The 230,686-nt window shown below is 45.2% G+C and carries 179 protein-coding genes, 3 rRNA genes and 2 riboswitches (1 of these 184 running past the window's edge); of the genes, 43 read left to right on the plus strand and 139 right to left on the minus strand.

Annotated features, from left to right (window positions below):
• From ACX9NY_RS19155 to ACX9NY_RS19170, 4 genes are all read right to left on the minus strand, one after another.
• A protein-coding gene (locus tag ACX9NY_RS19155) for an outer membrane protein assembly factor BamB family protein (RefSeq protein WP_472474458.1) crosses the window boundary here: on the minus strand, window positions 1-1,050 show its beginning. The gene continues 1,254 nt to the left of window position 1, outside the view; 1,050 of the gene's 2,304 nt are visible here — the first part of the coding sequence; the start codon lies at window positions 1,048-1,050; its stop codon lies beyond the left edge, outside the window.
• A 100-nt stretch (window positions 1,051-1,150) separates the two neighbouring features.
• Entirely contained in the window at window positions 1,151-1,945 is a 795-nt protein-coding gene (locus ACX9NY_RS19160) for an energy-coupling factor transporter transmembrane component T family protein (protein ID WP_339258954.1), read from the minus strand.
• On the minus strand, window positions 1,920-3,494 hold the full coding sequence (locus tag ACX9NY_RS19165) for an ABC transporter ATP-binding protein (protein WP_472474460.1): 1,575 nt from the start codon (window positions 3,492-3,494) through the stop codon (window positions 1,920-1,922). The genes ACX9NY_RS19160 and ACX9NY_RS19165 overlap by 26 nt, the downstream gene beginning before the upstream one ends.
• Window positions 3,495-4,085: an ECF transporter S component gene (locus ACX9NY_RS19170; RefSeq protein ID WP_472474462.1), complete on the minus strand. Its 591-nt coding sequence runs from the start codon at window positions 4,083-4,085 to the stop codon at window positions 3,495-3,497. It abuts the gene before it with no gap.
• Between the two features lie 544 nt (window positions 4,086-4,629).
• On the opposite strand from ACX9NY_RS19170, the gene ACX9NY_RS19175 reads away from it, so the two are divergent.
• Window positions 4,630-5,583, plus strand: a complete 954-nt coding sequence (locus tag ACX9NY_RS19175; protein WP_472474464.1) for a copper amine oxidase N-terminal domain-containing protein — start codon at window positions 4,630-4,632, stop codon at window positions 5,581-5,583.
• Between the two features lie 188 nt (window positions 5,584-5,771).
• Here ACX9NY_RS19175 and ACX9NY_RS19180 read toward each other — a convergent pair whose 3' ends face one another.
• The 3 genes from ACX9NY_RS19180 to ACX9NY_RS19190 form a co-directional block, all read right to left on the minus strand.
• Window positions 5,772-6,440, minus strand: a complete 669-nt coding sequence (locus tag ACX9NY_RS19180; RefSeq protein WP_339239716.1) for a pectate lyase — start codon at window positions 6,438-6,440, stop codon at window positions 5,772-5,774.
• Between the two features lie 349 nt (window positions 6,441-6,789).
• Window positions 6,790-7,665, minus strand: a complete 876-nt coding sequence (locus ACX9NY_RS19185) for a radical SAM/SPASM domain-containing protein (protein ID WP_339239714.1) — start codon at window positions 7,663-7,665, stop codon at window positions 6,790-6,792.
• Between the two features lie 118 nt (window positions 7,666-7,783).
• Entirely contained in the window at window positions 7,784-8,494 is a 711-nt protein-coding gene (locus tag ACX9NY_RS19190) for an aspartate/glutamate racemase family protein (RefSeq protein WP_339258949.1), read from the minus strand.
• A 286-nt stretch (window positions 8,495-8,780) separates the two neighbouring features.
• Window positions 8,781-8,883, plus strand: a riboswitch (TPP riboswitch).
• 176 nt (window positions 8,884-9,059) lie between these two features.
• Here ACX9NY_RS19190 and ACX9NY_RS19195 point away from each other — a divergent pair.
• From ACX9NY_RS19195 to ACX9NY_RS19225, 7 genes are all read left to right on the plus strand, one after another.
• Window positions 9,060-9,827, plus strand: a complete 768-nt coding sequence (locus ACX9NY_RS19195; RefSeq protein ID WP_472474467.1) for an ABC transporter ATP-binding protein — start codon at window positions 9,060-9,062, stop codon at window positions 9,825-9,827.
• Entirely contained in the window at window positions 9,814-10,617 is an 804-nt protein-coding gene (locus ACX9NY_RS19200) for an ABC transporter permease (RefSeq protein ID WP_472474469.1), read from the plus strand. The genes ACX9NY_RS19195 and ACX9NY_RS19200 overlap by 14 nt, the downstream gene beginning before the upstream one ends.
• Before the next feature lie 179 nt (window positions 10,618-10,796).
• A complete protein-coding gene (locus tag ACX9NY_RS19205; protein WP_472474471.1) occupies window positions 10,797-11,870 on the plus strand; it encodes an ABC transporter substrate-binding protein in 1,074 nt (357 codons plus the stop codon).
• Between the two features lie 1,107 nt (window positions 11,871-12,977).
• Window positions 12,978-13,790, plus strand: coding sequence for a hydroxyethylthiazole kinase (gene thiM, locus ACX9NY_RS19210; protein WP_339258943.1), 813 nt, complete (start codon window positions 12,978-12,980; stop codon window positions 13,788-13,790).
• Window positions 13,787-14,599, plus strand: a complete 813-nt coding sequence (gene thiD, locus ACX9NY_RS19215) for a bifunctional hydroxymethylpyrimidine kinase/phosphomethylpyrimidine kinase (protein WP_472474473.1) — start codon at window positions 13,787-13,789, stop codon at window positions 14,597-14,599. The genes thiM and thiD overlap by 4 nt, the downstream gene beginning before the upstream one ends.
• The gene (thiE, locus tag ACX9NY_RS19220; RefSeq protein WP_472474475.1) at window positions 14,599-15,264 is read left to right on the plus strand and encodes a thiamine phosphate synthase; all 666 of its coding nucleotides are present in this window, start codon (window positions 14,599-14,601) and stop codon (window positions 15,262-15,264) included. Before thiD ends, thiE begins: the two co-directional genes overlap by 1 nt.
• A 365-nt stretch (window positions 15,265-15,629) precedes the next feature.
• A complete protein-coding gene (locus ACX9NY_RS19225; RefSeq protein WP_472474477.1) occupies window positions 15,630-16,373 on the plus strand; it encodes a MerR family transcriptional regulator in 744 nt (247 codons plus the stop codon).
• 553 nt (window positions 16,374-16,926) lie between these two features.
• On the opposite strand, the gene ACX9NY_RS19230 is transcribed toward ACX9NY_RS19225, so the two are convergent.
• From ACX9NY_RS19230 to ACX9NY_RS19365, 28 genes are all read right to left on the minus strand, one after another.
• On the minus strand, window positions 16,927-17,409 hold the full coding sequence (locus ACX9NY_RS19230; protein WP_339239695.1) for a hypothetical protein: 483 nt from the start codon (window positions 17,407-17,409) through the stop codon (window positions 16,927-16,929).
• A gap of 219 nt (window positions 17,410-17,628) precedes the next feature.
• A complete protein-coding gene (locus ACX9NY_RS19235; RefSeq protein WP_339239693.1) occupies window positions 17,629-18,285 on the minus strand; it encodes a deoxynucleoside kinase in 657 nt (218 codons plus the stop codon).
• On the minus strand, window positions 18,282-18,905 hold the full coding sequence (locus ACX9NY_RS19240) for a deoxynucleoside kinase (RefSeq protein ID WP_017690540.1): 624 nt from the start codon (window positions 18,903-18,905) through the stop codon (window positions 18,282-18,284). The genes ACX9NY_RS19235 and ACX9NY_RS19240 overlap by 4 nt, the downstream gene beginning before the upstream one ends.
• A gap of 186 nt (window positions 18,906-19,091) precedes the next feature.
• Window positions 19,092-19,208: ribosomal RNA gene (gene rrf, locus ACX9NY_RS19245) — 5S ribosomal RNA — on the minus strand.
• Between the two features lie 143 nt (window positions 19,209-19,351).
• Window positions 19,352-22,279: ribosomal RNA gene (locus ACX9NY_RS19250) — 23S ribosomal RNA — on the minus strand.
• 306 nt (window positions 22,280-22,585) lie between these two features.
• Window positions 22,586-24,137, minus strand: a 16S ribosomal RNA gene (locus ACX9NY_RS19255).
• Together the 16S, 23S and 5S rRNA genes form the textbook arrangement of a ribosomal RNA operon.
• 517 nt (window positions 24,138-24,654) lie before the next feature.
• Window positions 24,655-25,389, minus strand: coding sequence for a LytR/AlgR family response regulator transcription factor (locus ACX9NY_RS19260; RefSeq protein WP_339239689.1), 735 nt, complete (start codon window positions 25,387-25,389; stop codon window positions 24,655-24,657).
• 24 nt (window positions 25,390-25,413) lie between these two features.
• Window positions 25,414-26,763, minus strand: coding sequence for a sensor histidine kinase (locus ACX9NY_RS19265; RefSeq protein WP_472474480.1), 1,350 nt, complete (start codon window positions 26,761-26,763; stop codon window positions 25,414-25,416).
• A gap of 212 nt (window positions 26,764-26,975) precedes the next feature.
• Window positions 26,976-27,143, minus strand: coding sequence for a cyclic lactone autoinducer peptide (locus ACX9NY_RS19270; protein ID WP_339239685.1), 168 nt, complete (start codon window positions 27,141-27,143; stop codon window positions 26,976-26,978).
• Window positions 27,106-27,708: an accessory gene regulator B family protein gene (locus tag ACX9NY_RS19275; protein WP_472474483.1), complete on the minus strand. Its 603-nt coding sequence runs from the start codon at window positions 27,706-27,708 to the stop codon at window positions 27,106-27,108. The genes ACX9NY_RS19270 and ACX9NY_RS19275 overlap by 38 nt, the downstream gene beginning before the upstream one ends.
• Window positions 27,709-27,965: 257 nt before the next feature.
• Window positions 27,966-28,637 carry a 4'-phosphopantetheinyl transferase family protein gene (locus ACX9NY_RS19280; protein ID WP_339239681.1) on the minus strand — a complete coding sequence of 224 codons (672 nt, stop codon included), beginning with the start codon at window positions 28,635-28,637 and terminating at the stop codon, window positions 27,966-27,968.
• Between the two features lie 11 nt (window positions 28,638-28,648).
• Window positions 28,649-29,305 carry a hypothetical protein gene (locus ACX9NY_RS19285; RefSeq protein ID WP_339303950.1) on the minus strand — a complete coding sequence of 219 codons (657 nt, stop codon included), beginning with the start codon at window positions 29,303-29,305 and terminating at the stop codon, window positions 28,649-28,651.
• Window positions 29,283-30,878: a non-ribosomal peptide synthetase gene (locus ACX9NY_RS19290; RefSeq protein WP_339303951.1), complete on the minus strand. Its 1,596-nt coding sequence runs from the start codon at window positions 30,876-30,878 to the stop codon at window positions 29,283-29,285. Before ACX9NY_RS19290 ends, ACX9NY_RS19285 begins: the two co-directional genes overlap by 23 nt.
• Window positions 30,879-30,892: 14 nt before the next feature.
• Window positions 30,893-31,618 (minus strand): thioesterase II family protein, encoded by a 726-nt coding sequence (locus ACX9NY_RS19295; RefSeq protein ID WP_339239675.1) that lies wholly within the window; start codon window positions 31,616-31,618, stop codon window positions 30,893-30,895.
• 14 nt (window positions 31,619-31,632) lie between these two features.
• Window positions 31,633-32,850: a beta-ketoacyl synthase N-terminal-like domain-containing protein gene (locus tag ACX9NY_RS19300; RefSeq protein WP_472474486.1), complete on the minus strand. Its 1,218-nt coding sequence runs from the start codon at window positions 32,848-32,850 to the stop codon at window positions 31,633-31,635.
• Window positions 32,847-37,340, minus strand: a complete 4,494-nt coding sequence (locus tag ACX9NY_RS19305; RefSeq protein ID WP_472474488.1) for an SDR family NAD(P)-dependent oxidoreductase — start codon at window positions 37,338-37,340, stop codon at window positions 32,847-32,849. Before ACX9NY_RS19305 ends, ACX9NY_RS19300 begins: the two co-directional genes overlap by 4 nt.
• Window positions 37,341-37,364: 24 nt before the next feature.
• Window positions 37,365-41,138 (minus strand): SDR family NAD(P)-dependent oxidoreductase, encoded by a 3,774-nt coding sequence (locus tag ACX9NY_RS19310; protein ID WP_472474490.1) that lies wholly within the window; start codon window positions 41,136-41,138, stop codon window positions 37,365-37,367.
• 36 nt (window positions 41,139-41,174) lie between these two features.
• On the minus strand, window positions 41,175-42,335 hold the full coding sequence (locus ACX9NY_RS19315; RefSeq protein ID WP_472474492.1) for an ACP S-malonyltransferase: 1,161 nt from the start codon (window positions 42,333-42,335) through the stop codon (window positions 41,175-41,177).
• A gap of 15 nt (window positions 42,336-42,350) precedes the next feature.
• On the minus strand, window positions 42,351-43,826 hold the full coding sequence (locus ACX9NY_RS19320; protein WP_472474494.1) for a condensation domain-containing protein: 1,476 nt from the start codon (window positions 43,824-43,826) through the stop codon (window positions 42,351-42,353).
• The gene (locus ACX9NY_RS19325; RefSeq protein ID WP_472474496.1) at window positions 43,807-45,414 is read right to left on the minus strand and encodes a non-ribosomal peptide synthetase; all 1,608 of its coding nucleotides are present in this window, start codon (window positions 45,412-45,414) and stop codon (window positions 43,807-43,809) included. Before ACX9NY_RS19325 ends, ACX9NY_RS19320 begins: the two co-directional genes overlap by 20 nt.
• Before the next feature lie 14 nt (window positions 45,415-45,428).
• Window positions 45,429-46,568 (minus strand): condensation domain-containing protein, encoded by a 1,140-nt coding sequence (locus tag ACX9NY_RS19330; protein WP_472474498.1) that lies wholly within the window; start codon window positions 46,566-46,568, stop codon window positions 45,429-45,431.
• Window positions 46,549-49,206 carry a condensation domain-containing protein gene (locus ACX9NY_RS19335; RefSeq protein WP_472474500.1) on the minus strand — a complete coding sequence of 886 codons (2,658 nt, stop codon included), beginning with the start codon at window positions 49,204-49,206 and terminating at the stop codon, window positions 46,549-46,551. The genes ACX9NY_RS19330 and ACX9NY_RS19335 overlap by 20 nt, the downstream gene beginning before the upstream one ends.
• A 105-nt stretch (window positions 49,207-49,311) precedes the next feature.
• A complete protein-coding gene (locus ACX9NY_RS19340; RefSeq protein WP_339239653.1) occupies window positions 49,312-50,418 on the minus strand; it encodes an ABC transporter permease in 1,107 nt (368 codons plus the stop codon).
• A 1-nt stretch (window position 50,419) separates the two neighbouring features.
• Window positions 50,420-51,574 carry an ABC transporter permease gene (locus tag ACX9NY_RS19345; protein WP_339239650.1) on the minus strand — a complete coding sequence of 385 codons (1,155 nt, stop codon included), beginning with the start codon at window positions 51,572-51,574 and terminating at the stop codon, window positions 50,420-50,422.
• A gap of 4 nt (window positions 51,575-51,578) precedes the next feature.
• Window positions 51,579-52,496, minus strand: coding sequence for an ABC transporter ATP-binding protein (locus ACX9NY_RS19350; protein WP_339239647.1), 918 nt, complete (start codon window positions 52,494-52,496; stop codon window positions 51,579-51,581).
• Window positions 52,497-52,750: 254 nt separating this feature from the next.
• Window positions 52,751-53,911 carry a YhgE/Pip domain-containing protein gene (locus tag ACX9NY_RS19355; RefSeq protein ID WP_342571890.1) on the minus strand — a complete coding sequence of 387 codons (1,161 nt, stop codon included), beginning with the start codon at window positions 53,909-53,911 and terminating at the stop codon, window positions 52,751-52,753.
• 80 nt (window positions 53,912-53,991) lie between these two features.
• Window positions 53,992-54,423, minus strand: a complete 432-nt coding sequence (locus ACX9NY_RS19360; protein WP_342571889.1) for a MarR family winged helix-turn-helix transcriptional regulator — start codon at window positions 54,421-54,423, stop codon at window positions 53,992-53,994.
• Window positions 54,424-54,588: 165 nt separating this feature from the next.
• Window positions 54,589-54,756 (minus strand): DUF3934 family protein, encoded by a 168-nt coding sequence (locus ACX9NY_RS19365; RefSeq protein ID WP_076333364.1) that lies wholly within the window; start codon window positions 54,754-54,756, stop codon window positions 54,589-54,591.
• A 311-nt stretch (window positions 54,757-55,067) separates the two neighbouring features.
• Here ACX9NY_RS19365 and licT point away from each other — a divergent pair, with 311 nt between their 5' ends.
• The 3 genes from licT (at window position 55,068) to ACX9NY_RS19380 (ending at window position 59,462) form a co-directional block, all read left to right on the plus strand.
• Window positions 55,068-55,928: a BglG family transcription antiterminator LicT gene (gene licT / locus ACX9NY_RS19370; RefSeq protein ID WP_342571888.1), complete on the plus strand. Its 861-nt coding sequence runs from the start codon at window positions 55,068-55,070 to the stop codon at window positions 55,926-55,928.
• Between the two features lie 184 nt (window positions 55,929-56,112).
• Entirely contained in the window at window positions 56,113-58,011 is a 1,899-nt protein-coding gene (locus tag ACX9NY_RS19375; protein WP_472474504.1) for a beta-glucoside-specific PTS transporter subunit IIABC, read from the plus strand.
• A gap of 41 nt (window positions 58,012-58,052) precedes the next feature.
• Complete coding sequence (locus tag ACX9NY_RS19380; protein ID WP_472474506.1) at window positions 58,053-59,462, plus strand: glycoside hydrolase family 1 protein; 1,410 nt, start codon at window positions 58,053-58,055, stop codon at window positions 59,460-59,462.
• A 100-nt stretch (window positions 59,463-59,562) separates the two neighbouring features.
• On the opposite strand, the gene ACX9NY_RS19385 is transcribed toward ACX9NY_RS19380, so the two are convergent.
• Window positions 59,563-60,783 carry an MFS transporter gene (locus tag ACX9NY_RS19385; protein WP_339258918.1) on the minus strand — a complete coding sequence of 407 codons (1,221 nt, stop codon included), beginning with the start codon at window positions 60,781-60,783 and terminating at the stop codon, window positions 59,563-59,565.
• 32 nt (window positions 60,784-60,815) lie between these two features.
• Window positions 60,816-61,415 carry a TetR/AcrR family transcriptional regulator gene (locus tag ACX9NY_RS19390; RefSeq protein WP_339242912.1) on the minus strand — a complete coding sequence of 200 codons (600 nt, stop codon included), beginning with the start codon at window positions 61,413-61,415 and terminating at the stop codon, window positions 60,816-60,818.
• An 814-nt stretch (window positions 61,416-62,229) separates the two neighbouring features.
• Between ACX9NY_RS19390 and ACX9NY_RS19395 the strand changes: the two genes are divergently transcribed.
• Window positions 62,230-63,000 carry a class I SAM-dependent methyltransferase gene (locus ACX9NY_RS19395; protein ID WP_472474508.1) on the plus strand — a complete coding sequence of 257 codons (771 nt, stop codon included), beginning with the start codon at window positions 62,230-62,232 and terminating at the stop codon, window positions 62,998-63,000.
• Window positions 63,001-63,390: 390 nt separating this feature from the next.
• On the opposite strand, the gene pbp4 is transcribed toward ACX9NY_RS19395, so the two are convergent.
• Entirely contained in the window at window positions 63,391-65,481 is a 2,091-nt protein-coding gene (gene pbp4 / locus ACX9NY_RS19400) for a penicillin-binding protein PBP4(5) (RefSeq protein WP_472474510.1), read from the minus strand.
• Window positions 65,482-65,658: 177 nt separating this feature from the next.
• On the opposite strand from pbp4, the gene ACX9NY_RS19405 reads away from it, so the two are divergent.
• Window positions 65,659-66,063, plus strand: a complete 405-nt coding sequence (locus ACX9NY_RS19405; RefSeq protein WP_074093601.1) for a CBS domain-containing protein — start codon at window positions 65,659-65,661, stop codon at window positions 66,061-66,063.
• Window positions 66,064-66,166: 103 nt separating this feature from the next.
• Here the strand turns inward: ACX9NY_RS19405 and ACX9NY_RS19410 are convergent, their stop codons facing one another.
• The 3 genes from ACX9NY_RS19410 to ACX9NY_RS19420 are packed head-to-tail and all read right to left on the minus strand — an operon-like array spanning window position 66,167 to window position 68,215.
• Complete coding sequence (locus tag ACX9NY_RS19410; RefSeq protein ID WP_339258912.1) at window positions 66,167-66,607, minus strand: hypothetical protein; 441 nt, start codon at window positions 66,605-66,607, stop codon at window positions 66,167-66,169.
• Entirely contained in the window at window positions 66,604-67,053 is a 450-nt protein-coding gene (locus tag ACX9NY_RS19415) for a hypothetical protein (RefSeq protein ID WP_472474512.1), read from the minus strand. The genes ACX9NY_RS19410 and ACX9NY_RS19415 overlap by 4 nt, the downstream gene beginning before the upstream one ends.
• Window positions 67,054-67,078: 25 nt before the next feature.
• The gene (locus tag ACX9NY_RS19420; protein WP_339258909.1) at window positions 67,079-68,215 is read right to left on the minus strand and encodes an effector binding domain-containing protein; all 1,137 of its coding nucleotides are present in this window, start codon (window positions 68,213-68,215) and stop codon (window positions 67,079-67,081) included.
• A gap of 188 nt (window positions 68,216-68,403) precedes the next feature.
• On the opposite strand from ACX9NY_RS19420, the gene ACX9NY_RS19425 reads away from it, so the two are divergent.
• Window positions 68,404-69,006: a hypothetical protein gene (locus tag ACX9NY_RS19425; protein WP_472474514.1), complete on the plus strand. Its 603-nt coding sequence runs from the start codon at window positions 68,404-68,406 to the stop codon at window positions 69,004-69,006.
• 191 nt (window positions 69,007-69,197) lie between these two features.
• Here the strand turns inward: ACX9NY_RS19425 and ACX9NY_RS19430 are convergent, their stop codons facing one another.
• The 3 genes from ACX9NY_RS19430 to ACX9NY_RS19440 form a co-directional block, all read right to left on the minus strand.
• Complete coding sequence (locus tag ACX9NY_RS19430; RefSeq protein ID WP_472474516.1) at window positions 69,198-70,187, minus strand: phosphotransferase enzyme family protein; 990 nt, start codon at window positions 70,185-70,187, stop codon at window positions 69,198-69,200.
• 406 nt (window positions 70,188-70,593) lie between these two features.
• Window positions 70,594-71,142 (minus strand): hypothetical protein, encoded by a 549-nt coding sequence (locus tag ACX9NY_RS19435; protein WP_472474518.1) that lies wholly within the window; start codon window positions 71,140-71,142, stop codon window positions 70,594-70,596.
• Between the two features lie 4 nt (window positions 71,143-71,146).
• Complete coding sequence (locus ACX9NY_RS19440) at window positions 71,147-72,727, minus strand: glycosyltransferase family 39 protein (protein ID WP_472474520.1); 1,581 nt, start codon at window positions 72,725-72,727, stop codon at window positions 71,147-71,149.
• Between the two features lie 174 nt (window positions 72,728-72,901).
• Between ACX9NY_RS19440 and ACX9NY_RS19445 the strand changes: the two genes are divergently transcribed.
• Window positions 72,902-74,344, plus strand: coding sequence for a CAP domain-containing protein (locus ACX9NY_RS19445; RefSeq protein ID WP_472474522.1), 1,443 nt, complete (start codon window positions 72,902-72,904; stop codon window positions 74,342-74,344).
• Between the two features lie 168 nt (window positions 74,345-74,512).
• Here ACX9NY_RS19445 and ACX9NY_RS19450 read toward each other — a convergent pair whose 3' ends face one another.
• The gene (locus ACX9NY_RS19450; protein ID WP_472474524.1) at window positions 74,513-75,043 is read right to left on the minus strand and encodes a cysteine hydrolase family protein; all 531 of its coding nucleotides are present in this window, start codon (window positions 75,041-75,043) and stop codon (window positions 74,513-74,515) included.
• A 42-nt stretch (window positions 75,044-75,085) separates the two neighbouring features.
• A complete protein-coding gene (locus ACX9NY_RS19455) occupies window positions 75,086-75,472 on the minus strand; it encodes an iron chaperone (protein ID WP_472474526.1) in 387 nt (128 codons plus the stop codon).
• Window positions 75,473-75,664: 192 nt separating this feature from the next.
• Here ACX9NY_RS19455 and ACX9NY_RS19460 point away from each other — a divergent pair, with 192 nt between their 5' ends.
• Both ACX9NY_RS19460 and ACX9NY_RS19465 read left to right on the plus strand, forming a co-directional pair.
• Window positions 75,665-75,985, plus strand: a complete 321-nt coding sequence (locus ACX9NY_RS19460) for a winged helix-turn-helix domain-containing protein (protein WP_210110163.1) — start codon at window positions 75,665-75,667, stop codon at window positions 75,983-75,985.
• 99 nt (window positions 75,986-76,084) lie between these two features.
• Window positions 76,085-77,167: a saccharopine dehydrogenase gene (locus ACX9NY_RS19465; RefSeq protein ID WP_472474528.1), complete on the plus strand. Its 1,083-nt coding sequence runs from the start codon at window positions 76,085-76,087 to the stop codon at window positions 77,165-77,167.
• 146 nt (window positions 77,168-77,313) lie between these two features.
• On the opposite strand, the gene ACX9NY_RS19470 is transcribed toward ACX9NY_RS19465, so the two are convergent.
• Complete coding sequence (locus ACX9NY_RS19470; protein ID WP_472474530.1) at window positions 77,314-79,242, minus strand: flagellin; 1,929 nt, start codon at window positions 79,240-79,242, stop codon at window positions 77,314-77,316.
• A gap of 111 nt (window positions 79,243-79,353) precedes the next feature.
• On the minus strand, window positions 79,354-80,016 hold the full coding sequence (locus ACX9NY_RS19475; RefSeq protein ID WP_472474532.1) for a M48 family metallopeptidase: 663 nt from the start codon (window positions 80,014-80,016) through the stop codon (window positions 79,354-79,356).
• Window positions 80,017-80,169: 153 nt separating this feature from the next.
• Between ACX9NY_RS19475 and ACX9NY_RS19480 the strand changes: the two genes are divergently transcribed.
• Window positions 80,170-80,937, plus strand: a complete 768-nt coding sequence (locus tag ACX9NY_RS19480; RefSeq protein ID WP_339239602.1) for a GNAT family N-acetyltransferase — start codon at window positions 80,170-80,172, stop codon at window positions 80,935-80,937.
• 64 nt (window positions 80,938-81,001) lie between these two features.
• Here the strand turns inward: ACX9NY_RS19480 and ACX9NY_RS19485 are convergent, their stop codons facing one another.
• Entirely contained in the window at window positions 81,002-83,380 is a 2,379-nt protein-coding gene (locus ACX9NY_RS19485) for a GH36-type glycosyl hydrolase domain-containing protein (RefSeq protein WP_472474534.1), read from the minus strand.
• Window positions 83,381-83,510: 130 nt separating this feature from the next.
• A complete protein-coding gene (locus ACX9NY_RS19490; RefSeq protein ID WP_472474536.1) occupies window positions 83,511-83,930 on the minus strand; it encodes an ester cyclase in 420 nt (139 codons plus the stop codon).
• Window positions 83,931-84,233: 303 nt separating this feature from the next.
• Between ACX9NY_RS19490 and ACX9NY_RS19495 the strand changes: the two genes are divergently transcribed.
• Window positions 84,234-86,756: a transglutaminase domain-containing protein gene (locus ACX9NY_RS19495; RefSeq protein ID WP_472474538.1), complete on the plus strand. Its 2,523-nt coding sequence runs from the start codon at window positions 84,234-84,236 to the stop codon at window positions 86,754-86,756.
• 71 nt (window positions 86,757-86,827) lie between these two features.
• Here the strand turns inward: ACX9NY_RS19495 and ACX9NY_RS19500 are convergent, their stop codons facing one another.
• The 3 genes from ACX9NY_RS19500 to ACX9NY_RS19510 all read right to left on the minus strand — a co-directional run bounded on the left by ACX9NY_RS19500 (window position 86,828) and on the right by ACX9NY_RS19510 (window position 90,655).
• The gene (locus tag ACX9NY_RS19500) at window positions 86,828-87,823 is read right to left on the minus strand and encodes a cysteine peptidase family C39 domain-containing protein (RefSeq protein ID WP_472474540.1); all 996 of its coding nucleotides are present in this window, start codon (window positions 87,821-87,823) and stop codon (window positions 86,828-86,830) included.
• A 253-nt stretch (window positions 87,824-88,076) separates the two neighbouring features.
• The gene (locus ACX9NY_RS19505; RefSeq protein WP_091038895.1) at window positions 88,077-88,979 is read right to left on the minus strand and encodes an SDR family oxidoreductase; all 903 of its coding nucleotides are present in this window, start codon (window positions 88,977-88,979) and stop codon (window positions 88,077-88,079) included.
• A gap of 296 nt (window positions 88,980-89,275) precedes the next feature.
• Window positions 89,276-90,655 (minus strand): amino acid permease, encoded by a 1,380-nt coding sequence (locus ACX9NY_RS19510; protein WP_472474542.1) that lies wholly within the window; start codon window positions 90,653-90,655, stop codon window positions 89,276-89,278.
• Window positions 90,656-91,082: 427 nt separating this feature from the next.
• Here ACX9NY_RS19510 and ACX9NY_RS19515 point away from each other — a divergent pair, with 427 nt between their 5' ends.
• A complete protein-coding gene (locus ACX9NY_RS19515; protein WP_472479353.1) occupies window positions 91,083-91,388 on the plus strand; it encodes a DUF6713 family protein in 306 nt (101 codons plus the stop codon).
• 63 nt (window positions 91,389-91,451) lie between these two features.
• Window positions 91,452-92,444: a DUF4003 family protein gene (locus ACX9NY_RS19520; protein ID WP_472474544.1), complete on the plus strand. Its 993-nt coding sequence runs from the start codon at window positions 91,452-91,454 to the stop codon at window positions 92,442-92,444.
• Between the two features lie 111 nt (window positions 92,445-92,555).
• Here ACX9NY_RS19520 and ACX9NY_RS19525 read toward each other — a convergent pair whose 3' ends face one another.
• From ACX9NY_RS19525 to ACX9NY_RS19540, 4 genes are all read right to left on the minus strand, one after another.
• Window positions 92,556-93,551, minus strand: a complete 996-nt coding sequence (locus ACX9NY_RS19525; RefSeq protein WP_472474546.1) for a phosphotransferase — start codon at window positions 93,549-93,551, stop codon at window positions 92,556-92,558.
• 29 nt (window positions 93,552-93,580) lie between these two features.
• Window positions 93,581-95,170: an RCC1 domain-containing protein gene (locus tag ACX9NY_RS19530; RefSeq protein ID WP_472474548.1), complete on the minus strand. Its 1,590-nt coding sequence runs from the start codon at window positions 95,168-95,170 to the stop codon at window positions 93,581-93,583.
• Between the two features lie 232 nt (window positions 95,171-95,402).
• A complete protein-coding gene (locus ACX9NY_RS19535) occupies window positions 95,403-97,178 on the minus strand; it encodes a SulP family inorganic anion transporter (protein WP_472474550.1) in 1,776 nt (591 codons plus the stop codon).
• Between the two features lie 166 nt (window positions 97,179-97,344).
• The gene (locus ACX9NY_RS19540) at window positions 97,345-97,674 is read right to left on the minus strand and encodes an ArsR/SmtB family transcription factor (protein WP_091038881.1); all 330 of its coding nucleotides are present in this window, start codon (window positions 97,672-97,674) and stop codon (window positions 97,345-97,347) included.
• A 197-nt stretch (window positions 97,675-97,871) separates the two neighbouring features.
• Here ACX9NY_RS19540 and ACX9NY_RS19545 point away from each other — a divergent pair, with 197 nt between their 5' ends.
• Window positions 97,872-98,816, plus strand: a complete 945-nt coding sequence (locus ACX9NY_RS19545; protein ID WP_472474552.1) for an alpha/beta hydrolase fold domain-containing protein — start codon at window positions 97,872-97,874, stop codon at window positions 98,814-98,816.
• A 113-nt stretch (window positions 98,817-98,929) separates the two neighbouring features.
• On the opposite strand, the gene ACX9NY_RS19550 is transcribed toward ACX9NY_RS19545, so the two are convergent.
• The 9 genes from ACX9NY_RS19550 to ACX9NY_RS19590 all read right to left on the minus strand — a co-directional run bounded on the left by ACX9NY_RS19550 (window position 98,930) and on the right by ACX9NY_RS19590 (window position 112,240).
• Window positions 98,930-100,510 (minus strand): glycoside hydrolase family 43 protein, encoded by a 1,581-nt coding sequence (locus tag ACX9NY_RS19550; protein ID WP_342571859.1) that lies wholly within the window; start codon window positions 100,508-100,510, stop codon window positions 98,930-98,932.
• Window positions 100,507-101,406 (minus strand): carbohydrate ABC transporter permease, encoded by a 900-nt coding sequence (locus ACX9NY_RS19555; RefSeq protein WP_339239579.1) that lies wholly within the window; start codon window positions 101,404-101,406, stop codon window positions 100,507-100,509. Before ACX9NY_RS19555 ends, ACX9NY_RS19550 begins: the two co-directional genes overlap by 4 nt.
• 15 nt (window positions 101,407-101,421) lie before the next feature.
• The gene (locus tag ACX9NY_RS19560) at window positions 101,422-102,396 is read right to left on the minus strand and encodes an ABC transporter permease (RefSeq protein ID WP_249913521.1); all 975 of its coding nucleotides are present in this window, start codon (window positions 102,394-102,396) and stop codon (window positions 101,422-101,424) included.
• A 136-nt stretch (window positions 102,397-102,532) separates the two neighbouring features.
• On the minus strand, window positions 102,533-104,206 hold the full coding sequence (locus tag ACX9NY_RS19565; RefSeq protein ID WP_339258876.1) for an extracellular solute-binding protein: 1,674 nt from the start codon (window positions 104,204-104,206) through the stop codon (window positions 102,533-102,535).
• A gap of 175 nt (window positions 104,207-104,381) precedes the next feature.
• Window positions 104,382-105,956, minus strand: a complete 1,575-nt coding sequence (locus ACX9NY_RS19570; protein WP_472474556.1) for a response regulator — start codon at window positions 105,954-105,956, stop codon at window positions 104,382-104,384.
• Window positions 105,957-105,967: 11 nt separating this feature from the next.
• Window positions 105,968-107,770: a cache domain-containing sensor histidine kinase gene (locus tag ACX9NY_RS19575; protein WP_472474558.1), complete on the minus strand. Its 1,803-nt coding sequence runs from the start codon at window positions 107,768-107,770 to the stop codon at window positions 105,968-105,970.
• 194 nt (window positions 107,771-107,964) lie between these two features.
• On the minus strand, window positions 107,965-108,813 hold the full coding sequence (locus tag ACX9NY_RS19580; protein ID WP_472474559.1) for a GNAT family N-acetyltransferase: 849 nt from the start codon (window positions 108,811-108,813) through the stop codon (window positions 107,965-107,967).
• A gap of 213 nt (window positions 108,814-109,026) precedes the next feature.
• The gene (gene gnpA / locus ACX9NY_RS19585; protein WP_342571854.1) at window positions 109,027-111,207 is read right to left on the minus strand and encodes a 1,3-beta-galactosyl-N-acetylhexosamine phosphorylase; all 2,181 of its coding nucleotides are present in this window, start codon (window positions 111,205-111,207) and stop codon (window positions 109,027-109,029) included.
• Window positions 111,208-111,220: 13 nt separating this feature from the next.
• Complete coding sequence (locus tag ACX9NY_RS19590; protein ID WP_339304091.1) at window positions 111,221-112,240, minus strand: glycoside hydrolase family 88/105 protein; 1,020 nt, start codon at window positions 112,238-112,240, stop codon at window positions 111,221-111,223.
• 169 nt (window positions 112,241-112,409) lie between these two features.
• On the opposite strand from ACX9NY_RS19590, the gene ACX9NY_RS19595 reads away from it, so the two are divergent.
• From ACX9NY_RS19595 to ACX9NY_RS19605, 3 genes are all read left to right on the plus strand, one after another.
• Complete coding sequence (locus ACX9NY_RS19595) at window positions 112,410-113,357, plus strand: AraC family transcriptional regulator (RefSeq protein WP_339258869.1); 948 nt, start codon at window positions 112,410-112,412, stop codon at window positions 113,355-113,357.
• A gap of 120 nt (window positions 113,358-113,477) precedes the next feature.
• Entirely contained in the window at window positions 113,478-116,609 is a 3,132-nt protein-coding gene (locus ACX9NY_RS19600) for an ATP-binding protein (protein WP_472474562.1), read from the plus strand.
• Window positions 116,606-117,724, plus strand: coding sequence for a response regulator (locus tag ACX9NY_RS19605; RefSeq protein WP_472474564.1), 1,119 nt, complete (start codon window positions 116,606-116,608; stop codon window positions 117,722-117,724). The genes ACX9NY_RS19600 and ACX9NY_RS19605 overlap by 4 nt, the downstream gene beginning before the upstream one ends.
• A gap of 171 nt (window positions 117,725-117,895) precedes the next feature.
• Here the strand turns inward: ACX9NY_RS19605 and ACX9NY_RS19610 are convergent, their stop codons facing one another.
• The 4 genes from ACX9NY_RS19610 to ACX9NY_RS19625 form a co-directional block, all read right to left on the minus strand.
• The gene (locus ACX9NY_RS19610; protein ID WP_339239556.1) at window positions 117,896-119,077 is read right to left on the minus strand and encodes a DUF4317 domain-containing protein; all 1,182 of its coding nucleotides are present in this window, start codon (window positions 119,075-119,077) and stop codon (window positions 117,896-117,898) included.
• Window positions 119,078-119,255: 178 nt separating this feature from the next.
• A complete protein-coding gene (locus ACX9NY_RS19615) occupies window positions 119,256-120,341 on the minus strand; it encodes an endonuclease NucS domain-containing protein (RefSeq protein WP_339304096.1) in 1,086 nt (361 codons plus the stop codon).
• Window positions 120,342-120,359: 18 nt separating this feature from the next.
• Window positions 120,360-121,589 (minus strand): PDDEXK-like family protein, encoded by a 1,230-nt coding sequence (locus tag ACX9NY_RS19620; protein WP_472474567.1) that lies wholly within the window; start codon window positions 121,587-121,589, stop codon window positions 120,360-120,362.
• 243 nt (window positions 121,590-121,832) lie between these two features.
• On the minus strand, window positions 121,833-122,540 hold the full coding sequence (locus ACX9NY_RS19625; RefSeq protein WP_472474569.1) for a DNA alkylation repair protein: 708 nt from the start codon (window positions 122,538-122,540) through the stop codon (window positions 121,833-121,835).
• A gap of 385 nt (window positions 122,541-122,925) precedes the next feature.
• Here ACX9NY_RS19625 and ACX9NY_RS19630 point away from each other — a divergent pair, with 385 nt between their 5' ends.
• A complete protein-coding gene (locus ACX9NY_RS19630) occupies window positions 122,926-124,089 on the plus strand; it encodes a glycoside hydrolase family 27 protein (RefSeq protein WP_472474571.1) in 1,164 nt (387 codons plus the stop codon).
• Window positions 124,090-124,294: 205 nt separating this feature from the next.
• Here the strand turns inward: ACX9NY_RS19630 and ACX9NY_RS19635 are convergent, their stop codons facing one another.
• Window positions 124,295-125,104 carry an AraC family transcriptional regulator gene (locus ACX9NY_RS19635; protein WP_472474573.1) on the minus strand — a complete coding sequence of 270 codons (810 nt, stop codon included), beginning with the start codon at window positions 125,102-125,104 and terminating at the stop codon, window positions 124,295-124,297.
• 114 nt (window positions 125,105-125,218) lie between these two features.
• Between ACX9NY_RS19635 and ACX9NY_RS19640 the strand changes: the two genes are divergently transcribed.
• Window positions 125,219-126,754 carry a carboxylesterase/lipase family protein gene (locus tag ACX9NY_RS19640; protein ID WP_342571850.1) on the plus strand — a complete coding sequence of 512 codons (1,536 nt, stop codon included), beginning with the start codon at window positions 125,219-125,221 and terminating at the stop codon, window positions 126,752-126,754.
• 84 nt (window positions 126,755-126,838) lie between these two features.
• On the opposite strand, the gene ACX9NY_RS19645 is transcribed toward ACX9NY_RS19640, so the two are convergent.
• Both ACX9NY_RS19645 and ACX9NY_RS19650 read right to left on the minus strand, forming a co-directional pair.
• Window positions 126,839-128,182, minus strand: coding sequence for a HAMP domain-containing sensor histidine kinase (locus tag ACX9NY_RS19645; protein WP_472474575.1), 1,344 nt, complete (start codon window positions 128,180-128,182; stop codon window positions 126,839-126,841).
• Window positions 128,175-128,867 (minus strand): response regulator transcription factor, encoded by a 693-nt coding sequence (locus tag ACX9NY_RS19650; RefSeq protein WP_339239549.1) that lies wholly within the window; start codon window positions 128,865-128,867, stop codon window positions 128,175-128,177. Before ACX9NY_RS19650 ends, ACX9NY_RS19645 begins: the two co-directional genes overlap by 8 nt.
• 159 nt (window positions 128,868-129,026) lie before the next feature.
• Here ACX9NY_RS19650 and ACX9NY_RS19655 point away from each other — a divergent pair, with 159 nt between their 5' ends.
• Both ACX9NY_RS19655 and ACX9NY_RS19660 read left to right on the plus strand, forming a co-directional pair.
• Window positions 129,027-129,761, plus strand: a complete 735-nt coding sequence (locus ACX9NY_RS19655) for a TVP38/TMEM64 family protein (RefSeq protein WP_472474577.1) — start codon at window positions 129,027-129,029, stop codon at window positions 129,759-129,761.
• Between the two features lie 75 nt (window positions 129,762-129,836).
• Entirely contained in the window at window positions 129,837-130,415 is a 579-nt protein-coding gene (locus tag ACX9NY_RS19660; RefSeq protein WP_472474579.1) for a GNAT family N-acetyltransferase, read from the plus strand.
• A gap of 189 nt (window positions 130,416-130,604) precedes the next feature.
• On the opposite strand, the gene ACX9NY_RS19665 is transcribed toward ACX9NY_RS19660, so the two are convergent.
• Both ACX9NY_RS19665 and ACX9NY_RS19670 read right to left on the minus strand, forming a co-directional pair.
• A complete protein-coding gene (locus tag ACX9NY_RS19665; protein ID WP_472474581.1) occupies window positions 130,605-131,771 on the minus strand; it encodes a cobalamin-independent methionine synthase II family protein in 1,167 nt (388 codons plus the stop codon).
• Between the two features lie 164 nt (window positions 131,772-131,935).
• Window positions 131,936-132,505: an SF0329 family protein gene (locus tag ACX9NY_RS19670; RefSeq protein ID WP_472474583.1), complete on the minus strand. Its 570-nt coding sequence runs from the start codon at window positions 132,503-132,505 to the stop codon at window positions 131,936-131,938.
• 299 nt (window positions 132,506-132,804) lie between these two features.
• Here ACX9NY_RS19670 and ACX9NY_RS19675 point away from each other — a divergent pair, with 299 nt between their 5' ends.
• Window positions 132,805-133,860, plus strand: coding sequence for an ankyrin repeat domain-containing protein (locus ACX9NY_RS19675; protein ID WP_472474585.1), 1,056 nt, complete (start codon window positions 132,805-132,807; stop codon window positions 133,858-133,860).
• A 322-nt stretch (window positions 133,861-134,182) separates the two neighbouring features.
• Here ACX9NY_RS19675 and ACX9NY_RS19680 read toward each other — a convergent pair whose 3' ends face one another.
• On the minus strand, window positions 134,183-135,175 hold the full coding sequence (locus tag ACX9NY_RS19680; RefSeq protein ID WP_342571843.1) for a tRNA dihydrouridine synthase: 993 nt from the start codon (window positions 135,173-135,175) through the stop codon (window positions 134,183-134,185).
• A 419-nt stretch (window positions 135,176-135,594) separates the two neighbouring features.
• Between ACX9NY_RS19680 and ACX9NY_RS19685 the strand changes: the two genes are divergently transcribed.
• Window positions 135,595-136,062: a DinB family protein gene (locus ACX9NY_RS19685; protein ID WP_472474587.1), complete on the plus strand. Its 468-nt coding sequence runs from the start codon at window positions 135,595-135,597 to the stop codon at window positions 136,060-136,062.
• Between the two features lie 319 nt (window positions 136,063-136,381).
• Here the strand turns inward: ACX9NY_RS19685 and ACX9NY_RS19690 are convergent, their stop codons facing one another.
• From ACX9NY_RS19690 to ACX9NY_RS19700, 3 genes are all read right to left on the minus strand, one after another.
• On the minus strand, window positions 136,382-141,520 hold the full coding sequence (locus ACX9NY_RS19690) for an Ig-like domain-containing protein (RefSeq protein ID WP_472474589.1): 5,139 nt from the start codon (window positions 141,518-141,520) through the stop codon (window positions 136,382-136,384).
• A 220-nt stretch (window positions 141,521-141,740) separates the two neighbouring features.
• Window positions 141,741-144,794, minus strand: coding sequence for a hybrid sensor histidine kinase/response regulator (locus ACX9NY_RS19695; protein ID WP_472474591.1), 3,054 nt, complete (start codon window positions 144,792-144,794; stop codon window positions 141,741-141,743).
• On the minus strand, window positions 144,791-145,939 hold the full coding sequence (locus ACX9NY_RS19700) for a response regulator (protein ID WP_339239536.1): 1,149 nt from the start codon (window positions 145,937-145,939) through the stop codon (window positions 144,791-144,793). Before ACX9NY_RS19700 ends, ACX9NY_RS19695 begins: the two co-directional genes overlap by 4 nt.
• A gap of 221 nt (window positions 145,940-146,160) precedes the next feature.
• Here ACX9NY_RS19700 and ACX9NY_RS19705 point away from each other — a divergent pair, with 221 nt between their 5' ends.
• The 3 genes from ACX9NY_RS19705 (at window position 146,161) to ACX9NY_RS19715 (ending at window position 149,398) form a co-directional block, all read left to right on the plus strand.
• Window positions 146,161-146,367, plus strand: a complete 207-nt coding sequence (locus tag ACX9NY_RS19705; protein WP_339239535.1) for a DUF2536 family protein — start codon at window positions 146,161-146,163, stop codon at window positions 146,365-146,367.
• Between the two features lie 102 nt (window positions 146,368-146,469).
• Complete coding sequence (locus ACX9NY_RS19710) at window positions 146,470-147,351, plus strand: GNAT family N-acetyltransferase (protein ID WP_472474594.1); 882 nt, start codon at window positions 146,470-146,472, stop codon at window positions 147,349-147,351.
• A gap of 181 nt (window positions 147,352-147,532) precedes the next feature.
• Entirely contained in the window at window positions 147,533-149,398 is a 1,866-nt protein-coding gene (locus ACX9NY_RS19715) for a leucine-rich repeat domain-containing protein (protein WP_472474596.1), read from the plus strand.
• A 278-nt stretch (window positions 149,399-149,676) separates the two neighbouring features.
• On the opposite strand, the gene ACX9NY_RS19720 is transcribed toward ACX9NY_RS19715, so the two are convergent.
• The 3 genes from ACX9NY_RS19720 to ACX9NY_RS19730 all read right to left on the minus strand — a co-directional run bounded on the left by ACX9NY_RS19720 (window position 149,677) and on the right by ACX9NY_RS19730 (window position 153,313).
• Window positions 149,677-151,350, minus strand: a complete 1,674-nt coding sequence (locus tag ACX9NY_RS19720; RefSeq protein ID WP_472474598.1) for a GTP-binding protein — start codon at window positions 151,348-151,350, stop codon at window positions 149,677-149,679.
• A gap of 1 nt (window position 151,351) precedes the next feature.
• Window positions 151,352-152,251, minus strand: a complete 900-nt coding sequence (gene cysD, locus ACX9NY_RS19725; RefSeq protein WP_253430176.1) for a sulfate adenylyltransferase subunit CysD — start codon at window positions 152,249-152,251, stop codon at window positions 151,352-151,354.
• A 480-nt stretch (window positions 152,252-152,731) separates the two neighbouring features.
• The gene (locus tag ACX9NY_RS19730; RefSeq protein WP_339258834.1) at window positions 152,732-153,313 is read right to left on the minus strand and encodes a TetR/AcrR family transcriptional regulator; all 582 of its coding nucleotides are present in this window, start codon (window positions 153,311-153,313) and stop codon (window positions 152,732-152,734) included.
• Between the two features lie 148 nt (window positions 153,314-153,461).
• On the opposite strand from ACX9NY_RS19730, the gene ACX9NY_RS19735 reads away from it, so the two are divergent.
• Window positions 153,462-154,400, plus strand: coding sequence for a ketopantoate reductase family protein (locus tag ACX9NY_RS19735; RefSeq protein WP_472474601.1), 939 nt, complete (start codon window positions 153,462-153,464; stop codon window positions 154,398-154,400).
• A 140-nt stretch (window positions 154,401-154,540) separates the two neighbouring features.
• On the opposite strand, the gene ACX9NY_RS19740 is transcribed toward ACX9NY_RS19735, so the two are convergent.
• From ACX9NY_RS19740 to ACX9NY_RS19820, 17 genes are all read right to left on the minus strand, one after another.
• A complete protein-coding gene (locus ACX9NY_RS19740) occupies window positions 154,541-155,587 on the minus strand; it encodes a hypothetical protein (protein WP_472474603.1) in 1,047 nt (348 codons plus the stop codon).
• A gap of 208 nt (window positions 155,588-155,795) precedes the next feature.
• A complete protein-coding gene (locus ACX9NY_RS19745; RefSeq protein ID WP_342571832.1) occupies window positions 155,796-156,749 on the minus strand; it encodes a class I SAM-dependent methyltransferase in 954 nt (317 codons plus the stop codon).
• A gap of 2 nt (window positions 156,750-156,751) precedes the next feature.
• Window positions 156,752-157,639, minus strand: a complete 888-nt coding sequence (locus ACX9NY_RS19750; protein WP_472474605.1) for an FkbM family methyltransferase — start codon at window positions 157,637-157,639, stop codon at window positions 156,752-156,754.
• 4 nt (window positions 157,640-157,643) lie between these two features.
• The gene (locus ACX9NY_RS19755; RefSeq protein ID WP_253430156.1) at window positions 157,644-158,456 is read right to left on the minus strand and encodes an ABC transporter permease; all 813 of its coding nucleotides are present in this window, start codon (window positions 158,454-158,456) and stop codon (window positions 157,644-157,646) included.
• A gap of 4 nt (window positions 158,457-158,460) precedes the next feature.
• Window positions 158,461-159,270: an ABC transporter permease gene (locus ACX9NY_RS19760; protein ID WP_253430152.1), complete on the minus strand. Its 810-nt coding sequence runs from the start codon at window positions 159,268-159,270 to the stop codon at window positions 158,461-158,463.
• Window positions 159,248-160,252, minus strand: a complete 1,005-nt coding sequence (locus ACX9NY_RS19765) for an ABC transporter ATP-binding protein (RefSeq protein ID WP_339239522.1) — start codon at window positions 160,250-160,252, stop codon at window positions 159,248-159,250. The genes ACX9NY_RS19760 and ACX9NY_RS19765 overlap by 23 nt, the downstream gene beginning before the upstream one ends.
• A 32-nt stretch (window positions 160,253-160,284) precedes the next feature.
• Window positions 160,285-161,463, minus strand: a complete 1,179-nt coding sequence (locus ACX9NY_RS19770) for a radical SAM/SPASM domain-containing protein (protein WP_339239521.1) — start codon at window positions 161,461-161,463, stop codon at window positions 160,285-160,287.
• Window positions 161,464-161,506: 43 nt separating this feature from the next.
• Window positions 161,507-162,601 carry a radical SAM/SPASM domain-containing protein gene (locus tag ACX9NY_RS19775; RefSeq protein WP_339239520.1) on the minus strand — a complete coding sequence of 365 codons (1,095 nt, stop codon included), beginning with the start codon at window positions 162,599-162,601 and terminating at the stop codon, window positions 161,507-161,509.
• 27 nt (window positions 162,602-162,628) lie between these two features.
• Complete coding sequence (locus ACX9NY_RS19780; RefSeq protein ID WP_472474609.1) at window positions 162,629-163,744, minus strand: UDP-glucuronosyltransferase; 1,116 nt, start codon at window positions 163,742-163,744, stop codon at window positions 162,629-162,631.
• A 44-nt stretch (window positions 163,745-163,788) separates the two neighbouring features.
• Entirely contained in the window at window positions 163,789-165,024 is a 1,236-nt protein-coding gene (locus ACX9NY_RS19785; RefSeq protein WP_472474611.1) for an ATP-grasp domain-containing protein, read from the minus strand.
• 116 nt (window positions 165,025-165,140) lie between these two features.
• Window positions 165,141-165,392, minus strand: a complete 252-nt coding sequence (locus ACX9NY_RS19790; RefSeq protein WP_339239517.1) for an acyl carrier protein — start codon at window positions 165,390-165,392, stop codon at window positions 165,141-165,143.
• Between the two features lie 13 nt (window positions 165,393-165,405).
• Entirely contained in the window at window positions 165,406-166,353 is a 948-nt protein-coding gene (locus ACX9NY_RS19795; RefSeq protein WP_339258817.1) for an NAD-dependent epimerase/dehydratase family protein, read from the minus strand.
• A 372-nt stretch (window positions 166,354-166,725) separates the two neighbouring features.
• A complete protein-coding gene (locus ACX9NY_RS19800) occupies window positions 166,726-167,781 on the minus strand; it encodes a hypothetical protein (protein ID WP_342571826.1) in 1,056 nt (351 codons plus the stop codon).
• A 48-nt stretch (window positions 167,782-167,829) separates the two neighbouring features.
• Window positions 167,830-169,323 (minus strand): class I adenylate-forming enzyme family protein, encoded by a 1,494-nt coding sequence (locus tag ACX9NY_RS19805; RefSeq protein WP_472474614.1) that lies wholly within the window; start codon window positions 169,321-169,323, stop codon window positions 167,830-167,832.
• Entirely contained in the window at window positions 169,320-169,562 is a 243-nt protein-coding gene (locus tag ACX9NY_RS19810) for an acyl carrier protein (protein WP_472474616.1), read from the minus strand. Before ACX9NY_RS19810 ends, ACX9NY_RS19805 begins: the two co-directional genes overlap by 4 nt.
• Window positions 169,563-170,283: 721 nt before the next feature.
• Window positions 170,284-172,029 carry a 23S rRNA (uracil(1939)-C(5))-methyltransferase RlmD gene (rlmD, locus tag ACX9NY_RS19815; protein WP_472474618.1) on the minus strand — a complete coding sequence of 582 codons (1,746 nt, stop codon included), beginning with the start codon at window positions 172,027-172,029 and terminating at the stop codon, window positions 170,284-170,286.
• 493 nt (window positions 172,030-172,522) lie between these two features.
• The gene (locus tag ACX9NY_RS19820; RefSeq protein WP_074093499.1) at window positions 172,523-173,404 is read right to left on the minus strand and encodes a diacylglycerol kinase; all 882 of its coding nucleotides are present in this window, start codon (window positions 173,402-173,404) and stop codon (window positions 172,523-172,525) included.
• A gap of 523 nt (window positions 173,405-173,927) precedes the next feature.
• Here ACX9NY_RS19820 and ACX9NY_RS19825 point away from each other — a divergent pair.
• On the plus strand, window positions 173,928-174,644 hold the full coding sequence (locus ACX9NY_RS19825) for an NPP1 family protein (protein ID WP_472474620.1): 717 nt from the start codon (window positions 173,928-173,930) through the stop codon (window positions 174,642-174,644).
• Window positions 174,645-174,821: 177 nt separating this feature from the next.
• Here the strand turns inward: ACX9NY_RS19825 and ACX9NY_RS19830 are convergent, their stop codons facing one another.
• Window positions 174,822-175,238, minus strand: coding sequence for a DUF4395 domain-containing protein (locus ACX9NY_RS19830; protein WP_472474622.1), 417 nt, complete (start codon window positions 175,236-175,238; stop codon window positions 174,822-174,824).
• 76 nt (window positions 175,239-175,314) lie between these two features.
• Window positions 175,315-176,241: a ketopantoate reductase family protein gene (locus ACX9NY_RS19835; RefSeq protein WP_472474624.1), complete on the minus strand. Its 927-nt coding sequence runs from the start codon at window positions 176,239-176,241 to the stop codon at window positions 175,315-175,317.
• A gap of 170 nt (window positions 176,242-176,411) precedes the next feature.
• Between ACX9NY_RS19835 and ACX9NY_RS19840 the strand changes: the two genes are divergently transcribed.
• Complete coding sequence (locus tag ACX9NY_RS19840; protein WP_339258804.1) at window positions 176,412-176,981, plus strand: TetR/AcrR family transcriptional regulator; 570 nt, start codon at window positions 176,412-176,414, stop codon at window positions 176,979-176,981.
• Between the two features lie 78 nt (window positions 176,982-177,059).
• Here the strand turns inward: ACX9NY_RS19840 and ACX9NY_RS19845 are convergent, their stop codons facing one another.
• Both ACX9NY_RS19845 and ACX9NY_RS19850 read right to left on the minus strand, forming a co-directional pair.
• Window positions 177,060-177,845: a sirohydrochlorin chelatase gene (locus tag ACX9NY_RS19845; protein WP_472474626.1), complete on the minus strand. Its 786-nt coding sequence runs from the start codon at window positions 177,843-177,845 to the stop codon at window positions 177,060-177,062.
• A 1-nt stretch (window position 177,846) separates the two neighbouring features.
• The gene (locus ACX9NY_RS19850) at window positions 177,847-178,137 is read right to left on the minus strand and encodes a YerC/YecD family TrpR-related protein (protein WP_017690665.1); all 291 of its coding nucleotides are present in this window, start codon (window positions 178,135-178,137) and stop codon (window positions 177,847-177,849) included.
• Between the two features lie 452 nt (window positions 178,138-178,589).
• On the opposite strand from ACX9NY_RS19850, the gene ACX9NY_RS19855 reads away from it, so the two are divergent.
• Window positions 178,590-179,225 carry a tyrosine protein kinase gene (locus ACX9NY_RS19855; protein WP_339239506.1) on the plus strand — a complete coding sequence of 212 codons (636 nt, stop codon included), beginning with the start codon at window positions 178,590-178,592 and terminating at the stop codon, window positions 179,223-179,225.
• Window positions 179,226-179,360: 135 nt separating this feature from the next.
• Window positions 179,361-180,449: a DNA alkylation repair protein gene (locus ACX9NY_RS19860; RefSeq protein WP_339239505.1), complete on the plus strand. Its 1,089-nt coding sequence runs from the start codon at window positions 179,361-179,363 to the stop codon at window positions 180,447-180,449.
• A 227-nt stretch (window positions 180,450-180,676) separates the two neighbouring features.
• Here ACX9NY_RS19860 and corA read toward each other — a convergent pair whose 3' ends face one another.
• The 4 genes from corA to ACX9NY_RS19880 form a co-directional block, all read right to left on the minus strand.
• Window positions 180,677-181,636, minus strand: coding sequence for a magnesium/cobalt transporter CorA (corA, locus tag ACX9NY_RS19865; protein ID WP_076333421.1), 960 nt, complete (start codon window positions 181,634-181,636; stop codon window positions 180,677-180,679).
• 349 nt (window positions 181,637-181,985) lie between these two features.
• Window positions 181,986-182,975: an inorganic phosphate transporter gene (locus tag ACX9NY_RS19870; RefSeq protein ID WP_062836232.1), complete on the minus strand. Its 990-nt coding sequence runs from the start codon at window positions 182,973-182,975 to the stop codon at window positions 181,986-181,988.
• Between the two features lie 14 nt (window positions 182,976-182,989).
• Window positions 182,990-183,607, minus strand: coding sequence for a DUF47 domain-containing protein (locus ACX9NY_RS19875; RefSeq protein WP_472474630.1), 618 nt, complete (start codon window positions 183,605-183,607; stop codon window positions 182,990-182,992).
• 316 nt (window positions 183,608-183,923) lie between these two features.
• The gene (locus ACX9NY_RS19880; protein ID WP_472474632.1) at window positions 183,924-185,000 is read right to left on the minus strand and encodes a DUF3048 domain-containing protein; all 1,077 of its coding nucleotides are present in this window, start codon (window positions 184,998-185,000) and stop codon (window positions 183,924-183,926) included.
• A gap of 338 nt (window positions 185,001-185,338) precedes the next feature.
• On the opposite strand from ACX9NY_RS19880, the gene ACX9NY_RS19885 reads away from it, so the two are divergent.
• On the plus strand, window positions 185,339-185,878 hold the full coding sequence (locus ACX9NY_RS19885; RefSeq protein ID WP_339239503.1) for a DoxX family protein: 540 nt from the start codon (window positions 185,339-185,341) through the stop codon (window positions 185,876-185,878).
• Between the two features lie 143 nt (window positions 185,879-186,021).
• Here ACX9NY_RS19885 and ACX9NY_RS19890 read toward each other — a convergent pair whose 3' ends face one another.
• Window positions 186,022-190,773: an InlB B-repeat-containing protein gene (locus ACX9NY_RS19890; RefSeq protein ID WP_472474635.1), complete on the minus strand. Its 4,752-nt coding sequence runs from the start codon at window positions 190,771-190,773 to the stop codon at window positions 186,022-186,024.
• A gap of 436 nt (window positions 190,774-191,209) precedes the next feature.
• Between ACX9NY_RS19890 and ACX9NY_RS19895 the strand changes: the two genes are divergently transcribed.
• Window positions 191,210-191,422, plus strand: coding sequence for a hypothetical protein (locus ACX9NY_RS19895; protein WP_472474637.1), 213 nt, complete (start codon window positions 191,210-191,212; stop codon window positions 191,420-191,422).
• A 120-nt stretch (window positions 191,423-191,542) separates the two neighbouring features.
• Here the strand turns inward: ACX9NY_RS19895 and ACX9NY_RS19900 are convergent, their stop codons facing one another.
• From ACX9NY_RS19900 to ACX9NY_RS19910, 3 genes are all read right to left on the minus strand, one after another.
• A complete protein-coding gene (locus ACX9NY_RS19900; RefSeq protein ID WP_472474639.1) occupies window positions 191,543-192,328 on the minus strand; it encodes a DODA-type extradiol aromatic ring-opening family dioxygenase in 786 nt (261 codons plus the stop codon).
• Between the two features lie 103 nt (window positions 192,329-192,431).
• The gene (locus ACX9NY_RS19905; protein WP_339239500.1) at window positions 192,432-193,262 is read right to left on the minus strand and encodes an alpha/beta hydrolase; all 831 of its coding nucleotides are present in this window, start codon (window positions 193,260-193,262) and stop codon (window positions 192,432-192,434) included.
• A 262-nt stretch (window positions 193,263-193,524) separates the two neighbouring features.
• A complete protein-coding gene (locus tag ACX9NY_RS19910; protein WP_472474641.1) occupies window positions 193,525-193,758 on the minus strand; it encodes a hypothetical protein in 234 nt (77 codons plus the stop codon).
• Between the two features lie 411 nt (window positions 193,759-194,169).
• Here ACX9NY_RS19910 and ACX9NY_RS19915 point away from each other — a divergent pair, with 411 nt between their 5' ends.
• On the plus strand, window positions 194,170-194,982 hold the full coding sequence (locus ACX9NY_RS19915; RefSeq protein ID WP_472474643.1) for a hypothetical protein: 813 nt from the start codon (window positions 194,170-194,172) through the stop codon (window positions 194,980-194,982).
• A 103-nt stretch (window positions 194,983-195,085) separates the two neighbouring features.
• Here ACX9NY_RS19915 and ACX9NY_RS19920 read toward each other — a convergent pair whose 3' ends face one another.
• A complete protein-coding gene (locus ACX9NY_RS19920; RefSeq protein WP_472474645.1) occupies window positions 195,086-195,991 on the minus strand; it encodes an AraC family transcriptional regulator in 906 nt (301 codons plus the stop codon).
• A gap of 401 nt (window positions 195,992-196,392) precedes the next feature.
• Window positions 196,393-199,530: a stalk domain-containing protein gene (locus tag ACX9NY_RS19925; protein ID WP_472474647.1), complete on the minus strand. Its 3,138-nt coding sequence runs from the start codon at window positions 199,528-199,530 to the stop codon at window positions 196,393-196,395.
• A 316-nt stretch (window positions 199,531-199,846) separates the two neighbouring features.
• Between ACX9NY_RS19925 and ACX9NY_RS19930 the strand changes: the two genes are divergently transcribed.
• Window positions 199,847-200,815, plus strand: coding sequence for a hypothetical protein (locus ACX9NY_RS19930; protein ID WP_472474649.1), 969 nt, complete (start codon window positions 199,847-199,849; stop codon window positions 200,813-200,815).
• Between the two features lie 124 nt (window positions 200,816-200,939).
• Here the strand turns inward: ACX9NY_RS19930 and ACX9NY_RS19935 are convergent, their stop codons facing one another.
• The 26 genes from ACX9NY_RS19935 to ACX9NY_RS20060 all read right to left on the minus strand — a co-directional run bounded on the left by ACX9NY_RS19935 (window position 200,940) and on the right by ACX9NY_RS20060 (window position 230,540).
• Window positions 200,940-201,527 (minus strand): GNAT family N-acetyltransferase, encoded by a 588-nt coding sequence (locus tag ACX9NY_RS19935; protein ID WP_472474651.1) that lies wholly within the window; start codon window positions 201,525-201,527, stop codon window positions 200,940-200,942.
• Between the two features lie 50 nt (window positions 201,528-201,577).
• On the minus strand, window positions 201,578-202,870 hold the full coding sequence (gene ilvA / locus ACX9NY_RS19940; RefSeq protein ID WP_339239493.1) for a threonine ammonia-lyase IlvA: 1,293 nt from the start codon (window positions 202,868-202,870) through the stop codon (window positions 201,578-201,580).
• Window positions 202,871-202,933: 63 nt separating this feature from the next.
• A complete protein-coding gene (locus ACX9NY_RS19945) occupies window positions 202,934-203,824 on the minus strand; it encodes an alpha/beta hydrolase (RefSeq protein ID WP_472474653.1) in 891 nt (296 codons plus the stop codon).
• Between the two features lie 370 nt (window positions 203,825-204,194).
• Window positions 204,195-206,486, minus strand: coding sequence for a beta-glucosidase (locus tag ACX9NY_RS19950; RefSeq protein WP_472474655.1), 2,292 nt, complete (start codon window positions 206,484-206,486; stop codon window positions 204,195-204,197).
• A 147-nt stretch (window positions 206,487-206,633) separates the two neighbouring features.
• Window positions 206,634-206,801 carry a hypothetical protein gene (locus tag ACX9NY_RS19955; protein ID WP_472474657.1) on the minus strand — a complete coding sequence of 56 codons (168 nt, stop codon included), beginning with the start codon at window positions 206,799-206,801 and terminating at the stop codon, window positions 206,634-206,636.
• Between the two features lie 20 nt (window positions 206,802-206,821).
• Window positions 206,822-207,427 (minus strand): alpha/beta hydrolase, encoded by a 606-nt coding sequence (locus ACX9NY_RS19960; RefSeq protein WP_339261305.1) that lies wholly within the window; start codon window positions 207,425-207,427, stop codon window positions 206,822-206,824.
• Window positions 207,428-207,441: 14 nt separating this feature from the next.
• On the minus strand, window positions 207,442-208,395 hold the full coding sequence (locus tag ACX9NY_RS19965) for a ring-cleaving dioxygenase (RefSeq protein WP_472479355.1): 954 nt from the start codon (window positions 208,393-208,395) through the stop codon (window positions 207,442-207,444).
• Between the two features lie 267 nt (window positions 208,396-208,662).
• Window positions 208,663-209,745, minus strand: a complete 1,083-nt coding sequence (locus ACX9NY_RS19970) for a hemolysin family protein (RefSeq protein ID WP_472474659.1) — start codon at window positions 209,743-209,745, stop codon at window positions 208,663-208,665.
• Between the two features lie 229 nt (window positions 209,746-209,974).
• Entirely contained in the window at window positions 209,975-211,312 is a 1,338-nt protein-coding gene (locus ACX9NY_RS19975) for a hemolysin family protein (RefSeq protein WP_339239489.1), read from the minus strand.
• Between the two features lie 715 nt (window positions 211,313-212,027).
• Window positions 212,028-213,293 carry a phosphoribosylamine--glycine ligase gene (purD, locus tag ACX9NY_RS19980; RefSeq protein WP_472474661.1) on the minus strand — a complete coding sequence of 422 codons (1,266 nt, stop codon included), beginning with the start codon at window positions 213,291-213,293 and terminating at the stop codon, window positions 212,028-212,030.
• Window positions 213,294-213,423: 130 nt separating this feature from the next.
• A complete protein-coding gene (gene purH, locus ACX9NY_RS19985) occupies window positions 213,424-214,971 on the minus strand; it encodes a bifunctional phosphoribosylaminoimidazolecarboxamide formyltransferase/IMP cyclohydrolase (protein ID WP_472474663.1) in 1,548 nt (515 codons plus the stop codon).
• A 295-nt stretch (window positions 214,972-215,266) separates the two neighbouring features.
• Entirely contained in the window at window positions 215,267-215,884 is a 618-nt protein-coding gene (gene purN / locus ACX9NY_RS19990) for a phosphoribosylglycinamide formyltransferase (RefSeq protein WP_339258778.1), read from the minus strand.
• Window positions 215,884-216,924: a phosphoribosylformylglycinamidine cyclo-ligase gene (gene purM / locus ACX9NY_RS19995; RefSeq protein WP_105602187.1), complete on the minus strand. Its 1,041-nt coding sequence runs from the start codon at window positions 216,922-216,924 to the stop codon at window positions 215,884-215,886. The genes purN and purM overlap by 1 nt, the downstream gene beginning before the upstream one ends.
• Window positions 216,925-217,052: 128 nt before the next feature.
• A complete protein-coding gene (locus ACX9NY_RS20000; protein WP_472474666.1) occupies window positions 217,053-217,496 on the minus strand; it encodes an immunity 26/phosphotriesterase HocA family protein in 444 nt (147 codons plus the stop codon).
• A 3-nt stretch (window positions 217,497-217,499) separates the two neighbouring features.
• The gene (purF, locus tag ACX9NY_RS20005; protein WP_472474668.1) at window positions 217,500-218,978 is read right to left on the minus strand and encodes an amidophosphoribosyltransferase; all 1,479 of its coding nucleotides are present in this window, start codon (window positions 218,976-218,978) and stop codon (window positions 217,500-217,502) included.
• Window positions 218,963-221,206, minus strand: coding sequence for a phosphoribosylformylglycinamidine synthase subunit PurL (purL, locus tag ACX9NY_RS20010; protein ID WP_472474670.1), 2,244 nt, complete (start codon window positions 221,204-221,206; stop codon window positions 218,963-218,965). Before purL ends, purF begins: the two co-directional genes overlap by 16 nt.
• Entirely contained in the window at window positions 221,184-221,873 is a 690-nt protein-coding gene (gene purQ, locus ACX9NY_RS20015; protein WP_472474672.1) for a phosphoribosylformylglycinamidine synthase subunit PurQ, read from the minus strand. Before purQ ends, purL begins: the two co-directional genes overlap by 23 nt.
• A 4-nt stretch (window positions 221,874-221,877) precedes the next feature.
• On the minus strand, window positions 221,878-222,123 hold the full coding sequence (purS, locus tag ACX9NY_RS20020) for a phosphoribosylformylglycinamidine synthase subunit PurS (RefSeq protein WP_017690695.1): 246 nt from the start codon (window positions 222,121-222,123) through the stop codon (window positions 221,878-221,880).
• A 296-nt stretch (window positions 222,124-222,419) separates the two neighbouring features.
• Window positions 222,420-223,295: a phosphoribosylaminoimidazolesuccinocarboxamide synthase gene (locus tag ACX9NY_RS20025; RefSeq protein WP_472474674.1), complete on the minus strand. Its 876-nt coding sequence runs from the start codon at window positions 223,293-223,295 to the stop codon at window positions 222,420-222,422.
• Window positions 223,296-223,547: 252 nt separating this feature from the next.
• Window positions 223,548-224,846 carry an adenylosuccinate lyase gene (purB, locus tag ACX9NY_RS20030; protein WP_339239480.1) on the minus strand — a complete coding sequence of 433 codons (1,299 nt, stop codon included), beginning with the start codon at window positions 224,844-224,846 and terminating at the stop codon, window positions 223,548-223,550.
• Complete coding sequence (gene purK / locus ACX9NY_RS20035; RefSeq protein ID WP_472474677.1) at window positions 224,843-226,045, minus strand: 5-(carboxyamino)imidazole ribonucleotide synthase; 1,203 nt, start codon at window positions 226,043-226,045, stop codon at window positions 224,843-224,845. Before purK ends, purB begins: the two co-directional genes overlap by 4 nt.
• Window positions 226,042-226,527, minus strand: a complete 486-nt coding sequence (gene purE / locus ACX9NY_RS20040; RefSeq protein WP_472474679.1) for a 5-(carboxyamino)imidazole ribonucleotide mutase — start codon at window positions 226,525-226,527, stop codon at window positions 226,042-226,044. Before purE ends, purK begins: the two co-directional genes overlap by 4 nt.
• Before the next feature lie 194 nt (window positions 226,528-226,721).
• Window positions 226,722-226,823, minus strand: a riboswitch (purine riboswitch).
• A 270-nt stretch (window positions 226,824-227,093) separates the two neighbouring features.
• Window positions 227,094-227,528, minus strand: a complete 435-nt coding sequence (locus tag ACX9NY_RS20045; RefSeq protein ID WP_339239478.1) for a universal stress protein — start codon at window positions 227,526-227,528, stop codon at window positions 227,094-227,096.
• A 184-nt stretch (window positions 227,529-227,712) separates the two neighbouring features.
• A complete protein-coding gene (locus ACX9NY_RS20050; protein ID WP_017690702.1) occupies window positions 227,713-227,976 on the minus strand; it encodes a DUF1294 domain-containing protein in 264 nt (87 codons plus the stop codon).
• Between the two features lie 137 nt (window positions 227,977-228,113).
• Window positions 228,114-228,251, minus strand: coding sequence for a hypothetical protein (locus tag ACX9NY_RS20055; protein ID WP_278296959.1), 138 nt, complete (start codon window positions 228,249-228,251; stop codon window positions 228,114-228,116).
• 159 nt (window positions 228,252-228,410) lie between these two features.
• On the minus strand, window positions 228,411-230,540 hold the full coding sequence (locus ACX9NY_RS20060; RefSeq protein WP_472474682.1) for a DNA topoisomerase III: 2,130 nt from the start codon (window positions 230,538-230,540) through the stop codon (window positions 228,411-228,413).
• Between the last annotated feature and the right edge of the window lie 146 nt (window positions 230,541-230,686).

Below are 230,686 nucleotides of genomic sequence, written 5' to 3' on the forward strand. Positions count from 1 at the left end.
CCCCTGGTTAGTCCAGACCGGTTTCCAAGGGATTGTCTTCGGCAGCGTTGTGCCGTACATTTTTGTCGTAAACCCATATTCATCCGCCCGACTGATATTCCAATCAGAAAAGACAGTATTTCGATCATGCTGTGGTAGATTCCAGCGAGTTCTGACCAGCTTGCCATTCTTGTTGAATGTGACCAAAAATTGTCCATCTTGCCGCTCATATCTCCAGGTCTGTCCAATACTCATTGCATACCCCGTATCATTTAGATTGCTTGAACCCTCTCTCCAATCGGGCTCGCCTAACCACTCGGCCACTTGTTTGGAGGTGGTTGCCATGTTCAGCTTAATATCCGTCAAATGACGAATAACCGAAGTCGGTAGCGATATATTCTGTTGGAACCAACCATCAGCCACATTATTCCTCTGCTCTAGAGCCTCTGCCTTGATCCAGAAGAGTCCTGGCCGATACGTGGAGGATTCTTTACTCCAGGTTCGTGGAGCAATGGAGACGCCATACCATCCTTTCCACTTTGCAACAATAACAGCTTTACTTGTTAGCGCTTTCTCAAAAGTCCAGGTTGTAGCACTGTCTGGAGCCAGATACAGCTTGCTGCCCGATTGGATCTTGAGACTTTGCGGAGCTGTTTCCGTCATGCTTCTGCTCTCCTTCAATGCATACCAACTTGGCAACCAGAAGTCTCCATGATCGGATGACTTAAGCTGCAACCACTCGCCTCGAACCGATGCCAACCTATACTTCTCGTTTTTTGTAGTATAGTATTCAATCTTCATTTGGTCAGGAGCCACACTGCTGTCCCTCCTGTTTTGAAACAGGGGAATATCATTCATGAGCGTAACGGAGTCTCCTTGTTTGTAGGCCAACTTTGTTGATAAGGCTTGGGGACTTGCTCCCAAAGCTTGGGGCGTTGTAACCGAAGCTTGTCCTCCAAGCACTACCTTTTGTGAATCAAGCATCATCCATCCCGTCAACAGTACAGCTGATAATCCAGTCATGGTAATCCACTTGTACCCCATTCCCTGCCAGTCAGGACCCGTCTTCACTCTCGTTCATCCCCATCCATTAGAAGTTATTTCCATATAGACGTTGTGCGCAGGAAAAAGTTACCGTTTACCTCAATATATTTCTCTCTATCTCCCAGTATTACCTTACATCTACCATCGTAGCATGATAAGGAAAGGTAATCCCGATGTAATAAGCAGCTGTTAAGGTGAGGATATAATAAAATACAAACCACAGATCAGCTCGGGAATAGCCCATCTGAATGTAATACGTTCGGCTCGCCCCATCCGTGAATCCCTTCGCTTCCATCGCTACCGCCATTCGCTGTGCACGACGAATGCTCTGTGCCAGCAGAGGAATAGCATAACGCTTGAGTGTACCATACACGTTCCAGTGCGAACCGCGCTGCCTTGTTCCACGAATACGAATAGCGTAACGGAGCGTCTGGAATTCATCCAGCAAAATGGGGATCATGCGCATCGCGGCCAGAAAGCTATAGGCATATTTTGCAGGAAGCTTCCACTGCTGCATCAGGGAATAAAATAGCCGTACTGGCTTGGTCGTAAGACCAAAGAGTAACCCAGCCGCGGCCATAGTCAGCGAGCGAAAACCCAAGTGTAGACCGCGATAGAAGCTCTCTTCGGTGATGTGAATCAGCCCCCACTTATACCAAGTGGTCTCTCCCTTGCCAAACATCATCATGCCCGCAGACGTAGAGATAAACACCAGAATGAATGGTGATGCGTACAGAATCAATCTGTACCACGGATGGCCTGTCCAGCACAGTAATAACATCATTACCACCGCAACATTGGCCATTACATTCAGATTGTGAATAAGGATAACGATGACAAACATCAGTGTCAGAATAATCATCTTCAACCCCGGATTAACGGAATGAAGCCAGGTTTCACGATGAGGAAACGACAGTTGCATCACTTAACCTCCCCTCATCCACCGACCAGATTCGGGTGCAATATCTTTTTACAATTTCACGATCATGGGTAACCATAACGATAGCTGTTCCTTCACGCCGCAATTGCTCCAGTTGTGCCAACATGGCGAAGGTATTACGGGCATCCTGTCCAAAAGTAGGTTCATCCAGCAACAGAATTCGCTGCTCTCTGACCAATGCGGACGCCACACTCAAACGTCGTTTCTGCCCCATCGATAATTGATAGGGGTGGCGCTCGGACAAGTCGATTAGTCCAAATTGATTCAGCATATGATGAGTCCTGGCATGTCTTTCTTCCGTTGTAAGCCTGCCCCCCAGCAGTGAGAATTCCACTTCTTCCGCGACGGTGTTGGTTACAAATTGAAACTCCGGGTTCTGAAAGACAAACGCAATCTGATCTGCAAGCTGTTCCGTTTTGCCAGAAGGCTGACCGTGCACCTCATAATGACCTGTTGTTTTCAGAATATTCATCAGAGATAACAACAATGAACTCTTGCCAGCTCCATTGGCCCCGACAATACCAATCCAATCTCCGTGCCATACCTTGGCCTGTTCCACCTGAATGAAAGGTGTTTTTCCACGCCATCCAGTGAACTGCTGCAAGTCCAGTGCAGGCTGATCGGCTGACGATACAGGCGATAAGGATGATACATGAGATACGGAGAAAATCTCCGTTGCATCAGATAAGCCAGACGACTGCTGTGCTTCCAAGGTTGAGATCCCCTGATTCTCACACGCTTGAAGCTCTCCATAAGTTCCCTCTTCTTCTTTTGTTACCCTCTCCTGCTCATGCTCTTCCCACACGCCTGGATACCAGATTCCATAATCCCTCAACTTGCTCCGTTCATCCGTGAATACCTGCTGTGCTGGCCCATCCGCCACAATCTTTCCTTCAGGTGATAAGACAATGATGCGGTCGACCATATCTACAATCTCGTTTATTTTGTGTTCAACGATGATGATCGTTTTATCACTGGCGATCCGTTTGACGGTATCCCACACCTGGGAAGTCCCCTCATCATCTAACAGTGCCGTGGGTTCATCCAAAAACAATACCTCCGGGTCCATGGCAAGCATCGAGGCAATCGCAAGACGTTGCTTCATCCCCTGAGACATGGACTGGATCAATACACGGTTCTGTTCCAAGGATAACCCCACTTGTTTCAGATAATATTTAATCAGAGCAGGCATCTCTTCACGCGGAATACTTCGGTTTTCCAGAACAAATGCGATCTCTTCATCCGTAAAGGACATGCAGAACTGGGTATCCGGATCTTGAAAGACCACTCCTGCTTTGACGGGAACCTGAATATCATCACATTTCATCGGAATTTCAACCGAACGAGGTATCAGACCGCTCAAGATTTGTAATAACGTCGATTTACCGGAGCCACTTGGTCCAAGCAGCAGCACTTTCTCCCCTTGACGCACAGAAAGAGACAAGCCTTGAAATACCAAGGCTTTCTCTCCCGGGAACTTGCATCTTAGATTCGTCACACTTACCGCCTGCGAATTCCCCTCTCCGCTCATCTAATCCAACGCCTCATAATCCTGTTTGGATACCGGTCTGAGTGAACGTGTTACACCAGTCAGTTCCAAAGCTTTGGCGAGATAATAAGCAAACACTCCTGCAATCAGGATGCTTCCGATGAAGCGGAAACCGATGAATAACGTATAATTCCAGGCCGAGAGTGAATCGATATAGCCATACTGATAATCCAGCAAAAGCGAGGCCGCTGCGGCTCCAATGGCTGCAAGACAAGTGACAAACAGATTGGTTTTACGATACAGGAATGCTGCGAAGAAGATCTCGGCTCCCAATCCTTGCAACAGACCATACACCAGTGTGGACATGCCCCATTCACTGCCCAGAAAAGCACTTACCGTTGAAGCCGCAACCTCGGCCAAGATAGCCACGCCTGGTTTACGAATGATGACAAATGCAAACGTGCCCGCCATAAACCACATGCCGTAGATCATCTGCTCCGCATGAACGCCGAATGGTTTCATCAAGTCATACGTAGGTCCCCATATCTTGTAAATCACCCCAAACACCACTGCGATTACGATGGTTACCAGAATATCCGTTAATTTCAATCGTTTGTTGCCTGTTGTTGCCATGTTCTCTACGTCCTTCCTTTGTCCCCTGTGGGGTTGTAAAAGTGTGTGTTCAAAAAGACTGGTTGAACAACCTCTAAAAATAAACAAAAAAAGCCTCCCCGGTTCCGGGCAGGCCTAACACGCAGTATACAATCCTCACAATGATGTATTGGGTGGATGTCGAAAATACGGAATATCAACCATCCCTCTCCGCCATGGCAGATACACCACCACAGTTCAAAAAGGTCTGTTGTTCATCCACGTTCATTCCTACACTTCACCCTTACATATTGCAAATCCATGTTCTCTACGCTGGCATTACCCAGATCAGATGTACGGTCAGCGGCACAAGGCCACTCTCTCAGCCCAACTTCATTGAGCTCCCGGTTCACTTATTTCATTGCTTCTAATGTACATCAGATGGGTATTTGTGGCAATCCCCAGAAGTATCACGATGCTTCATTTGGGGTATATGAACAGGGGATATTTTATTGTACACTTTCCATAATATGAAACATTTAGGTTATGTAGTCCGTCTGAAATACTAGAAGGGAGATTGATAGTAATGAAAATGTATAACTCTGCTTGGCAGCTCAAAACATGGAAAATGATCCTTGCCGCTTCGATACTTACCGCAGGTACGGCACCTGCCTTACTCTCATCCACTGTGGCGGAAGCCGCGGCAACTGAACCTAAACCGACAGCTTATATTAACAATGTTCAAGCTCAATATGAAGTTGTCATCCGGCAGGGGACCATGTACGTGGCATTGACTGAGCTTCAATTCCTCGGCAACTATACGTTTGGCTACAATAACAAAACAAAAGAGATCAGCATTAGCACAGGCAGCGATAATTATGTCCTTAAACCTAATAGCAAGACAATGAAGAAAAATGACCAAAATGCAACATTGTCTTCCGCCCCGATTCTGGTGAATGGTAAAGCGATGCTTCCGCTCCGTGCCATTGGTGAGGCTTTTGGTACGAAGGTGCAGTGGAATCAGAAGGCCAAGGAAGCCTACATTTACACTACCGATGCTACGATTGTAAAAGAATATAACAGTTCTGATCTGACTGTGGCGCGCGAAGCCGCACTTCATCTGCCACGCTTCTCTGAACTCGGACAAACACGTCTGGATATTCGCAACCCTCTGGGTCCGGTGGATTCCTCCATTAAATACATTTTTGAACAAGGCAAAAAAGATCGTTTCTTCGTTGTGGAGGATAACGATCTGGTCAGTTATTATGTCCTTAAAAATGGAAGTGCACTGCTGCGATGGCAGGCCAACATCAGCAATAATGCAGGAACTATCGGTGACCTGTTCTTTATTAAAACCAAAGCCGTTGCTGAAGCAGGAACTCGTCCTTCCGTAGCAGGTCAAACACTCGTATCATTCAAGTACTCTCGCATGCTTGAAGAAACCTCATATGAGGTCATAAACAAATTGGGCTCCACGGATACCGGTTCCGTTGCCCCCGAGCATGGCAAAGTCATCGTTGAGGTTCCGGGAGAGAAATAATATGTGCCTCCACAATGAAACATTACTCAGCAGAACTATACTATGGTGACATCTGCATTACAAAGAGCGTTCCTCAAAGTCAGTGTGACAATGACCTTGGGACGCTCTTTTTTTGGCGTTATATTCCGGCTTACTTCCAATTAAGTGGAGCTTATATTTTTAACAACTCCAGCGATTGAGTCTCTCGTTTAATATTGGACATTGCCGGATTGACTGGTTTTACCTGAAGCAAATCCCTTGAACAGGGTTGGCACTTTGGAATAGCGGGTATTCGTAATTTTCCCTTGAGATACACTGCTATCTGTACGCATAATAGCATCTTTCACATTGGAAATATTGGAGTTATCCAGCGTCATGTTAACTGCGAAGGTCGTTCCACCATTTTGACGTACCAGCTTCCCGATATCATCTGCACGGAAATTTTTGATGTTAATCGTTCCGGCTGCATTGATCTGGAATACTTTATCATAGGCCTTATACGCCGCACCGCCGGTAATATTGACCGTTCCGGCCGACTTCAATGTGAGTGCATCCTCACCCACATCCTCCCAGACTACATTTGATATATTACAGTTGCCATAACAGTGAACACCATCGGCAGCAGGGTATCCGATATTTACATTTTTGAGCGTAGCCCCTGCCTCCAGACGAAATACCGGTTTCTGATTCTCTGCTTGAGACCCGTCACCCAATGTGGAAGGATTGGCTACAAATGTTTTGCCTTGACCGTCATAAGTCGTGCCCGCTGGAACAATAATCGTTGAATTAACAACTGTAGGCGCAGCAGCAGCGGGAACCGCACCAAATATGGAAGCAACCAAACCAGCAGACAACAACAACGTCAACATTTTTTTCATTACTTTATTCCTCCCTTATTCTCTCGTTATGGATCGTGTACAAGCCTGTGCTTGTACTGAAAGTTCGCCAGAGGTGCACCTCTGCCCAACTCACAACCTAATCCTACCAAATAAGGAAGGTAACTAGAATAATCATTAGATCAGATATATCCTGACATCGCATAATGACTGTCATATCGGCATTTTTTGCAAGTCAGGATCTTTGAACAATATGCTGATATCAACCTCTGGTATGCTCATTTGTAACGTAAGTACATCTGACTTTAATCCCCAGTAAACAAGAAAGATCACTACATTTGTCTTTCAAATGTGTGATCTTGAATGGCTTCCAGCTTGCTGATATAAGATGTCAGGCTCCAAACCTCTGACGATAACCGCACTTTCGACACAACTCTTCCACAGCTTCCCGCTTGGAAAAGCCATATACCAGATTGTTCGCTCGCTCCCCTTCAATGATCTCCGAGAATGACTTCTCGTGCACATTACCCAGGTTAATCACACCCTCGCCATCGAGACAGCATGGAACCACCGTTCCATCCACTAGCACAGCCGCCTGACTACGCAATGCGTGGCAGAAGCCTTTGCCGTCATCTTCAGGTGCATCCAGACTTGGCCACTGGAACTCGTGGTCCTGATTCAGGTATACATTCGGGGCAATTTTGACCCCGCTGCCTGGAACCACTTTTTCCTCAATGCGGAAGTCCAGATTGAATTCACGTTCCAGCACTTCAAGGGTTTCCCGATTTCGATTCATCTGAGCATTCGTGAAGTTATCCTGCGTCAGATTCCACAGTCGGAATGAGATGATGACATTGTGTTTCACCGCCTCGTGTACAAAAGACAAAATGTTGCTCAGATATCCGTCACGGTCGGTTGAACCTTCGTGCCCATCGAAGCTGTGCAGGGAGAAGTTCATCTGACGCAGCGCCGGTTTACCAAGCAATTTATGCTGAGTCTTGGGCAGCAGTGTACCATTCGTTGTAATGTTCACCTTGAGTCCCTTCTCGTGTGCGGAATCTAGCAGAAGATCTATTTTGGGATGCAACAAGGGTTCGCCTTTGACATGTAGATAAATATGATTGGTATGTGGTTTAACTTGTTCCAGTATATTGTTGAAGACTTCAGGGTCAATGAATCCTTTGGCACGCTGCGTCTGCGGACAGAAGCTGCAAGCCAGATTGCAGATACTCGTGATCTCAATATATACTTTTTTGAACGTTTTCAACTTGGGTCCCCATTCTGCCTAGGAGGGAGAACAATCCCACCTGCATTTTGTGATCCGGCCTGTACGGCCCATCCCTATTATATCGAGTTCATAAGCCAAGGTAAATCAGAGAACGGGTTTATCGGGTTGAGTCAAATGATTTGGCTAGTGCCAAATGAACAGATTCAATCGCATGAATATGTGTTGTATCAAATAATGGAACTTCTGAATCCTCTACTTTTACTAATAATCCAATTTCGGTGCAACCTAATATGATTCCCTCAGCTCCATCATCAACCAGCCTTTGGATCACCTTTTTATAATAATCCCTTGATAAGGGCTCAATTTTCCCTAAACATAATTCCTCGTATATTATTTTATTGACAACTTTTCTATCCTCTTCATTCGGTATCAAAACCTTAATACCATTAAATTCAATTCGTTTTTTATAAAAGTCTTGTTCCATCGTATATTTGGTTCCGAGTAAACCAACCGTACTTATATGGGACTTATGAATTTGATTTGCTGTTGCATCAGCAATATGTACGATGGGTAGTGTCACTTTTTCTTCAATATGTTTAATCACTTTATGCATCGTATTTGTACAAATTACAATCATTTCTGCTCCTGCCTTTTCCAAAGACTGAGCAGCATTCCCTAATAATTCACCAGCGCTTTCCCAATCACCTTCAGCTTGATAACGCTCGACCTCTTCAAAATTCACGCTATATAAAATGCACTTGGCTGAATGCAATCCTCCCAATTTATTTTTCACTTCTTCATTAATAATTCGATAATATTCTAACGATGACTCCCAGCTCATTCCACCAATAAGACCAATCGTTCTCATATTACACTTCCCCTTCCATTGATTACATCCCGAAAGCAGTGTATAGAAATTCAGTAGATATTGTATCGTATCTATTTCATTAAATAAACCTGCCACAGTAAGAGGAGTTGAGGAAACTGGAGCAATTCCGGCAACGGATTAATGCGTCTGCCCGAATAATCTGGCTGTGCAATCCTAATAATCCGAACGGAACCATTTTCAGATCAGTACTCACATTCTTTCTGAGCGCCCCCTTTACATTCCACTTGCATGTGATATATGCTGAACACATAACTGCATATCTTGAACAATGCACTAGGGGAGCCTTACGGCTGAGACGAATCGAATGATTCGGACCCTTTGAACCTGATCTGGATCATACCAGCGGAGGGAAGTGGAGCGGCCTTTCAGTAAGCGGATTTTTTCATGTTGATGATGAATTTTAATGTGAATTGAACTTACAGACCCACTCATTTCTCCGGAAATGGGTGGGTCTTTTTCGCGTTCTGCGGGCAGATCAGCAGGTGTAATGAAAGATCCCGCAGTTTGAAGTTGAATTTGGAATAACAAGGGGGAACAGAACGAGATGGATAATAACATAACCATTCACAACATGAGCTACGCTTTCCCGGGAAAAAGGGATTCCCCCGTGCTCTCCAATGTGTCGATGCGTGTTGCCAACGGCGAATTCGTCTCGCTCATCGGCTCCAGCGGCTCCGGTAAAAGCACCCTTTTCAAGCTGCTGGCAGGCCTGCTTGAGCCAACCCACGGAACCATTGAAATTCCTTGGGTCCCTGATGGAAAGCGACTGGGGCAGGTGGCCTACATGCCGCAAAAGGACCTCCTGTTATCCTGGCGAACCGTCATGGAGAATTGCATGCTCCCCGCTGAACTTGCTCCAGGGCGACAGGATAAGGGAAAAATTCGCGCAGACATTATGGCAGGGCTCGACAGATTTGGCTTATCCGGCTACGCGCATGCTTACCCGGACGAGCTGTCGGGTGGCATGCGCCAACGTGTCGCGCTGCTTCGTACTTTGTTGACAGGTGGCCAACTCTTGCTGCTGGATGAACCATTCGGCGCACTCGATGCCTTAACCAAACGCGAGATGCATCGCTGGCTACTGGAGCTGTGGGAAGATCTGGGCAAAACCGTGTTGTTCATTACGCATGATATTGAAGAGGCCCTGCTACTCAGTGATCGAATTATCCTGTTAACTCCGGGGAGCCAAGGCCAACCGCTACAAGATTTGACGGTACCTTTGCCACGTCCAAGACATTCGGACATGATCTACGAACCGGCGCTCGTTCAGATGAGACGACGACTGGAGGAACAATTGCATGCGAGAGAATAACTTGGGAAACTGCATGAAGAATAACGTAAGGGGTTGGCTTGACCGTTATGGTCTGTTTCTTTGGCTCCTGCTCTTGCTGCTTGTCTTCTGGGAGTGGATTGTGCGTATGGGATGGGTGCCCTCCTTCATCATTCCAGCCCCAACGGCGATTGCCAACTCCCTGTATGAGCATCGTCACCTCCTGCTGGCTACACATCTGCCTGTTACCTTGATGGAGGTTGTTGTTGGTTTTGGCTTGTCCATTGCTGCCGGAATTGCACTTGCAACTGGTATGCATATGAATCGGTCGATTGAAAAAGCGTTATATCCCTTCATCGTAATCAGTCAGACGATCCCGTTGATTGCCCTGTCCCCCGTCTTCATCCTATGGTTTGGCTACACGCTGTGGAGCAAAGTTGCGGTGGTGTTCCTGATCGCCTTCTTCCCCATTGTGGTGAGTACCTACGATGGACTTCGCCAAGGCGATCCAGAGCAGCGTGAACTACTGCTCACCATGGGAGCTAGCACGTGGGATATTTTTCGCAAACTCCAGGTTCCACTGGCACTTCCCGCCTTCTTCTCGGGGCTAAAGATGTCTGTGGTGTACTGCGTGGTTGGTGCAACGATAGGCGAATGGCTCGGTGGCAGTAAAGGTCTCGGATACTTCAGCCGCCGCATGTCCAGCAACATGAACACGGACGCGATGTTCGCCGCTATTGTGCTGTTATCCCTGCTCGGGATCGTTTTGTTTGTACTGATTGCCTGGCTGGAGAAACGGTTTGGTACTCGGCGCCATGAAGCGAAAAAATAGCTGGATAAAACGTAGAGAGAATTTAGATTTTAGATGTTACTACAAGAATTACGCTCTACACAACATAACTTATGCACCATTTCAGCAGCTAACTTCAATCAGTACTTTGTCATCTTGTCCGTTAACATACTGCTGTCCATTGTCTACAAACCCAAACGATGAAATGAGGAACTTCATTTATGACTAACAAAGGTATATACTCCCTGCTTCCCATTATGCTCATAAGCCTGTTGCTGATCGTTAGCGGATGCGGCACCACGGGTGCTGGCAAAAACACGCTAACAACAGATACGGAAACCAATGCACAGCAAGCAAACTCGCCTGTAACAGAACCAGCATCAGACACCAAAGATAAACTGTCCATCATGCTCGACTGGTACCCCAATGCAGTACATTCCTTCATCTATGTAGCTCAGGAAAATGGATACTTTGCAGACCAAGGTCTGGATGTCGACATTCAGATGCCTGCGGATACCAATGACTCACTCAAACTTGTTGCTGCCGGTAAAATTGATCTGGCTCTAAGCTATCAGCCTCAAATCTTGCTCGCGCGTAGTGAGAACATTCCTGTACGTTCCATTGCTGCTGTTGTTCGCCACCCGCTCGTACATCTGTTGACCGAAGCAAATGGCAAAGTGCGTTCACCCAAAGACCTTGAAGGAAAGACGGTTGGCTATTCTTCGATTCCGCTGTATGACGCGATGGTACGGACGATGATCAGCCAAGATGGTGGCAGCCCAGACAACATGAAACTGGTCGACGTTGGATTCGATCTGATTCCTTCTCTGGCTTCCGGACAGGCGGACGCGATTATGGGTGGTTTTATTAACCATGAACAATTGATTTTGGAGAAAGAAGGCCATGCCATGAAATCGATTAACCCTGTCGACTATGGCGTGCCTGATTATTATGAATTGGTCCTGACTGCAAGTGAAGCTGGTATGGAAGCCAAAAAAGAACAACTGACCCGGTTCATCAAAGCGATCCAGGAAGGACAGAAATATGTCACGGAGCATCCAGAAGAAGCCTTGAATATTCTGCTTGCTCATGAGAATGAAACATCTCCGCTTGACCCGGAGATCGAAACCAAAAGCCTGGCTATTCTACTGCCACTCATGAATGAAGAAGGTCAACCGTTTGGTCGGCAGGAAATGGAGTCGTGGGAGAATGTACGTGCATGGCTCGTTGCAACTGAAATGATTCCTGAATCGGTGAAAGCCGAGGATGCGTTTATTAATCTGCAAGGAGAGTAAGTAAAGAAAAGCCACGAGGATAAAGGGAAAGTGACTAAAAGAAAGGGATCGGCAAGTAAGAGGAATGAATAGAAAGTTAGCAAGGACGTGGCGTTAGGGGCAACAAGGTTTGCAGTATGTAAAAGGTTTCCGTAATGGAACTGGCTGGAGCAAGGAGTGGAGAATCATAATCTTTAACAATTCTACGTGACTTGATGTGCAATTGAGTACCTTGATATGCATTTGGGTGGCATGATATGCGATCGAGTACCTTGTATGCGTTTGGATGACATGGTATGCGATCGAGTACCTTGTATACGTTTAGGCGGCTTGGAGCTTTGCATTTGTTCATGTACATTAGCGCACATCTTCAAATCTACCGGGAGCTGAATCGCGTCCTAATGTGTTCGGAGTAGAGCATGCGGCGAGCGCTAACGAATCTGAGACGTCTTATTCGAGGATTTAAAGCAGTCTCAGAAATCTAAGGAATCTGAGACACGCAATATTAGAATAAACAGCCGTTTGCATCGTTTTAATCAAGGAATTCAGGGAAATAACGTGTCTGACGTTCCTTACATTTCAAAAGTAGGATTTGACAGACAAATAAGATGTCCCGGGTTCTTTAGAAACACCGTCTAAACCTGCGGAAGGAATTCGCCAAAAGAGCTACCAGCTTGGTTTGGGTTTGGGTTTCAAGACTCTATTTGAACGTCAATTCCTTCACTATACCGCTTGCCTGAATTAGGAGACTTACCCTGGGGTCACTTTCTGTATATTGCATTGTAGTACTGTTGCATTGTTACATTGCTGTACTGTTGTACTGTCGCGTTTTTGTATTATTACTATTTTTTGCGAATTACATTTTTATGTGGCTCTACCTTTTAGCTGTTTCAATCAAGGCTAGATATTGATCGTTTGTTCTTCCATATCCAGTTACATTAATCCATCTTTATTGCATTATGAATTGGATTTATCTTTTACATCTGCTTTTACCGCTGTAACGTCTCTCGGTGTCTTTACACTATTCGCCCTGCTCAACACGGAGACTCATATCCTATTATTCTGTTGAGTGACTCTGCATATCAGGCTTCTGCCGGTGGCGTTACTTCAAAACAAGGAGGAAATTATATGTCTTATCTGAAACGTGTTCGTACGCAAAATCCGCTGGTACACAATATCACCAACCTTGTCGTTGCTCCCTTTACAGCCAATGGTTTGCTTGCACTTGGTGCATCCCCATTTATGGCTTATGCTCATGAAGAGGTCGCTGATGTTGCCAAGATGTCAGGAGCCGTGGTGCTCAACATTGGCACACTCGATGATAAAATCGTTCAGGCCATCCGTCTGGCAGGCCAATCGGCTAATGCGCATCATGTACCTGTGGTGCTAGATCCCGTCGGCGCAGGCGCAACCGCCTATCGTACAGAAACCGTTCAGATGCTCGTTCGTGAGCTTCGCCTCACGGTACTGCGCGGCAATGTGGCGGAGGTTGCCAATGTCATCGGTGAGAGCTGGAGTATCAAAGGTGTGGACGCGGGATCAGGTGAGGGTGACCGGATCGGCATAGCGGAGCGGGCAGCGCATAAACTTGGCTGTGTCGTGGTCATTACCGGTAAAGAAGATATCATTACCGATGGACAATCTACATTCCTCACGAGTAATGGACATGCCCTGCTCACTCAGGTCACAGGTGCTGGCTGTCTGCTAAGTTCGGTGATTGGCGCTTTTACAGCCATTGCGGAATCCGAAGACGATCTTCCAGGCAGTGTTGTTGAAGCACTCGCTTTTTATGGCGTAGCGGCTGAACTGGCGGCAGAGAAGACGGCTCATCAGGGGCCGGGCAGCTTCCAGATTGAATTCTTGAATCAACTGGCACAAGTAACACCCGACCTTGTGGCAGAACGCGCACAGATTCGTCTGATCCGTGGAGGTGTGGTATGAGCATTCCTCAAGCCCTAACCATTGCAGGCTCCGATAACGGGGGAGGCGCAGGAATTCAGGCCGATCTCAAAACGTTTCAGGAGCTTGGCGTATACGGCATGACCGTCATCACCGCTATTGCTGCTCAAAATACAACAGGTGTACAAGGAGTCTTCCCCATCCCTTACGATGGCATTGCCCAGCAATTGGACTCAACCGGAGAAGACTTTCAGCCAACTGCGGTGAAGACCGGCATGTTATATAGTGCCGAGATTATTCGACTCGTCGCTGAGAAGTGGCAGCAATATGGTTGGTCTAATCTGGTCATCGATCCCGTGATGGTCGCCAAAGGCGGAGCCCCCCTGCTCCAGCAGGAAGCTGTACAGGCGCTGATTACAGAGCTGTTGCCCCATGCCCTGATCACAACACCTAATATTCCGGAAGCCGAACTGCTTACCGGAATGTCCATCACGAATCTTAGTCAGCGGGAAGAAGCCGCGAGACGGATTGTACAGATGGGCTCGACGTATGCTTTGGTCAAAGGTGGTCATGATGAAGGAAGTGTCATGATCGTGGACGTAGTCTACGATGGGCAGTCTTTTCATTATCTGGAGAATGTTCGTGTGGTAACACGTCATACACACGGAACGGGATGCACGTACTCTGCTGCGATTACCGCAGAGTTAGCCAAGGGTTCACCTGTTCTGGCTGCCGTAACGACCGCGAGAGCATTCATTCAGGCAGCCATTGAAGACGAGCTGGGGATTGGGGCCGGACATGGGCCAACAAATCATTTTGCGTATCAGCGCAGACAGCGGGGTGAGCAGTGATGCGCCCTTGGGATGCTGAAGCGGTACAACGCGCGATGCAGGTGTATTTGGTCATGGGCAGCGTAAATACGACGCAAGACCCCGTCGAGGTGCTACGCCAAGCCATTGCTGGCGGCATTACGCTGTTCCAGTTCCGCGAAAAGGGAACTGGCGCCCTGATCGGCGAAGCTCGCATGACGCTTGCGATGCGGCTTCGCGAGGTGTGCAGCCAGCACGAGGTCCCGTTCATCGTGAACGATGATGTGGAGCTGGCTGTAGCGGTGGAGGCCGACGGCGTGCATGTCGGCCAGGATGATGCGGACGCGGCGCTGGTACGCGCCCGCATTGGCGCTGGGCGGATGCTTGGCGTATCCGCCCACGCTGTGGGTGAGGCGCGCCGTGCTGTGCAGGCGGGCGCCGACTACCTTGGCGTCGGGCCCATGTACCCGACGCGCTCCAAAGCGGATGCCCACGCTGTGCTGGGCCCCGCAGGGGTGGCGGAACTGCGCGCCGCAGGCATCGCAGTTCCGATTGTGGGTATCGGCGGCATTACGCCCGATACCACGGCCGCCGTGATGGCGGCTGGAGCCGACGGCGTAGCCGTCATCTCCGCCATCGCGGGCGCGGCCGACGTGTGCGCAGCGGCTGCGCAGTTCGCTGCGGCAGTGCGCGGGATGCGGGCGTAGCCTTGCTTCCCTGCACAGCCAGCCCGTGGGCTGCACCGAATACATGGTGCAGCCACAACCCACAACCAATCGCTCTCCTCTCCATAACAGAGGAGCCCCATAACATCCCGGCGGCGCGGCAGCAACCCATGTCTTCGACATCAAAGCGCAGCCGCCACCCTACAGTGACTGAATAATACAATTATTTCGTCCACCTATTCACATCTAGTCATATCTAGCCACATTCCAATCAGCCCTAGTCACATCCAGTAACCAATCCATGATCAAGATGCAGCTTCCTGCCGCATCTTGTTTTTTACATTTTCAACTGTTGACTCTCACGTAACGTGACACTGTACAATCAGTGTTGTAAGGAGGTTTCACTCATGGCCATGAAGGTAAAAGAAGTTGCTGAACTTGCCTCAATCAGTGTGCGCACACTGCATCACTATGATGAGATCGGGCTATTAACTCCGGACGAAGTAACTGCTGCCGGGTATCGATTATATTCAGACGCCAACCTGGAACGATTGCAGCAGATATTATTTTTCAAGGAACTCGACTTCTCTCTGAAGGAAATCAAAAACATTATAACCAACCCCTCCTTCAATCCGGAAGAAGCACTTAAAATGCATCGACTTATACTGCTGGAGAAGCGCCAACGCTTGGACCAGATGATTGCTACCATTGATAAAACAGTCCTACACGTGAGAGGAGACATTAAAATGACAGCCAAAGAACAATTCGAAGGATTTAATTTTAGCCATAATCCGTATGAACAGGAAGCGCGCGAACGGTGGGGAGACCATGCTGTAGACCAGGCAAATCAGAAGCTGTACAGTAAATCAACCACGGCGCAGAAAGCGCTATCCGATCAAATGAACGAAATTTACAAACATCTGGCTTCACTTCGTCACACAGAACCGGCATCTGCGGAGGCACAGTCTGGCATCAAAGAGTGGTACACTTGGCTAAACCAAATGGGAAGCTACTCGCCTGAAGCCTTCAGAGGACTTGGTCAGATGTACGTGGACGATGAGCGCTTCACGCGTAATATTGATCAGTTTGGCGATGGTTTGGCAGTATTTATGAGAGATGCTATGGCTGTATTTGCTGACCAAAACAAATAATATAGCCCTGTCTTCAAACACAAGCAATATATTCAACTCTCATTGCCATCAGATGAGCGCTGTAAACGATCGTCTGTAACTTGGAGCTCTGTCCTATAGTAGTAAACGTTATCTCTCGTCATCAGCCTTATTCGCTGTATATGAGATCAGGATATTATAACCTTCCTCCTGCGTTGGTCATATCGTTCTTGGAATTAACCTTATGAACAAGCTGGATATATCCTAGGTACGTTGCAAATAATTTGATCCATCCAAGTTATTACATCAGTTATGAGCCATAACCCGCCTACAGCCTAGTAAATACATAAAAGGACGTACGCCCTCTCAGGCGTTACGTCCCTTTTATGTATTCAAGTACCTCAGCCGCAATGTGAACTAGCCTAACTGCTGATCACTCTGAGTACTTTATGAATATCTTTTAAAGTAGATGCTCTTTACTACTTTCTGCTCCCCGTCCTTCGATATAACTTCACCAGATGCTTAGGATGATGAGCATTAAGTTTCTTCTGTCAGACGTCCTTCATTTTGCTACCAGCGTCCACCGTCTATCGGATTAAGCTCTTGGCGCGTGATCCGATGAAGTTGCGTCTGAAGCCAGACTGGTTCTCGCCATCCGACCAGGAATCTGCCATGCAGATACAATCGCAAGCACAATGAATAACAAATCAATCGGTTGACTGAAATAGTCCTGGAAGGTTTCTGCAAACGCGCTGATCATCTCGCTATCAAACACGAGTTCCATCACGCTTACATCGCCAAACAGTTCGGAAGTAAAATAAACCACCGTCAGATATTTCCCCAGCAAAATGCCAACGAGCGCAAACAGTACGGCAATAACTTTATGTACTGTCGCAATTCGTTTATTGGAGAACAATACAACGGCGTAACCCGTGAGTGCTCCAATCAAAATCGCAATCAATCCTACCTCATACTCGGTCATTGCAGCAATTGCCGCCCAGACGATGCCCCCAAGAATGGCTGCAATTAAGCCACCAATGATGGGCATACCAATTTTAACTCCTTGTTTCTCTTCCACGTTGTCTTTCCCTCCTGAGTCATGCATATGCTTCTTTTCCAGAATTCACCTTTCCTATGAAACCACAAAAAGGCCTATTATTCAACATTTTTCTACTGTTGACCATAAAAAAACATCCCTTCCATCAGCATAATAGCCGTAGAAGGGATGTTGTCCGTATCTATATTTTAGATATAACCACTGTAATTCAGAAAACTACATTGAAAAACGCATTCTCTCTTATCTTTGCGCTTCCTTGGCAGGCTGAATGACAGCTGCAATCTGTGCCAAAATAGCATCCACCGATGCCGGATCATGCACATCATACTCATCAATGTTCAGACGCAGCACAGGGCAAGCCGTAAACTGATCAATCCACACAGAATAACGCTCATGCATGTGTTCCCAGTATGAGCGATCCGTCTGAATCTCCATCTCGCGTCCGCGTTCCGTAATACGGTTTAAAATTGAAGGCAGACTTCCTTCCAAATAGATCAGTACATCTGGATGTGGGAAATACGGTGTCATCACCATCGCTTCAAACAAACTGCTGTATGTCTCGAAATCTGTAGCAGACATGGTTCCTTGATCTGCATGCATTTGTGCAAAAATGCCCGTATCTTCATAGATGGAACGATCCTGTACGAATCCCCCACCCAGTTCAAAAATCTTTTTCTGTTCCTTGAAGCGCTCTGCCAGGAAATAAATCTGCAGATGGAAGCTCCAACGCTCAAAGTCATGATAGAACTTCTCCAAATATGGATTATGATCCACTTGTTCCAAAGAAGTCTTGAAATTCAAGCGCTGTGCGAGTGCAGCTGTTAAAGTGGATTTACCCACTCCAACCGTACCTGCTACCGTAATTAATGCATTCGTTGGAATGCCATAGTTATTCATATAATATACTCCTTTACCTGATTAACAATTTGCCTGAAGTGTTCAGGGTGTTCCACAAAGTCAAGTTGCTCTGCATTGACCTTAATGATTACTGGCGGATTTGAGCTATTCGCAAGATAGTCCATACCTGTTTTGTAATCAGCGATCAGTTGTTCCATATATGCCGGGTCCATGTCCTGCTCAAATGAGCGTCCACGCTTGTTAATGCGGTACATCAGCGTATCGAGTTCAGCTTCAATATAAAGCACCAGATTGGGCTTGGGCAGATCATCTGTTAACAGATGATAAATTTGACGGTATTTATCCCGTTTCGTTCCTTTTAAGGTACGATCGGCAAAAATCATATTTTTATAAATATGGTAGTCCGAAATAACTGGGGTATTCTGCTCTACATAATGAGCACCCGTGTCTTCCAGTTGTTTAAACCGATTACACAGAAAGAACATTTCCAATTGGAAACTCCACTCGTCGATATCCTGATAAAAGGAAGCCAGAAATGGATTCTCTTCTACGATTTCTTTAACTAACGGAAGATTCAATTCATGGGAAAGCATCGTTGCCAGCGTTGTTTTCCCCGCTCCGATCGGACCTTCCACGGCAATAAACGGGGCTGATTTCATTGTGTTCACTGTTCCTCCTCGTACTTATGCGTGTTTCCGTTTTCTATATAGACCTCACCTATTGTATCACAGCTTTAAGGATTGGAACGCCAGTATTTTATGTATATAACAAGTCAAATCAGAACCAATGAATTACATTAAAATAAAAAAAGACACACTCGATATCATCAAGTGTGTCCTTCAATTGCTTGGCGGCGTCCTACTCTCCCAGGACCCTGCGGTCCAAGTACCATCGGCGCTAGAGGGCTTAACGGTCGTGTTCGGGATGGGTACGTGTGGAACCCCTCCGCCATCGCCACCAAACGCGATTTGTCGAAGCATAGCTTCTTGAAATCAGATATGGAACTGAAAATCATACACACATTCTGTGATGTACCAATTTTCATTTCAGAGATCGTTCTCTGAAAACTAGATTCGAAACGAAACATGCGAACTATCACTTGCTATTGGATAAGCCCTCGACCGATTAGTACTGGTCAGCTCCATGCATTGCTGCACTTCCACCCCCAGCCTATCTACCTCGTCGTCTTCAAGGGGTCTTACATACTGGGAAATCTCATCTTGAGGGGGGCTTCACGCTTAGATGCTTTCAGCGTTTATCCCGTCCGTACATAGCTACCCAGCGGTGCTCCTGGCGGAACAACTGGTACACCAGCGGTACGTCCATCCCGGTCCTCTCGTACTAAGGACAGCTCCTCTCAAATTTCCTACGCCCACGACAGATAGGGACCGAACTGTCTCACGACGTTCTGAACCCAGCTCGCGTACCGCTTTAATGGGCGAACAGCCCAACCCTTGGGACCTACTTCAGCCCCAGGATGCGATGAGCCGACATCGAGGTGCCAAACCTCCCCGTCGATGTGGACTCTTGGGGGAGATAAGCCTGTTATCCCCAGGGTAGCTTTTATCCGTTGAGCGATGGCCCTTCCATGCGGTACCACCGGATCACTAAGCCCGACTTTCGTCCCTGCTCGACTTGTAGGTCTCGCAGTCAAGCTCCCTTATGCCTTTGCACTCTTCGAATGATTTCCAACCATTCTGAGGGAACCTTTGGGCGCCTCCGTTACTCTTTAGGAGGCGACCGCCCCAGTCAAACTGCCCACCTGACACTGTCCCCGCACCGGATTACGGTACCAGGTTAGAACCTAGATACGATCAGGGTGGTATCCCAACGTTGCCTCCACACAAGCTGGCGCTCATGTCTCTCAGGCTCCCACCTATCCTGTACAGATCGTACCCAAATTCAATATCAAGCTGCAGTAAAGCTCCATGGGGTCTTTCCGTCTTGTCGCGGGTAACCTGCATCTTCACAGGTATTAAAATTTCACCGGATCTCTCGTTGAGACAGCGCCCAAGTCGTTACGCCATTCGTGCGGGTCAGAATTTACCTGACAAGGAATTTCGCTACCTTAGGACCGTTATAGTTACGGCCGCCGTTTACTGGGGCTTCGGTTCACAGCTTCGGATTGCTCCTAACCACTCCCCTTAACCTTCCAGCACCGGGCAGGCGTCAGCCCGTATACTTCGCCTTACGGCTTCGCACAGACCTGTGTTTTTGCTAAACAGTCGCTTGGGCCTTTTCACTGCGGCCCCCTCGTGCTATTCACACTACCGGGGCACCCCTTCTCCCGAAGTTACGGGGTCATTTTGCCGAGTTCCTTAACGAGAGTTCTTCCGCGCGCCTTAGAATACTCTTCTCGCCTACCTGTGTCGGTTTGCGGTACGGGCACCTTCACCTGGCTAGAGGCTTTTCTTGGCAGTGTGAGATCATGACCTTCGCTACTATAATTTTCGCTCCCCATCACAGCTCAGCCTTAATGATGTGCGGATTTGCCTACACATCAGCCTCACTGCTTAGACGGACATCCATCAGTCCGCGTCACTACCCTACTGCGTCCCCCCATTGCTCATAACGGCTTACGGTGGTACAGGAATTTCGACCTGTTGTCCTTCGACTACGCCTTTCGGCCTCGCCTTAGGTCCCGACTTACCCTGAGCGGACGAGCCTTCCTCAGGAACCCTTAGGCTTTCGGCGGATCAGATTCTCACTGATCTTTTCGTTACTCATACCGGCATTCTCACTTGTATAATGTCCAGCGCTCCTTACGGTACACCTTCAACCCTTATACAACGCTCCCCTACCCCTGATGCAAAGCATCAAGCCATAGCTTCGGTGGTGTGTTTAGCCCCGTTACATTTTCGGCGCAGAGTCACTCGACCAGTGAGCTATTACGCACTCTTTCAATGGTGGCTGCTTCTAAGCCAACATCCTGGTTGTCTGTGCAACTCCACATCCTTTCCCACTTAACACACACTTGGGGACCTTAGCTGATGGTCTGGGCTGTTTCCCTTTTGACAATGGATCTTAGCACTCACTGTCTGACTCCCGGAAGTAAGTCTATGGCATTCGGAGTTTGACTGAGCTTGGTAACCCTTGCGGGCCCCGCACCCAATCAGTGCTCTACCTCCACGACTCTGTTTTCCGAGGCTAGCCCTAAAGCTATTTCGGGGAGAACCAGCTATCTCCGAGTTCGATTGGAATTTCTCCGCTACCCCCACCTCATCCCCGCACTTTTCAACGTGCGTGGGTTCGGGCCTCCAGTGCGTGTTACCGCACCTTCACCCTGGACAGGGGTAGATCACCCGGTTTCGGGTCTACGTCCACGTACTATGTCGCCCTATTCAGACTCGCTTTCGCTACGGCTCCGGCTCTTCACCTTAACCTTGCACGGGAACGTAACTCGCCGGTTCATTCTACAAAAGGCACGCCATCACCCCTAAAACGGGCTCTGACTTTTTGTAAGCACACGGTTTCAGGTTCTATTTCACTCCCCTTCCGGGGTGCTTTTCACCTTTCCCTCACGGTACTGCTTCACTATCGGTCGCTAGGAAGTATTTAGCCTTGGCAGATGGTCCTGCCGGATTCATACGGGGTTTCACGTGCCCCGCACTACTCGGGATCCGTCTCGGAGGGAACAGACTTTCAACTACAGGGCTTTTACCTTCTTTGGCGGGCCTTTCCAGACCTCTTCACTTAACCGGTTCCTTTGTAACTCCATGTGAGACGTCCCACAACCCCAAAGAGCAAGCTCCTTGGTTTGGGCTTCTCCGCGTTCGCTCGCCGCTACTGACGGAATCACTATTGTTTTCTCTTCCTCAGGGTACTTAGATGTTTCAGTTCCCCTGGTATGCCTCTACACAACCTATGTATTCAGTTGTGAGTAACTGGAAATTACCCCAGCTTGGGTTTCCCCATTCGGACACCCCCGGATCAAAGCTTGCTTACAGCTCCCCGAGGCAGTTTCGTTGTTCGCCACGTCCTTCATCGGCTCCTAGCGCCTAGGCATCCTCCGTGTGCTCTTAGTAGCTTAACCTCGTGCTCCGGTTTCGACTGCTCGCTTCCCTTGTTTTGCTTGCGCAAAGCCAAAAGTCGCTCCCATTCGATACCATCGTACGTGCAATCTACCGTTTTTATTGAAACTTGTTATACACAAGTTCAGCTAAAAAGGAATGTTCTAATTCGCATTTACTTTCGTTTCGATATCTAGTTTTCAAAGAACAAGCTCCATGCAAAAGCAAGCTGTTTGAGAGTTTGAGCTCTCAAAACTGAGCAACGAGTGAGTAGTTTGCAGCTAAGCTGCGTATTTGAATGTTTCCACTCGGGAAACGATTCTCCATAGAAAGGAGGTGATCCAGCCGCACCTTCCGATACGGCTACCTTGTTACGACTTCACCCCAATCATCTATCCCACCTTCGGCGGCTGGCTCCTTGCGGTTACCCCACCGACTTCGGGTGTTATAAACTCTCGTGGTGTGACGGGCGGTGTGTACAAGACCCGGGAACGTATTCACCGCGGCATGCTGATCCGCGATTACTAGCAATTCCGACTTCATGCAGGCGAGTTGCAGCCTGCAATCCGAACTGAGACCGGCTTTTTAGGATTCGTTCCACCTCGCGGCTTCACAGCCCGTTGTACCGGCCATTGTAGTACGTGTGTAGCCCAGGTCATAAGGGGCATGATGATTTGACGTCATCCCCACCTTCCTCCGGTTTGTCACCGGCAGTCACCTTAGAGTGCCCATCCGAAATGCTGGCAACTAAGATCAAGGGTTGCGCTCGTTGCGGGACTTAACCCAACATCTCACGACACGAGCTGACGACAACCATGCACCACCTGTCTAGCATGTCCCGAAGGAAAGGACTATCTCTAGCCCGGTCATGCTGATGTCAAGACCTGGTAAGGTTCTTCGCGTTGCTTCGAATTAAACCACATACTCCACTGCTTGTGCGGGTCCCCGTCAATTCCTTTGAGTTTCAGTCTTGCGACCGTACTCCCCAGGCGGAGTGCTTAATGTGTTAACTTCGGCACCAAGGGTATCGAAACCCCTAACACCTAGCACTCATCGTTTACGGCGTGGACTACCAGGGTATCTAATCCTGTTTGCTCCCCACGCTTTCGCGCCTCAGCGTCAGTTACAGCCCAGAGAGTCGCCTTCGCCACTGGTGTTCCTCCACATATCTACGCATTTCACCGCTACACGTGGAATTCCACTCTCCTCTTCTGCACTCAAGTCACCCAGTTTCCAGTGCGATCCGGGGTTGAGCCCCGGGATTAAACACCAGACTTAAATGACCGCCTGCGCGCGCTTTACGCCCAATAATTCCGGACAACGCTTGCCCCCTACGTATTACCGCGGCTGCTGGCACGTAGTTAGCCGGGGCTTTCTTCTCAGGTACCGTCACCTTGAGAGCAGTTACTCTCCCAAGCGTTCTTCCCTGGCAACAGAGCTTTACGATCCGAAAACCTTCATCACTCACGCGGCATTGCTCCGTCAGGCTTTCGCCCATTGCGGAAGATTCCCTACTGCTGCCTCCCGTAGGAGTCTGGGCCGTGTCTCAGTCCCAGTGTGGCCGATCACCCTCTCAGGTCGGCTACGCATCGTCGCCTTGGTGAGCCGTTACCCCACCAACTAGCTAATGCGCCGCAGGCCCATCCCCAAGTGACAGATTGCTCCGTCTTTCCAGTTTCCTTCAGGCGAAGAAAACAATTATTCGGTATTAGCTACCGTTTCCGGTAGTTGTCCCAAACTTGAGGGCAGGTTGCCTACGTGTTACTCACCCGTCCGCCGCTAAGTATCAAAGAAGCAAGCTTCTTATCAACTCCGCTCGACTTGCATGTATTAGGCATGCCGCCAGCGTTCGTCCTGAGCCAGGATCAAACTCTCCAATAAAGTATTGAAAAGAGCGATAAGCTCATTTTGAATCTGACGAGATTAAACATCTCATTTGTGCTCCAGTCGATCCAAGCCAAGGCTTGTCTCAAACTTTCGCGTTCATTCTGCAAGCAGAATGTTTACTCACTCGTTGTTCAGTTTTCAAAGATCAAACTTGTTTCGTTACCGAATGTCGTTCTCTTTAGCAACTCTTATATAATATCATGTCCGAACCAACTTTGCAAGCTCTTTTTTTAAGTTTCTTTCGAAGCTTATTTCATTCGCTTGCCGCACCGTGTATCTCGTGTTTTCTTGGCCGGACTAATAATATATCACGCCAGATCATCAATTGCAACACTTTATTAAAAATACTTATTTAGTTGCAGCCCTTCTTGGCTCATCACCTTTCTCTTCATTAATAAAATATGTATAGACACATATTTATGAGTATAAGATTCATTTCTACTTCAAACATAATATTAGCCCTCATTTATAATAGACTGTAAGCAGCCATAACAAATGAGGGCTAATATACTCACTTTTGAACGATATCCTTTAATCCTTTCAAAAACCGACTGGAAGCATAACAGATCTGACCGTTCACCATCTGAATCTCCCTCGTGGCAAAATCAATTTCTGAAATATTATCTTTATTCACTACATACGAGTTATGACAACGATAAAACCTGCTGTCCATCTCAAGTAAAGCTTTCAATTTTCCATAGAACTCAACTTGACGATTTTTAGCATGAAGAATCACTTTATGTAATTGCGGAGAGGTTTCAAAAAATAAAATATCGTTGTACTCAATACTGATGACTTTATCGCCAGACTTTGTTTGAAATATTTTACGACTGTTTTGTTTATTTTGAACATATCGCTGATTTGCCGTATTAATACATTCGATAACCCGTTTTTGTATATCAGTGAAATTATCTTTTGTAATATAGTCCATTGCTTCTACTTTATAAGTAAATGTTAGATAGGTCAGCTCTGAATGTGTCGTCACAAATACTATGGCTCCCTGAGTATCATATTGACGAATTTCCGCTCCGAGTGCAATCCCACTCTTCTCTTCCTGAATGTCTACATCCAAAAAATATAGACCTGTTGTATTATTTTGCTGGAGATATTCAATAATATCATTAGAATGTGCAGTAGAGACAACAACCTTCATATCTAAGTTCTCTATCATAATATAGTCCGTTACATATTTGGTTAAACGTTTGCGTTGTTCTTCATCATCTTCACAAATAAAAATCTCCAGCATGCCCTTCCCCCCACTTAAACTGAGTTATCCTAATATCACACTGCTCGCAGATCTATTGGCATCACTATTGAACGAGGGCTCGAGCACTTCTAATATTTGAATAAATGTCTTTTCTTTGCGCTCCGTATCCAAAGCAACGCCCTTGCACTGTGAAACCATCTCTTTTAAGTTGCTAAGACCAAGTCCACGATTGTTGCCTTTGGTTGAGAAGCCCTTTTCAAAAAGTTTATATAATGCAGGAGTTTCCTCTCTACAACTGTTCATAACCACAATTAATATGCCTCTTTCGTTACGAATCAGTGCTAAATTCACAATCGGTTCGTCACAATGAATCGCTTCTTCGATAGCATTATCTAGCAAAATCCCTACACATCGGCATAATTGAATGGAATCCATATTGATGTGCTCAATAGGCTCAATCACCTCAATTACCGCATCAATGTTCAACTCTTGTGCTTTAATCATCTTGGCAGATATGACACCTTTTAATTCCTGTACTTTCAGATTATGTAACGGCCCTAACTTGTATGTATTAGACTGCATCCCTTGGCTGATTGGCATAATCTTTTTTTCAAAGTAAATTTGTAACTTTTCCATATCTTTATTTCGAATAAATTCAGACATACTCAGAAGAATATTAATATAATCATGTCGGAATTTCTGCATGTCAGTATATAAGTGTTCCAAATTTTCCGTGTACTCTGTTAATTGTTCATACTGTTCCTGTCGATTCTGAAGTGCCGACTCTTTCATAACTGTTCGAGTTAATGCAACGAAAACTCCAATTAACAATGCAAAATAGAATATAAAAAGAATACTATTCGCTTGAATGTTCTCATCGGAAAAACCTTGTCGTTGTCCTATCCATATGTTTATATAAAAAATCACAACAGTAAAAAAAGATAGTACCGTTAGGTATAGACCATATCTTTTTAAAAAGATATCATGATTACTCCACTTCATAAGTAATACCCTAACTATTGCGCTCATTAGAAATGTTAAAAACATAATTCCGGTCACAGAGAGTAACATATAGAACGGATTATTTTGAAGAGATACATTAGAACCGCCAATAACCCTGATATTTATTACACCACATATGTAGTCGCTTATAACCATAAAAATAAGCGTAATCGTAGGAATTAGAAAGCTAAGAATGAACTTTCTCAATTTGTAATACACACATAACATTAGAAATAATAAAACTACAAAACTACTTGCTGATCCCATAACTAAAAAAAAGAAATATCCTAGAAGGATTGAAACAGTAACCATAAAAGCAATATACTTCCGACTAAATTGATTCTTCAACATGATAGGAATAGACAAACTAAAAGTTACCATTTGAATTATAGAACCAATAATCAGCAACATTATCAATTACCCTTCTCTCTATGTGATAAAGATTGAGCGATTCTTGCCTGAATAAATTCTGAATCATTAACAAAAATTAGCAGGAGTCCATAATCATGATTATATGAAATAATGTAAAATTTATCAACAAAATAGTCTATCTTACTGTTTCACCAGTCCATAGCTGGGTACAAAGTAAGATAGACTATTAGGATAAATCAGGTAATATTTAACTACTCCTTATTACTCAACAACAATTCGCTCGGGATTTTAGACTCATAATTAAAAAGTGAACAGCTCGTTTCCATCGCTATCTCTCCACTTTTAATCGCCATTACCTCCATTGATTTCGCTACATTATTCTTAAATCCGTCCAACAGCATCTGTTTCATATTTTTCATAATTTCTAACACTCCTCTTAAGTATTTTGTATGTTACGGGAAGAATTGAAATGATCTGTAACAACATGCCTGTCATCATTAATGTTTTCACCGTATGACTTGGACATAAAAGTGCAATTAAAGTGAGAATTACTGCTGTTCGTACAGAAGCCATTCTCAGTTTCTTTCTTCTCTTCGCTCCAAGAAGTGGGAATTTGTCAGTATCTGCTGGCGCATATCGATACAAAAGCACTGCAGAGATCAATCCAGTAATTAAAACCATATCGTTGCCAATCATTATGTATGAGCATATGTAGGGTAAACCAACGAATAACATGATGCTGATCATGCTGCACCTGAAGCTTGTACTGGCATGCAATCCAAATGATATTCGACGGACAGCATAATATGTAGCATGTACAATTAACGTTTCCAGAAGCATATTGAATAAGAGAGCCAGACCATAGACCAAAACACTTTTCATGGTATTAATTAATAACGTTTCAATACCAAGCTTCATCTTTAAGTATCGAATGTGTTCTCCATCACGCTCCTTGTTAATCCATAGTGCAATCTTACTAGCCAATGTTTCCGTTAAGCTGGTATGTACTGCGGGTTGTTCTTGTATGTTGATCACCTCTCTGGTACTAATTATAGGGGAGTAAAGACCTATACATCCGTTCCCTTCCTACTATTGATTCTTTCCGTCACAAACGTACATGATCTGCCTTCACCTATGTCATAAGCGCTTCATAATGTCACGTAACTGCATGAAAAGACAAAACCACCACGATTTCGTAGTCTGTACGACTACTAACCGTGGTGGTTTTTCTATTTCTTGATTCAGGAAGCAATGAGTAATCTCAGTACCTCCCTTATATCAACTTTTTGCGGTACAACCAAACTACATATTTCTTTATCATCTTTCATAAAGCTATAACCTGTAAGGAACGGAAATCGTTTGAATTGTATACGAAACACTTCTTGTCCATGTATTAATTCTGAAACAACTTCACTTATCTCATAGATTGAATAATCAGCTAGAAGTCCCATTTTCAACGCTTTCCCCAGTGCCTCTTTACAACTGAAGAAAATATAGGCAAATTGTAAAGCTGGGTAAAGATGTTCTATAAGTTTTTTCTCGGCCTCACTAAGCATCTCTGCAATCGGGATATCTGAACGTATGGTCTCTATATCAACTCCGACTACGTTATCCTTGCTGTATAGTACAGAAAGAGCATACGTCTTAGAGTGACTTAATCCCACTTCGAACAGATTGTCATGAATCAGCGGAAAACGCAGACTCCCATATTCAACAGAGATATTATTCATCTCCCCATGATATGAGGGAAATTGATCCTTCAGATTTTTTTTAATAGCATATCGCCCGACCAGAAACTCTTTCCTTCTGCCTTCATTGGTTATGTTATCGTATATTTCATGCTCATAAGGACTCAAGATGTCGTCAGCCTCAATCTCTTGCTCACTAATAGCAATCAGATTTGGAGTAATCATACGCATTCACCTCAATGTGCCAGCATTCTTGATTTGAAATGCAACATATAGAGCACTAGCAAATCAATGATAAAACCTGCATTTACCAACATTATAAATCCAAGATAAATACTCTGGCCGATAGAATCAATTGGGAATTTAACAAGAATAACTGCTGAGATCAAGAGACTCACGGCTGCACACCAAGGTACTACTTTTGAAGATCTGTAATGAACTTTACGATAGAGCCCCATAGCAATCATCAATATACCGGGAAGAAGCAGTGACTCCTGTATATTGAAAAAGTTAACATCACCATTTCCAAACGTATACACGGGGAGTTTTATACACAACAGAATACCTGTAATAATTAATAGATTGTCTATCCATTTACGATGTTTTCCAAGCATGATGGCAAACCAGGCTGTAAAAATATTCAGGTAGGATAAGGTAATAACGAATAATGAGAACACAATTCCCCCAATGAACCAATACGTTTCCGACGGAAGAAACTGATCCTTTCCTACATAATGGAGAAAAAGAGCAATGTAGATACCCACTACAATCAGTTTTAATCCCCAGTACCACTTCATGCTTCCCGTAAATGTTTTCCTAAATGAAGGGTCTTGACCTGCATGATGCAGTTCATACTTTCGGAGCAGAAAATCATAAATTGTACGCTGCATCATATTCTTCTCCTAACATTTTGGTAATCTCATTGACTGTCGGATTCTCAATAATATCAAAGAAACTGAGATCACTGTGGAACGAATGATTAATCTCTCTTGCAATCTCCCAGATCGTAATTGAATCGATGGCGAACTCAAACAAATTGGTCTGTTCAGTGATGTCCGCATTCAAATACCGCTGTAAAATTCGAATAAGTCTTTTCGTTTTGGTAATAAAATAATGCTCATACAACGTTTTAGTATCGGTCTTCCCGTTCCCTGTCAAAGGCAATTCGCTAACATAAGCTATTTTGGACGGGATCATGTAAATAGGAAGCAATCGTTTTAGTTGGCTAGCTATATTTTCTTGGCGTGTTGTAACAGCAAGGTAGATTTTTTTATCCTGTACAAAAGCATGACAGTTGGAGATACCCAACGACTTTACAGTAGATTCGATTTCCTGAAGATCAATGCGGTAACCATTAATTTTAACCTGGGTATCTTTTCTTCCCATATAGATTATTCGGCCGTCTGCATTCACTCGTACAAGGTCACCCGTCTTATACACAGGTAGGCCATTCCAGCTAATAAAAGATTCCTTCGTCTTCTCGGGATTACCAAGGTATCCTAAGGCTACTCCCTCTCCTGCTGCGTAAAGTTCCCCTTCATTACTCATCTCACCTTGCTCATTAACGATATATACTTCCGTTCCGAAAATTGGCGTTCCTATTGCAATCTCGTCCACAGAACCTTCCATTACATCTAGTGTAGTGAAAACAGTGTTCTCCGTAGGTCCGTATCCGTTAATAACTTTCGTAAATGGCAGGACCTTCTCCACATGTGACAAGCTTAGCTGCTCCCCGCCCACAATAACATGACTTAATTTCTTGAACATTTCAGGTTTTTTATCCACCCAAAAATTAAACAAGGAACTCGTTATCCACATGATATCAATTTCTTGTTGAATTCGTTTTTCAACCAGATAAATGTTCAGAACCTCTGTTTTGGAAAGTAGCGCAATGGTCATGCCACTAAGCAATCCCCCCCAGATCTCAATAATTGAAGCATCAAATTCCAGAGGACTGATATGAGAGATGGTCTTAGCTGCGTCCCATCCCAAACGATCTTCATGCAATAATCGCACCACTCCACGATCAGGAATTCCCACTGCCTTGGGAAGGGATGTTGTTCCCGATGTGAAAATGACATAACACATTTGATCCTCTGTTCTCGTTACACCTGACCACTCTTCCATCCTTTGATGATCTACCTCAAAAACAGATTCGATGGTTATCTTAATGTCCAGTGTTTGTCTCATATACTCCTTACGAGTCTCTGGATAGTCTTTATTAATAACCGTATATGCTGCACCATGTTTTAATATGGCGATCATTGCAGCAATAGCTTCTATGCTTCTCTCCAGTTCAATAGCAACAATATCATTAACGGATACCCCTTTTTCTTCTAGCCAGTCATAGTACTGGTTCGACAATGCATTCAATTCACCATAAGTAACCATACGATTCGTTTCGGAAATGGCAATCTTGTTCTTATACATCTCCACGCTTTGCTGAAGCATTCCAAGTAAACTCATATTCTAACCCCTCCTCAGATAATGGTCTTATTTGAATTAGTAATAAAATCAATAACATCCAGACTGACTTGATTCTGGTGGTCATATAAGAAGAAATGTCCAGAAGGGTAGAAATGATACTGTACATCATTCTCGGAAAGGTCTGTCCAATAATCTTCATCGGCGACAGACAGATCCTGCTGACCTAGAAAAACAGCAATTTGAACCTTCTCATCAAATGTATAGCTCTGATAGTTGTTGACGACATTGTACGTATTCACTGCATTAATGTCATGGCGAAGCGCTGGCAGAAACAGCTTACGCATCTGTGCAGAATCAAACTGCCTTTCTTTAATCAATCCGTAATGTTTGCAGCGTAGAAGAAGTTCCTCATCTCCTGATAAATCCTCATTTCGAATATCTATTCGATGAGGCGGAGTAGCGGCCATAAAAATTAGTTTGACTATGTTGTAGCCTTCCCTGATTAGCATTTGTGCAACTTCATAGGCAACAATTGAACCCATACTGTATCCAAGCAACATGATTTCTTCTTCTTTATTCATTGTTGCTGTAATTCTCATGTATAGATCGGCCGCATTCTCTTGAATGGACTGATACGCTGTCTCAGAAAACCGTCTCCCATGCCCAGCATATTCCACAGACATGATCTGCATATGGGGATACTTGTTTTTGATTTGATTTTGTAGTTCAACAAATACATTTACATGAGCTCCAGCATAAGGAAAACATATCAGTTGCATGTCTATTTCCTCCTCTATCCTTCATCAGGATTCATATGAATGACTAAGTTATACACGTTACCATGCATTGAATACATGGGCATTGTAATCCAAGGATAGTCATTCACTTGAGTCGTCCATTGATCCGGTTCTATCTTGCCTATATAGGAGTTTGGCTGAGTAACAACTCTACCCTGTAGCTCTGTGTTATTTTTCTTCGATTCCAGCAAACGACATAATCCTATTAGTCCATAGTATCCAATCATGTATTGAGCATGCTGTTTGAGATATCCTCCCTTTAAACCAGGGAATACCTTCTGTACATTTTTCAAACAGGAAAACTCAGCAGTATCATCGATCTCATTAGCTCTTCCATACAGGTCCATAAATATCTCATCTGTAGGAAGTACCCCGGCATCTGCCAGAGATTGAAGCACCAGTTTTTTAACTGCATTGCGATTAATTACAGGACTTCCCATAGTGCCTGCGGTGATATCTTTAATCTCAGCAAGAATGTGATCTCCATCTGCAAGGGCTTGCTGCCTTTCTTTAATTAGAAAGGCAACGCCTCCTTCTGAAAAATAGTGCCCCGAAGCACCTTGTTCGAATGGTTGAGTGAATCGATCAGAACCAAACCCAAAGTTGGATAACTCATGGGGGAATGGCATCGTACTAGCGCAAGAACCACCGACCAAGGCTGTGTTAAACTTCCCCTTTTTAACGGCGTTATACCCGCTATATAAAGCCCCTATACCTGAAGTTGATGCTTCGCTTACCATCTGAATTGCTGGCGGCCTGGATAAACGTAGCATTTTCAGATATGCCAACGGATCAAGTAACTCTATAGCCTTCATGAAATCAACACCCTGCATTCCCAAATAGGCCGATTTGGATATCAAGTCTGTTTGTGCACTTCCGTTGGATACCAACACATCGTGCTTCGTTGTCACGACATTCTGATTGATGAGCGACTGAAACAACGATAGTGTGATTCTTTCACTGGAGAGCAAATATGTTGTTTTTTCCTCATCTATGCCTTCTAAAGCAAATCTTTCTTCAATGGATGGATAGAAAATCCCATCGAATGAGCTAGCTCCGTGGAAATCTTGACTAAAGCGCTCGCTCAACTGCTCTATTCTATTTTCCCAGAGCTTGTCCTTGCTATGGAGAAGCTGCTTCGCTTGCGAATCATCCTTCGCCGGCATATCCCAACGGTAGTCTACTATGACGACACGAGAACTGGATTTACTCATGCTGCAGCCTCTTCCATCAGCTCTTTCACATATTCACTTAACTGCACAATCGTCGGGTAGATAAATACATCAGCAACCTCTATATCAATGTTAAACTGCTCTGCAATAGGCCCGTAAATACCAAATGCTTTGAGAGAATCTCCACCCAGATCGGTAAAGCTCTTATGCACATCAATCTCATTAAGATCAAGCACCGAAGCAAATACGACGGTAACAAACTTCTCAATATCATCCTGACGATCCGTCCCAGTTACAGTTAAAGAACCATAATCCTTGATCTGATAAGGACGAGCCTCCTCCTCTTCCCCTTCCACATTATTTCGAGATTTCCCATCACTGTAACCGCTTGGTAACTGGATATATGCGCCTAAATATTCTTCGACCTTGGATGTGTTAAATTCACCTGCAATAAAACCGGAGTCTCCCGCATGAAGCGAAAGTTTAATATATTCTCTGCCCTCCATGTTAGTAACAGATTTCATTAAGAGATGTTCATCCGCGGCATCCAGATCTCCGAAATTAAGGGCCATTCCCGTTTCTTTCCATCCCGGCCACTGTATTGCTGTTATTAACGAATCAGATAGTGCCGTCCCTTCCAAAAATGCATTAGCCACGGTATAAGAGAACTGGCCGGCAGAACCTGTAATTGTAGTCATTGAAGAACTGGTAACAAAGAATTGTAACTTGTCTACGTCGACATACTTTTGAAGCAAAAGTGTACCCGTAACCTTTGGTGCTATAATATTTTTGAATTCATCCTCCGTTTTGGAGAACAACATGCCTTCCTCTGGAACTCCCGCCAAATGAATAATTCCAGCTATATTATATTTCGCTTGAATTCTAGTTATAGTTGTCTGTACTTCAGACTCATGTGAAATATCGCAAGGGTAGAACTCCAGGTCAGCCCCTTTAGATATCAGCTTATTCAATTTATTTAGTTTGCTGTCTTCATATGGTGTGCGTTCTTGTTTGGAAGCGAGGGCTGCTTGGATATCCGTACGTCCCAATACCGCTATGTGTACTTCGGCATTCACATCGAGTAGCTGCTCAATATATTCAAGCCCGATACCCCCGTAACCCCCTGTGACAATAACGCAGTCATCCTTCAACAAGTCTACAGATCTCTGCTTCAAATCTTTATTTTCGATGAGAGATTCTTCGTATATGATTCCATCATTAACAATGACTTTTTTACCGTCCAGTTCACTGCGAGCAGCGACCTTTAACAACTCGGTAATATTAAACTCGGAGATCTGAATCATTTGTGTGGTGAAACCCGTATTCTCCAAACCCACAATCCGACCTGAACTCAGCATTGCATATTGAAGCGGGTTAACTTGAAGCTCGTCTTTCCCCAAAGCAAGACCCTGATCAGCTGCAAAAATTAATTTACCGCCTCTCTTGAGGAACTTGTTAGCTGTCTTGGAGAATAGGAAGTACTTCATCATCTCATCTTCAATTTTCCCGGGATCAGATATGTCCAATCCAATCCACGGTGCATAAACTACCAGATCATATCTAACCCCTGTTGTTATCTGATCTAATTGTTCATAATTCACATGAGTTATTGTAGAAGATTCAGGCGTTGAAACCAGATCATTGCATATGAGCAACACTTGTTTGTCTCCCCAATGTTCTTCTTCTCCACCTGTAAACTCAACCGTTGAACGTCCCCACCCAATAGTATGAAGATACGGCTTAAATAACATATTAGCAAAAGACTTCATAACATATTTATCTACATAAGCAACTAGATCCCCCTGATCATTGTACACATGGATGTGCGCAGTGATTACATCATGATCACCGGTAATGTCATAAAGAAGTTCGGTGACGGAATACATCTTCTTGGTGAATCTTACTCCTGTATAGGTAAACCGACCATAAGACAAGGGAAGATATGTCTTCTGGCGAGCCTGAGCCCGTTCATATACCATAGCCCCCAGAATTCCATCCAACATGGAAGGGTGCAGATGGTAGGCGTCAAGATCTTCAAGGAACTCCTCTTGCAGATCAAGTGAGAGAAGCAATTTGGAATCGGCCATATGAACCATCCGGAAGTCCTGAGCGATAAAGTTCCAACGTCCTTTGAAGAAGTTATTTTCCTCTTCTGTACTTCCCATCGTTGTAGGTTTCAATTGATTCTGTACCTCTGAGGACAAATCAAGCTTATGCTTCTCCATTACTTCCTGAGGTTTAAGTGTAAAGACCGCATGAGTCGTATACTGCTCCAGATCATCATTCTCGTACGAGAGAACCTCAATATCCAGTTGCTTAGCAGACAGTTTGTTAACATGAATCAGGAAACGTTTATCTGTTTTATCATCGAGCTGAATCAGATTTTTGAAATACAACTTTTCTAACGTGAACGCAGGTTCGTCAAAGTATAAGGAAGCTAACTCAGCAGCCAATTCGGTATAGGTGGTACCCGAGAACGTACGCTTACCTCCAATCCGATGATCATCCACGAACCAATCATCTGGGGATAAGTTGACTTGGTACACATCCGATTTGGCGGATCTGATCACTTGCTCTTGAATTAATGTCGCTTTCACTGGAAGACTTGGACCTGATTGAACAGGTGGACTATATCGTTTAACTGTAGCCCATAGAATATCAGATTTGAATTCGTAACCTGGTAATGTTACAGTTCTGGCCTTCTCATATGGATATTCGTCAAATGTCGTCTCGTACCCATCCAGTTTGAGTTGAATAAGCTCATTCAAGTCAAATTGTCTATAGTCTGTTTTCAATTGATAATGGATAAGTTTTTTCATATCCGTTGTTACTTCACGATCACTGGTCGTAAAGATTTCGTCTGTTGGCACTTGGCCTTCCAGCAATGTTATCGCCGCTCTTACTTTTGTTATGAATTCTTCCATTGAATTAGCTTTGAAACCAACTCCTGTATTAAACCAGTTTCTTCTATGAATAAGGGTATATGAAATATCTTGTAGTCTATATTCGCTCATGTATTCTTCATGCCGCACGTACTTGTACAACATCTTGATTAATTGATTAGTCGATTGTGCCGTGAAAACAAATGGAAAGGTATGTTGATTATGATCTGATTCGCTTATAGCGTGCTCATATTCCTCAAGGATCACATGAGCATTGGTACCGCTGAATCCAAAGGAACTGATTCCTCCTCGACGCGGGTACTTTCCTTTGATCCACTTCTCAGCCTGAGTAGGAATGTAGAATGGACTGTCCACAAACTTGATATATTCATTCGGAGCTTCAAAAGAATGGTTGGGGAAGATTTCCTGATTGCGAAGAGCCAGCGACATCTTAATCAATCCGCCTACCCCTGCTGCTCCTACGGTATGACCAATATTTTCTTTCAAACTTGTTAATGCACAAAAACCGCGTTTGTTCACATATTTTTTATATGCATCCGTTAGCCCTCGAACTTCAATCGGATCGCCAAGTTTCGTGCCCGTTCCGTGTGCATCAATGTAATCCACCGTTTCAGGTGAGATATGGCTGCTTGTATAGGCATCCAGTAGAAGATCCTTTTGAGCATGTGGATTAGGGGCGGTCAAACCGTTAGATTTGCCATCACTATTAATCATGCTGCCACGGATAATAGAATAAATGTTATCATTGTCTGCTATCGCATCTTTCAACCTTTTCAGAATGACAATACCGACACCTTCGCCAAAGATCGTTCCTTGAGATTCGGCATCAAATACTTTCAGGAAGGAACGCGGTGTCTCCACATTACTGTATTGATCGAGTACGCTACCTTGACGTGGGAATAGTCCAAGAGCAATACCGCCAACAATTGCTGTATCAATCTCTTTATCCCGAAGTGTTTTCAATGCTATATGTGCAGCGACCAACGAGGAAGAACAAGCTGTATCAACGACAAACGAACCTCCGGACAAGTTATATATATAATTGAGACGACTTGCCAGTATACCTTCCCAGTTTCCTGAGTTTATATGATTGGAGTCCTCTTCAATCTCAGAACGATAACTTGCTGTAATGGATTTGTCTTTGCCTACATAGATAGCTGTTTTGCTATCCTTAACATCGGATAGGCGAATACCTGCATCCTCCAAAGCAAGATAGGAGTGCTTCATAACCAAACGATGCGTGGGATCAATATATCTGGCTTCGTCCTGACTGATACCGAAAAATTCATAATCAAAGGTATCAATATCATCGAGATAAGATCCCTTTTCTTTACACAATCTCTCCAGGAATTCCTCTGGTGTGATCTTTAAATGTTTGGCTCCGTTGTGCAGATAAGTGTGATCTTCGGGAATATAAGCAATTCGACCTTTGGGAAATTCCTTAAACCCCTGCTTTCCATTTTTAACCGTTTGGTAAAACTCAAATGTATCTTTGATATCACTGTATTCGCATGACATGCCTACTATCGCAATATCATCTGGAATAATCTCTTCTAATAAGTCTTTGCCTACTGCTGAATCAAGTTGGCCCTTTTGAATCTGACCGAAGATATACTCACTCGCCTTCATGTTCAATCGCCTCTTTCATGATTATTATTTATTGAGAAATGCCAGCATCTCTGCTGCATCATAATGACCATCACTTTGTTCTGTCACTGCCTCCTGGTTGTCCAGCTGATTGATAAGATCAACCTGACCCTGTATCGTTGCAATAGAGAACAATGTTGTTACATCGAATTGTCCAGGAAACGCTAGATTCAATTCATCACATAAATGTACGATTGTAATAGAGTCCCCTCCTTGTTCAAAGAAACTAACATTATGGTCGTAATCATCTTCACCAAGAGTTCTCCCCCATGCAGCAACGATATGATCTTTAACACGATCAGAACCCGTGTATACCTTCTCAGTTTGTTGCTTCTTGTGAATTTTTGTAACAGGACTGAAGAGAGAAGAATATTCATCTGCTGTACGTTTTAGCTTAAAGAGAGCAGCCGACTTGGCATTCGATTGAATGAACCGATTTAATAATGGAATGCCCTCTGCACTGGTTAATTTCTCGAAATAATAATCTTCCATTCCTGCTGACATACCTACATCCTGCCAACCCGTTAGATTGAGAACTCTTACATTCGTATTCGTTAAGGGCAAGCCCGATTGATATGCATTAGCCATGGAATACTCCGCTTGTCCCATCGCCCCAATTACACCCGCTAGTGAGGAAAAATGAATGATCTCTTGCACTTCTGAGAAATACATTCCCAACAGATGTGAACCTTCTATTTTACTTTTTGTTTTCGCACAAAACTCATTCCTGGACTTGTTAACAAACAATCCCTGAGCCGGCTCACCTGCAAAGTTCAAAATATAATCAAGTTTGCCATGATACTGAGCAGCAAAAGAAGAAACTTCATCCTCATTAGATATATCCAACTTGAGATAACTCACATTATCTCTTGATGGCAGACCATCCCACACGGACCTTCTTCCCGCAGCTATGATATGGATGTCAGCATATCGATCAGCCAAATCTCTTGTGTATGCCTCACCAATTCCAGAACTGGCCCCAACGATCAGTACAGTCTTACCTTCGGAGAATTTGTCCCGGGATGATTCATCCACTTTCAAACTCTTCAAACGCAGGATATAGAACTTACCTTCCCGGTGAATAATATGTTGCTCCGACCCATAGTCAACTCGCTCCACATCCGTTGAATATGTATGATCTGTATCCACAACAATAACTTCACTATTCACTTCCAGTCTTAAGGCATAGGCACCCATGGCTATGGAACGATTTAACGCATTCATTTTGGGATACTCACTCTTCTTATCTGTGTATCCTAAAACTCCTGAATTTACGTAATAAAACTTTTTCATATGCAGGATTTTATTTAAACTGATTAGCACTTTTCCAAGGGTATACGTCTCATCCGCAACACGATCTATCTCTGTATAATTCCGGTCCCACAGGTATACGTACTTTAACATATCTTTCTCTTGAAGCCCTATCGCCTTCTCGTTGATTTCTGTTAGTTCCGTAAAATAGACTATTGGACTATCAAGTTGAAGTTGGGAACGCAAGGATTCATGTACAAAATGGATCGCTTCGGATGGACTGTACGAATGTTGTGTAAACGTTGCAGGTATAATCTCTTCTTGCTTAAAATATGAACTCGATTCTTCCTTGTTAAGAGCATTTTTCACTTTATAATGATCAGCAGATAGAATAAGATTCCACTGTCCATCGAACAAATTAACATTAAGTGATAGGATGATGTTTCCTCGTTCATCCATGGTGCGATCTACTAATTCTATTTCCGAATAGAACTCTTCTCCTACAAGTTCAAACTGCTCAAAACGGATATCGCTCCAATACCATGGAAACACAATCTGTTCCGGTTCAGCCATTCGGTTTAGAGCATTGAAGGCAGGATCGAGAATGGAGGGATAAAAGCTATACATTGAGAATTCCACTTTGTACTCTGAAGGAGGTCTCAGCTTAACTACAGCTCTTGTATGTTCTTGATTAGTCCATAAACGATCTACTACATCCCATCTTCGGGATACAGCAATATCTTCTACTCCTTCGCCCCCAACTTGGCTTGTTACAGCGACTTCCATAAGTTCTCCTGCTTCTATTCTCTGATCCAGCACTGTAGCCGTTCTTCTTATCGGTTTGTGCAATGAAGATTTATCATGTAACTCAAACTGTAGCCAAGTCTTCAACACACCAGCAGTCGTATATGTTACAACCACCTTTAAGGTTTTCTTATCCAGTTTGAGTAGAATCGTCAGAGGGCCATCTTGAACCGCCATCTGATTCATAATGTGAAGACCATTAATGTCATAGTGCTCAAGAGTGTATGGTGTACAACCTAACCCCTGGGCTATCATTTCAAAAATACTTGTACCCACAAGCAGATGTTTTCCATTGAACTGATGTTCACGAATCTCCCATTGTCTTTTACTGTGTAAAGGAAACTGCACGATAAGCCACTCATCCGTTTCCAAGCGCTGAAGATCATCTTGTACTGTGAATGAATTTTCATCCAATGGGAACCAGTAACTCTTTAAATTCAATGGCAATTCCTTAACTTTGGATGGCACCGAACAGCTATATTGTTGAAGAATAACGTGAGCATTTGTACCCGTCATGCCGAAGGAACTAATACCTGCAAGCGCATGTTCTTCCAGCGGAACAGACTGATCCGGAATATAGAAAGCTGATGTTTCAAAATCAATCTCCTCATTGGGAATCTGAAAATCCGGATGAGGTAACACAACGCGGTTACGTAAAGATAAGGCCGACTTAATCAATGAGAACAATCCTGATGTTACATCCAGATGTCCGAAATTGGACTTACATGCTGTCAGAGCAATTTTCTGTTTTGTTTTAACACGTTCTGAAAAGTAATTACTCAGGCTCTCAAATTCGATCGTGTCTCCGATAGCCGTCCCCGTACCGTGTGCTTCAATAAATGCCAGCTGCTGCATCTCATCCTGAAGGGGAGCCCATGCCTGTTCTATCAGTCGTTCTTGCGCATCCGGGTTAGGCGAAGACATATTCATCGTTTGACCATCGTTATTCATGGCGTAGCTGCGGATCAGACCATAGATAAAGTTACCATCCCGTTCTGCATCCTCCTTCCGTTTGAGAATTACAGAACCTACGCCCTCTCCAATGGATGTACCTGTGCTTCGATCATCAAAGGTACGCGTCCTAGCATCTGTTGCCAAAATGTCTACCAATTTATCGGACTTGTACCCCGGCTTAACATAAAGATTAGAACTAACGACTATAGCCTGATCAATAATCCCTTGTCTAAGATCATTTGACGCTTGAATAATAGATACCAGTGATGATGAACAGGCCGTATCCGTCATTATGGAAGCACCACGTAAGTCATAGATATATTGGATGCGACTTGATATGGTCGAGTTTAGCATCCCAAGCAGATCCGGTTTCAACTTACGCTGCTGCAACAATAATTGATATTGATATTGCTGTGTGGAGTTCACACTTGCATATACACTGGTTTGTGTACCGCGGATCTGCTCAAGACAACCCGCATCATTCAGTGCCCGGGTGGCTGATAACAGGGTCAATCTCTGGTTAGGATCCATAAAATCAGCACTTTTTTGTGCGATGTTGAAATATTTATGATCAAATTGATCGATATGTTCAAGATATGAACCTGGCATGAATATGTCCTCAACCAGTTCACCAATCTGTGCATGCCTGTTAGTCGGAAATTTCCCCACAGAAATTCGCTTGTCACGTATTTTATTCCATGCATCATTCATATTCCCACACCCTGGAAGCGTAAGGTCCATACCGATAATGGCAATATCTCCTATACTCAATCCTTTTCCTCCTCTCCTTGATCAGCTTCCAGGAATTTATCCCGCTTTCCAGGCTAATTTGTTACGATAATGCATGATTTGTTCCTCTGGAACTTTTTTGGTCCGAAGAATGAGCTCCAACAAGGATAACGTTTTTTCTACATCCTCAGCCGTTGCCTCTTTTCCAATCTGTGATTTGATCTGGTTATATCCACTAATCACAATATTTTCATATGCTTCCGAATCTTCATTATTATTTTTGGTCGAGACAATAATCCCTAGTGCTCGCGAAAAGACACTGTAGTGTTTATTGACTTCGATGTCGTCTTTCAGTTCATTACTAAGCTTTGAGAGTTGCTCTTCGTTGTGGAGGGCGTGCACTTGGACCTGATTTCCAAGCATTTTGACAAACATTCCGTTCGGGGATAAATCAATGAATACTTGAATGCCCTGCTTCACTGCATAATCTACAGACTGTGTCCAACAGACGGGATTTACCATCTGACTGGATATCCCCTTCTGAACATTAGAAGGCTGATACGGTCTTGCGAATTCGTTGCTAATGACTTCAGTACTCCAATATGGGTTAAACGAGAAACTGTTCAACTGATTGTAAACTTCGTCTGCCGCTGCCTGCATGTAATGAGTATGAAAAGCGCCACTGACTCCTAAAGGAACAGACTCTACCTTGTTTTGTTTGACGAAGTCCTGCAGATCAGTCTTCTTACCCGCAATGACCGTTTGCTTAGAAGAATTATAATTGGCTATATAGATATCTTGTCTATCGCTCAACCACGATTCAACCTTCTCCGGTGAAGCAAACACAGCTGTCATACCCGTACTTTCTTGTGTATCAATTGCTTTTTTCATGGCAGTTCCTCGCACATCTACCAGTTTTAATCCCTCACTATAGCTTAGAGCACCTGCAATGGTTAGTGCTGTAATCTCACCCAGGCTGTGTCCAAGAACGATGCTAGGATATAAACCCACATGTTCCCGGTACAATTGATAAATGCACATGGACCCTACATAGGTTGCCAATTGTGCTTTTCGTGTGTCTTGGCTTAGATCAGAACAGAACCACTCTCTGATCGGCTCCTGCAACTGTGTCTCTGCTTGCTCAATCCATTTTAGTGTTTGTTTATTTTTCAGCCATGCTTCCTTTACTTCCTCGCTAATTTTAGTTCCTTGTCCTGCCAACATTAATGCAATTTTCATATCGAGTTATCCTCCTTATAATCGTTCAAGAATTTTATGTGTCAGCATCTCGGAAGTATAGTGATTAAAGAAATCACTTATTTTTAGATTCACTTTGAATTGTTCTCGTATTCTTTTTTTGAACTTTACCAAGAGTGTCGAATCCATACCGAGATCAAAAAAGCTCTCTTCTGCATGTACAGTCTGTTCATTCAGCAATGTGCATACCATCCCGGATACCTCTTTGTATATAACTTCATAGTTATCTTCTCTTAAGATAACGTTTGGAGAAGCGTTATCTCCATCTGTCTTAGTTTCATCTTTCAAACGTAACATTTGATCCAGCCCTATTTCCGTATCAGCGTATAATGCATGGACATTACGACTAAAAATAGATAACAGTTGTTCCATGTCTTCCGAACTATATTCGCTGGATATCATTGTTATATGAAGTTCATTCAGTTGTTTATATATCGAGAAGTGAAGACCATATTTTTCATCGCGATATGTCTCGATTTCATGGAGTGTTATTGCATGCTCATGACTAAGCGTAGTCTCGATCAGACTTCCTGATTTGTAGTCAAATATGATATCCCGAAAAATGTTCATACATTTCATGGACTCCCGATATCTCACAGCATCATAATGGCTGCTCGTTGTCAGATCCTTGAATATCTGTTGTTGAACTTCTGCAGTGAGTTGCTCCACGCTTGAATAATTCTGTGTATCAAACCTCTTATGAAAAGGAACTAACTGAACAAAGTTTCCAAGTGCTCTAAAATTGGTCTGATTTCTACCCAGATACGGATAAGCCAGATACACGGAGTTATGGTTCAGCCAGCCGGCTACACTGATTGCAAAAGCAGTCAGACATAAAGAGAAATCCGTGTATTTGTGTTTGACCATACTCCCCAGTTTCACAGTTTCACTTCGATAGTTCACATGCTCAATCTGTTTGTTGAGCAACCGAGATTTAAATCCTTCATATTCTCCAAAATCAACTGTATTACGCTGTGAGTTAATATTAGAATCCGTATGTTCTTCCACCGAACTGCATTGGAAGGCCAATGGCTCATCCGAGAGATATGCTGCAATTACATCTTGCAAAAAAAGATTAATACTTAAGCCATCAAGTAATGCATGATGTACATTAACAAAAAGGTAATCATTGGTTTCATCAGCCACCTTACATAATACAATTTTGACTAACTCTTTATCTTCCACCGATATCAAGTGAGCATCGAGCATTGCTTGAGGTTCAAACTTAGACTGTGAGCAAATTTCAATTGTAGGTACTTCTGCCGTGATCCATCTCTCAATGTCAGAAGCAATTCGATAGGAAGTCCGGAAAATATCGAATTGTTCAAAGTATAATGTAAGCAGATTATACATTTTGGCAACATTGAGCCCTTCCCCAAACTTCACAATCATGGGAATATTGTAAGCCGTAGGATTCAGTAAACTGCTATTAATAATTCTTTTTTCACTATCACTAGCCGGCTTTGACATCATTCACAATCTCTCCTAAGGTGCGTGTAAATAGCATATCCAGATCTATCGGATAACCCTCTCCTCCTAATTTCCAGATGACTTCCATTGCTTTAATAGAGTCACCACCCAGCTCCAAAAAAGTCTTACTCATGATTAGCTCACTTTGGAGTACACTTGTCATTACTTCTGCAACCTTGTTTACACTATTGGACTCCTGATCTTTATGTCGGTTCATTGCTTGCATGTCTGTTTTACCATTGTTATTCATCGGGATTTTTCCCACCACCTTAACTGTTGGTATCATATAATCTGGCAGTATATTGCGAAGATGCTGACGGAATGGTTCGAGTTCGATCATATCCGTTACAAACAGGTACAGCCGTGTACCATCGTAATGAGCCAAACACTCTTTATTTAGGCCATAGTTGTATGCACAACGTTCAATCTCGCCAAGTTCAATCCGATATCCAGAGACTTTAACCTGCCGATCTGCTCGCTCGACATAGTTCAATTCCCCTCCAGCACTCTCATAAACAACATCGCCTGTCCGATAATAGCGTTGCCCCTCCCAGTACGCAAACGCCTTTTGGTTCGCTTGATCGTTGTCGATGTAACCTCTCATCAAACCTGAGTCAGATAACAATAATTGTCCTTGTTCTCCACGGTTAACCGGTATGCCACTTTCATCCAGGATGAGAGAATTTCCCTGGTCAAACATCTTCCCAATCGGAATCTCTGTTTCATCCCCAATTACCTTATATCGGGTGGCAAAGACTGTAGTCTCCGTTGGGCCATACACATTGTACACATTGCAATATTGCGCCGCTTCATGCAGATGTTTGATGGAAGCACGTTCACCCCCCGTTAAGATGAGTTGCAACTTGCTCAAGTCCTCCACACATTCTTCAACATATAGATTAAACAATCGTGTTGTCAGAAATACCGTATCGATCTCTTCCAAAATCTCTGGGAGGATATCAAAGTCTAGACTATCATCCTTACTTACCATTCTAAGTGTCATCCCATTCAGCAATCCGCCAAAAATTTCGTAGACGGATGCATCGAATTCAAGAGGAGCAAATTGACCAATTACATTGCCTTCGTAGAATTCATTTTGTCTCACAATTTTTTCAATAGATCGATCTTCAATAGCTACAGCCTTAGGCTCGCCAGTTGATCCAGAAGTGAAGATAATGTATAAAAGACTGTTAGCTTGGCGAGAAGCTTGCTGTACCCCCAATACGTCTTGTACCACATTTTGACGGGCACACTCTTGCTTCTCTATTTCATTAAGACTACGAAGTACGACTTTGCCATTCACTTTAGTACGCATTTTATTTTTGCGATGATTCGGATAGTCTTGTGGAATGACGCAATATGCAGCCCCCGCTCGGACAACTCCAAGCATGAGAATGATCGCCTCCAACTTATCCTCCGCCTCAATAGTTACCACATCTTCATTGGCTATTTTTTGCCACATTAAATGTTCTGCTACCCTGGCTGTCAGTATATCCAATTGACCATACGTCAGCGTCTTTGAGGAATCCTTAATCGCAATTTTCTCCTTATGCGTATTGAAACTCCACTCTAATTTTTCTAATACATTCAACAGAAATCCCCCTTTCAGACAAGACAGTTTTTCAGCGTTGTATCCATTAGATCTAACATAAATCGAATTTGCTCTTCACTGTATTGGCTTGGATTATATTCAATTTCGATCTGTGCGTTACCATTCACTAGAAAAACACGGATGTATAGTTCAAATTTGTTTAAGTTATCCGCAGGAATATATTGAAAGTATCTGAACATATCTTCTTCATAGGAATAGACAACTGGATGATCCATGTTACATCGTGTTGGTGGTTCCATGCTCCGCTCTGCAAACGCACTGAGATTATCCAAAGAGATCTGTTTGATCGTTGCTAAAATGTCGCGTCCCCTAACAATTCTTCGGGACTGCATCTGTACAAAACAACCAATCTCATGAAATGCTCCCATACTCATACGCCAATTACCTATAGTTCCATACACGCTGCCTGTGCAAGTCTGTTCTAATACCGATTCCCATAATCCTTGAAAAACTGAATTTCTGGTTACTTTCAACAAGGTTGAAATTTTCTCAATATGTTGAAATTGTTCAGGTTTCAATTGTTTTATTAGACGTTCCAAATGACCTTTTTTAGTTGTTACATGCATATTTTGTCCAGATAGCCTTAAGAATTCTTCCTTAGTAAAAGAAGACTTGTTGGTTTGTAACTCATTAATTCGTTGGTAAAAACCAAAGTCGCTATCTGGTGAATTCCGAGATCGCCCTGCAAGGTGATCCATAAACATAGATTCAAAGTTTCGAATTCCCCATCCGTCAATACAGATATGGTGAAATTCAATTAGTAAATACATCTTTTGTTTGTACTCTGCGAATTGAGTTCTCCAGGGATATTCTTTGGTAAGATCGATCATTTCTTTCCTTTGCTTCAAATAAATTTCGGGATGTTCATCTAAATAGATCTGCGGAATTTCAAATTGATGTGGATCCAGGCGGTGATAAACTTGATTAAACATTCGGTGCTCCGCATCATAGGTATACCGGGTCTGTAAGGTTTGACACTCCTGTATTGTTATTAAAAGAGCAGTGCAGACCTCCTTAAGACTAACAGGTTCTGGAATTTCATAGATGAATGGCAAACGATACACAGGCAATTGATTGCAGATAAACATTTTTCGTTGTATATATGTCAGTTCGCTAGATTGAAGAAGGTCCATCTGATGTTACCCCTCCTTCAATATCCATAGGAATTATCTGAAACTCCCTCAAAGCTCGCTCAAAAGTAACCATTATCCGTCTTTCTTCTTCTGAGTCATATACGTTACTATCGATATACACACTCAGTTGGGAATTTGAAAAACCTCTACGCAGCTGAACGAAAATTTGAAACTTGGATAATCCATCAAATTCAATCGTTTCATCAAATATAGATGAATCCTCAGGCTCTTCCCCTTCTTGCAGTGTTTGAAAAACAACACGAGGATAGGAGAGATTAAATCCATGTTCATTCAAATCCATTAAAGATACCGTTTGGTTCATTCTTGCAATATAAAGGCTGTTCTTCAGAATATCCGAATTCGTAGTAGAGAAGAACAAAGGTAAGACTCTGGCAAATGAACCAATGACCTGACTGGTTCGTGCTATAACACGCCCATGATAGACAGCACCAATATATCCCTCTTCGTAATCAAAATACCTGGATAATGAATAATGGACTACGTTTAGTATCCTTAATTCTGTCTCTTCGAAATTCGGTATGCCTATATCCAGGTTCCAGTGATATGGATGAAAGTATCCACTACCAAGAGAAGATTTACCCGGATTGTGGAATTGTTTGTACGGAAGAAGACTTTCCCATTGCTTGAGGGCTATAGAGGTAGCATGACTGTACTCCTCTGCCAATGAAGCATATTGCGAATATACAGGTTTATGATTGTTATAACACTCTGTTATCTGATCTTTTAGGATTTGAATACCCATATGATCAATAAGTATATGATGAATATTGAAGTACAGATACATATCTCCTGTAGAATTCAAATGAACAAGTTTGAAGTCCCATAATTGTGAGTGAGGATGTATACGAAGTGTTTCTTGATCTCGCTGTAGATCGCTTAAATCTCCTACATCCACCCATTCAATATGTACCTGCTGCTGAGGCATTACTGAAGCTATAAACTGGCCATCCTGCATTTCAAATGAAGTGAAAAAAATATCATTTCCTTGAATAACCTGTTCAATAGCTTCCTTAACCCTTTCCATATGGCTGGCTGCCTGAGACGTTAGACGTAAAGCATAACTTACATTGTACATATCCGTATTTATGAAACGAAAACTATCAATAAAGATTGTTTTCAAAAAGCCAGGAAGATGATAATGATTAGGGTTAGTCGATTCTGGTCCATCCTCCCGTTCTGAAATGGACTTTTTACTGAGTTTTTGTTTCAATTCTTTAATTGTAGAAGAAGTATAAATATCATGGTAAGACAATTGAACGTCATAGTACTCGTAGGCATCTGTAATGATCTGAGCAATCTCGAAAGAGGTGATATCCGTATCCAGTAGATGATCTTCTTCGTTATATCGCTCAAACAAAAGTTGGAGTGTAGAACTCCGCTGAGCTTTATCAGCACTAATAGTGGCGCTGTTTTTTGGCTCAACTTCACCTTTTTTGATACTTACTTCCTGCCCACTCATACTTAACTGCTCATCGAGATTAATACTATTCAATTCAAGTACCATCTCTCCCAAACAATCACATACGCCCTTTACTAAGGTGTTATCGTAACGAAACTCCATATACAGACCGTCTTCATATTCATTGAATTGGGTATGGTTATCATATTTGTACAAATAATCTCCCAAAGCAAAGGTTGAGAACACTTCAGAATGGGCAATTGGATCTGACATTCGTGTATAAGAGACGACCAAGTCAAAACCCTTCACGCCAATAAGATTCATATATTCCTCATAAGTTAATGCACTTGAAGATTCAATAGCCACAAAAAAATTCTTGAACAGAGCTTTGGCGTTATCCTTGTAACTCAGCTGTTCTGACAGCTGGAATGAATACGGAACAACATCTGTATAATTACCAATCTGATTTTGTTCTGTCTGATGATTCCGCCGTGATATAACTATCCCGAAACGGGATTGCCTACGCTCCGTTGCAAGAGCTATTGCATATAATATGACACCAAATTTGGTAATCCGGAGCTTTTGTGCCAATGATCCTATGGCTTCCCACACTTGTAATGACAATTTGACTTTTCCATAAACGGGATCTTCCAATGGCTCATGAGCAGAGAAATGGGATATGGACTTAAAGGATTCGAAATAGTCATGGAGCATCGATGAATCTTTTTTTCGAATTGTTAGGGACCTCTCTGGCATATCGTACAGACCAGTAGGAACAGAGAACTCACCATGAAGCACTGAATATTCCAATGCGGTCATGAACTCGTTCATCGAATCGCCATCAAACACCAGATGATGGATAAGAAATTCAATTCTGCACTCCGCTTCATCTATATAGTATTTTGCCAACCCTTCTCCCTCAAAAACATCCAGTTTGACATCCCGAAGAGAAATATGACTTCTAAATGAATTAGGCGTGTTTAGCCTGGAACAAAAAGCATATTGGGACTCCTTCTGTACAATGGTTAATCCTAAAGCTTTATGGCCTTTCATTACTCGTTCAATAGCATCAGCTATATTACAAGCCGCCCACTTAGAATCATATTTCACGGTGAAGAATATATCGTAGTTCTTCCGATGTTTCTCGGCATACAGAATTTTTTCGTGTAGAGATGATAGATTGGATAATTCGATGGTTTGCGCAACCTGAATGGTCAAGATAATCCGTCCTCCGATCTCCATCGTGTATCCCCGGCATCTCCCTTCAATTCGAGGATGTACCGGGAAAACGAGGTTCTGCTATATTATATACGCTGGAAGAGCTTAAATATCTTCCGTTCTCACTCTTGTCAGTAGTACAAAAATAACCGCAGCACAGACGAACAAACTGATAATATGCACTGTAATCATGCTACTGTTACCTGTAAACCCACTGAACATCTCATTGTTCAACTCTGTAATCCAATGGGTAGGCAATACACTTGCAATCTTTTGCATGCCTTCAGGCATAATTGAACTTGGCCAGAGTGTTCCGCCTAACATCGCCAGAGGAAGCGATACTACGGTAATAAGCAACCGCCCGGTAGACATTTTGGTTGTACGACTTACAAGCAGTAACCCAATACCTGCCGCGATCATATTGAGTAATCCATACGCCAACACGAGCAATAGAAGTTCTCCGAACGATAAAGACAGATCAATTTGGAAAACTCCGGTCATCAGAGCAATCATAAGTATAAATTGTCCTACACCGATAACTGCAAACACACTTACGGTCTGCACATAGTAGCTCAATTTACTGCTCGCTGCCAGTAATAAACGCTGGGTCGTGGTATGCACCTTATCACCAAGGAATAACAGTGTATTGGTCATTGTAAGGAACATAATGATAAACACAATCATATTGAATGAACTCGTTAATACCACCGCATTAGGGTTTCCAAGAATCTTCTGTTCCACTTGTATTGGAGCTTTGGTTGCTGCAGCTTCTTTCATACCTGCGGTTAATGATTCTTCACTGGTGGCATTTTTGGCCAATGTTTTTAAAACAGAGAATACACTATTCAGTTTAATCTCCAACGAGTTTGAATTGAAATTCTGCTCATTCACGTAACTATTCACCTTGAGCAGATCCGGATCATTAAATATGTCCTGAGTGCTTGAAGGGAATACAATTCCCAGATTGGTACTATGATGAATAGCATCATCTGCCGAAGCTGCTTGAGTAATGGTGACATTCTGCTTCTTCAGCATATCCGTGATATAAGAATTCACAGCTGAATCTTCTACATACATCGTAAGTGTGACCTTGGTTGCTTCCTCATATTGCGCTACTACAGAATACGTAAATACAACTGGCAACAACAAGATTAAGATAAAGGTAAGTTTTCGCTTGAAAATACGTCTTAAATACAGTTCGAATACCCGCATCTTATCGTGCCTCCTTTCTTGTGAGGGAGTATACTGCAATTAGAACAAAACCCATTGCAGCAATAAGGGCAGTAAATACAGGCATCAAATCAATTACGCCTTGCCCAATATAATCGAACATTGGACGTTGGAACACTTCATTGATGCTTATGGAACTGAGCTCACCCATATCAAGTTTAACGAATCCGCCACCCACAAATGTCATAACCGGAATCAACAATGTCACTACACCATCCACTTGTTTGATTCGGCGTCCAATAACCCCCAAGAGCAAACCTAGAGCGTTAAAGAAAATTGAACCTGCGATAATGATGAAGAATACAAACATCATGTTGTCTCCATAGCTGACGTTGAAGAAGAGTTTTGCACAGAATACAATGACTGCGCCTTGAAGAATAGATATCGTACACCCTGTTAGAAACTGCCCCATAATTAATGCTGTTTTGGAAATTGGACTAACCAGATAACGATCTCCTAATGCTTCACTGTACTCTTCCTGTACAAAATTCATGGTATTAGCCAAACCATATACAAGAATCAGAACTAACATAGTCACGCCATAATAGCTCATCGCTGAAATATTGGAACCACTCTCCGTGGAAGCCTCTGTTGCAGTTCCCGGAGCAACCAACATGTTACTATACTCATGTGAATATACGATATTCGGATTGCCCGCACTCGCAACTTCCATTGCCAGGTAGCCATCACCATAGGCTGATAGGGCCAGGTCTGTAATATTAACTTTCTCAATATTATTATCCTTACCATACACCGTGATGTTACCGTTCTTATTTTTCTCATACTCACTTGTTAGATCTTTAGGCAGATATATATACTGTTCTACCTCTCCAGACTCCAACATCTTGAGCGCTTGTGTGCTACTAGAGCCTACCTTGACATTAAACATCTCTTTGTTGTCTTCACTACTAAGGAATGAAACAATATTTTTCCCAACATCTCCACTATCTTCATTGACCACAACTGTTGAAATCTGAGATATGATAGTGGACTTTGTTTCCTTATCTCCTGTCTGAAACACACCAGACAATGCATTCCCCAGAATCATAATCAAAAGAAGCGGCAACAGGATGTAATTGACAAATACGACAGGGTTCTGAAGCTTACGCTTCATACTCGTTGCAAATATCGTCCACATAGATCTAATCCCTCAGATTCTTTCTTGTTAATTTGAAAAACACTTGTTCCAGATTAGGGGTAATATATTGAAAGCTTTTCACATCTTCGCCAAAAGAATCTTTGATCTGACTTATTGCATTCACGTCATTTTTAGGGACTCCCAACTCGACATTGTTGCCTTCTGCCAGTAATACAACATAATCCTCAAGCTGCTTGGTGTACGCCGTACTTTTACGTTGTAGCTCCAAACGGATGATAGCCTGGTCTGTATGTTCCTGAATTACATCATTGAGCTTACCTTGGCAGAGCAATTGTCCATCATCGATAATTCCGACATGAGAGCAAATTCGTTCAACTTCCTCCATGTAGTGAGAAATATAGATAACGGTTGTTCCAAGTTGATTCAACTCTATAATGGCATCCAAAATTCGATTACGGGATTGTGGATCAACACCCACTGTTGGCTCATCCAGTATGATGACATCCGGGTTGTGGACAATACCACAAGCAATATTGAGTCTTCTTTTCATGCCACCCGAGAATTTTTTAGGTTTTTGTTTGCGTTCTTCCCACAGTCCAACAAATTCAAGGGCGAAACGAACCTGTTTCTTCAAACGCTCTCCCTTTAATCCGTACAGTTTACCGAAAAACAATACATTCTCATAAGCAGATAGGTCATAAATCAAGGCCAAATCCTGTGGAACATAACCTACTCGTTTGTTTGTGCTTGCATTGAGATGTTCGTTAAACCACTGAATTTTACCATTTTGAGGTTTATCCAGCCCAAGCATAACTCTGGTTAAAGTAGATTTCCCTGCCCCATTGGGACCAAGTAAGCCGTAAATCTGACGATCTCCAACCGATAAGGATAATTGTTTTAGTACTGGTTTCTTTTTGTTATAACTGAATTGAATATTCTCTCCAGTAAATACCGTTTGCATATTCGTTTACCTCCTAGATTTGTTGTGCCTTTTATGTAAACTTAGTGTAGCACTCAATCTCATCACTTAAACTTTCATGTCATAACAGGCACGTATGAAGTAATAACTGTACTTTCTGAAACAGATTTTGGCTTCGTAACCGTTAAAACATGACCTCTGATTATTAGGCTCAATAACAAAAACAACGATCCTGAAGATACGATATATCGTATCTTCAGGATCGTTGCTGCACATCAGATCTTTCTTAATTATGTTTAGGCTGTAACCGTTGCGACTGTGGGTTGGGCAGACTTGTTCTTTTGCATGCCAACTCGCAGCAGCGTAATCCCCCACGTTATAACCGCGATCAACAGAAGATGAATCATGTATCCACCTACGGCTTCTCCACTATAGATCAAACGCATAAATCCCTGTACCCCATTGGAGGCGGGCAGAAAGTTTCCAATATGACGATAGAATGGCGCCAGCATCTCGGCTGGAATGATATTTCCTGCAGTCATCAACTGGAGCGGAACCATCGCCACATTAAATAGAGGGCCTGCATTGCCAAACAGGGCAAAACTCATTTGTGTGAAACAGATACAAGCCAGACTCACCAGCACATGATACAGATACAACGCGCCGAAGGAGCTCGCCACATCCGTGAACTGAAGAGCGACTGTATCCACAATCAGAGGAACGATCACAGCTATACACAATAACAGCAATTGCCGTCCCCAGAAGATTTCCCATTTGGAGTGATTACGCTTCATGATATTCGACGTGATATTGAACTGAATGTTCATGGTCATCGCAGCAATGTAGGTGATAAAACCCAGAATCATAGGCAGCATCGATGTAGCAAAATCACTGACACTGTTCGTTTTATTAATTTCAGCCTTCACAGGCCCTTCATTCATCTTCGCCATCGCTTGTCCAATAGCTGAACTCAGTTCATCGCTGTTTATACTATCGTTATTAAGTGTCACTTGAACCTTGGATTCCAGAATCCCTTGACCCATTTGTGCAGTCATTCCGGTCGCCGCATGTTCCACAATGGATTTGGCTACATCGGCATTTCCCTGATTGATATAAAAGGACAAACTCGCGTCTGTACCGCCTGCAATCTGGTCAGTGAATCCTTCCGGAATAACAATAACCATCGCATAGTTACCCGCATTCATCTGTTTCTCGGCTTCCTGTGAAGAATTCAGAACATTGACATGGAAAGGCGCGAGCGTTTCAATCTGCTTCTGCGCCTCTGTTCCCTGTGTCCCGTCTTCGTTCACCAAAGCAACTTGAAGTTGATCTACTCTCTCCGTGGCTTGATGATAACCCGTCATCCAGATCACAACAAATAACAGCGGAACAATCAATGCAAATACCAACCCTATTTTTGTCTGTGGCACTTTAAGAAAATCTTTGAAGCTTTTCATTCGTTCACGACTCCCATTAGTTAAAATTAAAATAATTGCACTACATATATATGCACATGCACATATATGTCCAAAAAAATTTATTTCATCTTTTCATAGATGCGATTCATCACATTCATGAATACTTCCAGCTCTTCAGGGGAACATTCGGCGAGTGCCTCTTGCTCTTGCTGTTTTGCCTTTGGTGTCAGATCGTTATTCATTTCCAGTCCTTCCGCCGTCAAACAAAGCAATACCGCTCTGCGGTCCTGTGGATCTTCTTCTCTTGTCACCAGACCTTTACGAATCAACTTGTCTATAATTTTACCCACAGTTGTTTGGTCCCGAACGGTTAATTCAGCCAGTTTTTTCTGTGATATATGACTTCCAGCCTTGCTCAATTCATTCAGAACTGCAAATTGTTCCGGAGTAATATCCTGTTCACTCAGATTTCTGGTTGTTGTTTTTTTATAGGCCAGATACGTCCGTGACAGAATCAGTCCAAGTGGATTTTCATCCATATTAACAGGCATACTGATGCTCCTTTCTCCATATAGTAGCACTACCATCTAATTTGCGTAAGCTCTATATTATTACCAAATCTACACTACTGTCAATTTAATTTTATATATTTCCAAACAAAAAGAGACCCACCCGTTAGTCAGGCAGCTCTCTCCTCTGGCATCGTCAAACCACACTTACTCGGGCTTGCCACTTGAAGTTTCGGTATCGTCCTTCTTCTTCGTACCTTTACTTTTATAAGGCTTCGGTGTACTTTTTGCCCGGTTAGCGGCGGCTTGCCAACGGTTCCAGCCTTTTTTACCCGTACCACGGCCGGTGCCGCCTTTTCCTTTTGCTTTACTCATCTTATCACTCCAATAATCCTGTATATGCTTAAAAATGACCGTCCTCGGTAACTTATTATGCAACCCAGCCCATCTAATTCACTTCCAGCATCTCTTATTATACCAAAAATCCACGTCTTTACGTCCATTTCCATAAATCATTGTATTGTTATTCTGTTATGAAAGCGGTATAGTGGACATAATTGAAAGAGGAAGCTGTATCTTCTTCGGGATTGTTACTGGTAAGCAGGCGATACCCAAACCAAGGCTGTCTATGGAGCCTTAGTTTGGGTTTTTTGTTATTATTATGACCATTGAGGTGAAACACATATATGATCATTCGTCAGATTTTCAACAACAATGTCATCCGGGCTGAGAACCAGGTTGGTCACGAATTTGTTGTCATTGGCAACGGTCTTGGCTTTAAAAAGAAAAACGGCCAGCCCGTGGATGAGGATAAAATTGAAAAAACCTTTGTGCTGAAATCAGATAAAATACCGCAAAAGCTCATTGATCTGATTGGGGAAACATCGGTTGAATATTTGAAGTTAGCAGACGAAATTGTGGGTCATGCCAAAAAGGAAATGGGCGATATTTTTAGTGATAATATCTATATTTCATTGATCGATCATATTCAGTTTGCCATTACCCGGTACCGTAAATCCGTCGGGCTGAAGAATTCCCTTTTGTGGCAAATTAAGAAGTTTTACAAGAAGGAATTTGGGGTTGGTATGAATGCTGTGGAGCTGATCCAGGAACAATTCGGCATCCAAATGGATGAACATGAGGCAAGTTTTATTGCCATGCATTTTGTCAACGCACGCCAAGATGCTCAAGGCATGAAACAGACCGTTGAAATTACCGAAGTTATTGATGATATCTTCAACATTGTGACCAACCATTACCACATCGCCCTGGATGAAAATTCATTTAATTATTCCCGGTTTATTACCCATCTGCAATACTTTGTGCAGCGAATGTTAAGTAATGAACAGGAGCAATTTGCTTCAGGCGATAACTTTCTGTATGAGCAAGTGAAAGACAAATATAGCAAGGCTTTTCAGTGCACCCAGTTGATTAATCATTATCTTGAAGACAAGTTTGAAAGTGCCATGTCCATTGATGAAAAGGTGTATTTGACGATCCATATTCAACGTGTCACTTCCCGTAACGATTTGCTTGACGCGGAATAAAAAAAGCTTGCAAACGATTACGGCGTCATATATAGTAGGTCTCACAACTTAACGACAAGGATTGTTACTGCTCAAGCAGGCGATACCTAAATGATTGGCAACAGGTCATCTTTCCGATGATCATAGCCATTCGTTTAGGTATTTTTTTGTTTTCAGGCAATCTTAACAACAAAGGAGAATGAACATGGATCATAAAAAAATGGGGGATGACATCGTTCGTCTCGTCGGCGGAGAAGCCAATATCAATAGTCTTGTCCACTGTGCGACCCGGCTGAGATTTGACCTGAAAGATTCGAAAAAGGCCGAACGCGAAACGCTTGAAAAACACGATGGGATTATTACCGTTGTCGAAAGCGGCGGCCAGTTCCAGGTTGTCATCGGTAGTAATGTGGCTCATGTATATGCGGAGATTATGAAAAACCGGGATTTTGGAGGAGATTCCTCCTCATCGGCTGAGTCCACAGGGGAAAAAACCTCGCTGTTATCCAAAGTTTTTGAAATTATATCCGGAAGTTTCTCGCCGTTAATCCCGGCTATGGCAGGATCAGGTATGCTAAAAGCTTTGCTGACTGTCCTGACCATGCTCGGATGGATGTCGGATACAAGTGACACATACTTGATTTTATCCGCTGCCGGCAACGCTGTATTTTATTTCTTGCCCATTTTCCTTGGGATCACACTGGGTATGAAGCTGAAAGCCAATCCTTATGTAGCTGGCGTAATTGGTGCCGCTCTGATGGAGCCGAGCTTCACCGGGCTGATGGATAAGGGCTCAGATGTATCGTTCCTGGGTATACCGGTTGTGATGATGAATTATTCAGCCAGCGTATTCCCAATCTTCATATCGATTAGTATCTATGCTGTTCTTGATAAGTTACTCAAAAAAATCATTTTGAAAGACCTGCAATTGTTCCTTGTACCAATGATTGCTCTGATGATTATGGTTCCGCTGTCCGCCATGGCCTTCGGACCATTCGGCACTACAGTAGGTGACTGGATCTCCTCCGGTGTAACTTGGCTCATTGGTGTCAGCGGTATATTATCAGGGATTGTACTCGGTGGATTCATGACCTTCATGGTTGTCTTTGGACTCCACTGGGGCTTCACTCCCATCACGATTCAGAATATCGGGGTTGGCGGCGATCCGATTGAAGCCATGGCTGCTGCAGCTGTATTTGCACAAATCGGTGTAGCCTTCGGTATTTTCCTGAAAGCCAAAAAGAATAAAACCCTGCGAACCCTTGCTGGCTCGACCAGCCTTACCGGTTTACTCGCAGGAGTAACTGAACCAATCGTATACGGTCTGATCTTGCGTTATAAACGTGTGATTCCTATCGTAGTTATCGCAGGTGCGATCGGCGGTGCCATTAATGGTCACTTTGGAGTTAAAATGACTGCTTATGTGTTCCACAATATTTTTGCCATTCCTGTCTACACACCAACGGTTGTCTACGTGATTGCGATTGCATGCTCCTTTGCGGTAGCAGCGGTATTAACGGTGATGTTTGGTTATGAAAGCAAAACGAAAGACACAGCTTCCGAGAAAAATGAATCTGGTTCCAGCACATCAGCTGAAAGTACGCCGGTAGACCTTCCTGTCGTACCTGAGACCAAAACAACAGAAATCAAAAAGGAACAAATTCATAGTCCACTTACGGGTAAAGTCGTAGCACTGAGTACCATTAATGACCCAGCTTTTTCGACTGGTGCTATGGGCAAAGGTTTGGCGATTGTACCTGAGATTGGTGAAGTTGTCGCTCCGGTAGATGGTGTTGTCACTTCCCTCTTCCCGACTGGACATGCCATTGGATTAACCACCAACGCAGGAACAGAAATCCTGATTCATATCGGCATCAATACAGTAGCGTTAAAGGGAAAACACTTCTCTCCTGTCGTTCAGGAAGGGGATATCGTCAGACAGGGCGATCTGTTGATCCAGTTTGACATCGATAAGATCAAGGAAGCCGGATACGAAACCGTAACCCCTGTCATTGTGACCCTAACGAAGCAAGAAGTGGATGTGTTCGAAACGAATCAAGAGCAGGTAGAGAAAAATGATGTCCTGCTGACTCTCGTTGTCTGACACAACTTATCTATACGAATTCAACTTAGGAGGAACTAACCATGAAACATACTCAACTAAAGCCATTTCCTAAAGATTTCTTCTGGGGAGGTTCAACCTCTGCCTATCAGATTGAGGGAGCCTGGAATGAAGATGGTAAAGGCCCTTCTGTCATCGATATGGGAAACCATGTCGAAGGTGTAACCGACTTCAAGGTAACCAGTGATCACTATCATATGTACAAAGAAGATGTAGCATTGCTGGCTGAAATGGGCTTCAAAGCCTACCGTTTCTCGATCGCATGGACACGCATCTATCCGCAAGGAGCAGGTGAAGTGAATCCTAAGGGTCTAGCCTTTTACGATTCTCTCATTAATGAATTAATTAAATATGGTATTGAGCCCATTGTGACCATGTACCACTTCGACCTTCCTTATGCGCTTGAAGAAAAAGGAGGCTGGTCCAACCGTGCCACAATTGATGCATTTGAACAATATGCCAAGACCCTTTATGAGAACTACGGAGATCGGGTTAAATATTGGTTGACCATTAACGAACAAAATATGCTGATCCTGCATCCTGGCTCTCTGGGGACACTGGATACAACACTTTTTGATCCGCAAAAAACACTGTATCAGCAAAATCACCATATGCTGGTTGCTCAAGCTAAAGCCATGGTCCTATGTCATGATATGCTGCCTGAAGCCAAGATTGGCCCAGCTCCCAATATCGGTGTAATTTACCCGGCGAGCTCCAAACCAGAAGATACACTCGCGGCTGATAACTATGCTGCCATTCGTAACTGGCTCTATCTCGATATGGCGGTATACGGACGTTATAATCATATTGCCTGGAGTTATCTCGAAGAGAAAGGATATACTCCCATCATTGAAGATGGAGATATGGACATCCTGGCGCAAGGAAATCCTGACTTTATTGCGTTTAACTACTACACTTCCCAGACGGTTGGTGAAAGTCTGAACGATGGTAATGACTTCTCTCATACAGGAGACCAGCATGAAATTGTAGGTGAACCGGGCGCATATAGAGGATCTGTGAATCCCAATCTTCAAAAAACGGAGTTTGGCTGGGAAATCGATCCGGTCGGCTTCCGCTCTACCCTGCGTCAGATCTACTCTCGCTATCACCTGCCATTGATTGTTACGGAAAATGGTCTGGGTGCATTTGATAAACTGGAGGAAGGCGACGTGGTTAACGATCCGTATCGTATTGAATTTTTCAATAAACATATCGAACAGATTCAACTGGCGATCACGGACGGCGTAGATGTATTTGGCTTCTGCCCTTGGTCTGCGATCGATCTGGTTAGCACACATCAAGGGTCAAGCAAACGTTATGGATTCATCTATGTAGATCGTGAAGAATTTGATATCAAGGATTTGAGACGTATCCGCAAACAGAGTTTCCACTGGTATCAAAAACTGATTGAAACGAATGGAGAAATTCGTTAATACCGTAATCCTTTAATAACATAATAAAAAACAGTCGACCACACGTTAGGTGTGATCGACTGTTTTTTTGTGTTAATGTACTTCATTTCCAATAATACAATTACATCTCAGTCTTCGGTTGTTTCACCGTTTTGCCTCCTCGAAGTACCCGCAGGGATAACAGGAAACAGATCGCCAGAACGGCTGCTGCTGAAACGTAAGGATAGTTAATATTCACATCAAACAGTGCTCCAGCTACAATCGGACCTGCGATATTCCCCAAGCTGGTATACGCCGAATTCAGTCCAGCCACAAAACCCTGCTGTTCCTGTGCCAGTTTGGACATCTGTGTACTGATGGCCGGACGCAAAATATCCATACCCAGAAACACGATAAACGTTACGACAAGAATGAGCCAATACGTGTGCACGAACAAGGTCAACAATACAAATACGGCTACAAACAACAGACAGACTGAAATGACCATCTTTTCACCAAATCGGTTGAGCAACCAACCAATCAGGGATACTTGCACCACCGCACCCGCGATGGAACCAAATGTAATAATGAATGCAATGTCTTTCGTGGTGAAACCAAACTTGTGATCCACAAACAATGAAAATACGGTCTCATAGTTTGCCAGACCAAATGCCATAACAAACACAATAATCAAGCTGAAGAAGTAGGGTTCACGGTACGAATTCAGTAATTGAGATATCATGCCCGGAGCTTTGACATTCGACTCGCCAGCCACAGGTTTACTTTGCTCTCCTGTGCTTCGGGTAGATTCAGGCAAAATAATTAATGTAATGATGGATGCCAGCAAACCGGCAACCCCTGCGGCGTAAAACGGAATTCGAATGCCAAAGTCAGCAATGTATCCACCAATTCCCGGTCCGATGATAAATCCGGTTGTAATGGCTGCATTGATCAAGCCCATCCCTTTACCCCGTTCTTCCTCCGTAGTAATATCCGCAGTGTAAGCCATAACCGCCGGGAAGATCATCGCTGCTCCAATCCCACCAAGCATACGGGCTGCGAAGAGCAGCACCGGTGCATTAACCGCACCAAACATAAACTCCGATACGGCAAAGATCAGCATACCGCCAACGATAATTTTTTTACGTCCCCACGTATCCGACCAACGACCCGCAAGCGGGGAGAACAGAAACTGTGTGAAGGAAAATGCCGCGACCAGCAATCCAACTGTGAAGCCAGTGATATGCAGAAGATCCATATACGCAGGCATAATCGGCACAACCAGGCCAATACCCGTAAAAACAAGAAAAATATTAAACATTAACAGCAGCAATGCGCCCCTGTTCCGTGTTAGTAATGCCATGATTCCATCCTCCGTAGTTGTCAAAATGTTGCTTAAGCTTTATCTTTTGCAATGCCATGCAAGAATACACTGGCAGCCTGGCGGTATAACGCAAGAGCCTGTTCAGGCTCCATGCCCCGTGACATCTGGCTTAGGCCAATAATGGTACTTTCCAAGATCAGTGCGAGATGATCTACATTGTCTGCTTTGAACTCGCCGCTCTCAATGCCTTGTTCTATCATTTGTTTATTAAATTGAATATGCCGCTCAAACATCAAGGAGATCCGTTCCTCAATATCATTTTCTTTCTTCTCCCCAGTGAAGAACTCATCAGCCGCCTTCGTCAGTGGATGATTCATGTCATCCATGACGAGTTGTTCAGCCAGTCCGTAAATCTTTTCCGTGGACGTGCGATAGAGATGTTCCTTGGCCGCCCAGCTCGCTTCCCACTCCCGATCCCACTCATCGATTAGATAGAGGAACAGACCTTCCTTACTTTTAAAATGGTAATATATATTGCCTTTACTGCTACCCGTCGCAGCTACAATATCCTCAATGGACGTTGCTTTATAGCCTTTCTGTACAAAAAGGGCTTTGGAAGCATCCGCAAGTTTCTTCTTGGTCTGCTCGGTTTGAAGTTGTTTTTTATTCATATTCATTCCATTCACTCCGTTCCATGCATACTGAACATTCGTTCTGTATTTTAACAGATGCTTTGAATATAAGCAATCAAAAAGGAGACTTGGCACATCGGCCAACCCTCCCTCCACAATCATTTCACTTTTTTACCTTTGCCATGCAATATTTTCAGTTGACCATTCTCGTAATGGTACCTCTATCTAGATTATAGCTGTCGTGCCTGGAATTTCAAACGGCTTTTGTCCACGTCCACCTGGTTAACCTGTAGTCGGCATACCCCTTCGCCGTTTGGTGAATCTGGATTACGATATATTGCTTTTTACCAATACGATAGCGATAACCTTTCACGTTTGAACGAATTATAATGAATGCAAAAAAACTTCCTATACAACTATAGGAAGGATCTACATACATATTTTTGTCATGCCGAAGGAAAAGTGCTTAGATCCATATAGGAACTTCCCGCAGATGATCATCCATATCCTGAAAACTCCATCCGTACATGAATCCTTGATCCTGCGGTTCGTTGATTTCTTCAGGTCTTGAACAGGTAAATTGACAAAAATCTGCATAGAACAGATTCCAACTCAAAATAGAACCTCGCGAATACGCTGTCAATTGAATATAATGAAGACATTCCAACTTGTGAGGTGACACGGATGTTGCTCCGTATTGTTCGAAGTACATAGTGGTCGGGCTGGGTCAAAACGCGTACCAGCTATCAAGGGATACGTCTGTCCAGTTGATCCCATTCGATCATTTACAATAGAACGATTCGGCACAACTCTCTTGTCCTGTTTAATCAAACTCACATTGGAGGAAATGTAAATGAAAAACAATATAGATTATGCTGACTTTTATGAACGCGTAGGCCGGACGATTGGCTGGAACTTCAGCTCCATGAATGTTGTCTCGGAGAACATCGGATGGAACTTCTATGAGGAAGTTGTTCGCCGTACGCGATCGTCCGATCTGTTACTGGATATTGGAACAGGCGGTGGAGAAGCTGTGTTGTCCATTGCGGGAAAGGCATTGTTATTGGTGGGAATCGACCTTGCTCAAGGAATGATTGAGACCGCACAGCAGAATCTTCGGGCTGTGGAAGCTCATTCCGCGGGAACTCATTCCAATGTACGCTTTCTTCAAATGGACGCAGAAAAACTGGCTTTTCCTGATTATTTCTTTAATGTGGTATCCTCCAGACACTCCCGGTTCTCTGCTTCAGAAGTTTTCAGGGTACTTGATACGGGTGGGATTTTTCTAACTCAGCAGGTCAGCGAACACGATAAATCCAACATTTCAGAAGTTTTCGGCCGTGGACAAAGCCTTGGCATTCAACCTGGCACTTTGATGGAACGTTACAAGCATGAACTTCACGAAGCTGGATTTCATGACATTCAGGCCCGTGAATATGATGCGATTGAGTATTACGCCACACCGGATGATTTGCTGTTTCTGCTCACCCATGCACCGATCATTCCCGGTTTTGGAGAAACTGCCTCTGACCTTGAGCGATTCCAGCAGTTTGTGGAAACATATCGATGCGATCAAGGCATTCGCACCAATTCGGCCCGTTTTATGCTAACTGCAAGGAAATAAGCAGAAGTTCAAAGGATAAGTAATGGCCAGGGCTATCCCCTCGTATGAACTGGGGATAGCCCTTTTATACATTTATTTTTTGTTCCGGAGAGCTAATTCTTTTGGTGAAAAGATATGGATGGAGTTTTTATTTTTTAGCCACGTATTTCCTTTTGCGATGAAGATATATATTCCAGACCAGCAAATGTAGAAATATCGCGGTAAACAGACCTGGATTATAGCGGACTTAGCACAGAGGTATTACTGGACAACAAAAAACTCATACCCTGATTCTGTGTGAATAATAGTTGCTACACTACCATTCACACAAGGAGAATCAGTCCATGAGTTAATCACATCTCAGTATAATGAATTCCTTAACCCGCTTTTTAATAAATGTATATCGTTCGTTTACTGTTCCGTCAATTTAAGCTTCTCCAAGAACGGCTTCAAGCGATCCACCACATAATGGCTGCCGCCGCGGCCGTTGACTTCCTCGATTACCGCTGCCACCAGAAAAGACGGTGATTCAGTATCAAAGGTGACGAAGAAGCCATTCTCCAGCCCTTGCTCACCCTTCTTCGCTTTCAGTTCTGCCGTGCCAGTCTTACCTGCAAGACTGCCACCAACAGAACTCAATGTGTGTGCCGTACCGCCTTGGCGAGATACGACTTCTCTCAGAGCGTCTTTGACCGTATTTGCCACCTCCGGTGTAATGATCACCTCGGGGTCAGAGGTTTCTTTGCCAGCAGTCAGAACAGGCTTCACCAGCTTTCCTTCATTCACAAATGGCGTAAAGGCAGCGGCGAGATGAATTGGCGACATTAACATTTCACCCTGTCCATAGGATGTGTCAGCCAACAGCACCTCGGAGGAAAGGTCTTTATGAGCTTCATTCGCATATTGACTTGGCTTCAGGTACAGTTCATCCAACCCGAAATTGTCATCAAACCCGAACTTTTGAATTCCGTCGATGAACTTTGCACTGCCCATCTCGGTGGCTTCCATCGCAAAATAAATATTATCGGAATACACCAGAGCATCGACCATATTGACAGGGCTCAAGCTTTTCACCCGTTTGACGTAATATCCGCCCCAACTGTCGTCCTTACGCCACTGCAAACCGGAAATCTCGTGGGTTTTGTCCGCTGTCGTTACCTTCTCCATTAGGCCTGCTGCCGCAGTTATTGCTTTGAAGGTTGATCCTGGAGCATATCGAGTAGTGACTCTATTGATAAAAGGAAGCTTCTCATTCGCCGAATAAGCATCCCACTCTGCCTGTGTAAGTCCTGTAACCATCTTGTTCGGGTTATAGGAGGGCGCGCTCACCAACGCCAGCAAGTTGCCGTCCGTCGGATTCATCAGAACCATCGCACCGGCGTCTCCACCACTGGACAATGTCTGATACAATTTCTTCTGTTGTTTGGAACTAATCGTCAGTTGAACATTCTGTCCATCTACAGCATCCTTGCGAATAAGCTCAGAACGGGAGTTGCCGGATTCATCCATAATTTCAATCAATCCACCCCGTTCACCACGCAGCTGTTTCTCCATGGACTGCTCCAAACCCGCTTTGCCAATCCAATCCTCTGCGCGATAATAGCCTTCTGTATCCTTATCCAGATCTTCCTTGGTGGCTTTACGCACGTAACCAATCAGGTGCGCAGCCGCATCGCCGAGTGGATAATAACGAATTTCCTTGCTTTGCATCGTAACCCCGCTCAAAGATTCTGGCACGTCAAACTCCTCTGTTGAACCAATCGGGACAAAGTACTCCGGCTTCACCCATGTCTGTGCAAGCGCCTTGTGAATGGCATCTTCCGAAACCTGATAATGATTTGCGATTTGGGTAATCATCTGGTCCGGGTTATCACCAAGTTTCCCAGGTACAATGCCCCATTCGTTCATCGTACCCTTGGTAGCCAATGGCAAACCATCACGATCCACAATGTCTCCACGCTCAGGGAACAGTGTCCTCACGCGTACCTTACTGCCCTTAATCATGTCATTCAGGATCAGCGAGGGCTGCCAGTTAATTTTCCAACTTTTGCTTCCATCTTCAAGCTCCAGTCGAACCAGTTTCAATGTATGCGTCTCACTGACTTCCCCCAAAAAGGTTGTCAGCTGCAGGCTATAATCCACCTCATATGTATCCGGGTTTTGTTTCTCTGCATCGGTCTTGCTGTCATCGGCCGCCGTTTCGGCAATATCCACTGGCTTAACCTCTGCCTTGACGGTGGATACTTCCATACCTGAATAGATCGCATTGTATTTTTCAACAAATTGTTCCTTGTTCATGCCGGACTCTTGCAGCGAAGCAGACGTCATCAAGGTATACAGTTGGTCAAACTCTTTTTTTTGCAGATGCTCTACGTACTGATTCACGGTAGTCTGGGGCTTGGCTTCTGCTTCTTTGTTATTCTGCATGTATAGATACATTCCGATTCCACCTGCAAACAAGATGGGTAGCAGTCCGTACATTAATTTACGTTTGGATTTCATGGTTACATCACCTCTAATATACACTATAGATTTCCAGCGCCATTTAAACAATGAAACAAATCTGACGAATTTATCATTAAAAATAGCCGAAAGCTCACATAATATGTTTAAATAAGGATAGTGAGATTACATACTAAAGCTTTTTTGCTATGCAAAAGGCTGAAAAGGAGCCCGATGATGGAAATCAGCTATTTTTTACTCCCCAAAGCCGAAGTGGCCTATATCAAGTCTACCGCTTCCATGAAAGATGCTATTGAGCAATTGGAATCGCACCACTACACCGCCATTCCCGTGATTGACCAGGATGGAAAATATGTTGCTACCCTGTCCGAAGGCGATTTGTTATGGAAAATGCGAAATACACCCGGATTGACTTTTGATACGATGGATCAGGTTCAAGTCCATGAGATTAACAATCGGGTATATAATGAATGTGTATTCATTGAGGCTGAGATGGAGGATATGCTGACACTTGCAGCAGACCAAAATTTTGTGCCTGTGGTGGATGTCGATCGTGTCTTCCTCGGTATTATCCGTCGTAAGGATATTATTGAATACTATACGCGTAACATTTCGGATTAGATGAAGTCGAACATGCCGTAATAATTGAAAGGGTACTCCTATGGTCATGTTTGGCCAAACCGGGGTACCCTTTTCGTTGCATGGTATGGATATGGAATTGGCTCTACTTGCGCCTAGCCCGCTCTTCCTTATAATAACTCAGTACGTCCTTCGAACTTCCCTGAAATGCCCGCTCTCTGCCGAACTCATACGCCTGGTGCAGATACATATACGCCTCGTCATGCTGTTCAAGTCTCATGCAGATCATGCCGAGATCGATCAATGGACTCGTATTTCTATCCGTACTCCGCGTATGTAACGATATCTCAGCCCACGGCTTTGCCAGTTCATATTGCTTCAGATCGATATGTGCATTCGCATGACAGGATGCGATCCAGCTTGCAATCTCCCATTCCATCTTTGGCTCCGGCAACATGCCCCATGCCTGATCATAATGGATAAGTGCTTGTTCATGCTGCTGCGTCTCATCCAGCACATTACCGGCTTCTACGGTCTCAATAATTTGTCGCTCCAGTTCGACATGTTCCGGTGTCAGATCTTTCATTGCACCGTCTCCTCCTCCAGGACGAAATACCATTCCAGAAAAGCATTGAAATCAGCCCACTGCGGTTTGCTCTCGCCATTAAGAAACCGTTCGATGGACTCCCCCAATTCCACCAGTACTACTTCTCCCGTCCGACGATTGTAGAAAAATCCACCTTCACCTTCAAAACTGTCCAGTGGAATATACGCCTCGGGAAGTCCCAGTGTAAGCTGTGCTACATTCATGTCTTCCATATATACGGTGTTCTCCATGAACCAGCAGATCTGATACAACTCCTGATGCCTGCTGTAAAAAGTCGGTCCGTCCTCTGCATGTAAATAAAATTGGGCAAAATCCGAATGAAGATCAATCTCAAGCTTCCGTAATGCTTCTTCGTATGCCGTTGGAACATCTTCATGCCACCAACCTTGTTCCTGGCAATAATCAATTACTTTATGGGATAACATCGTAAGCCTCCTGATATAATTTTTCTCACACAGATTTTACAGGTATCCAGATTTGGGGAGGTGTGCCGTGACCTTTATACACTTCAAGTTCTGGAATACCTGCATGCTTATATGTAGTGGAAGGAAACCACTCTGTCATAATATGGTGCCACAACCGTTGTATCGCCTCGGGTTCTAATCCATCCACCTCAAATACAACCCAATGGGACGCGGGCAGTTCGATAGACACCAAACCTTCAGGCACTTCACCCGAGTGAGAGGTAGCAATCCAGTACTCCATTTGATTGTCCTGCAACTCCCTCTGATCTACACAGATACCCACCAGACCGGGAATAGCTCCGTTATTGAACCCGTTTAAACGTTCCTCAATCCCATCTGCCAAAGCCTCCTGCCACATCTTGGGGATCCCTCTTAAATTCTCACCATCCACACAAGAAAATGTTTGTTTGATTCCCACAAAGGTAAGCGGCTGCTGTTCAATTACATGTTCATTCACATTCATTCGATGGACTCCTCTCCAAGAGCGATACGGGGCACTGTTCTCCATGACCCATTCGTGAAAACATTGGTAGGCGCTGCTGGCATCGGGGGCCGTAAAAAGATACGTTCCCTCCACCTCTCGGCGACTCATCCTGGAATCTGCAAGATCCCGATCCTCTTCTTCGTTCAAAACAATTCGATACGCCCCATCTTCCTCGCGGAAGCCAAGGGCGTGTACATTCGTATGTTGTTTATAGTAGCCCAGCTGCAGAACAGCTGGTTGCTCTTCTGCCATTTTGCCTGTGAAGGCTGGATTGGGGAACTCCTCATCGAAACTGGCTTCATCGGGTAGGATACCTTGATAGAAACCGTTAACTACATTGCCTAGCAGATTCACAATCTGATGTGCGTAGACATATGGAAACTGTTTAATCTCATACACATCACGATCCAACTGATGCCATTGCAAATACTCCATGATTTTGGAATAGGTGAAGCTGACGGCACTGGAAAGTTCTCGATCCAAAGGCTGATTGGCAGTAAGACGAGTCAGTTCCACAATACTGTTCACGTATTCCCAGAATAGTTCCTGATCGAAACGTGCTTCCTCATGCAGCATATACAAAAAGGTGTTCTCTTCTGCACCTGCATTTTGCATCAGTATCTGAAGTGCTTGTTCCATATATGATATATACCTCCGATATGAACTATAGTTACTGTATCAAAAGAGCAGGAAGATTGGAAATAGTGCCAGTACTCCTATTCATAAGAAACATATCGAATTCACGTCCATCCCTCATTTCCTTATTCTGGTGCAACTTTCTTCTTACTCGTTCGTCTAACTACTGACCAACAACGAAGGAGATGACTATGCGAATAACTTGCAGCCCCGGTTTTCCTGGAAGCATGATTGGAACCATTAATCTTCAGCCATCGAAGTATTACAGCCCACCTTCCATGAACAGTAAGATTACAGATTATGTTGATGCCAAACTCGTAACCATTCCCTATGTGGAGGATCCGGCATTCGGATCACACTTTGAGGTCATGAAGGTCATGAACGGAACTTATAAAGATGAAATGCATGTCAGTAACGATGTGGAGTTTACGATTGATGTAGATAAACAAGGTTATATTACGCAATTTGAACATACGTTCCAGCTGGAACGTTATCTGGACCTAGTTCGCACACAGTCCTATAAAGTAATCAAGACAAACTGGCGTGCACAAACATTTCATGTGATGACATACAGTTACCTGGAGGAAGTTATTCATCCGAAGAATGTTCTGTTTAAATGTAACAATGCCGAAGATGTCTTCGTCGTGGCTGAACTAATACCTCATCGTGTTGGTGGCATTGTGGTACAACCCAATAATCTTTATCTTCACTTCCGTGCATTAATCTCGGCACGAGACGATCTGTACCCATTAGAATATATGTGTGAGCCTGATTTCGACCTGAGTCTCGACTAACCCAAATAGATACATATGTAGAAATAACATGAGCTGCCCCGAATCAGCGGGGTAACCTGTGCTCAAAACCAGCTCGGGGATTCTACATTCGATTTCCCAAGCTGGTTTGTTAGTTATGAGGATTGATTCTGGTATGGGATGTGACTTACGTTCAATGTTTAATCTATGGGATCACTATTTACGTGTAGACTTTACATCGGATGACCAAATTGCTCCGCTTGTTCAGCCATCTTCTGACTCAATTTTGCTCTGAGTGCACTCATCCATTCCGGCTCATGTGAAAATTGCTCTTCGGCAGACCGAAGCACACGCACGTATCCATATAAATTGGCAAACCGGCGACATGCGGGGAACATGCTCTCCAGATCATAACGTTCTCCCCCCTTGGACCAATACCCGTTCAGGAACCATTGTTTCTTCTGCTCCCATTTTTCAGGCTCGATCTCCTCACGCAGACTCTCCAGACTTCGCTCCACATCCATCGCGTACCAATGATACATCGAGTCATCGAAATCAATGGCATAACAAGACTGGTTTTTTTCGTCATAGAAGACATTGTCCGGTTCAAAATCGTAGTGGATAAGTCCAAAATTTTGCTTGTTTATCGGCCATGCTGCAAAATACGTTCGAAGAAGCTCTACCTCGTTCAGAGCAGCCGTCTCCGCAGGAAAACCCTCCAAAATCTTCTGCATCCAATCCAAAACATCTGTATAGGTCCAACGCTGCTTCTCCTTTTGCTCAGGTATGAATGATCGCGATAAATGATGCAGTTCACCCAAAGCCTCACCATAGCTGTACAGAATGGAGTCATTCAGTTCAATGCTCCCTAACTGCGATCCGGGTACTCGCTTGAATACGGAAGCGTAGTACGTTCCCCACGGCGTGTGAGTCTCTACGAGTTCTGTTCCTGAATGGGCAGGTACCACCTCCATGGCTCCATAATGATTCGTTCGAAGATAACGGAGGAAATCCAGTTCAGCGCTAAGGTTGATTTTATTCTTTTCCTCTACCGGGGCAAAGCGAAGCAATCGGACCTCTCCCTGATCTCTAAACGGATACACGGCATTGGAGGATATGCGATAATACTGAAACATATCCAGTGACTCGGGATCATAACTCCAATTCTTTAGAATCATCTCGGCAAGGTCGTTATTTTGAAATAAATATTTTAATGATAACATGGGCATTTCTCCTTTTTGATCATTTCGTGTGGATGGTTTATAGCCATTGTGTGCCTATTTTTGCGCGCAAAAAGCCGCAGGCTATGCCTGCGGCTTTTAAAAATTCTGAGTGTATGAGAAATTTGCACAAGCAAATAAACCTCGCATACGCCAGAAAAATTGAGCAGTTATATCCCTATATGTCGGCAGAACTCAGATCGGACTGGGAAACTAAAAGTGTTCCATCCTTCGTCTGATGGTGTGCCGGAAGTATTCAGTTCATTCTTACCTTATTTGTAGTGATTGAACATACCATCTTAGACCGTCGTTTCATGACGCTCACTCCCTTCAAAAAAACCAGTTGTTTCCATAATAGCCGATAACCCCATTGTAAGCAATTACAAAATGACGATAATTCGATCATCTTTTATTGGACAACCATCATCCGTTCCACCGTCTCAGAGTTATCCTTATACCACACCATCACGATATTTTCTTTTTGAAGATCAGACACTTGAATGGACGTATTCGCACTCGGGCTTGATTTGCCCGAACGCCGCATTCCCATGCCTTCAGTAATAGTAACGTCATCTGTTATATTCAATTTCAATTCCATTCCGGTATCCTTCCATTCCATGCTTGGAGATGAGGTGTCCTGCATTTCAAGTAATGCAAGCGTAACTGTGTTTCCATTCACCGAAATGACTCTACCCGTAATGTCGGCATTCATCGTCCCCTGCTTCATGTCGGGACTGCCTGTTCGATCATTCATGCCCGGGGTACCCCTTCCACCTCTTGGTGTTCCTCCGTTCATGCCCAGACCGCCACCATTTGGCTTCCCAAACCCGTTCATGCCTTGCACAGAACCGGTGTTGGTAATATTCTGGGCGGTTATAACATCGCAAGCCGTCAGCATAACCAAGCATCCTAGCAACAGGAATAGCGTAACCGATGTGAAATATTGTTTTTTTCGCATATGATCACCTTTTTCTCAGGGAATATTGCTCCAAGGTACCTTTACGATGGAATATGAAGTCATACGTGTCTTTGAACCCCATATAGGACAGCACAACCAACAACGGATATACAGGATAGATGTATCTGGACTTAATCTCCCAGAGAATATAAAAACCGATGAATCCGAGAATGACCAGAATCAATGAAACTTCATCATACCTTTTACGACGAATTCCACCGATCAACCGAATGAGAATAAAACAGTACATCAGGAAATTCATCACATAAACGATCCAGAGTAATCCCGTCCGATAAGCCGAATCCCCCTGCAACAGTTCTGTTATTGCATTGGTATAGCTATAGGAGCCTGCGATTCCGCCTCCCCTGCCTCTTCCGGCACCGATGGAACTTTCATTGCCGATTCCGTATCGGTCCATCTGGTATGTCCCTTCGGTCCAGGTCCATATGATCTTTTTGTAATACATCTGCACCAAGTCACTCGCACTTGCTTCGGACAGCTTGCTGCCAATCTCTTGTTTGAACAATGCTGCGCTCTCGGCCTTATTGTAGTTGGCCCTTTGATAGATCTGATAACTCTCCATATTGTCCCAAAAGCCAAAACGCTCCAGATTAATCCCCATATTGAGCCACATATAGACTGGTGCAGCATTCTCTCCAACAGGTTCGTTTACAGCACCGGAAGATTGAAGAACTGCATTCTGAGTCCAGGTTGGTACATTAAACAACATAACTAGCACACCGATGGAAATGACAACTTTCTTCACTCCGATGCTCCGCATATTCAGCAAAATATAGATGATAGCAGCGATTAGCACGATAACACCGATGCTTCGGAAGTAATTGCCCATCGAGAGAAAAATGGCGGCAAGGATGATGGTTTTCCAAGACTTTTCACGCACAAAACGAATAATAAAGTATAAACATGATGTCAGAAATGCTGTGGCAATCACATCGTTATAGATCAGGTTGTTCAGGAACAAGGACGGCAGGTACGTCGCTGCAAAGATCAACACACCGTAATCACGTTCAGTGGATCTGTCATTCACTTGTTTATAAATAAGGTAAATCATGAATGTGGTTAATGTTGAAAATAAAATATTGAATAGTTTGATAACCAGATAGTTGTCCGGGAACAGGTACAGCAACGTCTTCAGGTACAGTACGATCGAGTAGTTAAACGGGAACATGTGCAAATAACCGCCCGTTTCAAACGAGGAGTAATCCTGGTCATAGAGCATGTTCATGGCGAGTGAAAGAACCGTCTGCGAATCATCCGTAGGCACTCTTGGAAATACGAAAATGATGATAATCTGAATGGCCAGAGAACATAACAGTACGATTGGAATGACAACTTTTGGAGTGTATTTGTTCAGTTTCAGACAAAGCGCATATAACCCGACACCTGAACCAAGAAGCAAAAGAATGACCGGCAGAAAAATACTCCACTGCTGCATGCCCAAAATGGGATTGTCCCCATACAAGGCGTAGTTGTACTGTGCCCGAACCAACAAGGATGAAGCAATAAACACCGCAACAAACACGAGCAAAATGAGATAAAACGACTTATGCAGCATCTTAGACATGCCAAAACTCCTTTTCCATTACAGGATTCCGTGAGTATTATAATCGCTCTGGCTGAAAAATCGCTGAATTTGAACACCAATTCCATCCACAAAACTAACGAATTATACCTTTAATGTCGATAATATACACCGAATACATAATCATATCATTTTTAACTAGAAGGAGATCAGAACATGTATATTCAAAAAAGGTACATCCGCTCGCTACTCTCTCTTCCTCTGGCAGGTCTGTTGTTTATGCTGCTCGGAACGCAGCCAATCGCTGCGGCCCCTGTCGACAGTCTGCTGCCTGAGCGAAGTGAACAAGAAATCAGTCAAAAATGGACGCAATGGATGAGTGGCAGGAACCAAACTGCTACATTCACTCAGACTCCCTCGACCAAGGCACCTTACGTCGCTGGTGTAGTAAGTGATTCCACATTAGAGCAAGCTTTAGGAGCAGCCAACTTCTATCGTTATATCTCCGGTCTGGATGGGGATCTCGTTCTGGACGCTGCGCTTAATCGTCAAGCCCAACATGGAGCAGTTGTGGTCTCTACCGGAGAATTGACTCATTTCCCGGTCCGTCCTGCCGATATGCCAAAAGACTTTTTTGATCTGGGAGCCAAATCGGCTTCAAGTTCCAATCTATATGCTGCCTATGGCGTTCAAGGAAATCTTGCAGTCAAAAGTGTCGAAGCGTATATGGATGATTCGGATGCCAGTAACATTGCTGCACTTGGTCATCGCCGCTGGATTTTGAGTCCGCAACTGAAGAAAGTCGGCTTCGGGATCGCATCCCGGGACAACAAAAATTATGCGAGCCAATTCAGTACCATGCAAGTGATGGATACAAGCCGTTCAGGAAAACTAAATTACAATTACAACTTGTATCCAAGCAAAGGGGCATTCCCGATTGAAGCATTCCATGTGTCACAAGCCTGGTCTGCACAGCTGAATCCAGACGTCTTTGCTAAGCCTTCCAACTCCGAGGTACAAGTGGAGATCGTGCGTTCATCCGATCAGAAAACGTGGACACTGGGAGCAAAAACGCCGGTTAGCAGTGATCCTGCAAAGGCCTTTTTCAATGTAAATACAGATGGTTACGGATATAACTACGCTGTCATTTTCCGCCCGGATAACTTGAAATCCCTGAAGGCAGGCGATACGTTCAACGTTCGCATTACCGGTTTGAAAAAGAAAAACGGGTCCAAAGCAGAAATCTTATATCAGACTCGTTTCTTCTCGGTCAGCAATCCTTCACAAGAGCCTGGTACTAATCCACAGAATCCTGGGACAGAACCTGGAACAGAGCCACAAGAACCGGATACCGGGAACGAGGATTACCTGGATAATCATCTGATGCAATTCGTATATACAGCGGATCGTACGCTGAAAGTACGCGGAACCCTCACCGCTTATGCAGGCAAAACATTCTCTTTCCAGATCCACGGTCCTTCACCTGACGAAAAGCATATTCGTACTGAAACGGTGAAGCTGGATGCTGACGGTCGGTTCAGTCTGACCGTTCCTAACTTGGGCGTGTCCGATCTGACCATCTATTTGCAAGTGGACCCAAGCTTTATGTATTTGATTCCTACGGCAAGCAATTCAGACGTGACGTATTACTTCGAATAGAACTGAAGCAGGAATACTGGGATAACTAAAGTAAAATGAAGTAGTGATCAGATTAAAAATTCAACAACAAAAACAGTCGGAATGCATAGGCATCCGACTGTTTTTGGTTTATGATACGAGCTTTTGTTTACTATAGATTCAGTAGTGCATATTAAATTCAAAAAATGTCTAAGTATACTGCTCCTTGAATTCATTCATGTACAGAACATCAATACAACCTGACCAATTCAGAATCGAACCGATAAAATCTTGTATGTCTAGTCCCTTCATTTCGTACGTTTCTGCTGTATTTACTGTACCCGCGGCATCTTCGATCAGAGTTACTTTAAACCCCTCATGTTCAGCATTAATCGCAGTAAACAGACAACAATACTCCATGTTAAATCCAACAATGAATACATGTTCAATCTGATGATCCAGCAGCCACTTTTTCAGCTCCGTATTACTGAACGCACTTGGTTTACTTTTCTCCAGAATAGGATGTTCCCCAGTATCGACAACGATCTGCACATTGGTACTTTTCGCATAATAGAGAGAGGATTCCTCATTGTCCTGGTCCAGATGTTTGGTAAACACAATAGGCCAGTTCATCTTTTCAAAAATAGCAATGACAGACTGAATCTTTGCAATTGGAACAGATACATCCCTTAGACTTGTAAGTCCATGCTGCACATCAAGTACAATTAACCCTTTATTCACCCGGTATCTCCTTCCATAGATAGGCCTGTCTATCGCCATCACTCAGTTTTTGCGTTTCTTTTCCAGCGTGATCTCCACATTTTCTTTCACCCGAAACTCCACAATCCGGCGGATCAGATCCTCCGGCAATGGCTGATTCAGCGGAAACTGCACAGATCCCTTGGCGCCTTTATACTTGGAGAGTTCCTCCTTGAATGCCAGAATCCCACTGGCAGCAGGGTAGAAGCCAATATGATGCTGGTATGCGGCAAAATGAACCAAATTCCCATGCTGTGCATACGTAGGCATCTTGTAACTGATCTTCTCTTCGGCGTTCGGAGCCGACTCGCGAATTATCTGTCTTAACGCCTGTAATCTCACCTGTACATCGGGTGCAAACTCGGAGATATATTCATCTACCAGCACCGAATAATGATTACTCTCAGCCATCGGGGACTCCTTCCACCACGGATACAACAATGGTCTCGTGGTACGGGCATATTTGCTTATATTGTACTTCAAATGGACGAGCGGAACAGCTATTTTCATGCAATTTGAAATGATAAATTTGATTTTTAAGTGAACTAAGTCTTATAATGCGTTTAAACAATTAAACATTAAAACATTATAACGGAGTGAGCCATGAACGAGTCGATGGGTAACCAAAAAGTTATTGATATTTTCGAGAATCTAAGCCCTTATCTTCAAGGTTTGGGAGACCCCGTTCGCCAGCGAATCATATCGCTGCTCATTGATCAAGAGAGCATGAACGTATCCCAGATTGCAGAGCATGTTCCCATGTCACGCCCTACGGTCTCTCATCACTTGAAAATATTACGTCAATCCGGGCTATTATCGGTTCAGAAAAAAGGTACGGAGATGTATTACAAGCTGGAGTTCAACGATGCGATCGAAATACTCAAACAGCTCGTTCATCTCGTGGAAGTGGAATGTCAGAGCTAGCGCATACCGCACTGGTGTACTGCATTCCTTTTCTTCACCCTGTTATGTTCAATAGTTTAAACATATAAACAAATAAATATATCAACGGAGGTTTATCGAATGAATAGAAAAAGAGTTCTTATCGCTGGAGGTTATGGTGCTGTAGGTGCACAGCTTGCTCGCATTTTGCATGACAGGCATCCTGATCTGGATTTGGTATTGGGAGGTCGTTCTGCGGGTAAAGCAGCACCTTTTCCATCCAATCGTGTCCAAACGGTTGTTGTTGATACCAATGCAGACGATCCACTGATTCCCGCAGGAGAGAATATATCGTTAATCATTAATGCAGTGAACGATCTGGATGATCGGCTACTGGTATCAGCAGTGCGGAGAAAAATTCCACTCATCGATGTAACACGCTGGACTGAGGTGTTCAATCAAGCGATTCGTACAGTAGAGCAGGAAGAACTTCATGCCCCTGTAGCGCTATCCTCTGGATGGATGGCAGGAACGGCTTCTATCTTTGCGATGATACTTTCTAACTCGCTGCAACATGTCGAAGTAAACATTCATGCCCTGTACTCGCTGCGAGATAAAGCCGGGCCTGACTCAGCAGCTTTTATGGATCGGATGAGTATTCCCTTTCAGGTGGCGGAATCCAACACGAACCGCCTCGTCTATCCCATGACAGATCCGGTTAAAGTACATTTTCCGAACGGGTACACGCCCCCATGTTACAGATTGGATACACCTGATCACGTCACGCTGCCTCATACCAGCCATATCGATTCCGCCAGTTTTCGTATTTCATTCGATAATAAAGTATCTACCTATGCACTCGCCGGATTGGTCAAAACCGGAGTATGGAAGATGATCAGTGGTGAACGTTTCCAGCCATTCCGGCGGAAATTGCTCTATAATCCGGGAACCGGGAGTGCACATCATCTGGTCATTCAATTGAAAGGGATGGATGCAAAAGGAAACGACGTTAAACGAACGATGACAGTCTCTGACCCACTCGGTCAGACTCATATGACTGCACTCGGCGCTGCGGTGCAAGCCGAGAAGATACTGATGATGCCAACGGACAAGCCTATGGCTCCAGGCATCTATTATCCTGAGCATCTGTTCGATGACCGAATGGACATGGATGCGGTTACTCATTTTTTCAAACAATACGGCGTTCAAGTAACCCACTCCTGATACAGACATAACAAAAAATCCGCGAAGCCGCTCACTGCAAACAGTGGGACCTTCGCGGATTTTACGAATTATAATAGAGAAATGTATCTTTTTAAATACAAACTTGTGTCAGGCATTATAGCGTCACGGCTCGACCATTTGATTTTTCATCTCAACAGTTGCAATATATCTGATGATTTTTGATTGGCTTGAGCTAGCATAGCTTGTGTCGCTTGTAAAAGAACAGTCTCTTTCGTATTTTTCATCATTTCTTTCGCAATATCTGCGTCTCTTATTTTGGATTCTGCAGCGGACAAGTTAGAAGAAGCGTTCATAACATTGTTCAATACATGTCCAAGCGCGTTTTGGTAAGCGCCAAATCTTGCTCTGTGTGAAGACACATGCTCAATAGCTTTATCAATCTGAACGAGTGAGTTGTTGGCTTCGTGCTGTAAAGAAAGGTTAATGCTCTCTACTCCTATAGACTTCGTCCTAACATCTGCAAGCTGAACTTTGTAAGTTGCTCCTTGATTAGCACCCACTTGCAAACCTAAATATATTTGGTCAGAACTTGAACCATTTTCATCTCCACTGATATCAGTTATTTTCAAATCAATTATCTGGTAACTGCTACCGTTCATTTCTCTTTCAAATTTTAGCATACCATTTTCATCAACAGCAATAATTCCCGCACTTTTTTTTTGGAATATATCGTTTAGATAATCTATAAATTCTGATGGAGAGTAACTACCCTCATCTAAAATAAATGTTTTATTTATTGAACGTTCAAGACCAATTTCCCATCGATTACTATCCCCATTAATAACAATACCATTAGTTAGATCAAGATTTGTCGTTAAAAAACTCTTCGTTTTGGGATTCCAAACATCACCTGGAATCACTGGACGCATAAAAAGAGGATTAAGTGCGTTACCTGAAACGAGTTGAATTGCGTTCGGAGAAACACTTGTTTTATGTGTCAATATTAGCATGTAGTGTTTATTACCCAGTCCAGCACTCACATTCACACCAGTAGCAGATGAAAAACTAGCTGAGATATCAGCCCCGACACTATCGAATTGGTTATTTAACTGTTCAATAAGTTCATCTCTGCTATACGTTCCTTCTGCAAGAATTATGGTCTTGTCAACACCCGAATCCTTAATATGAAGAGTATCATTCACACCACTTTTAACCGTATAACCTATAGAAAAATCGGCTTCCCTGCCCCAAACCTCATATCTTGCTCTATATGTAAGCTCTTCGGTGAAAATTTCATTAAACGCTGTTCCTTCAACTTCTATCTTGTGATTCCCTGAAATTGTGCTAGTTAATAGCGTTCTCATATGTGTATCGTCCCATTGACTGTATGCAATTGAAAGTTCTACAGGTGCCCCAATAGCCCTTAGTTTTGAATTGATATCATCATATAATGCAGTAGAAGATCCACTGTACACACCTGCACTGATACTTATGGAGTATGCCTTATCGTCGAAATTCACCGTTAGCTGATCATTAATTCCTGTTAAGATTTCAACCCCAGAATTCATGTGAATATTTTGACTATTACCAATTAAGGTAGATCTGCCGAGAGTAGAGATATTTTGGCCTATATAGTTTGTAAAACTTACTGCATTGAGGTTAATTTTCCCATCCTGATTAACTACTTCGTTCGATCCCCTATTTAACAAATTAATCCCATTAAAGTGTGTATTATTGGCTATATCGTTAATTCCGTCTTTAATCTGTCGAACTTCTTCCTGTATAATCAAACGATCCGAATCAGTTAAGTTACCATTCGCTGCTTGCACAGCAAGTTCTCTTAATCTGATTAATAATGGATCCTGTATATTACCTAGTCCTGATTCAGCAGTTTGAATTAATGATATCCCATCTTGTATATTTCTTTCCGCCTGATTCATACCACGAATCTGAGCCCTCATCTTCTCAGAAATACTCAAGCCTGCTGCGTCATCTGCTGCCTTGTTAATTCGTAAACCAGAAGATAATTTACTTGTTGATTCGGAGAATGATTTATTAGTATTTTTTAATCTATTGGTAATATTCAAGCCAAGTATATTATTCTTTACTATCAAAGTCTCACCTCTTAATCTACTCTTTAACTAAAATGTATAGTACTTACTATCCATTATACTAAAGAAACATGAAATCTGATAATAAATACCATAAAGTTTTTAAAATTATATTCACAACGTCATGGCCCGTCCATTTCGCATCAGGTAATCTTCTTTTGTTTTGTAATCTGGCATAATGCTGCCGATCCGTCGCCAGAAAGAGCGATCATGATTCATGTGGTGAATATGGCAAAGTTCATGAATGATGACATAATCGATCACTTCCAGTGGCGCCATCGCCAGGCGATAATTGAACGTCAGCTTTTTGTCCCAACTGCAACTGCCCCATTTGGTGGGGGAATCTACGATCTCTATCGACTTTGGCTTCACCTTCAACTCCTGCTGATAACGTCCAATGCGCTCCCCAATCATGCGTTTACACTCGGCAAAATAAAACTTCTTCAGATTCGCTCGCAGCTCTTCTTCTGTAAGTCCCTCTACAGGAATTAATTCATGTAATGCGTGTTCCTTGCCAAAAAGCAAAAACTTCCCTTTGCCTTCGTCTTCGTATTCCTTGGCTTGAGGACCATCGAGCGCCCGCTGCATCAGAGCGGACTTCTTCAAAATCACATCTCCATGCTGCTCCACAAGTTGCCGGATCATGTCTTCACTGGTACCATTGGGTGCTTTGATCGTTACCATATAAGGCAAGTCCATCGTGATGGAAACTTTCTTGCGTTTGCGGTATTCGATGTGACAGTTAATGTTATGGCCTTGCATCTCTATCGTTAACATAATGCGCTCCGCTTCTAAAGTTATTCATTCAACCAAATCAAATTGTATACCATCTCCGATCATAATGCATACTGTTCGGCGATAGATGTATTTATGTTGTATTTTTATACATAATTATGTATTATTATTAAATTATAAAATCGGAGGTTGAATATGACGCATACAACGGATACAGAACACAAAACCATTGAAGAGATATCTCTTAACCACTGGCAGCCCTTGTCTACCTTGCTATATGACGGCTGGGTACTGCGTTTTGCCAAAGGGTATACCAAACGTGCCAATTCCATTCAACCCATCTACTACTCCACACTGGATGTGCATGAAAAAATTGAGGAATGTGAGCGTATCTATGCTTCCAATCAGTTAAGTACGATTTTCAAAATCACGCCGTTTATTCAGCCGGATCATCTCGACCAGCTTTTGCAGGACAAAGGGTATGCTGTTGTGGATCTGACTCGTATCCAGACTCGGAGTCTAGATGATATCAAAGAACCTGTGCACCAAGCTGTACAGATTGACGAAAAGTTGACCATAGCGTGGCTGGATCACTTTTGCCGACTGAACAAGGTGAATAATCTGCAACGGGAAACGACAGAACTTATGTTGAACAATATTCGCACAAAGGCAGGTTTCATCTCGCTGTTACTTGACGGGCAAGTCGTCGCTTGTGGATTTGGTGTAATCGAACGCGGCTATGTTGGGTTGTATGATATCATTACAGATGCTAACTTTCGGAATCGGGGACTTGCTGAACAGATGATCCTTCACCTCCTGCATTGGGCAAAAGAGAATGGCGCCACGTCCAGTTATCTGCAAGTTGTTGCAAATAATGCACCTGCGGTAAAGCTCTACGCCAAGCTTGGTTATTCGGAAGTATATAGCTACTGGTACAGAGTCAAAGAATGGAACAAGTCCTGATCAAGCTGACAGCAAAAACTGCCCTCCTCCTATTTAGAGGAAAGGCAGTTCTCCGTACTCTTTTCTACAAAGGCAGCTTCACCAGCACCTCATAATTCACGCCAGCTTGGATATTCTTGATGATGTCACCTTCTATACGTTCACCGTCAACATACACTTCAATCGTCTGGACTGTTGCATCCTTCTTCATGTTCACGTTCAGCTTAGCCCCGCGGAACAACCGCGTGACCGACGCCTCGTTCCAATCTTCAGGAAGTTGCGGACGAACCTGAAGCCCTTGTGCGTGACCTTGCAGGCCGAACAATCCATCGATCAGGCAACGATACACCCAAGGCACTGTGCCGGTGTTGAACAAATGACTGGAGCGCCCGGCTGTACGTGGGAATTGACGATAAGCTCCGCGATAATAATTTGGGATAAATACAGGCAGTTGACCCCGTTGGAGAATATCCTCGGCATCGGGCCCCGGAATCATTTTACGCAGCAAACGATACGCTTTCTCCTTCTCTCCTACCAGATACAATGCATAAATATAGAAAGCTGCCGCGTGGTTGTACACTGCACCATTCTCTGCACTTCCCGGATGTTTCTGCGTGACACGGCCTACATCTTCCCGCATCGCTGTGAAAGACGGCGCGAGTTTCTCGACACCATATGGCGTCTCCAATTGCTCCTCTACCGCGCGGATTAACTTCTCCTGTTTCTCCTGATCGGCAGCACCGCTCATGAGTGCCCAGCTCTGAGGATTGATATAGATGCGTCCTTCCACGTCCTTGCTCACACCGAACACTACATTGTCATCCGTAATGCCTCGGGCATACCAGTCCCCATCCCACAGGTACTCATTCGCTGTCGCATTCGTCTGATTGGCATCCTGACGGAATTCCGCTGCAACCTCTGCATGCCCTGCCTGTTCAGCAATTTCTGCCCACACATTAAAAGCATATGCCGTTGCAATGGTCAGCCAGCCGGATACGCCTTTGCCTTTGTATCCCACCATGTTCATCGGATCACACCAGTCACCCTGATTGATATAGTTCAACCCACGCTCATCCCGCTCATGGATCAACCAGCGCATCGCAAGATTCATATGTTCCAGTACAGAAAGCTTCTGCTGACTGTCTGTAAAAGCAACCTGTTCCTCCAGAATGCTATAGTCATTGGTTTCATCCAGATAAGTCTTCATACAGACCGGAAGCCAGATACAGTGATCGGTATGAGGAATCTGGTTAATATATTTCAATTCTGCGTCGGGGTGCAAAATAATGCCGTCCGGCATGGCGCCGCTAATATGCTGTTGTGACAATGCAGTCAGGAATGCCGCCCTTGCAACCTGCGGCTGAATGTAACTCATCCCCATATTATCCTGCAGATAATTCCGGGTCTGTGGATCGGTCGAGAGACGATTTGTTTTCCCGTGATAATACATCTGACGAGGCAGCCAGTGATTCACGACATTATCCAGCCAGCCATCCGATGTCTGGATCTGGATGTTTCCCTGCCCTTCCGCAATATAATCCGCATACTCCTGTTCGGCAGCCGCAAAACCATCCTGTCCTTCCTCATTCTGCTTCACAAAATAATGCTGACGGATGCCCTCAATCTCTGCCTCATCATGAGCCGGGCCAAAGATAAATCGGTAGGCTTGCTCAGCACCAGCTTCCAGTTCTACTCTGTATTGCAATACGGCCACAGGTGTCTCATATCGCGCATCTCCACCAGCGAGTGTCTCCGACTGAAGTCCAGAAGGATGATGAAGTCCGCCTTCGCCTTCAAAGCTTTCTTGATTCACTTCCCATGCGGTCGGTTGGTGATCTGCAAGCAGATAGGTTTTGTCACTGTAGGTTTTGATTTTGCTATAATCCTGATATTTCTGATACGGCGTAACCGCCGAGCAGACAATGCCCTGTAACTCTTCCACATATGAACCGGACTGGTTCATCCATGACATATAACCGACCGTATAATACGGGTAGATACTCAGCTTGCGTTTTCTCGAAGACAGATTGGTTACCTTTACACGCCACAGCTCCATGACATCTTCCTTCGGCAGACGCAGGGACATCTCGATGCAAATGTCGTCCTGAATCACTTTCCAATGAATATCATGTTTGCCTACAGCGAACGTATAGCTATCCGCCTGCTTGCGAACCGGTTCATACGGGGCTGAGAAGATTTCGCCACTTACTTCATCTTTAATGTAAACAAACCGACCCGGATGGTGGGCATAGTATGGCTGCTCCGGTTGCATAAACGTCTTCGCTTCCAGGTTGGGCGCGTACGAATATTTGGCAGGTTCGGGCTGCATAAATTGGGCCACAGCATATCCTCGGCAATTCACATGAATCATCATCTTTTCATTCCAAAGAAATCCGGATGCCTTCGGTAAACTTGTCGGGCTTGTCAGTTCAACATATTGATTATCTTCCGTTGCTTTAATCATCTCTGATCCTCGCTTTCAGATTATGGAGTCAAAAGGCAGAAAACGTTTTAGGTAACTTGTATACAACTTGGTCCATTATAACACGAGAACGCTTACAGAAAATCAAAAACTAAAAAAAGAGCTGATACACTCAGCTCCGATTCCGTTCCAATTGTTTCTCGATACCCAATCTGTCGATCTGAATCCAATATTCTGCAATGCGTTCGTTTGCCACCCGGTATACCGCGCTCGCAATTTCGATCACTGGCAAGTTCGTTGGTGTATATCCGTCCACGTCTCCTACATGGGTACCGGTTTGTTTCCAGCGCACATAGACTTTATCCCCTTGTGTCAGCAACTCCTGGATCTCAAGTGAGAAATCCCCGTAAGCTTCGATCATCTCTCGCACATGATCCGCATAATCGGAAGGCGTTCGGGTCACCGTGACCTCTTCTTCGGATATCACTTGATGGGCCAGTACCTGTTCCGCCATTACAGTGCTTGCATAATCCGGATTCCGGCCTGATCGGACCTCTTCAAAAAAGGATCTGACAATCTGTTCTGCTATCATCTGAGCCACTCCAGTCTATTCAAAATATCCGATTATATATAAATATGTAGTAATTCTTGTATTTTAACATGGAACACACGCTACGGAATCACATCTGTTCTATTGTTCTACAGGACTTAAAACCTACCCTCTTACCTTGACAATGAGTCATTATGACCATAAACTAGCAAAGGATGTCAGGAAATTAATAGAAGGTTTAGCCGTTAAGAGGATTGAGTATGGATTTTAACCATATCTGATAATCTTTCGGTGTGTAGAACGTAGCCATTAGAGTCACTCAGAAAAACAAGAAAGCGGTGTAACATGAAACGTCTATTTTTTATTATGTTTGCGCTCACCCTGTTACTGGCTGGATGCCAGAGTAATGAACAGGAAAGCAGTCCGTCCGAGAATAATCCTACAGAAGTCGTAGAAGGTTCTACCATTTTAAGTTTGAAGCAGAAATACGGCTCTGAATCGGAACAAGCGATCATGCCGATGTACAACGTAGCTCAGGATGAAGAATTTACGTTCAAGTTTAAAGCAGATTTACGTAAAAGTAACCTGCGAGCTAGTGACATTATTAGTGTACATACCGATATTAAAGCACTCAAAGCAAGCGATGTATATGCCATTCCAGAGACAAACGACAATAGTGTTTCCATTAAACCTCTTGGATGGGGCGTATTAAGTTCAGATTCCATGATGAACAAGGATCAAAGTTCTTGGGGCGGTGCCCCCATTTATTACATTCGTCTGAATTATGATCCAGATGCTGAGAAGCTAACACTACTCGATCAGCCCATCATTATTCCGTTTACAGTGAAATCGGAGTTACCTGTGCCCAACCTAAGATATGAGATTGATAAAGACAGACGGTTCAAGCTGGTCTGGGACAAAATTGAAGGTGCCACTGAATATAAAATTTATAAACGTTCTGACCTAACCAACTTCGAAACCAATGTACCTCTAACTGGCGCAGAGGACGCTTTCAGTAATAGTCTGCCTTTAGATATTGCGGTAACGACAGAGACGTCTTTCAATGATTTTTTGAGAGACGGAAAAGGCGGGCTAGGCACTTATAATGAAATGATAACTACCACTCAGAACCATGGTATACGAGGAGAATATTATGTCACTGCAATCGGCGGAGGCAAAGAATCCAATTTTAGCAGAGGTGTCCCTACAGCTCCGCTTGCTTCCCAGTTACCAACATCTCTGAAAGAACAATTGTATAGGGAGAAATTAAAGAATATAGATATACTTCCTCAGAAAGCAACAGTTGAGTACAATGACGGCTCTCTAGCTCGTGAAACCATTGTCTATGATACCAAAAGCGTAGAAATTTCAGAGTTCAATGAGACGAATATTCCTTTTCACGTTAAAGGAACTGCTTTGAAAAGTTACGTACGCGTAGAAAATGTGACCCAAGCAGACCTGGACAGACTTGCTCAGCAAACCGTAGCCGATTCCAGCAACGGACTGGTGGAACCGAAGAATGACACACCTTACGTTCCTGCCCCTGATGTGCCAACGATCATCAACAATCATGATGCACCTGAGTCTGCAACAGAAACAGAAGAAGCATCGGCTTCGCAAACTTCAACTCCAGAGTCTACAACCGATACTGGAACGTCAGAAGATGCAACTGATCCTCTATCTACTGAGGCTTCCGATGATACTTCTGATACTTCTTCAGATATGGCTTCTGAAGAAGTATCCAATGAAGCACCTGCTCCAGCTCCTGAAGCTGTAGAAGACAACCTGGTAGATGAACAGAAATCCAATACACAGCAAAATGTAGAACAAGGTAATCAGGAAACTGTGCCCCAACCTGCTACAGGTGATGCAATGATCAATGCAGATTCCGCATTGGAAGAAGTTTTGGCCAAAAACATGATTGCGGCACAAGATAAAATTTCGTTAAAGGCTTTTCCCGAGGCTCAAAATTTCACGACACTCTCGGATGTGGTTCTGAAAGTGATGTACCAGAATCCATTGATTCTTGGTGTGGAAGGTTTCGAATATAACTACGGTACGCTTACCCTTTCGATTCATTACAATGAGTCTGCAAGTGGTATTCAGAAGAAACAAAATGAGATTATTGCCAAAGCAAACGAAGTCGTGGCTTCCATCATCAAGGATGGCATGAACGAAGACGAGAAACGTAAAGCCATCTACGATTATCTGAACGATAACGCGAAGTATGACGATGCAGCGCTGGAGAATGCAGAGCAGAACAATTTCAAAAATGTCGACCCACAGTTCAATGACTCGTTTACTACTTACGGTATTCTAGTCAAAGGTGTTGGGGTATGTGCCAGCTATGCCTCCGTCTACAAATTGCTTTCCGATCTCTCGGGACTGGAAAGCATCGTCGTAACGGGAGCTTCCAGCGGCGTTCCACATGCTTGGAACAAGGTCAAAATCGGAAACGAATGGTTCCATGTCGATGCCACCAACAATCTGACCAACTCCGGCATCCCTTACTTCCTGTACAATGCCAACGATGAGACTGCTGCCAGTCAGAAAACGATAGCAGATAAGGATTACTGGCTTGATTCCGAACTCGCGATGTTCGATGGCGAGAGCGATGCCAATGATTATTATGTGCAGAATGATCTCGAAGTCGCTTCCATTACTGAGTACAAAACCAAGGCTGAGAGTGAACTCAAAAAAGGAGAGAACCGGGTCATTCTCCGTTTTGCCTCACCTGTCGATTCTGATGAGCTCATGACAGCTGCCGGTGAAGCCCTTGCTGCTGTGGATGAAGCCCTACTGAACACGGCGCAATTGGCCACGCTCGGCAGTTATGCCATTCTGGACCCGAAACCAGAACAGAAGTAACTTAATTTCACTAAAAATCCCCTTTGCTTTCCAACAAGCAAAGGGGATTTTTAGTCTGTTATTGGATGGCTTCAAGCCAGCAATTTAACCTGTTGCAATCTGGTAATAAAAGAAGAAATAAATGCTTTCTCTTTTGTAAGATTCTCTTGCAATCTCTCACTTATTTTACGGAGTGTACTTGCATCACGCGTTATATTGTATTTGAGAACAATATTTCTCAATTTAAAGTAGTCCTGTTTCAGACCAGTGCTTGCTTCCATAAATGCTGCATCTGGCTCAATGATTGATTTCTCCATTAAGTAAGATAAACGCAACTCCATCAGCAGCTTATGTTCATACAAAAGATGAAAAACTCGTGAATCCAATTCTTCCCCAACTAGGGCTGCCTGCTCAATATCGGTAAAGATGCGCTGAATGGCTTGCATTCCAAAATCGTATTGCTGATCCCTTACTAAATCATATGTCTCCCTTGATTGAAGATAGTTTTCCATCGCCGTTATTATCTGTTCTACATGGACGGCGTAATTGATATTCTCGATCGGCTTAAGAAATCTCATCTCTGTCCAAAAACTGTACTCATTAGACATGCTCCAGTAGCCTTTCTCAAGTTCATTCAGACTACATAAGGTTTGTATGAATTTACCATCTTCCAGATTATCAGCAATGTAGATCACATTTTGTTCCAGATCATACCCGTACACCAATAGTTCATGCATGAGATGTTCTTTTTGATAATAGTCTGTACACCCAATGTAATATCTGTCTGCATAAATATATAGATAATATCCCATATCTATTGATTCCGTAATCACTTGCTTAAGCGATTTTCCCCATTTGTTAATCACAATTTCTTGTGGCAGGTTGTAAAAAGAAATTCCAGGGCAGGTACCTAGCAGAAACTGATGAGAATCAAACGAAAAAATTCCCCATCCATGTGCGTACCTGATCTGTATAAAGTTATTGAAAATCCATGGCCATAAATCTTCGTGCATAATGGATGTTAATGCCCCATAAGATGTGTACGTGCTAATGACAGGGTCACCTAGTTTAAGTACATTCTTGGCCATTACAGAATTCCTCCTTCGATTCCTAGGCATAGTGTATTCTTCTGAACAGATTCATTGTATAAGCAACGCACTCTTAAATCTGGGAGCTAAGAACATGTTCTTGAATATATTACCATGTACCCTTCCCGTTTTAAATAAGAACGCTTTCATATATAAAAATATTTATTTCTCTAATCTTAACGAAAAAAAAGAGGATACCGCCCCCACTATGGAGATGGTATCCTCTGATACTATGATCGGATTATCTAAAACCTTACGGACTAACCGTACCACCATTTGCATTCAATGTTTCGCCGCTCACATAGCTGGATTCCTGGCTTGCCAGGAACACAAATGCCGGAGCCATCTCGGCAGGTTGTCCTGCACGACCAAGCGGTGTATTGGAACCAAACTCGGCCAGCTTCTCGACGGGTTGTCCACCTACAACTTGCAGCGGTGTCCATACCGGACCTGGTGCAACAACATTGACACGAATTCCTTTGCTGCCCACCTGTTGGGCCAATGCTTTGCTAAACGTGTTAATAGCTGCCTTCGTTGTCGCATAATCCAGCAGGATTGGCGAAGGTTTGTACGCCTGAATCGACGATGTGTTGATAATGGAGCTGCCCGGCTTCATGTGTTTCACGGCTGCTTTACAGAGCCAGAACATGGAATAGACATTTGTTTTGAACGTTGCATCAAACTGCTCGGTGGTCAGATCCGCGATCTGCTCTACAAACTGCTGTTTACCTGCCACGTTAGCTAGGATATCAATCCCGCCAAGCTCTTTGACCGCAGATTCAATGAGTTCCTCACAGTATTTCTCATCCTTCAGATCACCTGGCATCGTAATTGCTTTGCGGCCAGCCTCCTCAATCAGCTTCACGACTTCCTGTGCATCTGCTTCCTCTTCCGGAAGATATGCCAGAACAACATCTGCACCTTCACGGGCAAACGCAATCGCTGCCGCACGGCCAATCCCGCTGTCTGCTCCGGTCACAACCGCTTTGCGGCCTGTTAAACGTCCGCTACCTTTATAACTTTTTTCACCCGCATCAGGAACAGGAGTCATCTCACGCTGAAGTCCCGGCTCATCCTGTTGCTGTTTCCACTCCGGTGTAGCCTTCGGATATTGTGTCGTTGGATCTTGCATGGTGTGCTGGTCTTGATTAGCCATGTTCAATTCCTCCTCAGTTATTTATAGTGATCACTACAATCACAGAAGTTGTTTTCATAAAAGTTTCACTCTTTTCTTTGTAACCGAGATTCGTGGAATTTAAACTGGACCTGCCCCATTTTCGTTGGCAACTGTCTGGCTTTGAATCTACGGAGATTAGAGAATGTTATATCAAACATGTATTTCCAGATAAAAAAAGCACTCCCTGAATGATGCTGAATCACCCGCAGGTTCTCCAGTCATTTCAAGGAATGCACGTATGATATTACGATATAAGTTGATTACTGAATATTAGACTAACGATCTTTGCCGCCATCTATGTGTTGTCTTTTTCCGATGCCAAATGCGAAATATCCAGCCACCACGATAGCCATGAACGTAGCTCCAACTATCAGAGGCAAGCGCGTATCCGGGTTAAACGCCATACCGATGATAACGAGGATCAGATACACGATGATAATGTAATTGCTGATCGGGAACCATTTGGACTTAAAGTTATGATCCGCCATCTCGTTGCCCCAGCGCTTTCTGAATCGGAACTGACTGAACGCCAGCGCGAACCATGGAACCATGCCTGGAAGAACACTTGCGCTATAGATGTACAGGAATAGCTTGGAGTCTGGCATCAGATAGTTCAGTACAACTCCGATTAACAACAAGGAGATCGTAATGACGATACTGTTGCGGGGAACCCCACCTTTGGACAGCTTTTTGAAAAAGGCAGGTGCCTGCCCATTCTCAGCCAACGTGTACAGCATCCGTCCCGCACTGTAGATTCCGCTGTTGCAACCCGACATGGCCGCCGTGAGCACCACAAAGTTGATGATTCCCGCTGCAGCAACAATGCCGACCTTGGCAAAGGTGAGCACAAACGGACTGCCTGTCTCCCCTACCTCGTTCCACGGGTACAAGGTCACGATGACAAATATGGCACCGACGTAGAAAATAAGAATACGCCACACGATATTTTTGATCGCTTTACGCAAGGTGTGTTTCGGATTCTCCGCTTCGCCTGCTGTAATACCGACCATCTCCACTCCCTGATACGCAGCCGTGACGATACACAGCGCGAAGAGGAAACCTTTGATGCCTCCAGGGAAGAAGCCACCATGACTGAACAGATTCGACAGCCCGATTGGCTGCCCCCCATTCCCCCATCCGAAGAAGATCAGCCCCGTTCCGATCACGATCATGGCTACAATAGCCGTTACTTTGATCATCGCAAACCAGAATTCAAATTCCCCATAGAACTTCACAGCCGCCAGATTTGCCGCCGCAATGATGAGCACCCCGGCAAGTGCCGGCAGCCACTGTGGAATATCCGGGAACCAATACCCGACATAGATGCCAATTGCCGTAACTTCAGCCATTCCAACTGTAACCCACAGGAACCAATAACTCCAGGCGGTGAGGAATCCGGCAAGCGGACTAATATATTTGTGAGCAAATGTCGCAAACGAACCCGTGACTGGCTCCTGAATCAGCATTTCCCCCATAATACGCATGACAAAAAAGATAATGATACCGGCCAGCAAATAGGCCAGCAGCACGGATGGACCTGCCCATTTGATCGTACTCGCCGATCCCATGAACAAGCCTACGCCGATTGTACCTCCGAGTGCAATCAGCTCAACATGGCGGGGCTTTAGCCCTCTAGATAGTTGCTTTGATTCCAAGCGATTCTCCCCTTTTCTTGTGTACAGCTTCTTGATGTAATTTTTTAATTTTCACATTCACATTAACGCAATGCAGAATTGCTTCACCAAATTGTACGAGATGTGCCGCAGAAATACAACAAGGAATGTGAGGAAACGGATTCACTACACATATAGGTATAGGATAACCGCTTAATGAATATGGCAGACAACTGATTCAACAATTCCTCGCAGTGTTGTGTAATCATAGCGCCAGACTTCCTTTTCCCCGACTCTACAGGGAGGTCACTGGAACCGCTATGGACAGCTCACGTATTGTAACTTTGGGTATTATGCGACTTGTCGTTATCGATCTGCTTGTATAAAATTGATAAATAGGAGGCTTCACATGCCTGACTTCTTACTGGTCTTATTTTTGTTTAACCTTTCTCTATTCCTGCTTCATGAAATGGATGCGATCAGGCGGTCCGAGTGGAAATTGTTTATTGTATTAAAAAATATGAAAGATGATAAAGCCTACAGGTATTTCACCTGGATTCACTTGCCAATGTACACTATCATCCTCTCTCTGCTCTTTAGCTCCTATCAAACGATTACATTCTGGGTGCTGGATATCTTTTTCATCATACATACCGTGTTGCACTTCTTTTTCGAGAAGCACCCGCACAATGAATTTAAAAATGGATTCTCCAGAACATTCATATATCCAATGGGAATAATTGCTTTAATTCATTTAATATTCCTAATCATCTGATCTCTCAATGACGGCAGGATGAAAGATTGACTATGATATTTTCTTAAAATGGAGGTAAGCCCTATGCAACAACCTCATGCAGAACGAGTTGAATTATTCGTTTCCAACACTCAGATCATCAAGAAGTCGTTCAAATGGCAACATGGGATGATTCACCGTCTGGCCGCCCTGCTCTATGCAGCGGAGAATAAAGTTGCTGATGCAGAAGCTATTCGCCAAAGCCAAGAGTTGATTAAACAAAACACAAAACTCTTCTCTGCCTTCAGAGGTAATTCTGCCATTAGCATTGCTACCATGCTCTCCCTTACAACGGATGAGAACACAAAGCTGGCAGATACCCTGCATGTCTATGATCTGATGAAAGAGATCAAATTCCGCAACTCGGATTATCTCGTTATTGCCGCCTATCAGATTGCAACTCAGGTGTCACCCGAGCAGTTTCAACCTACGGTGGAGCGAGCAAAATCATTTTATGACGGCATGAAAGCAGAGCATCGCTTCCTTACTGGGCAGGATGACTACATTTTCGCTGCCATGTTAGCCCTTTCCGATCTCGACGTGCATACTGGTGTGGCTCGAATGGAACAACTCTACGGGGAATTGAAACCAGAGTTCTCTTCCAGAAACAGTGTGCAGGCGTTAACACAGGTACTCGTTCTTGGAGAGGATACCCCGGATGCAGGGACTCGTGTGATTGCCTTAAATGAAGCTTTTCGTCAAAGGAATCTCCGAATGGATAAAACGTACACATTACCTTCTCTCGGGTTACTTTCTCTACTGCCCTCGGACAGAGACGCATTAGTGGATGAAGTCGCGGAGACAAATGACTGGTTACGGACTCAAAAAGGTTTCGGTGCATGGTCGATCGATAAACAGGATCTGCTTCTGTTCTCATCCGCGTTGATAGCCATTCAATATGTGGAGAATCTGCGAAACGGTATGCTAACGACAGCGATCTCAACCAGCATCACGAATATTATCATCGCTCAACAAGCAGCCATGGCCGCAGCTGCCGCAGCATCGGCTGCTGCCGCTTCTTCATCATCTTCCAACTAACAAGGACCAGGTTGCCTTGAATATGAGTTAAAAAAGACCCTCCCGAGTTCAAGTTCACTCGGAAGGGTCTTAAAGCATTCATGCATACATCTTAAATAATATTCATCTTCGCTATGATACAATCCCCGTATCTCGGAACTCTTCCAGAAAATCATTCAGCCAATCCTCGCCATAATCCAGAGCTCCCATATCACTTTCGATAAAAGCAACATCCAGACCCATCACCCAGAACCTTCGAGCGATAATAAAGAGATCAACCGCCTGTTCATCTGCATCCGTAAACTTCCGAACCGACCGGTATCCTTTCATCAACGCATCCCATAGTCTTTGTTTCTGCCCTGAATCACCCGACTGCCGTTTCCGAATTTTCACTTGGGCCAAATCGTAAGCACGCCAGCTTTTGGCTGCCCATTCGAAGTCATAATGGATAAACGAATGCTCCTGTTGAAATGCATTGTTATTCCCATGCACATCGCCATGGCACAGACCAAAGTCCAGGTCTTGGCTGGTAGTGGCAGCGATGCGTTCTTTTAATGCTGTTGCAAACGTATGGAGGAATGCTGCTGCTTCATGGTTCTCACCGATATACCGGATGATTCTTTCTAAGGGTTCGTCGATGAGAAATTTCAAATCAAGCTCATATCGCGGCAGCCCCACGTTCACCTGATCCATAGCCTTATGCAATTCAGCGGCAGATTGACCAAAGGCGTAACAAGACTCCTCATCCTCCAAGTTGTTCTCCGTGCCCTCAATATAACGAAACATTACAGCAACCCGTTTGCCTTCTGCCGCCTCCAGCACCATATATCCAGTGTCATCTCTCTTCTGAATATATTCTCCAATATCGGTATGTTCCGCAGAACCTAGAACGTTCTTGAGTTGTGACAGTAACGATAGCTCATACTGAACATCTGCCTCCGAAATTTCAGTGCGGTAGATACGGAGAATATACATCCCACTGGACGTGCGAACCCGGTAGGTATCATTCAATCCTCTAAGCCAAAACAAACATTCTTCCCATGTTCCAATGTCATACTGATTGCTCAATGCAGACTCCAGATACCTGGGGTTAAGCACTGAACGTAAAGCAGTCGGTTGAATGGACATATGTATACTCCTTCACTCTGAAATGATATTTAGTTCAACTTAACACCGAAACCGAGCTGACCCAGTTCATTACGATATCCTGCAACCCACAACTTGCCACCCGATACCCAGTACATGTTACTCTTACTTGTTTCAATGAGCGTCACATTCTGGTACGAACGTTGAGCTTCCTTTGTATCGGCATATACGATCGTGCCCGCATTATACCCCATGAAGAGCATCTCATTTTTGTCGGTAATCACCAGGGCTCCGTTATCCGCAGCAGATATGGACTTGTACACCAAATCTTCCTGAGGGTAGTAATATCCTGTTTTCGTAATCCGAATGGGTCCCCTGTTAATCATGATTGGCTTATACATCTTCTGAGTCACATTGAAGCCCAATTGGCGTGAAGAATTGCTGCCCCAAGCCCATAGATTTCCTTTTTGATCAATTGCGATGAGGTACGGATTGTTCGCTCCTGAGGAAGAAATCTGCCGTATGTTCTTGAATCCTTGAATAGGTGTTGCTATCGTTTCGGTTTCTTTCATATTCGTGTCCCAGAACCAGACCGTACCATCCTTTTTCACAGCGTAAGCTCGATTCAGATCACCAATGGTTACATCAATAACACCTGTAATCCCAATTTTCCTCGAATGATTTTTCAGAAGTTTCATACCTGTACCTGGAGCCCCACCAAGTTGATACACATTACCTGAATGAGTTAACAACACAACCCCGTTACTATAAACATCCATCTTATTGATTGCTTCAGGTACAAGAGTAACCTTCTGAGGTGTTCCAGTTTTCGTTTGAATGCCTAAATAGTTCAGATCACCCCAGCCAAACAGTTCCCCTTGCTTGGTTAAATACAGTGAAAAGCGATCTCCCGCTCCGACTTGGCTAACGTTAGATACCTTGCTGATTTTCGTAACAGGCAGTACTGGATAAATACTATTGTTAAGTTCATTATGTAAATTATCTCCCCAACCATATAACGTACCGTCAGCGGTAAGAGCAATAACATGCGTATCACTTGCTGCTACTGATATCGGTTTAACCACTTGTTTGATCTGTTTTGCAAAATGCACATCGGGTGCAGCGCTGCCTACTCCATATTGGGAATAATCAATGATCACCTTTGTTTGCGGGGTATAGTCGTCCTTATATTTATCATATTCTCCCTCGGGGAGATGATCAGGATCTACATAGTAAATATTCGTATCCACCTTCGGCACGGGCAAAGGATAGTCCGGGGAGATACTGGATTCCTTTCCTCGTTCATCATAGAAGGATATTGTAATGGAATTTCGCTGTACCTGTGCAGCATCTAAGGGAGTAGTAGTCACGGCAAAATATCCATTTTTATTCGCTGGCACCGTTGTTTCAAACAAGATAACGCGCTTATACTCTTTCTTCTTCCCAACGATGACAAAATCTCCTGTACTCACTCGTAAGCTAACTTTTTCATTTTTGGAATTATAGCCTACCCCTTCAATAAAAATGCTGCCATCCTCGTTTGGTGTATATCGGTAGCTTGCTATCGGCCCTTCCTCAGCATACGTGGGTTCAATGAATACCTGGGAAGACATCACTAGCGCAATCGTCAGGCAAACGGTGAACCATTTTCGGTAGAACACATTATTCCCTTCCTTCTTTATTAATATATTCTTAATATATCGTACATAGGAATTTATTGGAATGATATCTAGACCCTCTATAAATTAATCTTATGAAAAATAAAAAAAGACGTGAGCGCACACTGCTCCCACGTCTGAAACTTGCCTGATGGATGGAACCTTTTTTCAAAATGTCGATCTTACGGCCTATATTTATAATCAAAGTTCATTTTAACACGCACTCTTTTGGTGATCATACAGGGTTATTTGCATTGGCCCGCTTTCCAGTCTTCAGCCGGTTCATACGCTCTGGATCGGTTCCAGCGCTCGACAATACAGCACATTCACGAAAGGCAAAATGTTTGCACCCCTTACACTTCTCCTCGTTCAACTGCTGTAACGCATAATTAATGGCTTCCCCAGTATGTTCAAACCGATGTGCAGGATTTAAACGCTCTAACAGACCCGTTCGTTTCAACATCTCAAGTGGCTGCTCCTGTATGCCCGATAACAATACAATCCCGCCCGACCGTTCAAAATGCTTGATTAAACTCGCCAGGTTAGCTTCGCCTGTTGTATCCATAAAGGGTACCTTACCCATGCGCAACAGCAAAATGCCCGGTCGACGATGAATGGAATCCATGACCGACTTCTCGAACATATCTGCCGCACCAAAAAATAAAGGTCCTTCAATCGTATATAAGCTGATCTGCGGACAGTCATGTCCTTCCCGAACCATGTGGGCCATGACTTTCTCATGTTTATGCTCGGGATCGGGCAGTACTTTGGCAACCTTCAACATCTCACTCATCCGCTTAACGAATAAAACAACAGCCAGAATCAACCCCACCTCTACAGCTGTCGTTAAACTTGTAAATACAGTAAGCAAAAAGGTAATGAGCAGAACGAGTGAATCGCTCGTTTTGGTTCTCATGACATGCATGAAGGATCTCCGTTCACTCATGTTCCAAGCCACCAGCATCAGAACGGGAGCCATACTCGCAAGAGGAATGTGAGATGCGTATGGCGCAAAGATAACAAGTACCAGCAAAACCACCACACCGTGAATCACGCCAGACCATGGCGATACTGCGCCGGATTTGATATTTGTTGCTGTACGTGCAATCGCTCCTGTTGCAGGAATCCCCCCGAATAGCGGCGTCACCATATTAGCAATTCCCTGCCCAATCAACTCCCGATTGCTGTTATGTCGGCTTCCGGTCATGCCATCGGCAACCACAGCTGACAGCAACGATTCAATGCCACCCAGCATGGCAATGACAAAAGCAGGTTGCAGCAAGTTCATGATACGCTCCCAAGTGATCTCCGGCACATGAAACTGAGGCAAGGCGTTAGGTATGGCGCCAAAGGACGAACCGATCGTAGCCACCTGCCCTTCAAAAAAGAACGCTGCGACGACCGTCGAAAGAATCAGTCCCACCAGTGATGCAGGAACCTTTGGTGCAAACTTGGGCAAAAGCAGAAGAACAGCCAGACAGATTCCAGCTGTAAGCACGCTGTATATATTAACTGTCGAGATATGCATCCCAATTTCTTTCATATTGGACCAGAAGTCCTCATGCTTCTCGATGCCGCGAAGTCCCAGGAAGTTCGTAATCTGTCCGCTAAAAATAATAACGGCGATTCCTGCCGTGAAACCGATTGTCACCGGCCTGGGAATGAACTTGATTAATGCCCCAAGCTTGAATACGCCCATAAGAACAAGCATCAAACCAGCCATCATTCCCGCGATCAACAGATTCTCATATCCATACTGCATCACAATGGCGAATAGAATCGGAATGAATGCACCCGTTGGCCCGCCAATCTGGAACTTGGACCCACCCAGCAAGGAAATGAGAATCCCTGCGATTATTGTGGTATACAATCCATACTCCGGTTTGACCCCGGAAGCGATGGCAAAGGCCATACCGAGTGGAATTGCAATAATACCTACAATCAGTCCCGATAACAGATCCTTGCGAAAAGCGGCAGCATTGTAACCTGCATATCTCCCCATCCATCTCATGTACAAAAACCTTCTTTTCTTCATATATTTAAATATTTGAATATAAACAAAAGACTACTCCCCCGCACACATCCTGTCAATCGGATTGCACACCATTTCCGGCAGGAGACTAACACAAAAAACAAGAACCTCCGGTGATGACACCCAGTTGCTCTTGTTTGTTGTGTCAGGACTCTTTACGAATGTCTTCCAACATGGAAATGGCATCAACCAGATGATTGTCAAAAATCTGTTTGGTGACTGCCAGCAAGTCCTTAATCAGCGGATCACGCAGCGAATAGGTGACCGTTGTGCCTTCTTTGATTCCCTGGACAACATTTTTGCTGCGCAGTACAGCCAGTTGTTGTGAAACAGCAGAGCCTTCCGATCCCAGAATGCTTTGCAGTTCATTCACGTTCTTGGCTCCTTCACTCAGCAGCTCCAGAATCTGAATCCGCATCGGGTGTGCCAACGCTTTGAAAAAATCCGCTTTAAACTGTTGTATGCTTTGATTCATACGCTATGCCCCTTCAATCGAACTTTTGAAGATGCAAATATCATAACATAGAACGGATACCATGCTTTACTCTAACCGTAAACGGTTCGATGGAAAAATTAAGATTGACCTTGCAGTACACTTCAACCTTTATACTTTATTTATATTCTTCTTCACAGATCTTATATCTGAACTCCATCAGGAAGGGTGATTCCTCAATGAATATGTATATCCATAATCATAAACGCTCGTTGACGAGTTTTCTATTCGAGAAATATATCGCAACGTTAGATACCAAAAAGAATTTTTCAACACGCGAGCTTACTCGCAAACATCTGGATCATATGGGCTTGGAAAACATTAAACCCTATACCTTGGCTAAAACAAAATGGTCATCTTCCATCAAAGAACGCTCCCATGAAGACATGCAGGTATTCACATTAAACGATCAGCATTCCCGTGAACAGAGGGTCATTCTCTACATTCATGGCGGGGCGCATACACACCAGCCGCTCTCTTTACACTGGAAATTCATGGACCGCATGGCTCAGGCTCTGAATGCCAAGGTGGTTGCTCCCATCTATCCAAAGGTTCCTCATTTTAATTATCAGCACACGTATCCGAAACTGCTCAATCTATATCGGGATTTGCTCGCCTCTGTGGACGACCCGGCACAACTCACCATTATGGGGGACTCCGCAGGAGGCAACATATCCCTAGCCTTAGCCCATTATCTGAAAATGCATGATCTCTCGCAGCCCAAAGATATCATCTTGTTATCACCTTGTGTGGATATGGTGCTGGACAATCCGGTCATATTTGAATACGAGACCCGCGACCCGATGCTCGCTGTGGAAGGATATGATGTCATCCGGCGAATCTGGGCAGCTGATAAACCTCTAAATGACCCGTTAATCAGTCCAATCTACGGAGATTTCGCCGGCCTTGGCAGAATCAGCATCTTTATCGGAACTCACGAAGGTTTGTTTCCTGATAATATGAAGCTCGACAAGCTGCTGACGGATCAGAAAATCGATCACCAAACATACGTTTATCCCAAAATGAATCATGTCTTCGTCCTCTATCCGATTCCGGAAGCCAGGGATGCTCAGCGTAAAATTGTTAACATCATAAAAAGCTCAGCACATGAAGCTGGACAATAAACTGTAACGCGGCCCCACTCCCCACAGTTTTCGCTTAAACAAAAAGAAAAAAAGCTCAATCCCTGGACTACCGCCACCAGATTGAGCTTACTTGCTGTTATTCTGTCATCTAACTAACTTTCATAGGAACCATATTCAAACCAGTCAAAATCCGCTACCTGATCCGATGAAGTCCCGTTGCTACTGCTAAACATTCCGATACAGCAGCCAACAAAGCCGCCGGCCACTTCAGTGCTCAGGCTGCTTGTATCCACCTGTTCCGCAACCAGATGATACTGACTTCCATCCGTGCTGTAGTAGAAGTTGAGTTGCTGACCTGTCGCGGCCAATTTGATATACACCCGCGATACTTCATCATCCAGCGCGACCTGCGCAATGTGAGTATCCTGACCATCTATACAGGTCACCACACGCAGCATCTGCTGTTTCTCAACCAGTGCACGCTCAATACGTACATGATACTGATCGTTCTGAATGACGACAACACCAGCCGTCTCATTTGCATTCCCGGGCACAAATTCCATTGCTGTAGCTGCCACGTAATCCATATGCCTTTGCCGCAGGCAGACAAAGCTGGAATTCTCTTTCTCCTTCAATGTTTGCGGTTTCAGCTTCAATCGCAGATATCCTTTTCGCTCGGTTAATGAATACAGGTCTTCCTGAGGATTGCGCAAAAACATCCATTGCAAGCCCAGACGATCACTGTCAAAATGGTCAAAACGCAGTTGAGGCTCTACCGGAACAGGTTTTAAATCCAGCGTACCCTGCTCCTCCAGAATTCCGCGCCCTTCATTGACAACTGGCCATCCGTCCTCCCAAATGACCGAAGCAAGGAACGTCTCCCGCCCCAGATTGCTGAAGCTCCCACCGTAAGGACGCGAAGCAAGCATGACCATGAACCATTGACCGTTCGCAGCCTGCACCAAGTCTGCATGTCCCACATTAACAATAGGGTATCGTTTGCCCAAATGGCGATGTGTAATGATTGGATTATTGGGATTTCCAACGTACCCTTCGGTTAAGCTTTGGCTACGCGCAATGGTCACGGCATGGTTGGGTCCTGTGCCGCCCTCTGCAATCAATAAATAGTAATATTCGTCGATCTTATACAGATGCGGTCCTTCAGGCCAAATAACATCAACCATGGCCCCACGCCAGAGCACGTAACTGTCCCCCACCAGTTTCATGGTGGTCAGATCAAGCTCCCTCAGCCAAACTTCCCAGTTTCCGTTATAACGAACTCCCTCAGAGCAAGGACGTGTACCCAGGTAATATGCTTTGCCGTCATCGAAGAAAATCGTAGGGTCTATTCCTTCTGCGCCTTCGATAAAATAAGGATCAGACCACGGCCCAGCCGGATCGGTAGCGGTTACAACAAAATTGCCGCCATGTGATACGTTGGTTGTAATCATATAGAAGGTCCCTTCATGATACCGAAGCGTTGGAGCGAATATTCCTTGTGAATGCCCTGCTCCCTGAAGATTCAATTGTGAAGGGCGATCCAGTACATTGCCAATCTGTTTCCAATGTGCAAGATCACGGCTCTGAAAGATCGGAACCCCAGGAAAATAGGCAAAAGTCGAGGTCACCAAATAAAAATCTTCACCCACCCGACAAACGGACGGATCTGGATAAAACCCGGGCATAATCGGATTGTTAAACGAGCATTGTTCGTTTTGATTTGCATTTTTCATTCTTTTACCCCTCCAATGGTGAGTCCAGTGACAAAGTATTTTTGCAAGAACGGATACAGTAAAACGATCGGCATGGCCGTCACAACCGTGATTGCTGCACGAATGGATACAGGAGTCACCATGTTGGTCACATTTTTGTATGAATCCACGTTGACGGTTCCACCCTGTGAGGTCGCAGAGGATAATAATTTCATAAGCTCATACTGCAAAGTGGTCAAATTCCGATTACCCGCCGTGTACAACATGGAGTCAAACCAGGAGTTCCACTGACCTACAGCAATGAACAGAGCAACTGTAGCCAACACCGGCTTGGACAGCGGAAGCACGATGCGCATGAAAATCCGAAAATCTCCAGCTCCATCCATCTTCGCTGATTCTATCAATCCCTCCGAGAGTCCCTGAATGTAGGTACGAATGACAATCATGTTGAACACCCCGATCAAGCCGGGAATAATGTATACCCAGAAGCTGTTCAGCAGCCCCACTTGTTTGATCAGCATGTATCCTGGAATTAAACCGCCGCTGAAATACATCGTTACTACGAACAGCGTCGTGACCAATTTGTTAAACATATACTCCTTGCGGCTCAGCACATAGGCCAACATCGCGGTACAGAACAGTTGCACAACCGTTCCAACCACGGTTCGGGCAACCGAAATAAATGCAGCTTGTGTCAGATTCGGATTCTGGAATACGGAGACATAATTTTGCAGTGTCCATTCCCTCGGCCAGAGATAGATCCCTCCGCGGATCGTATCCAGCCCGTTATTGAAAGATACGGCAATGGTGTTTAAAAAAGGATATAACGTAACAACCATGACAAGCAACATAAATATGCCATTCGTGATGGAAAAAATTGAATCACCCAAGCTTCGTCTTCTACGAAATCGCTTCACAGTTCTGCCCCCTTATCATATCAACCGCTCTTCACCAAGAGACTTGGCAATCCCGTTGGCGATAAATATGAGCACGAGACTGACCACACTTTTGAAAATGCCTGCGGCGGTGGCAAGTGAGTAGTTGCCGAGATTAATTCCGTATTTCAAAACAAAAATATCGATTGTCTCGGACACATCCTGCACAAGTCCGTTCCCCAGCAAGTATTGAATCTCAAAGCCTGCGTTCAGTACGTTACCCACGTTGATGATAAGCAGGATAATGATCGTTGGTTTGATGCTTGGAAGTGTGACATTGAACATTTTGCGAAAGCGGCCGGCTCCGTCAATGGAAGCTGCTTCGTATAAGCTCGGATTAATCGACGCCATGGCCGCCAGATAGATGATCGTACCCCAGCCAATTTCCTTCCACATGCTGGACAGACCCACAATCCCCCAGAAGTATTTGGGTTCCGCAAAAAAGTTGATCGGTGCATCAATCAGACCCAATTTTGTCAGCAGTACATTCACAATTCCGGTTTCCGTTGACAATACATTCGCAACGATCCCTGTTACGATGATCCACGACAGGAAATGCGGAAGGTAAGAGACCGTCTGTACCACGCGTTTGAACAATACCATCCGCAGCTCATTCAATAAGAGCGCCAGACCAATTGAACCGACAAATCCCAGAAACAGACTGATCAGGCTCATCGCCAGCGTATTGCGAATGACACGTAAAAATGTAGGGTCCGTGAATAACGTTCGAAAATGATCCAGCCCCACCCAATCCTGCTCCATAAAACCAATGCCCGGTCTATAATTCTGAAAAGCCATCAACCAGCCCCATAATGGCCCATACGCAAAAATAGCGATAAACGCAATAAACGGAAATGACATCCACATTAATTGTCGCTGACTTTTCATTCTGGACAGGTTGTACCCGATCCAGCTTGTTCCCGCTGGGATATGGCTGGTCTTTAACGAAGGCTGCAGCTCCTTTTTGGCCATGTTTTTCTCTCCTTGCTGACGAGTTTATCTATATCACCCAGTCTGGATGAATCCATTCCTTTCCTATCCAATCTCCCGAATCTGGCGTGTAAGAAAGGCTACGGAGTTCCCCATAGCCTTCCGGTGTGACAGGCCTTTATCCCCACAGTTCCATACGTCTGCGAACTTCTTCCGTCAGCGCATCTTCATACGCTTTAATATCTGCACTCTCCTTGAGCGTGGCTTGATACTCTTCCCAAGCCTTATCAAATTCGGCTGGTGAAGTCATAATCACCTTTGGCAGCCATTTGCGTTTAACATCGTCCATCTTCTGTCTGGCAATGGTCTCCGGTTTATTCGGTTCGAAATTATAGGTATAGATCGGGAACCACGGTTCATTTTCCTCCGCAGGCTCCAGGAAGTCGGTAAACTTCGTATATCCATAAGCCTTGAGCACTTTTTTATCGATGTCATTCAATGTGGCAAGGTACTCCTCCGGCTGCTCCTTAGGGTCAAGAGCATTCTTCCCATCAGCAGTCATGCCTTCATGATGCGGGAAATAGACCAATGGGCTTCCCGTATTCGCAAGCACCCAGTCCGGATCTTTGGAATTCGCACGTTGCTCTTCATTTCTGGAGAACACGCCTTTGTCATCCACCTGATAATCCACGCCTTCCTGTCCCCAGGTTCTCAATACCTCTATCTCAGGGTCCAGCAAATCATTAATATATTGAAGTGCCCCTTCAATATCCTCGCAGCTCTTAGTAATGGCCAAGCCACCATTTACGTTAAGGATTGGATTGTTCTGATAACGTCCTTTGACATCCTCGGAGAGTGTGATGGACAACGGTACATAGGTTTTGTCATACAATTTTTGCTTCACGAGTGATGCTTCGGCGTCAAGGAACTGCCATCCTTGATCCACCATGCCCAGCACACGTCCGGTTGAAATTTTGGAGATATATTGATCATAGTTTGCTGTAAAGGTTTCGTTATCGACCAGGCCTTGATGGTATACCTCATTGATCTTCTTGAAATAGGCCTTCGCTTCGGGAATAGTATTATAGTTTTTGGCCGTCAGCGTTTCTTTATCAACGATGGCTGCGCCTTCGTTAGGATAACCAGCCATGAAAAGCGGAGGGTTCTCCAGTGCGAAATAACGCCAGTCATAAGAGATAATCTCGAATCCAATGGTTGGCTGACCATCAACGGTCGGATGCGCTGCTTTGTACCGTTCAATCAAGTCAAAGTATTGGTCAAGTGTTTTGATTGTCGGATAATTATCCCATTCTAGTACGGCCTTCTGAATCCAGAACGCTTCTCCATCATGGGTTACTTTCATCGACTTTTCTTGTATATTGCCGAACTGAGGAATGAAGTAGATATGTCCATCCGTCGTATTTTTCATCTTCTTCCAGTCTTCACCCAGGTAATTTTTGATGTTTGGATATTTATCGATGTAATCCTCAAGTGGTACTAACGCCCCTGCTGCTACCAGTTGCTGAGTACCGTCACTCCCATCGATAAAGTCGGGATATTCGCCGCCTGCAATGAGCACACCAATTCGTTCTTTGGCTGTTTGGCCCGTAAGCCAGTCCATCGTAACTCTGACGCCTGTTTTCTCCTCAATGGCTTTTAATACCCGATTATCGTCAGGCGCAATTTTCCCCGGTACGGCAAAAAAGGCTGAAAACTGTTTTAATTCCCTTCCATCTGCTGTTGTTTCCCCTTTCGAGGACGATCCCGGTGTACATCCAGCGAGTGCAATGACCAGTATCAAAGCTAGCAGAGCACTATACTTGATTCTTTTTCTAACATCCTTTTTCATCATGACCCCTCCATCGATTATATTGACAGAAGCTTTTTGGAAAGCGCTTTCCAAAGGCTGACTTAAAATTATCATGCTTCCATGCCCCTCTCAACGGGATAAACTATAGACGGAATCCCACTAATTCCAGTATCTGCGAAAAAAATATCCCGCCGCTCCGTCAAGGAGTGCAGGATGTTTAATCAATAGAGTACGCAGCATGGGCACTTTTACGATATTGTGCAGGCGTCTCCCCCATGAGTTTCTCGAACCGGCTAATAAAATAATCGGAGTCCCGATATCCCACCATTGTTGCAATCTCGTATACTCTTTGATCTGTTCTGCGCAACAGCCGCGCGGCCTCCTCTATTCGCAATTGATTCAAATAATCACTGAAGCTGATCGAGTAATGCTTTTTGAAAATCTGTCCCAGATATGCGCTGTTCATGTAGAACTGCTCTCCCAGCAGCTTCAGGCTGATATTCTCTCTGTAATGCTCGTGAATGAAGGCCTCAATCTTGGCTAATATGCCCATCCCTTTCGACTTTTGCTGCTCCTTCAGCTCCTCTGCGCACATAAGCGAGAACTCACATAAATGTTCAATGTTTTCCTCCATGGATAACATCGCGTAGTTCACCTTCAGAAAAGCCGATTCCATCAGCCCGGAATCTGGAGTGACCGTATCGTTATTCACGAGATCCAGCAAATTGTATGCCAAATAGTGCAGGTGGATTCGGACAATACCAGGCTCTATTCGCTCATCCAGAAAGAATTGAAATATGGCCTTTGCATGGCTGTACAGCTCATCCGTCTGCTGTTCCTCAATAGACTTGACCAGCCCATCGAACAATTGTTTTTCGAATTGACCTGGCCGATTGATAAATAGGGTCGTATCCATAAGCTCGAAATAATAAATGGGCCCACACGTGGTGAAGAAACGTAAGTTTTTCATTATGCCGCAGGATTGATAAGACTCATGCAGCGCCTCCAACCCCTGTACTTCCTTCCCGACATAACAAGCAACCACCGCCCCTTGATCGCGGCTCAGCTCGGTATGTAGTTGGGTCAAATAGTGCTCCAAGGCCGCTGCCTTACGTTTCACCATCAGATCCGTAACAATGAGCAGAACCGCATTTTTATCACCTGTAAACGGCTTCAAAACTTGCCCCGGTAAGGGCTCATCCACCCATGCCTCAACCCGAGCGCACCAATCCATTCCCTGTTCTGGAACGCCTTCCACCTCAATCAGAATGCAACGCATTGTGCCAGCATCTTGATAGTGCGGCTGCAGACTCGTAACAGCCTCCTCCTCAGCCACCCCAAGCAAGATTGACTGCATATGCTGGGCCATAATCATTTGATCCTTTTTTTGCTGATAACGCTTCTCTTCTGTCCGTGCGTGAAATGCCTCCCTAAACTCCTCAAGCACCTGTACCAGTTCTGTCTTCACGATAGGCTTGAGAATGTAGTCATTCACCTGATATTTAATTGCCTGCTTGGCATATCCAAACTCATAGAATCCACTAAGCAGAATCAGCTTGATATCACCGTTATATTGCTCATACAAGGTTTGAGCAAGCTGCATGCCGTCCATTTCCGGCATCTTGATGTCGGAAATGACCAGATCAGGCTGCACAGCGCGTATGGCTTCCAATGCCTGCTTGCCATTGGAAGCCTGACCACAAATCTGGAAACCGTAAGACTCCCAATCAATTAACAATAGAAGTCCTTGGCGAATAAATGGCTCATCGTCCACAATCAGCACGTTGATCATATCCTCGCTCCTTATTCTTGGGATGCCAGCATAAGAGGAATTTGAATGCCAATCTCTGTCCCCTTCCCCTTTTCACTGAATATGTGCACCTGAACGAAATCATCAAAATACATCCGTAGCCGAATATATGCATTCATCATGCCAATGCTGCTAAGCTCGCTCATCCGATCCATACTCGGGTCTTGCATCATTTTGCGGAGCGAGGACAGCTTGTCCTGATCCATACCGACGCCGGTGTCGCGAATGGAAATGTAGAGCGCATTACTTCGAATTTCGAATAATACCTCCACGACCCCATCATTTGCTGTCCCTTCAATGCCATGGATACAAGCATTCTCCACAAAGGTGAGAACGGTTAGTTTGGGTATCATCATCGCAGCAATGGATTCGTCAGTGATCCTGATTGCAAATTGCAGCTTTTCGCCAAAGCGATACTGCTGAATACTCAGATAACTTTCCACGAAATTGATTTCTTGTGCGATGGTAATCAGATCGTCGCCCCAATTGATCGTCTGACGCAGCAGCAGTGCCAGTCTATGAATGACATCGGAGGTCTCGAGCTCTTGCTTGATTAAACTCCGCATACGGATCGTTTCAAGCGTGTTGAACATAAAATGGGGATTCACCTGACTTTGAAGGGCTTTCAGCTCCGCCTGCTTCTTGGAGAGCTCGAGGGCTTGCCGCTCTACCTGCCCCTTAAACACAATCTCAATCAGATTCTTAATCTTGATGACCATCATGTTATAACTATGGGTCAGGCTGCCGATTTCGTCCTTGCCCACAGGTCCCGATATCACTTCAAATTTCTCATGCTTCACTTGATCCAGGTGCTTCGCTATCCGATCAACTCTGATGACCAGTGATCTGGATATCAACCAGATCAGCAGTGTGGGCACCAACAGATTAAGAATGATCAGCAACGTCAAATTAAGCTTGGAATTAACAATCTCCGACAGAACGTCCAATTTCTCCGTGCTGACGAAAATCTGCCAATCCTCGGATACGACGGGAATCGATTGCATGGATTGAACAGGATCAATTGGACTGTTCGCAATCAGATTAAATGGCTGGCGCGTCTGGTTCATTTCGGAATCGTTCGAGAAAATGACCCTGCCATCCGATACGACATATACCTTCCCGTTCGCTCCCTCATTTTTAAGCGATTTGTTGATGAAAGCGTAGTCCAGATCAACCTTTAACACCTTTTCAACCTGCTGCTCCCCAAAATAATCCAGCTTGCGAATAATGCTGACTTTGCGTCCTCCCTGACTTTGCGACATCTCTGCCTGCTGCTTGTCAAAATACGAATAGATCATGATATGGTCGCTTGTGTTCATCAGCGCTTGATACCAATCACTTTTCTTCACCTCATCATCCAGCTTAATGAAGTTTCCTCCATTGACGAAGGTATCATTTCCAACATAAAACGTAACTTGGTTCACCTGCTGGTAGCTGTAATAGTACCTGACCAGATTGTTGTTGCTAAGCATATCATAGTAGGCAGAGTAATAGTCTTCCTGATCGCGATACTTGGACTCCATGAACCGGTTCAGCGTTCCATCGGTATAGAGAAAATTGGACACATACAAGCTATTGTCTATACTGTTTCGCAGGTTGAACTTGATCCTTTGCTGCATTTCATTGAATCGGCTATGCTCCTTCTCCTCAATGTTACCTTTGATGCTTAGGTAAAACACGGTATTTGTGACCAGAACCGGAACCAGCACACAAAAAATGAACAATATGTACAACTTCGTTTTGAGGCTCCAATCATCCAGAAACTGAATGCGCTTACAGTGCATCTTGCGGCTCATGTCTTATCGTTGTCTCCTCTTACATTGACATCCACATTATTATAACGAGTAAGGGAATGATTGGATACTCCAATCCAGGAATTCGGGAGGCCTATAATTCAACCTCCCGATCGACTGGCCCAACAGGACAGATACGAATATCTCACATATTTTCGATGAACCCGATTTGATCCTACATCGAGACGACGATCACGTTATAATTTCAGGAGCATTTCATACTGGCCAACATGATACGTAAAACCTGATTTGACCAGGAGGAAATCTTCCATCGGTTTGAGATGAGATTCCACATTGAGGACACTGATTATTGGCGATTCTGTGCGCTTGACCATCTCTGTCAGGATGCTGCTTGCAATACCTTTGCCCCGGTAATTTGGGTTCACTGCAAGCTGTGGAATATCACCTGTTTTTTGATCTATAATGCCATAGCCAACAATTTTGTCATCCTGACGTGCAACTACATAGCTAAAAGCTTCTGATACAGCGTAGATGGAATCTATTGAATTTTGCCAGGAGGGCTCCACATCCCAAAATTCCTTAAACTGCTCCAAATCAATTCTCTCCACACATTCCACTGTGCAGGCCGTTTTCGGTATGAATTTATCTTTTTCCAGCTGGAAACATGCGAATTCCCTTTGAATTTTGAAGTTTTGTTTACTGTAAAGCTGAACTGCAGATTCGTTGGATTGGATGACTTCCAGCAGATATTGCGCTATATTTTTTTCTTTTAGCAGTTTTCGAATATTCAAGAGCAGATGGCTTGTAACGCCCTGCCGTCTGCATTCTTGTACAACGCCTGTCCCAAGGTCATACGCAGTTGCCTTTCCATTCCAGCTTCGAAATCCATTGATAACAAATCCGACCATTCTCCCATCCTTAAAGGCTCCCATAGATATTTCGGGGTGATACCCTCTTCGTTGGAGCATTTGTTGAAACTTCCAAAAGGGCAGATCCATTTTAACCTGATAGTCGGAGAACGCATCCACAAACGCTTGGTGAAGTGTTTCCGTGCTTATCTTGTCCAACATTTTATAACTGTACATTAGGGCACTCTCTCCTTTGAAAGGATGAAAACAATAATATATTAGGGCTCATGATCCCTATCCTTATTTAAATATTCTACTAAATAGTTTTAACACGATACAGTAATATCCGTACTATACAATCTGCTTCCTTGAGAGTTTTCAGACACGCCCTAATCACTAAATAGACCGCTCCCTGGTTAAGGGATACGGTCTATTTAATCATTATTTATTCTATGGGGATACCGATTTGGTTAAACCAATTTTGGTGATCACCGTATCATACGGCTCCAATTCCATGGTCTGTTTCCCATGCTCTGTATGGATCGTCGTGGACTGAACCTGATCGCTATTATTGATCACAACCAATATGTTGCTTTCAGGGTAGTAAGCGCACTCGGTATACAAGTTATCCGTGATGTACAATGTTTCATGGAATTCATTGCCCGCAAATCGAATCAAATTCAGAAGTAATCTTGTATTTGCCCAGCTGAATTCGAAGGAAGGCAGGTAGATCCCTTTTCCTTTTCCAAAAGCATGTGTGGACAACGTGATCTGACCATTCGTTTCACTCATTACAGCTGCTGATCCATCAGTAAGATAAATGTTCTTTTTCGGAAGTATGCTGGCCCCCTCAGGCACCAAACCATACTCATCACTAACCTCATAGGACCATTTTCCATGAACAACCCTTGCACCTGTATCCTCATCTACCCCAAGCACATGAGCCATTCTAAAATAGCTGTCGTACCCGTGGGTCGCTGTGGGCTGGTTGATCCCCATAAATGTACCGCCTTCGTACACCCACTGGGTTAGGATGTCTACACATTGGTGGTCTTTCCAGTGCTCTCCACCGCTCCATGCTGAACCCGCAGAACCCGCATTAATGACAACATCCACATCCTTCAATACGCCCTGACGAATATCCTCAAAATCAATGAACTGCACGTCAACAGGTAATCCGGCTAATGCCTCATTCACATGAATCAGATCATGCATATGCGTTTCATGAAAATGACCGGACAAGGTCCACGATCTTAACTTGCCCCAGCTATGCAGAACGGCTACTTTTGTCTTGATCTGATAAGGTTTTCCCTTCTGATGGAGCTCTTTCATTTCCCTGAATTCATGGGCAATCTTCTCAATGTAATCCACAAAATCAGGATAAGGCTCAACCAGATGCAAATACCCACCCAGTCCTATCCGGTCGATTGACTCACGCAGCAGCGCACGCCGAATATTAATCCAATATTTCTTTGCATCAAGGGTAGGATCTCCGCCTTCCTTGAAGGTAGGAAGCCCGCCTAAGCCAACCGGGAACAAGTAGGGATGCAATCGAATCTCATGGGTATCAGCCTTAACGCCTGAGCACATTCTAGCCTCATAACCGGAGAACACACATTTGATCATGCCGTCGAATCCAAACTCCTGAAAGCGATCATTGTACGGCTCCATGCCCACCCAGCTGTCATCATAGAAGACATACGCCAGCTTGTCATGCTTGTGCACCATATCAATTAATTTCTTACCGAATTCAATGACAAAATCATTGATAAATGCCATCCAGTCCAGTTTGCGCTGATCCGCAGGCATATGAGTGACCTGATATTTACCGCCATTCACAAAGTCCTCGGCTGAGAGTGAATACCCAAATTTCTGAGCAAACAGATCCAGCGCTCTCGAACTTACCGTGAAATCGTATGAACCCCAATCCGACAACAGATGGCGATTCCGTTCATCACTGCCCCAGATCCAGGCGAAGTTATAGAATAGCGATGTAAAACGTACAACCGTTGTTTCCGGATGGTTTTGGCACCAATTTTCCATCCAATCCAGCAGATAGGTTTGCGTTTCCGTATAGATTGGGTCAATCTGCATCAGATGCTCTTTATCCCAGTTATTCGTCGTATGATTGTACATGGAGATCTCTTCCCAGATCCGATAGACCATGAAACTTACCGTGTATTTATGCCAGGGAGCAACGCCAGTAATCACTACATTGCCAGATTCCCTTTCATAATTCCATTGTGCTCTTGGTACCTCTTCTCCAGTCGTTCGATCATATACCTGCCAATACTTAAACGCTTCTTTGGAATCATTCACCCTGAATTGTTCAGCAAAAAAATCCTCCATCAGATAGATGGATACATAATCTTGTACAGCGACCTTCGGATTCGTAATGAGAAAACATTGCTGCAGCTTATCCAGATTACGGGATGCCCACTCATTATGATCCCGAATGATGCAAATGGTTGAATAGATGCCATATCCGGCATTAATAATCTCGTCAGACAATTTCGTACCGTCACTGTCACGGATCACATCAGCACCCCAGCGATCGGCAAGTTCCAGCGTAAGCGCCTCATAACCGGATTCTCCCGGCAGTGTAAAGGAGCCTTTGGTTAATTTGGACAATTGGGTTCCCTCCCTATCTCAACATATCGGACAGAAAAGCGAGTGCCAGGCCCTGACCCCAGCCTTGAATCCAGTCTTTAGGAATATTGCGATAGCCATCCCGATCCTTCATCACTGCTGTACCGCCAGATACACCAAGCACACGGCCATCTTCGCTAATGTTGTTCAGGATGCCTTCGAGTGCCTTTTGCACATATTTGGTATGCAGTGGGTTGCCGTTATTAATCATTGCCGCTGCAATACCCGCGGAAGCTGATACCTCTTCATACGATTCTACGTCATCCAGCACCGTACGCCACAAGCCGTTCTCGGTCTGTACCAGCTTCAGAGCCGCCAATTGATCGCGAAGAGCACATTCTACATCCATACATTGCGGATACAGATACCAGTCGTTCAATTGCGGCTTCACTTGAGACATTGTATAGGCGCCCCAAGCGTTCGCTCTCCCCCAGTAAAATCCGGACATATGATCCTTGTTGATATTGTTATAACCGTGATACCACAGACTGCTGCTTGGATCCTGAAGGTACTTGATATGCCAGTAATACTGATTCAGCGCATCCTGAATCATGGCTTCATCCTTTAATTTGCTACCTACACGGAGCAGGAAAAATGCCGCCATAAACAAGGTGTCCGCCCAAGCCTGTTCCGGAAAATCATTGGACACGGATACTGTATGCTGAAGGACATTGTCTCCAAAGCGAAGTGCATGGTTCTGGAGATAATCAACCTTGCTGAGAACAATATCCCAATACTTCTGATCCCCTGTTTCTTCATATAAAGTGATGAGCACATGACCCATGGCACATGTATTTACCGTCCAACTTGGCAGACCCAGCTCGATATATTCGTCTGCCCATTTCACCAGCCTGTCCAGAATCTCTTGGTTGCCTGTCGTCTGATAGGCTCTGGATACACCATAATAGGCCACACCGCCGGGCCAATCCCATGTCAGATCCATATCCAGTGTTTTCTTGGTAACATTCTCGATTACGTGAAGAATCTGTTCTCTGTCATATTTCACTTGAAGCATTGTTATTCCCCTCTCCCTGCGCACACACCCCCAAGTGCGCCTTGAGAGGTGTCCGTCCATTTGTAAACGCTTTACTTATTCCATTGTACGCAGTAAAATAGTCTCAATCTAAGCATATTCACAACAAAAGTGCGCAATTTCAATCATTTATACATAGGAGCCCTCGACAATGCCCAAACCGAAGAAACCTGTCATTGAATATCGTCACTACAGCCTGCCCATTGATTTCCCTGTCCTGTTACTCAGTGGAGACCGCTGGAGAATATCCGATATCAAGAGTGAGCATCTTCATTTCCATAACCACATGGAGATTGGCATCTGTTATTCGGATGAAGGGGTCATGGAGATTAAGGGCGAATCTGTACCGTTTCGGGCAGGCGACGTCACGTTCATTCCCCGTTACCTTCCGCATACCACATATAGTTCACCTAATAACGCCAGCCTGTGGGCATATATCTTTTTTTCACCGGAAGAACTCTTCCGCCATTCACTCAAAACAGCCCAAAACCACATTGAACCGAATCTATGGGCGATTCAGGGAACCAATTGCATTCTGAATAAGGAGCAGCATCCCAAAATTCACTCACTCGCAACATCAATCGTAGAAGAGATTAAGCAGCAGTCCCCCTATTATCGGGAGAGCGCGTACGGCTTATTGATGTCTCTATACATCGAACTGCTTCGACTTCATGCAAGCAACGAGAGCTGGTCAGCCCAGAATCAGGAACGGGAACGAGACCTCCAAGGAGACTTGGTCATCTCACCCGTGCTGGAGTTTATCACCAAAAACTATATGATGCCTGTGACCATCGATTACCTCGCTGATCTGTGTCATCTGAGTACAACGCATTTTCGGCGCAAGTTCCATGAAATTATGGGAACCACACCGCTTGATTTTCTGAACAGTACCCGAATTGAAGAGGCATGCAAGCGATTGAAAAGCACGGACGCCTCCATCCTGTCCATCTCCGAGCAAGTCGGCTTCCGATCCATCTCCAGCTTTAACCGCTGCTTCGTCAAACTGATGGGACAATCACCCAAAGCCTGGCGCAAAGCAGCCCATACAGAAGCACAGTCTGCAAAAGCATCAATACTGGAATTCACGGGGTGGGTATAAAGGATTTTGTCGAAATATGATTGCACCCCCCAGAGATATTCGCTACAATGCCGATAGAATACAAGAGATTTGGTTCGAATCTACCAATGGTTCACACAACCTCTAAAGGAGCAGCATTTCGTGTTATTAAAAATTTCAGGCGTTGTCCTGACGGTTGTAGTTGCTGTTACCGTACTGCTCCTGTCAACAATCAGAGAACCCCAATCTGCGGCTCTTCTTGCCCGTCAAGGTGTTATGGATCTATCGGGCTGGAACCCGGAACAAGACGAGCGGATCAAGCTGGACGGTGAGTGGGAATTTTACTGGAACAAGTTGCTTCCTGTTGAATCTGCAACTCCGAATCAGGTTGGTCCAACAATAGCACCCGATACATATGCAAAGGTTCCCGGTTCATGGAATCGAATTAAAATGGACGGCGAACGACTGCCAACCCACGGCTTCGCCACGTATCGACTGGTGCTCCGAAATGTACCAGTTGAAGGAACGCTGGCTATCAAAAAAATGAACATCCGTTTTGCCAGCGAAATCTATATCAATGGCAACAAGCTACTGGAAGACGGACATGCCGTGGAGAAATCAGCGGGATATCGACCGGGAAACTCCCCACAAATCGGCTTCTTTCCTTATCATGGCGGTGACATTGAAATTGTGATCCGGGTGGCTAATTATGATTACACGAACGCTGGCATTCCGGGGCCACTCTTTTTCGGCGAACAAGCAGCCATGCTGAAAAAACATCAAATCAGCACAGCCGTTGAATTCGGCACACTTGCTGTCCTGGCTACCATTTCGATCATATTCCTTATCAGTTACCTGGGGTCTGCGCTCTACCGAAACAGAGACGATTCGCTGCTGCTGCTTGGTCTAATCTGTCTGCTGTATGCGCTCTATAACGGCATGATCAGCGAACGTGTGTTATCCATGGTGAACACGGAAATCTCCTTTAGCACGCTTTATAAATTAAAAGATTTCTGCTCCGTTGCATGCCTGGGTCTGCTGACCTTTTACTTCTACCGATTCAAAACAGGCATCCTGACCAGTCTGCTTACAACGGTAATCCTGATTATCTTCGGAGCTTACTTATGCATGGTTGCGCTCCTGCCTATTTCCATCTACGGACTGGCTGCACCTTACGTTGTCGTTATGTACACGTTAATGTTGCTCTGGTTGTTATATCAATGCGCATCACAGTTTCTGACGAGTGAGAAGGGTGATCGGCTGTCTACTTTCTTGTGGTATGCGGCTCTCTTAAGCATCATGCTGTACTGTCTGGACATTAACCTCTTCTCCATCTCGCTAAAGGAAAATATGAACATCGGGCAGGTCTCCATTGTCCTGTTCAGCATCCTGATGTTGTTTCTGGCGGTACTTCGGTTCTTCGAGTCATATCGTACAGTCCGTGCGCTCAAAGATCAGTTGCTCTTGCTGGATAAGGTGAAAGATGACTTCCTGTCGAACACCTCGCATGAGCTCAAAACACCGCTGAATGCCATTGTGAACATCAGTGAGAGCCTGCTCAAAGGTGCCGAAGGTCCGCTTACCAACGAACAGGCGCATAACCTGGCGATCGTGACGGGTAGCGGCAGACGATTAACCTACCTGGTCGATGAATTACTGGATTATTCGAAAATGAAACATGGCGACATCCCGCTTTACCGGTCTTCAACCGATCTGTACTCGTTTGTCGAATCCGTCATGCGTATGCACTCCTTCCTGCTTGGCTCGAAAAAGGTGGAACTCATGAACCACATCCCGGCAAATTTCCCGCCAATCTATGCGGACGGCAACCGACTGATTCAGATCTTGCATAATCTGATCGGTAATGCCGTCAAGTTCACGGAACAAGGCACGGTAAGCATCCGTGCTGCGGTTGTTCAAGGCAAAGCGGAAATCCGCATTATCGATACCGGTCGTGGCATCGGCAAGGACAAGCTGGAACATATCTTCCTGCCGTTCGAGCAGGAAGCAGATACAGGACCAGTCGTTGCCGGAGGCACCGGACTTGGACTAAGTATTACACGCAAGCTGGTAGAGCTGCATGGAGGAACCATTCATGCAGAATCGGCACCTGGCATGGGGGCCACGTTCATCCTGACTTTTCCGTTGGCCGATGGCAAAGGTGAGAAACAATCCAACGTCAAGCCAATTACCATAGCTCCTACAAGTCATGGTAATCAGTTACTAAGGTTCGAAGAACCAACGATTGTGGAAGGGCATCTCAACGAATGGATCATCGTTGTGGACGACGACTCGGCTAATTTACAGACCATAGTGAATCTCTTGAAGTTGGAGGGCTACAGTTATGCGGTAACCTCACGTTCCCCTTCTGTACTGGATCTGCTCGACCAGCTTCCTGCCGTACATCTGGTCATTGCTGACATTATGATGCCGGACATGTCAGGGTACGAATTGTTGGAACGGATCAGGGAACGTTACTCTTCTTCCGAGCTTCCGGTGCTTATGCTGACGGCAAGTAATAAAGCCAACCAGTTGAAGCTGGCTTTGGAGAAAGGTGCCAATGATTTCGTATCAAAACCGTTTGAATCAGAGGAATTGCTGGCACGGATCGGCGGTTTGACCCGGATGATAACGTCTGTTCAAGCCGCGCGAGATGCCGAGATCTCCTTTTTGCGGTCACAGATGAACCCGCACTTTCTGTATAACGCTCTGAATGCCATTGCCGAATTGTGTGTAGATGCGCCGAATCAGGCAGAACAATTGATTTTACAATTATCGAGTTACTTAAGGCGCAGTGTGCACTTCAAACATCTGGACTCCAAAACCAGCCTGATGAAAGAACTGGAGATGATCGAAGCATACGTTGCCATTGAGCAGGCACGCTTTGGCTCACGGCTGGAGGTCATTATCGATGTGGATGCGGACGTGAACCGAAATATGGACATTCCGCCCCTCACGTTGCAACCCCTGATCGAAAACGCGATTCGGCACGGGCTGATGTCCAGCATTCGCGGTGGTCGCGTCATATTGTCCATTCGTAATCTGAATGATACGGAAACACGTTTCTCTATCGAGGACAACGGAATCGGCATAACCAAGCAAAGAATGGAGGAAATTCGGCAATCCACGGACGGCAGTAACGGCGTGGGAATATGGAATATCTCCAGCCGGTTGAAACTGCTGTATGGCAGACACCTTCAGATGGAAAGTCTAGACGGCGAGGGAACGCGCATTACATTTGATCTTCCTAATCAACGTATTAGCACAGATGGGAACGGGGGTTATGAGACATGATAAAAGTCATCATCGTGGATGATGAGGATCTGTCGCTCAAGCGACTGAATCGTATTTTGACAGAAAGCGGAGAAGTTGAAGTATGTCGTGCGTTTCACGATCCGGAGGAAGCCTGTGAATACGCGGCAGAGAATAGCTTCGATGCAGCATTTCTGGACATTACAATGCCTCGCATTTCGGGTATGCACCTCATTGGTGAATTGCGGAAACATCACCCTTTGCTTTCCATCGTGTTGGTGACCGGATATGAGGAATATGCGGTGCAGGCCTTCGATAAAGAGGTGATCGATTACGTTATTAAACCGGTCACGGCAGAGCGACTGAACCGCAGCATTCAGCGGTTGCAGCAGCAGCTTCACAAATCCGTGACAACGCCAGGGCCAGCGGTGCCAGAACCGAAACTGAACGTTCGTCTGTTTGGTGAATTCACCGTGTTCGGTGGAGCCGGAGCAGATAGCCCCATCAAACTTAGAACGCCCAAAACGGAAGAGTTACTCGCCTTCTTGTTGTATACCAAGTCAACCACCCGCGATGCATTGGCTGATACGTTGTGGAAGGACCTCAGTCCGCAGAAGGCCTGGACGAACATCAATTCCACACTGTATTACGTGCGGCGTGCCATCGGCGACAACAGTGACGTGCCAATCATTCTTAAGGACAGGAATGGCATTCGTATTGACCGAGATACAATCAACTGCGATTTGTACGAGTTTGAGGCCTTGTTCCGCCAGATGCGTCAGGCCTCGGCACATCGTCCAGAGCTCTTCGAGCGGATGGACACATTGTATACGGGTGAACTCCTGAAAGGAAGGCACTATGAGTGGGCTTTCGCGTGGTCCAGACAGCTGGAACTGGACTTCCTCATGACGATGGAAACCGCTGCCCACTATCACGCGAAGAAAGGCGAGACGTTACGGGCGCTGTATTATTTTGAACGTATCCTCCAGATTGATTCGATTCGGGAAGATATTCATCGTGAGATCATCCTGTTGTATCTGTCGCTTGGACGAAGAACCGAAGCGCAGCGACAGTATCTTGTTCTGGAGGAACTGCTCAAAGAAGAACTTGGCTCCAGTCCGGCAGCGGAAATCAAGCAACTGTTGCGACAATCATGAAACAGCAAAAAAGCCCATGCCTTGGCATACTGAACTGCTCCTATCGTAGTCTTCTATCGTTTACTACGACAGGGAGCAGTTCGGTGTTCCTTTAGGCTTGGGCTTTTTGCCATAAATGGACGTTCATTCGTCCATAACTGATGATATTACATCATCAGGGTCTAGAATCAATTACTCATTGATAAGTTTTTCTGTATTAAGGGTAAACCCTTCAATCACGACATCTTCGTCCACTTCAATCATGATGCAACGTCTGCCTTGATAGTTCACCTGTTTCACATATCTTAGGTCTTGCGGGCTAACCGAAATCGTAGCAACCTTAGTTTCGATCTTGATGGACTTGGACGTAAACTTCGGCATAACACTGGTCGCTTTCATCTCATAATTCTTGTTGTCCACGATCGTTTCGAAGGCACGTTCCACTTTCTCCGTTGTCAGATCCTCTACACCACTTGCGGTCAGTACACGTTCCAGATCTTTATAATCCAGCTTCGGAGGTTCTTCCTCATGAGACTCTTCATTTATTTCGATAACGCGGTTGATCTCCTCATATACATGTGCAATGGTGGCTGAATCGAGCTGTTCACCCGCCACTTCCTTGACGATATCTTCGAAGATCGCCCGTTCTTCCAGTGCGGTTACGGATCTTTCGCCATTCAGTACATTTTCAACAAAATGTGGGTCCGGGAAATTGGATTTCCCTGTGCAATATAGAACACGATTCACATCGGAGTAGTTGTCCGTTACGCTCGGGTACAGGAACCCTTGCTCTGGCGTGCTTAATTTGATAATCGGATCGACAATAATATTGTATTTGAATTCTCTCTCCACATAGTCAAACAAGAGCGTTTTCCGCTGCTTCTCCGTGGAGTTCACGCTGCAAAGAATGAAGGGATGGGCGAACACCTCATTCTTCTCACTCTCTTCCGTGGCTTCGTTTCTAGCCTTGGTCGGCAGATAATACTGTCCACGCACAAACGTAGCAACCATGTCCCGCTCATACTTGGCATCCACCAACATTCGATCCACGAGCAACAGCATGAGGTCCTGCCATTCGTCTGGATCACCTGTGACCAAAGCCTGATGAAGCAGTACCTGGGCCGGGTCCTCCGCCGCTTCCTGGAATTTTAACTCAAACAACTTCTGATCCAAATCACCTGTCAGCAGCTTTTTGAAATTGCCCATGTACAGCTCTTGTTTCTCTCTATCCACCAGTTCGAACGGGTGACGCTCCCAGTGATAGACCTCGTTGGTTTCCTTCGTAATATACACGTTGAGAATATCGTAAATATTCAGTAAATCGTGATCGAGTTTAAACTGCTTGCGTATATGCGCGACTTCTTTTTTATTCATGATTCGTTAGACAACTCCTCAAGTAAATTGGCCTTACAAGTATAAACGAAATAAAAACCCTTCGCTAGAAGGGCATTTTATCTTGCAAAACCGAATTCAAATGTATTGAAATGGAAATATTTTATAAAAATTCTTACTTAGGGTAACATTACTAGATCTTTTTATTGTGTATTACGTTTCACTTGATCTCTTTCTCCAGCTCAAAATGTTCTGTTAGTCTGTCCAAAGTAAACTGGTTCCGCAATTTACAAGCCGAGTTCTGATTTGCAAACATCCCTTTCTCCCAGATCGCCTCCTGCTTAGCACGCGTCTTTATCCATTTTACACGCACAACATATTCACACAGATCAGGATCGTCAACATCCTTATCCATCTTGACTCGCAAATCGGAATTAAGTAAAGGTACGTTTTCTTCACCGTGTAAGACCTGGAACTCTTTAATAGGTACAACTTCCTCCTGTACGATTCCAACACCAACATAGCCAACTTTAGGGATGCATACAAATAATCTATCCTCAGGTTTAAGAAGACTTAATGATCTGCTATACCATTTTCCCTGTCCGGCTGAAATAAAACCATATTTTCTACAATCTTCCCAATTCCGATACTCACCATCACCCAGTGACACGTAATAGTCCTTTCCATTCCACGGAGCCTTTCCACTTTTTAAGGGCCTATTACTGATTGATTTAGCTTCAAAACTATTGGGATCAATAAGCCAGTTTCGAGCCAAGTATTCGTTATCTCCATCTTTAAAATAATGAAAAAAGAGTGCATTTATAGGCACGCCAAAGTTAGTTAGGTAGTTTATGATTCTCTCTGTAGCCGGGTCCAGCTCAGCCGAAACTACTAATAACAGATGCGATTCATTCAACGTTTCTGGAAGATCTGTCTGAAAATAATCTACGAAATCTTGTTCCAATTGCTTTCCTGGATTTTTCTCACTGTAAATTCGTGTGATATCATTGTAATTTAGCTGTTGAACCCAAGAAGCATAATCCAAAGTTTGAGCAACGACTTCACGTGGCGTCTTGTTTCTCTTGAGTTCGATTATAACCAAATTCCCCTCGGAATTCATAGCGAGAATATCAATAAATTTACCAAATGCCGTAGTGATTTGTCGCCCAATGAGCATTACCGTAGGGTCGATGATGCTGATATCAGAGGATATAACATCTTCAAGTTTACGCTCAGTTTCAATATTTGAGAAGTGAACCTTCTCAATACCTTTGTTGATTTTCCAGATACCTAGTTCGATTGGCATTCAGTACACTTCCTTCGATTAAATATTTTCATTTGGTTTTCCCAGTTCAAATTCGTTTAATAACGTAACTAATAGGGCATTAACTTCGTTATATTTAAATACCTTTTCTAATAATACTCTCATACGTTCAACTACATGTTCGCTATCCGTCCAGTCATCCACTTTTACACTCTTGGTACGAATCCTCGTATACTTACCATCTAACTTATTCAAGGCACTGGTCCTTATTGAAAACATTTTATTACTATCCTGACTGTTAATATAATTTAAGAAGGCATTCCTTATATGTAAGTTCGCTATCGGTCCCACCTCAAGGATGAGGCGCAAACTATTATCCTCAGCAGCAAAGAAATAGCTAACCGGTCTTGGAGATCTCCATTTTGTTACTAAACGAGGAAGGATTGAGTCTAACGATTTTGGGATAAACCAATATTCTTTATCTCTTAGATGAAAATCTCGGTCTTCATGATACCCAATACAATTTAGCTCAGGTTCTAAAACTTCAGTTGCTTGGTTAAGTGTCGAATTAGAAACATACCCATATTTAATAATCGTCTCTATCGCTTCTCCATGATGCTTATAAATATCACGACAAAGTTTTATAAGTTGTTCATCCTCCAAAGTAAGCACCTCCAATGTCCTTATGTAATAACTAATAAAATCATATATCTTAGAATTCATATTTTCCTTATTAAGGACTAACAACGAATTTAACAGTCTCAATATATCTGAATGTCCTAGGCTATAATATTCTGGGTGAGGCGATTCCTCTCCGTTCAAAGTAAGAAAAACAGGAATAACGTGCTTGATGTTGGGGAAATTATCCTTAACTAAATTTATGTACTTCTCTAACTGATGGCTCCCTAATCGAGCATGTACTTTATTCTCAATAAAAAGGACAAACTCATTGCTCTTTGAGATAACAATAATATCAATATTTCTCCATTCTCGTAATACTTCAACATCATGAAAGCTGCTTAATAAAACATCTGTTACTTGCATACTATGGTTTTTAATATCGATATCTCTGCATATTATTTCAGTAATTATTTTTTTTAATACCATATCGTTCAAGAAGTGGTTTTCACTTGGACTTAGGAGCCACGCTAGGATATTAGAGTGTCTTATTTCAAATTTATCAATCTTCAATATCTTGAATGGATTGAACTCATTGAGTTTGGAATTTAAAAGGTCAAAAGATTCATTATTTGTTATAAACCGATTGACATTATCATATATTTTGTCCATGTCATTCTTAGTCCTCCTTTTAAAGAAAAAATTGGTGATAACGAAACATGATCACAGAATTTTTTTAACGAAAATACTAAGTAAAATCTCACCCTCAGACCTGTAAAATAAAACATGTTCCTTTCACCAGAATATTCGACGATTTATCTAGTCCTTCCTGCCTGTTTATATCGAGTAATTATAAAATAAGACGTAGGATGATTATCCTACGTCTTTTAAAGACACATATTAATTTGATTACAGTTAACATCTAACATATTTACGCTTAAAGCCTACCCGCCCTTTATCCACTGCCTTTTGGATATTCTCAGAGGCATTCAGCAGCTTGCTCTTTGGCATGTCCTTATTCACTTCGACAGGTCCCACCGCCTTGGCCGTCTCTACCGCCAGATCGTGCAACGGTTGATAGGAAGTTGCAACGGTATACAGGAAGTTGTTCATCGAATATTTCGTTCGTTCCGGAGATTCATGAATCGTCCTTTTCACCCGTTCCAGCATCTCCGTTAGTTTATTCTCAGAAAACTCAGCATCCTTTCGACTGCCGAGCAACCAACAGTAACAGCTCCATCCTGCTGACATTTTCAGCTCATCTCCGCTCGCAATCCACTTATCCGAAACTTCTTGAGCAATATCCGTCTCTGCCAGCGTGACGGCAACGATAAAGTCAGAGATCATGTAAAAATAAGCAGCATCGATCCAACGGTCAAAATCAGCTTCCGTCATCACTTCAGGATCGGCAATCACGCCAGCAAAGTACATCGCATCATAATTCCCCGTCGCGTATAGTTGCTCTGCCAAAGGTTGATCCTTTTTGATCCGCTTTGCCATTGGTTTCATCGCCCCGGTTGCCACGCCAAATAGCGGTTCATGCGCACCATTGGAGATGTAGATTTTTTTCGTTCGTTCTTTACCCAGCGCTTCCAGCTCTTGCATCACTTCATCCAGATTCATTTGGTGACCCTCCCCATCCTATAAAGTATATATCTGATCATATCAAACAGAAACTTATGTTTAACGAACAGCCGATGGAAAATCACACATTATCCTGTTCGAGCATGATTACCGACCATAGTATTCATAGTATCATTCCCCACAGATTCCTGAAAAGATAACATAAATTCTGTGCAGATAGACATTTTTCCTTCCTTAAATGCTTCTCCCCACCACTTCTGAATACCTGCCCAAAGTCTGGATTGAAGCAATCATTCCTCTCAGCACAGCTGAGCAACATATGTCCATGTCCAAGCAACGTTAAGCTATGGCAGGAATCATCGCTCATCGTTTATGTTCAGTTTAGTATCGTTAACGAAATTGAGGAGAGGAAGGATGCGAGATCATGAGCAACAATCAAGTATTAGGCTTTGCCCCTGCGCTGGGCTGGAATTCGTGGAATACCTTTACGTGGGATATTAATGAACAATTAATTCGGGATGTCGCTGATGTGTTTGTATCGGAAGGTTATCTGGCCGCTGGCTACGAGTATATCGTGATTGATGATTGCTGGAGCCTGAAGGAACGGGACTCAAGTGGCAATCTCGTGGCTGACCCAGAGAAGTTCCCCAGCGGAATGAAAGCGCTCTCTGATTATATCCATAGCAAAGGCTTGAAGTTCGGCATGTATTCATGCGTGGGTACGCATACTTGTGCCGGGTATCCAGGCAGCTTTGAGCATGAATTCCAAGATGCTGCCCTTTTTGCCGAATGGGGCGTTGACTATTTGAAATATGATTACTGCTTCAAGCCACGACATATCTCAGGAGAGCTGCTGTACAAACGAATGAGCCTGGCGCTGAAAAACTGCGGTCGCGATATCCTGTTCTCCGCCTGCAACTGGGGAGCTGACGACGTATACGACTGGATTCGGGAATCGGGTGCCCACATGTATCGCTCCACTGGCGATATCCGCGACAACTGGGACTCAGTAAAGGAACTTGCCCTATCTCAATTGGGGAAACAAAGCTACACCGGCTCCTTCTGCCATAACGATATGGATATGCTAATCGTTGGTATGTACGGTGGAAGCAACAATGATTATATTGGCAGTATCGGCGGATGCAACGACATCGAATATAAAACCCACTTCTCCCTCTGGTCCATGATGGGTTCTCCATTAATGATCGGATGCGACGTGCGCAAGGCTAACCAGATTACCAAAGATATTCTTCTGAATCTTGACCTTCTTGCCATCAACCAGGATGTAGAAGCTCGCGGCGCTTACCGCATTAAACCAGAGCCGCAATGGTTTCACACAGACGATGTCTTTATGCTGGTGAAGGTACTTACAGATGGTGATCTGGCTATTGGCTTCTTCAACCTGAGCGACAGCCAGCGGGAGTTGTCTTTGCAGTTTTGGGATATGGGTCTGCCTTACGCTGCCGGTTATGCTCTGTCGATGTACGACTGCTGGGAACATAAAGAGCTTGGCGTGTTCCGTGAACGCTTCGCTCCCGTTGTCGCAGCACATGATTGCCTCATCGTCCGGGCCAAACTGGTGAAATAATGGCTCAACATCGCCTATGCACCTCCTGTCAGGTCCCGCTCTCTTCAGACGATGTGGGCATCTATCTCAAATTGATCTCGCGCTCTGCCCAGCAATTTCTGTGCATCGATTGTCTTGGAGTGAAACTGAACTGTGGACGCGAGCCCATTGAAAAGCTGATACGTTATTTCCGCGAATCCGGGAACTGCGCCCTGTTCCGTTAACGTTATGCCTTGGTCTGGTGCAGCATCATGAACGCTGTTGGTGTATGTGAAGTTGATTTCTTGAATACTTTGGAAAAATATAACGGATCATTGTAGCCGACGGAGTAGGCTACCGATTGAATCGGCAGACCTGATGTCTTCAGCAGCTCACAGGCGCGCTGGATTCGGCAGGAGGTAATATACTCCAGAACAGACTTGCCGGTTGCTCCTTTAAACAGACGAAACAAATAGCTGCGCTCCAGATTGACTGCCTTTACAATCTCCGTGACGGTCAATGTCGGCTTCCAGTAGTTCTGCTCGATGTACTTTCTCGCCAACCAGACATAATCCTTGGCCTCCACCTGCGGCCTCTTTGGATAAAACTCCATATAGTAGGAGAGCAGCAGACGCAAACGCGCATCCGCCCGCAGCAATTCATAGGATGATGCACCTGCGTTCCAGGCAAGGTGATAAAAAGGCTGCAGTGTCTCCGGTGAGATCGTCACTACGGGTTGTACTTCTGAAAGCTGCGTTAGCCCCAGCAACCGTCCGGCATCCTCACCGCTAAACTCCACCCAGACATACTCCCATGGATCTTGCGGGTCTGGATAATAATAAATCTCCTTTTGCGGAAATATGATAAAGCTTTCCCCCGTGACTAACCGAAATACGCGGCCTCCAGTCTCCAGCGTCCCTTGACCGCGGATAATATAATGCAGCGCATAAACGTCACGCACGCCTGGCCCCCATTGATGAGAATTAGCTGGCTTGTGACCACCGCTGATAAAATACAAATTACTAGCTCTGCTGCTCTCATGCCAAATCGGATTCAACCTTGATTCCCCCATTTCTACAGCTACCCTGTTCTCGCGTTCGGTTTATCTTAATATCGTTAATCAGATGTTCGGTAACGCTTACAACCTAAATCCAGAGAGGAGATTGTTGTTATGCTTAGAATGGTTACGGTAGAACATGGACAAGTGCAAGGACTGCCTGCGGCGGATCCGCGGATTACCAGCTTCAAGGGAATTCCTTTTGCCGCGCCTCCTGTAGGTGAGAACCGCTGGCGTGCCCCGCAGCCGCAGTCGAACTGGGACGGTGTACTGCAAGCTTTCGATTTTGCCCCTATCTCCATGCAAGCCCCAACAGTCATCGATGATAACAATATCTACACCCGCGAATGGGCAGTTGATCCTGACCTGCCCATGGACGAAGATTGTCTGTATCTGAATGTCTGGACACCAGCCAAGCGCACGGACGAGAAGTTACCTGTCTTTGTCTGGTACTTTGGCGGAGGCCTACAGGTTGGCCATACGGCCGAAATGGAATTTGATGGCGAGCGAATCGCTCGTAGAGGTATTGTCGTTGTGACGATTAATTATCGACTGAATGCCTTTGGTTTCCTGTGTCATCCCGAGATAAGCGCCGAATCTCCCCATGCACCCGCCAACTTCGGTCATCTCGATCAACAAGCAGGCACGCAGTGGGTCAAACGCAACATTGCCGCCTTTGGCGGTGATCCGGACCAGATCACCATCGGTGGACAGTCGGCAGGCGGAGGAAGTGTACTCAGCCAGATGACCTCTCCACAAAATAAGGGCTTGTTCCAGCGAGCCGTCATTATGAGCGGCATGGCTACGGAGTTGTACCCGAAAGTCCGCGTGCCTTCTGTCCGTTCCACACTGCGGGATGCAGAGCAGGCCGGGGTTGCATTTTTCGACTTCCTGGGGGTATCTTCCCTTACAGAAGCGAGACAACTGGATGCTGAATTTCTCCGTGACAAAGCACTCGAATACAAAAGCTTCTGGGGAACCATCATCGACGATCAATTCTGCGCAGGCGATCCGTTTACTCGTTTTGTTCAGCAGGAGCGCGAGGCGATCCCCGTCATGCTGGGGCATACATCTTCCGAATTCTGGACCCGTCCCGCCGCAGCCAATCTGGAAGAACTGAAACAGATGGCTGTTGAGCTATTCGGCGAGGATGCTCCTGCCTTTTTGAAGCTATGTGAGACCGAGACCGGTCAGATCGAGCAGGCTTTGCAACAAGCATCAGTACGCATGATCCAACATGCCATTCTGCTCGCCATCCGCGCGAACAGCGGTCATGCGTCTGAGACGCCTCTTTATTATTATAACTTTGACGCCGAGATTCCGGGATGGGACCAGCCGGGAACCTTTCACTCCGTCGATCTGTGGTTTTTCTTCGAGACATTGGCCAAGTGCTGGCGGCCTTTCACGGGCAAACATTATGATCTGGCGCGCCAGATGTGCAATTATTTATCCAATTTTATTGCTACAGGTGACCCGAACGGTCCAGATTCCACCGGAAAACGGATGCCTCATTGGATTCCTTGTACTACGGAACAGCCGTATCTCATGGAATTTGGCGATCAGTCTCAATTACAGCAGGCTGAGCCTGGACCGATGCTCTCGTTTCTCATTGAACAATATTTCAAGAAACAGAATGAACCTGTTGTTTGAGACATGAGGCTTGCCCTCTGACGATATCGTAAGAGCCATGCGAATGCATGGCTCTTTTAATACAATAACATCTCTCTTTTCCCATTATATATGAGTCTGTGTTGGTTTATTGGAGATGACAGGTAGCGTAATTTGTAGTGAAAACGTATCTTCTTCCTGTGACACCTTCAACGTCCCGTTGTGCTGTTCGATCATTTTCTGACAACTAACGAGCCCAATTTCGTTGCTATCTTTCTTTTTGCCAACACGTTTAATCTTATTCTCCACCTCAAGAGTGACCCATTGTTGCTTCAAAGAAATCTGGATATGAACGGGAAACACTGGATCGGCATATTTTCGAATATTTGAAAATATGTTATCCATTACGCGACGCATGGCGACCAGATTGAGTTCAAGTAAAAACTCCTCATGATGTGCACCTGTCTGAACCTGCACATCGATATCGTTTAAAACCACTAATTGTTCATCGATGAGTTGATCAATAAGCGCTCTGCCCTCATACCTTTCAAATTCTATTTCCTCTTCTTCAGCGGCAGAGGATACCGTGAAATATTCAAATAGTTTGTCCGACAGCACTTTGATCTGATAGGCCTTCTCCCGGCTATTATGAATATACTGCAACAGATCCTCATGTGTTTTATACTTGTTGAGCTCTATGATATCCATATACCCCAATAGAATCGTGAGTGGCGTTCGTAAATCATGGGAAATCGCCGTGATCAATTCGCGGTTGGCCATCCTGACCCTCTCCTCGCTGCCGAGCCGCTCCACAAAAGATTTCCTCATCTCATCTATACTCTGGGCCAAAGATGACAGTTCATCCTTTCCCGATACCGTAATCGAATATTCCAAATTTCCACCTTCAAGTATTTTGATCTCTTGTTCAAGCAGGCCAATATACGACGTTTTCTTATTAATTATCAGTAGAAAGGAAACGATGAACACGATAGCTGCTATGAAAACACCAATAATCAGAATGAGGTTGTAATATTGATACTCATAAAAGCCAACCAAATATATTTGGGCATCTTGATCCGCAAAATGGATGGTGGTGATGGGTATTTTTGATGGTACAAATTGAGTTAACAGCTCCTCGTTAATGGCAGGATCAATCTCCGTGTTAGAGGAAAATATCAACTTTTCTTTTGCAAAAATATACAGATTTAAGTAGCGCTCATGACTTATCCAATCAGACAATTGCTCATGATTACGTGTTGACACGTTCTGATTGTTCACGAACGCTTCGAATCGTTCAAGCGCATCTTGCTGCCTGTTCTCTACAAAAGTGGATTTGCTTAAATAACTATCCAATACAGTCTCGCCAACAACTTGTAAAATAACGAAAGTACTTACGGCTATGACCAAAGAAATGACAACCGCCAGAACCAGTTTAATCTTCAGTTTCTTTCCCATTAGTAATCTATTCAATTTTATATCCCTTCCCCCAAACGGTCTTCACATATTTAGGGTTCTGCGGGTCATCCTCCAGTTTGCCTCTCAAATTACGAATATGAACCATCACCGTGTTATTACATGTATAAAAGTAGGGTTGCCCCCAAACACTCTCATATATGTTTTCTGCAGAGAACACCTTTCGTCGCTTCTTAGCCAGCAGCAGCAAAATCTGGTATTCAATTTCAGTTAGAGCAATTTCCTTCTTCCCAACAAACACGGCTTTTGAATCCTGATGGACGGTAAGATCTTTAACGATAATTTGGTCTGTTTCTTCAGTCTTCTCTTTGCCCCGATAAACATAATACCTCCGTAGTAAGGCCTTCACCCTTGAAACGAGTTCTGTATAAGAGAAGGGTTTGGACAAGAAGTCATCACTGCCGGAAGAAAAGGCCAATTGTTTGTCAGAATCCTGCGTTTTCGCCGTGAGAAACAGGATCGGTGCGCTTGTTTGTTCACGAATCTCCAGACAAGCCTTCAAACCTGATTTATTGGGCATCATCATATCCAAGATAATAAGATCCGTCTCTTCGTTTACTTTATCAATCGCATCTTGACCATCTATCGCTTCAATCACTTCATAATTCTCGCTCTCTAATAAAATCCTTACAATTTCACGAATTTCGCTATTATCATCAGCAATTAGAATTTTCTTGCTCATCTGATCCCTCCGTCTAATTTCAGTATAATATGCGCTATTGGCGACTACCAGCAAATACAATCGACTTAAGAATTCTTCAGAAGTTATGTAGGTATCTCTTAAGAACTTCGACTTATACTGTAAATATCTAGAGGTTACTATACAAAGGGGTCGTCAGCTATGCCACAACCTTTAAAAAAAGTAATGATTAACCTATTGTTGGGTCTATTCATCATGTTGTCCATTGGTCTGCTGGTCTATTATTCTCCGGCCATTATTAAAATCATGTCATCCATGGACAACTTCAGAGAATATATTCATTCAACCGGACATTGGGGTCCGGTCATGTTTATTTTATTTCAGATTCTTCAGATCGTGGTTGCACCTATTCCAGGAGAAGTGGTACAAATCGCAGGCGGATATATTTACGGTACAACCATTGGTTCATTGTATACAACTGTAGGTTTGATACTAGGCTCAGCGATCGCCTTTTATTTCACTCGTTTTATCGGTCGGGCTTATATTTCACGGCTGCTGCAAAAGAAAAATAATAAGTGGATGTCATTTATTCATGATGAGAAGAAGTTCTCCGCTTTTTTATTCATCTTTTTCGTGATTCCCGGCTTGCCCAAAGACATGCTTGTGTTTGTTGCCGCTCTTACCTCAATTCGTTCGTTTAAGTTCTTCATGATCCTTATCGTCGGTCGGCTGCCATGGATCATTGCATCTGCCGCCGTGGGGTCCACCATTCATATGCAACAATATACGATCGCCATTAGTATTTCTGTTATCGCTGTGATCGGGTTCGTGCTCGGTTATATCTACAGGGACAAATTGGTGGGGTTTTTCTCCCGGTCTGACAGAACCAGAACCAAAGCCAAACCCAAAGCTACACCCAGCTATAGTAAAGAATAGTGTGTTTGGTAGAATGAAAAGAAATACAATACGAACAAAGCCAATCTATTGATATGAACACTGGAGGTATATCTCATGCAAAACCTTGAAACCAATCGATTAATCCTACGAAATTTCACTGCAACAGACGCAGCCGGACTGTTGGAATACACAGCAAATCCCAGAGTGAATTGCTTTATGGATCACCGAATTTCAACACTGGAAGACGCGGCGGCGGAGGTCGCAAAAAGAAGCAATGACGATTCCCAAATCGCAGTCTGCCTGAAAGACAGTAACGAGCTGATCGGTGAGCTGTTTGGCATGAGGGAAGATCAGGATCCTGATACAGATCAGGATTTGAATTCAGATACGTATAGTATTGGTTGGAATTTTAATGGAAGATTCGAAGGGAAGGGGTACGCAAGTGAAAGCGCTAATGCTTTCATCGAGCACCTCTTTATGGAACAGGGAATAAGAAGAGTGTACGCCTATGTCGAGGATGATAACTTTCGTTCCCAGAAACTGTGTGAGAAGCTGGGCATGCGCCGGGAAGGTCTTTTTTTGGAGTTCATCTCATTTGTCAAAAATGAGGACGGCACACCGAAATATGAAAATACGTATCAATATGCTTTGTTGAAAAAGGAATGGCTGGCACAGCGTGAATCGGAGAAATAAAGCCTTACAAGCTTCATCATTCGTAAAAAGATTATAGACATGAGAACGTAATCATGCGTACGTTCCAAAACAAATAAGGCGACTTCTCCCTGGATAGATTCCAGAGGAAAAGTCGCCGTTTTTATTCTCATACAGAACACTATTGAACGGGCAAGGCATGTATAAGGTCATAATACATTCTGCTTGAACCTAGACAGTGCCGCCCCAATATTGCTTTGCAATCTTCTGACCCTGATCGATCTTCGCCCATTGCTGTGCTTCGCTTAATTCATTACCGCCATCGCAGGATGCAAAGCCGCATTGATGAGACAGCAGCAGTCGATCCTTATCGATGATTTTGGATGCTTCGTCCAGCAAACGTACAACACGTGTTTCATCATCAAGGGTACTCGTTTTGGAGGAAAGCAAACCCAATACAATTTCCGTTTCCGGTCTGTCCTTGAACACTTCCAGAGCTTCGATGGAACCCGCACGATCATCATCCCACTCCAGGAAGAAACGGTCATACTTCAATTGCTTCAGGAACAGATTGGCGATTTTCACATACGATCCACCGCCCATGTTACGGGAATCATAATTACCGCGGCAGTTATGTGTCCACATTTTCAAGCCCAGGCTATGTCCGAAGTCAATCACGGTATTGTTAATATCAATGAATTCAGAAGCGAGACCTTGTACTTCATCTTGATTAATATGCTCCCCTGTAAATGGAGAGTTCGGGTTGTCGTCTGCAAACAGTTCCCACAAGCAATCATCGAATTGCAGAATTTTACCGCCCACTGCAGCGAATTCTTCGACGAATTCCTTATACGCGATTATAAGGCCCTCTTTGAGCTCCTGTTTGTTCTGATAAACGGAATCTGTACCCCCAATGTTATCTGACCAGGAGAGTTCACCGAAAATATGGGATGGCGATGGTACGCAAAGTTTCGTTTGCTGGTCACCCGCCGTGTCTTGCAGTTGTTGGAACAATTGAATGAAATGATGATTTTTTCCGCTTAATTTGTCCGTGATGCGCAGTCCGATATCTTTGCGTGTTTCATACTTCGAAGTTCCGTCCACATCTCTGAAGAAATAGCCGTGATCCGCGATGTAACGCTTCACACCGCCAAATCCCCATACAAAGTCCAGATGCCACATCGATTTGGAGAATTCGCCATCGGTAACAACGGACAAGTTATGTTCGATCTCTTTGGCTACAACTTGTTTGATAGCCTCCGTCTCGCACTTCTCATATCCTTCGTAGTTTTCATAGAACGGATATTCGATATCATCGTTATGTTCAATTTGCGTTTTATATTTCAGCAGCTCTTCCGGCCGCAATAAACTTCCTACGATCTGGAACTTGTCAGTCATGTAAATTACCCCCTCGTTGTATACCATGATCATATCACGCCGAGAGCAGTTAGAAGGGATACTTAAAAACCATAACTGGTTATAGTTAAAAGCTATACCCACTTGTTAGCAGATTTCATTGAATTCGTCACAGTGTATCTCTATCCATGACAGTTATTTAAATTTCACACCGTACGACGACGCAGTTCATAGAAATATTGCACCGCGGGATGTTTTAATTTGATCTGCTCGGACATGTTCAGAATTCGTTTTTTGCCAACCCGTCTGTCCATTAAAGCCAGAATATTATACAAAATATCATTGCTCTCCAGATTATCTTCTATAGAAGTAGATAAATATGTGGTAGCTGCAACGGTAAAATTTGATTTACTGAGTGCAGCCTGTGCCCCCAAAAGCGCTTTGGCATGTACGGAGATTTTTCTGCTCCTTGCCATGATTTGCAATCGATCCTCGGGGATATTGCCTTTGGACTCTTGCCGGATAACTTCAATCTCATCTTCACTTACAGGAATGAGAATGTTAGGGTCGTTCTTAATCTCCTGTTCCGTCTGATACCAACGGATCGGCGTTGAAGTATCACTCATATTCAGGATGTTCTTTTGATCTACGGTAATGTAACAATTGCCTGATTTATCAGGGGCATAGCGATAGCTGGTTGCACGATACTCCACTTTTCCAATTAACGCGGGACTAAGAAAACTCTCTAATTGTTGCTTCAGTTTACTCCAGGACATAGATCCTCCTATTATCAAAAGCCTACCGCACGTATTGCGGCGATCATTTTATATACTTTTCAATCCATCAACCCTACGGAAACTCATCTAAAATTATAACATAGCCAAACAAAGCAAAGTCCCCTATTCAATCTGAAAACAGATTCAATTCCTCTGTTCGTCGTATCCGCAGATTAAATCCAGTAATTGGTTTAACATTCCTCATGTGATAAACTTGCAGAAATTATCTGCTTTCTATCCATCTATCATTGCCTATCATTACGAAAATACGATGTCATTCACAAGGAGAGGGATTTTAAATGGCTAAGAAGAAAACAACATTACCTGCTCATATGGAAAAGCTCGTTAAAGATAATGATATCGCTGCGGTAAAAGAGGTTTTCGAGCAATGCGAATGGGATGCCCGTGGGGGCTACAGCAAAGGTACGGCCCTCAGCTTTCGGCATATTTCGGATGAATTGGTTCGCTGGCTGGTAGAGCAAGGGGCAGATATTAATGCACGTGACAAATATCAACGCACGCCTTTACATGCCCATGCCTCACACTGGTCAGGAAATGTCCCCCTGTTCCTTGAATTAGGCGCGGATCTGGACGCTGTGGACTACCAAAATGAAACACCCTTACATGCAGCGGTCAGTGGATATAGAACCACAGTGGTTCAAGCGTTGGTAAACCAAGACGCTGCGATTAACGTAGAAAATAAACAGGGAAATACGCCATTAGCTAAGGGATTAGTCAATTGCAGGAATAGTGATATTGTCAATCTGGCGGAGATTGCCGCCATTCTGCTGAATGCTGGTGCATCGGTCACGCCAGATATGGAAGAATCGGTGAAGCGGATTGGTAAGGATTTTGAATACGTTCGTGAGAAGTTCAATAAAGACAAAATCGATGAAGTTTCAGACGCGCTAATCAAACTTTACCGGCTATTTGATGTCGAGCCGGTCGCGAATCGAATCATGCACGATGGGACCACCCCCATTCAGGTAAAAGCAACCACCTGGCCCAAGCAGCACCAAGAGCTGTGGGAATATCTTGTCCCGGCCCAGGGACATGCGCAAACGGTGCAGGGAGAGATGATCCGCATCACAGGGCGCGTGTCTCATGAAGTATTGGATAATGGCGGAGGTAACTGGGATAAGGAGTATCGCAAGATGCTGGATGCACTGATTCGTCACCTGGGCACTGGTGAGCCACTCGCCCCGGCACTTCTCCAAGAAGCATCAGACTTGGTCAGCAGGCTTCATGATGGATATGATTTTGATGCGCCTGCCAGATTATCCGAGTTGGCGGTATTATGGGTAGTAACGAACCCTCAGCCGATCGCAATGGCCCAACCGGAGTATACGCGTTAACGTTCCAAGGATAGACGACAACGCTAAAAAAGAAGCGGAGTTATTCCCGCTTCTTTTTTAGCTGTTATTTTCTTAATAACCGTCAATACATCATAACTACTAATCTTTCCTGACTAAGTGCGAGTAATACTCGACATGGCTTGAGAGCCTACCGTGGATGAAGTTGCTAATATATCGGGATACCCTCATGATTTCCCATTTTGGAAGTACTCCTAAATAACGTAAGTCTTCAATCCCTCTTAGTTTGTTGACCGGAGTATGACGCTTGCCCACACCAAAACTAACCTTACTTATCGTCCGTTCTTTCTCCGAACTCGGAAACTTAAATCCCACGTTCCTCCGCCTCAACTTGATCCTTATTTCCAAATTCATGGAGCAGCGTACGAACTTCACTTGTCGACTTGGCGTTCATTAGGCTGTTTCTGAGTTCACTTGCTCCTCGAAATCCGCGGACATAGACTTTAAAGAAACGGGCAAGCGCGCTGAACGAACGTGGCTCCTGTCCTGAATATTGATCATGGAGATCCAGATGCAGCCGTAGCAGATCAAGCAATTCCTCACTGCTGTGTTCCTTCGGCTCCTTCTCAAACGCAAACGGATTCTGGAAAATACCGCGTCCAATCATAATGCCATCCACACCATATTGCTCCGCGAGTCTAACGCCTGTCTCACGGTCCGGAATATCCCCGTTAATCGTCAGAAGTGTATTCGGTGCGATCTCATCACGAAGCTGCTTAATCTCCGGAATCAGTTCCCAGTGAGCGTCTACCTTGCTCATTTCTTCTCTCGTCCGCAAGTGGATGGACAGATTCACGATGTCCTGTTGCAAAATATGAGTTAACCAGTCGCGCCATTCGTCGACTTCCGTGAATCCGAGACGCGTTTTTACACTGACTGGCAGTCCTCCGGCCTTCGCCGCCTGAATAATCTCCGCCGCAAGAGCCGGGCGGCAGATCAAGCCGCTTCCTTTTCCATTCTCAGCCACATTCGCTACAGGACAGCCCATATTAATATCGATACCTTTAAAGCCTTCTTTCGCCATGCCAATACTCATCTCACGAAAGAATTCCGGTTTATCTCCCCAGATGTGAGCCACAATCGGCTGTTCATCTGCTGTAAATGTCAAACGCCCACGCACGCTCTTGTGCCCCTCCGGGTGACAATAACTCTCCGTGTTCGCAAATTCCGTAAAAAATACATCTGGTCGTCCTGCTTCACTTACCACATGACGAAACACAACATCCGTCACATCCTCCATCGGTGCCAATATAAAAAATGGTCGTGGCAATTCACGCCAAAAATTGTCTTTCGTCATATCCAAAACCTCTCTATGCATACTAGGGAACTTCTTTATCCCGAAAATTAAATCATCTGTAACCGATTATATCACACCCCCGAGAGAAGCATACTTCTCCCGCCAGCCTGAATAAACAACGTCGACTACGTAGGAATTGATATCTAAATATCTTGAATGTACCATTATAAAACCACTGCTTGGCGCAAGACAACTTCATTATCCACATTTATACTAACTTCTTTTTTCCATCTGTTCATTCCTATGCATTCACTTTATTTAACCCATCAAGGAGTAGCTATATATGTTTGACATCATAATATATCATATATATTATAGATACATGTAATCTTTAATTAAAATCAGACAGTGTCAGACCTTGCTCGAGATTGCAGTTTAACATACAACAGACAGTACAGTTAGAAAGGAGATCAATAAACATGGATGTACTAAAAAGTCAGTACGAAATGATTAAACGGACAAGGGAATCCCTCTTCCGAATGTGTGAAAACATGTCCCCCACAGCGTATATTAAACCGGTAGAAGCTTTAGGTGGAGATTCAATTCGTAACCTGCATGTTCATGTTACAGATTGTTATCGCGTATGGTTAGGTGTGCGTGGTCTTGGGCGATCCATGCCCAAAATAAAACCAGAATCCATCCAAAATGTTCAGCAGATGCGTAAATTATTTGAGGCGACAGACTTACTCGTTGACGAATTCCTGCAGAATTTTAGAAGCAACTGGAACCCCGACATTCAATCCAGTTGGATGAGTGAAACCGCCGAATTAAGTGAATTATGGCTTTTTACACATTGCACAACCCATGAATTCCATGATCGGGGACAAATCGCGAAAATGGCCAGATTACTTGGGTACATCCCGCCCAAAATGAATTTATCAAAATAAAATGAGCCTGGGAATCATCTATTTAACAAAATAGATCAACGGTATGCCATTCTGCTTGATTCTTATCAAGTATAGGCTTTTTTTGTTATGCCTTTTTTTCGACACATTAAAGATAATGAATATCTTGCTAGGCTTCATCCTCTCTCTTCATGAAACGTGTTCTCATACCAGGAAATCAGGAAGATTAGGTATATTATGAATCCAACTGTACACCCTTAATGGGAAAAAAGCGGAATGAGCACTAATTAGCACTCATTCCGCTTTTCTAGCTTCCCCGGACTGTACCTTACAAATCATCCAAAAGTTTAACGATTACCACCTAGATTAGATTCGACTTCTGTAACAATCTCTGCATGATCGTGGCAATCTCGGCACGTGTGATCTTACCTTTTGGTGCCAATAAAGACTGGCTGCGACCCTGCACAAGACCTGACTTCGCGCTGTCCACTGCACTGATGCGTGCCCAGGCAGATACAGTAGTCTCATCTTGGAACATCTGGAGCGTGGCATCTAAAGACTCTGCGTTCAGGCTATCTTTTAATCCAGTAATCGTCATCGCTTTCGCCAATATAACCATCGCTTGTTCTCTTGTAATGGTATCGTCAGGATGGAAGGTGCCATCCTCGAAACCGTTGATCAGCCCATATGCATGTGCTGTGCGGATAGCACCATTGTACCAATCCTCAGTCTTCACATCCGTAAATGGAGTTTCCCCATTCTCCGGACGAAGTCCCAGACCACGAACCATGATTGCGGCGAACTCTGCACGGGTCACGGCTCGATCAGGATTGAAGGTTCCGTTGCCAACGCCCTCCACAATCATGCGAGATCCCATATCATTTACAGCTTCTTTACCCCAATGATGCATTACGTCTGTAAATTGTAATGGATGCCACACTACTGCATATGTGCTATTGGTCAGGCTGTTAATTTGAGCTTCGTATCGGCCATTGTTTTGACGTACTTTGGTCGGGACATGACGAACTGATCCGTCTGGCTCCACGACAACGCCAGTTGTAATTTTGTTCGGATCTATGCCTTCTGGCATGGCTATCGTTCTTTCGACATATGCATCGAAGTTTTTTACTTCAACAGACTTGTCACCATAAACGGCATTAACTGTAAAATTAAGCGGCTGAGCAATCAGAGTTAAATCATTCTGAGCGACTGCGCGCCCTACAATGTCCGATTGAACTGAGGTCGGAGCTGCAATTTCAATCTGTACCTTGATATCCTGCAAGTCATTAGACACTCCAACTTGGCTCGCAATCTCCCCAATGCGGATTTGTCCAGCAGGAACAGTGTACGAAGCCTGCTCTGTTTTGAATTCGAGAATAGCTTGATAATCTTCCATCGTTTTAATCATCTCGCCTGTAAGCTCACCCACAAAAACGTCGTACGTTTGATTAATAGGAATTGTGACAACCGCGTGTTGTCCTTCCTCTGCCAATCTGTCATTCAGCTTCTGCTGATCTACTACAATCGTCAATGCGGTTTGTTGGTCACGCCGGGATATGATCGCTTGTCCAGCATTTTCCACTTTTCCATTAACCAAAATATTGACGCCTGTAGTTGGTGTTGTTGTCGGTGGTGTGACAGGCGTTAACTGTGGGTTTGATGGAGCTTGTGTTACAGGCGGGTTGGTTGACGGAGCAGAGGCCGCTGCAGGCACAACTGCATTGGACCTAGCCGAATCTGTACTTTTGCCTGCACCGTTAATGGCTTTCACCGTAAACGTATAGCTTATTCCGTTACTCAATCCCGTTACTGTTATTGGACTAGTACTGCCTGTAATTATCGTATTCCCAGGCGATACAGTCACTTCGTATCCCGTAATTGGACTTCCACCATCATGAACTGGCGCTGCAAATCTTACGGTCGCTTGTCCGTTGCCCGATGTCGCTGTCACATCTGTTGGCGATCCCGGAACGCTTGATGGAATTACACTTACTTGATTGGAGGCTTCACTAAGCCCTCCCTTATTCTCTGCTTTTACAACAAAGTAATAAGTCTTGCCGTTAACCAACTCAGGAATGGTATAAGGTGATGATGCCTCGGCTGTGATTTCAACCCTATGATCAGGATCATCATCTGTTGCCATGTAAATTCGGTACTCTACATCGGGTTCCGTTTCCCATTTCAACGTGACATGACCATCCCCAGGTTCGGCTGTCAGATTCCGAGGGTTGGCTGGCGCATTAGGCAGATTTACGGCCTGTATTACTTTGAAAGTGACTGGTACCATCAGATCTGCTGTCAACGTAACCGTTGCTGTATATGTTCCTGCGGGCAATCCGTCCTTGGCACGGAGAGTGAAATCTGTCTGATCACCAGCGATCAATTCAGCATCCGGCTGCGTAATAACAAAGGCATCCGAATCATGCCCGCTCAGAGAGGCAGATAAATGAACCAGATTTCCTGTTCCCGTATGCTGAATGGATACGCTGTTCGTTTCCTGAGTACCGGATTCATAATCGAGCATGAGCGGTTCCAATGTGCGATCTTCAATTGGAGCAATCGTATACGTTGGAGCTGCTGTCACCGTAAGAACCATGCTGCCTTTTTTGCTGATATCTGCTGTTGAGGTCGCGTAAATGGTATATTCCCCTGGCTCGGCATCGGCTTCTACCGTAACATAGCCGGAATCGCTGACCTTCACCTTGTTGGTTGCATCGCTACTGCTCCACATCACCGTTACATCCGCTCCGCCTACGGTATCAACCGTTGCCGTCAGTTGTCTGCTCTCTCCCTGCATAAGGCTGTCCGTAATCGGATTAACCGTGACGCTGTTCACGGCCGGTGCATACGTCACCTTAATGGTTGCCGTTGCAACCTTGGTTAGATCGTACACGGATGTCGCTGTAATCACATAGTCACCTGGCACGGCATCGGAAGCAACGCTAACATTTCCCATGCTGCTTACGGTTACCTTGTTGCTGGAATCGTTGCTCGTCCACATCACGGAAGAATCGGCTCCACCTACCGCAGTTACCGTGGCAGTGAGTTGCTCGGTTCTTCCTTGTGCGACAGAAGCATTTTCCGGATTGACAGCGATATTGTGAATAGCTGGCGCATACATCACGGTAACGGTTGCCCTTCCCATCTTGCTGCTGTCTTCAATCGATGTAGCTGTTATCGTATAATCCCCTGGTACAGCATCCGCTGCAACCGTTACGAAGCCGGTATTACTTACAGAGACTTTGCCGGTTAGATCACTGCTGCTCCATGTTACCTCCGTCGAAGCTCCACCGACTGCCTCAACGATTGCCTCTAACTGTGTACCATCTCCTTGCACGATGCTTGCTGGATCAGGCGTAACGATAACTCCGTTTACTGCTGGTGCATACGTCACCGTAATGGTTGCTGTACCCACCTTACTGCTGTCTACCGTCGAAGTTGCCGTAATGGTGTAGTTCCCTGGCATAGCGTCTGGGGCAACCGTCACGAAGCCAGTATCGCTTACCTCAACCTTGTGATCCGTATCACTGCTGGCCCATGTCACCGTTGCTCCGGCCCCACCTACAGCGTTTACCGTTGCGACCAGTTGTCTGCTCTCTCCTTGCATCAAACTGTCGGTATCTGGGCTAACACTAACGCTATTAACAGCTGGTGCATAGGTAACCGTAATGACCGCTGATTGCCTCTTACCCGTATCATAAGTGGAAGATGCTGTAATGATGTAGTCGCCCGGTGCAGCATCCGATGCTACACTAACCTTCCCCGTTGCATCTACCGTTACTTTGTTACTGAGATCACTGCTATGCCAGCTTACCGTGTCTGGCGCTCCACCTACGGCAACTACCGTTGCCGTTAACTGGGTGCTCTCACCCTGCATCAGGCTATCCGTACTTGGATTAACGGTTATACTCTGAACTGCTGGTGCATATGTCACCGTAACGGTTGATGTAGCTGTCTTGGTACTATCGAACGTGGAAGTCGCCGTGATGATGTAATTACCTGGTGTTGCGTCCCGTGCAACTGTAACTAAACCCGTAGCATTAACTGCGACCTTGTTCGTTGCATCACTACTGCTCCATGTCACCGTTGTTGGCGCCTCTCCTACGGCGTTAACAGCAGCCGATAGTTGCCTGCTTCCACCCTGCATCGTACTTGTCGTGATCGGGCTTACAGTTACACTGGTGACGCTTGGTGGAGGCGGCGGCGTGAATTGGGCTGCCCTTATATTTACCACTTTTCTGTCATCCTCATCCCACACCGCATACAGTGCTCCATTCATTGCTGTTATGGCAGGACTTGTGGCAGTTTTAGTTGTAAAAACATTCAATCCACCATTCCTTCCATTTTCAGCCAGAACCCATCCATTGCCGTCATATTTTTTCACACGAATCTTAAAAATAGCAATAGCATTACTGATCACTCCGGAATATTCGCCCCAAACGGCATATAATTCATTATTCAGAGTTGCCAGCTCCACTGTGAAGGTACGAAAATCAGTGCCAACATTAATCCCTGTCTGTCCCCCACCGTCAATACTGGTCCAGTTGTTACCATCGTACTGTTTAACTCGGACTTGATCGTCTGTTCTACTGATTGGTTCTGTCCATGCCATGTATAAGATATCGTTAATAACAGCAAATGAGGGATTGGTTGGAATAACCGTAGAAGTTATATTTAATCCAACCCCACCGTCTGCCAATGACCAGTTTGATCCAGCATATTTTTTGACACGCAACTGATACTTGGCACCGGTCAAATACTCGACCCACGCTACGTATAAATCATCCCCCATTACTGTAATGATGGGCGTTGCTGCACCACTACCCGGGTTTACGTTTAATCCCTCTGTTCCGCCCCCATCGAGGCTTGCCCACGTGGTGCCATTATACTTCTTCATGCGAATCTTAGCTGCTTCAACCCAAGTTGCGTACAACTCCCCTTTATATGCAGTTAACATGGGAGTACTCGCATTTAATGAGGGACTTTCATTAATTCCTTCTGTGCTTCCTCCTTCAGCATTTGTCCAGCTCGTACCGTCATATTTTTTGACCCGAATCTGGCCAATAGAAGAAGTTTTCATTTCCGTCCAAGACAAATATAGAGCGTTATTGTACACGGCGAGGGTCGGAGATACGACATCTTTGGTTAAATCGTAATTCAGACCATATGTTGGGTGACCGCCGTCAACACTAATCCAGTTTGAGCCATTAAACTTTTTAACTCTGATCTGGCTAATCGTAGGCGTACTCGGAATCGTTTCTTTCCATGCCACATAAATCTCACCATTCCATTCCACTATGGCAGGTTTTTCACCCCTCATGGCTGAATTTACATTAATGCCAGTTGCTCCATTCCCATCAATGATCGACCAGCCGGATGCCGCCGAAGTTACACCGCCCCCAATCACTAAAGATGGTATAAAAAGAATGATGGCTAGAAACAGATGTGCCATTCTTCGAAAATTTCCGTATTTCTTACTTGCTCCCCCCACTGAAATCATTACATGTCTCCCCCTCCGCAATATTAATCAGTTGCATTCTACTCAGCATAACGGAGCACACCTTAAAAAAACCTTAAAAAACGATGTTATTCGACTTTATTCGACGACATTAATCATACCCGTCCACCAATCCACATTTTCAGTTAACTATCCATCAAATAAATACAAAAAGAGCCCCACCGCATGTACGATGGAACCCATTGATATAACACATGTTCTCTTAAGACAGCCCATTAGGAATATGAAAGGCAACGCTCGTTCCATGCCCAGGTTCACTCGTTAGTACCAGTGAAGTTCCGTATTCAAATCTCAATCGCTTATCGATATTTCGTAAACCTACTCCTTGCTGGACGGCCGATTCGCTATGTTCAAGTAATATCTTCATACGGTCGGGAGGAATTCCGACTCCGTCATCGGATACAACAAATAACCAATCCTCTTCTAATCTCTCCACTATCAATTTCACTGTTCCGCCTTCAATTCGATCTCCGATGCCGTGGCGAATCGCATTTTCGATCAACGGCTGAAGCAGCAACGGTGGTATCTGTAAACGATATGCCTCTTCAGGAATCTCATATTGGAAGCAAATACGGTCCCTGAATCTTGCCTGCTCAATCTGTACATAGGTTTGAATAAGCTTGAATTCCTCATCGAGTTCGATGCGTTTATCTGAATTGCTGAACCGAAAGCTTCCTCGCAAATAATCAGCCAACGCGATGATCATGCTCCGCGCACGCTCTATATCTGTATAACTGGAGGCAACGATACTATTAAGAACGTTATATAGAAAATGCGGCTTGATCTGCGATTGAAGGAAAGCCACTTCCATATATACTGCGCGTCCCAATGATTCCTTCATGGCAAGCAAACTTCCGATTCGGGCTTTTAATTCTTCCAAATCAAACGGTTTGGGCAAGTAGTCGTTTGCTCCAACCTGATATGCAGCCACCTTATCCTGTGGTTGAATTGCCGCAGTAACCATCAGCACGGGCAACTCCAAGAGTGAATAGCGCTTGCGAATTTCTTGACATACTTCGTATCCGGACATGCCTGGCATCATCAGGTCCAGAATGACAAGGTCAATTCTGCCCGGTTCATCGATCTGGCGAAGTGCTTCGTATCCATCTTTGACTGCGATGATCCGATAGTCATGGGATTGTAGCGTATCCAGCAAAACCTTCAGATTGACATACTGATCATCAACGATCAAAATCGTGCGCTTACCAGCGGCATTCGCAATATACGGTGTAGGAAACGAATACTCGTTCTCCAAAGGTTGAATGTAAGATGCTGATGAATGGTCCGAGCTAGCTATATTTTCATTATTTGACGTTGCCCGCTGCAGGGTAAACGTGAATGTCGTCCCCACGTCCAGGGTTGAGCTCACGGATAGTGTCCCCCCTTGCAGATTAATCAGCTGCTTAGCGATAGACAGCCCAAGCCCGGAGCCGCGTTGGCCTACTTCTTCCATGGATTTGAACGGCTCAAAAATATACGGCATATCCTCCGGATGTATACCCGCTCCCGTATCCTGTACTTCGAATTGCAACAGGCCTTCTTGTTCCTTCCCGGCAACAATGATCGTTCCGTTCTCTGTGTACTTGATTGCATTGTCCAGCAGATTGCTAATGACCTGACTTAACCTGATTTCATCAGCATAAGCGAGCGGCAAGTCCGCTGGCACCTGATTGACGAGTTGAATCTCCTTTTCCGCACTGAGATAAGAGTAGAAACGGATTTGCATCTCTACGACTGAACGGACATCGACTGGCGCCGGATCAATTCTAAGCTCCCCCTGTTTAAGCTTCGACAAGTCCAGAATGTCATAGACAATCTGAGAAAGCTTCCTGGTAATATCGATCATCAACTGAAGCTTCTCTCGTTGCCCTGACGTAGGAGGTAACGCAGTATCATCAAGCATAGACCGGGATATGTTCATAACACCATGAAGAGGCGTCTTGAATTCGTGTGAGGTACGTGCGAGAAAATCATCCTTGTGCTTGTCCGCCTCCATTAACTGACCCGAGAGTTCCTCTATTCTCTGGAATGCGTTTGAGAAGCGGAGCGACATCAATAGTGCAAGCATGAGCAGTACAAGAAATGGCTCGACGGGTGGCAGCGAATAGATCGGAACGCCAAAGTAGACGTTTAAGTTCTGGTTCAACACTAGCGCGTTCAAAGCCATCGCCGCCACAGCCAGATACCAGCTGCCAGCCACTCTATTTAGAACAGCATATACAAACACATAGGTGGCGTACAACAAAGCTAACGTGACGTACAGTGATGTCACAAGGCGAAACGGCCCTGTCGTAATTTGCGTAGCAAAGCCCATATGCAAGAGAAGTAAAGCACCTCCTGATAGTAGTCCTGCCTTCGTAAATCCTCTATAACTGTAGGGACGAAAAGCAGTATACACATACAAGAAAAATCCTACACCTACCCCAATGGTCAACACCATTTGAATGCGAAAATATAGCCAAAATGGAAGTGGGCCCAGCGCATCGAACAGCACCCTCTCACCGCTGATGCTTGTAAACGCTGCAATAAATACACAGACGAGTCCGAATACAACAAGGGACTGATCATTCCTGCGCTGAGAAAATAATCCGATAAAATACAGCCCCATGATCAGGAAGGCTGTTAGGGCAATCCAATCGTGTGCTGTCGCGACATCCCGAATTTTCGCAATTTGGTCAGCCTTGCCAAATTGGATAGACTCCCCGATTCCACTCGTTACCCGGAATTCATGGTTGGCAACTTCGATCACGATATCGTTCCAGCCTGGCTTTAAAGTGAAATAACTGACATATGGCTTGTTAAGCGCCCAATAATCGTCTTTGTGATCGGGATACCCGCTTGAGCCCACGACTTGCCCGTTGACGATAAGCCTATTGGAGATCAATATGGCTGCCGTCTTCATTCCATATATGACGCTATCGTCATCAATTAAAAGCCTCAAACGATACGTTGCCACACCCAACGTATCCATCTGTTTGGACCATGACCCGGGCACCTGAATGAAAGAAGGGGCTTCATCTCCCGCTTCCTCAGAGGTGAGGGGATGGCTGAAGAGTAGTCGATTCGGGTAAAACTCCCATTGCCCGTCCAGCCGGACGACACCCTTCTCCTGAAATGCCCAATTGGTTAAGTCCATGACTCCATTGGCCGCCATCGGCATCGTTTTCTTGTTAAAAGTAAAGTATGTTAACAGCATACCGTAAGTCGCGAACAACATTGTCAATGTAATTAGGATCGCAACGATTTTGCGTTTCATTGAAATGTGCGCCCCGATCCCTCCATCGTGTTCTGAATCAATAACAACGTCTCCTCCTCCAGTTCTGTTCCAAGTTGAATGCGCACGGCTTGCTCTAACTCCTGACTTACACGGTATGCCTCACTCCGGTTACTGAGTTCCAGATGAATTCTAATCAACTCACGTCCATCGATCTCGGAGTCAGGAACAAGTGACAGTAATCGCTGTAAGCTATTCGCTGCAAACAAAAGCTTTCCTTGGCTACGATAATACATATACCATTTGCGAAGTGCACGGACATACAACGACTTGATATTCAACTGTCTGGCAATTGCCCAGTCAAAATTGCATCCATCCATATAATCTCCGACGTACATCTCGTTCATCTGATCATAATGAAGCTCATTTATGTGCTCTTCCGCCAATATTTTATTTAACAATGTCTCGAATTGAGAGACATCTATTGTAATGTCGTTCAGTTCAGCGGAAAACCCCTGATTTCCTTTACGGATATGAATTGCTACGCCATGCTCTGTCAAGCTTCTTCGAAGATAAGAAAGACAGGTGTACAAATACGATTTGGCTTTATCGAGATCGTAACCCGGCCACAACGCCTCTATAATGACAGCGGCATTTACGCGCTTACCTTCATGATGAATTAGAAATGCGCATAGCTCCCGCTCTTTTTTCGTTTTCCATATAACTTCCTTGCCCGTATCGCCTGGTGATATGATATGGAATCCTCCGAGAGAAAGAACTGACGGAACTAAAGGCTTATTTTCCTCTGTTAGACTGGACTGCTTGTACAGATCTTTGGTTATCCGTGCCACCGTATTCTGTAAACGGCTCACCGTAAACGGCTTTAACAGATAGTCGGTTGAATCAATCTCAAACGCTTCTAATGCATACTCGGCATAGGCCGTCGTGAAAATGATCGGCAACTCAGGAGAAATGCTTCTTATTCGCCGAGCTGCTTCGGTACCCTTCATACCCGGCATTTGGATATCCAAAAACACAGCATCTATCATGGTTCGGTTTAAATCTTCCAACGCCTGAAGGGGATTTAGATATCTTCCAGCGATCTCCACATTCCCCATTTGACCAAGCAATATTTCAAGCAGATCTAGTGCATCTTCTTCATCGTCAATCAACATAACACGGATCATTGGCTGTTCTCCTTTTTCGTTCATGCTAAAGATTAGCGGCCTTGAATCAATGTTTACATCCAAATTTATTTATACATATATATCGGGCGGTTGGCTTCGTCTCTTTAGATTCTGATATGTTGAGTGGAATTCATCTTGCCGAACTGGAAAAGCTCCTCTACAATGAAGCTCGACAGGCATTTAACCTGCAGATCGACATTCCGAGGAGGCTTGACTTAAATATGGAAATTTCACTGGATATCATAAAAGATAAAGTCGAATGCTTGCAGGCTTATGACTTTCATGAACTGGCGCGAGCGATCGAAGAACGTATTGAAATCAATAAGGCATTAATGCTGCGTGTAAAGCAAGTCCAACATCAAGTAACGTTTGATCCTATTCGCACCAAAATGTTATATAGCGCAGTCGTGCATTTTGCCTTAGATTAATGGACCAAGACTTTGAATAGTGAATACCAGATTACTGACTTAATTGCAGTTACTGCATGGTCATATTATGTAGTTACTATTGAGGGTTAAGGAGAGAGTACCATGCAAGAATTAACATTTATGAAGAATTATAAAAACAACGAAGTACTGCGCAAGAGTTTTTTCGAGCTTGCTGCCGAGACTTTTGATATTGATTTTGAAAATTGGTACCAGCACGGATGCTGGGGCGAGAACTACATCCCTTTTTCATTTGTGGACGGAGATCGGGTTGTTGCCAATGCTTCCGTTAACATCCTTGAGCTCATCATTCACGGGGAGCAGAAAAAAGCGATTCAAATCGGCACAGTGATGACACATCCCGACTATCGAGGGAAAGGACTATCCACTCATTTAATGAACAGAATTTTAGAGGAATACGAGAACAAGCACGATCTCATGTACCTTTTTGCCAATGAATCGGTGCTTGATTTTTACCCCAAGTTTGGTTTTAAGCCGGTGGAAGAACATCTTTTTTCAATGGATTATACGGCAAAAAAATCACCCAAACCTGCGAACCTTCAGAGGCTCGATGTTACTATCGCGGATGATTTACATCTTATTCAAAAATTCGCATCGGAAAGATTGCCGGTTTCTCGGCATTTCGGAACCGCCCAGACGCAAGGCATACTCATGTTTTATTGCCTGAATGTCTTTAGTAATGATATTAATTACTTAGAAGATGAAAACGTCATTGTTATTTATCAGAAAGAAGACAATCATATTGAGCTCTTCGACGTTGTTAGCTTAAACGAAATAAATATGAAAGATATCTTGGATAAGATTGCAGATGAGGATACAGAGACAATCACCTTCCATTTCACACCAGATGCAACAGAACATCTCGTTCTAAAAAGTACCCTCACCAATGACGGCTTATTCGTAAGAATACCTGGTGATCATCTCTACCCTGTGCATGTTAAACATCCGATTACTTCAATCGCTTAATGATTTATTTAATACCTTCCCTCAGCCATGCCTAAAAAAAGATCAAAAGGAGCAGGATTTCCCTGCTCCTTCGTTATGTGAAACTTCTTTCTCTCATCAAACGTAAATTCACAAGGTATAATGAAGTCAGATGACCGTTTGGCATAAATTGATGAACATCATAACGAAGGAGAGGACATTTGTGGCGTTTATTCCGTTAAACTGTCCCAATTGCAACGGACGAATTGAATACAAAGAGGGTGAAATTCTAAAGTGCCCTTATTGTGAAACAGAGCTTCTATTGAAGCAAAATAATGTCTATTACGTGGACCAGACCATTAATCATTACCATGGAACGCCTCCCAAGGCAACGCCGAAGCAGGCTGTCTCCGTAAAGCTTTTACTTATACTGATGCTGGTGTTAACCGGTGCCATCGGTACTTATATGTACTCCAATGTCAGCTCTACTCATTCACCAACAGAAGCCAAACTGCCTATGCGAAAGATGCCTGAAAGCGAGGTTCTGCTCTCCTTTTTGCGAGATATCTTCGATAAAGGGACTGCCCTGCCGACTGAGGATGAACTTGCTCGTATTCGTTACTTAACTGTAGATTATTCGGATAATGACCAGTGGGAGTTTACATACAGCTTCTCCGACCCCTTCAGCGATGAACAGGCTGAGAAAATCACTTATGTGACTCAGGACAAGAAACTGAATAACCAGGAGATCGATCAGCGGGATTTTGAAGCCTTTACGGGACTGACGGCACTCGATCTGACGAATACCTATGAAATCTCCCAGACGGATCAAACCACTTTGGCCCATATGTCCGGATTAAAAAGTTATGGAGGTGCTTTTAACGAATCCTTCAGCAAATTTTCGGGCTACTTTGGCGACAAGACTAACATTACGGAGCTTTCCACTCAGCTTCGCAGCAATCAGGAATTGGCCATGCTGCTGGAGTTTCCTAATCTGAGCTCGTTATCCATTACCTATGTGGATGAATCCGTAACGGATTTCTTTCTGTTGAACAAGCTGCCGCTCAAGTCCCTGTCGCTCACCTTTGTCGATGAACTGGGATGGTTATCCTCCATGACCGGGCTGTCATCCTTATCCATACAATACAGTGAAACCACAGACCTGCAACCGCTGTACGCCTTGACCCAGCTTCAGGAGCTTCAGCTATCCTTTTTAACAAATGTAAAGTCCATCGACTTTGTACAAAATATGCCTGCTCTACAAACGCTTGATCTCGAAAGCGTAAACTTCTCAAGCCTGGAGCCCTTGGCCGACAAGGCCTCTATTACTTCACTGCGCCTAGCTTCTCTAAGTCAACTTAGTTCGGTAAAGGCCATCAATAGCCTGTCCTCTTTGCGGGAATTAACGTTGTCCGGCTACTACGAGAATGCAGAAGCGCTGACATTACCTAAGGCAACGCGAGTAGAAATTCCAAGCGCTTTTCTCGCCGGACTGAAAGCGCCCGCCGCAACCAGCCTGACGCTCCGTGGCGGAAGTGGCGAGTTGAATTTGGCGGCGCTGGGGAAATTCCCGAAACTTAAGCAACTCTCCCTCTCAGAGGTCAGTGAAGTAACCCGTCTGGGCGCCCTGGATGGCTTGTCCAGCCTAGAGACTCTAAGCATTTACGACTCGTCACTATATCAGGAGAGCGATGCTTTATTTCGTTTGAAGCAGGTGAAATCTCTGATGTGCTCCGAGTGCAGGCTAAACTTTGAACAAAAGGCAGCAGCCGAGAACAGCGTACTTGAACATTTGACCTTAGAGCAGCCGTATTTCAGCATAAACAATACCTCTGTTACTGAAGTTGACCAGATGATGGCTTACTTTGCCAGCATGTCTGCTCTACGTTCCTTTACTCTGCAAGACAGCAATTTGGCTTCTCTCGAATTCATGAGTAACTGGCAGGCTATAGAAGAGCTTCATCTCGAGAACAATGCCATTTCCAATATCGAGACCCTAAGCCAACTGCCTGATCTGAAAAAGGTTTATCTCTCCGGTAATTCCGTCCAAAACAAATCCGTGCTTGGTACGGGTGTGCATGTGTATTAATTACCGCCTGGGATGATGGGGAGTTTTAGACTACTACAGTTAATGGATGGTATTAAAACAAAGGCAAAAAGGGGTTCCCCTTATGCAGTTCTTCCTGCATGGGGGAACCCTTTCGGTGTTTTAAGTCAAGTCAAAAGCCTTCAATATTCTTTGGACGATAGCTGCAACCTCAGCACGGGTGATGTTGGCATCCAGAGATCACTCTCCCCATACAAAGGGATCTTGACGAAACAAACAAGCGGCTGCCTAATCGGCAACCGCTTTATCGGACATGCTTATTAAATGTCGTAGTTATTCGAAGGACTGTGATCGATAACGGATTGCACAACTCGTTTAACCACGGATTTCGCGGCATCCTGGATGGATATTCCGCCGATCTCGTCCGCGTTAACTTCAATAAATCCTTTGCCCCCGATGATCTCTCGAGCTGTCTCAAGTTCGCCCGCACTGATAGAATCATGGGATACCAGTGAGATCAGGCCGGCGTCGTTCAACACCTTTGCCATCTCCGCCGTTCCGCGGAGCGTTTCTCCACTGACGCTCTCAAGCAGCATCGTATGGTAACCGGATGACATTAGTCGCTTCTCCACTTCCTTGGCGAGAGCTACCGTATCCGAGCCAGCAAACCATACCGTGAGCGGAGATTGTCCTTTCTGCTGGGCGCGAACATCTCTCGTGATCCCCGTATCCAGCGTGGAAAATCGGCTTTCTCCCTTCAGAGCTTGATCGATGACTCCGCAAGCAGACGTCATGTTGGTGACACGATCAATGAGGATAAAACCTCCGATGCTCTTATTGTGTTCAAAGGAATCGAAGACGATCTGATCCGACAGCGTGAATTCACACTTGGCCAATTCGTTCTTAACAATTTGATCGGCCGGAACGGTATGGCCCGTGTTAATGTCAATTTTATGGGTAATCGCCGTTACAGTGCCTGGAAGAGTCTTCGTTCCGACCTTTACCCAATAATGCTTGCCCGGAGTCAGGACGGAATCGTCCATCCACAGGATTGTAGAAGCGAAGCTGTCAGCTTCTTGGACTTGATTGTCCATCGTGAGCACACAACCTCGCGAGACATCAACTTCGCGGTCCAGTTGTATCGTAACTGGTTGGCCAGCATAAGCCGAATCCTGAGCTTGGTCCGTCACCAAAATCCGCTTAACCTTGGCTTTCTCCCGACTTGGCAGAGTCATGAGTTCGTCTCCGACCGAAATCTTTCCAGCCTCGATCTGGCCCTGGAACCCACGGAACGTATGGTCCGGTCTGCTTACACGCTGAACTGGCATCATGAAAGGCTTCGTATCATCGGTAGTATGAACATCTATACTTTCCAAATACGGTAATAATGCTAACCCCTCGTACCAGGGTGCATTCGGCGACTGGGTTGTAATGTTGTCCCCTTCCGTAGCGGACACGGGAATGACCTGAATGCTCTTGATTTGGAATTCGGCCGTCGTTTGGATGAACTCTTCCTTGATTGCCTCGAACGCCCTCTGATCGAAGCCGACCAGATCCATCTTGTTCACAGCCAATACGAGATGCTTGATCCCCATCAGGGCGCAGATCCGGGCATGGCGTTTGGTCTGGGTAATGATGCCTTTGGTAGCGTCCACCAGAATGATGGCTAGATCGGCAAAGGAAGCGCCTACAGCCATGTTGCGCGTATACTCTTCGTGTCCCGGTGTGTCCGCCACGATGAAGGAACGATGAGACGTCGTAAAATAACGATATGCCACATCAATGGTAATCCCTTGTTCGCGTTCGGCCAGCAAACCATCCAGGAGCAGCGAGTAGTCGATTTTGCCGCCTCGGCTTCCCAATCGACTATCGAGCTCAAGCGCGCGTTCTTGATCGGCAAACAGCAGCTTGGCTTCATAGAGCATATGTCCGATCAGCGTGGACTTGCCATCATCCACACTTCCGCAGGTAATGAATTTTAGTAGACTCTTCATGTTAGAAATAGCCCTCCCGTTTGCGTCGTTCCATGCTTCCCGCCGCTTCTTGATCGATAACCCGACTGGTCCGTTCGGAAGATAACGCACCCAATGTCTCCTCAATGATCTCATCCAGCGTAACAGCATCGGACTCGACTCCGCCTGTGAGCGGGTAACAACCCAACGTGCGGAAGCGAATCTTCTTCATCTCTACCTTCTCGCCAGGCTCAAGCTTTATCCGCTCGTCATCCACCATGATGATATGCCCGTCACGATTAACGATCGGTCTTACGTCGGCAGAGTAAAGCGGAACGATATCGATGTTCTCCCGACGAATGTATTGCCAGATATCCTTCTCAGTCCAGTTGGACAGCGGAAAGACTCGAATGCTCTCTCCCTTGTTGATTCTCGTGTTGAACAGCTTCCACATCTCCGGACGTTGGTTCTTCGGGTCCCACGAGTGATTCTTGTTCCGGAACGAGAAAATCCGCTCCTTCGCACGCGACTTCTCCTCATCACGTCTTCCCCCACCGAACGCAACCGTGAATCCGTATTTGTCCAATCCCTGCTTCAGGGCTGTGGTTTTCATAATGTCGGTATATGCGGAACCATGGTCGAAGGGGTTAATTCCTTGTTGAATAGCCTCTTCATTTGAGTGCACGATCATCTCGATACCAAATTCCTTTGCCTTTCGGTCGCGGAACTCAATCATTTCCTTGAATTTCCAGGTTGTATCGATATGCATGAATGGGAACGGCGGCTTCTCGGGGTAGAAAGCCTTTAGGGCCAAGTGCAACATGACCGAGCTGTCCTTGCCGACGGAATACAACATGACCGGTTTCTCGCACTCCGCTGCTACTTCTCTGATAATGTATATCGCTTCAGCCTCAAGTTGATCCAGATGTGTTAATTCTTGCATGGCAAGGCGGCCTCCTTTTTAATCCTCACTAAAACCATCGTATTTATAAACTTATCCTATCAGATTCCATCTTTATTGCAAAGTGGAAAAAAGCAAAATTTATGATGTCTATGTGTTGGATCGACTATACTCAGCATGGAATAGCCGTTCCTCCTATAATAAAATCGCCTGAACGAATGATTTGTGCTGAGCTGCAAATGGAATCGGAGGGACATGGGACTTGAGCTTCATCTCGAAAACAATGCCATTTCCAATATCGAGACTCTAAGTCAGCTGCCTAATCTGCGTACCTATCCGGTAATACCGTACAAAACAAATCCGTGCCTGGTACGGATGTGCACTTATATTAATTACCGTCTGGGATAATGGGAGTTTTAGACTAGTTAATGGATGGTATTGAAACAAAGACAAAAAAGAGGTCGAAAATATATGAAATTCTCGACCTCTTTTTGTTTATCTTTAGCTTTCTAACCATCATCGCTACACTCCAGAACGTTGCGGATTGACCGTGCCAAAGATATGATACGGTGTTATCCCCTTTGTAAATAGACTATCGATCAGCTTGATCAATTCCTCCGACGATAGATCTTTGTCTCTGTGTATCCAAAGACGAAACATAGATATTAATGTAGATATGTAAAACTCGATGATGTATGGTGCCAAGACATCATCTGTTGAAAAATCCATAATCAATCGTTCAAAGGGAATTTCTCTTTTCAAGCGTTCCACAAAATGAACAGAACCATAGTCGCCCAATACAGCTTTAAGAACTGAAATTTCCTCTGCATTTTCCAAGCATTGAAGTGCATCTTGGATAGTATGTGTAGAAAACTCTCTTCCTGCCATTTCCTCCTTGATCGATTTCAACATACGCTCTTCAACGCAGTCCAACAACTCATAGATATCTGTAAAGTATTGATAAAATGTACTCCGGTTATATCCTGATTGGTTAGCAATCTCTTGAATGGATATCTTTTCGATTGGTTTTCGGCAATATAAATCACAGAATACATTTATAAATGTCTGCCTTGTTTTTTCCGTAATTTCAGGTTGCTTTTTCATTGTTAACCTCCATTTTCTGTTGAATTGATTATACGACAGATATTAAAAATCTGATGGTTGATGACCAAATAGTGAATCTATACAATAACATTATACAACACGTTGTTGGATCATCAACAAAGAGGAATATGGATATTAGGAGGCTAAGATGAGAATTTTATTTTTCGGTAGAGGTGTAATATCGACCCAATACGCTTGGGCTTTAGAGAAGGCAGGGCATACCGTTGAGTTTTACGTTAGAAAAGGGAGGAAAGAAACGTTCGGAAGTCATATAGCGCTTGAAATGTGGGACGCACGAAGAGGAAAACAGTTCATCCAAGAAAGCTGGAAAATCAAGCTGCATGAGGAGATAAGCCCAAATTATGATCTCATTATTGCGAGTGTCAACACGGAGCAACTTCCCGAAGCAGCAAGAATACTTTCGACTACTGCTGGTAACACCCAGATCCTAATATTCAATAATATTTGGCAGGATTTAAAATCATCAATCTTGCCCCTGTCTATGAACAATGTTGTCTTTGGGTTCCCAGGAGCAGGAGGCGGCATTGAGGATAATAAGCTTAAGGGCGGCTTTTTAAAAACGATATTTCTGGAAAAACCACGGGTAGGCACGGAACAGATAAACAACAAGGTCAAAGAACTATTTGAAAGCGCCAATTTTAAAATCAATTGGATCAAGGATATGCAAAGCTGGCTATGGAATCATTTTGCCATGAATGCGGCGATGGAGACCGAGGTGTTACAACGAGGAAGTTTCCCATCAGTCTTGAATCATAGTGACTCATTCGCAAATGTCGGTAAGAGTATGCGGGAAATGACCCCTGTACTTAAAGCAAGAGGCGCAAAGATGGACGCGATTACTCTATTGTTGACCAAGATCCCACCGGCACTTCTCGGCCTGCTGTTTAACAAGGTTATTTTTGCAAAGGGCAGCTTACCACGACTTTTCATTGAATACAATAATAGTAAAGCCGGTTTTGCGGTACTTGAAGTTGTGAGAGAAGCAAAAAAGTTAGGCATACCTTTGCCACGTCTTACTGTAGCATTAGAAAACAATGAACACCACAAAGTTATTAAAAACGGATAAACTGGAAAACTTGATATTGTTCAGATCACCATCAACTCTACTATGATTATATAAACCATCGAACAACTCACCATTTAGGGGCTGTATAAGGAATGATAGAAGCAGAGCCACCCATGAAGGGCGGCTCATTTCTAGCAATATTAGATGTGATTATACCTGAAAGCCTTTAACATTAAAAATAATTGATTATTAAAATGTATTTCATTCGTATATATTTTTGTAAATAAACCAATGCACTTGTCTATGATTTCCCCAGTGAACTTTTGGGACATGATGGCTTTATTCGAATAGATCCTTACTGTCTTCCAGTCATGAATAATTTGGTCCAATAACGGGTCAAGCGTATGTTTTGCATTGATATGATCAATGTTGTACTTATAGAGAGTATTTAACCTGTATTTCTCAGAACATTTTCTATAAATCGTACTGCTCAGTGTTTCTATAATCGTTTCATTTTTTATAATGAGCTCGTAATTTTCTGCGAGCAACAGTATATTATTCAAACTTTCCGTTATTTCATTTTGATACCTGCACATATTTTCTACGAATGTATTGATGGTTGTGTGTGCTGAATTCTTATTGTTCAATATCTCATGATTACCGGGGGCCACTAGCGCATATTCCCAAAAGTAGTCTGGCATCTTTACGTGTTCCGAAGTCATGCATGACCATTTAAATTCTGAAAATGGCAGAGCATATTGTCTGTATTCTGTAATATCATCAACCGTATATATTTCCTCGTTCGTCAGATTGAAGCCATAGACAAAAACAGGGTGCAGTCCATGTTTTTGGTTATAGTAAAAGTCTCTCCCGCGTTGATAAAATAAATCAATAAATATGGAAATCGGATGACCACTAGAAATGGAGTTTATGATCTCATCTTGTAACGTATCTAGTGCAGGGGATTTTTTACGAATAGATATCCCCATTTTCTCAAGGATCTGATCTCCCTCCTCAAGATCCAATACCTCTAACTTGAAATATCCTCTTGTTTGTATTTTTTGTTTATCAAATCTATAAATAGTAATGACATTATTCAAAATCGACAGCTCATCTTTTTTAAAATACCTGGCAAGCGTTAATAACAAATTGTAGCCGCAATTAAAATAAGGAAAATTATGATGAGGAAACATTTTCGTCATGCCGTCGAAAGGCTGAAAGGTGTCCAGGGAAATAATTTCTTCCATAAAATATTTCTCCTAACCTAGGACGTGTCTTGAAACCTACTGAAGTGCATCTTTTACCGCCTTTTCGCCCCCTGCTACGTCAATTTCCCTTGACGTGCCCCGGCACGCCTGCGGAAAACTTCCTGGCTTGGAACGAAAATTCAGCAAAATCTGCCGCCTTCAGAGTTTTCAGACACGCCCAAAAATTATTGTTGATATCACGGCTATATTACCTCTTAACAAGGTTCATCATACGGTATTGCCGCGTTCCAGCCTTCATCTCTTCATATTTCTTCGAGCCGGGCAATGCGATGAATTCATGGATATCTCCAATATTCGTGCTTGAATTGGCGTTATTCGCAATTCCTTGTGTGCCAGTACGCTGCTTCGCACTCTCATCACATGATAGAAGAACATTCGAAGTCACATCCTGATTGCGGATTACAGACAGGCCTGCTTCCTCTAACAGCCTGACGTTTTGCGCTACTTGATCTCCCAGCATCAGCTCCGTATACAGAAATACGCCGCCAACTCTCATGATCCGGTATACCTCTTCATAGAATCGTGATCGGTTCGGATAGGCATGTGCGGATTCTATATTTAACACCACATCGAAGCTCTCGTCAGCAAACGGTATATTCTCCGCATCGCCGACGAGATACAAAGATTCACCCAATCGGGATTTGGCATTGCAAAAGGCAATATTCGCCGGGCAGATGTCGAGACCAACAATAGACAGCGGCTTGAAATATTTAGACAGAGCCGCTATGTTCCCTCCCCTGCCGCATCCGATGTCGATCACCTGCCGCTCCCGAATCGCCGTCTTGCCCACTGTCTCAAGCAGCAGCTTGACCGAGTTTCTATTCCATGCATCGCCCGGCTCGAGCACCGCATGTTGCTCATTCTCGTGCGGGACGTAACCATAGTTCAAGAAGGTGGCGAATCGGCCTATACCGGACAGCGCAAGGGAGTGCGAAATCTCGCTATAATCCCGAATTTCAGCCTCTTTTCGGTTCCATTCGGAAGGGTGGACAAACTGTTCTCGCCGGTCGAGCATCGATAAGTAACGATCATCGTTCGTATATACCGCATCGCAGCTGCAGCATTGCAGCACTGCCTCCGACTGCTCCAGCTCGCCCTTGCAGCTGGAGCATACCAACCTTGCATGCAGATTCTGTAACATGACTATCGCCCAGCCGACGTATGCATTTGATTCAACGCGTACACATTATAGTAATTTGGAATATTCAAATCTTCGTAATAATCGATCACGGCATAGAAGCCGTTGGTTTGGAAGATGTTCTCGAGCCTGCTGATCTGCTCTCCGTCCAGTCCGTGTACCTCCATTACAATTTGCCTGATTTTGCTCCAATCTTCTGGCTCTATGCCTTCCAGCACCTCGAACTCACTTTTTTCCACGTCGATTTTGAGCAGATCAATTTGGTTCAGACCGTAAAAGCGGATCATTTCAGAGATCGTAGTTAGCTTGCAACGATAGATTTGTTCATTCAGAAGCTTCGGCGACATAAGATGATCGACAAAGCGGTTTAGCATTCGCGGGTCAGCGAAATTATCTTCGTAATGGTTGATTAACCCGTATCGGAGATCTTGATCGTGGTTCTCCCTGTATTTGATCTGGACAGAGTCCGTGGACATCGTAGGAAAATAGGCAAACTCCGCTTCCTTGATCTCATTGGAAAGCCCGACATTAACCGTCGTTACGCGAGGCAGCGAACTCGTATTCATCTTCAAGAGATTAAAAGTCGGCGGCAGTGGCTCAAAAGCATATACCCTGCAGTCGCTCTTGCTGCTGACATATAGGCTGAACATGCCGATATTAGCCCCAACGTCCATGACCGTGCCATGATCCGGGAGCGTAATACCGTGCTTGAAATACATCTCTTTGTGAAAAATCTCATTGTAGAGGAACTCGGTCTCGCCTTCGTTGTTTTGATAGATTTCGATCCCGTTGTGCAGCCGTTTCTTTTCGATAGCCTTTGTCTGCAACGGATGGCTCTCATGCTCCGTCCTGCTCATTCGATTCACCTTCTCAACAATTTGTTTTTTGGGCATTTCTCTAACTGCTGGCGCTTTCATAGCGTTTGACGGCCAGCTTCCAGAACAGCCTGACCACGATAAGCGATATAACGGGAGCAACAAAAATCCATATCCCAAGGAACAAGTCCAATCGATCGATCAAATAAACCGACGGCATGTTGGTGATGAACAAGATCGGCACAACATACAGCCCTATTCTCCGCAGCCATTTGGGGTATATGTACATCGGCATATTGTTTAAATCCCAACATTTGTCGAGTATTTCGAAGATCGAACCGGACTTCACCGTCCAGAAGGCAAGAATTTGCGGAAGTAGAAGCACCGAATAGGTCACGATCGTGCTACTCAAGATCACGCCGATATATCCGGCCACGTGGATAAAGCTTGGCTCGATGTCAAGACGCCGCCAAGCCAGTACGATCATCGTGATCCCGGCGATCAGGTTCGGGATCGGAAACGCGAAGTTAACGTGCCGAAATGAAATCATGAACTGCAGCGAAAGCGGCTTCGTCATATACAAGTCCAGCGTCCCGTTGCGGATATGGCCGGCGAATCTATAAAAGTTATCCATAAACAGTCCTGTATAGATCGCGATCATAATCGTATAGGTTCCGGTGAAGATCATCATCTGGTCAGGAGAAATGCCATTGATTTCGATCCCGAGCTGGAAAACGAACAAGATATAGATCAGCTTGGAAAACAGAAATACAGTCTCCATGATCAAACCGGAGTAGAAATTCGCTTTGTATTCCATGTAACCGACCAAGCTGTTCTTTGCGAAAATAAAGAACATACGTACATGCTTCCGAAACTCCGTCAAGCTGATACTCACAGATCTAACCTCCAACGGCTACATATTTCCTCATCCCGGAATCCCACGACAACTTCGAAATTATCATAAGCGCAATTACCCAGACCACCTGTAAGAGAAGCCCGCGCACGATTTCATGAATCGCCATGCTCCCATTGATGATGTTAACCGGGAAGAATACGACATATTGAAACGGTAAGTAGCTGGAGATTCTGGCAAACGTATCTCCGAAAATATTAAGCGGAAAGATGGCACCACTGAGCAGATAGACGCCTTGGTTGAACGCGATATAAACGCCCCAAACCTCGGTAATGATGAACGCGAGAGCACTAATCGAATAAAAAAGCAGGAAGTTGATGAGCAGTCCGAACAGAATGCTGACCAGGAACATAACGATCTGCACCCCTCTAAGGTGAAACCCCCAAATCTGAGTAAAAACGATCATCAGTATGACGAATAAGACAAGGACGACCCCGATCTGAACCGTTTTCCCACCGAAAAAATTGCATATCCGATAGCTGAAATAATGAATGGGCTGAGCGATAAATTTGCTCAGTCCACCCGTCTTGATATCATTCGCGATTTCCCCTTCGAAGCCGGCAGAAACCAGCTTGGAGACAACGCCAGACAACACGGAATAAATGATGATCTGTGAATACGTATAGCCGTTAATAATCTCTTGCGGCGAACTGCGAAACACGGCCGTCCAGAGGAAGCATTGGACGAGAATGATGAAGCCGCCGCTGATAATACTCATAAAGAAATCGGTCCGATACTCCATCGCATTCTGAAGTGCAAGAATGTACGTCCTTTTATACTTCTGCAAGGCTTTCATGTTTGACCCCATCTTTCTGATACAAGCTTTCGATGCCTCGCTCGACAGGTATATCTTCCACTGTGAAATCGAGGATCGGGAACCGGTCCAGCATCATCTTGGAAAGCCGCTGGAGGTCATGCTTATCGATCTCCATGACCGCATTCATGCCATCATGTTCCATAATAGCGCCATAGTCGCTTAGCGCCTGCCTCGGCACTTCGTCCGTAAATTGCAGCTTGATGATCTTTTTTGCATGAAACAATTCGTTCACACGCCGAAGATCGCCATCGTATACGATCTTCCCTTGATTGATGATGATCGTGCGTTTGCATAAATCCTCAATATCCGCCATGTAGTGGCTTGTCAGAATGACCGTTGCTTTCGTCTGCTGGTTATAATACTTCAGGAACTCCCGAATGCGCTTCTGCGAAATCAGATCGAGTCCGATTGTAGGCTCATCCAGGAAAATCACCTTAGGCCGGTGGATGAGCGACGCAATTAGCTCCATCTTCATCCGTTCCCCCAGCGAAAGCCTGCGCACCTGAATATTGAGCAGATCTTTAACACCAAGCATCTCCGTAAGCTCATCCAGGACAAGGTTGTAGGGCTTATCCTCGACCTCATAAATGCATTTGTTCAGGTACAACGATTCGTTCGCCGGTAAATCCCACCACAACTGCGATTTCTGCCCCATCACGATCGAGAACTGCATCTTGAATTCTTTTTTTCGCTCCCAAGGGATATAGCCTAATACCGTCGCTTGCCCGCTTGTCGGATACAAGATGCCGGACAGCATCTTAAGCGTAGTCGTTTTGCCGGAACCGTTCGGGCCTAAGAACCCGACCATCTCGCCTTGCTCGATGACAAGTGATATTTCGCTAACCGCTTCTTTGATCAGTGATTTCCGCTTCACTAAATTTTTCAGCGATTTTTTGAACCCCAATTCTTTTTCGTAGTAATTGAAGCTTTTGGATAAGCGTTCCACTTGGATAATGCTCACTGATTCACCTCATTTATGCTCATGTAGAATAGTTAAACACCGTGCAAATGCAAGACACTGCACTTGGAACATGCCGGTGTCAGTCGTTCATCCATCATTTCCCTTATCCTTCTGTAGGTCATGCCGTGCCATAATTCCTGTACGGACGCTTCATTTAAATTGCCGATCTCGAACTCCTTGAAAAATTTGCACGCAACAATCGTTCCATCGGGCGTAATGTCCATCCGGTTCGAGAGAGCCAGGCACTTCTTGTTCATCGTGCCTTTACTCCTCACCTCTTTGCCGAGCACGAAATCTTCGATCTGGTCATAATCCAGATTCGGCTGGTAGCGTAAACGCATTTTCCAGACCCGATTATTCACCCGGTCCAACTCGCTCATCAAAGCAGGGATACGCTCCGGATCGAGCTTGTAGTTAAAGGCGTGCCAGCTTCGTTCGCCCTTGTGCTCGCTCGCCGGAAGAAAGTCGAACTTCTGGTCAAAGTAATCGTCCATTCCCTGCGTGCATTCGTCCGAGATGTACCACGGGAAGCAGACCATGACCATATCTACACCGACGCCCTCCAGAAAGTCCAACAAATCATACAGCTTGTCGGTCATAGCATCGTTAACGACAGTATGGATCGTAATTTTGCCCCTGAATTGGTTTTCCTTACGCAGCTCGACTAGCATCCGAATAGCATCGATCGCCTTGTTGAATACCCCTTTGCCGCGAAGCGCATCATTCTCTTCTTCGAATCCATCAAGTGCAATGAGCAGCTCCAGGTTGTCGGAGATTCTCAGCAAGGTGTCCAGCTTTCGCTCGATCAGCATCGCGTTCGTACAGATCGTCGTCTCGCGAGGATGGGCTTCAAGCAAATCGGCCAAACGGTCGAAATGGCTGTATACGAGCGGCTCGCCGCCCCAGATATAGAGTCTCGACTTGGCTGGTTCCGTCTCAAGGATCAGCTTCTCCAGCAGCCCGTAGTCGAGCTGCTCCCGCTGCTGCTCCGGTGTCATAAAGTGATGGTAGCCAGTGTCGTTCCATTGATAGCAATGCTTGCAGCGCAAGTTGCATTGGTTCGTCAGTTTAATCCCGACCGACTCTGGCAACGGTGTCGCGTAACCCGCTATTTTCTCCATGTTCCGCTTGGTTTCCACCGTATTCTTGATCGTACGTTTCAATATTTGCAAATCCTTTGGGGAACGTTTAATCTCTGATTTCGGATTCATATCAACACCACCCCTCTTAAACCTATTAGGTCATTCACATGAATCAATAGATATAATACCTTGAACAAGCCGTGCAGATCGGAAGCATATTTTTTTTCATATACGCGCGATAATCTTTGTACTTGTCACTACTCCAGATATCCATCAAGCTCTCTTCGTTCACGTTGCCAAAGGTCAAATCATAGAAGGCATGGCAGGGCGAAACGTCGCCCCTTGCTGTAATCTCTGCATAAACCCATGGAAGGGAGCAGCGATTTCGTTTATCAGCCATCTGATGGAATTGCCCCGAGAAATAGTTGCTCAAATTTTGCTCATCTATCGTTTTCGGATAGGTGATCACATGAATGCTGTTTTTCAAGCAATACGCTTTAACATTATTGAGCTGTCTCGTCAATTCCGGAATATCGATCTGGCTGAACGAACTGGTGTCCCGCCACACCATCCCCTTGGCATAAGGAGCTTCATGCACGTCGAATTTGTCACTAAGAACCTCCACATATTGGGCATACTGCTCTTCCGTTGCGTAGAGCTGCACTTCCATGCTGATATGGTCCAACATCGACAAGTCGATATGCTTAAAGAAAAATTCCTCAACGTACATATAGTTCAAGGGCGTAATGATAAAGGATACACCCATTTTCGGAAATTGCTTGCCCTTGCTTTCCCGAAGCTCATAAAGCTTCTCGATCCCCTTGATTACTTTCTTGAATACGCCTTTGCCTCTCTGCTTATCGTTGATTTCCTCAGGGCCGTCGAGAGACATCCAGATCTTATTTGGAGCAGTCTCGACAAGCATCTCGGCATGCTGCTCAAGCAATGTGCCGTTCGTGGGGAAATCTGCTTTACTTCCATAGTGATTGATCATGGCGAGAATGTCGCCCAGCCAAGGGTACATCAGTGGCTCGCCACCGAAGAAATCGTAATATGGCTTGCCCGGGCTGCACTCGACGATGATCTTTTTAATGAGATCCGGATCCAGATGCGCTAACGTTTTTTTGCTTTTGTACGGCCCTTCGAGTCCCCACTCATAGCACATCTTGCATCGTAAATTACACTCCTCCAACAGCTGCATGACGATCCATCTCGGATAGCTTGTCATTGTCTTATCTTGGACGACACTCAATTTGTTTACGCTCATCGCATAACCCCTTTTGCCATTGAAATGTTACCCCTTCGTTAACGCGACTCTCGCACAATAATGATCCACATAATTCGTTCGTTCTCCGGGTCTGTTCATGAGCGCTTGATGCATCTCCTTAAGGACCTCTACGGAAAAATCCATCTCCTTCCACTTCTCGTAGCGGATTCCGAACCCCAGAGACTCCCACAATTCCAAATTGCTAAGCTCGTGACTTCCGAACGGCTCCAGCAAAATAAGAGGGGTACCGGATGCAAGCGAGTCGATTAATGTGCCCGCTCCCGGCTTGGCCACGATAGCCATCGCCTCCGAAGCGATATCGAATAACCAATGATGATCAACCTCAGCGGCGTATGACTTCGTGCCTTCTCCCGTTATTTCGATGTATGGCGGAAACTCGTGCAGGCCGTTCGCACTCTTCACCCATGCACACCATTCCGGATCATTCATCCAATATCGGTGATCGGGATCGGGCTTCGCTTCCTTCCAATCGTAAGCTACGATATCAAGCCCGTAGTTATGGCCGGCAAGCTCTGGAATTGTACTTTGATAAGTGCCCATCCCCCAGCCGCCGCCATGAACAACAAGCCGCCGCTTCCTTGAGTCGAAGGGCATTGGCGTACGATGAAGAACCGGGATTTCGCATCGAATCTCCATCTTGTCGGTGTCATAGAGACAAGCATTGTAATAATACTCGTCGTAGTGAGGATGAAACTTCTTCAAGCTCTTCCAGGACGGGGCCAGATCTGAATCGACGTAGAGCAGGTCTACATGAATTCGATTCGGCAGCATCTTCTCCCTATACAAATCCAGAATATAGATCCAGTGTCCGGATAACGATATGAATTCGTATCGGTCTTCCGCTTTCCACGCCTCCAGCAACAGCTCGACCTGGGCATAATCAATGCTGCCCCGGATATCCATCGGCATTCGGGCCGATAGATTGGCAAGTGCGAAATTATTGTGATAAGCCTTTCTGCTGTCTACAATATGATCCATCTTGTCTTGCTCCAAATAGCTTTCGAACACGAGCACTTCCGTCGCGATCTCCCTTTTCTCGAAATCACTTGCAGCTAACAGACCGGGAATATAGAAACCCAGACCGAAACCCGAGCATAGAATCGTCACTTTCCGCTTACCCATAAAATTTCTTCCTCCATTCATGGCTTCAAGCGCTTCGGACTGCATCAGCGGGCGATCTTGAAGGATAACGACGACAGCACCTCCTTAACCTTAGCGATCAATCGTTCGTTATCCCATTCCCCTTCAATCAACGAATAATATAATCTGCCTTTCACCTGCTTATTCCGGATCCCCTTGCACTCATTGACGACTTTGTTAATAAGGAGCGTATTCGCGCTTAACGGTAAAATACCGAATCCTCGATCTGGCTTATATAGAACACCCTCGCGGTCCAGCGATTCAAGCAATTGATCGAATGATACATCGCAGGCAAACTGTAAATTCACATGCGTCATGCTCCCTGCCGTGTCGTGCTTCTTCAGGTAGCGGTCAACGTAATGCTTGATCAGACTCATCGATCTTCTGGCATTCACCTCAACAATCGGAACGATGCGGCCGTCTGTCAACAGCATGGAATCGACGCATACGTCGCCGTGATAACCCGACCGATAAAGCTCGCGAGCCGCCCGTTTCATTACATCAAAATACTTCGCTTCCTGCAGCATATGAAGCAACCTATCGTCTGCTGTATAGGAGCCTTGGTAAGCGAAATTGTGATTGACCAACTGCTGCACTGAGATATGTCGGTAACTGCCGTCCGGATCGATGTGGAATTGGCAAGAAAAATCCAATTCCTTGCGGAGGAACGGCTCAACAATAAACCGAACCGTTTTTCCCTTGCTACACTGATCGGCGACATAGGATGTGACTCGCTGCAAAATCGCTTCCGACTCAATCAGCAAATTACCTTTCCCGGATACCCCAAACTCATCTTTGATCAGGAAGGGTCCTTGATTCAGCAAATTCAAGCTGCTTGTCAGCAGCTCTTCGGGAGAATAGACCGTCTGGCTGTCACACTGAAGATCAAGGCGACGGTTCAATTCGGTTGAATACAGCTTCGAATTGACAGTCTGAACCGTTTCGATAGTTGGAAAATCCTGTTCCAGCCCGTAACGCGCTGCAGTACGATCCGCCCCCGGAATGACGGCAAAGGGCGACAACTGGGCACCATTCAGCAAATGATCCATGTCAGCCATTCGATCGACTGATGTGAGCAGGTCGAATATATTGGCGGTTCTGCCTGCGCTTCCTACATCAGGACTCTCGAGATCGGTTGAATTGGAAAGAAATTCAAATCCGATCTCATGCAAATACGCTTTATGGCAAACGTTCATTCGATAGCGAGTAATGAGCCTATCCTGCGACTCGCAAAATGGGAAGAGCAGCTCATCCATGGCCATCACGATATTCTCCATTTCAGGATCATGAAACGACGGTAGTTTGGCTAAATTAGGGTCGCGCCAGAAGCGTTCCGCATCAAATGTCCCGATAATGAGCTCGAACTTGCGTCTATCGTTCATACAGGCGCTGTCTTCTGTAGCTCCGAGATATAATTGCAGAAGGTCGTTACCGACTCCATAAGATCGAAATCGAATTGTTCAAAATCGATTTCAATACCGAAACGCTCTTCCACATTTAATACAAAAGTAATTAGCTGTAGGGAGTCCAATCCCCCGTCTTCCATGATGTTGGAATGCTCGTTCAAACGGTTTGCCAGCTCAGCGTCTTCCTTGATTTCGCTTATCATCGCTATGATCTGTTCTTGCATAGGTACCTCCCGTTTAATGGATATATTGACCCTGGTAATAATGGATCGTTTTAGCGAGTGCATCATGTAAACTGATCGCCGGTTCCCAGTTCATAATCGTCCTTGAAATGGTAATATCCGGCTTCCTTCTCCTTGGATCGTCTTCCGGCAGCGGGAGAAACTCTAACTGCGCGTTGGACTTCATTAACTCCTTCAATATTTGGGCGACTTCAAGTATGGTGACTTCCTCCGGATTCCCCAAATTGACTGGCTGTTCATACGTGGTGCTCATCAGTCTCACAATCCCTTCCAGCAAATCGTCGATATACTGAAAGCTTCTCGTCTGTCTGCCGTCGCCATAAATCGTAAGGTTTTGCTTGGACATGATTTCATTAATGAAATTGGTAATGACGCGTCCGTCATGTAGATCCATCTTCGGGCCGAATGTATTGAAGATCCGAATGACCCTTACCGGTATACCGTATTTCCTGTTCATCCAGTAGGTGATCGCCTCTGCATAGCGCTTCGCTTCGTTGTAGCAGCTTCTTGCTCCAATCGAATTCACGTTGCCATAGTAGCTCTCCGGCTGAGGGTGAACAGTTGGGTTACCGTAGATCTCGCTTGTTGAAGCCAAGAAGAAGGCAGCCTGCTTTTCTTTGGCCAGATACAGCAGATGCATCGTCCCTTCGCTGTTGACCCTCATCGTTTCGATCGGATAGGACAAATATTTAGGCGGACTGGCAGGGCTTGCAAAATGCATCACCCAATCGACAGGGCCTTCAATTGCGAGCGGATAAATGACGTCATGCTCGATAAACTTGAAATTTGGCGACCGTAAGAGATTGTCTATGTTGACAGTAGACCCGGTCAGAAAATTATCGACACCGATAACGGAATGGCCTTCCCGCAGCAGCCTCTCGGCAAGGTTGGAACCGATGAAACCTGCAACTCCTGTTAATACAATGAATATTATGATCCCCACCCTTGCTTAAGGTTTGTGAAACCACTATTAATTCAATCGTACAGGTATAATGCTATGCATGAATCACAAGATGTCGGGTCAAATAAAAGGAGAGATTCATGAGGTGAGCTGATTCGCTGTGGTTGTGCCGGAAAAAAGCGCTTGAAGCAATGCGGATCGTTGAAAGAGAAGAAGGCGATAGGCTGTCAGCAAACGGAATCGTTAAGACAAAAGAGCAACGTTAGGCTTACTCCATACGCTGTATCGCAACGATTATAATCCCGGCATCACTCCCTCCATAAATATGCCCGGATTACCACGGGCTTCGAGCTAACGCTTCTATTCAGGTGCAAGAAAAGATATCCACAACTGAGATCATCTGCTCCCTCAACATTACTGAATGTCTACTTTCTTCAGCCATCGTTCAAGGAATATGGATTCTTCATTTTCTATATTCGTAATCAGCGTTTGTAAACTTTCGGAAATACTCGTATCCTTTGTCAAATTATATTTAATCGTTAGATTCACAAGGATCTTTGCTTTAATTTCAATAGCTGTGAATTCATCTATATGCTCTTGATTTAATTCAATTAAATGCTGATTATCGTACAAGTACTTGAATCTTAGCGTCATTATCTTCTTATGATCATAAAGTAAATGAAAGGGTCTTATATCAAGCATAGCCTTATGTTCCGATGTCTCTTTCGCATAATTAAATAGAGTTGTATATATTTGCATGCCGAAGTCAAGATTATGCCTGTCGCCCCCGTAGTTAAACATCTCCCAATACTCCGGCGTTTTCTTAGTGAAATAATTTCTTATCGAATTCACTAGGGTATCTGCACTGAATTTATCCTGATAATGATCATTGAATGTATACAGGTAAACCATTTCTCTCAGATAATCATGATTCGTTGTTAGATGATTCTTGTCGAACGCAAGATTGAAATCAGTAAATGATATCTCAGCCTGACTATACACCCCGTTCTTAAAAAAATCGGAAACATACAATATCTCTCTATCCAAATCATAGCCGTAAACAAATATGTCATGATGCAATTGAAGTTTATTGTAGCGATCGCTTAAGGGCACGTAGAAATAATTGATCATGGTATGGACATAGTTATTGGCATTAATATTTTCTACAATAAAATGAATAACAGAGTCCCATTTCGTTGTTACAGTATCTCTATGTAGCTTTTGAGTAGTAATCCATTTGCACGCATCCGAAGGTCGCAGCTCATAAGTCAGAGGGAAATAAAAATCTCCCCAATGGTGTTTATAATCTTTGTTAATAAATAATTGAATATAATTGCTATATATCCATGGGTGTGCGCACTCGTAATGGGTAAGGATCGACAAGAGATGAGCATGTTGCGTATAGGTTGTAATCATCGGATAACTGACCGGCAATATTTTTCTGCCCAATGTTTGAGTTGAATTCTTCAACCTTCGTTCACCCCTGGTTATTTGGTTAAATGGCTTAAGGATTCCGAATCAGTATATCTCATTTAGCAATAAGCGCTTCGTACTTGCCCTGTCCAGTTTTCCTGTCTTTGTTTTTGGAATGTTATCTACAATCCTCCATTGTCTAGGCACTTTATACGATGACAAATGCAATTTGCAATGTCGTGTCAGTGCATCTATATCAACCAGGCAATCATTAAAGACTTTCAGAAATGCGATGGGCACTTCACCTAACAAATTATCGTGTACACCAACAACCATGACCTCCTCCACTTCTTTCAAGCCGTACAAAAATTCCTCGATTTCTTCCGGATAGATATTGATACCGCCGGATATAATGATATTCTTCTTTCGGCCTGTGAGTATAAGACATCCTGATTCATTCCAATATCCCAAATCTCCTGTCTTCAACCAGCCCTCAACAATGGTAGCGCTCGTTAGCTCCGGGTTTTTGTAATAACCGAGCATCACATTCGGGCCCTTGACCCAAATTTCTCCGATAGCTGCTCCTTCAACCTCATTCTCTTCTTCGTCGACAAGACGAATAGAAACGTCATTGATGGGTGATCCACAGGATAAGCTGCGCTCTCCCCGTTCCATCATGCTCACCCGCGGAGAAGCTTCGGTCAATCCATAGGTTTGAATAATGTCCGAGTGAGGAAATACAGTCTGAAGATGGTCTACTAATTTCGCGGGAATCGCCGCACCGCTAATTACAATAAATTCAATTGAATCAAAGGCACTCCAGTTCTTTGTCTGATGGAAATCGGAAACAAAGTGCATCAATTGCGTAGGCACCGCTGAGAATGCCGTGACCGCCTTATTCTGAAACAGTTTAAACGCTGTGCGCGGCAGCAAAGGCAAGCTGATAAGTTTAATTCGGGTTCCATATAACATGCAAGAAATCAATTGCGTGACAATCGTAGAACTGAAATGAACGGGCATCGTTACAAGAAACGAATCTTGATCCGTATACCCCACCTTTCCGCCATGTGCCAACGCATTCGTTAATACATTCCAATGGGATAACATAACGATTTTAGATTTTCCGGTTGTGCCTGATGTAGGAAGGAGAATCGCACATTGATTGGGATTGGACTGATTGGTTAACGAGATCGATTCGAACGCAGGCATTGGTTCTTGCGATAAATCCTGAGCGGTAACCCAAGGAATGTCGCAATTTAAATGCGCAGGCTGTGCAGATTTGCTGATAACCAATTTGGCGTCACTGGCATTTAAAATATTTTCAATTTCAGTATTGGATGCCGAATAAGGAACCGGTACTAACACAAAACCGCAGAATTGAATGCCAAGCGCCGCAAAAATGAACAAGGGCTCATTATTTGTGTATAATGCAAGATGACTTCCGGACTCAAGCTCAAAATTCTTGTGGATGTATAAAGCAATCAAATAAGCTTCTGTCATCACCTCTGCGTAAGTCCATTGCTGCTTTAGATCTTCAAGGATAATATGATCTTGGCGATCAGAGGCCTCCAGAAATAGACGCTGAATGATAGTCATCATAGCGTTTTCTCAGTCAAATAATTAAGGATTAATCCAGCCGTGGAGAACTTCTCAAATAACAGATCTTCATCAGGGATCGAGATGTTAAACTTCGATTCCACTAAAACAATAAGCTTGATGAAGCCTACTGAATCGATCCCTTGTTCCAACAAACGGGTATCGTGGTCATCCGAATACTCGATGTCCAGCTCAGCAAAAATTTCATCTCTCAAGATCGATTCTATTGATTTAGACATCATATTCCCCCGTTAGATAATCTTTAGAAAGGCTGATTAAAGAGGATAGTATACGTGATGAGCAAGTGAAAGTAATTGTGCAGAAGAATGAGTCCATAATGATGGACAAGGTGAATTTGCACTGAAAGAGTTGTTTGCATAGTTGTATGCAGAGATTCTGCAATTCATGCTGGAGGCGGAGTATGACACGATGCAGGACATAAAAAGCTTGATGCGAAGAGTACAACGACGGAAATAGTTGAGGGTTCCTTCGTCAACATCGCAAAGCCTAAAGAAAAAAGCATTTTCCCAAGCAATGAAACGTTGCTGAAAATGCTCTACAAAACTACGATGAATACGATGAATGTCACTCGTAAATGGACAGTGCGTGTACAAAACCGGGACTAAGTACACCATCAAATCTCCATTTTCTTCCTCGGCGGAATTGAACTATATTGTCTAAAGTTTTGCTTGGGAGCGTTTACACTAGTAGATTTACAGCACCAAGCGCCTGATATATTAAATATAATTACATATATGCCAATTGTCAACAGTTTCGAAAAGCCTGTTGATTCCCTCTGAAATTCCATTGTCATCTGGCTGTTCCTAGTATTACAGGTACAAAAAAAGACACGGAAGAACAACTCCGTGCCTATATAAAGCAAGACGGTTCAATCAAAGCCATACATTACATATTTCCAATCCTCAATCAATAAGGAAGTTGGAACAACGAGAGGCGTAGGAATTAATCCTGCCCCTTCCATTTGAGCATCGCCACCGACTCCACATGCACCGTGTGTGGGAACATATCCACTGGCGTTACCTCAACCGTGCGATACCCGCCATCCTCCAGCACACGTAGATCACGTGCCAGCGTGCTCGGATTACAACTGACGTACACCACACGCTCCGGCTTCATCTCAAGGATTGTATCCAGCAAACGTGGATCGCAGCCCTTACGCGGCGGATCGACAACGATGACATCAGCTTCGATGCCTTGTTCTTTCCAGCGTGGAATAACGTCCTCGGAGGCGCCAACTTCAAACTTCACGTTACGCATCTCGTTCAAAAGCGCATTGCTGCGAGCATCCTCAATCGCTTCAGGTACAATCTCTACCCCGTACACTTGATCCGCATGTTGTGCGAGGAAAAGAGAAATCGTTCCAATGCCGCAATAGGCATCAATTACCGTCTCTTTGCCGCTCAGTCCGGCATATTCTACCGTCTTCCCATACAGTACTTCCGTCTGCACCGGGTTCACCTGATAGAACGAACGCGCCGAGATCGCAAACTGCACATCGCCAATAAAGTCATAGATTACATCACGTCCCCAGAGAACGCGGGTCTCATCGCCAAAGATAACGTTGGTCTGTTTTTTGTTCACGTTCTGGCAGATGCTCGCGACATGCGGAATCGCTTCACGGATACTGCCAATCCATTCGTCTTTGTACGGAATATCTCGACCATTGGTAACCAGTACAAGCATCATCTCGCCTGTACGGAACGCCTTCTTCACAACCACATGGCGCAGCAGGCCGCGACCTGTCTCTTCGTTATATGCACTGATTCCAAAATGACTGCCGATCTCTTTCACCTTCGCAACCACTTCGTCATTGTGCTCATGCTGAATAAGACAGCTCTCCATATCGATGATCCGATGGCTTCCTTTGGCATAAAATCCTCCTACCAGGCCACCCTCGGTCACACCAATGGGCACCTGTGCTTTATTCCGATAGCGCCACGGCTCGTCCATACCCATCGTAGGCAGTACACGAATGCCCTGCTCCGTATCTTCTCCGTTCATGACACCTTCAAGGCGAAGTCGAATACGATTGCTGCCGATCATTTGCACTTCAGAAGTAGCTGGTCCAGTTGTCTGATTCGCATCACCAACTGAAGCGTCATCCTGCACGTTGGATCCCAACGTCTCCGCATCCTCCACCATCACGTTCAACTTGCCAATCCGCTGCAAATTATCTACGACCAACTGGCGTTTCCACGCAAGCTGTCCGGCATAGCTCATATGCTGGATCTGGCAGCCTCCGCACTGATCATAGATCGGGCAAGGCGCGGACACACGATCCGGGCTGGCGTTCACGATCTCCAGTAACTTGGCGTAGCCATACTGCTTCTTGGTTTTCATCACGCGCACACGCACAGTTTCACCTGGAAGCGCACCCTGCACGAAGAGCGTATATCCATTCGCACGACCTACGCCCTCACCGTCATGGTTCATACCAATGATGTCGATGACGGTCTCTTCATTTTTGCTAACGGGCAGCCCTTCGATTGGTGCAGATTCACGCGCTCTCCCCTTTGGACGAATGGCAGAAAGAGATGCGCCTCGTGGCCGCACCTCTTTTCCTTGCTGACGTGATGATTGACGAGATGATTGACTTGGCTGACGGGACGCCGAAGCGTTCCCTTGCCCCTGAGAGGCAGCCGAATTCCGGCGGTTTTTTCCACGACCGCTGCGGTTCGTATTAGACAACGTACATTCACTTCTTTCTTCTTATATAGTACCCTGCCTGTGCAGGCGAGGGAAAAATCTCATTTTTCATTTTGTTCCTGATTCTAACGAATCTGGCATACCTTATTCACATCAAAAATAACGTTCCGAATTCTAATGAACTTCAGAAACGTTATATCAACCTCAGATGGTGTTTTACGACCTTATTAGATCATTTTCTCCAAAATAACGACGTTGAGATTCGTTCGATTCGCAGCTTCGGCGATTTCGCCACTTTTAAGGCTTTCTGAGTTCGTTAAGCTCAGACGCACGGTGACCACATGAGATTATACGCGATCCCACCGTACACAGCAACTGGAAAATCCACTACCATCCGCCTTATCGCAGAGCTGAATCCAACTCTCCTCAACAGTTATGCGATACTGTGCAACCACCGCTGCAGCTTCATAGCTTTTCTGAGGCGATCAACATTGCTTTTCGCAAGCGACCCCTAGTGCCCCCAGCACCCACATTTTTAACGATACAATTGCAGATGATGCTTGAGGTTCGTAAATGTGGCTGGCAGCGTGCCGCCCAACTCTCCATCAAGGTTCAGTTGCACATAGCCTGGCGAGGTAACTTCCATATGACTCGTCTGGAAATGAACCACTTTCTTGTCGTTCAGATGCTCCCCACGCAGCGCGAGCGTTACGAGTCGGATCATGTCAGCCAGATTACATTTACGGACACCGATCACATCGAACAGACCATCGTCAATGGTTGCACCTGGAGCCAACTTTTCGAAGCCCCCGACCGAATTGGTATTGGCGATGAGGAATAACATGAATTCATCATGAATCTCTTCCTGACCGTCGGCGCGAATAATCAGCTCCTGAGGAGACAGGCTCGCCATTTTCTCAATACCCTTCATATAATAGGCCAGTTGCCCAATCATCGTTTTCAGACGACTCGGCACTTCATAGGTCAGTTCAGTTAATGACCCGCCACCGGCGATGTTGATAAAATATTTATCATTCGCTTTGCCCAGATCGAGCGGACGAAGCTGCTGGTTAATGACCAGATCCACGTAATCTTCCCACTGTCTCGGAATGCCGAGTGCACGCGCAAAATCATTCGTTGTTCCCAAAGGAAACACACCCAGCGGAGGACGGTTCTCCCGCTCGGCCATACCGTTGATGACTTCGTACAATGTACCATCGCCACCAGCAGCAATAATCATGTCATAGCCGCGTTCAATTGCGAGTTCAGCTTCGCGGGTTGCATCACCTTCACCTGTTGTTGCATGACATGAAGCTTCAATACCACCTTGATCCAAACGCTGCAAAATATCAGCCAGACGTTTCTTCATTTCTTCCCGGCCTGAGGTCGGATTATATATTAAGCGAGCTTTTTTCATCTCATACGCCACCTATTCCACATTATCCATGAGTCTATACGACCTCATAATCTTACCTTGCATCAGTCCACAAAAGGGCAAAATTTTAACACAACAATGAACTTCCGTTCATTCTGCTCTAATCTTTCGTCTTACCTATATCTATGCATCAGGAATTCCGTCTCATTCCAAAGCCTTTAACTCCTATCATATCATCAAATGTAAAGATGTCCTAGCCTATAATCTATAAGTATATTTTTTCATATATGTACCCACTAATCCATCTAATACCCAATAAACATCCTGCACCAGTCCTGAATCTTTCCCACTGCCTTTTATGTAAAATAGTCTCATTATTCAACCATTCTGCCCGCTTGCACAGGAATTAGTCTTCGGTTTCGATACCTTCATCTGATTATGACATGGATATACTACAAATTTACAAATCTTAAGATAAAAAGATAAATAATATAAACCTTTTTACACTATAGTCTTAGTGCACCCTCCCCCAGCATCACACCTTATCAGCGAAGGAGAATTAGGAATGAAAAAAATTGTGTTAATGCTCCTGGCCTTTCTTATGGCATGTGTTCCTTGGGTCACCGTTGTTGAAGCAGCGGAGATTAATCATGATCAGGTTGTCGGATTTCAGGAACTCTCACCCGTTACCGTGACACAACAAGCAGCCAAGCGTTTTCAGCCTTTTCTCAAAGTCTATCATGGTTGTGTGCCTTTCCCCGCAGTGGATCAACAGGGCAATACCAGTGCTGGTTTGAATACGTCCGGGTCATCGAATGGAAACTGTAGCTCCAGTACAGGACAGATTTACTCCCGTTCCGCTTGGCACAATGGGGTGTGGGCTATCATGTATTCGTGGTATTTCCCCAAAGACTCCCCTTCCCCCGGACTCGGCCATCGTCATGATTGGGAAGGTATCGTCGTGTGGGTAGATAATCCGGCAGCAGCCAATCCTCAGATCCTCTCCATCGCATATTCCGGTCACGGACAGTTCACCAACGTCTCACCGAGCAATACCAATACACAAGGTAGCCATCCGTTAATTTCCTATAATAGCACCTGGCCGCTAAACCATGAACTAGGCGTCACCAACGTTGTTGGGGGAACACAACCTTTAATCGGATGGGACGACCTGACTTCTGCGGCACGAAATGCGCTTAATACTACGGACTTTGGCAGCGCCAACGTACCTTTTAACGATAACAATTTCACGAACAATCTGAACAAGGCTTGGTTTAGGTAAAAAAATCCCCTTCAAGTGAACGGTTCACTTGAAGGGGATTTCATGATGAAGTGATCGTATCACGATCGCTATAGGTTCAGCTGATACTTGCCGCAAGAAAACTCCTCGAAGTATAGCTCTCTTTACTCGAAGTATCGGGCGTTCTCTTCATCGTATCTTCGTCTCACTTCAGCCACCTCAAAATCCAATTTTTCTGCCTGCTCGCAATTGTTTGTACCAGAAGTATACGGTGCAGCCCACACAATAGCCCACCAGGGCGGCACTTGCAGCTGCAAGAAGCATCACAGCAAATAGATAACCTGCGACCGTCCAGCCGAGTGAAAATGAAATGATCGCCAGAGACAGGAAGAGCACAGCCAGAATATTGTTGAATCGCTGCAGCTCCACTGCCTGCGTTTCTGTCCCTTTATCGATCAACACAACTTTCCCAATTTGCACAAACAGATTAAGCTTTCCACCGGAAGCCAGACCAACCACCTGAATGCTCCACAGCGCGCCCAGAACTACAAGTGGATTGAACACAAAAGAAAGTAAAACAAACAACACAATACCGACCTGATTCGCTTTCACATAGCGCATGGGCACTACTCGCATCAGAATATCACCTTATTCCTATTTTATTAGTTGGTTTTATTGTAGTCGGTATTGGGTTAATGAGCAAGAGTACACTTTATTTAAGGGGAGTAAAATCTCTTTTCAGCACGTCCCAATGGGGTGTCGGGATGCCTGTTGTCTTTTTCCAATCGTTAAATACATTATTTAGTGCCTCAATCTCTCCAAAAGAACCCGCAATCAGCTTATGGATTGGAAGCACACTGTAGATCTTCAACAGAAGGTACAACGTCCGTTGATGCTTACGAATCATTTTAGCCTGAATCTCCGGTATAATCGTTATGCCCATTGCCTCAAGTACGCTGAAGCCCTCATCCATCGCCCTAATCATATGATGAATTTGCTTTCTGTTCCCGTCCAACTTGATCAACTCAAACTTCTCATTAAAGCTCACTGCATTCAGCATCAGAATGGGCACAATATGGCTTTTCAACCAGGCATCAATATCGCTTATAACATTCAACTTGTATTTCACATGTTGGAAAGCTTGATCCAGCAAAGGTTTAAATTTGATATCACCGTCGAGACTGCCAATCACCATTTGTCCGCTGCCTCCACCGATCGATAACATGCGGCCTTTTTCACGCTTCCCTCCACTCACGTGGAATCCAAACGCAATCTGTTTTGCCTCCTTGCTGTTTGCCTCCAAAAAGTTTTGCATGCTTCGTGCATCCGCGTTGTTACCTACGATTACAATATTGCTGCTCTGATTGTCTGCCAGAATAGGTAATATTGAAGGAAAATCATTATATTTCATCACAACAAAAATCAGATCATATTGGTCATCCACCTCCAACGTTCTGGTGACCCGAACCGGATCAACTGTCGTTTTGAATTGAAACATATGCCGGATGACGACTCCATCCTTCTCCAACTCCTCTGCTCGGTTCCCTCTAGCCAGAATTGTGACATCATTGCCACCGCGCACCAGGACGTGCGCCAGTTGACTCCCCAGAACCCCCGCACCATACACTAATATTTTCATTGGTTATCCCTCAATTTCATATTTTATGAATAATCGTTGTTTTATCAACATTTGTTGATAAAATAAGAGTAACAAAGCACCTACTATGCTTCAATCGTTAAAATATCCGCTTTTGTTGAATAATCAACGAATGTTTCCTTATTGTTGAAAAACCATCTATAGGAGGGGCCATGGACAGACGAGTACTCAAAACACGAAAGGCGATAATCGAAGCTTTTGTCGGGTTACTGGAGGAACAGGATTTCGAGCAAATTACGATAAACGATATTGCTGATCGGGCTAACGTAAACCGAGGAACCATCTATTTGCATTACGCTGACAAGTTCGACCTGTTGGATCAATGCATTGAGACCTATTTGCAAAAGTTGTTGGATGCCTGCATGATCGAAAGCTCTACTACAACACCTGTTACGGCCAAGGATGCGCTGCTCAGAACTTTCCGTTATCTGGAACAGTATGCCTCTACCTATACTACACTTCTAACCAAAAAAGGTATTCCGGCATTCCGTAGTAAGTTGATGACATTGTTGGTCCAGGGAGTACAGGATCAGATGGATGCCTGTGGCATCCAGGAAGGTATGAAAAAAGAGATTACCATACAGTTTCTTGCTTCCGCTGCTGTAGGCCTCCTGGAGTGGTGGATTATGAATGCCATGCCTTATCCGGCCGAGGAGATCGTTGACCAATTAATAGATCTACTGGAACTACATCTGAATTTGCACGCTCCCATAAGTGGGTAACCTGGGCCCTCGTTTGAGTGTTCGAGTGGTCTACAACAAACAAAAAAACCACGTCCTTGGACGTGGTTTTGATATACTTCAAGAAGAAGCCCCAACCTCATTACATCTCTCCAACAAAATCTGGATCTGGCGCTCCAGCCACTGTCCAAGCAATGGATGTGGCAACAGCGTCTCACCACTATACTCATAATCCAGTTCCTTCAATCGGTCGGGGATTACGTTCCTCGTGAAGTAACCGGCACTCAAAAACAGCGGCGCCACAATAACCCGGTTCCCCCGCTCTTCGCTCCAGTACTTCACTTTGTCATACACACTCTCCGGATTCAACAACGCATAATCCGTATGGGCTACACCACTAACTTCCTGCACAAGCTCTGCAAGAGAAGAGATTCCGGCTTCCCAACGCTCGCGAAAACCATCATGAATACTCCCATGTCCCACCAGCAGAATCGTTTCCTGCTCAGGCTGCTGCGAGAGTGACTTGACCTTATCCCACACCATAACGGCAATATCCGAATCGTTATCTACTGGATAACCGAAGTGAACCCGAGCCTTGACATGGAACGGTTCCAGATCCGTTTCGCGATCAGGTGTTTCCTTTGCACCAATGGCATATTCAATTTCATCCACATGTGTACTCCCGGATGAAACAAATAGAGGTACGACCAGAATATCGGTTACGCCTTGTGCTTCCAGTCGGTCGATACCGTCCTGGATTAAGCGTCCTTCCACTAGTTCAAGAAAACCAGCTTCAATGGGCAATGGAATAGGCAGATTCAACCGGGAGATCGCGTCATCGACGGATTCCACCCAGGTCTGCTCCTGTGAACCGTGACTGATGATGAGTACGCCCGGCTTCTTCATGTTAGCGTCCCAGGCGTTCCAGCGTCATTTTATAACCATCATTTCCGTAATTCAGGCAGCGTTTGACACGTGAGATTGTAGCTGTGCTCGCACCTGTCTCTGCTTCAATCTGGTTATACGTATTGCCTTTACCCAACATACGAGCCACTTCCAGCCGTTGGGACATGGATTGGATCTCGTTTACTGTGCAGAGGTCATCAAAGAAAACATAACACTCTTCAATATCTTTTAACGTCAAAATAGCCTCAAATAGTTGTTCAATGCTTTTATCATTTAGCTTTTTCAGCTGCATTTCATCATCATCCCCTAGCGGTTACTGTGTACCTACATTGTACTCACACTGAGTTGGTATTTCAAGCGTTACCGATTTCACGCACTACAGAATAAAAATACATGTTACCGCTTACAAAAGGTACTATTGTCCTCCCCTCGCGCACATCAGATGAAATTACCCCGCTATTTCCCAGTTTTCACCTGTATATATCCGATTACTTATGTAGGATTTCAACTCGTTAAATTGTGACGATTTTGTGTCTAAATAACATTTTACTCTTTGACAACCTGCCATCATGCCATGCGCCCAAATCCGCAAATATCCCGTTTTCCGGGATACCCGCCTACGCCGTCTCTCCGCGAATGACATACAGTATAACAAAAGGGAGTTCCACTACCGCATATGATGTACACTGTCATGAAACTTGTGGAACGCAATTCCGAAATCCAATAGAAGGAACGTGATCGTTCATGCCACAGCATTATTATCACCGCCAGCCAGCACAAGGGCACCGACCGTCTTCTCATGCACATCGGCAGGCACATACTTCTGCCTATGTGCCGCCCGGTATGGTTCAGCGGTCTTTAAATGAAACTCAGATTCAACCGATGTACCCTGGAGTAGAGCCCCATTACCCGGGCTTCGGTGAAGTCGAAGCATCTGCAGTCGTACCCTATGGGCAAGGTGTAGCTGGAGGGAACTTATACGGAGGTGCAGCACAGGTTGTTGCCCCAGCTCCGGTACCGACACCTGCTTCTGGCAGTTCAGGCTTTTCATTAGCTAACATCGGTGAGTTAAAAGGAATGATCGACCGTTTCGGCGGTATTGATGGAATCATGAGTGGAATAGGCAAAATGCAAAAGGTCGTCGGCGGCATCCAGCAGATGGCTCCGATGATGAAACTCGTTATGGGCATTCTGCCTTTTGGAAAAGGTAAAAGTAATAACAGCGCGGCTGACGCAGACTATGAAGAATATACGCCGCCCCGGAGACGGAAACGCAAGCGGACGAATAAACAAACGAGCACTCCACGTCGTCGCAACACAACTCCAGTCCGCCGCAAATCCAATTCCACGAAGCGCCGTCCCAAAAGTCGCAAACGTTAAACTCATCCAGGCACCCCCATACAGAAGGTGGGTGCCTTAACCGCGTTCATCACTACACACATAAAATTTCAGGAACCTATGTTCTTATTTCTGCAACTTTGAGGTATACTGGATAGTAACTAAAGGAGGCGGACCATGGAACTTTTCAAAGACAAATACACGCCCGCACTAATCGATCGGACAGGCGAACTGTTGCATCAATTCTACCCAGAGCTGGATACACAGCTATTTCATGAATTGGTTTTCGCTGAAGGCTGGGAACAGTTGGAATTCAAAGGGCGCATTCGCCGAATCACACTGGCGTTGACCGAAGTGCTGCCTAATAATTATGAAGAAGCGTTACATATTATCGAACAAGCCGCTCCGAATATGAGAGGTGTTGAATATCTGTTTGTACCGGATTTTATCGAAGTGAACGGACTTGAGCCGGAGGATTACGAATTATCCATGAAGTATCTGACCCTCTTCACACCTTATTCCAGCTCCGAGTTTGCGGTACGCCCGTTTATTGAACGTTATCCCATGCAAACGATGAAACATATGATGGCGTGGGCAGATAGCCACAATGAGCATATCCGCAGACTTGCCAGTGAGGGGAGTAGGCCACGTTTGCCATGGGGCGCCAAACTTCAGAACTTTATCACTGATCCAACACCTGTACTTCCGATTCTGCACGCATTGAAACAGGACGAGTCCCTCTATGTGCGCAAAAGTGTTGCCAATCATCTGAATGACATCTCCAAAGACCACCCCGAACTGGTCCTGGATCTGGCCACCACCTGGTATGGACAACATGCCCACACAGATTGGATTGTCCGGCATGCCAGCAGGTCCTTACTGAAGAAAGGACATCCCAAAGCACTAAGTCTTTTTGGTTATAACGAGCAGGATTCCATTCACATTGAGCAGCTTCAGCTTGTACAAGATACGATTGCCATTGGCGAGGATCTTCATTTTTCATTTGATGTTGTTAATGAGAGTGGTGAGTCACAGATGCTGCGAATTGAATATGAGATGGGTTATATGAAGGCAAACGGCAAGCAGGCTCCCAAACGATTCAAATGCTCTGATAAAATGTATCCGACAGGCAGAACCAAGGTAGCCACCAAACAGTCGTTCAAAATCATTACAACGAGAAAATACTATGCCGGATTACATACGCTAACGATTGTAGTGAATGGTCAAGCGGCAGCAACAACTTCTTTTGTTCTTGAAATGGAGTAACAGGAAGCAATCGTAAGTTATACACATCTCACTCCAAAGAAATACTTATTCACATGTGGATAGAATATTTCTAGCATATCTATAGCAGCATCAGAAAGGCCACCTGGCAAACATCATCTCCCTACAGTTATTTCTGCCCGAGATCATGACCCAGTGGCCTTTTTTATATGTAATTCTAACTGCAATTCCTCTTACCTACCCTCACCGCTATCCAAATGTAGCACGTTCTACTTAAACCATCCGCGCTTCACAAACCAGGCCACCATACTTCCGCCAAGCACAAACATCAACAGCAGCACCGCCCCATACCCAAACTTCCATTGAAGCTCAGGCATATAGGCAAAGTTCATGCCATAAATACCCGCGATCAGCGTGAGTGGCATAAATACAGTCGTAATCACCGTAAGTGTCTTCATGATCTGATTCATCCGGTTGGAGTTCAGGGAAATATAACTGTCGCGTAGGTCGGCCGTCATCTCCCGATCGGCTTCAATCATGTCCGTCAGCTTCAATAAATGGTCATAGATATCGGTAAAATAAGCCGTATGTTCGCCTGTTCGCTGCACATGCTGGGAGTTCACCACTCGATAGAGCAGATCCCGCATCGGTACAACCGTTCTTCTGAGCTTCAGCAATCGGCTTCGCAAGTCAAACACCTGATTCATCAGGTCTTCAACGGACTCTTGTCCACCCCGGTTCTCCAGTTCAGCCAGTTCATCCTCAATGGCAAATAGGGACGGAAAATAATGATCGACCAGCTTGTCCATCACCGTATAGGCCGCTGCCACCGGACCTCGCGCCCAGATCGTACGTTCATGTGCATGGTGCAATAATCGCTCCCACGCTTCATCCACTTCCTCCAGTACACCATGATGAAAGGATACAAGGAAGTTCGCTCCGAGAAACAAGTCAACCTCCTCAGCTTCCAGTGTGGACGGGTTCAGTGCATGCAGTACAAGAAACTGCAGATTTTCATAATAATCAAGCTTTGGCCGCTGCAACACATGCAGACAGTCCTCAATAGCTAAGGGGTGAAAATGAAAATATGTATCCAGCAAACGGCTTTCCTCTTCCGTTGGCTGGTTAAAATCCGCCCATACCCAGGCGTAATCGTTCAGATCCAGCTGTGTAAGCGGTACGTTCACGGAGACTTGATGTTCTCGTGTAATGGCGAGTGTACGAATCATAATCAGACCACGTCCTTGTCCTGTATCTTTAGATCATTGTACAACGTTAACCATAGACACGTCTCCCACGTGTCCCCAAATATCCACAGCCACCTTCAAACTCGACAACAAAAAAAGCCAACCCTGTTGGCTTCTCTCATTTCCCTATCCACAGTTCCCTGTATCCACAGGAATATCTTCTTTTGGTTTATCATTCCACGGATGGCTATCCACATATCCAGCCTGTCCACACGTTCATGCACAGGCGTCTCTTGATTTTGGTTGTATAATTGTCCACATATCCCGATATTCACACAGTTATGAACAGTTTGTCTGGTAACCCCGGATTCGTACGGGATCACTTCTCTTTTTAGAAAATAATCCAGTACAGCAATCCTGCCAGTCCAGCAGTAATTGGAATTGTAATGAACCACGTAATAATGATTCGTCCAGCAAGTCCCCATTTCACAGCAGAGAAACGTTTTGCGGAACCCACACCCAGAATAGCTGATGTGATCGCGTGCGTTGTACTAACTGGAAGGTGAAGCAACGTTGCTGTGAAAATAACGGAAGCAGCTGACAGATCGGCGGCAAAACCGTTAATTGGTTCAATTTTAAAGATTTTGGTACCCATTGTTTTGATGATTTTCCAACCACCAATGGATGTACCCAGAGCCATCGCGGTTGCTGCTGAGATTTTAACCCACAGCGGCACTTCCAGATGATCTTGTACACCTGCTGCAACCAAAGCAAACGTAATAATACCCATCGCTTTCTGTGCATCATTCGTACCATGTGTGAAAGCTTGCAGTGCTGCCGTGAAAATCTGTACCGTACGGAAACCTTTATTCACGTTATGCGGACTGCGTTTGGCAAAAATGTATTTGAGAATCGTCATGACCACATAACCGATGGCAAATGCGATTAGAGGTGATAATAGCAAACCTCCGACAATATCAATGAACCCGCTCCACTTCACTTTATCGGAACCTGCGCCAACGAGCACGGCACCAGCAAGGGCTCCAATCAATGCGTGTGATGAAGAAGACGGAATACCAAACCACCATGTAACCAGGTTCCAGATAATCGCAGCGATCAAGGTGACTATGACGACCTCGATCCCGTTATCTAGCGTGGTGGGGTCGGTTACACTCCCCCCAATCGTCTTCGCGACGCCTGTAAACATCATCGCACCGACAAAGTTCATTACCGCTGCCAAAAGGATCGCGCGACGTGGCGTTAGTGCCCGTGTCGATACTGAAGTAGCAATGGCATTGGCCGTGTCGTGAAAACCGTTGATGAAGTCAAACGCCAGTGCAAGGAAGACGACTATACCTAATACCCAAATCGTTGTTTCCATTATTCTCTGGCTCCTTAAGAATTACGCATGATGATGGATTCGAGCACATTTGCTACGTGTTCACAAGCATCCGTTGTTGTCTCAAGACGTTCGTAAATTTCCTTACGTTTGATCAATTCAATCGGATCAGGAACGGTAGCGAAAAGGTTCTTGATACACATGCGCAACACTTCATCACCCTGATTTTCCAGATCATTCAATCGAATCGTGTACTCACGAATCGCCAGCAATTTTTTCTGAGACAGCAAATGAATAGCCTTCTGAATTTCGTAAGCCGATTGGCGCAAAATTTCAGCAAATTGCACGATATATTCGTCAGGATCCGTCAGTTGGTACATATAGAAACGGGAAGCCGTTGCTTCGAGTCCGTCCAATACGTCATCAAGTGTTGTTGTCAGCTCCATAATATCATCGCGTTCGATCGGCGTGATAAACGTTTTGTTGAGTTCCGTAATGATTGTGTGCACATAGTCATCACATTTGGACTCGTACTTCTTCATTTCATTGGCAAAAAGAGTCACATCCTGAAGGTTGGAAACATGCTGGGAGAAATAATCTGCCGCTTGAACAACCGTATCTGCCATGTTCTCCAGTGTCTCAAAAAATATATCCTTCTTCTTCTTAAGCTTCATAGCCCTATCCCCTTTACGGAAAAAATTGCCGATAACCGATGAAACATGAAATGACAACCTTTGATATCTTATCATATTTGTTTCATGGTTTGTACAAAAGGTGTGATCCTTTTTTATATTCTTATCACATTAATCTGAAATGAATCTTAATTATTTGGAATAATGGTAAATTCAAGTCAAGATTTTACACTGCGTTTACAATTCGACATCCAAAGACAGAATCGACACGATTCTATTTTTCACGCTAAGATACAATATAACGCCTTTTCGATAACAAAATGCATACCTGTTTCATTGTTTTCTTTCATTACATCCTTCATTGCTGCACAGCCAGCTTCACATGACTGGAGAATTCCGGTTGATTGGGAACAATGTTGATAAAGGTTTTACCCGGCACAAGAGCCACTTCACTGCCATCCTGAACAAACCGGATAATATCCCCCTGTTTCTTCACCCACTGCCCACGAATCATTTTGCCCTTCTGGAACAACATGGCTTCCCCGCCCTGTTCCAAATTGACGGACAACCGACCTACACTATCGAGCACCTTGTGATCTGCACCTGCCACAATGATATTCGCTGCGCCAAGTGCAGTCCCATTATCCAGATCCTGATCTGCCTTACCATTCACCATTCTCATATATCGTCCGCTAACTTCATCATAATCATACGTCACCCGGTAACTATCCAATAAATAATGGATGTCGAATTGCTTCACTGCCTCTCCTGCGGATGTCGCGCCTTCTTCGTTATAGATGTATACGGGAGATTTAAACTCATGGCTATAACCCTTGATGTCTGCCCCTTCTCTTAACTTGTCCGCTGAAGTATACAGATTGTGTGGCGCTTTACGATCCTTGGAACGCCAGAAGTAAGGCCCTCCATTTGAGATTTCATCCATATGCTGTTTCTGCTGCCTTTGCAAAATGGAATATGCCTCCGGACTGCCTCCGGCATGAACAAGCACCCCATCGTAACTCTCGCCAAGCTCAATCAGATATGGACGTATACTGCGAACCGGTCCAACCGTCTCAGCACCGCCTTCACTCTGGAAGATGGCTATAAACCGGGTAATGCCTCCCTCTGCGAGGACTTCAAGAATGATATCGGCGGAACTCAGACCCGATTGGGGCCGAGCCGCTGGTGCATTATTAATCATGACGGCAAGGGGACGACGCGTAATCGCTTCATCTACAGGCAGACCTGTAAGAGGTGCTGTGTAGAGAGAAGCGTTGGACTCCTCCACAGTCTGTTCTTCTTGTACAGGTGCAGGTGTCGTTTCTGGCTGAAGTGGCATCTGAGACGTCTCCTGGTTTTGGCAGGCAACAAGACTCAATGAGAGAATTAACAGGGATGCAGCCGATGCTGCTTTGTTCCATTTAAAAAGCTTCAATATAGGACCTCCTGAACGATATGGCCTGGTTCTAAGTTGTGATATATGTCTCATGTGGGCAACCATTTCACGTATTTCTTTCCATTTAATCACACCCCATCCGATTTGTCTGCGCCCGGAAGGCCTTGATACAGCGTGAAATTCACATTTGAAACAGTGAATAGCGAGAAAAATATGTCCTAAATGTGAACTTCTCAAACCTTACTTAAAATTTGAACTAGATTGTGATTTTAATCACAAACAAAACGACTTTTGGACTATACAATAAAGACATCAAAGGTGATCACTTAGAAAAAACAAAAACAACACACACTAGATTCCATGAAGGAGTGGTTCATATGTTCAGCTTCAACCAATGGCTTAGAGAAAACAAAGTGGCAATGTGGATTTTGACAGTACTTCGGGTGTATATCGGTTACGATTGGATGACTCACGGATGGGGCAAATTGACTGGCGGATTCCAAGCTGGCGGGTTCCTCGCCGGGGCAGTCGGTAAAGCAACGGGTGAAAATCCAACAGTTCAAGCATGGTGGGGAACGTTCCTTGAGAAATTCGCAGTACCAAACGCAGGATTGTTCGACTTCATCATTCCGCTTGGTGAATTCCTTGTAGGTGTAGGACTCATTCTCGGATGCTTCACAACACTGGCTGCGCTGATGGCTCTCGTGATGAACTTCGCGTTCCTCTTCTCGGGTACAGTAAGCACGAACGCTCAACTGGTTCTGATGCAAATCTTCCTAGTAGTTGCTGGTGCAAATGCAGGTAAAATCGGTCTAGATCACTGGGTACTGCCTTACCTTCGCGGATTGATCACTCGTAACAAAGGTAATCACCCAAAAGACACACCAACGATTAGCCCAACTCATAAAACAGCTTGAACAATAATCAACAACGCTGCCGCCCTGCTCTCCATCCCCCGGAGAGCAGGGCTTTTTATATCTGTATAATCAGATACTCAAATGAAAAAGCCGTTTTACGATATAACATCGCAAAACGGCAAGAGGTTAATCCCGAATCGGGTTTATAGAAGTCGGAGTGCATTCATCAATATCTGCGCTGCTTCCGCACGGGTTGTCAGCGCCGAAGAATCAAATTCCCCATGGACTCGACCTTTCATCAGACCCGATTGCTGCATGTGCGCTGCTGCCTGGCTTGCCCATACAGGTATGCTGGATGCATCAGTAAAGGAAGATTCGGACGTGATATTAGTCAATGTCAGCGCACGGCTGACCATAACAGCCATCTCCGCACGTGTGATTGGAGCGTTTGGACGGAAGGTTCCATCCGCATGCCCTTGAATCCAACCCAGCGCGCTTGCCTGTGCAATCTCCTGGAGCCCCCATGCCCCAATCTGGGTTGCATCCTTGAAAGCAGGCATTGTTGAAATATCATCTTCATTATCAGGCACCGGCTTAAGCATCCGGACAAGCATGGCAGCAAATTCTGCCCGTGTAACTTGCACTCCCGGATGGAAGGTACCATCAGCATAGCCTTTAACAATACCAAGTGCAGCTGCATCACGGATGCTAGCGGATGCCCAGTGACCTTCAATATCGCTAAAATTCGCTGCTGTAGGAGCAGCTATTGTTGCCGGAACTGCCATCACGGCAAAGCGTGTAAAGTGATTCACATCTACGCGAATTTTATCGCCGTCCACTTTGCCGTCTTCAACCATTGTCCATGATGTGTTCGGCTCTTGCTGGTAAAAGACCGCAAGCTTCTCATTGCCTCGAAGTGAAGCAGGGTCAAAGGTCAGCGTTAATTTCACTGGAATCTTAAAATTACCTTGGGTGTTTTTGGTGAATTCCACCACCTGACTTACAACACGTTGATTTCTTGTTAATCCACTAACCGGTGTGTCCACCACAATGGCTTTAATCTCTAGTGGCTGATCGGAAGCACCGGCTGGAACTTCAAGCAGCACCCCTGTGCCTAGCCGAAGTTGACCAGCTTCCCCGGCAGGAATGGACACACTTGTCTGCATATCATTGTTAACATTAGAAGGATTACCGCCTGAGCCAGGAATGGAATTGGAGTTGGAACCTGTATTTCCATTGTTTGCGGAGCTACCACCGCCTGGTGTTGGTATAAGCGTCCAACCCGCATATAACGTCATATCAGCAGTTACCGTCGCTGTTGCAAAATCAAATGGCTGAGTGCGTGTGATATCCGTGTACCACCCCGTAAACGCATAACCAGTTCGCACCGGATCGCTTGGACGAGTTAACATCTCACCATTAATTACCTCGCTAGCCTGTATTGCCGTTCCACCATCCGTATGGAAGGAAACGGTTCGCACGGCTATGTTCCATTTCGCATACAACGTCATATCTGCAACCACTGTGGCTGTTGCGAAATCGAACGCCTGATTATGTGCGGCATCCGTATACCAGCCAGCAAACGTATAACCTGTGCGCTCTGGATCGGTTGGACGTGACAGAAGGTCGCCATAAGCAACGGTCTGTGGAGCAATTGTCGTGCCTTCATCCGTATCAAATGTAATCTGCTGTACTTGAACTGCCCATTTAGCATACAAAGTTACATCCGACTGGATCGGCTGACTAAAATCAAACTTAACCGTAAGCTCTGAATCTGCAAACCAACCGGCAAAGACTTGACCTTCCGTATCCGAAGTTGGCTCATTGATTACGCTTAACTGTTCGCCATGTCCGATACTCATATCCGATATATCCGAGCCTCCGGTCGTATCAAAGCTAACGGTATATAGGATGCGTTCCCAACCTGCATATAGCTGAACATGATCCTGAATAGACGATGTCGCAAAATCGAAACGTTGCTGTAAGCCAGCATCACTATACCAGCCGGTAAAGGTATACCCGGTTCTGCTCGGTTGCTGTGGTTCCTGCACAGGATTACCATAGTCAAGCAACTGTTCGCTCACCACAGTACCACCATTACTATCAAAGCTGGCTGTATATTGATTGGTCCTCCAACCTGCATACAAGGTAACCGAGTCAGTAATGATCGTCTGGAAATCAAATGGCTGCGTATGTGCTGCATCTGCATACCAATTGGTAAACGTGTAGCCCGTACGTACCGGATCTGTAGGACGAATAATCAGTGTACCGTACGGTATCGTCTGATCAGGCACATTCGCATGATCTCCCTGATATACGTCGAACGTGACCGTATACGATTGGAGCGTCCAGCTTGCATAGAGCGATGTATCCACCGTTATTGGCATACTAGCAAATTCAAAGCGCTGTGTATGAGCCACATCTGTATACCAACCGCCAAATGTATATCCCGTTAGCGTTGGAGCCGTTGGCTCACTCATGAGCGTACCGTAGTCGATCTGACGATCCGCTACCGCTGTACCTCCGTTACTGTCAAAGCTGACGGTGTACTGATTGATATTCCAGCCCGCATATAGTTGTGTATTTGTCGTGATCGGTGTATTCGCAAAATCAAAGAGCTGCGTTTGTGCTGCATCACCATACCAGCTAGTAAATCTGTACCCTGTACGTGTTGGCGCCGTTGGTGCACTAATCGTGGAACCATACGTAACCGAAACATCTGATACAGCTGTACCTCCGCCGCTATTAAAGCTGACGGAATACTGATTGATACTCCAGCCAGCGTACAGCTGTGTATTTCCCGTTATCACCGCACTGGAAAAATTGAACAGTTGTGTACGACCAGCATCGGTGTACCAACCTGTAAACGTATAACCCGTGCGCGACGGAGCAGTTGGTGCGCTAAGCGTAGAGCCATGATTCACCGCAACATCCGCCACTTCCGTACCACCACTGCTGTTGAAGCTAACGTTGTACTGGTTCACAATCCAACCGGCATATAGTTGCGTATTCTGCGTTATTGCCGAATTCTCAAAATTAAATGGCTGCATGCGGCCCGCATCCTTGAACCAACCATTAAACGTATACCCTGTTCGTGTTGGTGCCGTCGGTTCGCTAATCGTCAAACCATGGTTCACCGGAATATCCGCTACGGCTGTTCCACCACTACTGTCAAAGCTGACTACATACTGGCTAATACTCCAGCCTGCATACAGTTGTGTATTCGTCGTAATCGGCGTATTCGTAAAATGAAATGGCTGCGTGCGCGCTGCATCATTATACCAGCCGGTAAATGTATAACCGGTTCGTGTCGGTGCAGCTGGCTCAATGCCATGATCACCATAATACAGATTTTGCGTCGCTACACTCGTTCCGCCGCCACTATTAAATGAGAGTTGACGCGGTGCATAATAACTAAATGAGATCGTTGAACTATTGTTAGCCTCGTCAGTAACGTTCAGCGTATAACTACCTTCCTGACTGATCTGTCCTCCGCTGGTAAATGTCGCTCCATTCAGCGTAGCGGTTCCGTCACTAAACGTAATCGTCGGCGGCACTATATAACGCCCACCATTCGTTACTCCAAGTATCGTCGGCGGTGTAAGATCAATTCTAAATTGAACCTGCGTCGAACCGTAACTGTTCGTTGCGACTAACGTATAATTACCTTCGGCTGTCACCGCTGTACCGCTTGTAAATGGAACGCCATTCAGGGTAGCCATGCCACTGCTAAATACTGGATTCACCGTACGATTGTAAATGCTCTGATCGCTAACACCGGTTACAATAGGTGGAACAGGTTGCTCCACCTTGATTTGGACCGTCGAATAACCGTTAGCAAATCCATTGTCATTGTATGTCCTCACTGTAAAGCTATCATTACCGTAATAGAAGTTTGGAGCCTGATATATAAATCCGGTACTATCTTGAATAACCGTTCCATGCTGCGGCTGAGCACGCAACGAAACTCCCTTGGCACCCGCACTACCAGGCACATTTGCCATCAAATCCGAGCTGTTGATTCGCACCGTCAATCCAGTGGCTACGGTATAGATCGTATTTGTTCCTGCGACTGCAGAAGGCCCCCCTCCTCGTTCACTCCGAGAAGGGAATATTCCTGTAGAAACTGTATAATATCGGAAATTATAAGGATTACTTCTCAGATCAGGGACACCAAATGTATTTCTTTCATCACCACCAAATTTCTGTCCCAAGAGTGCAAATAATGCTGTGTATTCCGTTACATTATAAATACCGCCATCACTATTTTTCCAAATGGTCTGCATCGGAACAAGAAATGGTATGGTCTGTCCTAGTAAAACTTCACTATTTTGATTACTCATATCCGTTCCATTCAGACTACCCATCGGTCTTGCCGCCACAGCAAAGTGTAATGGTTGGTTTCGCAGCGGTGCACTAATACTGGGCAAAGTGAATTTTTGACCATCCTGAGATCCAAACACATCACGAATAACGGGGTACAGCTGCGGATAATTCTGCGCATTATATGTACTCCCATCCAGCTTGAGCCAGCCATCAGGCGAAAAAGTATACGGGAAGATGCGCACTTCACCTCCATACCCCATCCCAGTCCCGCCATTTTCACGTGCAGGAAATACTCCAGTCGTTGCTATGTAGTAGCCCATACCGTCAGGTACAGGAAGTGACGTGAGATCCGGTAATGCAAAATCGACTTTTCCATCGCCCCCATAATTCGTACCTAGCAAAGAATACAAAGCTAGATTGTTCTGAATATTCATCTTTTGTCCCGCAGCAAACTCCCAACCGTTCGGTACAAAACCGTAAGGAAATAGCTGTATCTCTCCCAGATACTTCTCATACCACTCTTCCGCGTGCGCTGACCGTGTTGTTCCTAATCCTGCCGATAATGCAGTAAACACTAGCACAAAGACCAGCGTGATTTTCCAAAAGGCACGACCGGTATAATGAATCACTCCAAGATCTCCCCCTTATATTCACTCATTGTTCCTCATGCCAAATGCAGCTCCGCCAAGCCGTAAAAAAGTGTTTGTACTCTGATGTCCAGCATCCGAAAGCAGAACTTCTCGCTCCTCTGTTGCATGGTCCTGATGAGCTTGCATTTTGAGAACAGCTCACCTTTCCCGTCAGCATGCGATTTTTCCGTTGCGTATAACATGATTACGCTTAGTTTACTTTATAGATCAGGAAAATAATATAGCAAATCGGCAGCTATCCAGACTTTATTTTTTTGCACATTTTTACATTTTCAATGATATAAATCACAAATATAACTCTAATTTTCCAAAGCGTTACAACACAAGTTACTCGTATCCAGCTGCATACACTTGCTCACCTGTAGAATCCCATATTATGATGGTATAAAGTCCAAAAGAACAAAGGAGTATCTCTATGCCTACGCAGCGCCGTCTCGAAACTGACGCCGATTTCCAAGAAGCCATGACCTTAAAACATAAAATTCGGGTATTCAAAGATAACCACCAAATTGACTCTGGAGGGATTATCATCCGATTTGACGAGAATACCATTGTTGTTCAGTCCAGTGTCAGTGAACTCGCCTATCACTCACGTACGGAATGTGAGTTGTTCGAAATTCGCAAATAATCTTATAAGTAGCTGAACAACAAAAAAAGGTTCCACGCAGTCAACCAACTGACTGCCGGAACCTCTTTGTTTATTTATATTCATATTTAAAGGTCTAATCCTGTTCTTGTCTGTTCCAAGTTACACGCCGTCTCCAAACTGCCAGCAGTTCAAACTGAGCGTTCCATAAGGGTAAGACTGGAATAGGCGCTTCGCTGATCGAGACATATCCGCTGTACCCATCGCGTAGAACAAAGGCGCAAGGTGTTCTGTCCCATACGACGGCACTGCCATACGTGCATGAGGGGCTTTTTTCTCATATTGAAACAGTTCTCTTGTGTTCCACTGCTGCAAGCGATCCCCAATCCAGTTATCAAATTCCACCGCCCACTCCTGCGGTTCATCCGTATCGCCCAACATACGTAAATTGTGAACCGTTCCACCGCTGCCAATGATCAGCACATCATCATGACGCAGCTGTTCCAGCATTCGGCCAATATCATACTGTTCCTGCGGCGTACGCAGCGAGTCTACAGATACAGCAATCACAGGGATATTCGCTTCGGGATACATATGGAGCAACGGTACCCATACGCCATGATCCAATCCTCGGCCTCGAATCGGCTGATGCGCAAGATTGCTACGGGTGAACAAAGCACATATCTCGTTCGCCAGATCTGGCTGCCCGGATGCAGGGTATTCCATCGTATACATCGTAGAAGGAAATCCATAAAAGTCATGCAAGGTCTGATGTGTATCATCCATCGTCACGGACGGTTCAGGACAATCCCAATGTGCCGTAAATACGACAATGGCTTTCGGAGCCGGCAGCCTGTCTCCAAGCTGGTTCAAGAAGTGAGTGTAGTCATTGCTCTCCACCGCCAGAGCGGGAGAACCATGCGCAATGAAAAGTGCGGGTAATGTCATTGCTGCCAACCTCCAGACACGGATAGAATGCTTACTCTTCTATTTTACCCCTAAGAAGGCGCTTTTCCAAGCTGACATCCCCAAACCGTTGCAATCCTGCCATTTATATCATCCAGTGCTGCCAATCCTGCTCGATCTTCTGACGTTCACCCAGCCACTCTCTGGTACGCGTAATTAGCTGTTCCCGCTCTTTACCTGAAGAGAAGGTATGATCGCCCTGGAAGATGATCTCCTTGTCGCAACGCCCTTCCTGACGCATCCAGAATACCTTTTGATACAGGAACGCGTAGTCTACAGGAATAATCTCATCTGACGTGCCATGCATGACGAGAACATCACCGCTAAACTTGACTGCTTCCTGGAATGGTTGATGTTCAGCGAGAGATTCGAAGAAGGTAGGTGTGAATTTGTATCCAAGATAATCAGCCGCACCCAGTTTCACGCCTTCATCGTAGACTTCCCGTCCCGTAATCTTCACGATATCATTGAATGGATAACCCACGGAGGACCACATCACCAGATTCTTGACACGTTTATCGCGCACAGCTGTTAGTAATGCAACGGCACCACCCAGACTATGACCAATCAGCGTTACGCGTGTAGGATCTACATCACTGCAATTCACCGCGTAATCCAGCACCGAGCGTGTCTGCAGCACCATGGACTCCAGTCCCTCCGCTCCATACTCCCCACTGCTCTCTCCGCAACCGATATAATCAAAACGCAGAACCAGATAACCGTCTTCAGCCAGCTCACGGGCAGTCTTTACAAACAAACGGTCCACACCGATCCGACTACCCACGAAACCGTGGCAGATGACTGCCAAAGGTACGCGCTGCTGACTCTTCTCCTCCTTGATATCTTTCACAACCGGATAGTGAATCGTGGCTGTTAATTCTTCCTGTCCATGACGGATACTGATCTGACGTTCCATACCGATTTCCCCTTTCCACGCTTAGCCTGTTAAGTTTCATTTATTAAATATATATAATCCGATAAGTTTAGTGTGTATTAAGATGTTATTCATATATTATCATCCCGTAACCTGCAAGTCAACGTAAGGAAGGACCCTTTCTATGTCTAATGCCAGTCTTCATTTTATCGGATGATAGGCGCAAAAAAATGAGCCATGCTGATGACAGCTGGCCCGGATATCTTTTATCTTTTTGGAATTCAAACCAAGGGTTGCAGGATCGTTATTCGTAGCTTCTGCGGAACATCTCGTGGGTCTCCACCCGTCCATTCCACTCATGCTCATGACCCGAATCACTGTTGTCCCAGAAACTTCTTCCCCTCAAATTCCCATCTGTCAGTTCTTCTGCATACTCCGTGTCCTCCAGATTCTCCTCAAAGGATACAATCTCGTCCACAACTCCACGGGAGTTGCTGTTCAGTAGCAGCTTACGTGTCAAATCTGTTTGTTTGTCCATAACAAGCACACTCCAATCTTGGATTTCTGTTGGAAATGCTACTATTGTGATGGAATTGGCTGCTCTTTATGCATACTTCACACAATCGTTAGATCTGTGATGGCTGAGGTATTTTTTCACATGAATGGGGGAAAATAAACGAACAATCATTGGCAGCATATGCCTCGGAATCCTTCTGCCGAAAGGAATGAATTCATGGAACATTTATTGGAATGGATTCAACAACACGGTAAACTGGTACTGTTATGCACCTGTGTCATTCTGGCCTGTGTGGGCATCTGGGCCAACCATGAGCAGCTTTTTAATAAGGAATGACTTTGCGAAACGAGAGCCCTTCCCGTATACTAAAATACCGTCAGGGTCTTCAGATAACTGGAAGATCAGAACGTGTGTAGACAGGGGGAGCAATCATTGGGGATTTCCTATAAGAAACTGAAAGAAATACAGAATCGGCAAATAACCGAGATGAGTCGTATGACACCTGAACATGTGAAATTGTATGACGAGATCAGCACCATTGCGCGTCGTGCACCAGCGGACGAGAGAACACAGGAAGAATGGATTCTCTCCGCAGGAAAAACGATCGTACAGGCTCAGCGGGATAACAAACCCGCACGCGAGCTATACGGACCTGATCTGGAACAAGACATCCATGCACAGCTCGGGATAACAGATACAGCATCGAAGAAGACGGCTGCCACTGAGGTGGGTACATCCACTCCAACCCGTGGTAATAGTCCATCAGCTTCATCGAAAAAGAAAGCCAACGTTGCTGAACCACAGCCAGCGGAGAATGCCGAGCCAGCGAAACGGACACCAAAGTGGTATGCCATGATCGCATGGGCCGCACTGTCTTTTGTCATGCTGATCCAAGGATGTGCAGGATTGTTCGTGGGTTGGACTGGTGGAGACACGGAACCATTCCAACACATCAGTCTGTTCTCTCTGATCGTTGCAGCCGTTGGCGGAATCGCATTGGTAGAGATGCTCCGCCGCCTTGCTGAGCGACCAGACGATGAAGGAGCGGACCGAAATAAGGTACCTAAGCTCAATATTCGGGGGATCGTCATCTACATCGTGGTCGTGGTACTCGTGCTGTTTGTCGGGTATCCGTTACGGGATAAACTTCCGGTATTCGCACTAGCTCCATGGGTGAGTGCGGTAATCGGCATTGTGGGGCTTGCTACGTTACGGCCTTTATTCGGTCAAAAGAAAACAGCATAACACGTTATATCATGGTTAAGGGGCCTTAGGGGTCCCTTTTTCATGTTCTGACGAAATAACGCTTCTGACTAATAGATACACGTAAAAGGGTCACGGGAACACTTTACGAATTCGTGAGGTCTTTTTCCATTTGGAGCTGGTGCCGATGTTTGATTCCTTTGCCTGGTGTTTCTCCAAACTCCCGCTTGAACATCCGGATAAAATAGTTCACTTCCATGCCGATGGTTTCTGCCGCCTCTCGCACGCTTGCACTTGGATGCTTGTTCAACCAGTCCGAAGCCTTCTGCAACCGCAATCGCTGCATATATTGATGTCCTGTCACGCCATAATGATGATGAAACAATCGATTGAGATGCTGCACCGAATAACCCACTGCGTCAGCGACATGCCTCAATAACAGGTCATCCTGATAATGCGTATGCATCAATGCTACTGCTCGGATGAGTGCCTCCTTGCCCATATCGGACTCCCGATTCGAACGGGTTACTATCTCCTCCTGCACCATAGATGATCCAATATCCACACGACCGACATCCGATGCAATTTTTGATTGTGCTATATCCAAAATGAGCTGGTAGATCAGGGTTGATATGTTCCACATCTCCGCTGCTCCTTGATCCAGCGCGTGCCAGAGATTTGCTAACCGCGACCAGATGAATTCAAAACTGGAGATGGGATACGGCTCGTTCTGAAGCAAACCTGCGCTATGAAGTACCGATCCAGCAGATGCACCGCCAATACCGATATAACCAAGTTCACCTTTGGATTTGGCATGAGGCACATACTCATGCGCAATCCCGGGCTCCACAATGAATAACTGCCCTGCTCCCATCGTCCACGTCCCTTTTCCCGGAATCCTGAAATGTCCCTCACCACCCCGTGACAAAAACAACTGATACACCGGAAATCCATCCGGTCTATGCAGAACTTTCGCTTCCTGCGTGCCCACACAATACAGATACAGCGGCAACCGGGAATCCGGCTGGCCCGTCAAACGAAATGCAAGCATTCCATCATTCCTTTCGGCTCATAGGCTTCTAGCTTATTCCTTCTATTATCCATCGGCTTGTCCTATTGTAGCAATGGTCTAAGGAACCTTTTTGGCGACAAGATTTTCAATATGGTAATAAAAAAACTCCCCTTCTCTATTGGAAAGGGAGTTAACATGTTACTTTACCAAAAATAGATTGCGCTTCTCTGAGTGGCCGTTCCGGTCACGGATCGTTCTTGCGATCGCTGTTGTCTCCAAATTTCTTGATTAACCTGTAAAAGGTAGTAATTCGGAGACAAAGGCGAACGCTGACGCTTCTTCAGAATCGATTCCGTGCCCTTCACTACCTCTGTCACTTATCCAGATTATGCATCCAAGTATTAAAATTTGTTTGTTTTATGAGGTATCTCAAGCTGATACTAAATACCACTACCACCAGAGGCACTTGCATCGGTATCCTGATTAGAGGATGTACCTGTATTGTCGGCTCCCTGATCAGTACCAGAAGAAGATGGCGGAATGGTCAAAGTCCCTTCAGAAGTGACGGATGTATTTAACGATGTGTCACTCGCCACTGCGACTACCAAAACCCGGTATTTTCCTGCTCCAAAATCTACATTATCTGAATCCTTAGCTGTAATACCCACTGTTGCTGTCCATGGAGCAGTACCCGTAATTACTGTGGCTAGAACTGTACCAGAAGTACCTGTACCTCCCCCTTCTTTAACAATGTACACATCGTAACGAGCAATGCCTGCCTCATTAATCGGCTTAGTGAAACTTACATTGATGGAATTATCAGTTACCGTTGCATTTACACCCGTTACCTTCTCAACAGGTGTTGGTGCCTGCTTTTTGGCGTTAATCGTGAAAACAGGGGAAGATGCCAAATTGGATTCCCGCTTACTATCTGATGATTCCGATAGTATATATACCTTGTATGAAACTCCTGCTTTGATATCAACGCCATTACTGTCCTTCAATGAAAGCGGCAAGTCTGTAGGACTAGTATTAACAACTGTTGCAAAACTTGAATTTGCAGTTGTTTTGGCCGCATTCAGATCAAATGCCGTTGAGGCAGGTACAACCATTAGCACATACCGCTTAATGCCAGTATCGGTACTAGGCTTCGTAAATGTAACTGTTACATCAGTTACATTGCCTGAGGCTTGCGATGCATCTTTAACAGTCGCTTCTAATTTGCTCACCGCTGCTACAGTGACATTCGAGGATAATGTGATTGCGACGGAAGGCGATGACAATGCATTTGCCAGAGAAGCATTGTTATTCACGGCCATCACATATACTTGGTAGGCCACATCATTACGAATCGGTTCGTTATCCACTGTTCTTGAGCTACTTGTTAAAGTAACAGTCTGATTAACTCCTGTTTTACTGACGGTTCTGTAATACGCGCTGCTCACACCATTCGCTATGTTCAGATTAAACGTGCTACCCGCCTTCACTACAAACACCCGATAATGATTTACATTTGTCTCATCCGCAGATTTATTAAACGTCACACGCAGATCACTACCATTTCCAGCATCCCCAATATCAGATGGCACCACATTGCTCGGAGCCGTTATAGCCGCGTTCTGTGTCAGCGTAATTTGGGAAGAGTAACCAGACAACGCATTCTGACTGGAGTTTCCGTTGTTATTCACCGACAGCACGAATACCCGATAAGCAACGTTATTGGTAATCGTGTAACCATTAGTGTCTACCGCATAGTTCGGAAGCGTAAAGGACAGGTTACCACCCGTTTTGTTCACCTGTGTGTAGTTGCTTGACGCATTAGCTGCGCTCAACGTAAAGCTGCCCACATTAGCGGAACGAACGACATATACACGGTAGGCAGAGATTCTGGATTCATCCGCAGCTTTGTTGAACGAAACCCGCAGATCACGACCATCACCGTAGTCACTAATATCCGCAACAGCCAGGTTGCTGATAACTCCCGCATTACCGTTCGTTGTAAGTCTCAGCACAGTGGAGGAAGCTGACAGCGCATTGGTGTATCCATTTTGCTGATTGCCCACTGCCATTACGTAGATGCGATAATCTTGCAGATTCGTTACGTTATAACCACTTGTATCCTTCATGGATGAAGGCAATGTCGTGGTAATGTTGTTGCCTGTTTTGTTCACCGTATAATACAGACTGGAGGACAGATTGCTTGCTGTCGTCAGATTGAAGCTGCTGGCAACCGAGTTGCGCACCACGAAGACGCGATAGTTCGCTACCTTGGACTCATCTGATGAACGGTTGAAACTCACTTGAATGTCACGACCATCTCCATAATCCGAGTTGTCTCTCACCTGCGTAATTACCGGAGAAGTTGCTGTGTTCACGGACAATGTAAGTGAAGAGGATGCCGCGGACAGCTTGCTGTCTGTTGTTGTATTTGTGCTTACAGACAAGATGTATACTACATATGCAGTACCGCTCTTGATCAATTCGCCGGACGTATCCCGAGTCGAAGAAGTCAGCTGACTTTTGACCGCAGCGGTGTTGCCTTTGTATATAATCGTGGAGTTTGCACTGGACACTTTGTTCGCTGCAGCCAGATTGAATGCAGAAGAATCCTTCGCTTTAACAACAAATGCACGATAATACGTAATGTTCGATGTCGTGCTCGGCTGTGTGAAGTTGATCTCCAGATCGCGGCCATCGCCATAGTCACTAATATCTGCGGCACGCAGACTTGTAACTGCCTGTACTGTGGATTTCACAATATTGAGCTTCAATGCCTGGGAAGACCAGTTCAATGCATTTTTATAATTATTGCTGCTGTTACCAACAGTCAGTACATACAGGCGATACGTTTCATTGCTATTGAGCAAATCCCCGTTTACGTCACGCGTCTGTGCATTAAGCGTCAGTTTCGGGTTGCTGCCATTCGGTGTTACAGATGTATAGTTCGCAGAAGGTACGGCCGATGCTGCCGACTCCGTGAAGGTATTCACATCGCGTGTTTTCACCAACATAATCCGGTAAGCAGAGACCGCCTTCTCCGACGTTGGACGTGTGAAGCTCACGGTCAGGTCACGACCATCCCCGTTACTTCCGGATACCGAACCATAGATGTTCCATGCAGCATATTGTGTCTCGTCCACTGGTGGCGTTGCCGTTGTTTTGATATCTACACGCTGATTGCGCGAGTTCCAGAATACTTTCTCTCCAAAAGCTTCACTGACAAAACGAATCGGAACCATCGTGTTGCCCTTAATCGTGTTTGCAGGTACATCCAGCGATATCGCTTCCCCGTTGATGTATGCCGTTTTGGAACCGAGTGTCAATGTAACTTCCTGATCGTCGCGAGTTGCAACAATCGTTTTGGTTCTGTTCGTGTACTGTACCTTCGCATCCAATCCTTCAAAAATCGAACGCAGCGGAACCAGTACACGTCCACCTTTCATCACAGGTGCCTGAGCAGATGATAACTCTGCATCATTAATATATATGCTGATCCTCGCAGCTGCATCCATAACCGACGTTGGAAGTGCGGACATCAGCATGGCCGATACAGCCAGCGCTGACATTACCTTCTTCACTTGTGTTCCTCCCGCTTTCCTCATATCCCATATCCCCATTCTCGCATGTAGTTAACACCGAAATAGATTCGTTGTTCTTTTCATTCATTCCTGTATTTACCTGTGCACAACTAAGACGTTCAGATCAGCTCAAAAGTTTCCAGTTGTACAAAAAATATTTTCGCAGAAATCTTCCTCTATCTTCCACCCTCCAAAAGTTAAAAATAACAGAAGAATTTGTCACTATTCCGCAACCTCATCCTGCCCCAATTGCGTTAATGTATAGTGACTAGTGAACAACGCCTATCATTTTCTTAACTACGGGAGGTTCATATCTATGACATCATCGTTCCAATCTGCCAAACGTAAAGGCATGCGTACCTTCATTACAGCAACCGCCGTCCTCATGCTGATCCAATCGACTGTCGTTCCATTATCCGGAGTTGCTTCTGCCGCTCCTTCCAGTACAGATTCCAAAGTCACAACTGCCAGTTCAACAACCATATATCAAACATTTCAATCCATGCTCTACAAAAAAAACGGCCTGCCTGCCGCGGACATTTATCTCGAATCTCATATCAAAAAAGTAACAAAACATCACGCCACCCTGATGGTGCTTCAATTGGAGAATGCTCGCCTGAAGGCGCTGAGTGCCATGACGGACCGCCTGCTCGTTCCTAACGTTCAGGACAAGATGATCAAGGCATACAAGATGAACGATAGCTTCACCAAACTCATGGAGCGTACCCAGGACTCCGATCTGCGTGCACTGCTAAAAGAAGCCCGTGACAGTGGCTACCGCCTCGTCATGCTCGAAGGCTCCCTCTATCCCATAATGAATTATGCGGCATTCGTGAAATATTCATCTGATATTACAGCAGATATCTCAAGCTATATCAGTATCATGACGAAGGAAACGAAAAAATTGCCTGCGGATGACGGAGCTCTAATCATTGGCTATCAGGAAATTCTCCTTCGAGCACTCAGCCAGGAAAAATTCTTGGAACTCTATCCGAAATCAAATCGGGCCAAGCAGGTGCATAATCTGTTAAACAGTTATACCCTGTATACTTTTTATGGGCTGAACAATACACCGCTGTTTGATTATGACACGAACAAAATGGTTGCGAACGCCCAAAGAGGCTACACCGGCGTCTTGCAGCGTCTTGCATCCGTTGATAGTGAGTTCCTGACTAAGCTGGATGCCTTTATGGACGTGGTGAAAGAATCGAAGTATGAGAAAACGGCTGCTGTCGAGAAATGGCTGGAGCAGCATGTGCCGGTCAGTGATTATGCCAATTTATGAGTCAATGCGCTCTTTTCCCATATTAACATTGAGGCCTAAATATTTAGGCTACGTTACAACATCTCATTACGACAAAAAACCGCCACAGGATCTTTCTGTAGCGGTTTTTTCTTGGTTTCTTACTCTATTGAAGTGGCTTGACCATATGATTATACTCATGTCCTGCGATGACAATGACATCGTCTTTGACATATCCCTGCCGTTCATAGAGCATTAGCGCACGGCCGTTGTCCCGTTCTACAATCAGGGATACCTGCGAGTGACCCAGATCTCTGCCCTGCTGCTCAAAAGCAGCCATCAGTGCCCGGCCGATGCCCTGCCCCTGATAAGCTTCACTTACCGAGAGAGTATCCAGATAATACTCACCCGGGCGGGTTTCTTTAACCAAAGCATACTTCTCATCCCGACTTCGTCCAGGGCGATTCAGAATCGGCTGGTCCAGACGATCAGCTTCACCGCCATCATAGGCTACGAGAATTCCCGCCACAAGTCCATCCTGCTCCATCACTGTCACATGACGATAGCTAATCCGATTGTATTCCTGTACATAGAAATCCTGCAAAATCTGCATCGCCTTATCATGATCCGCCTCACCCGCGAGCGCGTAAGCAATATCTCCTATCGCCTGAACCAACAATGGAATGACTTGATCAGCATCTTCTATGCGCCCTGGTCTGATTAGAGGAGATGTTTCTTGGTGATCTGATTGCATACTTCATTTCACCTCCGACTGCATGTCTGACTGCCTTCTTGAATAATTCATCAGATTAACATGTTGAACAGATTCAGGTTTTTGTTCAGCTCAGTATAGGCGATACCTTTGCGGTTCATACGTTCAATGAGCGGTTGGTAATCTTCCTTGTACATCAGCTCAATGCCCACCAGGGCAGGGCCATTTTCCTTATCATGCTTCTTCGTATATTCAAAACGGGTGATATCATCATTCTTCCCTAGAACTTCCTCCAGGAATTCACGTAAAGCTCCTGCACGCTGTGGGAAATTAACCATGAAATAATACTTCAGACCTTCGTAGATCAGAGAACGTTCTTTGATCTCCTGCATCCGGTCAATATCGTTATTCCCGCCACTAATGACACAGACCACCGTCTTGCCCACAATTTGCTCACGATACTGCTCCAGCGCCGCAACTGCCAAGGAACCGGCAGGCTCAACCACGATTGCATTTTCATTATAGAGCTCCAGAATGGTTGTGCAGGCTTTGCCTTCCGGCACTTTCACAATGTCATCAAGTATGCTGCTGCAGATATCATAGGTCAGGTCGCCAACTCGCTTCACCGCTGCGCCATCCACGAATTTATCAATATCATCCAGCGTTACAACCTGTTTGCGGAACATCGCCTCACTCATGGAAGCTGCCCCAAGTGGCTCAACACCAATGATGCGTGTCTCCGGACTCACGGTTTTCATGTAGGTTCCCACACCGGCCGCCAGCCCTCCGCCACCAATCGTCACGAACACATAGTCGGCATTCTCATCGAGACTTTCCATGATTTCCATCGCTACTGTACCATTACCTGCAATAATCTTCGGTTGATCAAAAGGATGGATGAACGTCATGCCCTGTTCGTCACATGCACGCATCGCTTCAGCATACGCATCATCATACGTATCCCCGATCAGCACCACTTCAACGTTGTCACCACCAAAACGTCTTACCTGTTTCACCTTTTGGTTCGGGGTTGTACTCGGCATGAAGATTTTGCCGTTAATTCCAAGGGCATTACAGCTAAAAGCGACGCCTTGGGCATGGTTGCCCGCACTTGCACAGACAATACCCTTCTCCATCTCGGCTGGTGTCAGACTGCGAATCATATTATAGGCACCCCGAATTTTGAACGAGCGCACCACTTGAAGGTCTTCCCTTTTCAGATACACATTACAGTTATATTTGGCCGACAATACAGCGTCCCGCTGCAACGGCGTTCTTACAATGACCTCACGCAGCACATGATGTGCACGCACGATATCTTCCATGCCAACACTGGCACGGCCGGGATTTGTGGTTCCCGTTGGTTCTTGTTCAACTGGTTTCATGTTGTCTCCACACTCCGCTTTTATGGTCTAGCAATGTCGCGCACTGCTTTTCTTTGTATTGTATCACTTTTGTTCTGTTCTTGCGCTTGAGCTTACATCATTTATCATTCGTACAATTTCATCAATAATGACCTGAGGGTCTGTATATATAACCATATGTCCCGATTGATCTGCCCCACTCCATCTTGCATTGGATAGCTTGCTCACCGTCTGGCGATGCGCCTTGATGAGTGCAGGTCTGATTTTCCCCTCTCCCTTACCCGGTTTCGTACCCGAGATCACGCTGACTTCCAGATCACCCAGAGCCGGAGGATGTTTCAGCAGCGCTGCCATGTCAGTCAGAAATGTTTTGCCCTCCGCAAGCATCGTGCTGGCTGCTTGTAAAGTAAAATCTTCCTTGAGGTGATCCGCCGCCACATCGTCAGGCTGAATGCTTCCCGCTTTGCTGCCGAGCAACCTATATAAACCCGTACGTGCCACGATTGGAATAAGGAAACCATTGAAGGCGAAGCTCATCTTAGTAAGTTTGGAAAAATACATTTCGCAATGCTCGTCTGATGGGTCCACCAGAATAATGCCACGTAATCGAGACAGATGTGCAGCCGCCGCAGCCCGTACGATCGGACCTCCCCAGCTATGTCCAACCAGAATGAAAGGCCCCGGACCCAGCGCAGTCAGCAGTTCCCCAAGATCCCCTGCAATGCGTTCAAGGCTACGGGGAGCCGCGTCTACATCACTTCGTCCCGCCCCTGCCCTGTCATACACGACGGCGCGTGCATGCTCAGCAATGGCTGGTGCAACTAATCCCCAGTTCGATCTGGAGGCACCCATGCCGGATTCAAATACAACCGTAAGTTCTCCTGTTCCCCTGGACATATAATGTAATTTGCGACCATCGCGGGTCTGAACAAACGCACTTGAGCCAAACGTATGTGAGCTAGAGTTAGGATTCATATTCCCCTCCTGATTACAAGCATAATCATCTTTCACCGATCTAATTGAAAATCATTATCAATTACTCCATTATAGAATACTCCATCCTTTACCACAACCATGTTGATTCATCAATGTTACAGCCGTCCTGTCGTTTCTATCACCTTCTGTTGCGTTGCATGGATTATCCCCTATCCCACCGTTCCTTTCTCCCTCTTTTCCCTTATGCAAAAAGAAAACCCGATCCACAATCGGATCGGGTAACTGTACCAGCCACTATGCGGCCGGTCCTCACATACACCTTCTTGTTGCTTCGTGCGCAGTTCCTGCACGGATTGCACATTCGCTTAATCCAAGGATGGTTGAATACTCGGTTTAAGGCTACTGCCCCTTATCCCCGAATACCATGATCCTTGTTGTTCAGCTGCTCCAGAAGCTCGTTCATCGCTTCTTCCGTCATGGCCCCACCGCTAAACGCAACCAGTGCACGCAGTGGCATATATTTCATCATTGCATCCATCATATCTGCATGATCACCCGCATCCTCGCCACCGAACCCGCTGGCTTCCTGGAATTGTTGCAAAGCCTGTTCGAGCAGCTTTTTATGGGCCGGATCACGCTGGATATCCCCCAATGTGCTGTTACGCGTATAGGTTGGAAGGAATGTCGCTGTAGACTCTACATTCACCCGTGTTTGCACATGGATGTCCCGTGAGGAACTGCCCACTTGAATCTCGAACTCTCCAGTCTCCACATGCCAGTCCTTCATATCTACATTGTAATAGGCGAATGAACGCTTGTTTAGTGTAAAGCTCACTACTTTTGACTCTCCCGGTTCAAGCGCTACTTTGGCAAAAGCCTTCAGTTCTTTGACTGGACGAATAACTGTGCTCTCTACGTCGCTGACATATAGTTGTACAATCTCCTTGCCCGCTCTGTCTCCGGTATTAGTGACCCGAACTTGCACATTCACCTCATCCTGATCGGTCAGTTCCGTGCGATCTACCTTCAGGTCGGCATATTCAAATGTTGTATAACTCAGTCCATAACCAAACGGGAACAGGGGCTCCAGCTCTTTTTTGTCATAATAGCGGTAACCCACAAAGATACCTTCCCGATAATCGACACGATTCCCTTCGCCCGGGAAGTTCAGATAAGATGGATTATGGCTGAGTTTGGCAGGGAATGTCTCTGCCAGTTTGCCGGACGGATTCACCTCTCCGTACAACAGATCGGCTATCGCTCCACCAACCGCCTGTCCACCAAGATACGCTTCGAGCACCGCTTGCACCTTCGGCAGCCAAGGCATCTCCACTGGAGATCCGTTGCTCAGCACAACGACGACGCGTGATTGAACCTTCGCAATCTCTTCAATCAGCCGGATATGATTGTCAGGCAGGCGCAGATGGGAACGATCATACCCTTCGGATTCATAACGATCCGGCAATCCAACGAACACTACAGCGGTATCCGCTGATTGCGCTGTCTGGACAGCCTCATGCATCAATGTCTCATCCACATCATCCGCTTCAATCCGATAACCTGGGGCATAGGAGAAGGTTACACCTTCGCCAGCCACCTGTGTCATCTCTTCCACAATATCATCCACTTTGGTCGGATTAATGTGGGAACTTCCACCGCCCTGGAAGCGGGGTTTATGCGCAAATGCTCCGATTAACGCCACTTTTCCTTCACGCCCCAGCGGCAGAAGACCTTCTTCATTTTTCAGCAAAACCATACTCTCGGCTGCCACCTTGCGCGCAAGTTGGTGATGCTCATCCTTGTTATATGTAGCCCCTTCTTTCTTTTGATCAACGGCATTGAAGATCAGCGTAAGCAGACGCTCCACCGCTCGATCCAGCTTGTCCAGCGGCAATTGTCCGCTCTCTACGGCATCAATCACTTTACGTTCACCAATTCCACCACTTGTTGGCATCTCTAGTTCCAGTCCTGCCGCAAGGGCGTCTGCACGTTCATTGACCGCGCCCCAGTCGGATACCACAAGACCTTCGTGTCCCCATTCGTCTTTCAGGATGTCGGTAAGCAACCATTCATTCTCACCAGCATACGTACCGTTCACCTTATTGTAGGAACACATCACCGTCCACGGCTGTCCATCAATCACCGCACCTTCGAAGCTCGCAAGATAGATCTCACGTAGCGTCCGTTCATCTACTACCGCATCAATCGACATGCGTCGTTCTTCCTGATTATTGACTGCAAAGTGTTTGAGAGACGTACCCACGCCCTGACTCTGTACACCCTGAATATGACCTGTAGCCATCTGCGTGGATAACAACGGATCTTCGGAAAAGTATTCAAAATTACGTCCGCCCAGTGGGGAACGTTTAATATTCACACCCGGCCCAAGCAATACCGCTACATCCTCAGCCTGGCATTCCTCACCCAAGGCTACTCCGACCTGACGCGCCAGATCCTTGTCCCATGAACTAGCCAGTCCTGCCGCAGACGGGAAACAGGTTGCGGGCACGCTCGACGTCAGACCGAGATGATCTGCACTGCCATCCTGCTTGCGTAGCCCATGAGGTCCGTCCGTCACCATGATGGAAGGAATGCCAAGACGCTCCACCCCTTTCAGATGCCAAAAGTCCAGTCCCGAGCACATACCCGCTTTCTCCTCCAGTGTCATCCGCTGTACCAGTTCCTTGATGTTACGTTCCACATTAACCCCTCCAGTTCATGATGTTAGTACAATTTACACTGCACTCCGATGAAAGAACACTTCGTTTCTTCAAGTTTTTTCTGTATTTTCCGTTGTCATGTAAATCTTTAGTTGGATTTAAGTAATATAACAAGAATACATCTTCAACTATTGATTATTCAAATGTTTACCCCATTCGTCACGCTTACATAACAGCAACTCTTCGTTTGCTTCACAAGCCAAAAATAAAATAAAAAACAGCCCGATCTCAATTTCATCAGGGCTGTTATTAACTGCTTTAGCTTCACAATATTTTGGATTAATCATACCGCTCATTCAATAAGAAAATACCCAACTTACGCCTGTGTCTTAAACCAAGCTGCCGCAGCTTCTGCCTCGGTACGAGTCAACTGATGACCCTGACGCTCCCAATACGTGTTTACATCGGCACCTGCACCACTGAGCAGCGAAGCAAGTTCCTCAGTTTCACGTCTGGGTACAATTGGATCGTTCTCCCCTGCACCGATGAACACAGGCAGACCTTTCAGATCTGGCAATTCCAGACCACGCAGCGGTACCATTGGATGATGCAGAATTGCACCTTTGAATACATCCGCTTGATGGAAGATCAGGCTTGCCGCAATGTTGGCACCGTTAGAGTAGCCCAGTGCATACACGTTGGACCGATCGAAACCATACTCCACCGCAGCTGCATCTACAAAAGATCCCAACTCTGCCGTACGAGCAATCAAGTCTTCTTCGTCAAAAATACCTTCGGCCAAGCGGCGGAAGAAACGGGGCATCCCGTTCTCCGATACGTTACCCCGCACCCCGAGGATGCCAGCTTCTGGCGCGATCATCTCGGCAAGACCGATCAGATCGTTCTCGGTTCCGCCTGTGCCATGAAGCAACAGGATTGTTGGCGCATCCGGCTGAGCACCTGCTTTATAGATATGTTTCATTGTATTAGTTGTGGTCATGATTTGGACTCTCCTTTCCATTCACGTACTTCAATTCGTGGCAACAATTGTTCAATCTGTTCGCGCTGTGGTTCATACCATTCAGGCAACATCAGTTTCTCACCCATGCTCTCTGCGGGTTCATCCCGTGCAAATCCCGGAGGATCGGTAGCCAATTCGAACAGTATGCCTCCCGGCTCCCGGAAATACACAGCGTTGAAGTATTGACGGTCAATGACTGGTGTTGGATGATACCCGGATTGTTCAAGATCCTGCTGAATCTGCTCATGCTCCGTGTAGTCTTTGGCACGCCATGCAATATGGTGAACCGTTCCGGCTCCGCCAATCCCGCGTTGAATGCCTGTAGACTGAATGTCAATGATCTGGCCAATATCGCCGCTTGCCTGTAGACGAAGGAGTCCGTTCTCTTCACCAACCTGCTCCAGACCGAGTTTACTCACCAATACATCCATGGTTTTCTCAGGAACGTGGCTGAACAATACCGCACCGCCGAATCCTTTGATGGCATGTTCCGGCGTCACACCGTTGAAACTCCAGTTGCTTGACTGACCACCTTCGCGCTCAACCAGTTCAAGCAACAAGCCACCTTTATCGAAGAAACGAATGTACTGCTCACCGAATCTCGTTTTATCTTCATACGGAATGTCGAAGGAAGTAAGACGTTCTTTCCAGAAAGGCAAGCTTCCTACAGGTACCGCATATACGGTAACTCCAGTCTGACCTGAACCAATAACACCTCTTCTTGAATTCTGCTGTGGGAAGAAGGTGATGATTGTGCCCGGTGCACCCTGCTCATTCCCATAATACAAGTGATACACGTCTGGTGCATCAAAGTTAATTGTTTTTTTTACCAATCTGAGACCCAACACGCCTGCGTAAAAATCAACGTTTTTCTGTGCATCGTCTACAAAAGCTGTAATGTGATGAATGCCTGAAGTTCTGAACATAATCTCCACTCCCTTGGTTTTAGTAATATCATAAGTTAGATGCGCTTCTTTTATTTATTGTATTGCTTTTGTTATTTATCTTTAAATTAAGATTCTTTAAATTTATATTAATCCATTGCACCTCAATATGCAAGCTTTTATTTTAAAATTAAGATGTAAACCAAAAAGCAGGCCCCGATCACATCGGGAACCTGCTTTTATCGTTAGAAGAATTACGTTGCTTCACTTCGATACTTCGTTAATGCTGTAATTTCTTTTTAACACTGCTGCTTAAACCAATTTCATTCTTTTTGGAGGATTCACCAAATCTTTGTGCTCGTATTCATCCTTGATATCTCCGACAATCTCTTCAAGGATATCCTCCATCGTAACCATACCTACCGTAACACCTGCCTCATTTTTCACGGTTGCAATGTGTACACGGCTTTGCTGCATCTGAATCAGCACGTCCTTGATCGGAGAACGCTCAGAGAAACTCGGCGTATTATGGACAAATGTCTCCATGTTAAAGGCACGGCCTGCAGCCACACTTGTCAGCATTTCTTTCGTGTTGATGAAACCAACAAAATGCGTCTGATCTCCATTTGCAATAACAGGATATCTCGTGTATTCGTGTCGATTCAGCGTCTCAATGATCTGATCAAGCGGCATTTCTTTATTCAAGGTAACGATTTTATCTTTTGGAATCATAATCTCCTGAAGCAAACGCTCATCAAAAGCAAAAATGTTCTTCAGATAGTCCAGCTCCGTCTGGTTGATCTCGCCACTCTCATAGCTCTGTGCCATAATCAGCTTCAGCTCTTCTTCCGAGTGAACGGTATCATGCCCGGCAGGTTTTACACCAAATATGCCAAGCAACAGACGAGCAGCTCCATTCAGCGCATAGATGAACGGATTCATGATTTTACCGAACCAATACAGTGGTGGTGCCAGCAACAGCGTCATTCTCTCTGCAAACTGAATCGCCAGTGTTTTCGGTGCCAATTCACCAATAACCACGTGCAGGAACGTAATAATCGCGAGAGCAATACCATAGGAAAGCACTGTAGACAATGCCGCCGGCACTTCCATGCGCTCAAATAGCGGGTGCAGCATTTTCTCAACGGTAGGTTCACCCAAGGCTCCCAATACGAGCGCCGTAATGGTAATCCCCAATTGACATGCCGACAGATAATAATCCAGGTTGTGCGCCACTTTTTTGGCCAGTACTGCCTTTTTGTTACCTTCCGAGATCAATTGATCGATTCGGGACATCCGTACTTTAAGAATTGCAAATTCGGCTCCAACGAAAAAGGCTGTCAGACCTATAAATACGGCTACTAAAAATAAATTCAAGGCTATTATTCCGTCCAATGATTTCCCTCAGGTTGAGGGATTCACCTCCAAGTAAAATTTATATTAAGGTTGCTCAGACCACTCCGATGACAGAATAACCTTCCGACCGCTGTTATCCCCAGATTTTTTTGATCCTTATATAAAAGGGGAAAATCCGGGGATAAAGGCGGACGCTTCGCTTCTTCAGTCTATTCTGTCCTCTCCGTTATCGCAAAAACATTTAAATTTTAAAAATTTCCGGGTAAGATCACGCCAGATCGCTTGCACCTTCCTCAACTTCAGCGCCGTTCACTCGTTCCAGAAGAACTTGCTTGATGTGATAATTTTCGGCATCGACAACGGTCCAGACATAATCACCGTGTTCTACCGTGTCTCCTTTTTCCACACCTACACCCTTCTGGTATTGAATCCATCCGGCCACCGTATCCATCTCTTCATTTCCTTCAAAGCTAAGCCCAAACTGCCGCTCCACTTCATCCAAAAGGACCCGACCATTAATGAGATATTGATTCTCTCCGGTCTCCTGAATATCAGCCACCTCATCGGCATCGAATTCATCACGAATCTCACCGACCAGCTCCTCCAGAATATCCTCCATCGTAATGATTCCCGAAGTACCGCCGTATTCATCCACGACCACGGCCATGTGTACACGTTCCTGCTGCATTTTAATCATCGCATCCTGGATACGTGTAACTTCAGAAACGAATGGGATCTCGCGAACGAACTCGCTCAGTTGATACGATCTTGCAGCAACCATATCCGGCAAAATCTTCTTCACATTCACGACGCCGATAATGCGGTCCTTGTCCCCATCCTCGATGACAGGGTAACGTGAATAGTTATGTTCATCCAATATAGGAATAATATCGTCATAGGTCATATCCTGATCTAATGTCACCAGTTCCGTACGTGGTACCATGATGTCTTTGGCATCACGTTCGTCGAATACAAATACATTTTCCAGATAAGAAAGCTTGGTCTTGTTGTTCTCGTCACCTTCATAACTCTGGTTCATGATGATCTTGATCTCGTCTTCCGAGTAGGCTTGATCATGTTCGGCAGGCTTCACACCGAATCCCCGCAGAATAACACGTGAGGCTCCATTAAGTGCCCAGATGAACGGATACATGATTTTACCAAACCAATATAAAGGCGGCGAGAGCAATAACGTCAGTTTTTCCGAAAACTGAATCGCCAATGTTTTGGGTGCCATCTCACCAACAACCACATGCAAGAATGTGACGAGGATAAAGGCAATTGCATATGAGGCAATGGATGAGATTGAAGCAGGCACATCTAAATAATTGAATACCGGGTATAACAATCTCTCAACCGTCGGTTTTCCGAGTGCTCCCAGTCCCAGAGCGGTAACTGTAATACCGAGCTGACAGGCTGACAGATAATAATCCAGGTCCGAGACAACTTTTTTGGCAAGTACGGCCTTTTTATTGCCCTCGGCAACCAGTTGATCCACTCTTGATGTACGAATTTTGACTACAGCGAACTCCGATGCTACGAAAAATGCAGTCAATGCAATCAAGATAATAAGTAAAGCGATATTCAATATGGTAATTATGTCCAATGATTTCCCCGATTCTCAGGGATTCACCTCCAGAGATAGTTACAGCGTGATCCGTTAACTGTGTTAACCGTTCATCCGCTGTTAGTCTTTCAACACGACGTCTGCCTTATATAAAATCGATTTCAATGATAATTTTTATAAGTCTTACGTTTTGACCTTGTAAAATTACAAAACAGGAATTCAAGATGAAGTCAATGACTTGCAGAAACTTCTTCATTCAAATCGGGTTACCCCTCATGCTGTCAATTGTTCCTCGCTTAACTCCACCTAGATTCGCCATTTGGACAATTTACAATATCGCCTACCCAATAGATATCCACCTCCCCTCGTACTCATTCCTGTTTCCGAAAAGTATACCATGTTTCCCTCTCAACCATCCAGTTGCACGTTATGGTTTGGAACAAGGTTACAGTATAATGTTCACAAATTAGTCTCTATGTATGTTACGTACTTTATATAATATGATTAATATGGCCTTATAATGTGATATTGTTCACAAGTTTAGTATAGTCCAATTTCTAAAAATACTACCCTGTACCTCTGGGCATTAAACATACCTGAACATCCAGGTTTAATCCTGTTTCGTCTCTTTCCCCTATCTTTCACCTATGGACAAGTCCGATCGTTTACACAAGATACATCTATATACGAAGCAAAGAGCCCGCAGGATGCAAATACCTTTCCGGTACACATCTTTACGGACTCTTTGTTCATTCTATACCAGTGCTTTAGCAGCAATATCCGTCCGCTGATGTTTGCCATCGAATTGGATATGCTCCGCCTGTGCATAGGCTTTGTTTCTAGCTTCGGCAATATCAGCACCAAGGCCCACAACGCCCAGAATCCGTCCACCGTTGGTGACCCAGTCTCCTGCTTCATTACGCGATGTACCTGCGTGGAATACCACCGCATCATCCACATGATCCAGTCCTTCAATGACCACACCTTTGGCATAAGGACCCGGATATCCGCCTGAAGCAAGTACCACACATACAGCAGCTTCATCGCTCCATTCAATCTCAATGTCAGCCAGCTTGCCATGGACAGTTGCCCAGAAGATATCAAACAAATCACTCTTCAGACGCGGCAAAACAACCTGTGTTTCGGGATCACCAAAACGTGCATTGAACTCAATCGTTTTGGGTTTGCCATCGGGCGAGATCATCAGTCCGGCAAACAATACACCCTGGAATGGACGTCCCTCGGACACCATTGCTTTAGCCGTTGGTTTGATGATCGTTTCCACAGCCTCCTCAATAATGGAAGCCGGGATATGAGGCAATGGCGAGTATGTACCCATACCGCCTGTGTTTGGCCCCTGATCATTGTCGAATACAGGTTTGTGATCCTGTGCTGCGGCCATCGGACGAACGGTCTCCCCATCGACAAAAGCCAGAATGGACATTTCCTGCCCTGCAAGGAATTCCTCGATGATCACTTTCGCTCCCGCTTCACCAAACACTTTATCCACCATGATGCTGCGAAGTGCCTGATCAGCCTCATCACGGGAATAAGCTACCGTCACACCTTTGCCCGCTGCCAGTCCATCTGCCTTGATGACAACTGGAATTGTTTGTTCATTCAGGTAGGCTTGAGCCTGTTCATAGTTATCGAATTTCTCATAAGCTGCCGTTGGAATGTTGTATTTGTGCAGCAGATCCTTCATGAACGTTTTACTTCCCTCGATCTCTGCTGCATTGCGACGAGGTCCGAATACCGGAATACCAGTGGAGTCAAATGCATCCACGATCCCATCCGCCAGCGGATCATCCGGACCAATAACCACTAATCCTACTTGAAGCTCTACAGCAAGAGCCGTTAGTTTATCGAATTCATTCACTGCAATCGCATGACACTCAGCGAGCTGAGCAATACCTGCATTTCCCGGTGCACAGTGAATCTTGCCTACCTTTGGACTCTTCGCCAGCGCCCAGATGATTGCGTGCTCCCGGCCACCGCCGCCTACTACCAGAATATCCATTCGCTCTGTTTCCCCCTCCGTGCATAACATTGTTTGTTACGCTACTGCGTATTGAACAACTAAAAAATAGGGGGTGTACCATAAGTCATAAGTATGACTGGCGACACCCCTTATTTGAACCTTTTACGCTCTAGTGTTTGAAGTGACGAACGCCTGTGAAGACCATGGCAATTCCGTATTCATTGGCTACTTTGATGGATTCTTCATCTTTGATCGAACCGCCCGGTTGAATTACTGCTGTAATGCCGGCTTTTGCTGCCAGTTCCAGCGTATCACCCATTGGGAAGAATGCATCTGATGCCAGAATAGCGCCTTTTGCTTGCTCGCCTGCTTGTTCAATGGCAATTTTGGCTGCACCCACACGATTCATTTGTCCAGCGCCCACACCTACTGTCATGTCATTCGAAGCCAGTACAATCGCGTTGGATTTCACGTGTTTAACTACTTTCCAGCCAAACAACAGCTGTTTCAGTTCTTCTTCCGATGGTGCACGATCCGTTACCACGTTCAGTTCGCTCGCTTCGATGGAATGTACATCGGACTGTTGTACGATCATACCACCGTCGATGGAAGTTACCACGAATTGGCTCTCCCGTTTACGAGCAGCGTTCAGTTCACCCGTTTTGAGCAAACGAATGTTTTTCTTCTTCGTCAGGATATCGAGTGCCTCTTGCGTAAAGTCAGGAGCAAGCACGATTTCCAGGAAAATCTCGCTCAATTTGCCCGCTGTATCGCTATCGATAATGCGGTTGGCTGCCACAATTCCACCAAAGATGGACGTTGGATCTGCAGCATATGCCTTGCTGTAAGCTTCATAGATACTTGCGCCAATGCCTACGCCGCATGGGTTCATATGTTTAACCGCGACAACCGCAGGCTCTTCAAATTCTTTCACAATCTGCAATGCTGCGTTCGCATCGTTGATGTTATTGTAAGACAACTCTTTGCCATGCAATTGCTCGGCTGTTGTCAACGTATCTTGAGCAGCCAGCGGTTTGCGGTAGAATGCCGCCTGCTGGTGTGGATTTTCGCCGTAACGCAAATCCTGGAGTTTTTCGTAAGTAACCGTCAGACGCTCTGGCAGTGGATCACCATTCAGGTTGGAGAGATAGTCAGAAATAACTGCATCGTAAGCCGCTGTATGGCGGAACACTTTTGCCGCAAGCCGTTTGCGTGTTTCGAGAGTGGTATCGCCATTACTGCGAACTTCTTCAAGCACCTTGCTGTAATCTGCTGTGTCAACAACGACACTAACAAAAGCATGGTTTTTGGCAGCAGAACGAAGCATGGTAGGACCACCGATATCAATGTTCTCGATCGCGTCTTCGTATGTTACGTCGGGTTTAGCGATAGTATCTTGGAAGGGATACAGGTTCACGACAACGAGGTCGATATAATCCAGTCCGTTCTCTTCCATCTGGCGCTTATGCTCTTCGCTGTCACGAACAGCCAGCAACCCACCATGCACTGCCGGATGCAATGTTTTGACACGTCCGTCCATAATTTCCGGGAATCCGGTCACATCCGAAATTCCGATGACAGGTACGCCTTCCTTCGACAACAAGCTGCTTGTACCTCCTGTCGAAATAATCTCCACACCCATTTGCGACAGCTCGCGGCAAAAGTCCACGATGCCTGTTTTATCCCATACGCTGACCAGCGCTCTTTTGATACTCACAATATGCTCCTCCTTTAATGTCCCATAGCTTCGCGTTTCTTGACGAAACACAGCCGATTTATTTCCCGAGAAATATCACAAAATGCGTACCAATATTCGACTTCTGTTATATAGTCTATAAATGGATTTTCACACTTAAACACTACGAGTTCAGAACAATCTTTCGATCGCTGTTATTCCTAGATTTTTTTGAACAATTTCTCAATGGTAAAAATCCATTAATAAAGGCGAGCGCTCCGCTTCTCCAGCTTATTTCTGTCCTCTACGTTATTGTGTGAACCAGTTTAGAACTATATCAAACCGGTTTGTTAACAGTGACATGACGCCCATCCAATTGAACCAGACCTTGAGCGAACCAAGATACCACTTCAGGATATAGCTGCTGTTCGGCCGCATGAATGGCTTTGCTGATCGTTTCAGGCGTATCCTCTGGCAGAATGGGAACCGGATGCTGGGCAATAATCGGGCCAGTATCCATACCTCCATCTACGAAATGCACAGTCACACCAGTCACTTTCACACCATACTCAAGTGCTTGTCCAATCGCATCCTTGCCTGCAAACGCCGGCAGTAAGGACGGATGAATGTTAATCAACCGCCCTGCGTAACGATCCACCACAACCGAAGTCAACAATCTCATATATCCGGCAAGAACGACCAAGTCGATCTCTTTGGATTCTAGCACTTCCACGATCTCAGCCTCATAGGCTTCACGGGAAGCATAATTTTTCGGAGTAAACAGATGACAATCCACGCCTGCATCCTGTGCCCGCTGCACAACACGTGCAGACGGTTTATCACACACGAGCAGATCTACGGATGCATTCAGCCCACCGTTCCGTACTGCATCGACCAATGACTGAAAGTTAGTCCCTTCACCCGAGGCAAATACAGCTATGCGGTAGTTCGCCATTAAACATCCGCTCCCGTGAAGGTTACTCGCGCGTCTCCTTCAGTAACACGTCCAATGATGTACGCTTCTTCACCAGATGCTTTCAGTTGTTGCAGTGCTTCCGTTGCATCTGCTTCATTAACGACCAGTACAAGCCCAACACCCATGTTAAAGGTGGTGAACATGTCACGGTTCGAGACAGATCCTTTTTCCTGTAACAGGTTGAAAATCGGCAGGATCGGCCAAGAGCCGTAGTTAATATCCACATTCACGTTGCTCGGCAACATACGTGGGATATTCTCGATGAAGCCACCACCTGTAATGTGTGCCATGCCTTTTACTTTTACCTTTTCCAGCAGGGACAACAGGGGTTTAACATAGATCTTCGTAGGTTCCAGCAGGGAATCCCCCAGCTTACCGCCCAGTTCCGCTACTTCATCATGCAGATCAAGTCCCGCATCTTCCAACAAAAGTCTGCGTACCAGCGAGAATCCGTTACTGTGTACACCGCTAGAGGCCAATCCAATCACAGTGTCGCCAGGGGCGATGGTTGTGCCGTTGATGATCTTCGCTTTGTCCACGATACCTACCGTGAATCCGGCAATATCGTATTCGCCTTCACTGTACATGCCCGGCATCTCTGCCGTCTCGCCACCAATCAGCGCACAACCCGATTGATGACAGCCTTCAGCGATACCCGCAACAATAGCTTCGATCTTCTCAGGGATAACTTTGTCACAAGCCAGATAGTCAAGGAAGAAGAGTGGTTCTGCACCCTGTACCACAATGTCGTTCACACACATGGCTACCGCGTCGATTCCGATCGTGTCATGACGATCCATCGCAAATGCAATCTTCAGCTTGGTGCCTACGCCATCCGTACCCGATACAAGCACTGGCTCATCGTATTTATCTTTGTTCAAACCGAACAGGGCACCGAATCCACCCAGATCTGTCATCACTTCCGGACGGAAGGTACGCTTCACGTGTTTTTTCATCCGTTCAACCGCTTCATTACCTGCCGCGATATCGACGCCGGCCTTTTTATATGCTTCGGACACAACCATCACACCCTTCATATCTTATAAAATTGAACCAGCGTATTAACACGTACCCCTTCGATGACTGGACAACCTTTCGATTGCCGTTATCTCCAGATTTTATCGTGTCAATGTTAAGTCCAACCTACCTATCCTTGCTCCATCTCTAACAGATGGTTTTGTACCAATTCAAATCCGGCTACGCCGAGCGTATTAAACTGACTATACTCTTCTATCGGGAGGTTACGAATGTACTCATCACCGCAGTATAAATGTCCGGCACACTGAAACACTTTCAGCTTTTCCTTTTCGGGCGTCAAAGGTGTGTTACCCACGATCCTCCACGACCCTTTTCGGATATTGGCCGGAGAAGTAAATATGATGTTGCTTCTACGCTTCCCAAAGGAATAGAAGAGAAAATCGCCATCTTCCAAACTTACGGTTTCGTCACGCTGAATGCTCATCACGCCGAACGAAAATGCCTTTTTGAAACGGCCTTTAAGTGCGCATACCACCTGGCATACCGCAAATCGGCCGTCCTTCATCGGAATCAGGAACACGTCACCTTCGTTATAACTCTTTCTCATCCGCATGGATTAACAGCTGCAGCCGAATTTCTCTTCGCCGCCAAAGTCGAGACGGGTTGGGTAATCATTATCAAAACATGCGAGGCAAAGCCCGCCCTTGGGATCATCCTGATTATCTCCCTGAATGGATGCAATCAGTCCATCCGGACTGAGGAACGACAGAGAATCCGCATTAATTTCACGGCAGATCTCTTCCACCGACAGCTGTGAAGCGATCAATTCGCGGCTGTCCGGTGTATCGATGCCATAGAAACAAGGGTTTTTGAAAGGTGGCGATGTAATGCGTACATGAACTTCCGTTGCACCTGCATCACGCAGCATGTTCACGATCCGACGGGAGGTCGTTCCCCGTACAATCGAGTCGTCAATCATGACCACACGTTTGCCTTCGACAACACGACGCACAGCGCTCAGCTTCATCTTCACGCCCTGCTCCCGCAATTCCTGGCTTGGTTGGATAAACGTACGTCCGGTGTATTTGTTCTTGATCATACCCATCTCATACGGAATACCCGTTTGCTCCGCATAACCAATGGCCGCTGAGATACTGGAATCTGGTACCCCCGTAACCAAGTCCGCATCTACAAACGACTCAATCGCCATCCGGCTTCCCATCCGTTTACGGGCAGCATGTTGGTTCGCACCGTTCATATCACTATCTGGACGAGCAAAATATATATATTCCATCGCGCATAAAGCCTTCCGGTGCTTGTGATGATCGAAGCGATCTTCGTGCAGACCATCTGCATCCAGCACAAGCAGTTCACCGGGTTCAATATCACGAATTAACTCTGCGCCGATTGTTTCCAGTGCACAAGTCTCGGATGCAAACAGATACGCATCTCCCAGCTTACCCATCGTCAGCGGACGTAGTCCGTGTGGATCGGAAGCCACGAGCAACTTGTCGTTGGTCATGATCAGAAACGCATAACCGCCGACAATGCGCTGGAATGCCTCTTTTGCTGCTTCCACAAGCCCTTTGGAGGAACGTGCAATCAGATGCGCAATAACCTCGGTATCACTTGTTGTTTGGAAAATGGAACCGCTCTGCTCCAGCTCACGCCGGATCGTTGGTGCATTTACAATGTTACCGTTAGTCGCTACTGCCAGATCGCCATCACGGTATTTGAATACCAATGGCTGTGCGTTCGTCAGTTTACTGTCACCGCTTGTTGAATACCGGACATGTCCAATGGAAATATCTCCGGTTAACGTCTGCATCAGGTCTTTGGTGAATACTTCTTTCACCAGACCCATGCCACGACGATAGTTAAACTGGCTGCCATCACTCACACACATGCCCGCACTTTCTTCTCCCCGATGTTGTAGCGCATGCAGTCCATAATAGGAGAGCGAAGCCGCGTCAGGGTGTCTGAACACCCCGAACACGCCGCATTCTTCCTTCAATTTGTCGAGTCCTTCCTTGCCGGACCCTTCATTATAATAATCGCCTGTCCACAACGGTCCTGTCATCAGTTCATGAGACATGGAATCGCATCCTCCCAGACCTGAGCCAAACCTCCTACAGGTTCGCTCACGGCTGATGTTCCGTTCAGTTCAATCGTCAGGTTACTTCCTTCTACACGTCCAATCACAGCTACAGGTACACCACGCTCACGTACAAATGCTTCAAGTTTACCCGCTTGCTCTGGCGTAGCCGACAACAAGATACGGGATTGGCTCTCACTGAACAGGGCGTGATCTGCACGCAGTGCAGTCTCCACATTCACCTGTGCGCCTACATTACCGCTGATACAAGATTCTGCGAGTGCTACAGCCAGGCCACCTTCAGACAAGTCATGTGCCGAGCGAACAAGACCGGATTGAATAGCTTCCAGCACGGTGCTGAGCAACGCTTTTTCCGTTTGCAAGTTCAGTTCTGGCGGACGACCTTCCGTCTGACCATGAACCGCGTATTGCAGCTCGCTGCCGCCGAGTTCAGCTTTGGTCTCACCGAGGAGCATGATCACATCACCTTCGGATTTGAATGCTTGTGTCGTGATATGATCCGTATCATGAACGAGACCTACCATACCGACAACTGGCGTTGGATAGATGGAGCCTTTGGCGTTTTCATTGTACAGACTTACGTTACCACCGATGACCGGCGTATCCAGTACACGGCAAGCTTCTGCCATACCGTCTACCGCTTTCTCCATTTGCCAGAAAATATCCGGCTTCTCCGGGTTACCGAAGTTGAGGTTGTCCGTAATTGCCAGTGGCTCTGCACCAGAACATACAATGTTACGCGCAGCTTCACTAACGGCAATTCTTCCACCAACTTCAGGATCAAGGTATACATAACGTCCATTACAGTCCGTTGTCATCGCAAGACCTTTGCGTGTTCCACGAATGGTAACTACGGCTGCATCCGAACCTGGACGAACGGCAGTGCTTGTACGCACCATGTAATCATATTGATCATACACCCATTTCTTACTTGCAACCGTTGGTGAAGCCAGTACTTGTTTCAGCGCTCCGCCGAGATCCGACACTTCGTCGTAACGAAGCGTGTCGATGGAAGCACTTTGCTCATAGTACGCAGGCACAGAAGATGGTTTGTCATACACTGGGCACTCGTCAACTAGTGCTGTTACTGGCATGTCTCCAACTACTTCACCGTGGTGGATCAGTTTCAGACGACCATCATCCGTTACTTTACCAACTTTGGCACAGATTACGCCCCAACGTTCAAAGATTTCCATCGCCTGCGCCTCATCCTTCGGCTCAACGACGAACAACATACGCTCCTGAGACTCGGACAGCATCATCTCGTAAGGTGTCATGCCTTCTTCACGTTGTGGCACCTGATCCAGATACAATTCCAGACCGTTACCCGCTTTACTTGCCATCTCTGCACTTGAGCATGTCAGACCCGCAGCGCCCATATCCTGAATTCCGAGCACAATTCCCGTGTCGATCAATTCCAGACAGGATTCCATGACCAGTTTCTCCATGAACGGATCACCAACCTGAACCGCTGTCCGTTGGGACTCGGATTCTTCTGTCAGCTCAACGGATGCAAACGTTGCACCGTGGATACCGTCACGACCTGTTGGTGGGCCCACGTAATACACCGGGTTACCTACACCTTTGGCTACACCGCGCTGAATCTTGTCATGATCAATCAGACCCACACACATGGCGTTAACCAGCGGATTGCCTTCGTAGCTCTCGTCAAACATCACTTCACCTGCAACGGTAGGAATACCGATACAGTTCCCGTAACCAGCAATACCTGCTACAACATGTTCGAACAAATATTTAACACGATCGCTCTCCAGCTTGCCGAAACGAAGAGAGTTCAGAAGTGCTACCGGTCTTGCGCCCATGGAGAAAATATCACGGATAATGCCGCCCACACCTGTCGCCGCCCCTTGATAAGGTTCTACCGCGGAAGGGTGGTTATGGCTTTCAATTTTGAAAACAACGGCCTGGTTGTCACCGATATCCACGATTCCAGCACCTTCACCTGGTCCCATCAGGACACGAGGGCCACTTGTCGGGAAACGACGCAAGAGCGGCTTGGAGTTTTTGTATGCGCAGTGCTCAGACCACATGACGCTGAATACACCGATTTCCGTGTAATTTGGCTTGCGGCCCATGAACTCACAGATCAGCTCATACTCTCTGTCAGACACGCCCATTTGTGCGTAAAGTTTATGTTCTGCGACCTGTTCTGCTGTCGGTTCCTTAGCGGATAGCTGCTGCGTCATGCCGATCCCTCCATGCTTTCAAAATAGATGTAAACATACGTTTGCCGTCTTCCGAACCTAGCAGTGAATCCACTGCACGCTCTGGATGCGGCATCATGCCGACTATGTTTCCACCCTCGTTGCAGATTCCCGCGATATCACCCAGGGAACCATTCGGGTTCGTACCATACGTAAATACGATCTGGTTGTTCGCTTGCAGACTCGCGAGCGTCTCCTCGTCGCAATAATAGTTACCTTCACCGTGAGCAATTGGGATGACAATCTCTTCGCCCGGTGCATAGTCACGTGTAAATGGTGTATCTGCGTTTGCCACTTTCAATACCGTATCGTGACAACGGAATTTCAGGGAAGTATTACGAATCAATGCACCTGGAAGCAACCCCGCTTCCGTCAGAATCTGGAATCCGTTGCAAATACCCAAAATATATTTACCTTGTTCAGCAGCTTTCGCTACCTCGTTCATTACCGGTGCAAAACGGGAAATCGCTCCACAACGCAGATAGTCTCCATAAGAGAAACCACCCGGAACCAAAATACAATCATAAGCCGAAAGATCTGTAGCCGTGTGCCATACATAATCAACCTCTTGTCCAATCGCATCTTCCACTGCCTTGTAACAGTCGATGTCGCAGTTGGAGCCAGGGAACACAAGAACTGCAAATTTCATGAGATTAACCCTCCAATTCGTAGCGGTAATCTTCAACAACGGTGTTGGCCAGCAGCTTTTCACACATGACTTTCAATCGTTTCTCCGCTTCCGCACGATCTGTTGTATCCAGGTTCAGTTCCATGACTTTACCGATCCGTACACTTTCCACTTCGTTGAATCCCATGGAATGCAGGGCTCCTTGAACAGCTACGCCTTGCGGGTCGAGTACGCTTTGCTTAATAGTGACATATACGGTTGCTTTGATCATGATCCTTATGTTCCTCCTCAGTAATGAACGGGATAAATGCTTTACGCTGTTAAAAATGGGGTGTGGAGCTTGCTCCGGGGCGGATTGTTCTTCCGGTCGCTTGTTGTCCCCAGGTTTTTTTTGATTGTTTTGGCCCGTTGTGCGGTCAAAACCCGGGGACAAAGGCGAACGCTATCGCTCCTTTAAGAAAAATTCCGCCCCTCCGCTAGTCCATGCGACGTTTTTTAAAGGCCTAAACCTTTTACGTTGCACGGTGTGTAATGGTCAAACCAGACCATTCGTGAAAACAATTTAATTTATTGTGCCGTTAGACGGTTATAAATATCGACGTATCTGGCGGTTGTTGCTTCAACTACCGATTGTGGGAGCGGATCAGGTTTGCTGTTCTTATCCCAATCCGTTCCGGCGAGATAGGTGCGTACTGGTTCTTTATCCATGCTATCGATCTCGATGTCGAGTTCATAATTCTCTTTGGCCCAGAAGCGTGAAGCATCTGGGGTGAAGATTTCGTCAATCAGGATGACCTTGCCATCCACAATGCCGAACTCGAATTTGCAGTCTGCCAGAATGATGCCACGCTGATCACAATAATCACGCGCGAATTCGTACAAGCGCAAGCTTTTTTCCTGAAGCTCCATTGCAAGTCCGTCGCCCACCAGTTCTTTCATGCGATCCATCGAAATGTCCTCGTCATGCCCTACATCATTTTTGGCTGCCGGGGTGAAAATGGGAACTTCGAGTTTGGCGTTCTTGCGTAGTCCTTCAGGCAGTTTAATGCCATTCACTTCACCGCTTGTCTCATATTGTCTCCATCCACCACCAGTGATGTAACCACGCACGACACATTCGATATCAATGCGTTCTGCTTTGCGGGTCACCATGATGCGGTCTTTGAGCAATTCAGGGTCTGTGATGAGATCACCCAGTTTATTCACATCGGTATGAATCACGTGATTCTCCATCATGCTACCTGTCAGTTCAAACCAGAAACTGCTGAGTTTGTTCAGTACGTTTCCTTTCTCGGGAACTGCCGGGTCCAGCACATAATCAAATGCCGAGATTCGGTCGGTAACCACGATCAGAAAATGTTCACCCAGATCGTACAATTCACGTACTTTTCCTTTATATAACAGAGGTGCTTTAACGAGATCTGCCGCAGTGGACAGTGCCATGGGTTCACCTTCTTTCAGGAGATGTAAAGTATACGTCCAATTCCCCTCATCACGCGGGGCCACTCCGAATACAGAACAACCTTCCGATCGCTGTTATCCCCGGATTTTTCTGATCCCCTTTCTCAAGGGGAAAATCCTGTGATAAAGGCGAGCGCTTTGCTTCTTCAGGTTTTTTCTGCCTTCTCCGTTCCAGCGTGAACACATAATTAACCTATACTTTTAGGGAGTAGACTAATTCAAAGCCTTAATATATTAGTCGTTCAAACCTAGTTTTTTGAAGATGGTGTCTACGTGCTTCAAGTGCCATGACGGGTTGAACGCATCTGCGATTTCCTCTTCGTTCAGTACTTCGGTGATTTCCGGAGTGGATTTCACGATATCTTGGAACTGACGTTGTTCTTCCCATGCTTGCATCGCACGTGGTTGAACGGTATCGTATGCTTGCTCACGGCTGAAGCCTTTGTCGATCAGCTTCGTCATTACACGGCCAGAGAATGGCACGCCGAAGGTGCGCTCCATGTTGCGTTTCATGTTCTCAGGGAATACCGTCAGGTTCTTCACGATGTTACCAAAACGGTTCAACATGTAGTTCAGCAACATCGTTGCATCCGGCAGAATGATACGTTCTACAGAAGAGTGCGAGATGTCGCGTTCATGCCAGAGCGTTACGTTCTCGTATGCCGATACCATATGTCCGCGAATGACGCGGGACAAGCCAGAGATGTTTTCACTACCGATCGGGTTACGCTTGTGCGGCATCGCGGAAGATCCTTTTTGACCTTTAGCAAAAGCTTCTTCCACTTCACGGAATTCACTCTTCTGCAGTGCACGTACCTCTGTTGCGAACTTGTCCAGGGACGTTGCGATCAATGCCAGTGTAGCCATATACTCCGCGTGACGGTCACGTTGCAATGTTTGAGTGGAGATTGGCGCAGGTTTCGTGCCCAGCTTCTCGCAGACAAATTCTTCGACAAATGGATCGATGTTCGCGTACGTTCCTACTGCGCCTGAGATTTTGCCGTATTGTACGTTGTCTGCTGCATGACGGAAACGCTCCAGGTTCCGTTTCATCTCTTCATGCCACAACGCCATTTTCAGTCCAAATGTTGTTGGCTCTGCATGTACCCCGTGCGTACGTCCCATCATTGGTGTGTGCTGATAAGTCAGTGCTTTTTCACGAAGAATTTCAATGAAATTCACGATATCCTTCTCCAGAATCTCATTCGCTTGACGCAGTACATAACCCAGAGCCGTATCCACGACATCTGTGGAAGTCAGTCCGTAGTGCACCCATTTCCGCTCCGCACCCAGACTTTCAGATACCGTACGTGTAAATGCGATTACGTCATGACGTGTTTCCTTTTCAATCTCATAGATGCGGTCGATGTCAAAAGATGCGTTCTGACGAAGCAATGCTGCTTCTTCCTTAGGGATTACACCCAGTTCGGCCCACGCCTCACATGCACATATTTCAACTTCCAGCCACGATTGGAATTTGTTCTCTTCGGTCCAGATGGCTCTCATTTCGGGTCTGCTATAACGTTCAATCATGAATTTGTATTCCTCCAGAGATTAGTTTGTTCAATCCATTGCAATCCTTCTTCAACATCCTGACAAAGCAGATTCACATGCCCCATCTTACGTCCTGTTTTCGCTTCGGTTTTACCATATATGTGAAGCTTGGGAATCACACCGAGTTCTATCGCTTCTGCATCAGGTTGCCCTGTTCTGGCGATAATGCCTTCCAGATGTTCTCCAAGCACGTTGACCATGACGACCGGGCTCAATAACGAAGTGTCCCCAAGTGGTAATCCGCAGATCGCACGGATGTGTTGTTCGAACTGAGAAGTGGCACAAGCTTCCATCGTATAGTGTCCGGAATTATGTGGTCTCGGCGCCAGTTCGTTGACATACAGTCTTCCATCCGCCGCCACAAACAGTTCCACTGCCAGCAGCCCGACAGCCTTCATCGATTCTGCTACCGCTGCTGCCAGCTTTTGTGCTTCAATCTGGATGTCTGCAGCAACTCTAGCCGGTACAATGGAAGCATGCAAAATGTTATTCACATGAATGTTCTCCGCTGGCGGGAACGTTTTGATCTCTCCATTGGTACTGCGCGCTACGACGACCGAAATCTCGCATACAAACTTGATGAATTGTTCCAGCACCAGTTCCGCACCTGTAGCTGCGAGCTCTTCATACGCAGCCACAGCCTCCTTCGCCTCTCGGATTACGCGCTGGCCTTTGCCATCGTAACCTCCAGTCACCGTCTTCAGTACACAAGGCACGCCAAGTTCACTTACAGCAGCAAGCATCGTATCCGCACTAGTGATCTCACGATAAGGCGCAACTCTTACTCCAGCGGCTTCAATTGCACGTTTTTCACGTAATCGATGTTGTGTGGTGTACAGCAACGCACTTCCTTGCGGAACGTAGGACTCACGCTCGAGCAGTCCAGCGACTTCTGCATCCACATTTTCGAATTCATACGTAATAACATCACATTGCCGAGCCAGTTCAAGCGCAGCTTTGGCATCGTCATATCCCGCTTCAATCTGACGAGCAACTTGACCACAAGGCGCATCCGAAGCGGGATCAAGGGTAACAAATCGATACCCCATTGCCGTTCCTGCGAGCGTCATCATACGTCCCAGCTGTCCGCCTCCAAGAATGCCGATAGTTGTTTTCCCCGGTAGCAGGACATTTTTCAGTTCTCCTGCTATGCCGGATTGGTTCGCGGCTCTACTCATAGTTCTTCACTGCTTTCGAGTACTTCTTGTTTGATGCGCTCTCTTCGAGCTTCAGAGCGACGTTGGACATCCGGGTCAAAAGCACCGATCATTTGAGCTGCCAGCAATCCTGCATTCGTTGCCCCTGCCTTCCCAATCGCTACAGTTGCGACGGGAATACCACCTGGCATCTGAACAATGGACAACAAGGAATCGAGACCGTTCAATGCTTTGGATTGAACCGGTACGCCAATGACTGGAAGCATCGTTTTGGCTGCAACCATACCGGGTAGATGTGCTGCCCCGCCTGCGCCTGCAATGATCACCTTGAATCCTCGATCATTTGCTTGCTCTGCGTATTCGAACATCAAATCCGGTGTACGATGGGCGGAGACCACTTTTTTCTCATATCCAATTTCCAGTTCGTCCAACACCTCGCACGCATGTTTCATCGTTTCCCAATCCGATTTACTGCCCATAATTACAGCGACTTGCAGTGACATGAATACATCCAACTCCCGTCTGAGCTTTTTTGATTACATCTGACCAATAAGAAACTCTTATTACATGTGAAATGAAAAAATCCGCTACCCGCGAAAACATCACATTTTCTTCGGACACCGGACTCCAAGAAATACGTATCCCTCATTTGGGCATGCCAAAAGGGGGCTTGCTGTCCGCATCTGGTTGCATGCGACTCTCAGCCGTATCTCCTCGTAGTCCGGAAATTTACGGTTCCCGGGTAGATACTTCCGGGCCCTATTCCCGGCGTTATACGAGCAAATATCTATCAAACTATTTTCGTTCATTTTTGTAATCTCTTATTACACATTTCGTTCCTACTCGACCTTATTCTTACCTGATCGACACATCTAACATTTTAACAATCCCCTACAGCTAATGTCAACTTAAAGACGAACATTTAACATATTGACAAATATAATGTTCGGGAATTGCTTCATTAAATTCGGTTAGACATCCATTTCATCCCATAAAAGAAAGCCGGCTCCTCTTCAATCTCTCGAAGGCAACCGGCTTCCTGCTTTTCAGTGCGTACACACTGCATCCATTATTTTACGATCAGTACTGGAACCTGAGCATGCTGCACCACATTGTGACTGACACTCCCCAGGACAAATTCCCGAATTCCACCGAGTCCGCGGCTACCAATAATAATGATATCCGAATCATTTTCTTTGGCAAAATCAAGCAACACTTCCGCAGCCGCTCCTTGAATCAGATCTACATTGGCCGTTACACCAGCAGCCTGAAGTCGTTCTTTCGCTTCATCTGTTGTTTGCACCGCCAAATTGTAGTAGTCATTATTAAGTGAAGGTGGCAGAGGCGCCAATCCCTCACCGATGAATACACGCGGGAAATCAAAAGCATGAATGACATCCAGTACAGCATTCGGGGACACTTTGGCTAGCTCAATTGCACGATCAAGTGCTTTATTTGAAGCTTTGGAACCATCATAAGCCACTAATATTTTGGAGAATAACATGTGAATCCCGTCCCTTCCTTTATATGTAGAGCACGCGAAGCAAGCTTCGGTCTGACATCCATTAAACTAATATAACCATATAACTCCTTAAACGTACCGGAGCCACAATGAACCATTTATACGAATGAATTTACATATAAATCCTTACGGTGACGATGAACGATTACGCATTTGTTCCAAGTGTTCATTGAATAAAATAACCATAGATTACCGCATTCAGGAACAATAACAACGGAATGCCAATGGTGAAGCTGGGATGTTTGGTCTTATGCCTTTTCCGATACATCGCGATCCAGACTCCCAAAGCACCGCCAATAAAAGCAAGCAAGAATAACGTCCGTTCGGGTGTACGGTCACGACGCTGTTGTGCACGCCTCTTATCATCCGACATCACCAGATAACCCACTACATTAATAAATAAAAACCACAATATAAGTCCGGTTTGCATATAATTCTAGCGATCCCCCTGTCCCGGGACATCTCCCTGTCTCCATTATAGTCCTCATTAGAGACATGTTCAACGCACCGGTGGGGAACCGCAAGTATTTTGCGAGGCACGCGTTAAGATCGACAGTTTAGATAATTTTAGGACTCCTGCTTAGGAATACCGTTCAGGCTGGGTACTCTTTTGGCTGCTTTGGCTGGACGAACATCGATGTTTTCTTCCCTAATGCTATCTTTGTTCTGCTGGTTATGGATCTTTTCGGGTTTGTTGTGCGGCATATGGGTATCACCTCCTTGGCTTACGTTGCCTGAAAACGGAGGATCTTATACCCTTCACATGGTTGATTAGGTACACACGCAGCAATCACTTTCCATAGCGCCAGTTATTCGCAACTAGCGTTACATGAGGATGCGATCTGCCCTAACTCAGAGCTTGCTCTACTCTCCCTTTTTCTCCATAGCCGCCTTCAACAGCTCTCCAAGGTTAGACCCAATGGACTCCTGCTTCGCATATTGTTTCACGAGTTTTTGCTGATCGCGTTTGTTCACATGCTGTTTGTCCTTATCCAATGTTTCTGTAATTCCACAAGGTAGACATTGCACGTATAGCCCCGCTTTGCCTTCTTTGATTTCCATCTTTTTGTGGCACTGCGCGCAGCGACGATTGGACAATCTTTTCTCGGCCGAACGTCGATACCCACAGTCCTCCGTAGGACACACAAGAAACTTGCCGCGCTTGCCCTTCTTCTCCAGCAGCCGTGCGTTACAGTCCGGGCAATGGCTATTGGACACATTATGCGGCTTGTATTCTGCTTTGCTGCCTTTCACCGTTGACACGAGCTCTTTGGCCATAGAACGGATGCTGTCCAGAAAGGGTCCTGGCTGTCCTTGCCCACGAGCGATGCGCTCCAGTTCAGCTTCCCAACGGGCTGTCAGATCTGGGGTACGAAGCTGTGGAGCAGCCAGTTCAATTAACTGTTTTCCTTTGCCGGTTGGATGCATGCTGTTGCCTTGACGATCTATCGTGTCGGAACTGACCAGTTTCTCAATAATATCCGCCCGTGTAGCCGGAGTGCCGAGTCCATGCTTTTCCATCTGGGAAAGTAAAGCGGCTTCGGTATACCGTTTGGGCGGCATCGTCCGTCCACTTTTAATATGGCAAAGCTGAACCGTCACGGACTGTCCTTGCTGCACATCTGGCAAAAGCGTGCGCTCATGGTCTGCTGCATCGTCAGCACGGTCATCGTCGTCATCGCTGTAATCACCGCCGTATACTTCGCGCCATCCACTTTCTTTCACCGTTGTACCTTTGACATGGAAGGAATCATTCCCCACTTGAACCGTGATTGCAACCGAATCGTACTTCGCTGCCGGATAGAACAGGCTGATAAAACGACGTACAATCAGATCGTACAATTTGCGTTCCTCCGGGTTCAATTGATTCAGAAGTACCGTTTGCTCCGTGGGAATAATGGCATGGTGATCGGTCACTTTGCTGTCATCCACAATACGTTTGGTGATATTCAGATTTTTTCGCAGCAAAGGACGTGCCAGAGACGCATAAGGTCCAATGGCTACACTGTCCAGACGTTCTTTCAAAGTAGCTGTCATGTCGGCAGTCAGATATCGGCTGTCCGTACGTGGGTACGTCACAAGTTTGTGCTGTTCATATAGACGTTGCAGGACATTTGAGGTTTGCTTTGCCGAGAAACCATATTTCCGGTTGGCATCCCGCTGCAGTTCCGTCAGGTCATATGCCAGTGGATGTGGCTCTACTTTCTCACTTTTCTTCACCTGGGCAATCGTGCCCTTGCGCCCGTCTACCCGCTTCTTCAATTCTTGCATTTCTTGAGGGTTGAATATGCGTGAATCTCCCCCTGCTGCCCGCCACACAGCCTGAAAATCGCCTAAATCTGCCGTTAACGTCTCATATTCCTGAGAGCGAAACCCATTAATTTCATTTTCTCTATCCATAATCATGCCCAAGGTCGGCGTTTGCACCCGTCCAGCAGACAACTGCGCATTGAAACGAACAGTTAGCGCACGAGTCACGTTAAGTCCAATCATCCAGTCGGCCTCTGCCCGGCAACGTGCTGATTCATAGAGACGGTCGAACTGACTGCCTGGCTTTAGTGAAGCAAATCCGTCTTTGATCGCCTTATCTGTCTGAGATGAAATCCATAGACGTTTGAATGATTTTTTCCACCCCGCCATCTGCATGATCCAACGGGCCAGCAATTCACCCTCACGGGCCGCATCTGTGGCAATGACCAGCTCGCCCACATCCTGACGTTTCATCAACTGCTGTACGGCTTTATATTGATGATTGGTCTCTTTCAGTACCTTCAGTTTCGTACGCTCTGGCAGAATCGGCAAATCCTCCAGATTCCATGTGGCATACTTCTTATCGTAATCCTCTGGCTCAGCTAATCCAACCAGATGCCCCAGCGCCCAGGTAACGATATATTTCGGGCCTTCCATATAACTTTTATGTTTATCACGCGCGCCCATAACTCTGGCTATTTCGCGTGCTACAGATGGTTTTTCTGCGAGTACTAATGTCTTCACTTCATATCTCTTCCTCTCTGGTAGAACGTTATGTCTCTTTTATTTCTATCTTTTCATTATATCATTTCGCACTAAAGGTATGCTCTGTGATCTCCATTCCCTAATCTTACTCGCATTCTGTATCCAATGTTTAATCAATATATCGA

It is taken from the genome of Paenibacillus sp. CB74, assembly GCF_055687625.1.

Excerpts from the sequence above, each read along its gene's own strand:
- ACX9NY_RS19160 (WP_339258954.1), bottom strand. The coding sequence starts at position 1,945 with ATGCAACTGTCGTTTCCTCATCGTGAAACCTGGCTTCATTCCGTTAAT.
- ACX9NY_RS19165 (WP_472474460.1), bottom strand. The coding sequence starts at position 3,494 with ATGAGCGGAGAGGGGAATTCGCAGGCGGTAAGTGTGACGAATCTAAGA.
- ACX9NY_RS19170 (WP_472474462.1), bottom strand. The coding sequence starts at position 4,085 with ATGGCAACAACAGGCAACAAACGATTGAAATTAACGGATATTCTGGTA.
- ACX9NY_RS19175 (WP_472474464.1), top strand. The coding sequence starts at position 4,630 with ATGAAAATGTATAACTCTGCTTGGCAGCTCAAAACATGGAAAATGATC.
- ACX9NY_RS19180 (WP_339239716.1), bottom strand. The coding sequence starts at position 6,440 with ATGAAAAAAATGTTGACGTTGTTGTTGTCTGCTGGTTTGGTTGCTTCC.
- ACX9NY_RS19190 (WP_339258949.1), bottom strand. The coding sequence starts at position 8,494 with ATGAGAACGATTGGTCTTATTGGTGGAATGAGCTGGGAGTCATCGTTA.
- ACX9NY_RS19195 (WP_472474467.1), top strand. The coding sequence starts at position 9,060 with ATGGATAATAACATAACCATTCACAACATGAGCTACGCTTTCCCGGGA.
- ACX9NY_RS19200 (WP_472474469.1), top strand. The coding sequence starts at position 9,814 with ATGCGAGAGAATAACTTGGGAAACTGCATGAAGAATAACGTAAGGGGT.
- ACX9NY_RS19205 (WP_472474471.1), top strand. The coding sequence starts at position 10,797 with ATGACTAACAAAGGTATATACTCCCTGCTTCCCATTATGCTCATAAGC.
- thiM (WP_339258943.1), top strand. The coding sequence starts at position 12,978 with ATGTCTTATCTGAAACGTGTTCGTACGCAAAATCCGCTGGTACACAAT.
- thiD (WP_472474473.1), top strand. The coding sequence starts at position 13,787 with ATGAGCATTCCTCAAGCCCTAACCATTGCAGGCTCCGATAACGGGGGA.
- thiE (WP_472474475.1), top strand. The coding sequence starts at position 14,599 with ATGCGCCCTTGGGATGCTGAAGCGGTACAACGCGCGATGCAGGTGTAT.
- ACX9NY_RS19225 (WP_472474477.1), top strand. The coding sequence starts at position 15,630 with ATGGCCATGAAGGTAAAAGAAGTTGCTGAACTTGCCTCAATCAGTGTG.
- ACX9NY_RS19235 (WP_339239693.1), bottom strand. The coding sequence starts at position 18,285 with ATGAATAACTATGGCATTCCAACGAATGCATTAATTACGGTAGCAGGT.
- ACX9NY_RS19240 (WP_017690540.1), bottom strand. The coding sequence starts at position 18,905 with ATGAAATCAGCCCCGTTTATTGCCGTGGAAGGTCCGATCGGAGCGGGG.
- ACX9NY_RS19260 (WP_339239689.1), bottom strand. The coding sequence starts at position 25,389 with ATGCTGGAGATTTTTATTTGTGAAGATGATGAAGAACAACGCAAACGT.
- ACX9NY_RS19265 (WP_472474480.1), bottom strand. The coding sequence starts at position 26,763 with ATGTTGCTGATTATTGGTTCTATAATTCAAATGGTAACTTTTAGTTTG.
- ACX9NY_RS19270 (WP_339239685.1), bottom strand. The coding sequence starts at position 27,143 with ATGAAAAATATGAAACAGATGCTGTTGGACGGATTTAAGAATAATGTA.
- ACX9NY_RS19280 (WP_339239681.1), bottom strand. The coding sequence starts at position 28,637 with ATGATTACTCCAAATCTGATTGCTATTAGTGAGCAAGAGATTGAGGCT.
- ACX9NY_RS19285 (WP_339303950.1), bottom strand. The coding sequence starts at position 29,305 with ATGATGCAGCGTACAATTTATGATTTTCTGCTCCGAAAGTATGAACTG.
- ACX9NY_RS19290 (WP_339303951.1), bottom strand. The coding sequence starts at position 30,878 with ATGAGTTTACTTGGAATGCTTCAGCAAAGCGTGGAGATGTATAAGAAC.
- ACX9NY_RS19295 (WP_339239675.1), bottom strand. The coding sequence starts at position 31,618 with ATGCAACTGATATGTTTTCCTTATGCTGGAGCTCATGTAAATGTATTT.
- ACX9NY_RS19300 (WP_472474486.1), bottom strand. The coding sequence starts at position 32,850 with ATGAGTAAATCCAGTTCTCGTGTCGTCATAGTAGACTACCGTTGGGAT.
- ACX9NY_RS19305 (WP_472474488.1), bottom strand. The coding sequence starts at position 37,340 with ATGAAGGCGAGTGAGTATATCTTCGGTCAGATTCAAAAGGGCCAACTT.
- ACX9NY_RS19315 (WP_472474492.1), bottom strand. The coding sequence starts at position 42,335 with ATGAAAATTGCATTAATGTTGGCAGGACAAGGAACTAAAATTAGCGAG.
- ACX9NY_RS19320 (WP_472474494.1), bottom strand. The coding sequence starts at position 43,826 with ATGATGTCAAAGCCGGCTAGTGATAGTGAAAAAAGAATTATTAATAGC.
- ACX9NY_RS19330 (WP_472474498.1), bottom strand. The coding sequence starts at position 46,568 with ATGGACCTTCTTCAATCTAGCGAACTGACATATATACAACGAAAAATG.
- ACX9NY_RS19340 (WP_339239653.1), bottom strand. The coding sequence starts at position 50,418 with ATGCGGGTATTCGAACTGTATTTAAGACGTATTTTCAAGCGAAAACTT.
- ACX9NY_RS19345 (WP_339239650.1), bottom strand. The coding sequence starts at position 51,574 with ATGTGGACGATATTTGCAACGAGTATGAAGCGTAAGCTTCAGAACCCT.
- ACX9NY_RS19350 (WP_339239647.1), bottom strand. The coding sequence starts at position 52,496 with ATGCAAACGGTATTTACTGGAGAGAATATTCAATTCAGTTATAACAAA.
- ACX9NY_RS19355 (WP_342571890.1), bottom strand. The coding sequence starts at position 53,911 with ATGAAAAGCTTCAAAGATTTTCTTAAAGTGCCACAGACAAAAATAGGG.
- ACX9NY_RS19360 (WP_342571889.1), bottom strand. The coding sequence starts at position 54,423 with ATGCCTGTTAATATGGATGAAAATCCACTTGGACTGATTCTGTCACGG.
- ACX9NY_RS19365 (WP_076333364.1), bottom strand. The coding sequence starts at position 54,756 with ATGAGTAAAGCAAAAGGAAAAGGCGGCACCGGCCGTGGTACGGGTAAA.
- licT (WP_342571888.1), top strand. The coding sequence starts at position 55,068 with ATGATCATTCGTCAGATTTTCAACAACAATGTCATCCGGGCTGAGAAC.
- ACX9NY_RS19375 (WP_472474504.1), top strand. The coding sequence starts at position 56,113 with ATGGATCATAAAAAAATGGGGGATGACATCGTTCGTCTCGTCGGCGGA.
- ACX9NY_RS19380 (WP_472474506.1), top strand. The coding sequence starts at position 58,053 with ATGAAACATACTCAACTAAAGCCATTTCCTAAAGATTTCTTCTGGGGA.
- ACX9NY_RS19385 (WP_339258918.1), bottom strand. The coding sequence starts at position 60,783 with ATGGCATTACTAACACGGAACAGGGGCGCATTGCTGCTGTTAATGTTT.
- ACX9NY_RS19390 (WP_339242912.1), bottom strand. The coding sequence starts at position 61,415 with ATGAATAAAAAACAACTTCAAACCGAGCAGACCAAGAAGAAACTTGCG.
- ACX9NY_RS19395 (WP_472474508.1), top strand. The coding sequence starts at position 62,230 with ATGAAAAACAATATAGATTATGCTGACTTTTATGAACGCGTAGGCCGG.
- pbp4 (WP_472474510.1), bottom strand. The coding sequence starts at position 65,481 with ATGAAATCCAAACGTAAATTAATGTACGGACTGCTACCCATCTTGTTT.
- ACX9NY_RS19405 (WP_074093601.1), top strand. The coding sequence starts at position 65,659 with ATGGAAATCAGCTATTTTTTACTCCCCAAAGCCGAAGTGGCCTATATC.
- ACX9NY_RS19410 (WP_339258912.1), bottom strand. The coding sequence starts at position 66,607 with ATGAAAGATCTGACACCGGAACATGTCGAACTGGAGCGACAAATTATT.
- ACX9NY_RS19415 (WP_472474512.1), bottom strand. The coding sequence starts at position 67,053 with ATGTTATCCCATAAAGTAATTGATTATTGCCAGGAACAAGGTTGGTGG.
- ACX9NY_RS19420 (WP_339258909.1), bottom strand. The coding sequence starts at position 68,215 with ATGGAACAAGCACTTCAGATACTGATGCAAAATGCAGGTGCAGAAGAG.
- ACX9NY_RS19425 (WP_472474514.1), top strand. The coding sequence starts at position 68,404 with ATGCGAATAACTTGCAGCCCCGGTTTTCCTGGAAGCATGATTGGAACC.
- ACX9NY_RS19430 (WP_472474516.1), bottom strand. The coding sequence starts at position 70,187 with ATGTTATCATTAAAATATTTATTTCAAAATAACGACCTTGCCGAGATG.
- ACX9NY_RS19435 (WP_472474518.1), bottom strand. The coding sequence starts at position 71,142 with ATGCGAAAAAAACAATATTTCACATCGGTTACGCTATTCCTGTTGCTA.
- ACX9NY_RS19440 (WP_472474520.1), bottom strand. The coding sequence starts at position 72,727 with ATGTCTAAGATGCTGCATAAGTCGTTTTATCTCATTTTGCTCGTGTTT.
- ACX9NY_RS19445 (WP_472474522.1), top strand. The coding sequence starts at position 72,902 with ATGTATATTCAAAAAAGGTACATCCGCTCGCTACTCTCTCTTCCTCTG.
- ACX9NY_RS19455 (WP_472474526.1), bottom strand. The coding sequence starts at position 75,472 with ATGGCTGAGAGTAATCATTATTCGGTGCTGGTAGATGAATATATCTCC.
- ACX9NY_RS19460 (WP_210110163.1), top strand. The coding sequence starts at position 75,665 with ATGAACGAGTCGATGGGTAACCAAAAAGTTATTGATATTTTCGAGAAT.
- ACX9NY_RS19465 (WP_472474528.1), top strand. The coding sequence starts at position 76,085 with ATGAATAGAAAAAGAGTTCTTATCGCTGGAGGTTATGGTGCTGTAGGT.
- ACX9NY_RS19475 (WP_472474532.1), bottom strand. The coding sequence starts at position 80,016 with ATGTTAACGATAGAGATGCAAGGCCATAACATTAACTGTCACATCGAA.
- ACX9NY_RS19480 (WP_339239602.1), top strand. The coding sequence starts at position 80,170 with ATGACGCATACAACGGATACAGAACACAAAACCATTGAAGAGATATCT.
- ACX9NY_RS19485 (WP_472474534.1), bottom strand. The coding sequence starts at position 83,380 with ATGATTAAAGCAACGGAAGATAATCAATATGTTGAACTGACAAGCCCG.
- ACX9NY_RS19490 (WP_472474536.1), bottom strand. The coding sequence starts at position 83,930 with ATGATAGCAGAACAGATTGTCAGATCCTTTTTTGAAGAGGTCCGATCA.
- ACX9NY_RS19495 (WP_472474538.1), top strand. The coding sequence starts at position 84,234 with ATGAAACGTCTATTTTTTATTATGTTTGCGCTCACCCTGTTACTGGCT.
- ACX9NY_RS19500 (WP_472474540.1), bottom strand. The coding sequence starts at position 87,823 with ATGGCCAAGAATGTACTTAAACTAGGTGACCCTGTCATTAGCACGTAC.
- ACX9NY_RS19505 (WP_091038895.1), bottom strand. The coding sequence starts at position 88,979 with ATGGCTAATCAAGACCAGCACACCATGCAAGATCCAACGACACAATAT.
- ACX9NY_RS19515 (WP_472479353.1), top strand. The coding sequence starts at position 91,083 with ATGGATGCGATCAGGCGGTCCGAGTGGAAATTGTTTATTGTATTAAAA.
- ACX9NY_RS19520 (WP_472474544.1), top strand. The coding sequence starts at position 91,452 with ATGCAACAACCTCATGCAGAACGAGTTGAATTATTCGTTTCCAACACT.
- ACX9NY_RS19525 (WP_472474546.1), bottom strand. The coding sequence starts at position 93,551 with ATGTCCATTCAACCGACTGCTTTACGTTCAGTGCTTAACCCCAGGTAT.
- ACX9NY_RS19535 (WP_472474550.1), bottom strand. The coding sequence starts at position 97,178 with ATGAGATGGATGGGGAGATATGCAGGTTACAATGCTGCCGCTTTTCGC.
- ACX9NY_RS19540 (WP_091038881.1), bottom strand. The coding sequence starts at position 97,674 with ATGAATCAAAGCATACAACAGTTTAAAGCGGATTTTTTCAAAGCGTTG.
- ACX9NY_RS19545 (WP_472474552.1), top strand. The coding sequence starts at position 97,872 with ATGAATATGTATATCCATAATCATAAACGCTCGTTGACGAGTTTTCTA.
- ACX9NY_RS19550 (WP_342571859.1), bottom strand. The coding sequence starts at position 100,510 with ATGAAAAATGCAAATCAAAACGAACAATGCTCGTTTAACAATCCGATT.
- ACX9NY_RS19560 (WP_249913521.1), bottom strand. The coding sequence starts at position 102,396 with ATGGCCAAAAAGGAGCTGCAGCCTTCGTTAAAGACCAGCCATATCCCA.
- ACX9NY_RS19565 (WP_339258876.1), bottom strand. The coding sequence starts at position 104,206 with ATGATGAAAAAGGATGTTAGAAAAAGAATCAAGTATAGTGCTCTGCTA.
- ACX9NY_RS19570 (WP_472474556.1), bottom strand. The coding sequence starts at position 105,956 with ATGATCAACGTGCTGATTGTGGACGATGAGCCATTTATTCGCCAAGGA.
- ACX9NY_RS19575 (WP_472474558.1), bottom strand. The coding sequence starts at position 107,770 with ATGAGCCGCAAGATGCACTGTAAGCGCATTCAGTTTCTGGATGATTGG.
- ACX9NY_RS19580 (WP_472474559.1), bottom strand. The coding sequence starts at position 108,813 with ATGTACAGTTATAAAATGTTGGACAAGATAAGCACGGAAACACTTCAC.
- ACX9NY_RS19590 (WP_339304091.1), bottom strand. The coding sequence starts at position 112,240 with ATGCTTCAAGTGAAATATGACAGAGAACAGATTCTTCACGTAATCGAG.
- ACX9NY_RS19595 (WP_339258869.1), top strand. The coding sequence starts at position 112,410 with ATGCCCAAACCGAAGAAACCTGTCATTGAATATCGTCACTACAGCCTG.
- ACX9NY_RS19605 (WP_472474564.1), top strand. The coding sequence starts at position 116,606 with ATGATAAAAGTCATCATCGTGGATGATGAGGATCTGTCGCTCAAGCGA.
- ACX9NY_RS19610 (WP_339239556.1), bottom strand. The coding sequence starts at position 119,077 with ATGAATAAAAAAGAAGTCGCGCATATACGCAAGCAGTTTAAACTCGAT.
- ACX9NY_RS19615 (WP_339304096.1), bottom strand. The coding sequence starts at position 120,341 with ATGCCAATCGAACTAGGTATCTGGAAAATCAACAAAGGTATTGAGAAG.
- ACX9NY_RS19620 (WP_472474567.1), bottom strand. The coding sequence starts at position 121,589 with ATGGACAAAATATATGATAATGTCAATCGGTTTATAACAAATAATGAA.
- ACX9NY_RS19625 (WP_472474569.1), bottom strand. The coding sequence starts at position 122,540 with ATGAATCTGGATGAAGTGATGCAAGAGCTGGAAGCGCTGGGTAAAGAA.
- ACX9NY_RS19630 (WP_472474571.1), top strand. The coding sequence starts at position 122,926 with ATGAGCAACAATCAAGTATTAGGCTTTGCCCCTGCGCTGGGCTGGAAT.
- ACX9NY_RS19640 (WP_342571850.1), top strand. The coding sequence starts at position 125,219 with ATGCTTAGAATGGTTACGGTAGAACATGGACAAGTGCAAGGACTGCCT.
- ACX9NY_RS19650 (WP_339239549.1), bottom strand. The coding sequence starts at position 128,867 with ATGAGCAAGAAAATTCTAATTGCTGATGATAATAGCGAAATTCGTGAA.
- ACX9NY_RS19655 (WP_472474577.1), top strand. The coding sequence starts at position 129,027 with ATGCCACAACCTTTAAAAAAAGTAATGATTAACCTATTGTTGGGTCTA.
- ACX9NY_RS19660 (WP_472474579.1), top strand. The coding sequence starts at position 129,837 with ATGCAAAACCTTGAAACCAATCGATTAATCCTACGAAATTTCACTGCA.
- ACX9NY_RS19665 (WP_472474581.1), bottom strand. The coding sequence starts at position 131,771 with ATGACTGACAAGTTCCAGATCGTAGGAAGTTTATTGCGGCCGGAAGAG.
- ACX9NY_RS19670 (WP_472474583.1), bottom strand. The coding sequence starts at position 132,505 with ATGTCCTGGAGTAAACTGAAGCAACAATTAGAGAGTTTTCTTAGTCCC.
- ACX9NY_RS19675 (WP_472474585.1), top strand. The coding sequence starts at position 132,805 with ATGGCTAAGAAGAAAACAACATTACCTGCTCATATGGAAAAGCTCGTT.
- ACX9NY_RS19680 (WP_342571843.1), bottom strand. The coding sequence starts at position 135,175 with ATGACGAAAGACAATTTTTGGCGTGAATTGCCACGACCATTTTTTATA.
- ACX9NY_RS19685 (WP_472474587.1), top strand. The coding sequence starts at position 135,595 with ATGGATGTACTAAAAAGTCAGTACGAAATGATTAAACGGACAAGGGAA.
- ACX9NY_RS19690 (WP_472474589.1), bottom strand. The coding sequence starts at position 141,520 with ATGATTTCAGTGGGGGGAGCAAGTAAGAAATACGGAAATTTTCGAAGA.
- ACX9NY_RS19695 (WP_472474591.1), bottom strand. The coding sequence starts at position 144,794 with ATGAAACGCAAAATCGTTGCGATCCTAATTACATTGACAATGTTGTTC.
- ACX9NY_RS19700 (WP_339239536.1), bottom strand. The coding sequence starts at position 145,939 with ATGATCCGTGTTATGTTGATTGACGATGAAGAAGATGCACTAGATCTG.
- ACX9NY_RS19705 (WP_339239535.1), top strand. The coding sequence starts at position 146,161 with ATGGAAATTTCACTGGATATCATAAAAGATAAAGTCGAATGCTTGCAG.
- ACX9NY_RS19710 (WP_472474594.1), top strand. The coding sequence starts at position 146,470 with ATGCAAGAATTAACATTTATGAAGAATTATAAAAACAACGAAGTACTG.
- ACX9NY_RS19720 (WP_472474598.1), bottom strand. The coding sequence starts at position 151,350 with ATGAAGAGTCTACTAAAATTCATTACCTGCGGAAGTGTGGATGATGGC.
- cysD (WP_253430176.1), bottom strand. The coding sequence starts at position 152,251 with ATGCAAGAATTAACACATCTGGATCAACTTGAGGCTGAAGCGATATAC.
- ACX9NY_RS19730 (WP_339258834.1), bottom strand. The coding sequence starts at position 153,313 with ATGAAAAAGCAACCTGAAATTACGGAAAAAACAAGGCAGACATTTATA.
- ACX9NY_RS19735 (WP_472474601.1), top strand. The coding sequence starts at position 153,462 with ATGAGAATTTTATTTTTCGGTAGAGGTGTAATATCGACCCAATACGCT.
- ACX9NY_RS19740 (WP_472474603.1), bottom strand. The coding sequence starts at position 155,587 with ATGGAAGAAATTATTTCCCTGGACACCTTTCAGCCTTTCGACGGCATG.
- ACX9NY_RS19745 (WP_342571832.1), bottom strand. The coding sequence starts at position 156,749 with ATGTTACAGAATCTGCATGCAAGGTTGGTATGCTCCAGCTGCAAGGGC.
- ACX9NY_RS19750 (WP_472474605.1), bottom strand. The coding sequence starts at position 157,639 with ATGCCCAAAAAACAAATTGTTGAGAAGGTGAATCGAATGAGCAGGACG.
- ACX9NY_RS19760 (WP_253430152.1), bottom strand. The coding sequence starts at position 159,270 with ATGAAAGCCTTGCAGAAGTATAAAAGGACGTACATTCTTGCACTTCAG.
- ACX9NY_RS19770 (WP_339239521.1), bottom strand. The coding sequence starts at position 161,463 with ATGAATCCGAAATCAGAGATTAAACGTTCCCCAAAGGATTTGCAAATA.
- ACX9NY_RS19775 (WP_339239520.1), bottom strand. The coding sequence starts at position 162,601 with ATGAGCGTAAACAAATTGAGTGTCGTCCAAGATAAGACAATGACAAGC.
- ACX9NY_RS19780 (WP_472474609.1), bottom strand. The coding sequence starts at position 163,744 with ATGGGTAAGCGGAAAGTGACGATTCTATGCTCGGGTTTCGGTCTGGGT.
- ACX9NY_RS19785 (WP_472474611.1), bottom strand. The coding sequence starts at position 165,024 with ATGGCCATGGATGAGCTGCTCTTCCCATTTTGCGAGTCGCAGGATAGG.
- ACX9NY_RS19790 (WP_339239517.1), bottom strand. The coding sequence starts at position 165,392 with ATGCAAGAACAGATCATAGCGATGATAAGCGAAATCAAGGAAGACGCT.
- ACX9NY_RS19805 (WP_472474614.1), bottom strand. The coding sequence starts at position 169,323 with ATGATGACTATCATTCAGCGTCTATTTCTGGAGGCCTCTGATCGCCAA.
- ACX9NY_RS19810 (WP_472474616.1), bottom strand. The coding sequence starts at position 169,562 with ATGATGTCTAAATCAATAGAATCGATCTTGAGAGATGAAATTTTTGCT.
- ACX9NY_RS19820 (WP_074093499.1), bottom strand. The coding sequence starts at position 173,404 with ATGAAAAAAGCTCGCTTAATATATAATCCGACCTCAGGCCGGGAAGAA.
- ACX9NY_RS19825 (WP_472474620.1), top strand. The coding sequence starts at position 173,928 with ATGAAAAAAATTGTGTTAATGCTCCTGGCCTTTCTTATGGCATGTGTT.
- ACX9NY_RS19830 (WP_472474622.1), bottom strand. The coding sequence starts at position 175,238 with ATGCGAGTAGTGCCCATGCGCTATGTGAAAGCGAATCAGGTCGGTATT.
- ACX9NY_RS19835 (WP_472474624.1), bottom strand. The coding sequence starts at position 176,241 with ATGAAAATATTAGTGTATGGTGCGGGGGTTCTGGGGAGTCAACTGGCG.
- ACX9NY_RS19840 (WP_339258804.1), top strand. The coding sequence starts at position 176,412 with ATGGACAGACGAGTACTCAAAACACGAAAGGCGATAATCGAAGCTTTT.
- ACX9NY_RS19845 (WP_472474626.1), bottom strand. The coding sequence starts at position 177,845 with ATGAAGAAGCCGGGCGTACTCATCATCAGTCACGGTTCACAGGAGCAG.
- ACX9NY_RS19850 (WP_017690665.1), bottom strand. The coding sequence starts at position 178,137 with ATGCAGCTGAAAAAGCTAAATGATAAAAGCATTGAACAACTATTTGAG.
- ACX9NY_RS19855 (WP_339239506.1), top strand. The coding sequence starts at position 178,590 with ATGCCACAGCATTATTATCACCGCCAGCCAGCACAAGGGCACCGACCG.
- ACX9NY_RS19860 (WP_339239505.1), top strand. The coding sequence starts at position 179,361 with ATGGAACTTTTCAAAGACAAATACACGCCCGCACTAATCGATCGGACA.
- corA (WP_076333421.1), bottom strand. The coding sequence starts at position 181,636 with ATGATTCGTACACTCGCCATTACACGAGAACATCAAGTCTCCGTGAAC.
- ACX9NY_RS19870 (WP_062836232.1), bottom strand. The coding sequence starts at position 182,975 with ATGGAAACAACGATTTGGGTATTAGGTATAGTCGTCTTCCTTGCACTG.
- ACX9NY_RS19875 (WP_472474630.1), bottom strand. The coding sequence starts at position 183,607 with ATGAAGCTTAAGAAGAAGAAGGATATATTTTTTGAGACACTGGAGAAC.
- ACX9NY_RS19885 (WP_339239503.1), top strand. The coding sequence starts at position 185,339 with ATGTTCAGCTTCAACCAATGGCTTAGAGAAAACAAAGTGGCAATGTGG.
- ACX9NY_RS19895 (WP_472474637.1), top strand. The coding sequence starts at position 191,210 with ATGCCTACGCAGCGCCGTCTCGAAACTGACGCCGATTTCCAAGAAGCC.
- ACX9NY_RS19900 (WP_472474639.1), bottom strand. The coding sequence starts at position 192,328 with ATGACATTACCCGCACTTTTCATTGCGCATGGTTCTCCCGCTCTGGCG.
- ACX9NY_RS19905 (WP_339239500.1), bottom strand. The coding sequence starts at position 193,262 with ATGGAACGTCAGATCAGTATCCGTCATGGACAGGAAGAATTAACAGCC.
- ACX9NY_RS19910 (WP_472474641.1), bottom strand. The coding sequence starts at position 193,758 with ATGGACAAACAAACAGATTTGACACGTAAGCTGCTACTGAACAGCAAC.
- ACX9NY_RS19920 (WP_472474645.1), bottom strand. The coding sequence starts at position 195,991 with ATGCTTGCATTTCGTTTGACGGGCCAGCCGGATTCCCGGTTGCCGCTG.
- ACX9NY_RS19930 (WP_472474649.1), top strand. The coding sequence starts at position 199,847 with ATGACATCATCGTTCCAATCTGCCAAACGTAAAGGCATGCGTACCTTC.
- ACX9NY_RS19935 (WP_472474651.1), bottom strand. The coding sequence starts at position 201,527 with ATGCAATCAGATCACCAAGAAACATCTCCTCTAATCAGACCAGGGCGC.
- ilvA (WP_339239493.1), bottom strand. The coding sequence starts at position 202,870 with ATGAAACCAGTTGAACAAGAACCAACGGGAACCACAAATCCCGGCCGT.
- ACX9NY_RS19945 (WP_472474653.1), bottom strand. The coding sequence starts at position 203,824 with ATGAATCCTAACTCTAGCTCACATACGTTTGGCTCAAGTGCGTTTGTT.
- ACX9NY_RS19955 (WP_472474657.1), bottom strand. The coding sequence starts at position 206,801 with ATGAGCGGTATGATTAATCCAAAATATTGTGAAGCTAAAGCAGTTAAT.
- ACX9NY_RS19960 (WP_339261305.1), bottom strand. The coding sequence starts at position 207,427 with ATGAAACATATCTATAAAGCAGGTGCTCAGCCGGATGCGCCAACAATC.
- purD (WP_472474661.1), bottom strand. The coding sequence starts at position 213,293 with ATGGATATTCTGGTAGTAGGCGGCGGTGGCCGGGAGCACGCAATCATC.
- purN (WP_339258778.1), bottom strand. The coding sequence starts at position 215,884 with ATGGCGAACTACCGCATAGCTGTATTTGCCTCGGGTGAAGGGACTAAC.
- ACX9NY_RS20000 (WP_472474666.1), bottom strand. The coding sequence starts at position 217,496 with ATGCGGATGAGAAAGAGTTATAACGAAGGTGACGTGTTCCTGATTCCG.
- purF (WP_472474668.1), bottom strand. The coding sequence starts at position 218,978 with ATGTCTCATGAACTGATGACAGGACCGTTGTGGACAGGCGATTATTAT.
- purL (WP_472474670.1), bottom strand. The coding sequence starts at position 221,206 with ATGACGCAGCAGCTATCCGCTAAGGAACCGACAGCAGAACAGGTCGCA.
- purQ (WP_472474672.1), bottom strand. The coding sequence starts at position 221,873 with ATGAAATTTGCAGTTCTTGTGTTCCCTGGCTCCAACTGCGACATCGAC.
- purS (WP_017690695.1), bottom strand. The coding sequence starts at position 222,123 with ATGATCAAAGCAACCGTATATGTCACTATTAAGCAAAGCGTACTCGAC.
- ACX9NY_RS20025 (WP_472474674.1), bottom strand. The coding sequence starts at position 223,295 with ATGGCACTGTCCACTGCGGCAGATCTCGTTAAAGCACCTCTGTTATAT.
- purB (WP_339239480.1), bottom strand. The coding sequence starts at position 224,846 with ATGATTGAACGTTATAGCAGACCCGAAATGAGAGCCATCTGGACCGAA.
- purK (WP_472474677.1), bottom strand. The coding sequence starts at position 226,045 with ATGAGTAGAGCCGCGAACCAATCCGGCATAGCAGGAGAACTGAAAAAT.
- purE (WP_472474679.1), bottom strand. The coding sequence starts at position 226,527 with ATGTCACTGCAAGTCGCTGTAATTATGGGCAGTAAATCGGATTGGGAA.
- ACX9NY_RS20045 (WP_339239478.1), bottom strand. The coding sequence starts at position 227,528 with ATGTTATTCTCCAAAATATTAGTGGCTTATGATGGTTCCAAAGCTTCA.
- ACX9NY_RS20050 (WP_017690702.1), bottom strand. The coding sequence starts at position 227,976 with ATGCAAACCGGACTTATATTGTGGTTTTTATTTATTAATGTAGTGGGT.
- ACX9NY_RS20055 (WP_278296959.1), bottom strand. The coding sequence starts at position 228,251 with ATGCCGCACAACAAACCCGAAAAGATCCATAACCAGCAGAACAAAGAT.